Annotated in this window: 199 protein-coding genes, 2 rRNA genes and 1 other RNA gene (1 of these 202 running past the window's edge); 124 read left to right on the top strand and 78 right to left on the bottom strand. The window is 43.6% G+C overall.

The features are described from left to right. The 4 genes from ABMY45_RS07615 to ABMY45_RS07600 all read left to right on the top strand — a co-directional run. Nucleotides 1-141: ribosomal RNA gene (locus ABMY45_RS07615) — 23S ribosomal RNA — on the top strand; the annotation flags it as partial. Between the two features lie 87 nt (nucleotides 142-228). Then, nucleotides 229-343: ribosomal RNA gene (gene rrf / locus ABMY45_RS07610) — 5S ribosomal RNA — on the top strand. Nucleotides 344-1,162: 819 nt separating this feature from the next. Continuing rightward, on the top strand, nucleotides 1,163-1,777 hold the full coding sequence (locus ABMY45_RS07605) for a trimeric intracellular cation channel family protein (protein ID WP_039492969.1): 615 nt from the start codon (nucleotides 1,163-1,165) through the stop codon (nucleotides 1,775-1,777). 17 nt (nucleotides 1,778-1,794) lie between these two features. After that, complete coding sequence (locus tag ABMY45_RS07600) at nucleotides 1,795-3,315, top strand: YifB family Mg chelatase-like AAA ATPase (protein ID WP_349288689.1); 1,521 nt, start codon at nucleotides 1,795-1,797, stop codon at nucleotides 3,313-3,315. A 43-nt stretch (nucleotides 3,316-3,358) separates the two neighbouring features. Here ABMY45_RS07600 and ABMY45_RS07595 read toward each other — a convergent pair whose 3' ends face one another. Continuing rightward, a complete protein-coding gene (locus ABMY45_RS07595; protein WP_010605961.1) occupies nucleotides 3,359-4,054 on the bottom strand; it encodes a response regulator transcription factor in 696 nt (231 codons plus the stop codon). Between the two features lie 225 nt (nucleotides 4,055-4,279). Beyond that, a complete protein-coding gene (locus ABMY45_RS07590; RefSeq protein WP_349288688.1) occupies nucleotides 4,280-6,733 on the bottom strand; it encodes a prolyl oligopeptidase family serine peptidase in 2,454 nt (817 codons plus the stop codon). Between the two features lie 166 nt (nucleotides 6,734-6,899). On the opposite strand from ABMY45_RS07590, the gene ABMY45_RS07585 reads away from it, so the two are divergent. Beyond that, the gene (locus ABMY45_RS07585; protein ID WP_349288687.1) at nucleotides 6,900-8,027 is read left to right on the top strand and encodes a hemolysin family protein; all 1,128 of its coding nucleotides are present in this window, start codon (nucleotides 6,900-6,902) and stop codon (nucleotides 8,025-8,027) included. Here ABMY45_RS07585 and ABMY45_RS07580 read toward each other — a convergent pair. Further along, nucleotides 8,011-9,219, bottom strand: a complete 1,209-nt coding sequence (locus tag ABMY45_RS07580; RefSeq protein WP_349288686.1) for an EAL domain-containing response regulator — start codon at nucleotides 9,217-9,219, stop codon at nucleotides 8,011-8,013. The two genes, ABMY45_RS07585 and ABMY45_RS07580, sit on opposite strands and share 17 nt — an antisense overlap. 210 nt (nucleotides 9,220-9,429) lie before the next feature. On the opposite strand from ABMY45_RS07580, the gene ABMY45_RS07575 reads away from it, so the two are divergent. Then, nucleotides 9,430-10,440 (top strand): site-2 protease family protein, encoded by a 1,011-nt coding sequence (locus ABMY45_RS07575; RefSeq protein WP_130165074.1) that lies wholly within the window; start codon nucleotides 9,430-9,432, stop codon nucleotides 10,438-10,440. A gap of 30 nt (nucleotides 10,441-10,470) precedes the next feature. On the opposite strand, the gene ABMY45_RS07570 is transcribed toward ABMY45_RS07575, so the two are convergent. Further along, on the bottom strand, nucleotides 10,471-11,784 hold the full coding sequence (locus ABMY45_RS07570) for a TIGR00366 family protein (protein ID WP_349288685.1): 1,314 nt from the start codon (nucleotides 11,782-11,784) through the stop codon (nucleotides 10,471-10,473). Nucleotides 11,785-12,004: 220 nt separating this feature from the next. On the opposite strand from ABMY45_RS07570, the gene ABMY45_RS07565 reads away from it, so the two are divergent. Continuing rightward, on the top strand, nucleotides 12,005-12,232 hold the full coding sequence (locus ABMY45_RS07565) for a hypothetical protein (RefSeq protein WP_010376621.1): 228 nt from the start codon (nucleotides 12,005-12,007) through the stop codon (nucleotides 12,230-12,232). Between the two features lie 3 nt (nucleotides 12,233-12,235). Here ABMY45_RS07565 and ABMY45_RS07560 read toward each other — a convergent pair whose 3' ends face one another. After that, complete coding sequence (locus ABMY45_RS07560; protein WP_227387574.1) at nucleotides 12,236-13,180, bottom strand: AEC family transporter; 945 nt, start codon at nucleotides 13,178-13,180, stop codon at nucleotides 12,236-12,238. A gap of 62 nt (nucleotides 13,181-13,242) precedes the next feature. Between ABMY45_RS07560 and ABMY45_RS07555 the strand changes: the two genes are divergently transcribed. Then, complete coding sequence (locus ABMY45_RS07555; RefSeq protein ID WP_010376624.1) at nucleotides 13,243-13,611, top strand: YacL family protein; 369 nt, start codon at nucleotides 13,243-13,245, stop codon at nucleotides 13,609-13,611. Between the two features lie 308 nt (nucleotides 13,612-13,919). Here the strand turns inward: ABMY45_RS07555 and ABMY45_RS07550 are convergent, their stop codons facing one another. Beyond that, nucleotides 13,920-14,621: a 2OG-Fe(II) oxygenase gene (locus ABMY45_RS07550; protein WP_088531994.1), complete on the bottom strand. Its 702-nt coding sequence runs from the start codon at nucleotides 14,619-14,621 to the stop codon at nucleotides 13,920-13,922. Nucleotides 14,622-14,650: 29 nt separating this feature from the next. On the opposite strand from ABMY45_RS07550, the gene ABMY45_RS07545 reads away from it, so the two are divergent. After that, nucleotides 14,651-15,049, top strand: coding sequence for a thioesterase family protein (locus tag ABMY45_RS07545; protein WP_010605953.1), 399 nt, complete (start codon nucleotides 14,651-14,653; stop codon nucleotides 15,047-15,049). Here ABMY45_RS07545 and ABMY45_RS07540 read toward each other — a convergent pair. Together ABMY45_RS07540 and uvrA are read right to left on the bottom strand one after the other, a co-directional pair. After that, on the bottom strand, nucleotides 15,030-16,124 hold the full coding sequence (locus tag ABMY45_RS07540) for a hypothetical protein (RefSeq protein WP_206473421.1): 1,095 nt from the start codon (nucleotides 16,122-16,124) through the stop codon (nucleotides 15,030-15,032). The genes ABMY45_RS07545 and ABMY45_RS07540 overlap by 20 nt on opposite strands. A 50-nt stretch (nucleotides 16,125-16,174) precedes the next feature. Then, nucleotides 16,175-18,997, bottom strand: coding sequence for an excinuclease ABC subunit UvrA (gene uvrA / locus ABMY45_RS07535; protein ID WP_235366716.1), 2,823 nt, complete (start codon nucleotides 18,995-18,997; stop codon nucleotides 16,175-16,177). A 180-nt stretch (nucleotides 18,998-19,177) separates the two neighbouring features. On the opposite strand from uvrA, the gene ABMY45_RS07530 reads away from it, so the two are divergent. The 4 genes from ABMY45_RS07530 to ABMY45_RS07515 all read left to right on the top strand — a co-directional run bounded on the left by ABMY45_RS07530 (nucleotide 19,178) and on the right by ABMY45_RS07515 (nucleotide 23,949). Beyond that, the gene (locus ABMY45_RS07530; protein ID WP_010605950.1) at nucleotides 19,178-19,924 is read left to right on the top strand and encodes a transporter substrate-binding domain-containing protein; all 747 of its coding nucleotides are present in this window, start codon (nucleotides 19,178-19,180) and stop codon (nucleotides 19,922-19,924) included. 144 nt (nucleotides 19,925-20,068) lie between these two features. Further along, nucleotides 20,069-21,436, top strand: coding sequence for an MFS transporter (locus ABMY45_RS07525; protein WP_239420677.1), 1,368 nt, complete (start codon nucleotides 20,069-20,071; stop codon nucleotides 21,434-21,436). A gap of 17 nt (nucleotides 21,437-21,453) precedes the next feature. Continuing rightward, nucleotides 21,454-22,107, top strand: a complete 654-nt coding sequence (gene ssb, locus ABMY45_RS07520; RefSeq protein ID WP_010376633.1) for a single-stranded DNA-binding protein — start codon at nucleotides 21,454-21,456, stop codon at nucleotides 22,105-22,107. 255 nt (nucleotides 22,108-22,362) lie between these two features. Beyond that, complete coding sequence (locus ABMY45_RS07515; RefSeq protein ID WP_349288684.1) at nucleotides 22,363-23,949, top strand: EAL domain-containing protein; 1,587 nt, start codon at nucleotides 22,363-22,365, stop codon at nucleotides 23,947-23,949. 21 nt (nucleotides 23,950-23,970) lie between these two features. Here the strand turns inward: ABMY45_RS07515 and ABMY45_RS07510 are convergent, their stop codons facing one another. After that, the gene (locus tag ABMY45_RS07510) at nucleotides 23,971-24,882 is read right to left on the bottom strand and encodes a pyridoxal-phosphate dependent enzyme (protein WP_349288683.1); all 912 of its coding nucleotides are present in this window, start codon (nucleotides 24,880-24,882) and stop codon (nucleotides 23,971-23,973) included. A gap of 299 nt (nucleotides 24,883-25,181) precedes the next feature. On the opposite strand from ABMY45_RS07510, the gene ABMY45_RS07505 reads away from it, so the two are divergent. From ABMY45_RS07505 to tldD, 9 genes are all read left to right on the top strand, one after another. Further along, nucleotides 25,182-27,194, top strand: coding sequence for a formylglycine-generating enzyme family protein (locus ABMY45_RS07505; RefSeq protein ID WP_010605945.1), 2,013 nt, complete (start codon nucleotides 25,182-25,184; stop codon nucleotides 27,192-27,194). Nucleotides 27,195-27,261: 67 nt separating this feature from the next. Then, nucleotides 27,262-28,305: a rod shape-determining protein gene (locus tag ABMY45_RS07500; RefSeq protein ID WP_010376642.1), complete on the top strand. Its 1,044-nt coding sequence runs from the start codon at nucleotides 27,262-27,264 to the stop codon at nucleotides 28,303-28,305. Further along, nucleotides 28,305-29,147 carry a rod shape-determining protein MreC gene (gene mreC, locus ABMY45_RS07495; protein ID WP_010376644.1) on the top strand — a complete coding sequence of 281 codons (843 nt, stop codon included), beginning with the start codon at nucleotides 28,305-28,307 and terminating at the stop codon, nucleotides 29,145-29,147. The genes ABMY45_RS07500 and mreC overlap by 1 nt, the downstream gene beginning before the upstream one ends. Beyond that, the gene (gene mreD, locus ABMY45_RS07490; RefSeq protein ID WP_026001073.1) at nucleotides 29,137-29,619 is read left to right on the top strand and encodes a rod shape-determining protein MreD; all 483 of its coding nucleotides are present in this window, start codon (nucleotides 29,137-29,139) and stop codon (nucleotides 29,617-29,619) included. The genes mreC and mreD overlap by 11 nt, the downstream gene beginning before the upstream one ends. After that, nucleotides 29,619-30,185: a Maf family protein gene (locus tag ABMY45_RS07485; protein ID WP_174170503.1), complete on the top strand. Its 567-nt coding sequence runs from the start codon at nucleotides 29,619-29,621 to the stop codon at nucleotides 30,183-30,185. The genes mreD and ABMY45_RS07485 overlap by 1 nt, the downstream gene beginning before the upstream one ends. A 3-nt stretch (nucleotides 30,186-30,188) precedes the next feature. Next, nucleotides 30,189-31,661, top strand: a complete 1,473-nt coding sequence (rng, locus tag ABMY45_RS07480; RefSeq protein WP_010376650.1) for a ribonuclease G — start codon at nucleotides 30,189-30,191, stop codon at nucleotides 31,659-31,661. Nucleotides 31,662-31,674: 13 nt separating this feature from the next. After that, complete coding sequence (locus ABMY45_RS07475; protein ID WP_349288682.1) at nucleotides 31,675-35,604, top strand: YhdP family protein; 3,930 nt, start codon at nucleotides 31,675-31,677, stop codon at nucleotides 35,602-35,604. After that, nucleotides 35,597-36,412 carry a carbon-nitrogen hydrolase family protein gene (locus ABMY45_RS07470; protein WP_206473424.1) on the top strand — a complete coding sequence of 272 codons (816 nt, stop codon included), beginning with the start codon at nucleotides 35,597-35,599 and terminating at the stop codon, nucleotides 36,410-36,412. Before ABMY45_RS07475 ends, ABMY45_RS07470 begins: the two co-directional genes overlap by 8 nt. After that, nucleotides 36,409-37,848: a metalloprotease TldD gene (gene tldD / locus ABMY45_RS07465; protein ID WP_349288681.1), complete on the top strand. Its 1,440-nt coding sequence runs from the start codon at nucleotides 36,409-36,411 to the stop codon at nucleotides 37,846-37,848. The genes ABMY45_RS07470 and tldD overlap by 4 nt, the downstream gene beginning before the upstream one ends. Nucleotides 37,849-37,949: 101 nt before the next feature. On the opposite strand, the gene yjgA is transcribed toward tldD, so the two are convergent. Continuing rightward, a complete protein-coding gene (yjgA, locus tag ABMY45_RS07460) occupies nucleotides 37,950-38,468 on the bottom strand; it encodes a ribosome biogenesis factor YjgA (RefSeq protein WP_010605940.1) in 519 nt (172 codons plus the stop codon). A gap of 136 nt (nucleotides 38,469-38,604) precedes the next feature. On the opposite strand from yjgA, the gene pmbA reads away from it, so the two are divergent. Next, entirely contained in the window at nucleotides 38,605-39,954 is a 1,350-nt protein-coding gene (gene pmbA, locus ABMY45_RS07455) for a metalloprotease PmbA (protein WP_010605939.1), read from the top strand. Between the two features lie 67 nt (nucleotides 39,955-40,021). Here the strand turns inward: pmbA and mgtE are convergent, their stop codons facing one another. The 12 genes from mgtE to ABMY45_RS07395 all read right to left on the bottom strand — a co-directional run bounded on the left by mgtE (nucleotide 40,022) and on the right by ABMY45_RS07395 (nucleotide 49,481). After that, a complete protein-coding gene (gene mgtE, locus ABMY45_RS07450; RefSeq protein ID WP_227387567.1) occupies nucleotides 40,022-41,380 on the bottom strand; it encodes a magnesium transporter in 1,359 nt (452 codons plus the stop codon). A gap of 349 nt (nucleotides 41,381-41,729) precedes the next feature. Next, on the bottom strand, nucleotides 41,730-41,999 hold the full coding sequence (locus ABMY45_RS07445; RefSeq protein WP_349288680.1) for an HPr family phosphocarrier protein: 270 nt from the start codon (nucleotides 41,997-41,999) through the stop codon (nucleotides 41,730-41,732). Then, on the bottom strand, nucleotides 42,000-42,866 hold the full coding sequence (gene rapZ / locus ABMY45_RS07440; RefSeq protein ID WP_239420665.1) for an RNase adapter RapZ: 867 nt from the start codon (nucleotides 42,864-42,866) through the stop codon (nucleotides 42,000-42,002). Beyond that, a complete protein-coding gene (ptsN, locus tag ABMY45_RS07435; protein ID WP_010605936.1) occupies nucleotides 42,859-43,317 on the bottom strand; it encodes a PTS IIA-like nitrogen regulatory protein PtsN in 459 nt (152 codons plus the stop codon). The genes rapZ and ptsN overlap by 8 nt, the downstream gene beginning before the upstream one ends. 1 nt (nucleotide 43,318) lies before the next feature. Continuing rightward, nucleotides 43,319-43,606 (bottom strand): ribosome hibernation promoting factor, encoded by a 288-nt coding sequence (gene hpf, locus ABMY45_RS07430; RefSeq protein WP_010376661.1) that lies wholly within the window; start codon nucleotides 43,604-43,606, stop codon nucleotides 43,319-43,321. Between the two features lie 29 nt (nucleotides 43,607-43,635). After that, nucleotides 43,636-45,135: an RNA polymerase factor sigma-54 gene (locus ABMY45_RS07425; RefSeq protein ID WP_102055981.1), complete on the bottom strand. Its 1,500-nt coding sequence runs from the start codon at nucleotides 45,133-45,135 to the stop codon at nucleotides 43,636-43,638. Nucleotides 45,136-45,181: 46 nt separating this feature from the next. Beyond that, nucleotides 45,182-45,907 carry an LPS export ABC transporter ATP-binding protein gene (lptB, locus tag ABMY45_RS07420; RefSeq protein ID WP_010605934.1) on the bottom strand — a complete coding sequence of 242 codons (726 nt, stop codon included), beginning with the start codon at nucleotides 45,905-45,907 and terminating at the stop codon, nucleotides 45,182-45,184. Continuing rightward, nucleotides 45,907-46,449, bottom strand: a complete 543-nt coding sequence (gene lptA, locus ABMY45_RS07415) for a lipopolysaccharide transport periplasmic protein LptA (protein ID WP_010605933.1) — start codon at nucleotides 46,447-46,449, stop codon at nucleotides 45,907-45,909. The genes lptB and lptA overlap by 1 nt, the downstream gene beginning before the upstream one ends. Beyond that, on the bottom strand, nucleotides 46,439-46,993 hold the full coding sequence (gene lptC, locus ABMY45_RS07410; RefSeq protein WP_010605932.1) for an LPS export ABC transporter periplasmic protein LptC: 555 nt from the start codon (nucleotides 46,991-46,993) through the stop codon (nucleotides 46,439-46,441). Before lptC ends, lptA begins: the two co-directional genes overlap by 11 nt. Next, a complete protein-coding gene (gene kdsC / locus ABMY45_RS07405) occupies nucleotides 46,990-47,541 on the bottom strand; it encodes a 3-deoxy-manno-octulosonate-8-phosphatase KdsC (protein WP_349288679.1) in 552 nt (183 codons plus the stop codon). Before kdsC ends, lptC begins: the two co-directional genes overlap by 4 nt. Continuing rightward, a complete protein-coding gene (locus ABMY45_RS07400) occupies nucleotides 47,541-48,512 on the bottom strand; it encodes a KpsF/GutQ family sugar-phosphate isomerase (protein WP_010605930.1) in 972 nt (323 codons plus the stop codon). Before ABMY45_RS07400 ends, kdsC begins: the two co-directional genes overlap by 1 nt. A 9-nt stretch (nucleotides 48,513-48,521) precedes the next feature. Continuing rightward, nucleotides 48,522-49,481, bottom strand: coding sequence for a calcium/sodium antiporter (locus ABMY45_RS07395; RefSeq protein WP_102055983.1), 960 nt, complete (start codon nucleotides 49,479-49,481; stop codon nucleotides 48,522-48,524). 174 nt (nucleotides 49,482-49,655) lie between these two features. Here ABMY45_RS07395 and ABMY45_RS07390 point away from each other — a divergent pair, with 174 nt between their 5' ends. Genes ABMY45_RS07390 through murA form a run of 7 tightly spaced genes read left to right on the top strand, consistent with a single transcriptional unit; the run spans nucleotide 49,656 to nucleotide 54,312 of the window. Continuing rightward, nucleotides 49,656-50,456 carry an ATP-binding cassette domain-containing protein gene (locus ABMY45_RS07390; protein WP_010376674.1) on the top strand — a complete coding sequence of 267 codons (801 nt, stop codon included), beginning with the start codon at nucleotides 49,656-49,658 and terminating at the stop codon, nucleotides 50,454-50,456. A 2-nt stretch (nucleotides 50,457-50,458) separates the two neighbouring features. Then, nucleotides 50,459-51,238, top strand: coding sequence for a lipid asymmetry maintenance ABC transporter permease subunit MlaE (mlaE, locus tag ABMY45_RS07385; protein WP_010376675.1), 780 nt, complete (start codon nucleotides 50,459-50,461; stop codon nucleotides 51,236-51,238). 12 nt (nucleotides 51,239-51,250) lie between these two features. After that, nucleotides 51,251-51,796 (top strand): outer membrane lipid asymmetry maintenance protein MlaD, encoded by a 546-nt coding sequence (mlaD, locus tag ABMY45_RS07380; RefSeq protein ID WP_010376676.1) that lies wholly within the window; start codon nucleotides 51,251-51,253, stop codon nucleotides 51,794-51,796. Nucleotides 51,797-51,798: 2 nt separating this feature from the next. Next, nucleotides 51,799-52,485 carry an ABC transporter substrate-binding protein gene (locus ABMY45_RS07375; RefSeq protein WP_010376677.1) on the top strand — a complete coding sequence of 229 codons (687 nt, stop codon included), beginning with the start codon at nucleotides 51,799-51,801 and terminating at the stop codon, nucleotides 52,483-52,485. Then, nucleotides 52,472-52,777, top strand: coding sequence for an STAS domain-containing protein (locus ABMY45_RS07370; protein WP_010376680.1), 306 nt, complete (start codon nucleotides 52,472-52,474; stop codon nucleotides 52,775-52,777). The genes ABMY45_RS07375 and ABMY45_RS07370 overlap by 14 nt, the downstream gene beginning before the upstream one ends. Nucleotides 52,778-52,782: 5 nt before the next feature. Beyond that, nucleotides 52,783-53,040: a BolA family protein gene (locus tag ABMY45_RS07365; protein ID WP_010605927.1), complete on the top strand. Its 258-nt coding sequence runs from the start codon at nucleotides 52,783-52,785 to the stop codon at nucleotides 53,038-53,040. A 12-nt stretch (nucleotides 53,041-53,052) separates the two neighbouring features. Beyond that, entirely contained in the window at nucleotides 53,053-54,312 is a 1,260-nt protein-coding gene (gene murA, locus ABMY45_RS07360; protein ID WP_017219046.1) for a UDP-N-acetylglucosamine 1-carboxyvinyltransferase, read from the top strand. Between the two features lie 68 nt (nucleotides 54,313-54,380). Here the strand turns inward: murA and ABMY45_RS07355 are convergent, their stop codons facing one another. From ABMY45_RS07355 to ABMY45_RS07345, 3 genes are all read right to left on the bottom strand, one after another. Next, a complete protein-coding gene (locus tag ABMY45_RS07355; protein WP_174170496.1) occupies nucleotides 54,381-55,460 on the bottom strand; it encodes a trypsin-like peptidase domain-containing protein in 1,080 nt (359 codons plus the stop codon). A gap of 102 nt (nucleotides 55,461-55,562) precedes the next feature. Continuing rightward, nucleotides 55,563-56,915: a DegQ family serine endoprotease gene (locus ABMY45_RS07350; protein ID WP_010376687.1), complete on the bottom strand. Its 1,353-nt coding sequence runs from the start codon at nucleotides 56,913-56,915 to the stop codon at nucleotides 55,563-55,565. 115 nt (nucleotides 56,916-57,030) lie between these two features. Continuing rightward, nucleotides 57,031-57,486 carry a YhcB family protein gene (locus ABMY45_RS07345; RefSeq protein ID WP_010376689.1) on the bottom strand — a complete coding sequence of 152 codons (456 nt, stop codon included), beginning with the start codon at nucleotides 57,484-57,486 and terminating at the stop codon, nucleotides 57,031-57,033. A 123-nt stretch (nucleotides 57,487-57,609) separates the two neighbouring features. Here ABMY45_RS07345 and zapE point away from each other — a divergent pair, with 123 nt between their 5' ends. The 8 genes from zapE to ABMY45_RS07305 all read left to right on the top strand — a co-directional run bounded on the left by zapE (nucleotide 57,610) and on the right by ABMY45_RS07305 (nucleotide 64,172). Further along, nucleotides 57,610-58,698, top strand: a complete 1,089-nt coding sequence (gene zapE, locus ABMY45_RS07340) for a cell division protein ZapE (protein WP_102055987.1) — start codon at nucleotides 57,610-57,612, stop codon at nucleotides 58,696-58,698. A 354-nt stretch (nucleotides 58,699-59,052) separates the two neighbouring features. Next, the gene (rplM, locus tag ABMY45_RS07335; protein ID WP_010376694.1) at nucleotides 59,053-59,481 is read left to right on the top strand and encodes a 50S ribosomal protein L13; all 429 of its coding nucleotides are present in this window, start codon (nucleotides 59,053-59,055) and stop codon (nucleotides 59,479-59,481) included. A gap of 8 nt (nucleotides 59,482-59,489) precedes the next feature. Further along, nucleotides 59,490-59,882, top strand: coding sequence for a 30S ribosomal protein S9 (rpsI, locus tag ABMY45_RS07330; protein ID WP_161796706.1), 393 nt, complete (start codon nucleotides 59,490-59,492; stop codon nucleotides 59,880-59,882). A gap of 516 nt (nucleotides 59,883-60,398) precedes the next feature. Further along, nucleotides 60,399-60,989, top strand: a complete 591-nt coding sequence (gene petA, locus ABMY45_RS07325; RefSeq protein ID WP_010376697.1) for a ubiquinol-cytochrome c reductase iron-sulfur subunit — start codon at nucleotides 60,399-60,401, stop codon at nucleotides 60,987-60,989. Continuing rightward, nucleotides 60,989-62,290, top strand: a complete 1,302-nt coding sequence (locus tag ABMY45_RS07320) for a cytochrome b N-terminal domain-containing protein (RefSeq protein ID WP_017219050.1) — start codon at nucleotides 60,989-60,991, stop codon at nucleotides 62,288-62,290. The genes petA and ABMY45_RS07320 overlap by 1 nt, the downstream gene beginning before the upstream one ends. Next, complete coding sequence (locus tag ABMY45_RS07315) at nucleotides 62,287-63,024, top strand: cytochrome c1 (RefSeq protein WP_029215832.1); 738 nt, start codon at nucleotides 62,287-62,289, stop codon at nucleotides 63,022-63,024. The genes ABMY45_RS07320 and ABMY45_RS07315 overlap by 4 nt, the downstream gene beginning before the upstream one ends. 96 nt (nucleotides 63,025-63,120) lie before the next feature. Further along, a complete protein-coding gene (gene sspA, locus ABMY45_RS07310; protein ID WP_010605922.1) occupies nucleotides 63,121-63,747 on the top strand; it encodes a stringent starvation protein SspA in 627 nt (208 codons plus the stop codon). Continuing rightward, complete coding sequence (locus ABMY45_RS07305; protein WP_010605921.1) at nucleotides 63,747-64,172, top strand: ClpXP protease specificity-enhancing factor; 426 nt, start codon at nucleotides 63,747-63,749, stop codon at nucleotides 64,170-64,172. The genes sspA and ABMY45_RS07305 overlap by 1 nt, the downstream gene beginning before the upstream one ends. A 37-nt stretch (nucleotides 64,173-64,209) precedes the next feature. Here ABMY45_RS07305 and dolP read toward each other — a convergent pair whose 3' ends face one another. The 4 genes from dolP to ABMY45_RS07285 are packed head-to-tail and all read right to left on the bottom strand — an operon-like array spanning nucleotide 64,210 to nucleotide 67,623. Further along, nucleotides 64,210-64,776, bottom strand: a complete 567-nt coding sequence (gene dolP / locus ABMY45_RS07300) for a division/outer membrane stress-associated lipid-binding lipoprotein (protein ID WP_017219053.1) — start codon at nucleotides 64,774-64,776, stop codon at nucleotides 64,210-64,212. Then, nucleotides 64,773-65,360, bottom strand: coding sequence for an SIS domain-containing protein (locus ABMY45_RS07295; RefSeq protein ID WP_010605919.1), 588 nt, complete (start codon nucleotides 65,358-65,360; stop codon nucleotides 64,773-64,775). Before ABMY45_RS07295 ends, dolP begins: the two co-directional genes overlap by 4 nt. 1 nt (nucleotide 65,361) lies before the next feature. Then, complete coding sequence (locus ABMY45_RS07290) at nucleotides 65,362-65,727, bottom strand: YraN family protein (RefSeq protein ID WP_102055990.1); 366 nt, start codon at nucleotides 65,725-65,727, stop codon at nucleotides 65,362-65,364. Between the two features lie 9 nt (nucleotides 65,728-65,736). Continuing rightward, a complete protein-coding gene (locus tag ABMY45_RS07285; protein WP_349288678.1) occupies nucleotides 65,737-67,623 on the bottom strand; it encodes a penicillin-binding protein activator in 1,887 nt (628 codons plus the stop codon). Between the two features lie 60 nt (nucleotides 67,624-67,683). Here ABMY45_RS07285 and rsmI point away from each other — a divergent pair, with 60 nt between their 5' ends. The 7 genes from rsmI to ABMY45_RS07250 all read left to right on the top strand — a co-directional run bounded on the left by rsmI (nucleotide 67,684) and on the right by ABMY45_RS07250 (nucleotide 74,406). Then, nucleotides 67,684-68,544, top strand: a complete 861-nt coding sequence (gene rsmI / locus ABMY45_RS07280; protein WP_206473442.1) for a 16S rRNA (cytidine(1402)-2'-O)-methyltransferase — start codon at nucleotides 67,684-67,686, stop codon at nucleotides 68,542-68,544. A 54-nt stretch (nucleotides 68,545-68,598) separates the two neighbouring features. Next, nucleotides 68,599-68,969: RNase P RNA component class A (gene rnpB / locus ABMY45_RS07275), an RNA gene on the top strand. A 238-nt stretch (nucleotides 68,970-69,207) separates the two neighbouring features. Beyond that, nucleotides 69,208-69,750: a serine hydrolase domain-containing protein gene (locus ABMY45_RS07270; protein ID WP_349288677.1), complete on the top strand. Its 543-nt coding sequence runs from the start codon at nucleotides 69,208-69,210 to the stop codon at nucleotides 69,748-69,750. A gap of 295 nt (nucleotides 69,751-70,045) precedes the next feature. Further along, nucleotides 70,046-70,906, top strand: coding sequence for a TIGR04255 family protein (locus ABMY45_RS07265; protein ID WP_349288676.1), 861 nt, complete (start codon nucleotides 70,046-70,048; stop codon nucleotides 70,904-70,906). Between the two features lie 4 nt (nucleotides 70,907-70,910). After that, on the top strand, nucleotides 70,911-71,480 hold the full coding sequence (locus ABMY45_RS07260) for a hypothetical protein (RefSeq protein ID WP_211867610.1): 570 nt from the start codon (nucleotides 70,911-70,913) through the stop codon (nucleotides 71,478-71,480). Between the two features lie 19 nt (nucleotides 71,481-71,499). After that, nucleotides 71,500-72,357 carry a hypothetical protein gene (locus ABMY45_RS07255; RefSeq protein WP_349288675.1) on the top strand — a complete coding sequence of 286 codons (858 nt, stop codon included), beginning with the start codon at nucleotides 71,500-71,502 and terminating at the stop codon, nucleotides 72,355-72,357. A 573-nt stretch (nucleotides 72,358-72,930) separates the two neighbouring features. Next, a complete protein-coding gene (locus ABMY45_RS07250; RefSeq protein WP_349288674.1) occupies nucleotides 72,931-74,406 on the top strand; it encodes a serine hydrolase in 1,476 nt (491 codons plus the stop codon). A 453-nt stretch (nucleotides 74,407-74,859) separates the two neighbouring features. On the opposite strand, the gene ABMY45_RS07245 is transcribed toward ABMY45_RS07250, so the two are convergent. Next, on the bottom strand, nucleotides 74,860-75,558 hold the full coding sequence (locus ABMY45_RS07245; protein WP_349288673.1) for a DUF4760 domain-containing protein: 699 nt from the start codon (nucleotides 75,556-75,558) through the stop codon (nucleotides 74,860-74,862). A 329-nt stretch (nucleotides 75,559-75,887) separates the two neighbouring features. After that, nucleotides 75,888-76,502: an XRE family transcriptional regulator gene (locus ABMY45_RS07240; RefSeq protein WP_349288672.1), complete on the bottom strand. Its 615-nt coding sequence runs from the start codon at nucleotides 76,500-76,502 to the stop codon at nucleotides 75,888-75,890. 152 nt (nucleotides 76,503-76,654) lie between these two features. Here ABMY45_RS07240 and ABMY45_RS07235 point away from each other — a divergent pair, with 152 nt between their 5' ends. The 19 genes from ABMY45_RS07235 to ABMY45_RS07145 all read left to right on the top strand — a co-directional run bounded on the left by ABMY45_RS07235 (nucleotide 76,655) and on the right by ABMY45_RS07145 (nucleotide 86,751). Next, nucleotides 76,655-76,852, top strand: a complete 198-nt coding sequence (locus tag ABMY45_RS07235; RefSeq protein WP_349288671.1) for a YdaS family helix-turn-helix protein — start codon at nucleotides 76,655-76,657, stop codon at nucleotides 76,850-76,852. A 10-nt stretch (nucleotides 76,853-76,862) separates the two neighbouring features. Then, nucleotides 76,863-77,117, top strand: coding sequence for a pyocin activator PrtN family protein (locus tag ABMY45_RS07230; RefSeq protein WP_088531942.1), 255 nt, complete (start codon nucleotides 76,863-76,865; stop codon nucleotides 77,115-77,117). Next, the gene (locus ABMY45_RS07225; RefSeq protein ID WP_349288670.1) at nucleotides 77,114-77,359 is read left to right on the top strand and encodes a hypothetical protein; all 246 of its coding nucleotides are present in this window, start codon (nucleotides 77,114-77,116) and stop codon (nucleotides 77,357-77,359) included. Before ABMY45_RS07230 ends, ABMY45_RS07225 begins: the two co-directional genes overlap by 4 nt. Next, on the top strand, nucleotides 77,356-79,317 hold the full coding sequence (locus ABMY45_RS07220) for a replication endonuclease (RefSeq protein ID WP_349288669.1): 1,962 nt from the start codon (nucleotides 77,356-77,358) through the stop codon (nucleotides 79,315-79,317). The genes ABMY45_RS07225 and ABMY45_RS07220 overlap by 4 nt, the downstream gene beginning before the upstream one ends. Then, the gene (locus tag ABMY45_RS07215) at nucleotides 79,301-79,480 is read left to right on the top strand and encodes a hypothetical protein (RefSeq protein ID WP_349288668.1); all 180 of its coding nucleotides are present in this window, start codon (nucleotides 79,301-79,303) and stop codon (nucleotides 79,478-79,480) included. The genes ABMY45_RS07220 and ABMY45_RS07215 overlap by 17 nt, the downstream gene beginning before the upstream one ends. Continuing rightward, entirely contained in the window at nucleotides 79,464-79,928 is a 465-nt protein-coding gene (locus tag ABMY45_RS07210) for a hypothetical protein (RefSeq protein ID WP_349288667.1), read from the top strand. Before ABMY45_RS07215 ends, ABMY45_RS07210 begins: the two co-directional genes overlap by 17 nt. After that, a complete protein-coding gene (locus ABMY45_RS07205; protein ID WP_349288666.1) occupies nucleotides 79,837-80,325 on the top strand; it encodes a hypothetical protein in 489 nt (162 codons plus the stop codon). The genes ABMY45_RS07210 and ABMY45_RS07205 overlap by 92 nt, the downstream gene beginning before the upstream one ends. Then, complete coding sequence (locus tag ABMY45_RS07200; RefSeq protein WP_349288665.1) at nucleotides 80,306-81,094, top strand: hypothetical protein; 789 nt, start codon at nucleotides 80,306-80,308, stop codon at nucleotides 81,092-81,094. The genes ABMY45_RS07205 and ABMY45_RS07200 overlap by 20 nt, the downstream gene beginning before the upstream one ends. A gap of 241 nt (nucleotides 81,095-81,335) precedes the next feature. Then, the gene (locus tag ABMY45_RS07195; protein WP_349288664.1) at nucleotides 81,336-82,145 is read left to right on the top strand and encodes a major capsid protein P2; all 810 of its coding nucleotides are present in this window, start codon (nucleotides 81,336-81,338) and stop codon (nucleotides 82,143-82,145) included. 12 nt (nucleotides 82,146-82,157) lie between these two features. Beyond that, the gene (locus tag ABMY45_RS07190) at nucleotides 82,158-82,484 is read left to right on the top strand and encodes a hypothetical protein (RefSeq protein ID WP_239420650.1); all 327 of its coding nucleotides are present in this window, start codon (nucleotides 82,158-82,160) and stop codon (nucleotides 82,482-82,484) included. A 109-nt stretch (nucleotides 82,485-82,593) separates the two neighbouring features. Further along, nucleotides 82,594-82,809: a hypothetical protein gene (locus ABMY45_RS07185; RefSeq protein ID WP_349288663.1), complete on the top strand. Its 216-nt coding sequence runs from the start codon at nucleotides 82,594-82,596 to the stop codon at nucleotides 82,807-82,809. 8 nt (nucleotides 82,810-82,817) lie between these two features. Then, the gene (locus ABMY45_RS07180) at nucleotides 82,818-83,174 is read left to right on the top strand and encodes a hypothetical protein (RefSeq protein ID WP_349288662.1); all 357 of its coding nucleotides are present in this window, start codon (nucleotides 82,818-82,820) and stop codon (nucleotides 83,172-83,174) included. After that, entirely contained in the window at nucleotides 83,164-84,135 is a 972-nt protein-coding gene (locus ABMY45_RS07175; protein WP_349288661.1) for a hypothetical protein, read from the top strand. The genes ABMY45_RS07180 and ABMY45_RS07175 overlap by 11 nt, the downstream gene beginning before the upstream one ends. A gap of 5 nt (nucleotides 84,136-84,140) precedes the next feature. Further along, nucleotides 84,141-85,112, top strand: a complete 972-nt coding sequence (locus ABMY45_RS07170; protein ID WP_349288660.1) for a hypothetical protein — start codon at nucleotides 84,141-84,143, stop codon at nucleotides 85,110-85,112. Then, complete coding sequence (locus ABMY45_RS07165) at nucleotides 85,112-85,576, top strand: virion protein (protein WP_349288659.1); 465 nt, start codon at nucleotides 85,112-85,114, stop codon at nucleotides 85,574-85,576. Before ABMY45_RS07170 ends, ABMY45_RS07165 begins: the two co-directional genes overlap by 1 nt. Continuing rightward, complete coding sequence (locus ABMY45_RS07160; protein WP_349288658.1) at nucleotides 85,569-85,949, top strand: hypothetical protein; 381 nt, start codon at nucleotides 85,569-85,571, stop codon at nucleotides 85,947-85,949. The genes ABMY45_RS07165 and ABMY45_RS07160 overlap by 8 nt, the downstream gene beginning before the upstream one ends. Before the next feature lie 2 nt (nucleotides 85,950-85,951). Continuing rightward, on the top strand, nucleotides 85,952-86,113 hold the full coding sequence (locus ABMY45_RS07155) for a hypothetical protein (RefSeq protein WP_349288657.1): 162 nt from the start codon (nucleotides 85,952-85,954) through the stop codon (nucleotides 86,111-86,113). Further along, the gene (locus ABMY45_RS07150; RefSeq protein WP_349288656.1) at nucleotides 86,107-86,262 is read left to right on the top strand and encodes a hypothetical protein; all 156 of its coding nucleotides are present in this window, start codon (nucleotides 86,107-86,109) and stop codon (nucleotides 86,260-86,262) included. Before ABMY45_RS07155 ends, ABMY45_RS07150 begins: the two co-directional genes overlap by 7 nt. A 267-nt stretch (nucleotides 86,263-86,529) precedes the next feature. Further along, the gene (locus ABMY45_RS07145) at nucleotides 86,530-86,751 is read left to right on the top strand and encodes a hypothetical protein (RefSeq protein WP_349288655.1); all 222 of its coding nucleotides are present in this window, start codon (nucleotides 86,530-86,532) and stop codon (nucleotides 86,749-86,751) included. A 41-nt stretch (nucleotides 86,752-86,792) separates the two neighbouring features. Here ABMY45_RS07145 and ABMY45_RS07140 read toward each other — a convergent pair whose 3' ends face one another. Then, the gene (locus ABMY45_RS07140) at nucleotides 86,793-87,863 is read right to left on the bottom strand and encodes a site-specific integrase (protein WP_349288654.1); all 1,071 of its coding nucleotides are present in this window, start codon (nucleotides 87,861-87,863) and stop codon (nucleotides 86,793-86,795) included. 110 nt (nucleotides 87,864-87,973) lie between these two features. Here ABMY45_RS07140 and dusA point away from each other — a divergent pair, with 110 nt between their 5' ends. From dusA to ABMY45_RS07105, 7 genes are all read left to right on the top strand, one after another. Continuing rightward, entirely contained in the window at nucleotides 87,974-88,987 is a 1,014-nt protein-coding gene (dusA, locus tag ABMY45_RS07135) for a tRNA dihydrouridine(20/20a) synthase DusA (protein ID WP_349288653.1), read from the top strand. Between the two features lie 179 nt (nucleotides 88,988-89,166). Continuing rightward, a complete protein-coding gene (locus ABMY45_RS07130; protein ID WP_349288652.1) occupies nucleotides 89,167-89,823 on the top strand; it encodes a PspA/IM30 family protein in 657 nt (218 codons plus the stop codon). A 47-nt stretch (nucleotides 89,824-89,870) separates the two neighbouring features. Continuing rightward, the gene (locus ABMY45_RS07125) at nucleotides 89,871-90,080 is read left to right on the top strand and encodes a PspC domain-containing protein (protein WP_010605902.1); all 210 of its coding nucleotides are present in this window, start codon (nucleotides 89,871-89,873) and stop codon (nucleotides 90,078-90,080) included. A 23-nt stretch (nucleotides 90,081-90,103) separates the two neighbouring features. Further along, the gene (locus tag ABMY45_RS07120) at nucleotides 90,104-90,445 is read left to right on the top strand and encodes a hypothetical protein (RefSeq protein ID WP_010605901.1); all 342 of its coding nucleotides are present in this window, start codon (nucleotides 90,104-90,106) and stop codon (nucleotides 90,443-90,445) included. 94 nt (nucleotides 90,446-90,539) lie between these two features. Next, nucleotides 90,540-91,064, top strand: coding sequence for a copper chaperone PCu(A)C (locus ABMY45_RS07115; RefSeq protein ID WP_010605900.1), 525 nt, complete (start codon nucleotides 90,540-90,542; stop codon nucleotides 91,062-91,064). Nucleotides 91,065-91,081: 17 nt separating this feature from the next. Further along, nucleotides 91,082-92,068, top strand: a complete 987-nt coding sequence (locus ABMY45_RS07110; RefSeq protein WP_010605899.1) for a DUF2333 family protein — start codon at nucleotides 91,082-91,084, stop codon at nucleotides 92,066-92,068. 4 nt (nucleotides 92,069-92,072) lie between these two features. Next, the gene (locus ABMY45_RS07105) at nucleotides 92,073-92,834 is read left to right on the top strand and encodes a TIGR04219 family outer membrane beta-barrel protein (RefSeq protein ID WP_010376724.1); all 762 of its coding nucleotides are present in this window, start codon (nucleotides 92,073-92,075) and stop codon (nucleotides 92,832-92,834) included. Between the two features lie 80 nt (nucleotides 92,835-92,914). Here ABMY45_RS07105 and ABMY45_RS07100 read toward each other — a convergent pair whose 3' ends face one another. Then, nucleotides 92,915-93,793, bottom strand: a complete 879-nt coding sequence (locus ABMY45_RS07100; protein WP_010376727.1) for a TIGR03899 family protein — start codon at nucleotides 93,791-93,793, stop codon at nucleotides 92,915-92,917. Nucleotide 93,794: 1 nt separating this feature from the next. Then, nucleotides 93,795-94,277, bottom strand: a complete 483-nt coding sequence (locus ABMY45_RS07095; RefSeq protein WP_010605898.1) for a hypothetical protein — start codon at nucleotides 94,275-94,277, stop codon at nucleotides 93,795-93,797. Between the two features lie 220 nt (nucleotides 94,278-94,497). On the opposite strand from ABMY45_RS07095, the gene ABMY45_RS07090 reads away from it, so the two are divergent. Together ABMY45_RS07090 and ABMY45_RS07085 are read left to right on the top strand one after the other, a co-directional pair. Further along, the gene (locus tag ABMY45_RS07090; protein ID WP_211867630.1) at nucleotides 94,498-96,696 is read left to right on the top strand and encodes an EAL domain-containing protein; all 2,199 of its coding nucleotides are present in this window, start codon (nucleotides 94,498-94,500) and stop codon (nucleotides 96,694-96,696) included. A gap of 421 nt (nucleotides 96,697-97,117) precedes the next feature. Beyond that, complete coding sequence (locus ABMY45_RS07085) at nucleotides 97,118-97,960, top strand: hypothetical protein (RefSeq protein WP_010605896.1); 843 nt, start codon at nucleotides 97,118-97,120, stop codon at nucleotides 97,958-97,960. 61 nt (nucleotides 97,961-98,021) lie between these two features. Here the strand turns inward: ABMY45_RS07085 and ABMY45_RS07080 are convergent, their stop codons facing one another. The 4 genes from ABMY45_RS07080 to coaBC all read right to left on the bottom strand — a co-directional run bounded on the left by ABMY45_RS07080 (nucleotide 98,022) and on the right by coaBC (nucleotide 105,999). Next, nucleotides 98,022-100,970 carry a TonB-dependent receptor gene (locus ABMY45_RS07080; protein ID WP_349288651.1) on the bottom strand — a complete coding sequence of 983 codons (2,949 nt, stop codon included), beginning with the start codon at nucleotides 100,968-100,970 and terminating at the stop codon, nucleotides 98,022-98,024. Between the two features lie 212 nt (nucleotides 100,971-101,182). Then, nucleotides 101,183-103,951 (bottom strand): prolyl oligopeptidase family serine peptidase, encoded by a 2,769-nt coding sequence (locus ABMY45_RS07075; protein WP_349288650.1) that lies wholly within the window; start codon nucleotides 103,949-103,951, stop codon nucleotides 101,183-101,185. A gap of 106 nt (nucleotides 103,952-104,057) precedes the next feature. Next, nucleotides 104,058-104,645 (bottom strand): nucleoid occlusion factor SlmA, encoded by a 588-nt coding sequence (slmA, locus tag ABMY45_RS07070; RefSeq protein ID WP_010376740.1) that lies wholly within the window; start codon nucleotides 104,643-104,645, stop codon nucleotides 104,058-104,060. A gap of 157 nt (nucleotides 104,646-104,802) precedes the next feature. After that, nucleotides 104,803-105,999 (bottom strand): bifunctional phosphopantothenoylcysteine decarboxylase/phosphopantothenate--cysteine ligase CoaBC, encoded by a 1,197-nt coding sequence (gene coaBC / locus ABMY45_RS07065; protein WP_349288649.1) that lies wholly within the window; start codon nucleotides 105,997-105,999, stop codon nucleotides 104,803-104,805. Nucleotides 106,000-106,125: 126 nt separating this feature from the next. Here coaBC and radC point away from each other — a divergent pair, with 126 nt between their 5' ends. From radC to rpmG, 3 genes are all read left to right on the top strand, one after another. Further along, entirely contained in the window at nucleotides 106,126-106,800 is a 675-nt protein-coding gene (gene radC, locus ABMY45_RS07060) for a DNA repair protein RadC (RefSeq protein ID WP_010605891.1), read from the top strand. 459 nt (nucleotides 106,801-107,259) lie between these two features. Beyond that, complete coding sequence (gene rpmB, locus ABMY45_RS07055; protein ID WP_010605890.1) at nucleotides 107,260-107,496, top strand: 50S ribosomal protein L28; 237 nt, start codon at nucleotides 107,260-107,262, stop codon at nucleotides 107,494-107,496. Between the two features lie 12 nt (nucleotides 107,497-107,508). Beyond that, on the top strand, nucleotides 107,509-107,664 hold the full coding sequence (rpmG, locus tag ABMY45_RS07050) for a 50S ribosomal protein L33 (RefSeq protein ID WP_010364212.1): 156 nt from the start codon (nucleotides 107,509-107,511) through the stop codon (nucleotides 107,662-107,664). Between the two features lie 56 nt (nucleotides 107,665-107,720). Here rpmG and ABMY45_RS07045 read toward each other — a convergent pair whose 3' ends face one another. Then, nucleotides 107,721-109,694, bottom strand: coding sequence for a winged helix-turn-helix domain-containing protein (locus ABMY45_RS07045; protein WP_349288648.1), 1,974 nt, complete (start codon nucleotides 109,692-109,694; stop codon nucleotides 107,721-107,723). Nucleotides 109,695-109,825: 131 nt separating this feature from the next. Between ABMY45_RS07045 and ABMY45_RS07040 the strand changes: the two genes are divergently transcribed. After that, the gene (locus ABMY45_RS07040) at nucleotides 109,826-111,649 is read left to right on the top strand and encodes an alpha/beta hydrolase (RefSeq protein WP_349288647.1); all 1,824 of its coding nucleotides are present in this window, start codon (nucleotides 109,826-109,828) and stop codon (nucleotides 111,647-111,649) included. A gap of 217 nt (nucleotides 111,650-111,866) precedes the next feature. Here ABMY45_RS07040 and ABMY45_RS07035 read toward each other — a convergent pair whose 3' ends face one another. Further along, nucleotides 111,867-113,660, bottom strand: coding sequence for an AIPR family protein (locus ABMY45_RS07035; protein WP_349288646.1), 1,794 nt, complete (start codon nucleotides 113,658-113,660; stop codon nucleotides 111,867-111,869). 413 nt (nucleotides 113,661-114,073) lie between these two features. After that, on the bottom strand, nucleotides 114,074-115,432 hold the full coding sequence (gorA, locus tag ABMY45_RS07030; protein ID WP_095729736.1) for a glutathione-disulfide reductase: 1,359 nt from the start codon (nucleotides 115,430-115,432) through the stop codon (nucleotides 114,074-114,076). A gap of 168 nt (nucleotides 115,433-115,600) precedes the next feature. Here gorA and prlC point away from each other — a divergent pair, with 168 nt between their 5' ends. The 4 genes from prlC to ABMY45_RS07010 all read left to right on the top strand — a co-directional run bounded on the left by prlC (nucleotide 115,601) and on the right by ABMY45_RS07010 (nucleotide 121,833). Further along, a complete protein-coding gene (gene prlC, locus ABMY45_RS07025) occupies nucleotides 115,601-117,640 on the top strand; it encodes an oligopeptidase A (protein ID WP_349288645.1) in 2,040 nt (679 codons plus the stop codon). 126 nt (nucleotides 117,641-117,766) lie between these two features. After that, nucleotides 117,767-118,918, top strand: a complete 1,152-nt coding sequence (locus tag ABMY45_RS07020) for a response regulator (RefSeq protein ID WP_349288644.1) — start codon at nucleotides 117,767-117,769, stop codon at nucleotides 118,916-118,918. Between the two features lie 131 nt (nucleotides 118,919-119,049). Beyond that, nucleotides 119,050-119,748, top strand: coding sequence for a class I SAM-dependent methyltransferase (locus ABMY45_RS07015; protein ID WP_349288691.1), 699 nt, complete (start codon nucleotides 119,050-119,052; stop codon nucleotides 119,746-119,748). 162 nt (nucleotides 119,749-119,910) lie between these two features. Further along, entirely contained in the window at nucleotides 119,911-121,833 is a 1,923-nt protein-coding gene (locus ABMY45_RS07010) for a methyl-accepting chemotaxis protein (RefSeq protein ID WP_206471795.1), read from the top strand. Between the two features lie 620 nt (nucleotides 121,834-122,453). On the opposite strand, the gene ABMY45_RS07005 is transcribed toward ABMY45_RS07010, so the two are convergent. Further along, the gene (locus ABMY45_RS07005; protein ID WP_349288643.1) at nucleotides 122,454-124,604 is read right to left on the bottom strand and encodes a S8 family peptidase; all 2,151 of its coding nucleotides are present in this window, start codon (nucleotides 124,602-124,604) and stop codon (nucleotides 122,454-122,456) included. Nucleotides 124,605-125,148: 544 nt separating this feature from the next. On the opposite strand from ABMY45_RS07005, the gene ABMY45_RS07000 reads away from it, so the two are divergent. Continuing rightward, a complete protein-coding gene (locus tag ABMY45_RS07000) occupies nucleotides 125,149-126,336 on the top strand; it encodes an NAD(P)/FAD-dependent oxidoreductase (protein WP_349288642.1) in 1,188 nt (395 codons plus the stop codon). Between the two features lie 207 nt (nucleotides 126,337-126,543). Here ABMY45_RS07000 and ABMY45_RS06995 read toward each other — a convergent pair whose 3' ends face one another. Then, nucleotides 126,544-126,957 carry a hypothetical protein gene (locus ABMY45_RS06995; RefSeq protein WP_349288641.1) on the bottom strand — a complete coding sequence of 138 codons (414 nt, stop codon included), beginning with the start codon at nucleotides 126,955-126,957 and terminating at the stop codon, nucleotides 126,544-126,546. Beyond that, nucleotides 126,950-127,822 (bottom strand): hypothetical protein, encoded by an 873-nt coding sequence (locus ABMY45_RS06990; RefSeq protein WP_349288640.1) that lies wholly within the window; start codon nucleotides 127,820-127,822, stop codon nucleotides 126,950-126,952. The genes ABMY45_RS06995 and ABMY45_RS06990 overlap by 8 nt, the downstream gene beginning before the upstream one ends. 189 nt (nucleotides 127,823-128,011) lie before the next feature. Here ABMY45_RS06990 and ABMY45_RS06985 point away from each other — a divergent pair, with 189 nt between their 5' ends. Genes ABMY45_RS06985 through ABMY45_RS06975 form a run of 3 tightly spaced genes read left to right on the top strand, consistent with a single transcriptional unit; the run spans nucleotide 128,012 to nucleotide 130,383 of the window. After that, on the top strand, nucleotides 128,012-129,139 hold the full coding sequence (locus tag ABMY45_RS06985) for a hypothetical protein (protein WP_349288639.1): 1,128 nt from the start codon (nucleotides 128,012-128,014) through the stop codon (nucleotides 129,137-129,139). Continuing rightward, a complete protein-coding gene (locus tag ABMY45_RS06980; RefSeq protein WP_349288638.1) occupies nucleotides 129,139-129,831 on the top strand; it encodes a non-canonical purine NTP pyrophosphatase in 693 nt (230 codons plus the stop codon). Before ABMY45_RS06985 ends, ABMY45_RS06980 begins: the two co-directional genes overlap by 1 nt. Before the next feature lie 6 nt (nucleotides 129,832-129,837). Then, a complete protein-coding gene (locus tag ABMY45_RS06975; protein WP_349288637.1) occupies nucleotides 129,838-130,383 on the top strand; it encodes a hypothetical protein in 546 nt (181 codons plus the stop codon). 601 nt (nucleotides 130,384-130,984) lie between these two features. Here ABMY45_RS06975 and ABMY45_RS06970 read toward each other — a convergent pair. The 7 genes from ABMY45_RS06970 to asnC form a co-directional block, all read right to left on the bottom strand. Further along, entirely contained in the window at nucleotides 130,985-134,092 is a 3,108-nt protein-coding gene (locus ABMY45_RS06970) for an efflux RND transporter permease subunit (RefSeq protein ID WP_349288636.1), read from the bottom strand. Next, nucleotides 134,092-135,192, bottom strand: coding sequence for an efflux RND transporter periplasmic adaptor subunit (locus tag ABMY45_RS06965; protein WP_174170476.1), 1,101 nt, complete (start codon nucleotides 135,190-135,192; stop codon nucleotides 134,092-134,094). The genes ABMY45_RS06970 and ABMY45_RS06965 overlap by 1 nt, the downstream gene beginning before the upstream one ends. Nucleotides 135,193-135,207: 15 nt before the next feature. Next, nucleotides 135,208-135,933 carry a TetR/AcrR family transcriptional regulator gene (locus ABMY45_RS06960; RefSeq protein WP_010605871.1) on the bottom strand — a complete coding sequence of 242 codons (726 nt, stop codon included), beginning with the start codon at nucleotides 135,931-135,933 and terminating at the stop codon, nucleotides 135,208-135,210. A gap of 453 nt (nucleotides 135,934-136,386) precedes the next feature. Further along, complete coding sequence (locus ABMY45_RS06955) at nucleotides 136,387-137,049, bottom strand: alpha/beta hydrolase (protein ID WP_349288635.1); 663 nt, start codon at nucleotides 137,047-137,049, stop codon at nucleotides 136,387-136,389. Nucleotides 137,050-137,230: 181 nt separating this feature from the next. After that, nucleotides 137,231-139,318, bottom strand: coding sequence for an ATP-dependent DNA helicase RecG (recG, locus tag ABMY45_RS06950; RefSeq protein ID WP_349288634.1), 2,088 nt, complete (start codon nucleotides 139,316-139,318; stop codon nucleotides 137,231-137,233). A 28-nt stretch (nucleotides 139,319-139,346) separates the two neighbouring features. Further along, a complete protein-coding gene (trmH, locus tag ABMY45_RS06945; RefSeq protein WP_010605868.1) occupies nucleotides 139,347-140,045 on the bottom strand; it encodes a tRNA (guanosine(18)-2'-O)-methyltransferase TrmH in 699 nt (232 codons plus the stop codon). Nucleotides 140,046-140,095: 50 nt separating this feature from the next. Further along, nucleotides 140,096-140,554, bottom strand: coding sequence for a transcriptional regulator AsnC (asnC, locus tag ABMY45_RS06940; RefSeq protein ID WP_010374296.1), 459 nt, complete (start codon nucleotides 140,552-140,554; stop codon nucleotides 140,096-140,098). Between the two features lie 161 nt (nucleotides 140,555-140,715). Between asnC and asnA the strand changes: the two genes are divergently transcribed. The 6 genes from asnA to ABMY45_RS06910 all read left to right on the top strand — a co-directional run bounded on the left by asnA (nucleotide 140,716) and on the right by ABMY45_RS06910 (nucleotide 146,593). Then, on the top strand, nucleotides 140,716-141,711 hold the full coding sequence (gene asnA / locus ABMY45_RS06935; RefSeq protein ID WP_010374293.1) for an aspartate--ammonia ligase: 996 nt from the start codon (nucleotides 140,716-140,718) through the stop codon (nucleotides 141,709-141,711). Between the two features lie 416 nt (nucleotides 141,712-142,127). Then, a complete protein-coding gene (gene gmk, locus ABMY45_RS06930) occupies nucleotides 142,128-142,751 on the top strand; it encodes a guanylate kinase (protein WP_039492818.1) in 624 nt (207 codons plus the stop codon). 102 nt (nucleotides 142,752-142,853) lie between these two features. Then, the gene (gene rpoZ, locus ABMY45_RS06925) at nucleotides 142,854-143,129 is read left to right on the top strand and encodes a DNA-directed RNA polymerase subunit omega (RefSeq protein WP_010374289.1); all 276 of its coding nucleotides are present in this window, start codon (nucleotides 142,854-142,856) and stop codon (nucleotides 143,127-143,129) included. A gap of 248 nt (nucleotides 143,130-143,377) precedes the next feature. After that, nucleotides 143,378-145,480: a bifunctional GTP diphosphokinase/guanosine-3',5'-bis pyrophosphate 3'-pyrophosphohydrolase gene (gene spoT, locus ABMY45_RS06920; protein WP_010605866.1), complete on the top strand. Its 2,103-nt coding sequence runs from the start codon at nucleotides 143,378-143,380 to the stop codon at nucleotides 145,478-145,480. A 10-nt stretch (nucleotides 145,481-145,490) separates the two neighbouring features. Further along, complete coding sequence (locus ABMY45_RS06915) at nucleotides 145,491-145,883, top strand: RidA family protein (RefSeq protein WP_010374286.1); 393 nt, start codon at nucleotides 145,491-145,493, stop codon at nucleotides 145,881-145,883. A gap of 119 nt (nucleotides 145,884-146,002) precedes the next feature. Next, complete coding sequence (locus tag ABMY45_RS06910) at nucleotides 146,003-146,593, top strand: biliverdin-producing heme oxygenase (protein ID WP_349288633.1); 591 nt, start codon at nucleotides 146,003-146,005, stop codon at nucleotides 146,591-146,593. A 71-nt stretch (nucleotides 146,594-146,664) separates the two neighbouring features. Here ABMY45_RS06910 and ABMY45_RS06905 read toward each other — a convergent pair whose 3' ends face one another. The 7 genes from ABMY45_RS06905 to ABMY45_RS06875 form a co-directional block, all read right to left on the bottom strand. Next, nucleotides 146,665-146,889, bottom strand: coding sequence for a hypothetical protein (locus ABMY45_RS06905; RefSeq protein WP_349288632.1), 225 nt, complete (start codon nucleotides 146,887-146,889; stop codon nucleotides 146,665-146,667). Between the two features lie 44 nt (nucleotides 146,890-146,933). Then, complete coding sequence (locus ABMY45_RS06900; protein ID WP_010605863.1) at nucleotides 146,934-147,623, bottom strand: hypothetical protein; 690 nt, start codon at nucleotides 147,621-147,623, stop codon at nucleotides 146,934-146,936. Between the two features lie 23 nt (nucleotides 147,624-147,646). Continuing rightward, nucleotides 147,647-147,772 carry a hypothetical protein gene (locus ABMY45_RS06895; RefSeq protein ID WP_264484077.1) on the bottom strand — a complete coding sequence of 42 codons (126 nt, stop codon included), beginning with the start codon at nucleotides 147,770-147,772 and terminating at the stop codon, nucleotides 147,647-147,649. Nucleotides 147,773-147,935: 163 nt separating this feature from the next. After that, entirely contained in the window at nucleotides 147,936-148,127 is a 192-nt protein-coding gene (locus ABMY45_RS06890; RefSeq protein WP_010605862.1) for a hypothetical protein, read from the bottom strand. A gap of 85 nt (nucleotides 148,128-148,212) precedes the next feature. Beyond that, a complete protein-coding gene (locus tag ABMY45_RS06885; RefSeq protein WP_157782796.1) occupies nucleotides 148,213-148,368 on the bottom strand; it encodes a hypothetical protein in 156 nt (51 codons plus the stop codon). 94 nt (nucleotides 148,369-148,462) lie between these two features. Then, nucleotides 148,463-148,636 (bottom strand): hypothetical protein, encoded by a 174-nt coding sequence (locus tag ABMY45_RS06880; RefSeq protein WP_349288631.1) that lies wholly within the window; start codon nucleotides 148,634-148,636, stop codon nucleotides 148,463-148,465. A gap of 45 nt (nucleotides 148,637-148,681) precedes the next feature. After that, entirely contained in the window at nucleotides 148,682-148,999 is a 318-nt protein-coding gene (locus ABMY45_RS06875; RefSeq protein WP_349288630.1) for a helix-turn-helix transcriptional regulator, read from the bottom strand. Nucleotides 149,000-149,253: 254 nt separating this feature from the next. Here ABMY45_RS06875 and ABMY45_RS06870 point away from each other — a divergent pair, with 254 nt between their 5' ends. Further along, the gene (locus tag ABMY45_RS06870) at nucleotides 149,254-149,487 is read left to right on the top strand and encodes a hypothetical protein (protein ID WP_010374281.1); all 234 of its coding nucleotides are present in this window, start codon (nucleotides 149,254-149,256) and stop codon (nucleotides 149,485-149,487) included. A 99-nt stretch (nucleotides 149,488-149,586) separates the two neighbouring features. Here ABMY45_RS06870 and ABMY45_RS06865 read toward each other — a convergent pair whose 3' ends face one another. The 3 genes from ABMY45_RS06865 to ABMY45_RS06855 are packed head-to-tail and all read right to left on the bottom strand — an operon-like array spanning nucleotide 149,587 to nucleotide 152,151. Then, nucleotides 149,587-150,093, bottom strand: a complete 507-nt coding sequence (locus tag ABMY45_RS06865; RefSeq protein WP_010605860.1) for a DUF3299 domain-containing protein — start codon at nucleotides 150,091-150,093, stop codon at nucleotides 149,587-149,589. 10 nt (nucleotides 150,094-150,103) lie between these two features. Continuing rightward, nucleotides 150,104-151,465 (bottom strand): ABC transporter permease, encoded by a 1,362-nt coding sequence (locus ABMY45_RS06860; protein WP_349288629.1) that lies wholly within the window; start codon nucleotides 151,463-151,465, stop codon nucleotides 150,104-150,106. Next, a complete protein-coding gene (locus tag ABMY45_RS06855) occupies nucleotides 151,459-152,151 on the bottom strand; it encodes an ABC transporter ATP-binding protein (protein ID WP_174170469.1) in 693 nt (230 codons plus the stop codon). Before ABMY45_RS06855 ends, ABMY45_RS06860 begins: the two co-directional genes overlap by 7 nt. Nucleotides 152,152-152,339: 188 nt before the next feature. On the opposite strand from ABMY45_RS06855, the gene ABMY45_RS06850 reads away from it, so the two are divergent. From ABMY45_RS06850 to ABMY45_RS06815, 8 genes are all read left to right on the top strand, one after another. Beyond that, nucleotides 152,340-153,440: a phosphoribosylaminoimidazolesuccinocarboxamide synthase gene (locus ABMY45_RS06850; protein ID WP_017218410.1), complete on the top strand. Its 1,101-nt coding sequence runs from the start codon at nucleotides 152,340-152,342 to the stop codon at nucleotides 153,438-153,440. 116 nt (nucleotides 153,441-153,556) lie between these two features. Next, nucleotides 153,557-154,189: a methylamine utilization protein gene (locus ABMY45_RS06845; protein ID WP_174170468.1), complete on the top strand. Its 633-nt coding sequence runs from the start codon at nucleotides 153,557-153,559 to the stop codon at nucleotides 154,187-154,189. Next, nucleotides 154,186-156,522 carry an EAL domain-containing protein gene (locus ABMY45_RS06840; RefSeq protein WP_010605855.1) on the top strand — a complete coding sequence of 779 codons (2,337 nt, stop codon included), beginning with the start codon at nucleotides 154,186-154,188 and terminating at the stop codon, nucleotides 156,520-156,522. The genes ABMY45_RS06845 and ABMY45_RS06840 overlap by 4 nt, the downstream gene beginning before the upstream one ends. After that, nucleotides 156,509-157,336, top strand: a complete 828-nt coding sequence (locus ABMY45_RS06835) for a DUF3034 family protein (protein ID WP_102056042.1) — start codon at nucleotides 156,509-156,511, stop codon at nucleotides 157,334-157,336. Before ABMY45_RS06840 ends, ABMY45_RS06835 begins: the two co-directional genes overlap by 14 nt. Next, nucleotides 157,337-157,756 carry a group 1 truncated hemoglobin gene (locus ABMY45_RS06830; protein ID WP_010605853.1) on the top strand — a complete coding sequence of 140 codons (420 nt, stop codon included), beginning with the start codon at nucleotides 157,337-157,339 and terminating at the stop codon, nucleotides 157,754-157,756. 110 nt (nucleotides 157,757-157,866) lie between these two features. Beyond that, entirely contained in the window at nucleotides 157,867-158,517 is a 651-nt protein-coding gene (locus tag ABMY45_RS06825; protein ID WP_174170467.1) for a hypothetical protein, read from the top strand. Between the two features lie 232 nt (nucleotides 158,518-158,749). Then, nucleotides 158,750-159,151 carry an adenylyltransferase/cytidyltransferase family protein gene (locus ABMY45_RS06820; RefSeq protein WP_174170466.1) on the top strand — a complete coding sequence of 134 codons (402 nt, stop codon included), beginning with the start codon at nucleotides 158,750-158,752 and terminating at the stop codon, nucleotides 159,149-159,151. A 4-nt stretch (nucleotides 159,152-159,155) separates the two neighbouring features. Further along, entirely contained in the window at nucleotides 159,156-159,983 is an 828-nt protein-coding gene (locus ABMY45_RS06815) for a sulfurtransferase (protein WP_174170465.1), read from the top strand. 79 nt (nucleotides 159,984-160,062) lie between these two features. Here ABMY45_RS06815 and ABMY45_RS06810 read toward each other — a convergent pair whose 3' ends face one another. Then, nucleotides 160,063-161,031: a class 1 fructose-bisphosphatase gene (locus ABMY45_RS06810; RefSeq protein ID WP_349288628.1), complete on the bottom strand. Its 969-nt coding sequence runs from the start codon at nucleotides 161,029-161,031 to the stop codon at nucleotides 160,063-160,065. Nucleotides 161,032-161,185: 154 nt separating this feature from the next. Between ABMY45_RS06810 and ABMY45_RS06805 the strand changes: the two genes are divergently transcribed. Next, entirely contained in the window at nucleotides 161,186-163,609 is a 2,424-nt protein-coding gene (locus ABMY45_RS06805) for a zinc-dependent metalloprotease (protein WP_349288627.1), read from the top strand. Nucleotides 163,610-164,129: 520 nt separating this feature from the next. Then, nucleotides 164,130-164,324, top strand: coding sequence for a hypothetical protein (locus ABMY45_RS06800; protein ID WP_010605848.1), 195 nt, complete (start codon nucleotides 164,130-164,132; stop codon nucleotides 164,322-164,324). A 350-nt stretch (nucleotides 164,325-164,674) separates the two neighbouring features. On the opposite strand, the gene ABMY45_RS06795 is transcribed toward ABMY45_RS06800, so the two are convergent. After that, a complete protein-coding gene (locus ABMY45_RS06795) occupies nucleotides 164,675-166,192 on the bottom strand; it encodes a S41 family peptidase (protein ID WP_237116441.1) in 1,518 nt (505 codons plus the stop codon). A gap of 751 nt (nucleotides 166,193-166,943) precedes the next feature. On the opposite strand from ABMY45_RS06795, the gene ABMY45_RS06790 reads away from it, so the two are divergent. The 8 genes from ABMY45_RS06790 to ABMY45_RS06755 all read left to right on the top strand — a co-directional run bounded on the left by ABMY45_RS06790 (nucleotide 166,944) and on the right by ABMY45_RS06755 (nucleotide 176,292). Further along, entirely contained in the window at nucleotides 166,944-167,453 is a 510-nt protein-coding gene (locus ABMY45_RS06790; protein ID WP_010605846.1) for a DUF3016 domain-containing protein, read from the top strand. A gap of 355 nt (nucleotides 167,454-167,808) precedes the next feature. Beyond that, nucleotides 167,809-168,393, top strand: coding sequence for a TetR/AcrR family transcriptional regulator (locus ABMY45_RS06785; protein WP_158299096.1), 585 nt, complete (start codon nucleotides 167,809-167,811; stop codon nucleotides 168,391-168,393). Nucleotides 168,394-168,549: 156 nt separating this feature from the next. After that, nucleotides 168,550-170,916 (top strand): MMPL family transporter, encoded by a 2,367-nt coding sequence (locus ABMY45_RS06780; protein ID WP_349288626.1) that lies wholly within the window; start codon nucleotides 168,550-168,552, stop codon nucleotides 170,914-170,916. Continuing rightward, nucleotides 170,897-171,688 carry an outer membrane lipoprotein-sorting protein gene (locus tag ABMY45_RS06775; protein WP_010605843.1) on the top strand — a complete coding sequence of 264 codons (792 nt, stop codon included), beginning with the start codon at nucleotides 170,897-170,899 and terminating at the stop codon, nucleotides 171,686-171,688. Before ABMY45_RS06780 ends, ABMY45_RS06775 begins: the two co-directional genes overlap by 20 nt. 8 nt (nucleotides 171,689-171,696) lie before the next feature. Then, nucleotides 171,697-172,875 carry a hypothetical protein gene (locus ABMY45_RS06770; RefSeq protein ID WP_349288625.1) on the top strand — a complete coding sequence of 393 codons (1,179 nt, stop codon included), beginning with the start codon at nucleotides 171,697-171,699 and terminating at the stop codon, nucleotides 172,873-172,875. A 9-nt stretch (nucleotides 172,876-172,884) separates the two neighbouring features. Further along, nucleotides 172,885-174,501, top strand: a complete 1,617-nt coding sequence (locus ABMY45_RS06765; protein WP_206471829.1) for an NAD(P)/FAD-dependent oxidoreductase — start codon at nucleotides 172,885-172,887, stop codon at nucleotides 174,499-174,501. 16 nt (nucleotides 174,502-174,517) lie between these two features. Then, nucleotides 174,518-175,498 carry an isocyanide synthase family protein gene (locus ABMY45_RS06760; protein WP_010605840.1) on the top strand — a complete coding sequence of 327 codons (981 nt, stop codon included), beginning with the start codon at nucleotides 174,518-174,520 and terminating at the stop codon, nucleotides 175,496-175,498. Then, entirely contained in the window at nucleotides 175,498-176,292 is a 795-nt protein-coding gene (locus ABMY45_RS06755) for a TauD/TfdA family dioxygenase (protein WP_010605839.1), read from the top strand. The genes ABMY45_RS06760 and ABMY45_RS06755 overlap by 1 nt, the downstream gene beginning before the upstream one ends. A 56-nt stretch (nucleotides 176,293-176,348) precedes the next feature. On the opposite strand, the gene gph is transcribed toward ABMY45_RS06755, so the two are convergent. Both gph and ABMY45_RS06745 read right to left on the bottom strand, forming a co-directional pair. Next, the gene (gph, locus tag ABMY45_RS06750) at nucleotides 176,349-177,008 is read right to left on the bottom strand and encodes a phosphoglycolate phosphatase (RefSeq protein ID WP_227387511.1); all 660 of its coding nucleotides are present in this window, start codon (nucleotides 177,006-177,008) and stop codon (nucleotides 176,349-176,351) included. Between the two features lie 56 nt (nucleotides 177,009-177,064). Then, a complete protein-coding gene (locus ABMY45_RS06745; protein WP_010605837.1) occupies nucleotides 177,065-177,358 on the bottom strand; it encodes a hypothetical protein in 294 nt (97 codons plus the stop codon). Between the two features lie 185 nt (nucleotides 177,359-177,543). Between ABMY45_RS06745 and ABMY45_RS06740 the strand changes: the two genes are divergently transcribed. Beyond that, complete coding sequence (locus ABMY45_RS06740) at nucleotides 177,544-177,753, top strand: hypothetical protein (RefSeq protein ID WP_010605836.1); 210 nt, start codon at nucleotides 177,544-177,546, stop codon at nucleotides 177,751-177,753. A 93-nt stretch (nucleotides 177,754-177,846) separates the two neighbouring features. Here the strand turns inward: ABMY45_RS06740 and epmB are convergent, their stop codons facing one another. Continuing rightward, nucleotides 177,847-178,863, bottom strand: a complete 1,017-nt coding sequence (epmB, locus tag ABMY45_RS06735) for an EF-P beta-lysylation protein EpmB (RefSeq protein WP_102056050.1) — start codon at nucleotides 178,861-178,863, stop codon at nucleotides 177,847-177,849. A 42-nt stretch (nucleotides 178,864-178,905) separates the two neighbouring features. Between epmB and efp the strand changes: the two genes are divergently transcribed. Both efp and epmA read left to right on the top strand, forming a co-directional pair. Next, nucleotides 178,906-179,472 carry an elongation factor P gene (efp, locus tag ABMY45_RS06730; protein WP_010605834.1) on the top strand — a complete coding sequence of 189 codons (567 nt, stop codon included), beginning with the start codon at nucleotides 178,906-178,908 and terminating at the stop codon, nucleotides 179,470-179,472. Between the two features lie 67 nt (nucleotides 179,473-179,539). Further along, nucleotides 179,540-180,514: an elongation factor P--(R)-beta-lysine ligase gene (gene epmA / locus ABMY45_RS06725; RefSeq protein ID WP_206471830.1), complete on the top strand. Its 975-nt coding sequence runs from the start codon at nucleotides 179,540-179,542 to the stop codon at nucleotides 180,512-180,514. On the opposite strand, the gene ABMY45_RS06720 is transcribed toward epmA, so the two are convergent. From ABMY45_RS06720 to ABMY45_RS06710, 3 genes are all read right to left on the bottom strand, one after another. After that, nucleotides 180,511-181,725: a methyl-accepting chemotaxis protein gene (locus ABMY45_RS06720; protein ID WP_029215828.1), complete on the bottom strand. Its 1,215-nt coding sequence runs from the start codon at nucleotides 181,723-181,725 to the stop codon at nucleotides 180,511-180,513. The genes epmA and ABMY45_RS06720 overlap by 4 nt on opposite strands. 93 nt (nucleotides 181,726-181,818) lie before the next feature. Next, a complete protein-coding gene (locus tag ABMY45_RS06715; RefSeq protein WP_102056053.1) occupies nucleotides 181,819-182,541 on the bottom strand; it encodes a glycerophosphodiester phosphodiesterase family protein in 723 nt (240 codons plus the stop codon). Beyond that, nucleotides 182,538-183,401 (bottom strand): DMT family transporter, encoded by an 864-nt coding sequence (locus ABMY45_RS06710; protein WP_010605830.1) that lies wholly within the window; start codon nucleotides 183,399-183,401, stop codon nucleotides 182,538-182,540. The genes ABMY45_RS06715 and ABMY45_RS06710 overlap by 4 nt, the downstream gene beginning before the upstream one ends. A gap of 246 nt (nucleotides 183,402-183,647) precedes the next feature. On the opposite strand from ABMY45_RS06710, the gene ABMY45_RS06705 reads away from it, so the two are divergent. From ABMY45_RS06705 to rlmB, 5 genes are all read left to right on the top strand, one after another. Continuing rightward, nucleotides 183,648-184,628, top strand: coding sequence for a sensor histidine kinase (locus ABMY45_RS06705; RefSeq protein WP_227387510.1), 981 nt, complete (start codon nucleotides 183,648-183,650; stop codon nucleotides 184,626-184,628). After that, nucleotides 184,625-185,227 (top strand): response regulator transcription factor, encoded by a 603-nt coding sequence (locus ABMY45_RS06700; protein WP_010605828.1) that lies wholly within the window; start codon nucleotides 184,625-184,627, stop codon nucleotides 185,225-185,227. Before ABMY45_RS06705 ends, ABMY45_RS06700 begins: the two co-directional genes overlap by 4 nt. Nucleotides 185,228-185,330: 103 nt before the next feature. Then, a complete protein-coding gene (locus tag ABMY45_RS06695; RefSeq protein ID WP_227387509.1) occupies nucleotides 185,331-187,520 on the top strand; it encodes an ATP-binding protein in 2,190 nt (729 codons plus the stop codon). Nucleotides 187,521-187,599: 79 nt separating this feature from the next. After that, entirely contained in the window at nucleotides 187,600-190,089 is a 2,490-nt protein-coding gene (gene rnr / locus ABMY45_RS06690) for a ribonuclease R (protein WP_010368700.1), read from the top strand. 22 nt (nucleotides 190,090-190,111) lie between these two features. Beyond that, the gene (gene rlmB, locus ABMY45_RS06685) at nucleotides 190,112-190,852 is read left to right on the top strand and encodes a 23S rRNA (guanosine(2251)-2'-O)-methyltransferase RlmB (protein WP_102056057.1); all 741 of its coding nucleotides are present in this window, start codon (nucleotides 190,112-190,114) and stop codon (nucleotides 190,850-190,852) included. Between the two features lie 236 nt (nucleotides 190,853-191,088). Here the strand turns inward: rlmB and yjjG are convergent, their stop codons facing one another. The 3 genes from yjjG to ABMY45_RS06670 form a co-directional block, all read right to left on the bottom strand. Further along, nucleotides 191,089-191,766: a pyrimidine 5'-nucleotidase gene (gene yjjG / locus ABMY45_RS06680; RefSeq protein WP_102056058.1), complete on the bottom strand. Its 678-nt coding sequence runs from the start codon at nucleotides 191,764-191,766 to the stop codon at nucleotides 191,089-191,091. Then, on the bottom strand, nucleotides 191,766-192,299 hold the full coding sequence (gene yjjX / locus ABMY45_RS06675) for an inosine/xanthosine triphosphatase (RefSeq protein ID WP_010605825.1): 534 nt from the start codon (nucleotides 192,297-192,299) through the stop codon (nucleotides 191,766-191,768). The genes yjjG and yjjX overlap by 1 nt, the downstream gene beginning before the upstream one ends. A gap of 97 nt (nucleotides 192,300-192,396) precedes the next feature. Continuing rightward, nucleotides 192,397-193,296: a phosphoribulokinase gene (locus ABMY45_RS06670; RefSeq protein WP_010368692.1), complete on the bottom strand. Its 900-nt coding sequence runs from the start codon at nucleotides 193,294-193,296 to the stop codon at nucleotides 192,397-192,399. A 135-nt stretch (nucleotides 193,297-193,431) separates the two neighbouring features. On the opposite strand from ABMY45_RS06670, the gene ABMY45_RS06665 reads away from it, so the two are divergent. The 4 genes from ABMY45_RS06665 to ABMY45_RS06650 all read left to right on the top strand — a co-directional run bounded on the left by ABMY45_RS06665 (nucleotide 193,432) and on the right by ABMY45_RS06650 (nucleotide 198,578). Further along, nucleotides 193,432-194,316 (top strand): hypothetical protein, encoded by an 885-nt coding sequence (locus ABMY45_RS06665; protein WP_206471834.1) that lies wholly within the window; start codon nucleotides 193,432-193,434, stop codon nucleotides 194,314-194,316. A gap of 60 nt (nucleotides 194,317-194,376) precedes the next feature. Then, nucleotides 194,377-195,390 carry a UDP-glucose 4-epimerase GalE gene (galE, locus tag ABMY45_RS06660; protein ID WP_349288624.1) on the top strand — a complete coding sequence of 338 codons (1,014 nt, stop codon included), beginning with the start codon at nucleotides 194,377-194,379 and terminating at the stop codon, nucleotides 195,388-195,390. Nucleotides 195,391-196,255: 865 nt separating this feature from the next. Then, the gene (gene phnW, locus ABMY45_RS06655; RefSeq protein WP_349288623.1) at nucleotides 196,256-197,362 is read left to right on the top strand and encodes a 2-aminoethylphosphonate--pyruvate transaminase; all 1,107 of its coding nucleotides are present in this window, start codon (nucleotides 196,256-196,258) and stop codon (nucleotides 197,360-197,362) included. A gap of 244 nt (nucleotides 197,363-197,606) precedes the next feature. Further along, nucleotides 197,607-198,578, top strand: coding sequence for a transposase (locus ABMY45_RS06650; RefSeq protein ID WP_349288622.1), 972 nt, complete (start codon nucleotides 197,607-197,609; stop codon nucleotides 198,576-198,578). A 1,040-nt stretch (nucleotides 198,579-199,618) separates the two neighbouring features. Here the strand turns inward: ABMY45_RS06650 and ABMY45_RS06645 are convergent. The 6 genes from ABMY45_RS06645 to ABMY45_RS06620 all read right to left on the bottom strand — a co-directional run bounded on the left by ABMY45_RS06645 (nucleotide 199,619) and on the right by ABMY45_RS06620 (nucleotide 207,421). After that, nucleotides 199,619-200,311 (bottom strand): UTRA domain-containing protein, encoded by a 693-nt coding sequence (locus tag ABMY45_RS06645; protein WP_088531664.1) that lies wholly within the window; start codon nucleotides 200,309-200,311, stop codon nucleotides 199,619-199,621. 92 nt (nucleotides 200,312-200,403) lie between these two features. Then, on the bottom strand, nucleotides 200,404-200,952 hold the full coding sequence (locus ABMY45_RS06640; protein ID WP_174170448.1) for an HD domain-containing protein: 549 nt from the start codon (nucleotides 200,950-200,952) through the stop codon (nucleotides 200,404-200,406). After that, complete coding sequence (locus ABMY45_RS06635) at nucleotides 200,949-202,367, bottom strand: FAD-dependent oxidoreductase (RefSeq protein WP_349288621.1); 1,419 nt, start codon at nucleotides 202,365-202,367, stop codon at nucleotides 200,949-200,951. Before ABMY45_RS06635 ends, ABMY45_RS06640 begins: the two co-directional genes overlap by 4 nt. Beyond that, nucleotides 202,367-203,176 carry a phosphonoacetaldehyde hydrolase gene (gene phnX, locus ABMY45_RS06630; protein ID WP_349288620.1) on the bottom strand — a complete coding sequence of 270 codons (810 nt, stop codon included), beginning with the start codon at nucleotides 203,174-203,176 and terminating at the stop codon, nucleotides 202,367-202,369. The genes ABMY45_RS06635 and phnX overlap by 1 nt, the downstream gene beginning before the upstream one ends. A gap of 17 nt (nucleotides 203,177-203,193) precedes the next feature. Next, nucleotides 203,194-204,540 (bottom strand): DUF5690 family protein, encoded by a 1,347-nt coding sequence (locus ABMY45_RS06625; RefSeq protein WP_248298624.1) that lies wholly within the window; start codon nucleotides 204,538-204,540, stop codon nucleotides 203,194-203,196. An 85-nt stretch (nucleotides 204,541-204,625) separates the two neighbouring features. Then, on the bottom strand, nucleotides 204,626-207,421 hold the full coding sequence (locus tag ABMY45_RS06620; RefSeq protein WP_227387501.1) for a TonB-dependent receptor: 2,796 nt from the start codon (nucleotides 207,419-207,421) through the stop codon (nucleotides 204,626-204,628). A gap of 242 nt (nucleotides 207,422-207,663) precedes the next feature. Here ABMY45_RS06620 and ABMY45_RS06615 point away from each other — a divergent pair, with 242 nt between their 5' ends. Next, nucleotides 207,664-208,878: a cation:proton antiporter gene (locus tag ABMY45_RS06615; protein WP_193522305.1), complete on the top strand. Its 1,215-nt coding sequence runs from the start codon at nucleotides 207,664-207,666 to the stop codon at nucleotides 208,876-208,878. A 175-nt stretch (nucleotides 208,879-209,053) separates the two neighbouring features. Further along, nucleotides 209,054-210,428 carry the 5' portion of an alkaline phosphatase gene (locus ABMY45_RS06610; RefSeq protein WP_193522304.1) on the top strand. The gene runs 290 nt beyond the window's last position, so only the first 1,375 of its 1,665 coding nucleotides appear in the window; the start codon lies at nucleotides 209,054-209,056; its stop codon lies off the right edge, out of view.

The following is a 210,428-nucleotide window of genomic DNA, read 5'->3' as shown; positions in this document are numbered from 1 at the left end:
AAGCAGGCCTCGAGATGAGTTCTCACTTTGACTTAGAGTCAACTGAAGGGCCGTTGAAGACTACAACGTTGATAGGCGAGATGTGGAAGTGCTGTGAGGCATTAAGCTAACTCGTACTAATTACCCGAGAGGCTTAACCATACAACGCCAAAGTGGTTTATAAGCGACAGAAGTTAATAGACTAAAGTAGACAAAGAATTTAATCGCTTTTCCGGATTTAAGAATTTGCTTGGTAAGCATAGCGTTTTGGACCCACCTGACTCCATGCCGAACTCAGAAGTGAAACAAAACAGCGCCGATGATAGTGTGGGATTTCCCATGTGAAAGTAGGACATTGCCAAGCACCTATTTAAAGAAAGCCCGATTCGAAAGAGTCGGGCTTTTTTGCTATTTGGGGTAAAGTACTTCCATGTAGCATCTCCCCTTCTCGCGTCCTTGCGCTCACTTCCTCGAACTGCGAAGCGGTGCTTCGGTTTCTCGTCACCCAAACTCAGAAGTGAAACAAAACAGCCGAAGGGTCGGCCTCGGTCAATGAGAGTGTGGATCACCCATGTGACTCTCTATTTAAAAAATGAGAACATCCTACTTCGTAGCGAGCCAGGGCCAAATAAGAGGTTGATGAAAAGCGTTCATCCATGAACTTCATCGACATTCGAACATCCATGTACATCAAAACCCGTTGCAGAGATGCGGCGGGTTTTTTGCTGTTTGGGGTATAGAGATTTGAGATATAGAAACCCTCACAAGCCAATCAACACATCGCGAGATAAACTCGCTCCCACAACATGAGCCTGCTGCCATAAAGTAAGCCATTCTGGTAGGAGGCGGTTTACCCGCCGATGGCTTGCAATGAAGTTCCGGAAAAAAACCATGTACATCAAAACCCGTTGCAGCAATGCGACGGGTTTTTTGCTGTTTGGGGTATAGAGATTTGAGATATAAAACCTCGCAAGCCAATCAACACATCGCGAGGTAAACTCGCTCCCACCATAGTATAATCATAGTGCAACATGGTAGATGGTTTATCCGCAAGCATTCATCCTAAACATTTCATAAAGTCACTTTTCTCACCACATTGAAAACTGTAAATATCGGCGATCCCACTACCTTTTGTGTGAGATCTTCGTTATGATTTTGCTTTTGTTTCACAACTAATTACGAAATGTCAGAACTCTATCATTGGTTTGATCTCTTGGGCGTCATGGTTTTTGCAATTTCGGGAACCTTAATTGCGCATAGTAAACATATGGATGGCTTTGGTGTGATTGTCCTTGCGACTGTAACTGGTATCGGGGGGGGAACATTACGAGACTTGATTTTAGATCAACCCGTTTTTTGGCTTCATGATACTAGCTATATTTACGCTATTTTATTTGCTGTCGCTGTGAGTATATGGTGGTTAAATCGGCATCAAAATATCCCAAGAACTGTACTGCAGGTTGCTGATGCCATTGGGCTTGCTTTTTTCGCTGTAATGGGAGTACAAAAGGCTTTAAGTATTGGAATGCCTGATACTACAGCTGTGATCATGGGCGTATTGACCGGGTGTTTTGGTGGAGTCATCAGAGACGTATTAGCTCGAGAAATCCCCCTTCTTTTAAAAGGAGAGTTATACGCGATCACCTGCATTTTTGGCGGGGTAGTCTATACTCAAGCAATTAAATTGGGCATGGCAACAGAGTACGTAATGGTATTATCTATGGCGGCAACCTTGTTATTGAGATTAGCAGCTATGCGATACCATTTGGTGTTACACGTATTTAACTATAAATATTAAGTAAGCAGGAGACATGGATGTCTTTAGCAAGAGTCTTCACTCGAGCACAAGTTGGTATTACCGCACCCGAGGTAATTGTTGAGGTGCACCTTAGCAATGGTTTACCTGCCTTTAGTATTGTTGGATTACCCGAAACCTCAGTTAAAGAAGCCAAAGAACGCGTCCGTAGTGCGCTTGTTAATGCTGGCTTTTTATTTCCAGAACAGCGTATCACAGTAAACTTAGCACCAGCAGATCTACCCAAAGACGGTGGCCGCTTTGACTTTGCAATCGCACTCGGTGTTCTTGTCGCATCAGGGCAGTTAGATAGCCATGCTATTGCTGATAAAGAGTTTTATGGTGAGCTTGCGTTAAATGGTGAGCTGAGGACGGTCACTGCGATTTTGCCATCTGTTATTGCAGCAGCGAAGGAGGGGCGAACTGCTTACCTACCTACTGGTAACGATGCAGTTGCGAGCCTTGCCGCTGATGCTAATCGTGTTGCTATAAGCTGCTTGCGTACAGCATGGTTAGGCTTAAGCGGCCAGCAATCACTTAGGTTTAATCAACTCTACCCAGACGATTTAAATATACAAGCTTCAGGTGGGAGCTTGCTGGATATGGCTGAGGTGAAAGGGCAAGAGGGGGCAAAGCGAGTACTAGAAATAGCCGCGGCAGGTGGGCATAACGTTTTATTTCTTGGTCCTCCTGGTACTGGAAAATCGATGCTTGCTCAGCGCTTACCTACGATAATGCCATTAATGACGGATAATCAGGCGTTAGAAACGGCTTCTATCTATTCCATACTGGGAAAAACCATCAGCCAATCAAACTGGAAAACAAGGCCTTTTAGAGCTCCACATCATACTTGCTCTGCAGTAGCCTTGGTTGGAGGCTCGTCAAACCCTAAGCCTGGGGAGATATCATTGTCAAATAATGGCGTTCTATTTTTGGACGAGTTACCAGAATTTGATAGGAAGGTACTGGATTCATTACGTGAGCCGATGGAAACGGGCATGGTAACGATTTCGCGCGCAGCTCGGCAAGTTGATTACCCTGCAAACTTTCAACTGATCGCAGCATTAAATCCCAGTCCTACAGGTTGTTACACTGACAAAAGAGCGTCTCCAGATCAAGTATTGCGCTATTTGGCTAAGATTTCAGGTCCATTTTTAGACCGAATAGATCTACAGGTAGAATTACCTCGTCTAAAAACAGAAGAGCTACAGTCACAGCATGATGGAGAGTCTAGTGCAATAATAAGAGCTAGGGTGGAGCAGGCCTATAAAACAGCTTTAGCACGTCAGGGAAAATGTAACGACCAACTGAGTGTAAAAGAGCTAAACCATATCTGCTATCTTGCTGATGCTGAAAGTTTATTTCTAGCAAAGGCAGCAGAAAAACTAAAGCTATCACCACGTTCATATCATCGAATAATCAAAGTTGCGCGTACCATAGCGGATCTGAGCTCTACACCTAATATTAGCTTGTCACATTTAAAGGAAGCGCTTAGTTATCGCGCGCTGGAGAGGTTGTTAGGTCAGCTAACACAGTATTAGCTAACGGCACTTCAATAGATAGGGAGTGTATTATTGGTAAAGGTTAAGCTGACAACATATAACCTTTACCGCGAACCGTAACAATGCGTTTTTGCTCTTTTTCATCGCCGAGTTTTTTGCGTAGTCGGCCAACTAAGACATCAACCGTTCTGTCACTTGGGCTCCAATCAGGTTGCCCAATGTCTTCTGAAATACGCTCTCTGGATGTTGCCCTTCCAGCATTGGAAATAAGACAAATCAACACTTTATGCTCTGCTTCGGTAAGTCGAGACTCAATGCCATGTTGATTGATTAAGGTACGGTTATCAGGGTGTAGTTTAAAGTCTGCATATTCAATAAATTCTTCCGATTCATCGTCTTTATTACCAACTAAACGTTTGTATAAGGCACGCATACGCAGTTCAAGCTCAAGCGTATCAACAGGCTTACAGACGTAGTCATCAGCACCTTGCGCAAGACCTGCGATTCTATCGGCTTGAGAGTCTCGACTAGAAAGCATGATGACACCAAGGTCTGATAAGGTATTAATTTCTTTCGCGAGTTGCAGGCCATCAGTGGCGGGTAAAACAACATCAACAATAGCAAGTGCAAATGGGTTTTGGGTTTGAGCTTGAATAAGCTCAAGCGCAGTAGCACCCGTATTGTCTACAGTGATACTGAACTCGGTATTTTCAAAGTGACTACACAGCCGCTTTGCTAAGAGTTCATCATCTTCAACTAATAAAACCTTTATGCTCATGTTTTCACTGTTAATTGTTGTTTAATTGTCGTAAATATAACACTGAGAGATCGCTGCTTGGAAGTGCATGAAACGAATTCTTACAACTCTGTATCTGGCACGTTAACCTGACAACCTAGTTCGATCAAGGGGAAACAGAGCTTTATTATTAAATTATATACAATGATGTGTTTGATTGCTGCTTCCATAAACAAAAAGGCGGCACAGAGTGCCGCCTAGCATTGATTACTTACCGTATAGATGTTCCCACCATTGTGGCTCTTTTTTTAAATGCTTGTCGAAATAAGCCAGCATGGTGTTCCACCAATGGAAGCGCTTGTCACGAGCAAAAATTTGATGATCTGCGCCTTTGTATTCGACCAATTCAACATCTTGGCCAAGGATCTTCAATGCGGTATACATATTATGACTTTCACCTGGCGGCACATTGGTATCCGCGTCACCGTGAATTAACAATAATGGTGTTGTTACTTTGTCTGCATTAAATACCGGGCTATGTTGTGAGTAAAGCGTTGGATTGTTCCAGGGGAAACTTCCTTTTGAGGCCTCGCCAGAATACAAATAACCCCACCAGCCTTGACCCCAGTATGAAGTAATATTAGAAATACCAGCATGTGAGATAGAAGCTGAGAACAAATCAGTTTTTGTTGTCAGCAGCATAGTCATGAAGCCGCCGTAAGAAGCGCCTAAATTACCTAAACGCTTGTCATCAACGAAAGGGTAGGCTTTCACAAACTCTTTGGTACCCATGATGATATCGTTAGCGGTGTGTTCACCCCAAGCATTGACGTGTTCTGCTGAGAACTTCTGACCGAAACCTGTCGCACCTGTTGGTTGCAAGACATAAACAACATAGCCATTTGCTGCCCATAAGTTAAATGGATAACGCCCTGTAAAGCCACGAGTCACTGGAGAAGTGCCGCCGTAATAATAAACGAGTGCTGGGTATTTTTTAGCTTTGTCTAAATCGTGTGGTAGATACACGCGGCCTTTAATCTCCACGCCTTCAGTATTGGTAAAATTAAACTCTTCTAGGTTGGCGATTTCTGCGTTCTGGTATGCGATATTTGCTGAGTCCCAGAGCGTGTCAGCTCGCTTATCTGAGGTTGACATGGTTTTTAACTGTTGCGGAGTTGATGCTGTAGTTCCCGTGAACAAGATCTCTGGGTTACGTTCACTAGACACAGAATAGTTCGCGACAACATCCAGCCCGGTGTTTAAGCGTTTGAAAGTAGACTTACTTTCGTCGAAGAAGAAAAGCTGTTGACGATCTTGGTCAGTCGCTTTTAGTACCACATCGCCATTATTGAGTACGGTAAAGCTGCCTATGGCTGGGTCAAAGTTTTTACTCAGTGCTTTTACATCGTTGCCTTTGCGATCTATCCAATAAAGTTGGCCGTCATAATTATTCGCGAGCATACCTTCAGGTAAGTTGCGCCCCGCACCTTCTGCAAAATCAGGACCTGCAGTTACATAAATACCATTTTTAGTGTATTGCGCGCCGCTAAACGTACGATACTGACCAATAACACTTTGCTGATTGTTTGATAGATCGATTTCTATTAGCTCTGTCAACATGTGAGGAGGTTGCGCGTAGTCTTGCTTATTACGCGTTGCTAAAACCGTGTTTGCTTGTGCGTCAAAGTCGGCCAAGCTGTGGCTTTGTGCGCCAACGGTCACAGGATTAAGTAGCCCACTTTTGATATCAAGTAAGAAGATTTGTGACTGGGTCCGGGCATATGACCATCTATCTTCTAATCCTTGATAATGTTTAGTCAGTTTGCCTTCTTCTTTGCCGCTGTTGGTCCAAGCAAAAATAAGCGTGTCATTATCAAAAAACTCGATACTATTCGCGCCATTGAGCTTAGTAGCAACTTGAGTACGTTTAAAGGTTTTTAGATCAAGGATGTAAGCTTTATTATCTTTTAAATAAGTGAGTTTGCTGCTGTCATCACGCCATGCAAAGCTATTTGCACTCATACCATCGAAACTGTAAAGCATGTCACCATCTTCATTGTATAAAGCAGTTTCGGTGATTGCTGAGTTGCCTTTTTCATCATCGTAGTGGCGGACGGTCGAAATGTAATATTCGCCGTTAGGTGCAAGTGAGATAGCACTCACCGTTGGAGCATCAAACAACTGCTTTGCAGACAGCGCTTTGGTTTGTTTTTCTGTTAGCGTGATAACGTCATGCGCTGCTTCGCCTTCAAAGCTGAGAGCAACCTTATTCCAGTCATTTACCTGCTCAGCGATAACGAGAATTTGATGATCGCCCTTGACGACATCAAGCTGAACCTCTTTAACACCGGAGACTGGCTCTCCATTTAGAAAAACTTTGGCTTTCTCGATGCCCTCAAGCTTTAGCTTACCTGAAACAAAACGTTCAGTAGTGAAATTAAATTTTAGAGCCTGCAATCCAGGTATCGTTAATTGTGTAGTTTTGTTTAGAGGCTGCCATTTGCTCTCATTATTGAATAGCGTTACCTGTTTGACGTCTTGTTGTAATGATGGTAGCAGGTTTTCAATAATTGCATCACGATGAGGCGTATCAGCTGGCTTTATTGTTGATTCGCCTGCGATGGGACCCAAAAATTGTATTTTTGATTCGTCTAATGGGCTTGCTGAAAGTTGTGTTGAGACTGCCGTAAATAGTAGAGTGACGGCTGTACGTAGTTTCATTTATGTGCGCCTATTGTAGGTAATTATACGATAAAACTATATCATAGTATTTTGAACCGGTTGTATTGCTGCGATAGACGTCCTAAATTTAATAGTCTGTGTTGATGAGCAACATAACGTATGCGGTTAAGCAAACACTTAGCGTTGAATAAAGAGGAGAATTTACTTGGTTTTATTATTAACCTACATGTTTTTGGCAATAGCTATCTCTTTTATCTGTTCGGTGATGGAAGCGGTGCTACTTAGTATTACGCCAAGTCATATAGGGATCTTAAAGCAAGACAATGATGCATTAGCATCGCGAGTTCAACGCCTTAAAGACAATATTGATCAGCCTTTATCTGCCATTCTAACGTTAAACACCGTTGCGCATACCGCCGGTGCTGCAGGGGTTGGCGCGCAAGCTGCTGTGGTATTTTCAGATGCAGCTGTTGGTATTGCGTCAGCGGTGATGACGCTACTGGTTTTGGTGCTATCAGAAATCATTCCGAAGACCTTAGGGGCGACTTATTGGCGCGGATTAACACCTATCGTTTCCAGTGTGTTGGTATGGCTAGTTCGAATATTGAAGCCATTTGTGTGGATGTCTGACCAACTTACAAAAGTGATAGGCCGTAAAGAAGATGAGGCTCACTATATTCGTCAAGAAATCGAAGCGATGGCGGAGATTGGCTCTGAAGCAGGTGCACTGCATCAGGACGAGACTGAAACCATTCGTAGTTTATTACGCTTTCGCCACGCCAAACTCGAAAGCATCATGACACCAAGAACGGTACTGTTTAAGGTGCATAAAGATATGACAGTGCACGAGTATTTGTCTGAGCATGGTTCGGTTGCTTTTTCTCGGGTGTTGGTATTTGATAAAAATACAGACGACATTATCGGCTTTGTGCACAAAAATGACATTATGCTTGCTTATCATAGGCTTGGAGAAGACTATAAAATTGGTAAGCTATCTCGCCCTCTTTATACCGTACCGGAAACGCTAGCTGCGCCAGAACTATTTAAAGCGTTACTGGCAAAGCGTCTACACATTGCGCTTGTTATTGATGAATATGGCGATGTACAAGGCATAGTGACTTTAGAAGATTTGCTTGAATCATTAATGGGAATGGATATTGTTGATGAGCGAGAGCAAACCACCAATATGCAAGCTGCTGCTAAGCAAAAGTGGCGAGAGCGCGTTGATAATCATGATAATTTGATTGAAGACAGCGACGAAGCTGAAGAAGCGTCTGAAACGCAAAGCGATGGAGAGGAAACTGCCTCTCCAGAGGTTAAGGGTTCGAATTAATCATACGCTGCCAAGAGTGTATCCACCCGACTAGGTCTGTTAGTGGTTTAGGTTTACTGATTAAAAAGCCCTGCATTAACAGGCTATGCTTGTAGCGGTCAAGGTATTGTAGCTCTTCAATCCGCTCTATACCTTCAGCTACTATGTCTAACTGTTGATTTTGCGCGATGTCGATTAAGCTGTCGATAAGTACCTGTGAAAAGCGATCGGATTCCACATGGGTTATCAAAGAGCGGTCGATTTTGATCTCGGTAAACGGCAAAGACTTTAATTGCTGAATATTGGTAAATCCAGTACCAAAGTCATCTAAAGAAATATCAAACCCTCGGATCCGTAACCGGTTCATTGTTTCCAGTTGAATAGACTGATTCATCGGTTGGTTTTCAGTAATTTCTAAAATGATATCACTAGGCTTTAAACGGTTTATTTCTAGAATAAGTGCCAGTTTATCTGGGCAGCTCAGATCATTTAATTGTACAGGTGATAAATTAAAGGCCATTTTAATCGGATAATTAAGCTCAGACTTGATTGTCTTAAACTCATCCGTTGCCTTTTCAAAAAGCTGGAAGGTAATGATATTGATTAGGTCGGTATCCTCGGCCACACCAATGAAATGATCCGGTAAAATAACTTCCTCGGTATTTTTAGACACAATACGGGCAAGCACTTCGACACTTTTTATCTTTTTGTCACCACGGTGAACCTTTGGCTGATAGTAAGGCGTAATTTCGTTGTGACTAATGGCGTGCAAAAGATCGCTTTCGGTCACTTTTTCAATGCGGCTACGTTTAACAGCAGTATACGTCTCCATTTTTTTGAGCATGCGCTCGACATCAACCAATTGTACGGGCTTAGAAATATTGCCGATAAGATGTGCATTGGACTGTCTGGCAAGGTTGGTTGCTAGATCAATAATCTTCTCGTCCATTTCGGAAATTATAATAATGCCGCCGGAGAACCTTAGCTCTCCCAGTTGGCGAATAAACTCCATGCCATCCATTTCGGGCATATTGAGATCTGTAAAAATGGCGTCAAATTGATGAGGAGTCTGCCGTATTTTTTCTACAGCATTCACCGCACTTGAGCAGGTTGTGACATGTTCAATGCCAAGCTCAGTCATAATAGCTTGCATTACGACGAGGATCGCGGGTGAATCATCTACTACCATTATCCGATGTTTTGCTAATGACATTAACAATTCCTTCGTATACCTTACCTCCTTAAAGTCTAGTACAAATAATTTAAAGTGCTCAAATCTCAAAATGCTTTAAAAGGTGATTTTTACTCAATTTGAAGCGCAATAATGACACTTTGCCTGCATTTTTCTAATTCAGATTTCGACAGAACTTTATGAAGCGGACGCTTTTAGCGATAATGCCCCAAATGACCTTTGGATCTGAATATGAATAGAGTCGAGCTTTCGCTAGCGGACAAAGCGGTATCTATCTTTTTTAACCAACAACAAGTAGTGCAGCTTTTTGTTGAGCAGCAAGCGATTACTTTTGAAGAGCAACATAATGGCATTTTCGCGACCATTGATGGACAAACACTGGCGGTAAATACAGAGCAGTTACCTCAGGGGTTACTTGGGATTGCAGTAAATGGAGCTGAACTTCAGTGGCTTGAAGTGAGCACTGAAACACCTAAAGAAAAACGCAGCTTATTTGGTTTGGCGGCATTGGGCTTGAAGTTATTTAAAAGTGCCAAAGTGGTCAAAGCTGCCTTGGCTGGTGCATCCGTGGCAGGGTACGCATGGCTATTTTCTTGGCAGTTTGCGCTTATGCTTGTGGCTTGCTTAGTCGTTCATGAATATGGCCACGTCCGCGCGATGCGCTATTTTGGAATTAAAACAAAAGGTATCTATTTGATCCCTTTTGTTGGTGGTCTGGCTGTAAGTGACGATAAGATCACGACCCGCTGGCAAGATGTAGTTATTTCGTTGATGGGACCGGCCTTTGGTTTGATAACCTCAATCCTTGGAGTGGTGTTGTATTACGCGACAGAGATGGAAATCTTTGCTGGTGTTGCAGTATTAAGTGCGCTGTTGAACTTATTCAATTTACTACCCATTTTGCCGTTAGATGGTGGGCATGTTCTAAAAAGCATAAGCTTTTCAATGCGCTCTTGGGTGGGGTTATTGGCGTGTATGGCAGGAGTATTATTCGGCCTTTGGATAAGTTACACCTTTGGCTTAATCCTACTGGTAATATTCATTTTGATTGGTAGTTTTGAAATCCTGATTGAGTGGCGTGGCCGTAATTATAGTCACTTATTACCCCTTGACCGATATGGGCAAGTGGTCAGCGCCATTATGTATATAGTTGTTATTACAGGTCATGTTGCGGTAATGATGCATTTTGCTGATTCAGAGAATCCAATCCTAAGCTTACCAATGAAAATTTTATCAAGTTAATCTGTGTAAGAAGGTGCATTACGCACCTTCTTACAGGGGCAGCAACAATAAAGTTGCGATAATTACACCCGTTACCAGCAATTGTACTAGGCAAAATCCCATAATATCTTTGGCTTTAAGACCTGCAATTGCAAGTACCGGCAGTGCCCAAAAAGGCTGGATCAGGTTAGTCCAAGCATCACCCCATGCAACTGCCATCGCGACTCTGGCTATGTCTGCATTAAGTGCTTCTGCTGCGGGAATAATAATTGGTGCTTGTACTGCCCACTGACCGCCACCTGAAGGCACAAATATATTTACAAGGCCTGCACTTAAAAAGCTCCACAGCGGTAATGTCCATTGACTGCTAATAGAAACAAATCCTTGAGATATTTGTTGCGCTAGTCCAGTTTCGACCATCATAGCCATGATCCCAGCATAAAAAGGAAACTGGATCACGATACCGGCACCACCTTGAATTGCTTGTTGTAGGCTATTGAGAATATTTGCAGGGGTTTTGTGTAGCAGCATGGCTAAGAACAAAAACAGGGCTATAACGATATTCAATGTCAATGTGCCTGCATTAAAAATAAAGTAAAAGCCCAAGTAGCTAAGACCGATTGCTCCTCCTAACATACCAAGCCATGAGGCATTTTCTAATTTTGCAGCCGGAGTATTGTGGGTACTGATATCATTACTTTGTTCAATGAGCTTTTCTTTATCAACAATAACTGCGTCATCATCTTTGGGAAGCATTAGTTTATTTATAAGTGGTAAAACGATAAAAATACTGAGTACGATGAGTAGGTTAAATGGTGCAAAGATTGTCTCTGAAGTGGTAACAATACCTATGCTCTTTTCACTAAAGTGCCCCGGAGTTGCGATAGTCAGGGGGACTGAGCCTGATAGGCCTGCGTGCCAAACAACAAAACCAGAGTAAGCACTAGCCACTAACAGGCGATAATCAACTTTCACTTTTCGAGCGATGGCCTTTGCAAACAAAGCCCCGACTACTAAGCCAAACCCCCAATTTATCCAGCTGGCGCTCATCGCAACAAAGGTGGTGAGTATAATTGCTTGAGAAGGAGTTTTAGCTAGGCCTGCGATACGGTCTAGCGCTTTCGCTATTGGAGGGGTAACAGCAAGCATGTGACCACATAATAAAACTAACAACATTTGCATCGCAAAAGTAAGCAGCTTCCAAAAGCCATTACCCCATGCCTCAAGCACCATGACAGGCGTTGCTGGAGTATACAATGTAGCGAGTACCATCACCAAAAAAGTGAGTAAAAGTACAATCACAAATGGATCGGGTAGATACTTGTCGACTAATTTTGTTAGCGGGGTGGTAAACTTGCCAAGCATAAGACATCCTGTTTTCATTATTATTTTATGTAAATCAAAGTGATTGAATTACGCATAATAATATAGCTAAACTTTAAGCTAAAAGTTAGTGGTTTAGGCTAACTTATAGTGAACAGAAAATAATGAGTTTCATTGGTTTCTTTTAAAATCAAAGCGTTAGGATTGGCATGAAATCTGATATATTAAAAAGAAAGACTTTAAGTAACTAAGAGAGGTAACTATGTCTGGACAAGGTTCTGGTGGTAATGTAATTGCAGCGATTTGTAACGTCTTTTTCCCTGGCCTTGGTCAGTTGGTTCAAGGTCGTATATTGGCGGCTTTAATCTTCGCAATTGTTGTTGTAGGTGGGTATGCACTGTGGTTTTTATTGGTTCCACCTGTGATTGCAGCCGTTTTCCATTTGTGGGCTATTATTGATGCTGCTAAGTATACGCCGCCTAGGTATTAACGGTTATACCAAAAAGTATAACCACCCAGTCAGGCTGATCATACTCAGCACAGTAGACAGCACAACGGTAGCCGCAAGCGTTGCTTGTTGGCTGTCGAGCTGCCTAGCAACAAGATAGGCATTGACTCCCAGCGGAGAGGCACTCATTAAAGTCACCACCTGAACTTGTTGAGTTGCCAATCCTAAATAAGTGGCAAAGAGATAAACCAATCCCGGTAGTAGTATCAGTTTTACTGCACTTAGCCATATTGCACCCTGTAACTTTCCCCGCACGCCATACTGTACCAAGCTCGCACCCAGAATAAATAGCGCCCCTGGAATGGCTGGTTTTGCCAACCAACTAAAGCTTTCATGTATTAAGCTTGGTAGTTTTAACCCTGCAATGTTTAATATCAAACCGCTCGAAATACTTATCACTATTGGATTGAGCAGCAGGGGTTTCACAATATCCACCTTATTTTTGTGTCTTGCTGCCAGTAAAAAAGTCATAAAAAACAGCATTGCACTGTGGAATGTAATAATCATAAATACCATGGCAGCGGCTTGCTCACCGAGTGTCATTAAGATAATCGGTAATCCGACTAACACGGTATTAGAGTAGGTGCCACTTAATGCTAATGCTGCACTGTCTGTTTTTGAACGATGTTGCGCTTTAAAGAGAAATAGGTATAAGCCTGCATAAGTCAGAGCGACTGGGAGATAAAAGGATAATAACAAGGGACCCGTCGCGAGGCTTTTCAGATCTGCTTGCACCATACTGCTAAATAACAGTACAGGAATACATAAATTAAAGATAAAAGTACGCAAGCCATCAAGCTGATTGATGGCGATAAAGCCAATCTTTGCACTCAAAAACCCAGAAATAACGATAAAGATGAGAGGAAATAAGATCTCAACAGGCGACATGCGTTGACCAACAATCGAGTGGTTAAAAGGTAATTCTATCAATGAATGCTTAGCGGACGCCACTTAGGTATAATAAAACAAGGTGATTTAGTTAAGAAGTAAAGATGGAATACCAGTTTATTCGTGACCCACTTTCTGGGTTTCGAGCTCGCTTAAATGACGAGCATGCGTTGATAGGTCGGTGGCTGAGCGAAGAGCTTGCACATGAGCGTATTGTCAGCCTGCTGACACAGCTTGAAAACCTGCCAAATCAAAAAGAAGAGCTTGTGTTGGCTGGAAAAGAGATCCGAGCCACGTTCACGCCGCAAGAAGCATTATTTGAAAGCCACGCTCTGTTTCATGAAAGTGATGACATAGCACAATACCAAGAAGACGCACTGGCTTTAGATGAATCGGGTATGATGGCGGTGTGTGGCTATGAAGATTTTTTACCCATGCTGATAGAGTGGGCTGAATTTACCAAAGCTAAATAACCTGAGCTGCGGATAATTAATGCCTTTCTAGCAGCCAGTTTTAGCGCTAACTGCGTTGAATTCACTTCCAATAGCCAGCTATTGGTGCGTAAATTCGCCTTGCCTACAGGATGTAGCTACCTTAGCGAGAGCAGGACGCGGAAGCGGAGTTATCCCCAAAACTCTCTGGCTAGATAAGAAGATAGTTTAAGGTGATTAAAAAACAGTGAGTTAGTCCATTCCTTATCCAAACCTCAGGTTAAATAAGTTCTGTGGGGGCTGTTATCTTTTATGCTTGAGTTCAACAGCCCCTGAAGTATAGAGGTAGCTTATTTGGGCGTACCATAGAGTTGCTCTGCTCTATTAAATAACACCCACGAAGTGAGTATATACTTATCATTAGAAACCGGAATATTGCCTCTATGTGTATGTGTAAAATACCCTGGTGCTATCACCATAGAACCTTTTACTGGGGCAATTTTACGCTGCTGATAATAAAACTCGGTCTCGCCACCTTCCTCGACATCATTAAGGTAGAACATAAATAACAGCACTCGGTGTAAGGCTTCATTATGGTCATGTTGAGGGTAGACTTCGCTGTGCCAGTAGGGGTAGCCGCCTTTATTTATTTGATAGCGTTGAGCTTGGATAGCGCCTAAACGAAATAGCTGTTGAGCAAGGACCGGGAGTTGTGGCTTGCCGACTTCTTCAAAGTTATCCACAGTGAGATCGACAGGTTCACCAGTTTTGGGGTGATACACTTTAAGTCCAAATGCACCGATGATCATAAAGAAATGTTCTTCAAGGTACTCAAATAAGTGCTTTGCCGTAACCTGTTGAATGTGTTGTAACTGTTTGGCATAGTCAGGATAGGAATTTAAATAAAGGTCGTGACTGACTTTTTTACTCAAGTCGACACCACCAGATGTAGTCCCCTGTTTTAAATGTGGACTTTGATCGAAGGTCTTTACGAATTCATCGCAAAAGTCTGAACTGAGTGCGTTATCGTAAACGCGAATAAAATCACTCATGTTTTTCCCTAGTTTTTATTGGAGTTATTATGCTGTCTGAAAAGCTTATGCCGCGTTTTTGCGACACAGATGTGCTTGGACATATCAACAATACCGTACTCCCTGTGTGGTTTGAAGCCGCGCGCACACCTATTTTCAAAATATTTACACCAGATTTAAATCCAAAAGAGTGGAAATTGATTGTTGCCAAAGTCGAAGTCACCTTTAAAGGGGAGCTATTTTATGGTCAGGAAGTCGAAATAAAAACGGCTGTTGAACATATCGGCAACAGCTCATTTGTGATTTTGCAGCAGGCTTGGCAGCATGGAGAATGCTGTGCTGAAGGTAAAACCATTATGGTGCGATATGACTTTGCGGTTAAGCAATCTCAACCGCTGAGTCAGCAAGAGCGCGATGCGCTAGGCACTTTTATGGTTGCTGCGGCTTAAACTGGTGACCAATTGCCGCTGAAATACAAGGCTTTACTGTATAGGTGTAGCCGTATTCCGCGGCGTTATCCGGCATGATCTCTAAGATCTCATAATCGTTTAATTCAACAATATTACTGCCTTCGCTATGTTCACAGCGTGAGTTTCCGTCAGACTCAAAGCGAAAGATAAAGTAAGCCAATATTTGGTTAAGCACATCGTTATAGTTTTTGCCTTGCTCATGTAAATCTGGGTTAGAATCGTTATTAATAGATACCGTTAACGACTCCGGCTCATCTGCAGTGGACTGTGTTTCATCTTGTTGTGGAGTACCGCCACTCATGTCGGCCACTTGTGGTTGAGTTTCCGATGATCCTTCGTTTTCTTCTTCGGAGTCTGCTAAGCGTGATTCTTTCGCGTTGGCATGGAAAGAAATTCCGTCCTCATCTATTTTGAAATCAGAAGAAAACTCAGTAAATGCGGTTGAAGCACCTGATTTAGCGATGCCGAGCACCAAGAAAGCCAATAAAACAAAACACATGATCAACCTGATGATTGCTGTTGTTGCTGGATAACGATAGTGGTTCTGATGCCAAAAAGGCTTTATACGTAATGGTTTAAGCAGGAAAAGTACAACGACATAGCATGTCATAAAGAGTTGCGCGAGAATCAACAAGAAGGTACTGGTAATAAAAAACCAAGTAGGTAACGATAACAACACACTCAAATTATGTGTGTAAGGGAAATTATCCGTGCTGACCCCAGTTAAATCGTTGATACGGCCATCAGCTTGCACTAACACAAAGTTAGCGATAAAGGCATAAAATAACAGTATCAGTGCTTTACCTGGCACACTTTCCCAAAAGGTCATGATCCTTGGCCAGAATTCATAACATAGCGCCGTTACTGTGGTTATTAAGATCAAAAAAGCGGTGAAGTTATCATCTTCAGTTTCACTCAAGCTGAACATAAAAATGATAAAACTAACTAAATAATAGCGTTGAGCCAGTGTTAGGCTTTGCCAAAATTGGCCGATGGAAAAGCGCAGCCTTGCTAGGTACGCGGTTAAGTTTTTTGGCGCGAGAAGTTGATGCATAATAAATGAATTTGTAATTATTATGCACCAATAATAGAGACTTTTAGAAATTAAGACAATAAGGGCTTAAGGTACTTACCTGTATGCGAAGCTGCAAAGTTAGCCACCGTTTCAGGCGTACCTGAGACGAGTATTTGACCGCCTCCAGCTCCCCCCTCTGGACCTAAGTCTACAATCCAGTCTGCGGTTTTGATGACATCTAGATTGTGCTCGATAACCAACACGGTATTACCATGATCGCGCAAACGATGTAATACCGCGAGTAGCTGTTGAATATCATGGAAGTGCAGACCTGTGGTTGGCTCATCGAGAATGTAGAGTGTTTTGCCGGTATCTCGTTTTGATAGTTCACGAGCGAGTTTAACACGCTGCGCTTCACCACCGGACAAAGTCGTGGCGGCTTGCCCTAAACGAATGTAGGAGAGGCCAACGTCCATTAAAGTTTGTAGTTTGCGATTGATTGCGGGAATCTTATCAAAAAATTCCCGGGCGTCCTCAACTGTCATTTCCAACACTTCGTGGATATTTTTACCTTTATACAGTACTTCCAGTGTTTCACGGTTATAGCGCTTACCAGTACAGACATCGCAAGGAACATAGACATCCGGCAGGAAGTGCATCTCAACCTTGATAACTCCATCGCCTTGACAGGCCTCACAGCGACCGCCTTTAACGTTAAAACTAAAGCGGCCAACCTTATAACCGCGTGAACGCGATTCTTGTGTTCCTGCAAATAATTCGCGGATAGCGGTAAAGATCCCTGTATAAGTTGCTGGGTTTGAACGTGGTGTGCGACCGATAGGACTTTGATCAATATCGATAACTTTATCGAAGTGATCTAGCCCATGAACTGATTCATATGGTGCAGCTTCTTGCGTTGTTGCACCGTTTAATTCCTGATGAGCAAGCTTGAATAGGGTGTCATTAATGAGGGTAGATTTACCAGAACCAGATACCCCTGTTATGCAGGTCATTAGACCAACTGGTACTTTTAAATCGACACTTTTTAGGTTGTTGCCCGTCGCGCCTTTAAGCTCAAGCCACTTGTCATCACATTGATGACGTTGCGCTGGAACTTCAATGCATTTCTCGCCACTGAGATATTGACCAGTTAATGAGTCTTTACTTTGCATTATCTCATCGCGAGTTCCCTCAGCGACGACATAGCCGCCGTGTACGCCGGCGCCTGGACCGATATCGATGATGTGATCGGCTGCACGAATGGCATCTTCGTCGTGCTCTACCACAATCACGGTGTTGCCAAGATCTCTTAAGTGCGTGAGTGTTTTAAGTAAACGGTCGTTATCGCGCTGATGTAGACCAATTGAAGGCTCATCCAATACGTACATTACCCCCACGAGGCCGGCGCCAATTTGGCTTGCAAGACGGATCCGCTGAGCTTCACCGCCAGATAAAGTATCAGCACTACGCTCCAAAGAGAGGTAGTTTAGGCCTACATTGATCAAGAAAGATAAACGGTCGCGGATCTCTTTGAGTATTTTGTCCGCAATTTGTGCTTTTTGGCCTGTGAGTGCTAAGTCGATAAAAAATTGACTGGCTTCGCCGATACTCATCGTTGTTACAGTTGGCAGGTTGGTCGAGCCGATAAACACATGGCGAGCTTCTTCGCGCAGTCGTGAGCCATGGCAACTTGGGCACGCTTGGCTGGTTTGATATTTGGCAAGCTCTTCTCTTACTGAACTGGACTCCGTTTCCCGATAACGGCGATTCATGTTGTTTAACACGCCTTCGAACTCGTGATTGCGGGTGATAAGATCGCCTCTGTCATTACGATACTTAAACGCGATTTTAGTTTTGCCTGAGCCTTCTAAAACCACTTTTTGAAATTTACTCGGCAGATCCTGAAATGGCGTTTCTAAATCAAATCCATATTGCTCGGCAACCGAACTTAGCATCTGAAAATAGTAAAAACTGCGTTTATCCCACCCTTTGATTGCACCGCCAGACAAGCTTAGTTCTGGGTTTTGCACTACACGTTTGGGATCAAAATACTGCTTTACCCCCAAACCATCACAGCTTTGGCACGCACCTGCGGGGTTATTGAAAGAAAACAGTCGTGGTTCAAGTTCGCTCATGGCATAGCCACAAGTTGGACAGGCAAAGTTGGCCGAGAAGATCAGTTCGTCTGCGTCGCTATCATCCATATAGGCGATTTGCGCAATGCCATCAGCCAAATCAAGCGCGGTTTCAAAAGATTCGGCTAACCGCTGCTCAAGCCCTGCTTTAACTTTGAAACGATCCACCACGACTTCTATGGTATGTTTTTTCTGTAACTCTAGCGTTGGTGGATCTGAGAGATCGCACACCTCGCCATCAATACGTGCACGAATAAAACCTTGGCTCGCAAGCTCTTCTAGCAGTTTTACGTGCTCACCTTTACGGTTTTTCACCACCGGTGCAAGCAGCATGAGTTTGCTACCCTCGGGTAGCGCCAACACAGTATCAACCATTTGACTGATGGTTTGTGCGGCTAACGGTAAATCATGCGTAGGGCATCTCGGTTCACCCACTCGGGCAAAGAGTAACCTTAAATAGTCGTATATTTCGGTAATGGTTCCCACGGTTGAGCGTGGGTTATGAGAAGTCGACTTCTGTTCAATGGAAATCGCGGGAGACAAGCCCTCAATGTGATCCACATCTGGTTTTTCCATCAGCGATAAAAACTGCCTCGCGTACGCAGACAAAGACTCAACATAACGACGCTGGCCTTCTGCGTATAAGGTGTCAAATGCTAAAGACGACTTCCCTGAGCCAGAAAGACCCGTGATCACTATCAACTTGTCTCTTGGAATGGTGAGTGAAATGTCTTTTAAATTGTGGGTGCGGGCACCCCTAACTTCTATTTTATCCATACGACCCTTGTGTTTTTTCGTGCGCTGTACTGAGTACGCGATACTAATCCACTAAATTGAAACCTGGATTAGTCAAAGCATGATGTGAAGTGAACAGATTACCGCATCCCGAATACAAAATTAAGTTATCTCTGCTAAACGAACTAAACTTATTAAACCGATCAACTTGGGATATTGATTTTGTATCGACTTTTATTGCTTTTGGCGCTGCTTTGCCAAAATGTCTTCGCCTGTGAGCTGGTGGTACGGTTTGAGAATTATGCTGCGCAGTCTAAGTTAAATGACGACCTTGTTTGGCACGGTATGGATGTTGATTTCGCTAAAGCCTTGTTGGATGAAGCAGGGTGTAGCTATCGTTTCGTAAGTATTCCTTGGGGTCGGGCGCTGAAGCTTTTAGAGGAGGGCGATATCGATCTTATTTTGAGCGTCACAAAAACACCGGTACGTGAACAGTTTGCGCATTTTATTGGTCCTCAACGAATGGAAACGATTGTTTTTGCAATGAACTCAGGCGAGCCTCATCAGCTTGACTCACTTGAGTCGTTATTCCATCTGTCAAAGCCCATCGCTATTCAGCGTAATGCTTATTACGGTGAGGCGTTTACAGCTCGCCTTGCGCGTCGTACCGACAGTGAAACACAATTTATTTATGTACCCGACAATCAGGTAAAATTGAATTTGCTCAAAAAAGGACGGATAGCAGGGTTTTTAGAAGAAAAATTCAACATCCTGTATCAAAGTAAAAATAACCCTGATTTTGAAAAGTTTGCGATTAGCCCGTTGGTTATTAACGAAAACCCAGTATATTTTGCCTTTAGCAAGGCACGCACCTCGAGCGAGCGTTTGCAGCGTTTGAGTCAAGCATTTGAACGGGTTAAACGTAGCGGAAAATTAGATCAGATCACGGCCAAGTACGGCACCAACTAGCCTAGCGCTTTTTTCTCTCGAAGTAAGCCGTTCAAAATCATGATGGTAACAATCGCATTGCAAAGATCCGTTCGCGCTAGTGTAAGTTAAGAAAAGAGTTTGTTAAACTTGCGCGTGATTTTCGATAGTGATGAATACCGCCTTATGTCTAATGACTCTTTAAATCCAACTGAAAAGCGCGCCGCGATTTCTCTTGCTGGCGTTTTCGCTTTCCGCATGCTTGGTTTGTTTATGCTGATGCCTGTGTTAGCTGTTTACGGCCAGTCTTTACAGGATGTCTCGCCACTGTGGATTGGTTTGGCTATTGGTGCTTATGGTTTGACTCAAGCTGTACTCCAGATACCTATGGGTTGGCTGTCTGATAAGTTCGGTCGTAAGCCAATCATCATTGGTGGGTTGTTGGTATTTGCATTAGGATCCGTTATCGCGGCATTAGCGGATTCAATCTATTGGGTGACATTTGGTAGAGCCCTACAGGGCATGGGCGCGATTGCAAGTGCTTTACTTGCGCTTGCTGCGGATTTGAGCCGTGACGAGCAGCGTCCGAAGGTAATGGCGGTCATTGGCATGTGCATAGGTATGAGCTTTGCTGTAGCCATGTTATTAGGACCAATGATTGCGGCGTCTTTTGGTATCGAAGGGATCTTCTGGCTGACGGCGGTATTGGCAATTGTAGGTATCGCTATCATTACCTTTATGGTGCCAAATGCGGTAAATAAAGCCCCAAAAGGTGACACAATAGCAAGCTTTGCAGATATTCGTCGCTTGGTGCAAAACCCACAGCTACTGAGGCTCGATCTTGGGGTGTTGCTATTGCATTTGACGCTGACTACAATTTTTGTAGCCTTGCCAGGCCAGTTGATCCGTGATGGTCTTGCTGCAGATAGGCACTGGCAACTCTATATTCCGGTATTTTTACTCGCCTTTATTTTGATGGCACCGATGATGATAGTGGCAATCCGCAAACAAAAAGAAAAGCAGACATTCTTGCTGTCTATTGCAATGTTAGTGGTAAGCTCAGTTACTTTGTATTACTTTGTAGATTCACTGTGGATGATCGCAGGTGCAATGCTGGTCTATTTTATTGCCTTTAATTTTCTCGAAGCAACTATGCCTGCGTTGGTTTCTCGCATAGCTCCAGCAAACCAAAAGGGATCGGCGATGGGAGTATTTTCATCTGGCCAGTTTCTAGGTGCATTTATAGGTGGTGCTTTGGGTGGTATCTTGGCACAAAATTTTGCGGTCGATACGATATTTGCCGCGACGGCCATTATTGGGGTAATATGGTTTGTTATCGCATGGGGCATGCAAGTGCCACCTAAGAGCAAAGCGATCAGCTTAGTTTCTGCTGTAGAAAATGAGCAACAAGCGACGGAATTGGCAGACCAATTGGTTTCATTACCTGGGGTACTTGAGGCCACGGTAGTGAGAGATGAGAATCGTAGCTACCTAAAAGTAGATGATAAAATTTTTGATTTGAAGCAAGCCAAGCAAGTGCTGGGCTTGTCATAGTGTGAGGAGACAATGCCATGGCACGTGGTGTTAATAAAGTAATTTTGGTAGGTAATCTGGGCCAAGATCCTGAAGTTCGCTATATGCCAAACGGTAACGGCGTGGCTAACATCAGCATTGCAACTACGGATAGCTGGAAAGATAAAAACACCGGTCAATTGCAAGAGCGCACAGAATGGCACCGTGTGGTGTTGTTTGGCAAACTTGCGGAAGTTGCGGGTGAGTATTTAAGAAAAGGCTCGCAGGTGTACATTGAAGGTCGTCTACAGACTCGTAAGTGGACAGATCAAAGCGGCCAAGAAAAGTACACAACGGAAATCGTGGTGGACATGGGTGGCCAAATGCAAATGCTAGGTGGCCGTGGCGAGCAGCAGGGTCAAGGTGGCGGCCAGTACCAAGGTGGTCAACAGCAGCAAAATAATTATGGCCAGCAAAGCTATAATCAAGCGCCTCAGCAGCAATATTCGCAGCCACAGCAAAGCCAGTCAAACCAGCAGCAAGGTGGATTCGCACCACAGCAATCGCAACAGAATTCTCAGCAGTCTTCTGGATTTGGTGGCCAGTCTCAAGGTGGCTTTGCACCACAACAGAACCAAAACAATGGTCAATCAGGTGGTAGCTCAAATCCTATGGAGCCACCAATTGACTTTGATGATGATATTCCGTTCTAAATGGTGGTATAGCATCTACGAAAACCCTAGCATCATGCTGGGGTTTTTGTTTTTTACTGGTATAAATATCTCTAAGAAAATGGTGAAGAGTAAGCTTAGATAAAGCTTACCATCTTGTACGATTAATAAACTTAACGCATTTCTAGTTTTGGCTCAGTTGCTTATCCTTTCTGTACAATTAAAAGCCGCATCTCGCTTGAGTTTTGCACTATTTTGAACAACACTTCAGTTATCTTTCCACCCAATAAAAACATTATGCCAATTCAGCTGTTAGATGGATTTAGTCGTCAGTATCAAAAAAAGCTAGTCGCGGTAAGTTTGGCGGTGTTGTTGTGTCTAAATTTCCTTCTTAATCATTTACTGCACCTTCAGGTTCACACGCAAGGCGAAGAAGCCGCGGCTGAAATTTCTCAGCTATCAACTGAAGCTTTTGCTGCGGGAGTAAGTGAAATAGCTACGAAGTATGGTTTTTCATTGTTACCTGTTGCGAATGCAGAAGAGCACCAATTTGTTGCCAATGACCAAACCGTTACCTTGTACCATGAATCTATATGGATAAGTCATGGATATATATTGATATTTTTCAATTTATTGTCAATTGGACTGGTGTTATTCGTACATCGGTGGTGGTTTTTATACGGTAAGGTTGAGTCTACCTCACATGCGCAAAAGCCTGTGGCTTTACCAGCCCCCGCTCCAGAAGGGCAGTATGCATTATTTGCGTTAATCCATTGGCAGTGCAGTACGCCTAAAGAAGTTGATCTGCAGTTACATTTTCAGCTTGCGCTGGTTAAAGGCGTTGGAGAGTTTGGGACGGTGGCAGTTAAATATCTAGCTTCAGGGGCATTAGCCGTGACAGTAAAGCAGATAGGGGCGACTAAAGGTATGGACTTGGCAAAGCAAATGCACGAAATCGTTTATCGAGTATTGCTAGAGTTTCGGGGGGATTTATCTCGCAGCAAAGTGAAACTTGGCGCTTGTTTTTATCAGGAAAATAAACAACAGACACAGGTTTATCAAAGCGCAAAATCAGCGCTTTCAATTGCGCAAAATCAAGTGTGGCAACATACTCATCTAGTGCATCTCACAGAGTTATTGGCAAAACGCCTTAACGAAGACGGTGAAGCTTTGCTGAGTTATTTGAAAGCCGGACAGTTTTCCTTATTCTTCCAGCCGTTGTTCGACTTTTTAGCCGAAGACGTAATTGTAAGCGAAGCGCTACTAAGAGTGACTCACAAAGAAATGGGGCGAATTTCGGCCAAGCAGGTGATGCAACACCTTTATACTCCAGAGCAATTTCAGTTTCTGGATAGAGCGATAGTGAAGCAGGTGTTGTCTGTTTATGAGCAGGAAAGGAGTTTTGGTAAGGTAAGCATTAACTTACACATCTCGAGCTGGGTGGATAGCCAGTTTATTGATTGGCTAGAGGGACAGCTCATTGCGTCTCATAGTGGTGCGGCAATAGGCTTTGAACTTAGCATAGAAGAGGTCTATCAACATGGAGAGCGATTGCTAGCAGCTTTTGATAGGTTGAACCGACTTGGGTGCGATATTTATTTGGATAACGTTACACAAGCTCTTACGCTAGGGCGCACACCGCTTGCCGAGTTGGTAAAAGCTATCAAGCTCAGCTGCGAGCTGGTACACGGCATTGAAAAGTCTGCGTATCGTAAACGCACAGTTAAGCAAATAGTCGCTCAAGCAAGAAGCTTAGGTATTCCAGTATATGCAGTGGGGGTTGAAACCGTTGCTGAATTGAGTTGTATCAAAGGGCTTGGAGTGAAAGGGGCCCAAGGGCATTATTTCTCCGCACCGTTACAACAGCTCGCTGATATTCACTAAAACGCTAACCGCATGAGCTGATTAGGCCGACTTTTTATTAGCCAAATATCTCAAACCATCTAATCCTTGTAAACCGCCGGTATGGATTGCGGTGATCACACTACCTCTTTTGAAGTATCCTTGTTGAGCCAAAGTGAAAATAGCGTAAAACAGTTTACCAGTGTAAATAGGCTCTAGAGGCAAACGATATTTCACCTTCATTTCATGACAAAAACTCAGCAATTCAGGTGTAGTCTTGGCGTAACCTCCGTGGTGAAAATCCTGGAGTAGCTGCCATGGCGCGCAGCGCTGAATTGTGATTAATTCATGTATCTCCTGTGCTAGGTATTCAGCACCTTTTAGTACCGTAACGCCTAAAACCTGCGTGTGGTTAGGTAATCCCGAGATTAGTCCTGCCACTGTGCCACCACTGCCCACAGCTGTCATGACATAATCGCTTTGAGGCAAGGATTGCGCTAACTCTTCAACGCCTTGCAGTGCAAGTGCATTAGTGCCGCCTTCTGGTATGAGATAAGCATTATTAAACTTGGCTTGCAGAGTTTGAATGTATTCAGGTTGATTTCTTTGCCGATATTCGACTCGACTCACGGGGTGAAGTGTTAGCCCGCAAGCGCTTGCCATTTTTAGCGTTGGGTTGTGCCGGTCAATCTCTGGGCCTCTAACAATTAAGTGACCTTTGATTGCGAAAAGTTTGCACGCCATGCTGGTAGCATATAAGTGATTGGAAAACGCCCCGCCAAAAGTGACTAACTCTTCAAGGCCAGCTTGCTTTAGGTGGAGTATATTGTATTTTAGCTTACGCCATTTGTTTCCTTGGATCACCGGGTGGAGCAAATCATCACGCTTAACCCGCAACGTTAAACCGTATTTATCCAATGTCGGGTGGTGAATAGTTTGGATTGGTGACTCGGCGATATTGGTGATGGTTTGCATGATGAAATCAGTTTGATATTTTGCGCACTATAATAAATAACCCGAGCGTTTCACTCCAGAGGTTATCATACCTTCTTGATTACCTATCTTCTATTTTGGACTCGAATTAGTAACACATCGCGATGTTAGAGAAAAATAGACAAAATCTCAGCTAAAAACTGGCAAGACGCTGGTTAATAGTTGTAAACTCAGATATTAATTGTGCAAAGCTTGTGTTTTACTTTGTAAGTACATAGCATAGAGCCCTAACTATAAGAAATAACAAGACCAAACAATTGCCGCTGTTGGGAATGGAACATATGCGAATTGCTCCTTTAACTTTTATTGTCTCGGCCTCGATTCTGGCCATGGGTACTGTTGCTCAAAGCGCTATGGCGCAAGATACTGCAACGGTCACTGCCATCGAGTCTGAATTGTCTAACAAGCAAAGCGAATTAGACAGATACTCGGTTGTTTTAGAAAAACACCTAGCAGAGGAAACGCGTCTGCAGTCTCAACTTGAGTTATTGAGAAAACGTTCAGGTGAGTTAGACAAAGAAAAAAATCAGGCCTTAGATGCAATGAATGAGTTGTATCGTCGGCTAATTGATGATCCTTCCATTGATATTTCTTCTGCGCAAACGCGGTATCAACAAGCTGTGACAGATCACAAGCAGAACAAAGAAGACATTGCGATGCAAATTGCGGCGATCGCATCACAACGTAAAGATATTGAGCAAGTCCGTGTGACTAAGCACACCTTAGTAAATACGCTTGAAAACTTAAAAGATCAGCTTGGCACAGCGCGAGTAGAGCGACTACGTAATGAGTTTACTCGTGAAGGTACACTAGAAGTAGATCACACGATTAACTGTAAACGCACAGAGACCTTGGCGGCTTGTGAGCAGCGTGGTCAGCAAATGGGGCTTCAAAAAGCTACCAAGCGCTTTATTGACCAGATTTTTGCAAACCTAACCGAGAGTCGTGTTGTTGAGCCAAAACGCAATATGGCTGGCGCGCAGGTTCAAGTGGTTAGCAGCCATGTTGTAAATAGTGGGTTTAGTGGACAAGGCAACTACAACGTTAACCTCAGTGTGACGATGCGTGGTGATGTAAATAGCAGCCGCTTATGTAACTTGTTGAGCTTAGACAATCGTTATTGTGCTGAGTATGGCACTCCGCTTGCCGTAAATTACCAGTCGAACTACTCGACAGTCTACAGTGATAACCAACTGACTTTTTCGGACGAACAAAGTGAGCCGGTTGAAGTTGCGACTATTACAAAGCAGCCCGTCGTGGAGACCCCTCTTGTAAAAAAGTCACAAACGGCTGATAAAACAGTCGAGTTAACTTTAAGATCAAATGTTTACGACGACGAAGTATTTATTAATGGAGTCAGTTACGGCGCGACAAAAACGACAGTAGCAATTCCTGCTGGATTTTATGATGTTGAGATCCGGAAATTAGGTTATGAACCTTATAAAGCACGCATTAACCTACGAGCTGCGCAAACCATTAATGCGAAATTGGTGAAGAAACGCCAATCGGTAACGTCTGTTGTAACGAAAAAGCCTGAGCCTGAAGCGCAACAAGTACAAGTGGTCGCCGTAGCAACCACCGAAAATAAGCTCGCTATTATCCCTGCGGGCACTTTTAAAATGGGCGACCTGACGGGTAATGGTTTACCAAATGAGCGTCCCGTTGTTGAAAAAGTGTTGAGCCATTCATATGCCATGCAGAGCACTGAGGTTACAGTGGCGGCTTTTCGCCGTTTTGCGCAAAGCACAGGATATAAAACCTTAGCCGAACAAGGTAAAGGCTGCGCATACTATAAAAATGGCGAACCGGTTTGGGAGCTTGAATATAATTGGGAAAACCCAGGTTACGAGCAATCAGATAATTTTCCCGTTGTGTGTGTTGCCTATGACGATGCCAAAGCATATGCCAACTGGTTATCTGGTGAAAAAGGGCAGCAATTTAGATTACCCAATGAAGTTGAATGGGAATATGCGGCGCGTGCAGGCACTGCATCTGAGTACCCATGGGGTAATGAAATCGGAAGAAACCTAGCTAATTGTGGTTGGTGTGGCAGTGAGTGGTCTAATAAAAGTCCTTCACCAGTTGCCCAATTTTCACCGAATAGCTATGGCTTATATGATACTGTAGGAAACGTTTGGGAGTGGACGCAAAAGCGTGCTTCTCAGAGCGATGTTACAGTGCGTGGCGGTGCATGGAACTTCGCGCCGAGTTTGGCTCGAGTGTCAACTCGCTTAGCGTTAGCGCCAGATTTTAGAGCGAATTATATAGGTTTTCGACTTGTTCGAGAGCGATAAGTAGTAAATTAAGAGCAGCAGGTGATGCTGCTTTGTTTGACAGAATTCTGAAAGGTCACCCAGCCTCATGTTTAAAAAATTACGCGGATTATTTTCTAACGATCTCTCTATCGATTTAGGGACGGCAAACACACTTATTTATGTAAAAGAAGAAGGCATCGTACTGAATGAGCCATCGGTGGTGGCGATTCGTCAGGAGCGAGCTGGTGGCCCAAAAAGCGTTGCATCAGTAGGTACTGCGGCTAAGCAAATGCTAGGTCGAACGCCGGGTAACATCAAAGCTATTCGCCCGATGAAAGACGGGGTGATTGCAGACTTCTATGTAACAGAAAAAATGTTACAGCACTTTATCAAACAGGTGCACAATAATAACTTCATGCGTCCAAGCCCTCGTGTACTTATTTGCGTACCTTGTGGTGCAACGCAAGTTGAAAAGCGTGCTATCCGTGAATCCGCAATGGGTGCTGGTGCACGTGAAGTGTACTTAATTGAAGAGCCAATGGCTGCTGCAATTGGTGCTGGCTTACCAGTATCTGAAGCAACGGGTTCAATGGTTGTTGATATCGGTGGTGGTACGACGGAAGTGGCGATTATCTCACTAAATGGTGTTGTTTATTCGTCTTCAGTACGTATCGGTGGTGATAAGTTTGATGAAGCGATTATTAACTATGTACGTCGTAACTTCGGAAGCCTGATTGGTGAAGCGACGGCTGAGCATATCAAACATGAAATAGGCTCAGCGTTTAAGAGTGAAACACCGATTGAGATTGAGGTTCGCGGCCGTAACTTAGCTGAGGGGGTACCACGCTCTTTCACACTCAATTCGCATGAAATCCTAGAAGCGTTACAAGAGCCTTTGATGGGGATTGTAAGTGCAGTAATGGTTGCGCTAGAGCAGTCGCCACCAGAGCTTGCCTCTGATATTTCTGCCCACGGCATGGTATTAACAGGTGGTGGCGCATTACTCAAAGACTTAGACCGTTTGTTGATGGAAGAAACCGGTATTCCAGTGGTGGTTGCCGATGATCCATTAACTTGTGTGGCAAGAGGTGGTGGTAAAGCGTTAGAGATGATAGACATGCACGGTGGTGACGTATTTAGTTACGACTGATGAATTTATTATTTGGCCGAACCGTTCCTTTACAACTGCGACTTACTGTCGCAGTTGTGCTTAGTATTATTCTGATCATTGGTGACCGTTACACAGTTGGTGGGACTATGGTGCGAACCAGTTTAAACACTTTGGTCAGTCCGCTACTGTACGTTGCTAACATTCCTTATGAAGCGTTCAACTTGGGCCTGAAAAGTCTCAATACCAGAGAAAAGCTGCAACAAGAAAACCAAGCACTCAGAGAAAAACAATTAATACAGAGTGAGCAATTACAGCAACTTCAGTTTTTGCAAAAAGAAAATCAAGAATTGCGCGCCTTATTAGGTGCTTCGGCTAGGGAAACCAATCAACGTTTAATATCTCAAGTGTTGTCTGTTCATTCGAACCCTTATAGTCATCAGGTGGTGATTAATCGCGGTACTATTGATGGGATAAGCGAAGGGCAGGCTGTTATTGACGAAATGGGCATTGTTGGGCAGCTAACTCAAGTCGGTACAACGACCTCAAGAGTGCTGCTTATGACAGATACCACCCATGCGACACCGGTCAGAATATTGCGTAATGACGTTCGCACTGTGGTTGAGGGGACGGGTAAAATCAATAATGTTCGCCTTGCTCATGTACCGCATAGCATGGATATTCGCATTGGCGATGTGTTGGTCACTTCCGGGCTTGGTGGTACTTTCCCTGAAGGCTATCCGGTGGCTGTAGTTACTGAGATAGACCGAGACGAAGGCCTACCATTTGCACAAGTACAGGCAGAGCCGATTGCACAACTAGATCGCATTCGCTTACTCGTGGTGTTAGGTAAACGCAGCCAAGAGGCAATAAATCATGAGTAAACATAGCAACTTATTGATTGCATTGAGTGTCTTTGTTGCGTTAATCATGGCACTTATGCCGTTGCCTTTTTCACTTGAACCATTTCGTCCTGACTGGGTATTATTGGTGCTGATGTACTGGTCTTTGGCCGTTCCTCACCGTGTGAATATTGGTTGGGCTTGGATGACCGGCCTAATAATAGATTTAGCGATGGGCGCGCCACTCGGGGTGAACTCGTTGACCTATTCCATTTGTATTTATATTACCGCCAGCAACTTTCAGAAAATTCGTAATTTCTCCATCTGGCAGCAAGCAGTGCTGATCGGGCTATTTCTCGCGCTCTATCATTTGTTACAATTTTGGCTTAATCATTTCTTGCTTGATATCTACTTTAACCCGCATTATCTGTGGCCTGCGGTTACGGGCATGGTGTGCTGGCTGTGGATATTCCCACTGCTGAGAAAATATCGTAGACAGTTTAGGATCAGATAATGTCTATCTCTTTATATTTAGCTTCGGCTTCTCCACGTCGCAAAGCGCTACTTTCTCAGCTGGGCTATTCGTTCGAGCAATTTAGTGTTGATGCTGATGAAAGTCCGCTAGACGATGAAAGCGCATTACAGCTTGTAGAGCGTTTAGCGTGTTTAAAAGCGCAATCAGGTGTGGCGCTAGGGTATACCGACAAGCCGGTTCTTGGCAGTGACACTGTGGTTGTCATTGACGGAGAAGCGCTTGGTAAGCCTCGTGATAAAGCGGATTTCAAAGCGATGATGCAGCGTCTTTCTGGTAATACGCATCAGGTGATGACGGCGATTGCACTTGCAGATACAAGCAAAGTACTGAGCGATGTGATTGTGACCAATGTGACTTTTAAAACGCTGAGCGAAACTGAAATTGATGCCTACTGGGACACCAACGAGCCGCAAGATAAAGCGGGTGGTTACGGGATCCAAGGGGTAGGTGGACGCTTTGTAACTGAGATCCAAGGTAGCTATTTTGCAGTTGTCGGCTTACCTTTATATGAGACAGACGAATTAATTCAACGGTTTTTAAAATAAAATATGAGTAGCGAACTACTAATCAATGTCACCCCAAGTGAAAGTCGCGTAGCCTTAATCGAAAATGGGGTGCTGCAAGAAGTTCAAGTTGAACGGATCGGTAACCTAGGCATCGTCGGTAATATTTATCTTGGCAAAGTAAGCCGAGTTCTTCCTGGTATGCAGGCTGCTTTTGTGGACATCGGTTTGGAAAAAGCGGCATTCCTACATGCGTCAGATATCGTGAACAGCGCTTCTATCGAAGAGGGGGTGGCCGAGTCCCCAGTTAAGAAAGTGCAGGACATTCGTGAGCTGGTGAAACAAGGCCAGTTCATTATGGTACAAGTAGTCAAAGATCCGCTTGGCACAAAAGGCGCTAGACTGACAACGGATATCACTATTCCCTCACGTTATTTGGTGTTTATGCCTGATGCGACGCATGTGGGAGTGAGTCAACGTATTGAAACCGAACAAGAGCGTGACCGGTTAAAAGAGATCGTTGCACAATATAATGACGAAAACGGTGGTTTTATCGTTCGTACCGCTGCTGAAGGCGCTTCGGAAGCTGAGTTACAGCATGATGCGGAGTTTTTGAAAAAGCTTTGGCAGAAAATTGTAACTCGCCGCCGCAAAACGAGCAAAGCAAAAATTTTGCATGAGGATCTTACCTTAGCATTTCGCACCTTGCGTGATTATGTTGGTGAGGACATGGAGCGTATCCGTGTTGACTCAAAGTTAACTTACCAAGAGCTAAAACTTTTCACTGAAGAGTTTGTTCCCCAGCTTGCAAGTGCACTTGAGTATTACCCAGGTGAGCGTCCCATTTTTGACTTGTTTGATGTTGAAACTGAGATCCAAAAGGCACTACATCGAAAGGTTGAGTTAAAGTCTGGTGGCTACCTTATCATTGACCAAACAGAAGCAATGACAACGGTTGATGTCAATACTGGCGCGTTCGTTGGCCATCGTAACCTCGAAGAGACGATTTTTAATACCAATGTTGAAGCAACGTCAGCAATTGCGCGGCAACTAAGGTTACGAAACCTTGGTGGTATCATTATTATCGACTTTATTGATATGGTATCTGACGAGCATAAACGCCGAGTATTGCACTCTTTAGAAACTGCGTTGTCTAAAGACCGAGCGAAAGCCAATATCAATGGACTCTCTGCACTTGGTCTTGTAGAAATGACCCGCAAGCGCACGCGCGAAAGTCTAGAGCATATTCTTTGTGATGTGTGTCCATCTTGCTCCGGTCGTGGTTCACTAAAAACGGTCGAAACCGTTTGTTATGAGATCCTACGGGAAATCGTGCGTGTGAATCGTGCTTATGATGCCGACAAGTTTATGGTTTATGCCTCGCCAGCGGTGAGCGAAGCCTTGATCAACGATGAGTATCATAATTTAGCTGAGCTTGAATTATTTATTGGTAAGCAGGTTAGCATTCAAACTGAGAGCTTATATAGCCAAGAGCAGTTTGACGTAGTAATGATGTAAAGGGTAGCGGTACATGCAGGCTAAGGCCGTCTGTTTTTTCTGCCTGCGTAAAGCGTGGCAAATCTTTGCGATCACTTTAGTGACACTCGCGGTGCTGGTGTCTGCGCTGAAGTACGCCTTGCCCTATGTTAATGATTATAGAAGTAACATCGAAGCGCTGATCCAAAAGCAACTGAATGTTGATATTAGTATTGGCCAGATCAGTGCGAGTTGGGAAGGCAATGGGCCTGCTCTGGTGTTGGAATCGCTCTCTTTTAAAGACAATAAAGACTCGCCAATCTCCATTAATATTGCCAAAACCTCTTTGCAGCTCAATGTATTTGAGTCTGTACGACAAATGCAGATCGCATCTAACTATTTTGTACTGGAAGGGTTTGAGGCCGATATAGATCTGAGCAAATTAAGCGCGGCTCAAGATCAAGGTGCTTTTGAGCAGCAAGCATTAATTGAAAGCCTTTTCTTAGGTGATGTTGGGCATTTTGCGGTGCAAAACAGTCGTCTTAATATCACCTTTTCTAGTGGTAAGACCCACAGTTTATTATTGAAAGATTTGGTGTGGCAAAACTCTAGTGCATTACATGAGGGGGCAGGAGAAATCGCATTACCGGGATTTTCTCAAGGCCAGTTTAACGCTCGTCTTTCTTTGTCGGGACGAAAGCTACGCGAATTGGCGGGGAATATCTATGTATCCGCGGATAAGGTTAATCCGGTAGATTGGCTAGAAGAGCTTATCACCTTAGCGCATCCAGACCTAAAAGCAGACATCAATGCTCAGCTATGGTTGGGTTTCGAGGAAGGTACATTGCAAGATATCACAGTGGATATCAAACCCAGTACCTTGACTTGGCAAGAAGATGAAAATCAGCGCACATTGGCATTAGACGATGCGCAATTTCTGTTAAAGCCAGATCAGCAAGGTTGGTGGGTGCAAAGTAGTGGTATCCAGTTTAGTCGCAATCTAGAAGCGCTTGCTCCTATTTTATTTGAAGCGAAATGGCATAAAGATAACAAGACCTTTTGGTTAAAGGATATTAACGCCAACTTTTTAGCTGAGTTAGCACAACTTGCTAAATTCCCTGGACGAGATTTGCTGTATGGCATGAATCCCAATGGTCAACTGAGCGCAGCGAAATTCAGTCTTGGTACTAATAACGCTTTTGCGGCATGGGGAGTTATTGAAGAGATAGCTTTTGAGCCATTTCATGGGATCCCGGGAATTTATGGTACCAGATTAGAGGTGAGTGCGACTGATGAGCAAGTTAGGCTCAATTTAAGTGCTGAACAAACTGAATTACTATCCAAAGAGACCTTCAAAGATAATATTAAGCTCCAGCAGCTCAGTGGTGATGTCTATATTCGCAATCAACAAGCACAAGGCTGGCAAGTTTCCAGTCCCAACTTTTGGCTTAGTAATCAAGACGTAGCGTTAGCTACAGAATTTTCCTTGCAGTTATCAGATGACCCTCGGCTTGATTTATATGCGGAGCTACTCGGTGGGCGTGGTGAAATCGCTTCACAGTACTTTCCTGTCAGTATTATGCGTAAAAGCTTAGTTGACTATTTAGAAGCAGGGATCCAAGGTGGTCAGCACTTGCAGACTCAAGTCTTACTGAGTGGGGCGCTTTCACAATTTCCATTCGCTGATAAGCAAGGTCAGTTTGAAGTTAAATCACGTTTGAATGATGTTACTTTTGGTTTTGCACCGGATTGGCCTAGCGTTACTTCAGGGGATGTCACACTACACTTCGAAAACGAAAGAATGGATATCTACGCACACCGTGGAGAACTTGTTAATCAAAGTATTGATGAGGGTGTCGTTGTGAGTATTGCGGATCTAAATCACGCTGATGTGCTGACTGTTGATATTAGTCACTCCACAGAAGCGAGCACGCTACAGCCTTTCTTTGCGGCAACGCCGCTCGCAGATCCACTCGCGAATATATTAGATATTGTTCAAGGTAAAGGTGATGCAAAAGGGGATGTGCAATTGGTCGTCGACCTGAAATCAGGTGCCGTACATGCTAAAGGTGACATCTACCTAGACAACAATCCTGTCTTTTTGGCAAAGCCTGGCATGCAATTACAGCAAGTGAAAGGTGTGGTTAGCTTCGATGATGACACTATCAAAGTGAATAATTTGACCGCTAAGTGGCTGGACATGCCCCTGTCGTTGGACTTATCAGGAAGCGGAGATAAGCAAAATTATCAAGTAACGACCAAGGTCAGTCTTGAAGCTGGGGTTGAGCAACTGCAACCGCACGCAAATGGAATTATTGACGGCTACTTTGAAGGCAATAGCGTGCTGAGCACTGAGCTTATCCTTAATTTTGCCAATGCAGGATTTAACTATAAAGCCAAATTTGCTAGTGACTTACGGGGGATCGCGAGTCACTTACCCGATCCATTCGGAAAACCTGCTGATCAAGCTAAACTGCTAAGCGGCACTGTATTAGGGGATGATATTTCGAATCTTGTTACGGCAAGCCTAGATAATCAATTGTATTTTAATGGCATCGTTGAAAATGGATCCGGTGCGATGCGTAATGCACACCTGATAATTGGCAGTAAAGATGAAGGCTTAAATGCATCCGGTTTTGATATCACAATCAAACAACAAGAAGTCGAGCTGTTGCCTTGGTTACCACTGATCAACCGCATTATCAAAGCGCCAAATTCAGGTTCCGACCCTGCATTTCTACCAGCACTGAATCAGGTAAATGGTTCTTTCTCAAAAGTAACATTCTCTGAGATCCCTTTCCATGATGTTGACTTTACTATGGCCGCGATTGACGGCGCGATGCAGCTTAAAATCAATAGTAAAGAAATGCGCTCACAAGTGGCTATTCCAGCGTCAAACTCAAGCCGGCCTATTCACATTAATAGTGATTATTTACGTCTAAATTTACCTAAGTCGGAGCCGCAAGCGCAAGAGACAGTGGAAAAAGACGTTCACTCATTAGATTGGTTGTTGAGCTTACCTGCAACCGAATTTGTGTGCGGTGACTGTAAAGTTGATGAATATCAGTTAGATCAGGTCAATATGTCGTTGTTTGGGGATGGTAATAGACTCAATATTTCAGAGTTAGTGATTGACAAAAAAGATCATAAACTCAATGCCAGTGGCCGGTTTGAGCAAGGTAAAACGACGCTAAGCGGCGCGTTAAACAGCAATGACTTTGGTGAACTAACGGATGAGTTTGATATTACTTCGACAATTAAAGACTCCCGCGCCAACATAGATTTTGTCCTCAATTGGCAAGGCGCGCCATACGAAATGGATTTACCTAGCCTAGGTGGCGAGTTGACTTGGCGCTTAGGAGAGGGCCACTTGGCAGAAATAAGCGACAAAGGAGCACGTGTCTTTTCATTGCTGAGTTTGGACTCTTTGATCAGAAAGTTACGCTTGGACTTTAGAGATGTGTTTTCTAAAGGCTTTTTCTATAACAGTATGAGTGGTTCGGTACAACTAACGAATGGTATTGCGATCACTGAAGATGCGAAGCTCGATGGCGTGCCTGCGGATCTAACGATACGTGGCTATGCCGATCTCAATACTCACGAAATTAATTATGATTTAGCCGTCGCACCTCAAGTCACGTCGAGTTTACCTGTGATTATGGCATGGGCGGTGAACCCTGTGACGGGGTTAGCTGCACTGGCATTAGATAAGGTTATCCACTCGGCGCGAGTGATCTCTGAGATTAATTTTAAAATCACCGGAACGATGCAAGAGCCAGTGGTTACCGAGGTTGATCGTAAGAGTAAAGAAATTGAGTTACCCAAACCGGTTGTGCCTCCTAGTGAAGAGGCTATGCCAGATGGAGTTGATGAGAATACCAATAAAGAAGCACCAGCATTGAGCTCAGAATCACATCCAAGTGCTACACTTAAGCATAGTGAGCAACCTCTTGTGTCGCAAAATAAGGAAAGTGGTAATGGCTAAGGTGATTGCATTGCCAATGTGCTCGGCTAAAGCACCCCAAACAAATATAGATTACCTTAAAAGTCAGCTGGTTAAGTTAGTGGTGGAAGAGCCAACCTTAGTTTGTTTACCTGAAACTTGGCTGGCGTTTTGCGACAATGCGCAACAGACTTGGGAATACGCGCAGCATAATGAAGCACTGCTTGGAGAGCTTTCAGCGCTTTGTCAACAATATAGCATTTGGTTGGCGGCAGGTACCATCGCGATACCAAGCCAGAGCGATAAATATCTGGCTGCGAGTTACTTATTTGATTCGAGTGGCGAAATCGTAGCACGCTATAATAAGATCCATCTATTTGACGCCGATGTGAGTGACAAAACTAAACAATATCGAGAGTCTGAGCGAACAGAGCGTGGACAGGATGTCGTGGTAGTGGATAGTCCATTTGGCAGAATTGGATTAAGCGTGTGTTATGATCTGCGCTTTCCAGGTTTGTTCCAAATGATGAGAGCGAAGGGAGCTGAGCTATTTTTAGTCCCGAGTGCTTTTACCTGTGCAACGGGTAAGGCACACTGGCAGCCATTATTACAGGCGAGGGCGATAGAAAACCAATGCTATGTAGTTGCAGCCGCGCAAGTAGGTTGTCATGAAAATGGCCGAGAAACCTATGGACACAGTTTAATTGTATCGCCTTGGGGTGAAGTCTTAATTGACTCTGGTGCGAATTTAGAACCTATTTCACAGCAGCTAGATAGTGCGTTTCTTGATTCGATCCGGCAAAAAATGCCGGTTGCGGATCATAACCGATTTAAAAGTGAGTTTTTATGAGTAATGTAGAGCGGAATTTACTGACCAATAGCCAGCTGACACGTGAGCAATTATCACAGACTCTCGAGTATATTCATCAGCACAAAGTAAATTATGCCGATCTGTACTTTCAATCAAGCTACCACGAAACTTGGGTGCTGGAAGACGGCATAGTCAAAGACGGCAGCTACAACATCGAACGTGGTGTTGGTGTGCGTGCAGTGAGTGGTGAGAAGACTGGCTTTAGTTATTCTGATGCCATCAATATTGAAGCGTTAACCAAAGCAGCAGAAGCTGCGCGTAGCATTGCGCAAGCTGGCGAAAGCAGTAAAGTTCAAGTATTTAGCGACGTAAAAGCACCCATTCAATTTCAACCAGCACAGCCAATTACCAGCATGAGTGATGCGGATAAAGTGGCTTTACTTAGAGAGCTTGAACAGTGCATTCGCGATTTAGCGCCTGAGGCGCAGCAAGTAGTCAGTTCGCTGTCTGCGGTATATGAAGAAGTGTTAATTGCCGCAAGCGACGGTACATTTGCAACCGACATTCGCCCGTTAATACGTTTAAATTGTTCGGTACTCCTTGAGAAAAATGGTCGCAGAGAGCGTGGTAGTGCCGGTGGTGGTGCGCGTTTAGATTATGGTTACTTTAAAGAGTTAGTAGACGGTGCACCGAGATGGATGCAGTTTGCCAAAGAAGCTGTGCGCCAAGCACGCGTGAATCTTGAAGCCATTGATGCACCAGCAGGTGCGATGCCTGTGGTGCTCGGTTCTGGTTGGCCGGGCGTTTTGTTACACGAAGCTGTTGGACATGGCCTAGAAGGTGATTTTAACCGTAAAGGTGCCTCTGCATTCAGTGGCAAAATAGGTGAACAAGTCGCTTCGAGTCTTTGTACTGTGGTGGATGATGGCACGATAGCCGACCGTCGCGGCTCTTTGAATGTGGACGATGAAGGTACGCCAGCGGCATACAACGTACTGATTGAAAATGGTATTTTGAAAGGCTATATGCAAGATAAGCAAAACGCGAGCTTAATGGGCGTGGCGCCTACAGGTAATGCGCGTCGTGAGTCTTATGCCCATTTGCCGATGCCGAGAATGACAAATACCTACATGCTTGCGGGTGAGCACAGTCAAGAAGAGATCATTCGTAGCGTAGATAAAGGCATTTTTGCTAGTAACTTTGGCGGTGGTCAAGTGGATATTACCTCCGGTAAATTTGTATTCTCAGCGTCTGAAGCCTACTTAATTGAGAATGGTAAGATAACCCAACCAATTAAAGGTGCAACGCTTATAGGCAATGGCCCAGAGGTGATGAAAAAGGTCTCTATGGTAGGCAATGACCTTGCGCTTGATAGAGGCGTTGGGGTATGTGGTAAAGATGGTCAAAGCGTCCCTGTGGGAGTCGGTCAACCGAGTTTGAAGATTGACGAAATTACTGTCGGTGGCACAGCGTAATACTACCTGCAAAAACAAACTTGAAAGGTAAACAGGCCCTAATCATAAGTAAAAAGGCGCATCAGCGCCTTTTTATGTTGTATCAGAGCCACAACACTGCGTTACGGCATAATCGCTTCTTTTAAATACTGGAACAGCTCTTTGTAGGCTTTGCCTGGCTTCTCAGCTTTTACTTCTTTACTTGCTTGGCGCGCCATCTGGCGCATTTTTTGACGCTCAAGTTCAGGATACTTATCCAATAGCTCATTAATCTTGCTATCTCCTTTGGCAATCACTTCATCGCGAATAAGCTCAATCTTATTCAGCAATACGTCTGCTTTATTGTTCTTATTTAGCATCAAATCCATCGCAGCCTGAATATCTTCGACATTTGGAGTACTACGCAATGTCTTGGCAATGTAGTTCATATGACGACGGTAAGCATCTGTTTTAGCACGGATCCTATCCGCAACAGTCATGGCCTCTTTAAGCTCGTCCGTTAGAGGTAACTTCTCACGCTGCTTCTTGCCAAGCCCTGCGATTTCACAGCCTAGTTCATGCAACTCAAGCGCTTCGCGCTTAAGCTCGCTTTTTGAAACGTAAATAATCTCTTCTTCGGTCGTTTGCTCGTGTTTAGCCATCGGTCTTGTCTATACTAGTAAATATTAAGGTCTCTAACATTAGAGTATACCACAATTGATCACTACAATAGTTAGTAGCTGTGATAGCATATTAACTAATATGTTTTAGTTAGACGAGCGAGCGGATAAGGTATCTATGACTCAACCTCAACAACACCCTATATATAATCAAATTGATGATGTGAAAAATGCAGTTGCCGATGTGTTAGCGCATGCTAAAAAACTAGGTGCAACCTCGGCAGAAGCGGCGATGTCTAGTACCTCTGGTCTGTCTGTAAGTACACGAATGGGAGAGGTTGAAACCATTGAGTTTAATCAAGATGGTGGTCTTGGTATCAGCGTTTATGTGGGTAATCATAAAGGCTCAGCATCAACCGCGGATCTGAGTCCTGAAGCCCTGCGCTCAGTGGTTGAAAAAGCCGTAGATATTGCTCGATTTACCTCGGATGACCCCTGTAATGGTGTGGCGGATAAAGCCTTGCTAGAGATGTCACCAGCAGATTTAGATCTTTTCCATCCTTGGCAAGTTTCTCCTGATGAAGCCATTGAGCAATGTATTACTGCTGAAAAAGCTGCGTTAGCATTCGATCCTCGAATCGTGAATTCTGATGGCGCGAGCTTATCGAGCCACCAAGGGATCCGTGTATATGGCAATAGTCATGGCTTAATTGCAGGGTTCCCACGTACCAGACACAGCCTGAGCACCATGGTGATTGGTAAAGAGGGTGAGCAAATGCAACGGGACTCTGCATATGCGTTATCTCGCGTGCACACGGAGCTAAAATCCCCTGAAGAAGTCGGTTTAGAGGCGGCACAATCAACGCTTGCAAAATTAGGCAGTCGTAAGGTGTCAACGCGCAAAGTGCCTGTTATTTTTCGAGCGGATATTGCTAACAGCTTATTTGGGCACTTAGTGTCAGGTATTGGTGGCGGCGCGCTATATCGTAAGTCTAGCTTCTTGTTGGATTCTTTAGACACACAAATTTTTAATCGCTGCGTTAACATTGAAGAGAAGCCACATTTATTAAGAGGGCTTGCTTCGAGTCCTTTCGATAGCGAAGGTGTAAAAACCATCGACCGTGAAATTATCACAGATGGCGTGCTCAATACTTACTTATTGGCAAGCTATGCTGCACGTAGAATGAATATGCAAGCGACAGGTCACGCAGGTGGGATCCATAACTGGTTAGTAAAACCAACACACGACGATTTAACCAGCCTACTTGCGTCGATGGGCACTGGTTTGTTAGTCACTGAACTTATGGGGCAAGGTGTTAATACGGTAACAGGTGATTACTCTAGGGGAGCTGCTGGTTTTTGGGTCGAAAATGGAGAACTTCAATATCCTGTAAGTGAAATTACTATCGCTGGTAATTTAAAAGATATGTTTATGGGGATTGAAGGCGTTGGCGCTGATATTGAATGCCGAGGCGCAGTACAAACCGGCTCTATACTACTCAATAATATGCAAATAGCGGGCGAATAACTCCCTCTCTCAGCTCAAGAAATGCTGGTTTTAACCAGCATTTCCCGCCGTTTCGACACTGTTACTGCTACACTAATAACCAAGTTGCGGTGCCAAGGAATGCAAAGATCCCGACAATATCGGTAACGGTTGTTAGTACCACACTACCAGCTAGCGCTGGATCGATATTCATTTTCTTTAACATAATTGGAATACTGGCACCCGCGATACCCGCTGCGACTAAGTTCATAAACATTGCGAAGGCAATTACAGCACCGAGTGTAAAATCCCACTGCCATATAGCAATAACCCCAGCGATCAAGACAGACCACAGCACGCCGTTTAAGGCGCCGATCGCCAGCTCTTTACCCATTAAAAACTTTTGGTTAGTCTGGTTAATATGACCAAGGGCAATACCGCGAATCACTAGGGTTAGCGTTTGGCTACCGGCAACGCCGCCCATACTTGGTACTATGCCATTTAACACCGCGAGAATAGGTAAAATATCCAAAGTACCTTCGAAGAAGCTTGCAACAAACGCAGCCATCAAGGCAGTTAGCAGGTTAATCCCAAGCCAAATAGAGCGGCGCTGGCTACTTTTTAAAACTGGCGCAAAGGTGTCTTCTTCATCTTCAAGACCTGCCATACTTAACAAGCTGTGCTCAGCATCTTCACGAATAACGTCAACAACGTCATCAATGGTGACACGGCCAAGCAAATGGGCGTTATCGTCAACGACGGGAGCTGAGATCCAGTTATGACGCTCAAAAAGCTGCGCCACTTCAGACTCATCCATGGAGATAGGGATCGTTTCCTTATCTTCATCCATCAAGTCTCGAACCATACTGTCAGGAGACTTAGTTAATAAGGTATTGACAGGCAGTGTGCCTAAAAAGCAGTTGTCTTTATCAACTACATACAACTCGTCCGTACCATCTGGCAATTCGCCTTTAAGGCGTAGATATCTAAATACAACTTCTAAGGTAACATCGGGTCGAATAGTGACCGTGTCGGTGCTCATTAGCGCACCGGCAGAGTGTTCCTTGTAGGACAAAGCTTGTGTCGCACGTTCTCTATCTTGGCTATCCATCGCACCGATAACGTCTTGGTAGACGGTATCAGGCAGGCTTCTTAGGACATCACCAAGGTCATCGTCGTCCATGTCTTCTGTAGCGGCGGCAATTAGCTCCGGCTCCATCTGGGCGATGATCCCAAGTCTTACGTCCTCTGACAGTTCCTCTAAGACATCCCCTTGGATATCTGGGTCAACAAGCTGCCACAGCATAGAGCGAACTTTATGAGGGGATGATTCTAAAAGCAGTGCAGTGTCACAAGGTGCTGTTTCTGCGAGCATACGCCTAACTTGAACAAACTGACCACTGTTTAAGGCGTTAGTTACCTTTTGGAGTTGTTCCAGTGTGTAGTCTTGTTCAAATACTTCAGGCATAGGCATCCTTTTTGATATTAATGGTGGCTAACGTGATTAAGTTAACCCTATTCATTTATTTTATCGCAGAAATCAATTTCTTAATTTGAATTTTATTCGTGTTGTTTCTGCTGGTGGGTTGCTATCGTTAATACACGTTAAAGGTGTACGCAACGATAAAGTAGGATTTTCCGGCAACTCGCTTTACTGCACGAAAGAAACCTAAATTGGTATTACAGTGTAACTCAGTTTATTAGGAACTACCAAGGTTTACGCTTAATTATGAGAGACTTATTAGACCACTTTGGTTACGGAGGAGGGGGAGATTAGCAGGGAGTAAATGAATCAGGCCTTATTGTTTTACTGACGATTACTCGGATTCATTAAACTTATTTTCTATCAGTCCGCCAATGGCGTCTAGTGCATACTGAGCATCAGGACCTTCACAAATCACTCGGACTTCTTTCCCTTGGCTGCTTTCAAGTAACAACAGCGCTAGTACGCTGTCAGCAGCAGCACTTTTGTCTCCTTGATATAAGGTCACTTCGGCATCAAATTGGGTTGCTAATTGCGCAAGAACCGTCGCTGCTCGAGCGTGCAGGCCGAGTTTGTTTTGGATTAAAAACGTATCTTCTAACATTTAACCCTCTTGCTCTCGGTGACGAATTTTGACGTTGGGATGGGTTTTAGCAAAACGTTCACCAATGGTTTGCGCTAAGTATACCGAGCGATGTTGCCCACCTGTACATCCTATTGCGATCGTTAGATAACTGCGATTGTTACGCTCTAAGTGTGGTAACCAAGTTTGTACGAAGGTTTGGATCTGCCAAGTAAACTTTTGCACGATGCTGTGACTCGACAAATAGTCTTTGACTGGCTGATCTAAGCCAGTTAGCGGCTTAAGCTCAGGCTCCCAATGTGGGTTGGGTAAAAAGCGCGCATCAAAAACGTAATCCGCTTGTTTTGGGATGCCGTGTTTAAAGCCGAAAGATTCAAAGGTAATAATGAGTTGTTTGTCTTTTTTACCTAAGATTTTTTCGCGGATATCTTCTGCAAGTTGATGAACGCTCAGGCCTGTAGTATCAATGAGAAAATCGGCGCGAGTGATCAGCACGTCTAACAATTCCCGTTCTTTCTTTATCGCAACATCTAATGGAAGATTATGCAGTGAAAGAGGGTGCAAACGGCGTGTTTCTGAGAAGCGCTTTATCAGGGTTTGATCGTCACTGTCTAAATAAAACAGGGTAGGTTTGGCAAAGCCTGGTAAGTATTCAAGAATGTCATTAAACTCGTCCTGTTCTTTAGGTAAGTTTCTAACATCAATACTGACTGCAATTTTATTATAATTGTCCGAAACACTGCGGACTAAAGACGGCAGCAAATTGACCGGAATGTTATCCACACAATAGTAGCCTAAGTCTTCCAATACTCGAAGCGCTACAGATTTACCAGAGCCTGAGCGGCCACTGATAATGATAAGCTCGAGTCCTTTTTCGTCATCACTCATCAAGTTCACCTTGGATCACTGCATATAACTCATCATCACTTTTTGCTTGCCTAAGCATTTTGCAAAAAGACTTGTCTTTGAGTGTATCAGCAATCGCCGCTAAGGTCTTCAGGTGTTGTTGATTATCACCTTCAGGTACGATGAACGCGACAAAAATATCGACAGGCTGCTTATCTATGGCTTCAAACTGGATCCCTTGCTCGCTGACAAGCACCATTGCAAGGATTTTATCCAAACCTTCAAGTCGACCATGGGGAATGGCAATGCCTTTACCGATCCCTGTGCTGCCCAATTTCTCTCGCGCCATTAAGGCGTCCAAGATAGCATGCTGACTGGTATTTGGAATTTGGCTATGAGCCAGTTCGCTGATGTATTCTAAAATACGTTTTTTGCTATTAAAAAGGACCGCAGCTTTACTGCAGTCCTTGTTCACTAATTCACTTAATTTCATCTTAGTGTCGAGTGAGCTTCTCTTTGTGTTTAATAACTTGACGATCTAGCTTGTCGATAAGGCCATCAATTGCGGCATACATATCTTGATGCTCTGTTGATGCAAATAGCTCGCCGCCGTTTACGTGTAATGTTGCTTCTGCTTTTTGTACTAGTTTCTCGACATCAAGGATCACATGCACATTATTGATATGATCAAAGTGCCTTTCTAGCTTCGCAAACTTGTTGGTGACATAGTCTCTTAATGAGTCAGTAATTTCTACATGGCGACCAGTTAGATTTAGTTGCATAAGCATTTTTCCTTCTTGGGTTTTACGTCTTATATCAAGCTTTTACGCTGATTTGACGGTGGAATGGCTAGGGATTCACGATATTTTGCAATCGTACGTCTCGCTACCTTAATTCCTTGCTCAGCTAAGATATCTGCAATTTTGCTGTCACTCAATGGCTTCGCGGTATTCTCTGCAGCTATCAGCTTTTTGATAAGTGCTCTAATTGCTGTAGAAGAGCACTCACCTCCATTTTCCGTACTTACATGGCTAGAGAAGAAATACTTCAGCTCAAATATTCCCCGAGGTGTATGCATGTATTTTTGTGTTGTCACACGGGAAATTGTGGACTCATGCATCTCAACCATTTCAGCAACATCATTTAGCACCATAGGGCGCATTGCTTCGGGGCCATGTTCAAAGAATGCCTGTTGTTGTTGCACAATGCAATTGGTAACTTTTAATAAAGTATCATTTCGGCTTTCTAAGCTTTTAATAAACCACTTTGCTTCTTGTAAATGTGAGCGAATAAACTGACTATCCGTACTGGATTTCGCCGTTCTAGACATCGCAGCGTAATGGTCATTTACTCTTATTTTAGGCATAGCATCAGGATTTAGCTCTACGACCCAACGACCTTTTACTTTTTTCACCGATACGTCAGGGATCACATATTCAGGCTCTTCATGAATAATGCTTGCCGCAGGCTTTGGGTTAAGGCTATGTATTAACGTCATGACCTCTTTGAGATCGGCTTCTTTAAGGCGCGTTTTCTTAGCCAAAGTTCGATAGTCACGGCTGGCAAGCAAGTCGATATGCTCTGTCAGGATCATTTTTGTTTCGGCAATCCATGGGGTATCTGGGGCGAATTGGTTTAGCTGAATGCATAAGCATTCTTGTAAACTACGCGCTGCGATACCGACAGGGTCAAAAAGCTGAATGCGTTTGAGTACGGCTTCGACTTCATCTAGCTCAATAGGCTCTTCGCTATTCTCGTCATTAATGCTTTCTAAAATGTCTTCGCAAGACAGTGTTAGAATGCCTGACAGGTCGACAGCTTCAATAATCGCAATCGCAATAGCTCTATCTGTTGGACTAAATGGTGTCAGTTCGAGTTGCCACATGAGATAATCGTGGAGAGATTCAGAGGTTTCCCCTTGATAAACATTATCGTCATCGGGAAGTGGACCTGAGCTTGCAGCAGGCGCTGCACTCATATACTCGTCCCAAGTGACATCCATGGCAAGGTCATCGCTCACAGTGTCTTTGCTCATGGCGGTATCTGAGTCTATCTCATAGTCACTAACCTGCGTTTCATCGGCTGAATCTTGATTGTCGTCAGCACGGCTCTTTTCTTGGCTGTGTTGGTCAGCGTTTTCGCCGTCAGTATTATCACCTTCTTCCACTTCCAACAATGGATTGCTGTCTAATGCTTCTTGTATTTCTTGTTGCAGATCCAATGTACTAAGCTGCAGCAAGCGAATGGCTTGTTGCAGTTGCGGAGTCATTGTAAGTTGCTGCCCCATGCGCAGCTGTAATGATTGCCTCATGTATCTCTAACAATCCTTTTTAACAGTTATTAATACTACGTCTTAACTATAGCTTGAATTGTTCGCCTAGGTAGACATCTCTTACGGTTTGATCTGCCAAAACATGTTCTGGCGTGCCTGCAGCGATTAACTCACCATGTGAAACGATGTAGGCTTTTTCACATACGTCCAGTGTTTCTCTAACGTTATGATCGGTGATAAGCACACCGATACCACGGTTTTTTAGGTGCTCTATGATTGTCTTTATATCTAACACCGAAATAGGATCAACACCAGCAAAAGGTTCATCTAACAGGATAAACTTAGGGTTTGCGGCTAAAGCGCGAGCAATTTCGACTCGTCTTCTTTCGCCTCCCGACAATGCCATGCCCTGTGAGTCGCGAATGTGTTGAATATTAAACTCATCCAGTAACTCGTTTAGTTCAGCTTCTCTTTCAACTTTAGATAAGTCTTTTCGAGTTTCTAAAATCGCCATCAAATTTTGATAGACCGTGAGTTTTCTAAAGATTGAAGACTCTTGCGGTAGATAGCCAATACCAAGTCGTGCGCGGCTGTGCATCGGTAACAAAGTGATATCTTCGTCATCAATCTGAATATAGCCTTTGTCGCTTGGTACTAACCCTACAATCATGTAGAACGTAGTGGTTTTACCTGCACCATTTGGTCCTAATAAGCCTACAATACTGCCAGCCTGAACACTTAAACCAACATTTTTGACGACCTGACGACCTTTATAACTCTTTGCTAGACCAGTTGCTTTGAGCTCGCTCATTAATTGTTACCTTCTTCCTGCGCTTTTTTCTCTTTAGCGTCTTTTTTGTCATCAACAGGAACAAGGATGGTTCTTACTCGAGAGTCTTCTTGGTCTGAGCGCTCAGCGCTGATCAATTGCTTTTCAATGTCATAGGTGATGACTTGAGCATTGATTTTTTGCCCAGTTTGATTGATTTCAGCATCACCAGAAATCACTAGGGTTCCCTTCGCTACGTCGTAACGGATTTCATTTGCTTTGGCTTCTAGCAAGTTGCCATCGGGTTGACGTTCGCTAAAAGTGGCAGGGCTGCCAGTTGCCACAAGCAGTTGCTTGTTAATGCCGAGCTCCGCGCGGCGGTGGACCTCTAGGCGATCGGCATTTATCTTTCTGTTGCCATGAATAATAACAACATTCTGTTCAAAAATACCGATGTTGCTTTGCAGTTGAGCTTGCTGACGGCCAGCATCAATAATGACTTCATTTTGTTCTGCAGCAATTGCTAGAGTAGAACTTGCAAGCAAGCCGATGAAAACTAGTTTGTTAATGATTTTACTGGTCATAATAAATTGTCTTTGTGTGGTTGATGAGTTCGATCACTTGCTTTTGTAGATCCGCATGCAGTCCTTTACCTGTGATCCTAAGACTAGGACCGTTGATAACGACAGGGTGTTCCGACTTCATCAATTTTTGCTTAATTTCAACTCTTACATTATCGGCATTGATATCCGTGATCATGGCGTTAGGCGTTAAATTCTTTGCCAACACATTGCCCTCTAATATCAAGGTGTTGTTTTCGTATAGGGTTGCTTCTAATGCGCTTATTTGCCAATTCTGTTCACCGTTATATAAGGTGAAAATGGGCTTTTCAAAGTGACTAAAGCCAAGATCTTGATACAACTCCATCTTATCAGCAGTTACCTGATAGTTTAATAAGCCATTTTCACTATAGGTCGTTTGCTGAAGCGTGGTTGCAACATAATCGGGTTTAGCTAACGGTTCATCTTCTTTTGCTGGATCCGCCTCTGATGGATTAAACATGGGCGACCACATCCATACCATTAAAGAAGCGAAAACAATGAGTAAGATGACACGTAATACGGTCATGTACTTGATCCTTTGGAAGTCAATAAGTGATTTTGGCTGAGCATTAGAAGATCAGTTAGTTCTCTCACGGCACCAAAGCCACCTAGCATCAAGGTCGTGTAATGGGCGATATGTTTAACAAGAGGATGTGCATCATTGACGGCAACGGCAAAACCAACTCGTTCCATTACGGGTAGATCTGGGCCATCATCACCAATATATGCAATTTCGTCATCATTAAGGTTGAGCTTAGTCTTCAGTTCATCATATGCCACTAACTTGTTTTCTTGACCTTGGTAAATATAAGTTACATTTAAACTAGTCATGCGTTGCTGAACTATTTGTGAATGTCTACCTGTGATAACGGCGACTTCGATACCACTATCAATCAAGGCCTTAATACCAAACCCGTCTTTGGTATTAAATGCTTTCAGTTCTTCACCATTGTTACCAAGGTATATACGGCCATCTGAGAATACGCCATCAATATCGCAAATTAATAATTTGATTTGTTTTGCTTTTTCCCAAGCTTCAGTTGAAATCGTCTGATATAAATCTTCAAATTGCATTACAGCACCCCCGCTCTAAGTAAATCTTGCGTATTCAAGGCGCCAACCGGAATGTTGTTTTCGTTCACCACAATCAAGCCGTTAATCCGTTTGGTTTCCATAATATTGAGTACCTCAGCTGCGAGCATATCGGCGCGTGCCGTCGTACTTTTAGCCGTCATTACTTGCGTGATTGGGGTGGTGTGAATATCGACCTTTTGTTCGATAATACGGCGCAAGTCGCCATCGGTAAAAATCCCTTGTAATTGCGAGCTTTCATCTACGATTGCCGTCATACCTAAACTTTTTGCGGACATTTCAAATAAAGCTTCTTTGACTGTGCAGTGACTATTGACCATAGGGATTGCATCCCCTTGATGCATGACATCAGCAACGGTTAGTAGTAGACGTCTTCCCAAACTACCACCAGGGTGGGAAAGTGCAAAATCATCAGCCGTAAAGCCTCTGGCTTCAAGTAGCGCAACCGCGAGCGCATCACCCATCACTAGCGTAGCTGTGGTGCTGGCCGTGGGTGCAAGTCCTAGTGGGCAGGCTTCTTTTGATACTTTAACACAAAGGTGAACCGTCGCATTACGAGCCATTGTAGAGCTTGGGTTGCCTGTCATGGAAATAACGGGGGCCCCTAAGCGCTTAATTACAGGTAGGATTGAGATCACCTCTTGGGTTTCCCCTGAGTTGGAGATCATCAGTACCACATCATCTTTGGTGATCATACCTAAGTCGCCGTGACTTGCTTCACCTGGATGAACAAAAAATGCGGGGCTGCCAGTACTTGCGAGTGTCGCTGCGATTTTGTTACCGATGTGGCCGGACTTACCCATGCCAATCACGATGATGCGACCTTGACAGCCAAACATAATTTCACAGGCTTTTACAAATTGCTGATCAACAAACTGTTGCACTTCTTCTATTGCTGCAAGTTCGGTAGCAAAAACTTGATTTGCAGAATCAATAAATGGGTTCGTTGTCACAAGGCTTCCTTAAATGATGTAGTAAATATAACCGACGAAGCTTGCGACAAGTATGCCACCTTCCAAGCGGTTGATGCGGCGCTGACCTGTTAAGCTGAGGCTCATTAGGATAAGCAGCAGTGTCGCGCCAAGCATAATAAATATATCACGTGACGCAATATTGGCGTCGAGGACGGATGGGTTAATGATCCCAGCAATGGATAGCACGGCCAATATATTAAAGATGTTCGAACCAATAATATTGCCAAGCGCTAGATCGTCCTCCTTCTTTAGTACACCAGCAACACAAGCAGCAAGCTCGGGTAAACTAGTACCAACGGCGATAATGGTTAATCCTATTAGCAGGTCACTCATGCCAAAATATTTGGCGATATCAACCGCAGCGCCAACGAGATAGTCCGCGCTAATAGGCAGTAAAATCATACCCACGATTAACCAGAAAACAGCTTTTTGAGTTGGAATATTATTTGGCACTTCTTCACAGGCTTCACTGACAAATGGGTCATCATTATCTCCACCACCACGCTTGGTGATAATGATAAGTGCAAGAAGAAAAGCGGCGAAACCGACTAATAACAAAACACCTTCTACGAAACTAAAGTGGTTATCACTAACGATATACCAAGCTGCCAATGAAACGACGACTAACAGCGGCATTTCGCGGCGCAAAATACCAGAGCCAACGGAGAGTGGCCTTAATAACGCGGTGAGACCCAAAACGAGTAAGATATTGGCGATGTTAGAACCTATGGCATTGCCCACGGCGGTGTCTGTTTTATCTGCAAGAGAGGCTTGCGCAGCAACCATCATTTCTGGTGCTGAAGAACCCATGGCCACGATAGTTAAACCAACAATTAATGTTGGTACACCAAAGTTTCGTGCAAGAGCGGCCGCACCAAAAACAAAGCGGTCAGCACTCCAAACCAGTGCAATAAAGCCAAGAATGAGAATAACAAACGATAAAACCATGAACCTCTAGCCAATAGGATTAAAATTTCGATAGATACTACCAAAAGCGCTCTGGAAAGTATAAGCAAACCGTTACATTTCACTACTTACAAAATTTTACCAAAACGATTTTCCATCTTGTTTGAAAAAAAAGTATCATACTTGGATGAATATAGTCTGGATCTGGAGAGCGACTTGTCGCAGTCAATTGTAGAAATCAAGGATGTAACCTTCTCTCGGGGTGAAAGGATCATCTACAAAAACATGAGCTTTTCCGTACCAAAAGGCAAAATTACCGCAATAATGGGGCCGAGCGGCATTGGTAAAACCACCATGTTGCGACTGATTGGTGGTCAGCTTAAGCCTGATAGCGGTGATATTCTTTTTGCTGGAAACAGTATCCCTAACATGTCTCGAGCAGCTTTATACCAAGCTCGAACGCGCATGAGCATGTTATTTCAAAGTGGCGCTTTGTTTACTGATATGAGCGTGTTCGATAATGTGGCGTTTCCTCTGCGCGAGCATACTGAATTATCTGAAGAGTTAATCCGTTTAGTGGTGTTGATGAAACTCCAAGCGGTTGGCCTTCGTGGTGCAAAAGATTTAATGCCGGCAGAGCTTTCTGGTGGTATGGCAAGACGTGCGGCTTTAGCGCGTTCTATTGCGCTTGATCCTGAATTAATCATGTACGATGAACCGTTTGCAGGTCAGGATCCGATCTCCATGGGTGTTCTAGTTCGCTTGATTAAGTCGCTTAATGAAGTGTTGGGATTATCGTCGTTGATAGTTACCCATGATGTCACCGAAGTACTGAGCATTGCTGACCACGTCGTTATTATTGCTGAACAAGGTGTGATTGGTACGGGAACCCCTGAACAGATGCTTGAACACGAATCGCCATTAGTGCAGCAGTTCTTACAAGGCCTTGCGGATGGTCCTGTGCCATTCCACTTTAAAGCGCCAGATTATCAGCAAGCGCTGTTGCAAGGAGAGTGAGTATGGTCGACTTTTTACAAAAACTAGGCCACAAAACCCTCAGCCGTTTTGCCGCACTTGGCCGTGCCACAACAATGCTTTTTGGGGCGCTATGTAGCTTACCTAATTTCCGAAAAGGCACGCCGCTGTTGATAAAGCAACTTTACATGGTTGGTCATCAATCATTGTTGATTATCATGGTGTCTGGTTTATTTATCGGCATGGTATTGGCATTACAAGGCTATACCGTGTTAGTTGGGTATGGTGCTGAAGATAGCCTTGGACCTTTGGTTGCTTTGAGTTTACTTAGAGAGCTGGGCCCTGTGGTAACCGCACTCTTATTTGCAGGACGTGCAGGCAGTGCGTTAACTGCAGAAATCGGTTTGATGAAGGCAACGGAGCAATTATCTAGTTTAGAAATGATGGCGATAGACCCGCTTAAGCGCGTGGTTGCCCCTCGTTTTTGGGCCGGTTTTATTAGTATGCCGTTACTCGCACTGATATTCTCTGCGATCGCTATTTTAGGCGCACACTTGGTGGGTGTTGATTGGTTAGGCGTAGATTCAGGTAGCTTCTGGTCAATTATGCAATCGCAAGTGTCGTTTCAACAAGACATCTTAAATGGTCTTATTAAGAGTTTCGTATTTGCACTATTAGTAACTTGGATCGCGCTATACAAAGGCTATGACTGTATTCCTACTTCAGAAGGAATAAGTAAAGCGACGACAGAGACGGTAGTACATTCTTCACTGGCTGTACTTGGCTTTGACTTTGTATTAACAGCGGTTATGTTCTCAAGTTAAAAGGTTTTAAAAATGAATACACGGAAAATAGAAATTTTAGTTGGGTTGTTCGTGGCATTGGGCATTGCTGCATTTGTTATGTTGGCGCTAAAGGTGGCTAACTCAGGTTTAAGCGGCAACGGTGAAACTTACACTTTGCATGCTAAGTTCGAAAATATAGGTTCGTTGAAAACTCGTGCCCCAATTAAGGTGGGTGGGGTTGTGATTGGCCGTGTTGATGGAATTCACATCCATCCACAAGAGTTCGTGCCAGTAGTTTCAATGAGTTTAGATAAAAACTACGAGTGTCAGTTTTCCGATACGTCGTCGGTTTCGATTTTGACGTCGGGCATTTTAGGTGAGCAGTATTTAGGTATTTCTCCGGTTATTGCTGCTGAATCTGCGAAGCAAAAATGTCTTGGTCAGGAAGTAACGAGTGAAGATAGCGTTGATCTTGAGTCTCTTTTTGGTGTGGAAACAAAAGCGCTAAAAGACGGTGACATGATCACAGATACAAAATCGGCACTGGTATTAGAAGAGCTAATTGGTCAGTTCCTATTTAATCAAGGGAGCGAGTAAATATGTTAAAAAACATCTATGCAAAATGTCTGACTTTGTTTGTAGCATTGATGGCTACCGCATTGGTTCAGGCGAAAGAAGTGGACTCAAGCGATCCTTATAAAATGGTAGAGCAAGTTGCGGCGCAAACTTTTCAGCGTGTTACGAAAGAGCAAAATATCATTGAAAAAGACAAAGAACACTTACGCGTTATCGTAGAAGAAGAGCTCTTGCCTTACATTGATTACAAATATGCTGCGTATCGTGTATTAGGTTCTTATATTCAAAAGGTTCGCAACATTGAAAGTAAAGAGGAGAAAGCCGCTGCTGTCGAGCATATTAGAGAGTTTATTGAGGTATTCAAAAATTACTTGGTAGCGACTTATGCTGGTGTATTTACTCAATATAAAGACCAAAAGGTAGAATTTGGTGAGCATCGCCCATTTGAGAATGAGGCTGTGGTGGTTGTTAAGACCAAAATTGTAGAACCAGGTAAGCCTGATATCAAAATTGATTTTAAAGTTAGACGCGGGCAAGACGGTGACTGGCGTGCTTTTGACATGATGGCGGAAGGCATTAGTTTACTAGATGCCAAACAATCGGAGCTACATGGTATTTTGCGTCAGCAAGGTATTGAGCATGTGATCCAACTGTTAGATAAGAAGAGCAAGCTTCCGGTGCAATTTAGAGGGGATGATGGTGACGCCTAATATTTCATTCACCGAAAGTAAAGGTGAAATCGTGTTAACTGGTGAGCTTACGAGAGCGAGTTTACCAAGCGCACTGAAACAGTCGACCATCGTTCAAGTGTTGAAAAATGCACAATCAACCGTCTATTTTAACCTTTCTGAGGTGACAAGGGTTGACACCGCGGGCTTAGCTTGGTTAATTCACTCTTTAGGTCAATTGAAACAGCGCGACATTCGTCTCGAGCTGAAAAATACGCCTGAGCAACTGCAAAATTTAATGGAGTTGGGACAGGTGACAACCCTATTTGAGTGAGTCTAATGGAAACAAATCAAGTCGAAACTTTATTGAGAGATACACTATCGCTTGACGAGATCATCGTCAAAGCTAATGGTAGTCACTACGAAGTCATTGCTGTTGGAACGTGTTTTGACGGATTAAGAAGGCTGAAAAGAGAACAGCTGATCTACGGCCCACTGATGGATACTATTAAAGACGGCACTATGCATGCTGTTAGTATTCGTGCATTCACACCTGATGAATGGCAAAAAGAGCGCAAATTTATTCTTCCACAATAACGGAGTGCCGCAATGGATCAGTTTGTTATCCAAGGTGGCACCACTTTAGCCGGTGAAGTCACTATTTCAGGGGCTAAAAACGCAGCCCTACCTATTTTATTCGCCGCTCTGCTTGGCGATGGTAAAAGCCGTTTTTCTAATGTACCGCACTTACGCGATATAGGTACCACTGAAGCCTTATTAAAAACACTGGGCGCTGAAGTTGAGTGGGACGGCGATATCTTAGAAATCAACGGAGCAACGGTAAATAGCGTGCTTGCACCTTATGAACTCGTTAAGCAAATGCGTGCGTCGGTACTGGCGTTAGGCCCATTAGTTGCCAGATTTGGTCAGGCGCAAGTTTCCCTACCGGGAGGCTGTGCGATTGGTGCTCGTCCAGTCGATCTGCATATTTCAGGCCTTGAGAAGATGGGCGCCAAGATCAAAGTTGAAAATGGTTATATCCATGCGGTAACCGAAGGTCGTCTTCGGGGCGCTGAGATCTTTATGGAAACCGTCAGCGTTGGTGCTACTGAAAACTTACTGATGGCTGCAACCCTCGCCGATGGTAAAACTGTGATAGATAATGCTGCGCGAGAGCCAGAGATTATTAACTTAGCTGAATGCTTAGTTGCCATGGGCGCCAAGATCAGCGGTGCAGGTTCGAGCCGAATTGAGATAGAAGGCGTTGAGCGTCTTAATGGTTGTGAGCATAAAATCCTTCCTGATCGCATCGAAACAGGGACCTTTTTGGTTGCTGCGGCAATGGCAAAAGGCGAAGTACTATGTAAAAACACGGATTATCATAGTCTTGAACCTGTGCTTGAAAAGCTACGCGCCGCCAATGCTATTGTTGAGGTAAGTGAAGACAGTATTTATGTGGATATGCGTCAACGCGCTTTGAAAGCCGTTAATATTAAAACCATGCCACATCCTGGCTTTCCAACAGACATGCAAGCTCAGTTTACTGCATTAAATGTGGTGGCTGAAGGTAGCGCGACAATCACAGAAACTATCTTTGAAAACCGCTTTATGCATGTGCCTGAGTTACAGCGTATGGGCGCGAATATTCGTTTAGAAGGCAACACTGCAATCTGTGGTGAGACAGAGTCGTTATCTGGTGCACAGGTTATGGCAACCGATTTACGCGCTTCAGCGAGTCTTATCCTAACGGGTATTGTTGCAACAGGCGAAACCATCGTAGATCGCATCTATCACGTTGATAGGGGTTATCAGAAGATAGAAGATAAGCTAAGCCGTTTAGGTGCAAATATAAAACGCCGTAAAACCTGAGCATAATTAAGCAAATTGGTAAAAAACGAAAAGCGTCTTCCGGGACGCTTTTTGCTTAACCTTTTTGCCTAATATAACCCTGTTTCGAGTTCAGCGACTTCCACCGTAATAGTGAGGCGCTGACCACCTCTGAGTACTTCAAATTCGAGTTTAGTGCCAGGCGCGGTATTGCCTATCGTCTTCAGTGTACTTTGCGGATTAGTCACAGGCTCTCCACCTACTTTAACCACAATATCATGCTCTTTCATGCCAGCTTGCCATGCGGGACCTAGCGGGTCTAATTCGCTCACAGCAAGGCCGACAATTGGTGTGTAGAGATCCGTTACACTTTTACCTGTATTATCAACTGGCGTGCCTCTAAAGCCGAGATAGCCCCGGATCACTCTGCCATCCATAATAAGTTTATGCATCACGTCCAGTGCAAGATCATAAGGGATCGCAAAAGAGATACCTTGGATATCAATATTCAAACGTGTGCGAAATTGTGCAGAGGTAATGCCAACTAGCGCGCCATTAGAATTGACAACGGCACCACCTGAGTTACCAACATTAATCGCGGCATCCATTTGCAGCAAATTATTGAACTGGCTTTCTGTGAGAGTCTGTTTGCCTGTTGCACTGATAATGCCTTGCGTAATGGTTTGTCCAATGTTCAATGGGTTACCAATTGCGAGCACCACATCACCGACACGTGGTGAGTAGTCATGATCGATAGGAATGACAGGCAAATTCTCGGCTGGAATTTTTAATAAAGCTAAATCGGTGATGGTGTCATAGCCTATCAGTTGCGTATCGCTATATTGGCGGCCATCAGGAAGAAGTACAATGATTTGGTCGGCATTGTTCACCACATGATAGTTTGTCAGTATGTAACCATCTCGGCTCATAATAACACCAGAGCCAAGCTCTCTAACCGTATTTTGGCGCTGGTATCTTGGCTGATTGCTAAAGCCCTCGGAAAAAATCGTTACGACCGCTGGAGCCGTTTTTTCTACAGCATCAGCAAAACTCATATGGTGGGCCTGAATATGTGGGGCCTCAAGTTTTGGCAAGTTATCCCTCAGCTCAGGATTAAACCAAATGATGATAAAAGCGATCCCAAGTCCGGCAAGCAGCGGTGGAAAAATGAATTTAATTAATTTGAACACAAGAGCTTATATTTATCGTTATCTAATACTGCTAATAATGACACAAAAAAAAACACAGCGACAAGTTTCGCTGTGTTTCATTTTTAATATTTGTCGATTTCGTTACTGAATGAGGTAGAAAACCGTCTCGCGATCGCGTTTAATCCCTAGTACGATATTGCCTTTAATACCATTAATTAGTTTAGACATATCTTTAACACTAGTGACACGTTGACGATTCACTTGCATGATCACATCGCCTTCTTCAAGGCCAACACGTGCAGCTGGTGAGCGAGGTTCTACTGAGGTAATGACGACACCTTCATTGCCATTGCGCTCGCCACTCTCTAGTACCGCGCCTCGTAGGTTTGGATGTACATCCTCTGCATTCGCTTGTTCTTCTTGCTTACCACCAAGCTCTACGTCGATAAACTTGGTTTTGCCATCACGGTAGACACCAAGTCGTACTTCACGACCTTCACCCATCGTAGCCACTTTACCGTGGAGTTCATTAAAGCTTTCAATGTCGTCGCCGTTGAGGCTGACAATGACATCATTGGCTTTCAGACCCGCTTTGTCCGCTGCTGAATCTTCCACTACGCGCATGACATAAGCACCGCGCTTGACATCAAAGCCTTGTGCTTTAGCAAGACCAGCATCTAAAGTACGACCCAAAATACCCAATGAACCGCGACGAACTTCTCCGTACTCAACAATTTGATCCACTAGGTTTTTCATCATGTTTGATGGAATAGCAAAGCCGATCCCGACATTACCGCCAGACGCGCCTAAAATAGCAGTGTTAATACCAATGAGTTCGCCGTTTAAGTTAACTAGCGCACCACCTGAGTTACCTTGGTTGATTGCCGCATCTGTTTGGATAAAGTCTTCATAGCCTTCGATATTTAAGCCGCTACGGCCTAGTGCACTGATTATTCCTGAGGTGACGGTATGACTTAATCCAAATGGGTTACCAATAGCAACGGAGAAATCACCCACTCTCAACTTGTCTGAATTAGCGAGTTTTATTTCTGTTAGGTCTTCGCCGTCGATTTGTAGCAATGCGATATCGGATTCGGCGTCGCTACCGATTAATTTAGCTTCAAACTCTCTGCCATCCTTTAAGGTGACAAGCATTTCGTCTGCATCATCAATAACGTGATTGTTTGTAACGACATAGCCTTTATCTGCATCAATGATGACACCTGAGCCGAGGCCGCTAAAAGGGCGCTTTTGACTACGAGGCTGGGGTTGTCCAAAGAAAAAGTCGAAAGGGTCGACACGGCGACGCACTTCTTTAGCACCTTTTACTTGGATACTAACAACGCCCGGGGCGACCTTTTCGAGCATAGGTGCTAGCGTTGGTAGTTGTTGGCCGTCTACGGCAACAGGAAGTTTGGCCATGCTTTGCTGCGGTAACAGCAATAAGCTAGAAGAAAGTAAAGCGGCCGATAACAAAGATAGTTTAAATTTCATAGTCGTGAAGTACTCCGCTATTAGCGTTAATATAAGTCATAAGGGGCTGATAATTAGCCCCTTATGAGTAATCAATAACTTCTTTTAAAGACTATGGGGTCAACAAAAAGTTTCATCAAGAGGCTTTAATTTGCTCACTTTCTTTTTTTTGACCAGAAAATAACCCAGTTTCACCTTCGGCATAGTCACTAGGTGGAGCCTCAAAACTTGGATCTTGTTTACGTCTTCTCTCTGGGCGTGCTTGAAGAGAAGCTTGTAGTTGTTCTGTGGTTTCTTTCGAGAAAAAAGGATCCGCAGGATGAGATGGACGATCCTGTGTCAGTAGTTGGTTGGTTTCTTCCACATGGGTAAGCAGTTGCTGATAGCTATCCTGCATTTTATTTACTAGTTTTTTGGTGCTAGCAAGATGATCTGATACGTCTTGACGATATTGCTCAAGGTCGTGTTTAGCTTGTTGTGCTTGCACTTCCAGTTCGTCATGTTTGAACTGCTTTTTCGTTACAAAGCCACCTAAAAAGAATGCAGCAATGGCAACAATGATCAGTAATCCAAGCCAAGTAACGGTAGTCATAGGTTTCTCCCTGTGTGCCTCAACGGCAAATAAAATTAAAACTCTGTTAGAGTTAAATATACGCTGTGAATACAGTCGTGTTAATATAACCTACAAACAAATCGTAAAAAAATATTTAAGTCGATGACGCCTTGGGAAAAATATCAGCAAGATCTACAACGTGATGATTTTCAATATGACAGCGCGCAAGAAAATGCCGTAAAGCATTTACAGCGATTGTATGACGACCTTATCAATCAGCCCCCGGTCAAACAAAACTTCTTCTCGCGCTTGTTTGGTAAAGCTGAGCCGCCAAAAGTGAAAGGGTTGTACTTTTGGGGTGGAGTGGGGCGCGGTAAAACTTATCTGGTTGATACCTTTTTCGATGCGTTGCCGACGGAGCGCAAAATGCGGGTGCATTTTCACCGCTTTATGCATCGTGTTCACGCAGAGCTAAAAAAGCTTAATGAAGTGAAAAATCCTCTGGAAAGCATCGCTGATACGTTCAAATCTGAAACTGACATTATCTGCTTCGATGAATTTTTCGTTCAAGATATCACTGATGCCATGTTACTGGGTGGATTAATGCAGGCGCTGTTTGCGCGCGGTATCGTGTTAGTGGCCACATCGAATATTGTGCCTGATGATTTGTATAAAAATGGCTTACAGCGTGCGCGATTCTTACCCGCCATTGAATTGGTAAAAGCCAATACTGAGGTCGTTAATGTGGACTCGGGTATTGACTATCGCTTACGCACGTTGGAACAAGCGGAAATTTTTCACAGCCCACTTGATAAACAAGCGGATGAAAACTTATTCGACTACTTTAACAAACTCTCTCCGGAGCCGGGTAAAGCCGAACAGGCGATTGAGATTGAAGGTCGGATGATCCAAACCCGAATAGTGTCTGATTGTATTGTTATGTTTGATTTCCCAGCGCTATGTGAAACCGCTCGCTCGCAAGTGGATTACATGGAGATCAGTCGCTTATATAACACAGTGATTCTATCTAATGTGAAGCAAATGGGTCAGCAAAACGATGATGCGGCAAGGCGTTTTATTGCGCTTGTCGATGAGTTTTATGAGCGTAATGTAACGCTTATCATCTCGGCTGCAGCGCCGATTACTGAACTTTATACCGAAGGTACATTGAATTTTGAGTTCAAACGCTGCATTAGCCGCTTGCAAGAAATGCAATCCCATGAATATTTAGCAAAAGAGCATTTAGCCTAACGGCAATTACTTTTTTGTTAAGAGGACTTGTTCGGTGTGGGTGTTTGTAAACATCTTATTTGAACGAGTCCTTGTCACGCACACGTCGTCATTTCGTTGGATTTTTTGCCTTTTCTATTTTTTTCGAAATTCTTCAGATTTTCTTGTAGAAAAAAGCACCAAGTGCTGGTTTTCACCCAGAAGGCTTGCTATAATCCGCGGCCTGCCACGTTGCGTTCTATTGCCCTCGTCGGCTTAGCCACTGACTTGAGCGGCATAAAAGTCTTAAACTCGAAGGGGTTAAAGCAAATACAAGTAGAGCGGTAGTCCAAGGACTGCCTGTGGTTTTAAAATTGAAAACTTTGGATTTTTATAATGAAAACGTTTGTTGCTAAACCAGAAACTGTAAAACGTGACTGGTACGTAGTTGACGCTGAAGGTAAAACTTTAGGTCGCATCGCTACTGAAATCGCTCGTCGCCTTCGCGGTAAGCACAAAGCTGAGTATACTCCACACGTTGACACTGGTGACTACATCATCGTAATCAACGCTGAGAAAGTTACTGTAACTGGTAACAAAACTCAGGACAAAATGTACTATGCTCACTCTGGTTACCCAGGTGGCCTTAAGTCTATCAACTTTGAGAAACTTCAAGCTAAAAAGCCTGAAATGATCATCGAGAAAGCGGTTAAAGGCATGTTACCTCGCGGTCCTCTAGGTCGTGAAATGTTCCGTAAACTTAAAGTTTACGCTGGTAACGAGCACAACCACGCTGCGCAGCAGCCTCAGGTTCTAGACATTTAAGGAGCACTATCATGGCAAATCAATACTACGGTACAGGTCGTCGTAAAAGTTCAAGTGCTCGCGTATTCCTACGCCCAGGCACTGGCAACATCGTAATCAATAAGCGCTCTTTAGAAGAGTTCTTCGGTCGTGAAACTTCTCGCATGGTTGTTCGTCAGCCTTTAGAGCTAGTTGAAATGACAGAAAAGTTTGACCTATACATCACTGTTGCAGGTGGTGGTACAACTGGTCAAGCGGGTGCTATCCGTCACGGTATCACACGTGCACTAATGGAGTTTGACGAGTCTCTACGTCCAGCTCTACGTAAAGCTGGCTTTGTTACTCGCGATGCTCGTAAAGTTGAGCGTAAGAAAGTTGGTCTTAAGAAAGCACGTAAGAAGACACAGTTCTCTAAGCGTTAATTTATTACGTTTCAAGAATTCAAAAACCCAGCTTATGCTGGGTTTTTTGTTTTTAGCATCTCCTATGTGCACATCAATCTCTCGTATTTACGAGGTATCTAATTCGTTTTGTCCTACTTATTTGCTCAAAAATATCGCGTCGAGTTAAAAAAGTTCAATAAATATAATAATTAGTGCAATTCGAGCGGTAACTTGGCGGTTTTTTTTGCTACAATTGGCGAAGCAAGTAGAAAGGCCTGAGATCCAGTCACGCGATTTGGTGCGTATCCTTAGTCGGGGGGTTGATCTTAGTCAGTATATTGTTGTGTCAGATGCGATATCATAAATACTCGGTTTCATGCTCGAAGTAATCATAGATGATTTTCTGCGGGTTTATTCGGGCATGGATCTGGAATAACCTTGTTTTAATCAAGGTATTTATTTATGATCGCGTCTATTTTGTAATTTCTTAAATTAACCTGCTGTAACTGATGTTCTCAATATAGCAAGTGTTGGGAATCAAGTGGAGATAAGTGGATGAGCAATGCGCCTGTAGACAACAGCCGACGTCGCTTTTTAACTATCGCTACCTCTGTTGTAGGTGGCGTTGGTGCGGTTGGAGCTGCTGTTCCTTTTATTGCGTCCTGGAATCCAAGTGAGCGAGCTAAATCTGCAGGTGCGCCTGTAGAAGTAGATATCAGCAAACTTGAGTCTGGACAACTTATTCGTGTTGAGTGGCGAGGCAAACCAGTTTGGATTGTTAATCGTACACCAAAAATGCTAGAACAAATGAAGCAACACGAAGACCAACTTCGTGATCCTAACTCTGAAGAGCCACAGCAGTTGGCATCTGCGCAGAACGGTTTCCGTTCTAAGCGACCTGAGCTTTTCGTCGCGGTTGGGATTTGTACTCACTTAGGATGTTCACCATCTTTCCTTAACGGAAGCTTTGGTGAAAAAGTAGAAGGCACTGATAGTGGTTTCTTCTGTCCTTGTCACGGTTCGAAGTTTGATATGGCGGGGCGCGTATTCCAAAACGTACCTGCACCACTAAACTTAGAGATCCCTCCGTATACCTTTATTGACGACACTACCATTTTGGTAGGTGAAGAAGAAGGGGTTGCATAATGTCTGTTAATGTAGATAAAGCAGCAAATACGGGCGTTGTGGGCAAAGTTGTTGATTGGATCGATGCTCGTATTCCGATGACTCGCGTCTGGAATATGCACATTGCTCAATACCCAGCGCCAAAAAACTTTAACTTCTGGTACTTGTTTGGTTCACTCGCCATTCTAGTACTGGTAAACCAGATTGTAACGGGTATCTGGCTAACTATGAACTTTGTACCTTCTGCTGAAGGTGCATTTGCATCCGTAGAATACATCATGCGTGATGTTGAATACGGTTGGTTATTACGATACCTACACTCTACCGGCGCATCCGCATTCTTTATCGTGGTCTATCTTCACATGTTCCGCGGTATGATCTACGGTTCTTATCAAAAGCCACGTGAACTACTGTGGTTGTTCGGTATGTTTATCTTCCTAGCACTAATGGCTGAAGCTTTCATGGGCTACTTATTACCATGGGGTCAGATGTCTTTCTGGGGTGCTCAGGTAATCATTTCATTATTCGGTGCAATCCCGGTAATTGGTGATGACTTAACGCTTTGGATCCGTGGTGACTACGTTATTTCTGGTGCAACGCTTAACCGCTTCTTTGCACTACACGTTATTGCACTACCATTAGTACTGGTTATCTTAGTATTCCTTCATATTGTTGCACTGCACGAAGTAGGCTCAAACAACCCTGACGGTGTTGAGATCAAGCGCAAGAAAGGCTCTGTAGCTGAGGAAGACAAACCTAAATTTAAATTCCATGAATACTACACTGATAAAAAAGATATTGTGGATGCAATTCCATTCCACCCTTACTACACAGTAAAAGATGTCTTAGGTGTTGCTGGCTTCTTAATTTTCTTCTGCGCAATTGTATTCTTTGCACCAGAAATGAACGGTTTCTTCCTTGAAGCGCCAAACTTTGAAGCTGCAAACCCGCTGAAAACGCCAGAGCACATTTTCCCAGTTTGGTATTTTACGCCATTCTACGCAATCCTTCGTGCTATCCCTGACAAGCTAATTGGTGTACTAGCAATGGGCGCTTCAATCGTAGCATTGGCACTACTGCCTTGGATTGACCGTGGTTCGGTTCGTTCAATTCGCTACCGTTGTGGTTTCCATAAGTTGAACATTGCTCAGTTTGTTGTCACATTCGTTATCCTTGGTTGGATTGGTGCAACACCGCAAACTGACTTTAAAACGCTATTGTCGCAAATCACGACAGTAACTTATTTTATGTTCTTCGTGTTGCTATTCTTCTACAGTAAAAACGAGAAGACGAAGCCACTACCAACGAGGTTGACGAAATGATGAAAAAGCTAGTAATCGGTTTATTCGCATTGTTGCCAACGTTATCGATGGCAGCGGGCCCATCAGTGCCTTTGATGGAAGCAAATAATGACTTAACTGATAAAGCATCTTTACAGCGCGGCGCTAAGTTATTTATGAACTACTGCCTTGGCTGTCACCAAATGCAATATCAGCGTTATGAGCGTACTTTCCGTGACATCGGTATTCCAACTGAAATTGGTCAAGAAACGCTTATTTTCGATGGTTCAAAAGTAGGTAGCCATATTAAAAACTCTATGGCTAAAGATGATGCTGCAAAATGGTTTGGTGCTGCGCCACCGGACTTAACACTTATCTCTCGTGTTAAGTCTCCGGACTACATCTATACTTACTTGAAGTCATTCTATAAAGATGAGTCTCGCCCATTTGGTGTGAACAACGTTGTTTTCCCATTGGTCGGTATGCCTCACGTACTACAAGAGTTACAAGGCTTGCCAACACCGATCACTGAAGAAGTGGAAGAACACGGTCACACAGTGACTAAAGTTGTCGGCACTGAAACAGATGGTACCGGTGAGATGAGTGTTGATGAATATGACCAAGCAGCACGTGACCTTACAAACTTTTTAGCTTATGTAGGTGAGCCTTCTCGCCTAGAGTCAGAAGCTATTGGTATTAAGGTTATTGGTTTCTTAGTTATCTTCTTCATCCTGGCATTCTTCTTGAAGAAAGAATACTGGAGAGATGTTCATTAATTTGAATATTCAAAGGTGATTTTTGCAATAGGGGCGTTCGCCCCTTTTGCTGTTTAAAGTGATTTAATTACTTTTAGTTTTTTAATGGAGGTAGGCATGGCCGTTGCTGCCAATAAGCGCCCTGTAATGACACTTTTTTCTGGGTCAAACTGTATGTACAGTCACCAGGTACGTATCGTACTTGCTGAGAAAGGTGTAAGTGTTGATATTCACCAGGCTGAAAAGGACAACTTACCAGAAGCTCTACACGAGATTAACCCGTATGGCACTGTTCCTACGCTAATCGATCGTGAGCTTGGCTTGTACCAAGCGAATATCATTATGGAGTATCTAGACGAGCGCTTCCCGCATCCTCCTCTGATGCCTGTATATCCAGTAATGCGTGGTCGTAGTCGTTTAATGATGCACCGCATTGAAACTGACTGGTATTCACTTGCTGAAAAGGTCTCTGCGGGTGGTGATGAAGCTGTACAAGCTCGTAAAGAGTTAACCGAAGCACTACTAGCTGTAGCACCTATCTTCAATGAAGCACCTTATTTCATGAGTGAAGAGTTCAGCTTAGTTGATTGTTATTTAGCTCCACTACTTTGGCGTTTACCACAGCTTGGTATTGAGCTGAATGGTGCTGGTAGCAAAGAGCTAAAAGAATACATGCTGCGTTTATTTGAGCGTGACTCATTCCAAGCATCGCTAACGGATGCAGAGCGTGAGATCAGATCGTAATGACGTCTAATCGTCCTTACTTACTACGCGCGTTTTACGAGTGGATTGTTGATAACGAATGTACACCGCATTTAGTGGTGAACGCAGACTTTCCCTCGGTACAGGTTCCAACACAATTTGTGCAAGAAGGGCAAATTGTGTTGAACGTAAGCCCGTCTGCTGTGACGAATTTCTCTATGGACAATCAAGCGCTGAGCTTTAACGCTCGGTTTGGTGGTCAACCGATGCAGGTATATGTGCCAAACGGTGCGGTATTGGCTATCTATGCAAGAGAAAATGGTGAAGGCACGGTATTTACACCTGAAGAAGAAATCTTTGAAGATGAAGAGTTTGATTTGGTAGAAGAGACGGAAGTCTCACAATCGCCAGAGACTAAGCCGGAACCTGAAAAGAAAAAAGGTTCTCACCTTCGAGTGATAAAATAAAAAAACCTGCGGATGCAGGTTTTTTTATGGCTATTGTTTAGATGTACTCAAAGGCTTTAATCACACGTTTGACACCATTAATATTTCTGGCGATTTCTACGGCTGAGTTTGCTTCTTGTTTGGAGACTAAGCCCATTAAGAACACTTCGGCATTTTCAGTAACTACCTTAATATTTGCGCCATTGACTTCGTCGGCCGCCAGCAGTTTGGTTTTAACTTTGGAGGTTAGCCACGTATCATGTGTTTGCGTCGTGATGCCGATGTTTGAGCTTATTCTCAACTGATTATGTACTTGCTTAATCCCAGCAACGTTCTGTAGCGCACGCTCAGCTTCCGTTTTCATTTCTTGATTAGTGACCTGACCAATCATTAATACTACGCCATTAACACTCACCAGCGTGATATTGGCATGATCTGCAAGGCGCTTAATCTCTTTGATGGCAAGCGTACCTTTAATCTCGATATTGTTATCGTCAATTTGTGCACCGATAGTGCGTCTATCATTTGCAGCAGACACCGCACCGGCTGTACCAGCAACTACCGCAGCAGCACACCCTTGTAGTAACAAGATGGCGGCAAGTAAAGAGGTTATTCTCATCATCATACTTCGTCCTGAGGGAATAAAATTGCGTCGATTAGCTCACTTAAACAGTGAGTATTGAATAGTTGTGACTCGATTATCCGGCTTGGGCGTTTACTTGGGATCCGGATCTCTACGTCCTGTGGGCCCAATAGGCCGGTGATTTCACCACCATCATCGCCAACTAACGCGATGACTTTCATATCTCTAGTCAGGGCTGCTTCCACTGCGCCAATAACCGTCTTTTCTTGCCCGTTTATGGCATACGCCACCAGCAAGTCTCCTTGCTGCGCGAATGCGCGTATTTGCTTGGCAAAGCGCTCTCTGGCTTTACCATTTTCTGGTGACGCCAAATTATATTGCTCATTCGTTAGTGCAATCGCGGGCAGACACGGGCGTTCGGTTTCGTAAAAGTTGCTTAAGATGGTTGCGAAGTGGTGCGCCAACATATGATTACTTGGCGCGCCGCAGCAGATGATTTTATTGCCATTGATCAGGCTCTGAGCCATAGTCATAGCTGCGGTTTCTAGTGCTTTAGGCAATACTTCGCCTGCCGCTATCTGCGCTTGAATTGACTCTGTAAATATAGACTTTATAGATTCTTGCATGCTAAAAAATATTTCTAATCCAGTTTATTTCAGGGGGATCGGCCCCTTGAATGGCAACAAAGTCGACTCTAAGTTGCGTGTTATGCAAATTTTGCTGTGCTAAATAATTATAAATACTACGCTTTAATCTTTGAAGCTTAGTTTTTGATAGTGCGTTAATTGCGCCACCAAAGTGACTGCTATCGCGATACTTTACTTCAATAAACACTAAGGTTTGCGACTCTCGCATAATGAGATCTATCTCTCCGTATTTACAGAGATAGTTTCTGGTGACGGGGGTTAATCCTTGTTTTACCAAGAATTGCTCCGCAATCTGCTCAAAATGCTCGCCCTTACTCCGTGTGTTGCTAAATAGTCCTTTAAACATCCAGATATCCTATCTGACCAAAGAGTCTCCCGCAGGTTTCTCTTGTTGCATAAATAATGGTAGTGGAGGCTGTTCATCTAAGCTCACCAAACGAATTTGTTTATTATGATACTGTGCCCAACTGAGCTTTCGCACAACATCACTGCCACCGCGGATGCTAAGCTGGCCGGTTAAGCCATCAAAACTTTTCCCCGAGAGCCAAGCCAATTGGCGCAGCTCGGGGACTAAATTTGTGGCGTCATATGCCATTGCAAACAAGCGCTGCTCTAAGTCGGCCTGCTCAGGCCATAAAGATTGATAGGCATCTCGAAGCGGTGCTTTTTCAACGGCACCCGGTAGCATCCAAGGTTGCTCGGTAAAATAAAGTCCTTCTAAATCGCCCTTATCAGTAACATCAATTTGTTTACTATAGCTGCGAGAGCTGGCATATAAAGGGATCCTGTCGGCAAATGTACTGACATTGACGTCTAAATAAGGTTTGAGCAGTCGAGTTTCCATTGCATCACCTAAAATATAGATGGCATCAATGTCGCGTCTAGAGCGTGTTTCGCTTTTGACCTCTTTGCGAAATAGACTTTTGATGACGCTAGTGCGTGACTTTGAAGCGTCCACCTCTAAAATGTCGGTGATGACATCCGCCATATTTTTACTATTAGTGTAATAACCTACTTCTGGTGCGGTCTCACTGTAGCGTTTCCAACCTTGATCAAAATACTCAATTAAACGCTTACCAGAGGCATTCGCTGGAGCCAGTAACATGGGTTTTTTATAGCCTTTAGCAAGAAAGTGCTTCATTGCTTGCTCGACTTCATGCTCAGGATTAAGCGCAAAAAAGTACTGTTCACTACTGCTAGGCGTAAGCGTTTCGCGTGCATTTAAAAACAAAGTTGGGTAAGCCGCAAAACCTTTATCTGCGAGTAGTTTTTCAACGTTGGATTTTAATAATGGACCAATGACAAAATCGACATTTGCCTCAGCAAGTTGCGTTACGATTTCAGACTCGGATGCCATTTCATCAATGAAGAAGACTTCTTCAATCGTCCCTTCGTCAGTGGCAGCCAAGAAACCATTTTTAAGCGCTGTACCGAGTCGCTCGCTCGCACCAGATTGTGGTAATAACACCGCAAGTCTTTTAACTTGGTAAGGTTCGAGCGCAACAGCACCTTGTAAATCTTTAGGCAGCAAAGCAACCGCAGGGTGATTAGCAAAACGACGACGCCAATTATTCATGGCTTGGTCGAGCTGGACGCTCGAACCCAAATAAATTTGTTGATATTTAGCTAGTGTCACCCAACCACGCTGTAAAACAGAGCCAGAATCAAAGCGCTCTAGGGCGTAACTTGATAGCTGCTGTAGCGCGAGCCAAATCTCTTCGTGTAACCCAGCCACCGCTAAGTTATGTTCATTTGCAATATCGGCCGCTTTAAAGTATTCAACCAACGCTTTTTTTGGTAATTGTTGCGAGGCATAAATACTACCCAGTAAATACTCATACCAAGCTTGGTGTTCAGGGGTGTTGAGTCTACCCTCTAGCGTGTTTAGGATGGCTAACGCATTGGCATACTGCGATAATTCTTTGCGAGCATATGCGATATATAATTTGTTTTGAATATGATCAACACTGGCTTTAGCTTCCATCGCTAAACCAATTTGCTCTAACATTTGCCAGTCTTTTTCTAAGATAGCAGCGTCTCTGGCTGCATATAGCAATTGGATTTTGACAACGCCTTCTTTACTCTGCGCCTTTGCAAATAACGACGCGGCATTGTCATCCGATTGGCTAACGGCTTTAGTTGTTTTAGTTTCTTGGGGGGATTTGGTGACATTTGTGCTTGTACTACAAGCGGATAACCCCGACAATATGGCAACTAAAAGCGCTATCTTTTTAAACTGCACAGGCAAACCTTCTTTTTCACGACTGAGTGGATATCTTACTGACTGATATTGGAGAGCTCAATGGCTAATCTTCACAACGAAAACAAAATCGGCACCCTACATATTGTAGCGACACCAATAGGTAATTTAGATGACATCAGTGAACGTGCACTGAAAGTGTTAAGTCAGGTCGATTTAATCGCTGCCGAAGATACGCGCCACACCGGTAAATTATTGAGCCACTTTAGCATTAAAGCAAAAACTTTTGCACTGCATGATCACAACGAGAAGCAAAAAGCGCAGCAAATTTTAGATTGGTTAAACGAAGGCAAAGACATCGCGCTAGTGTCTGATGCGGGTACGCCGCTTATCAGCGATCCAGGCTATGCTGTGGTAAACCTGTGCCGTGAAGCGGGTGCTACCGTTACTCCCGTTCCTGGCGCGTGTGCCGCCATTGCTGCCGTGAGTTGTTCAGGCTTACCAACAGATAAATTCCAATTCGTGGGATTTTCACCAGCAAAAAGCCAAGCGCGTCAGCAATTTTTTAAAGATGCAGTCGCCTCTGGCATCACCAGTATCTTGTACGAAAGCACCCACCGCATTATGGCGAGTCTAGAAGATATGAAAATCGCGCTGGGCGAAACACAACAAGTCGTTTTTGCTAAAGAACTGACCAAAACCTACGAAACCTTTTTCAGTGGCACGGTTATCGAGCTCATTGAGTTTTTAACCGCAACGCCTGAAAAGCAAAAAGGTGAGCTGGTGTTGATGCTACCCGGTGAACAAAGAGATGAACAAGCATTAACGCCAGAAGCGAAAAAGCTGATTGAGTTACTAGAGCCTGAAATGCCATTGAAGAAGGCCTGCGGCGTGGCAGCTGAATATTTAGGGCTAAAAAAGAACGCCTTGTATAAGGCTATCATTGCTGAGCGAGAAGCGTAATACACGCAATTTATCGCGTGCGTTATTGCATTAAAGTGCGTATAATCGCCCGCCTGAGTCAGCCGGATAATCGCTGCCTGTGACGAAAATGATCAGGGGGAGGAAAGTCCGGGCTCCAATGGGCAGGGTGCCAGCTAACGGCTGGGGGGCGTGAGCCTACGACAAGTGCAGCAGAGAGAAGACCGCCTAAGTCCTTCGGGACCGGTAAGGGTGAAAGGGTGCGGTAAGAGCGCACCGGGCCACTGGTAACAGTTGGTTGCAAGGTAAACTCCACCCGGAGCAAGACCAAATAGGGTTCCTTATGGTGTGGCCCGCATCGGAACCGGGTAGGTTGCTCGAGCCTAGGAGCGATCCTAGGCCTAGACGAATGATTATCGATCTCCTTCGGGAGTGAACAGAACCCGGCTTATAGGCTGACTCACACCTCAAGCGTAAACATCCCTACATGAGATGTTTACGCTTGAGACTCCCACTTTATCACCTCACGATTACCTTGTTAAAAACGCCATTTATTTGTATATCTCACCACTTTTCGTTAATTTATTCACCAGTGTTTTCTCGTTGAATTCATTTAAGTGACTGATAAGAAATAACTTTTATGGTTGGTACAATACTTGGAAAGATAGAGCCATCTCTCAAGCGAAAATGAGTAATGGAACTATCATGTACAAGAACAACAAAGTTTTACTATCAACCCTGTTATGGTTTGGCACGCTTTTATGGTCGGCATTATTTTCATCCTTAGTGAAGGCTGAGTCGGTAGACAAGCTGATCAAAACCCTCATGAAAGAAAGGCATATTCCGGGCTTACAGTTGGCCGTGGTTAAAGACGATAAAATCATCAAGCAAGGAAGTTATGGTTTTGCAGACTTACAGCATCAAGTGCCTGTGACTGAGCAGACGTTATTTCCGATTAATTCGATGACAAAGGCGTTTACCGGTGTTGCGATTGTACAGTTAGCTGAGCAAGGTTATCTAAACATTGACGATGAAATTGGTAAACACTTACCTAATTTACCTAAAGCTTGGCTGCAACTCAAAATTAATCAATTAATGGGTCATACCACAGGTTTGCCGCCGATCCTGGCATCAAATTATGCCCTAGAAACCATTGTACCGAACGATGTGGAAGCCTCATGGCAAGCTGTGCAAAAGCAGCCTCTTTTCACACCATGGAAGAGTTACGTCCTTACATCAATACTTTAAAGTATTTGCCCACTATTTTGCGATACTCTGATAGACTGATCAAAGAAAAAGTCATTAGATTAGTAATTTTTAACATGAAAAATATTGGTAAATCAATGTGTTGATAGGGGTTTAAAAAATGGGTAATAGGCTTTAATGTTTGAGAAAGTATATTTATCGTTATGCTCAATTGTTCTGAAAAAGCAGCTACTGTTTTATAAGATTAATTGAAAGTAGGGAACTATTAGTTCATAATTACGTCAAATAAAACGTCAAAAAAAATGTCTACTTTTAAGCTGAGCTCATAGGATAAAAAGTGAAATATCAAAAGCCGCCAGTCAAATACGTTGCCGCTAAGTTAAAATTTAGCAAGGTGTTTGGCAAATATGCTGAAGACAAATATAAAGATGTTCTTAATAAACTAGAAACAATTGGTCTTGAAAGAATTGTTGTAAGTAAAGTTAATCAATTAGAATTACATCAGTCTGGTGAAAACTTTAAGTTTTCAGAAGGAACAGTTGATAGGGTTGGTTTTTTTTCCGCTAATAGTAAGCGTTGCGCTATTATTTCGGAGCAAGTTTTAGAGTTCAGATTGAGTGAATATGACGATCATAAACATTTTTTAGATGATGCCTATTCATTCTATGAGAAGTTTATTGAAAGCGGCTTTGCCGTAGAAAATCCAATTAGTGAGATTGAACTTCATTATGTTGATCACTTTATTCCTGTGGAATGTGAATTAGCAGACATGTTTCAAGGAGTCACTTTGCCCATAGGTCAATTCTATAGTAATGGCAACGACTTTTTTCAATTTGGCGGACTAAACTTTAGCCGAATTCTTGACTCTAAAAGAGAGAAAGTACAGGTATCTCTAGAGCAGCTACCGATAGGGGCTACGGGAGAAGGTGAACAAAGAAACTTACCAAAGCTTTTACCGGACACTCTGATAGAACCAGATAGTAAATTAGGCATGCCGATTTCTGTAGAATATCCAGAAAGTTCGGTTGGTAAGCATTACGCACTAGTGCATACCCAAGGTTCAAAATTAATTACACCTGAAGACAATAAAACCGAAATTAGAGAGCATTTAGAAGAGTTGTATAAAGAAGGCCGATTAACATTTGATAAAATGATTAATGCTGAAGTTTGTAATGGAATTTGGGAATTGATGGAGTAAGTTTATGCAAGTGTATGATTTAGCTAGTATTGGTGGGCCAGCCGCAATGTTGCCACCTCCGATAGAGGTTTATACAGAAAAAGAAGCTAGATTTTTGCCTCCTAGAGTACATGTAGAAAATAACACCTATGTCATTTACTCTCCAAAGACTAAAGCAGAGAGCGAACGGCCTTTGCCAGCATTATTACATGTTGAGGATTGTGTATCTCTATGTCAGAGGGTATTAGGGTTAAAAATCCAAGAAATTGCTAAGTTACTTGATATTTCAAGGGCCTCTTTAGATTTGCATAGAAAAGGTAAAGTAAAAAATATGGAACCATATTTTAAACTCGCTTGCTTTGTTAATCATATAGAAGAGTCATTTAGTGGTGACATATGCAAAGCCATGCGAAGTGTCCTTATTGAAAGGAAAACACTAGTGCAGCATTTGCTTGCGAACAAAGATAGCCTTGAAAAGATGATACCTTATTTCGAAAAGGCAAGTGATAAATTAGATAGTATAACGCTTAGAAAGGTTAAAATTGATGCGAACTTAGCTGCTACTCGGTTAGCTGGTATAGGTCAAGTAGGCTAATTTGAGGTAGGTTTAGTCAGTGCAAGAGTTGATTGAAATTGGTATTCGTCAGGGAACAATTCTTACTTTCGATAAGGGGATTGGTAGCGATAATTCAATTTTTCAAGACATAAAAGCAGGGCGATTTGGACTATTCTCGGATGGAAAGGTAGGTCCTTCTAATATTTTATTAGTGCTCACGCAGGAGTGTGGGATTGCTTCTAGAAACACTATCGAAGTCCTACAAGGGAAGAAAGAGAAAAGGTTTAATGAAGAAAAGTATCAACATCTATTAAATGCTCAAGACTATAGTAAATTAGTTTTTAAAATAGGTGAAGACTTTTATAGCTTTAAAGAAACTGAGCTTTCTAAAGTAAATCAAGAAGCTATTTTGAAGTTGTTTCATGATGAGCTTATCAGGCTTGAACAGCTTGCTCATTGGCAAAAGCGACGCCTCTTAGATTGGAGAAGACTAGAGTATACTAGAGTACCTTTCCCCGATAAGTTTAATCGGGCCTTTAAATATTACTATACTGCAGAAGGTAAATGGTTCCCAGATTTTCTTCAGGAAAATCAGGAGAATATAGATTCTGTACGGGTTTATATTTCCCCTGATAATGATGAAAATGCAGATGAATACAATATATCTTTTTGCGCACTTCTGACTGATGCTTGTAGTGAGGAACAGGCGGAAGAAATTTCTGTTAAGCTTTTGGAAATGCTTACTGAAATTAATGAAAAAGAATCATTCCTTAAACCATTACAGTTAGATAGTTATGAAGGGGAAATAGATGTTCCGGATGCTGTAATGTTGTCACTGACAGGGCGCTACGATGAATTTACTTTTGCTAATGCCTTTCATATGAAAGAGTTTAATCTAGAGTTTCTTTGTTATTAGCGTGAAATATTTTATTGTTAGCATAAAGCGTGTTGATGTATCACTATAAGTTTGTACACACAAGTTCAGTATAATCAGCTATTTTACTACCACCTACTGCGGCTCACCATTTTCAATAAGTGAACGCTATCCGTAATTATCAGTATTGACCTATTCGACTGGATTAAGCTAGCCCATCGTAAATTTAAAACTGATCTTCCCTTGAATAACTAGAGAGTGTTTTAGCTTGCAAATTGTGCCACCGAGTGTGTCACTAAATAGATAAACTAAATCCAATGTGCTGTTTTATAACGCATTGATGTGTTTACTTTTCAGCTTATAGGCTGACTCACACCTCAAGCGTAAACATCCCAACATGAGATGTTTACGCTTGAGACTCCCACTTTATCACCTCACGGTTACCTTGTTAAAAACGCCATTTATTTGTATATCTCACCACTTTTCATTAATTTATTCACCAATTTTCACTTGCTGATTTTATTTAAGTTACTGACAAATAATGACTTTTAAGGTTGGTACAATACTTGGACAGATAGAGCCATCTCTCAAGCGAAAATGAGTAATGGAACTATCATGTACAAGAACAACAAAGTTTTACTATCAACCCTGTTATGGCTTGGCACGCTTTTATGGTCGGCATTATTTTCATCCATAGTGAAGGCTGAGTCGGTAGACAAGCTGATCAAAACCCTCATGAAAGAAAGGCATATTCCGGGCTTACAGTTGGCCGTGGTTAAAGACGATAAAATCATTAAGCAAGGAAGTTATGGTTTTGCAGACTTACAGCATCAAGTTCCTGTGACTGAGCAGACGTTATTTCCGATTAATTCGATGACAAAGGCGTTTGCCGGTGTTGCGATTGTACAGCTCGCTGAGCAAGGTTATCTAAACATTGACGATGAAATTGGTAAGCACTTACCCGATTTACCAAAGGCTTGGCAGCAACTTAAAATTAATCAATTAATGGGTCACACCACAGGTTTGCCGCCGATCCTTGCATCAAATTATGCCCTAGAAACCATTGTACCGAACGATATTGATGCCTCATGGCAAGCTGTGCAAAAGCAGCCTCTTCAATTTACACCTAACTCGCGTTTTAGTTATAACCAAACCGGCTATGTGATTTTGGGTAAAATCATTGATAAATATGCACCTGAAGGGTTTCCTGCTTTTATTACCAAGATGCAGTTAGCACGTGCCAATATGCCGCAAACCGCGCAGGCAGGTTTTGATTATCTTGAACTTATGGTGCCAAATCAGGCTCGCCAATATATTCATTTAGGTGAGGAGAATTACAAAAACTTTTACGGCGAATTCCCTTATATGTTGAGAACCGCCGCGGGAATGAGTTCAACCGCAACGGAACTAGCTAACTATGTTGTATCACTACAACAAGGCGAGCTGGTTAAAGAGTTAGATATGCTATGGACGCCAGTTAAGCTGAACAACGGGCGTACAGAAGCCTTTAACACCAAAGAAAACGGCTATGCAATGGGCTGGCAAGTGATTCAGCGTAAATATCACCCAGCGATCAGCGCAAGCGGAGGAAACGCGACTACGGTGATCACCTACCCTGAAGACAAGGTTTCCGTGATTGTACTTACTAACCTGTTGGGTGGATTACCCATTGAGTTTGTTGATAATATTGCCGCTTACTATATTCCCAACTTTAACGGCGCTAATAAGAAAAAGTCCTACCAGCCAATGGCGTACTTAAAGCAGCTTACAGATAAACAAGGCTTTGCCGACTTCGCGACTACGTTTGCAAAAGCGCAGCAAGATACCGGTGTAATGTATGATTTAGAGATCTTGGTGGAGTGGGGCAATAAGCTTGTTGAAGATGGTCAAGTTAATAATGGTATCGAAATCTTTAAATTTGCACTGACACAAAATAACGAGCAGCCATATTACCACAACAGCATCGCGCAAGCGTATGAGTTAAATAAGCAGTATGCACAAGCACTTGAGCACTATCAGCAGTTACTTGCGATAAACCCAAACAGTCAGTTCGCAAAAAATAAAGTAGCGGTAGTGAAGGAGTATCTTTAACTCTCCATAAGACTGTGACGGCAGCCTAAGCAAATCGAAAGCCGCAAGTTCAATTACTTGCGGCTTTTTGGTATTGGCAATAAATCGCTGTCTATACTTAACGAAGTATTAGAAGCTGCGGTATACTACGCAATCACCTATTTGAGCTATGTACTGCTATAGACATAACTAGTACAGGCCATTGATAGTAAACCTGATTGAGAAAGTCATACCATGAGCCAACAACCTACTCCACCCTTTGAGCCACAAACACCTAACCACTGTGTTGATGCCTTTCGCCGCTTTAGCGTTGCACCCATGCTGGATTGGACGGATTTTCTTGATTGCTAAAGTGTATAAAGGTTTAAGGGTGATTAAAGGATCACCTAAACGACTAGGGTGACTGCCTTGAATTTTAGCTATCCATGCTTAGTTGACAGAGTCCATGTTTGGTTCAGAAGTCTTATATGAGTATTACCTCGAAAATCTTTCAATTAACCTTTCAAACTTTTTAATTTGTTTATATTTTGGCCGCTTTCCAACTTTTATCCGATTTAACATCTTATATACCTCTGTAAGCTGCTGACCAGTATGGTATTCAGAGTAAAGGTTCCTTCTTTTAGTCCAAACCATAACCAGATCTGTAAAGTGCTTAAAGAACCAAGGGTTGTTCCTCAGTTTCTGTATTTCATGGATGTAATCTCTAAAATATATTCCCAAATCAATTACCATAGAGCGATAAGCTTGGTAAAGGTATAGCTCATCGTAGACCCCATGATTAACTGCATTACCAGCTCGCTCCCAAGTGTTGAGAACATAATTTATACTAATTTTTATTTTTTTCTCATCATCACTTAAGTGTTCTTTTGCAAACTCTACTAAAGGTTTTTTATCCCTATTTATTATTGCTTTTCTTACGTCAGCGAGGCTGCGTTTATAGGTTTCATCAGTAAGAAGCGACTGTTGAAAGGCTAATGCGTTTGTTTGCATAAATGTATGATTATTCGACTTAATAGTTATTGTCGCAGCGGTAACAGCTAGGACTGCAGATGCAAGTACAGCCAGCGGTGCTAATATACTATAGGTCGTAGCGTGATAGGCTATGCTGCTCAGTATAAATAAAGTAGTACTAGCGATAAGGATTATGAGCCAGTAAGGCATTCTTGTTAACATAAAGTTTCCCTGAAATGAAAAGGGAAGCGTTTAGCTCCCCTCTAGTGAATTCTATTTCTTGTTAAGAAAGTGCTATTAAAAGCCCCAGTCTTCTTCTCTGTAGGTCATTGTGTTCATAATATCATCTCCGGTTAAGATTCTTAAGTTCTAACAGTACCTATTCGCCTTGTTTTTGGCTTGGTTTTATTAAGATACTATTGTTAATAACTATAAAGTAGGAAAGTACCAAAGGCAAGATCAATATAAAGTGATAAAAAGAGAATATATTCACAGTGTTGGCATCATGGGCTTACTATGCCTACAAACGCATTATTTCCTTTTATCCCTTGTTACAAAGACTTACCAGTAAAAACAACCCTGCCAACTAGCGTGCAATTCCCATTAATTGGAATAAGTTGATCTGGCCAATTAGGGTTTAGTGCTTTTAGGTATTTTTGCCCGCCTTCGATTATAAGTTGTTTAAACGTGGCCTGATTATCGTCATCTAGTCGTGCCACCACATAAGAGCCATGAACGCAGGCCGCTTCTGGATCGACAAATATCAAATCACCATCTTGGAACTTTGGTTCCATACTTACACCTTGCACTCTAAGTATAAAAGACTTATCGCTACAATTAACAGGGCAAAGAAAGTGTTCGGCTTCTAATTCACTGACTTCTTGAATATCAGCCCATGCGCCAGCTTGAACCCAGCTGATCAAGGGAAGCCTATTTCTAATTTCGGGTCCAATGGATGCGTTATCAAGTTCACCAACTCCAAACTGCAAATATTCAGGTGTACAGCTAAGAGCTTCTGCTAATTTATCTAGTTTTTTTGTAGTCTGACTTTTCCCTGATTCGAGCTTTTGAAGTGTTTGCTGTGCCATATCTGCCAGTTCAGATAGCTTCACTTGTGTTAAGCCCAACTCTTTACGTCTATTTCTTATTCTTTCTCCGATATTCATAACAGTCCCTTATAGGTGCTTAAACAGCCTGAATTATATTTTTATCATCTTCAACTACCGTCAATAGCTATTTTACAGCGAAAAGGGGTATTGACAACCGCAGTTTGGCAGTATTAAATTACCGCCATAGACAGTATTTTAGTGGTTTTTTTATGGAAGGTATAAAAAGAGCAGTAAAATTGTATGGTGGACAGACAAAGCTAGGCAACGCATTAGGTGTTAAACAAGCCTCGGTTTGGGATTGGATAAATAAATATGGACAAGCCCCGGCAAAGTACATCAACAAAATTTCAAAACTAACGAATGGTCAGGTTTCAGTAAGTGAGCTGTTATCTGATCACGAGAAATAAGGACATAGCGATGAATATGACTTTTGCGCTTTTAGCTCGTTTTAATAATCCAGTGGTTCCGCTAAGGGATGTGTGCAAAGAGTTTTTTGGTGTAAACCCAAAGACCGCTGAGCAACATGCCAAAGCGGGTAAGTTTCCAATTCCTACATTCAAAATGCGCGACTCTGAACGTGCGCCAACATTCGTTAACGTGAATGATTTGGCTGATTATCTCCAAGCACAATACGACAGCGCCCGAGCTGAATGGGAGCGTGTGCAATCATGAGCCATACCGTTGTTGAAGTTAAAGAGCTGATCACAGACCCAAGCCATTGGGAAATCCAAGTAATGAAAGTTCAGCAACTACGCGCACAAATTCGGGCGCACAAGGCAAGGCGTGAAGCAGAGGCCAAGCGCCTAGAGCAAGAACAGCGTGCGCGTAAAAATGGTGAGCGTAGCAATCAGTTATTAAAGTCGGCGCTGGCGATGGCCGCCCGCAATCGCATGAATGAGCGGGTTGTGCTGTGAGTGTGACACCTGAGTCTCGTTCACTCCCTATTTGCTGGGAGCTGGTTGATACCAATACCGACAACCCCAAGATGCAGCCCATTACCATTACACGGGCTGCGCCTCATTGTTGGGGTATGTTTGGGTTTGATAAAACCGCAGAGCAAGTAAAAGAGCGTCTGGCGCAAATACCAACCAATCGTTTGCGCCGCATTGCTGCCCGCGAATATGCCAAACGTTTTAACTCAAGCAGCGCTAAAAACCCCGAGCGTTCTGCCAATATTTATCTGCGCAAAACCACAGAGCGAGTGAGCGAAATTATCGAGCGTTCACCACTTACCGTCCGCGAATTAAACAATAAAAAAGCCCGTAAAGATAAAGCCAAACAATTGGCGACGATCTGCCAGCAAATGGGTATTGTCGAATTTACTCACTCAATGACAGAGGAAGATTTAGAGCAACTTGTATTTGCAGGTTATATCGCAATGCACGATTTTACTTTGTCACAGGGGATAAAGCCGCCTTACCAAGCAACGTTTAACGCCGCCAAGTCCACGCGAATAGAGGATAGCTGGCAGCGTTGTAATACTCATTTGCTAGCCGACCGATTAGAACGCGGTATTCGCCGTATGCAATGTGATATGTGGTGGCTGCGCAAGCTCGACCGGTTGCGTGACACTACGCTTGAGCATTTGAATATCACTATGGGGCAGGTCAAAAAAGGGATCTCCCCTTATGCCAGTAAAGATGCGGTGCAAGAGTTTCGCCATAGCAAAAAGTCACAGGCCGAGTGGGTCGAGTCTATGCAGTTAGAAAGCAAAGACGGCGATACCATCGATCTTGCCAAAGTATTCGAGGGGTCTATTTCAAACCCTGAGATCAGACGCATTGAAATGATAGTGCGGATCAGAGGTTACAAAGAGTGGGCAGAACAACAGGGCATGTCCTGCATGTTTTACACCATCACAGCACCGTCCAAGTACCACGCTAACAGTGATAAATACAACAATGCTTCACCACGGGAAACCCAAGAGTATTTGGTAAAGCAGTGGGCAAAGGTTCGTGCTGAGCTATCCAAAGCTGAAGTAAAAGTGTTTGGCTTACGTATTGTTGAGCCTCATGCCGATGCAACCCCGCATTGGCACATGGTGCTGTTTATGAAGCCGAGTGACGAGCCCACAGTAACCAACACCCTGCGCCGCTATGCTTTACAACATGACGGCAATGAAGAAGGAGCCGCGAAAAATCGTTTTGATGCCACGCCTGAAGACAAAAGCAAAGGCGATGCCGTGTCTTACATCATCAAATATATTTCTAAAAATATTAACGGCGCGCACATGGATGATATGTACGACGACGAAACAGGCCAGCCAATAGAGCCAGAAAACGGCATTGTGATGAATGTGGCTGCGTGGGCGAGTCGTTGGCGTATTCGTCAATTTCAGTTTATCGGTGGCGCACCCGTTGGCCTTTGGCGTGAATTTCGCCGTGTGCCCAAAGAGTCTGTCGAAAAACTGTCGGAAATAGCCCAAGAGATTTTCGAGGCTGCGGATAACAGCCGCTTTGCGGAATTTATCGAATTGCTCGGCGGCGCATTGGGTGAGCGTCCCGCCCCCGTGGATTTAGCCAAAGAAGACAACGGCACTAACCACTATGGCGAGGATAAAAAGCGCGTAGTCGGGATTGTTTCAGATGGTACTACGTATGTAACTAGAGCCACGCAGTGGCTTTTAAAGAGGAGCGGCAGCGACTCACCTTGGAGCACTGGAAATAACTGTAATACCCCAGCCCATGATTGGCAGGTCGGGCACGGGGATAAATTAAATCCCATCGTTTTAATTCCCCCAGAACATCGCGAAGCGGTAATTCGGGGAGCAACTTATCAAGAAACAGACGAAATCAACCAAACCGTGACTCATTACTGGGTCAGCGGAGGACAGCTAATGCAGGAGTCAATGAGTTATGCAACACATAGTTAGGTCAATCAAAGACAAAATCGACCAGGCGAAAAAGTTACCCGCCTTTAAAGCAGGTAAAAAAACCGAATTGGCAGAGGGGGCACTGGATGAAACCGTGGCTTTGCTCTCAGAAATGGTCAGTCGAATAGAAATATTGGAGGCGACTTATGGCGAAATCGACTAACGAGGAATTAGGCGTAATTGAGTGCGATGGCTGCGATTCGTTCGCCAGTATCCGCCGCCGCAAAAATGGTAAACAGCTATTGTATTTGCACTGCAAAAACTGCGGATTAGACCAAAGAAGCGGAGCGAATTTGCAAGCGAAATGGGCAAAAGCCATAAACCAGCAACACCAGCAACCACAAGCTTTACAAAGCAAAATAAGCGAACCCGAAAACGTCACGGCGCATCACACCCCAGCGCCAGACGAATGGGCACCGAAAATTGAGCAACACCATAGCGAACTAGGAGCAAATGAACATGCAAAATCAAGCGAACCCACTACCGAGCGAACTACAGAAAACACCGATAGCGACAGCCATGGACGATTTAACCTTTGGGGCTGGCTCGCCCTCGGTGCAATCGGAGTCGCAGCCATCGCCACAGGCGGAAGAGTACAGCCATCTCGATAAGTTTACCGCCGATTCTCACAGCGAACCCCAAGCGGGCGAAGTGAGCGAAACGGAAGAAATGACCGACAGCGACATTAGTGCGCTGGCAGGGTATGGCGTATCGTCATTGGCCGACTTTATTGAGTCGAACATTGAAGCACCCGTGACCATCGACAACGATACCCGCGAAGTCATCACCGAAAAAGCCGCGCCAGTGGTACGCAAGTACTGCAAAGGTGGGATGCCGCCGTGGCTGGCTCGTTGGAAAGAAGAAATTGAACTCGGGCTAGTGCTCGGGTCGGCGGCGCTGTCGGTGTATAAGCAAATCAAAGCGCATGAAAAAGCCAATACGGCAAGCGAAACCGAAGCGAAAAGCGAAGCAAAAGAGGAGGTGAATTTTGCCTATAAACCCCAATAACGCCCTAAAGGCACGGCACGTATGTTATTTGGCTGGCACTGGCGGCGGCAAAACCACCGCCGTGAAGTTGCTTGATTTGGTGGGCGACCAATGCGCGATTTTCGATTTATACGGCGATTATAAATTTGATGGTCGCAAAAAAGGGCATTTTAATGGCCTTGGTGGTCGTGCGGTGCATCACTTCAGCACCCGAAAGCAATTCGCTCAAGCCTTTGTCGATGCGTGGCGCTCGGGCAAGAAGTTTGTTGTGGCTTATAGCCCCGAGTTCCCCAAGTCATTAAAAGGCGATCAGCTTAAAAAAGCCAAGCAAGCCGAGCTTTACTGGTTTGGTCAACTCATGTGGGAAGCGGCGGACGGCAACCGAGAATTGCACGTTGTGATTGAGGAACTGGCCAAGCTTAGCGACACCGCTGGCAAAGACGATTCCATCATTGGTGAGCTGGCAACCGGTGGGCGAAAGTTCGGTGTGATTTTGCACACGGTATTTCAGCGTTCGCAAGAAGTGCCCAAAACCATTTGGAATAACTCGCCCCGTAAAGTGCTGGGCGCACAAGAAGCCCAAGCGGATGCCAAACGAGTATCGGTTGAGTTAGATGCCGAGCTTAAAGACATTTACCAACTGAGCAAACTCAACGCCCATTATGAAGATGAGCGCCTTTATTATCTGATTAAATATAAGGGCGGCATTGGCAATATTGAGCCAAAAGTCATCTATCTGAAAACGGGCAAAGCCAAAAATCTCACCTTTGAGCAACTGCGAGCCGCATAAAAAATCACCCAAAAGAGCGAAAATTTCGCTCTTTTCGCTCCCCCTAGAGCGAAAACCGTTTGCCCCAAGAGCGAAACGCCTGATTTATTACTTAGCGATTATTTCAACAAAACAGGTAAATCGCATGATGAATAAAACAGTTTTAACGTCCGTGGGTGTTACATTGGGCGTGCTTGCCGTACTCAGTAACGTTCGCGCACTTCGTTCAATCAAACGCACAATCGTAGGTTAAGGGGGCGCAATGTTAGAAGTTTCTCCGCTTAATAATCTAACAGGTGTGGCCGCTGGCGGCAGTGTGTCGTTAACGCTGCCTGTTGGCCGTACCTACGAAAAAATTCACCTGCAATACGCGGGGGTTACGCCTGATCAAATCAAAAACCTAAAAGTTGAGCTGCAAGGTCGTACACTGACCGAATACGCCACGTTGCAAGATTTGCTTGACGAAAACGCTTACTTTAAGCGCGAGCAAGCGGCGGGCTATGCCACGCTGTATTTTGCCCGTCCTGAAATCCAAGGTGTGTTAAACCCATCATTGGTTGAGCAGCGTTTCTTTGCCCTTGGCACCATGGGCTTGTCGATTGCACAAGTTAAGTTCGATATTGCCGCCGATGCGGCCGACCCGGTGATTAAAGCATTTGCTGAAAAGTCATCGCCCAGCGCTCCTGGTTGGTTATTCAAACGCCGTTCGTTCCGCTACAACTTTGCCGTGGGTATCAATGAAATTGAAAACCTACCACGCCCATTGGGTGCAAAAATCGCGTTAATTGAGATTAAAAAGGCGGGTATCGACTCAGCTGAGTTCTTGGTTAACAACGTGAAATGGCGTGACCACATTCCTACAGCACTACACAAACACCACCTTAAACAGCGCGGTCGCTCGCCGCGTGCCAACGTGCACGCCATTGATTTGTTCTTATCTGGCGATGTGTTTAGTGCATTGGCGCTCGATAACACCATCAACGATATGCGCTTACGGGTAGAAGCCACGGAAGCGGGCAGCGCTGAGGTAGTCGTTCATTACTTTGACGATTACGCCAAATCAACATTCTAAGGGGGTTGAGCTATGCAACCAGAGGGAGCGCCAACAATGGCGGCAACAAACAGCGGTGGTGGCTTTTGGGATGGCGCGAACTCATTTTTGGGTAACGCGCTAAAAATCTGGGGCGATTACGAGAAAGTCAAAGCGGTTAAATCGTCCAACGGTGTCACCCAAAAAGAGCACATGAACGCCGCCGAGCTAGACAACGGCGCGGCGGTGCTTGTGGATGCTCCAAAAACCCAAACGGCGCAGCCTAAAGAGCCTATGGTATTCGGTTTACCGCAAAAAACCGTGTTGTATGGCTTTGGTGGGCTGTTAGTAGTGGCTTTAGCAATGAAGGCAATGAAATGAACAATCCAAAGAACTTGAAATACTTTGCGTACGGCGTGGCCATCTCGGTGGTCGGCGCAATCGTGGCCGACTACGTTCGCGATTGGCTGCGTGACAAGGAGCAAGCCTAATGTTTGGCGCAATGCTCGGGGCAACGGGCGCAGTGCCTAACCTGAGCAATGGGGCGGGCAGTCCCATTAGCTCGGGCGCAACATCGGGCACGGGCGACCAAACCCAATCAATCGGCTTTACGGGCGGCAACATCAATTTTGGCGGCGGCACCAACAATCAATTATTGATTATCGGTGTGGTGGCCGTTGCGGCTTTGTACTTGTTGAAAAAATAGGGGGCGGTTTGCGTATCGCACACATTAGCGAAATTCATCATATTCAATCGGCGGCAGCAGAAGACTTTGAAACGATTAAAGCCGAAGTGGCGCAAGGTCTAGCGGCGCTGGTTGAGTTTGATGGCTGTTACTGCGTGCTACGCCATGACCGTGACGGGCTGTGTGTGGTGTGTGCCGAGGGTAAGAACTTACTGTCGATTGCGCCAAGTATTGTGGCGTTGGCACACCACATCAAAGCCCCCTCGATTGTGTACCACACCAAACGCAAGGCGTTAAAACGTTTATTGTCGGCCTATTCATTTGTGTACGAGTCGACAGACGAGGACGGCTATGCAATTTATAGGATGGCTTTAAATGGGCAGTAAATCCAGAAGCAGATCAAGTCAAACCACCAACAATACCAGCACGAGTATTGGGGTGCACGGTGATAATAACGGCTATATCACCAATGGCGATGGCAACACATACAACATCACCCAAACCGACCATGGGCTAGTTGATGCAATTCAAACCATTGGCGGCAATATGGCCGATGCCAGTATTGCGGGCTTTGATACCGCCAGTGATATGACACGGGACGGTTTTGACTTTGCCAGTAACATCAATCGTGACTCGCTCGACTTTGCGGGCAGCACCTTGGCGGATTCATTCAGCTTTGGGGAAGAAGTGATAACCCAAGCGGGCGGGGCGATGACGGACGCCATGGTGTTTGGTGAACGCGCATTAACTCAAGTGGGCGATACCAGCCGCGATGCCATGGTGCTCAGTGAAAACGCCATGGGCATTACTAGCGACATTGCCACCGACAGCATTGACGCGCAAAACGCTTTAACCCGTGATGCCATCACAGAAAACAGCGACCTAGCCCGCGAAATGATGACGCTCTCGGCGGGCATTAATAGCGATGTGATGGGCTTTGCTGGGGACACGCTCGACACCACAGTGAATGCGTTAGGCGATGCCAACGCTCGCATTACCGATGTGGCAAGCGATTCAATGCACAACTCGGCACAGTTGGCAGGCATGACCATTGATGCCACCGACAACGCCAACGCGCGCATGACCGATGTAGCCGTGTATTCCATGGATAACGCATCCAATCTGGCTAAAGACTTGGGGCTGCAATTTATGGATTCCACAACCAAGGCACAAGAAACGTTTAATGACCAAACGCTCATGGCGCACAAACAAGCGCTGCAGTTCGCCGACCACGCGAGTCGTTCGGACGGTCAGCAGCTCGCTATCAGCACCAACAAAACCATGATGTACGTCTTTTTAGGTTTAGGCGGCATGGGTTTGGCTGTTTTGGCACTATCTAGGAGATAATAGATATGATTTATCCAACTCACACTGGCGAATTTGGCTTTGTGGAAATCAACAAGGCTGGTCGTTACTTTCATGTACTTAAAGCAACTCAAGACACCGTGGTCAAACTCATTAAAGGGGGCAGCCCCGTATTAGAAACTCGAGTATGGCAAGGCATGAGTTTGCACAATGTTCAGTATGACCGCATTGAGGTAAGCGCCCCAAATCAAGAAATCATTGTTTGGGTTGGCAATGTTCCCTTTGACTTTAAGGAAGTATCGAATAGGCCTCGCACGTTAAGAGGTGAAGAAAAAATCATTGGTAATGGTATTCAAACATTACTCGATGATGACCCAAGCCGAATAGTTGCTCGTGTTGAAATGGATTCTGAGTTTTGGCTTGGTGGCGAAGATTTAAAAGTGATTAACGGTGTTGTACAAAATGGCCGCCGCTACAAGGCTGGGCAGGAAATCAATATTGAGGTTTATGGGCAAGTGAATTGCTGGATCACCGATGATGCGAAAGCCCCATTAATGACAGTACCCAAGCGTCTAGGTGAGTATAAGTGGGCTTATAGCGAAGTGTTGACGCGCAGTAAACTGATGGCGGCAGGTATCCCTTATGTTGATATTTATATACCAAGACGAATGGATGGTATTCCATTCAGTATTGATGTGGAATTGGAGGCGGTAGCAGTACCAACGCGCGGTAGTTATAGTCCTCGAATATTTATTACAGAGGGAGAGCCTGACACGGAGAAACTCATAGAAATGGGCTGGTACAGTGGTGGTCATGCAATGGAGCAGGGCGACAAAAAAGTGTGGGAAGGTGTCACCGAAAGGGCGTTTTCGTGGGGGTATCACAGGGTGTTCTTAATCGACCATGATGGTGATGCGGTTACTGGTACAGAGTCGTGGATAGCGTTCAATCGGTTATCGAGTGATAACGCTATTTTTGCCATCGGTGGTACGGCTCAAATCACAACAGAGCATAACTGATGAAGCTCCAAACACCACACATCATCACGGCATTAATTGTTTTAAGTATTGGGGTATACATGACGACTCAACAAACCGCGCGGGGTATCCGCAATAACAACCCGCTCAACATTGAAGCGGGTGAAAACTGGGTGGGGCTGGCAGGTACAGACGGGCGCTTTGCCATTTTTGAAACCGCCGAGCATGGTATTCGTGCTGCTGCCCGTATCCTGCGAACCTACGCCTTTAAATATGGTATTGCCAATATAGAGGGCATTATCAGTCGATGGGCGCCGCCAGTGGAAAACGACACGGCCAACTATATCGCGTTCGTGTCAAACAAGGTGGGCGTGGACAGTAAAAAGCCGTTATCGCCCGAGGAATACCCCAAGGTGATTGAAGCCATGATAACCATGGAAAACGGCCAGCAACCGTATTCCGCTGAGCAAATCCAACGGGGTTTCAAGTGGGGGTTTTATGGGTAACTTTATCAGTAAAAACCTAAGCCTATTACTGACGGTTGGCGGCTTGTACTACGTCTACAAATACATTGATAGTGGTTCAAAATCGTTTACCGAGCCGCTTGGCAACCTACTAGCCAAGTTGCAGTTTAAGGCCAACGGCTCACACGACATAAAGCGCGAGTGGGCGGGCTTCTTCTTGGATAAGTCAAAACTCGACTTTAGCTACAAAGTTAAAGATGAACTGTGGCTCGAAGCCATCATAAAACTAAACCCACAAAACCAAGCCCTTGTGGACACCATTTTTGATGCTGATATGCGTCTGCGCCCTGAATACGAAGTATTGCTAGACGGCGAAGTGTCACCCCAAACCATCGAAACCGTACAAGCGAGGTAATCATGAGCGACAGCGCATTACTGGGTATTTTAATTCAGGCTGGGGTGGGTATTGCCACCGTTGCCACCATCAAAACCGATGTGAAATGGATTAAAGACATGGCAAAAGAGAAGTTTAAATCGCTCGAAGACCGGGTAACTAAGTTGGAGAATAGAAAATGCTAACATCAATCGGAAAATACCTACTAACCAAACTGGCCACCGAGGCATTTATCAAACGGGTGTGCCTAGCCACCGCCAAACATTTGGCAAGCAAGTCATCGAATAAGTTGGATGATGAGTTGGTTGCGGCGTTGGATGAGGCTTTGAATTAGGTATTACTTATAAACATAACTGCTTTTTAAAAAAGCAAACGATCAAGCAAGGGTTGCTTAAAAAAGCCACAACTCTATATAATCAAATTATACCTACTGCGAGTCAGGTATAGAAAAGGCCATATTTTTAATATGGCCTTATACAAGAAGCGACTATTAGGGGTCACTCTCATTTGATTTAGCGAAAAAATGATAGCACCTCTTAGTCATTATTTAAATTATTTTTAATTTATTTAAAGTAAATTAAATAGACTTAAGGAGGCCTGCATGGCTTACAAAGTTAATAGAGTTGGATTATTTGAAGACAAGAATGGTAAAGCTTATGAAATTTTAGAGAAAGTTGAGCAAATAACAACACGGCCGTTAAGTGGCCCAGAGAGAACATATGATGGAATGAAAGATTATGTTACTAGTTGTGGTAAGCCAGTAAATTTAGAAAATGGTGTTTATAAAACTTTTGATGGGTATAGTTTAAAAGCAATATCCTAATCTTAAGGTCTCAGGGCTGTTTAACAGCCCTTTTTTGCGTGTTAATTGCTTTTTTCATGCAATTTATGCGGAAACAACTGCGTATACACCTGCCAAAGAACGTTTAAATTCCGGTGCCCAGTAACTTGGGCAACTTCTTCAATAGAATAGCCCTTTTCAAATAAGCGGCTAGCCCCCTCGCGGCGTAGGTCGTGATAGCGTAGATCTTCAATTCCTAATTCATTACGTACCCGCTGAAATCCTGATGAAACACTCTTGGGGTTATAGGGGAATATACGCTCATCTGTTTTGGGTTGGCGCTGAGCAATATCGAATGATTCACCCAGTAAAGGCACTATCATATGGTTGCCGGCTTTTTTGCGGGGATCTTTTCTATCTCTGACTAGAACGGTTTTGTGCTCGGTGTTGAGGTCATCCCAAGTGATCTTACATACCTCGCCAATGCGCATACAAGTAAGTAAGCTAAAGTCTAGAATATCTAGGTAAGGAATACGCTTAGTGCCATTAGAGCGATAAGACATGCGTTTTTCCAATCCCTCTCGCAGTTGAGCCAGTTCATCACCTGTTGGGCGGCGGGTGCGCTTTTGGCTTTTGCCAGCCAGTCCCATGTCAATTAACACAGGCACGGCATCTTCAAATACTTTGTAGTTAGCGTCAATGTCCCAAACTGGGTAGGCCAACTTCATCACGGAGCGTAAATAAGCAACATCATGATAAATGGTGGAAGGGCTTGCGCCAGCATCACGACGATTTCTGCAATGCTCGATCACGTCACTTACTTTAAGTGCATTAGACTGAATTTTGGCAATATCACAATCCATCAGCATTTGAATCACATACTTTTTGGTGCGGCCGGTATTATTCCAAAGGTCGTGGTTTTCAAAGTAAAGATTAAGCAGGGTGCCTAGGGTGACTACATTTTTCTTTTCAGTCACCCTTTCTGTTTCTAGCGCTTGCAATCGCTTTCTGCCCCAAGTATCAGCAAGTGCTTTTGTGCTGAATGTTTTGCTTTCATTGTGTATAATCTTACCCTCGCTTTTCTCGCGAACTATACATTTATAGCGCAGTTCGCCAGAGCTAAGCTTACGTTTTTCGATTCTATAACCAGCCATAGGAAGTTCCTGTAAGTTATTGATCTGTCCTACCCAGCGAGGGTGACATGAGGGTGACTGTATATCGAAATTGGCTGAAATTCAAGGCGTTCCAGAGCAATAGAGGTACTATGCAAAATTCAGTGAAATCAGGCTTTAAGCCAGTAAATATAAGCGATTCAGGCTTTCGCCGCTTTAGTGTAGCACCGATGCTGGATTGGACTGATCGCCATTGCAGAACCTTTCACCGCAAGCTGACTAAACATGCGGTGCTTTATACTGAAATGATCACCACAGGTGCGATTATTTTTGGTAAAGGGGATTATTTGGCATTTGGTGCGCATGAGTTGCCAGTGGCATTGCAGTTGGGTGGCTCTGATCCTAAGGCGCTGGCAGAGTGTGCTAAGCGTGCTGAGCAATATGGCTACAGTGAGGTAAACCTAAATGTGGGTTGCCCGTCAGATCGCGTGCAAAATGGTCGCTTTGGGGCGTGTTTAATGGCTGAGCCTCAGCTCGTTGCTGATTGTGTGGCGGCGATGAAGGCAGAAGTGGGTATTCCGGTAACGGTAAAAACGCGCATTGGTATTGATGAACAAGACTCTTATGAGTTTCTTACGGCGTTGATTGAAGCCTCGCAGGCGGTGGGCTGTGATGACTTTATCATTCATGCCCGTAAAGCATGGTTGCAAGGCCTAAGCCCGAAAGAAAACCGTGAGATCCCACCATTAGATTATCCTCGTGTTTATCAATTAAAGAAAGACTATCCAGATCTGCATATCAGTATTAACGGTGGTGTTAAAACTCTTGAGGAATGTCAGCATCATTTGGCTCACCTTGACGGCGTCATGGTTGGCCGTGAGGCTTATAGCAATCCGTTTATGTTGTCGCAGGTTGATGAGCTGCTATATGGCGAAGCTGCGTTTACGCAAACTCGCCATCAAGTCGTAAGAAGCATGTATGACTACTTTGAAAGTGAAATGTCGAATGGTGCAAACTTTTGGCATATTGCGCGTCACATGTTGGGTATTTTTCAAAATCAGCCAGGTGCGAGAGGTTTCCGTCGTCACTTATCAGAAAACGGTCACAAAAAAGAGGCTGGTATTGAAGTGATGGAAAAGGCGCTGTCTTTTGTACCTGAAGTGTAAAATATATTGCTCCAATCCTATGTGTGAAAAAGACGATTTTATCGTCTTTTTCACTATTTAATGTATCTCAATAAATCTATTTTTCTTTTCAAAAAACCTTAACTCAATGATTTAATTTTGTTTTTATTTTTGGCACGGCTCTTGGAATAGTCTAACTATATTATAAAAGGAGCCGAACAATGACCATCATCAACAGAATTGAAGACCTTATCAAAGCAGAACTTAACGCGTTACTAGACAAAGCGGAAGACCCACAAAAAATGGCAACTCAGTTAGTGCGTGATTTAGAAGAAGCGCTATCTGATTGTCGTGCAACGGCAGCTGAGCTTATTTGCCAACAAAAAGTAGCGCAGCGTCAAGCTGAGCAAGCAAACAAAGCTGCGACAACGTGGCAAAGCAAAGCCGAACATGCTCTTGAAAAAGGTCGTGAAGATCTTGCCCGCTCAGCCCTTGAGCAAAAGCAGCGAGAAACCGAAAAAGCACAAGAAGCACAGCAAAAAATTGATGACCTAACGCCTGCACTTGAAAAACTCAGCGCAGATGCGGACAAGTTGCAAAGCAAAATTCAGCAATTAAAGGCAAAAGAAAAGGCCATGTTGCGCCGCTTGGAAGCTGGTAAGGCAAGGTTAACCATCAAACAAACGCTGAATAGTGACGACATGCGCTCTGCAACGCGCAAGTTCGACGAGTTAGAGCGTAAGGTGTCGCGCCTTGAAGCTGAAGTCGAATCCTATGACTTAGGGCAGCCTGATGTATGGCAGCGCTTTGAAGATGAGCAAAAGCAACAACAAATCGACGATGAATTAGCCCAACTGAAGCAAAAAATGGCGAGCTAGGCTCGCCTCCTACACCAACTGAGCAATCAAAGCGAAAGGGGATAAAGATGAAAAATAGATATCAATCAACACTGTCTCAAATGAATAGTTCAAAGAAAATTGGTGGCGTATGTGCGCAACTAGCACAACGTTTTGATATGCCAATTTGGTTAACGCGTTTACTAACGGTATTGCTGTTTTTTAAGTTTCCAATATTTGTAATGCTAGCGTATGGCGTCGCTTGGTTTGCAATGCCAAAAGCGCAATACGAAAACTAAGTAACGGCGACGAGGTAGGCACTATGAAAGTCGTGGCCGGTATATTATTAGCGCTGGTATTTTTATTGGCGCTATCTTGGGTGTCGCTGCCACTAATATGGTTAGACATCAGCGATCTGCAACTCGATATGGGATTTGACCTAGGTTGGTTTGGCTTTGAAATACTCACGTTGCTATTTGCAATTGTAGCGCTGGTGGTGCTAGGAGCACTCTTGAGCGCAGGTGTTTTAGGGTTGCTCCTTATTGTGTTCATTGGGCTAGTAATGACATTGCTATTTAATTCGCTGATAGTGCTATTTCCACTCATCTGTATTATTGCAATTGTGTGGTTAGTGGTAGACAAATCTGCTCAGGCAAAAGCTTGAGTAGTGGTTTTTGTTGGTGATAGGAGATAAAAAACACGCTAAATTGGGATCTGTGATATAGTTATTTGCAGTTATAAATCCAAGGAAAGCCAACATGAAATCAAGTGTAATCAAAACCTTAATTTTTGCTTTATCAACTTTTATCGGCTTTAACGCTTCAGCTCATCAAGGGCATGAGCATGGTGAACATCATCATGGTTCGGAGCAACTTTCTGTTCACAACGCAACCGTGCGTGCATTTTTACCGGCAGCACCTTCAACTGCAGGTTATCTCGTTATTGAAAACCCAACACAGCAAAATAAAGTGTTGGTTAAGGCTGCGCTCGAGGGTGTTAAGCGTGTTGAAATTCACGAGCATGTACATAAAGAAGACATGATGAAAATGCAACGCGTTGACGAGCTTGTTATTCCAGCGGGGAAATCAGTGACATTTCAGCCTGGTGGTTATCACTTAATGGTGTTTGAACCAATAGAAACATTAAAAGTCGGTGAGCAGCGTAAGCTTACGCTATATTTTGCTGATGGCGATAGGATCTTCACAATGGCTGAAGTCGTCGCACTTGCAGATATGTTTGGTGGCAAAGAAAAATCAAACGCAGGACATCACTCTCATCACTAAAAACAGTGAGGTATTAAATGGGAAATCATACGGGAAAAATCATCTCTGGCATTATCGCTGTCATACTTCTGGGTTATGTTATAGCCGTATATTGGAGTGTGGAACCAGAACAGTTTGACGTCGTCGCAGTTGCAAAAGCGGATGCGCAGAAAAATGGCAATACATTGGTCACTGGATATGTAACGACACATACCTTGATTAAAGTGACGGATACATTGCTGAATAAGCCGGGCGGTTATTTGTCGAATGACATGATGCCACCAAGCGTAATGATGGATAACATGCCTGCTTGGGAGTACGGTGTGCTTGAGATGACACGAGATCTTACGCTTTCGATGCGTAAAGATTTTAGTCGTTCACAATCTCAATCGACAGAGCACCCGAGTTTAAAGCTAGCTCAGCCACAGTTTAATATCAGTTCAACAGCGTGGATGTGGCCAAGTGCTGAGGGTGAGTATCAAAAAGGTAATGATTTACTACGTCAGTATTTGACTCAAATTTCTGATAATAGTAACCGCGATAGCCAGTTTTATGCGCGTGCTGATAACTTGAGAGCTTGGTTAAAAGAGGCCGAAAAGCGCATGGGCAGCTTAAGCCAAAGATTAAGTGCGAGCGTAGGGCAAGACAGATTAAATACCGATTTAGCTGGGGATTCGGCAGCTGATCAAGCAACCATGACGCCAAGCCATAATATGGTGAAAACCTCTTGGTGGCAGATTGATGATGTATTTTATGAAGCCAGAGGCGCCACATGGGCGTTACTGCACTATATGAAAGCGGTAGAGCATGACTTTAGACCTGTGCTTGAAAAGAAAAATGCACTTGTCAGCCTACAGCAGATCATCAGAGAGTTAGAGGCGACTCAAGAGACGGTGTGGAGCCCTATGGTGTTAAACGGCAGTGGCTTTGGCTTGGTAGCGAACCATTCTCTGGTTATGGCAAATTATATTTCGCGAGCCAATGCGGCTCTCATCGAACTTAGTGAACTTTTAGCGCAAGGATAACATCATGAAAAAACACTTTTTAGCAGCGGCATTATCTCTCGCTTGCTTAGCACCTGCTGCACACGCAGACACGGTACTCGGGCTTTATGTCGGTGCAGAAGGGTGGGATACCGAAACCGAAGGTAGCTTTGCTGAAAAAGGCAATATGCAAACCTTTAACTTTGACGATGAAACTTTTACGAGTTTCTATGCTGCACTTGAGCACCCAGTACCGTTAGTGCCAAATATCAAGTTACGCTATACCGAGCTTGAGCTAAATGGTCAAACGACGTTAACAGAGTCTTTTGACTTTGGCGGCCAAGTTTATACGGTAGGTACTGACGCGACAACAAACGCAGATCTAAACCACATCGACTACACATTGTATTACGAAGTGCTAGACAATGACTTGTTGACGTTAGACTTTGGTGTGAACTTTAAGCAGTTTGACGGTTCTATCATGGTAACTGGTACTGCAAATGGTCAAACACGTACAGAAGAAGTTGAATTCTCAGGCTTTGTTCCTCTCGGTTATTTGCGCGGTGAAGTGGGTTTACCACTTACAGGGCTAAGTGTTTTTGCCGAAGGCAGCATGCTTGCAATTGATGACAGCAAAATCCAAGATTATCAAATTGGTATCGCTTATGAGTTTATCGACAATATGGCTGTTGATGTTGCGGTAAAAGTGGGTTACCGCTCTATGGTACTTGAGCTAGATGATATCGATGATATCTACACTGACCTGGATGTCTCTGGTCCATTTGCAGGGATCCAACTACATTTCTAAGATAGTGTAGTTTACTCTTTTAGCGGCTTGGTACGAGTGATCGACCAAGCTGTTTTTGTTTGGTAAATAGAATAGTTTCTTTATCTCTCTTCCCACTCGAGAGAAAACTCGCTTTCAAAGGCCTTTTCTACAAGTTGTTTGTATTGTTTATTTATCGGGCTTTGAAGTAATTTTTTTAGCTCGTCTCCGGTTTGTGTCAGCTTGTAATAGCTTAGCACCAAGTCATTGGATTTGGCCGTTAAGGTCATTTTTTTACGTAAATACACCAGCTGCATTGACTGTCCTTTTTGTAGTGAAGCGGACTCAATTTCTTGCCGGTAAAGGATATTAATGTCCATCAGCGTAAGTATATTCGGGAAGTTCAGCCCTGCTTGGCTTAAATTGATGGATTCAGTGCTGCCTTTACGTAGCAAATCAAAAATAGACGGCTTTTTATAGTAGCCATGAAGAATAAGGTAGCTGTCTTCTTTTTCTAAGTAGCCGCACAGCGGAGCGCATCTTTGTAACGCAGTTGCTTCACGTTGGGTCATCATCTTTAGGGTTTGCAGACTTTTAATTGAAAAAGTGCCAGGCGTAATGCTTTCACCTACTAATATCTTTGCCCACAATTTTTGCATGGAGTGATTGGCAATGTCTTCTGCAAGGGTGATGAAGTGCTCCAACCAATCGGGGTCTGGGCGACCTCGGGCGGTAACCTCGGGGCACAATGTAAGCGCCATGCCCATAATGGCCTCAAGATTTTGCTGGCGCTGGATTTTGATTAGTTGTTGGCGCTTGAGGGCGCGTTTTAGTGTGCCATGTTGAGTTCGCACCGTGTATTGGTTGTCTTTATTCTTATCAGACTGATAACGGTCATTTTGAGTGACAAGTGGTGTGATCCGTTTCACCATAGGGTAGCCGAGCTTTTCTTCAATCGAAAGCGCTAAGGCTGATTTTACTTGTGCATTTTTGACTGCCATATCAAGCTCGTAGTTTATATCGTGTGTGCATATGATTTACCGCGGAGTTAGTGAGTTGCTGTAAATACTGCTGCATAAAAAGTGCGATGAAACTGCCAATAAAGGGCGTATTGGCTCTTCCTTCAATTGTGATGGTCAGTTGTTTATCGGCTTGAATGGTAAATAAATTAAGGCTAATTTTGGCTAAATGTTCATCGTCTAAATGTAATGACAGCTCTAAACTCTGTTCGTCGATTTTGGTGATGGTTATTTCTGCTTCTCCCCAAGGATGCACTAACACTGCTGAGGCTCCTACTCGCTGTCTTTTTGGCAGTATGCGAAAGTGGATGTCTTCAGTTGTTTGCCAATTAAATAATGTCGGCCAATGGGATAACACCAATGGAGAAAGTGTTGTGTTATTTGCAGAAATATCGGTGCTTTTTACCACTTTATAATGGTGTGGCATCGCTAAACCAGCAATCACGATAACAAGTGCTAAAATCATCAGCATTCTAATAGGAGTAGATAAACGTTTGATACAGAATCCTCTTTGGTAAAAAGTATGCTAAATCATCTCTTTTGTTCTATGCTCGACTATAATATTTCATGTATGTTAATCAAACAGAACTGTAATAGTAAAAATGTACCATATTTTGTAAGATGGTAAACACTGGAGTGAATCAGTGCCTATAATTAAAGAGTAGTGCGGATTTAAAGGGTAAAACATGGCACCTGAGCAAGAAGATTATTTGTTTGCAGAGCACGAAGAAGTTACTCAAGAAGAAGAAACGACAAGTGCTTTTTGGGATGTCTTAGTCGTTGATGATGATCCAGAGATCCATTCTGTTACTAAACTTGCGCTGTCTAATTTAGAGTTTTGGGGTAAAAAGCTCAGGTTTTTTCACGCCTATTCTGGCAAAGAAGCCATTGAGATTTTAAAAGAACAAAATAATATCAGCATCCTATTACTTGATGTGGTGATGGAAACCGACGACGCAGGTCTTAATGTCGTTCGTCGAGTGCGCGAAGAAATAAAAAATATGGCAGTACGTATTATTATGCGTACAGGACAACCGGGTTATGCACCGGAAGAAAAGGTTATTCGTGAGTTCGACATTAACGATTATAAAATGAAGACAGAGCTCACCCGCAGCAAACTGGTTACCTCGTTGCTTACCGCTATCCGTTCTTATCAACAAATTTGTGAGCTCGAAGCGCAAAGCCACGTACTAGAGCAGATCCTTTCAGCTTCTCGTGCCATACTCGGACATACCGATATGGGCTCCTTTGCAGCGGCAGTTGTCGCTCAATTGGCAAATATTTTAGATGCGTCAGGCGAAGGCTTAGTGAGTGGCTACCTAGATGATGATATGCATTTAAGGGTGTTTGGCGGTAGTGAGCAGTACCGTGAATTTTTTGGTCATGGTATAGAGCAGCTTGATAATGGTCGTGTCATCATGCAAGTACAAAACTGTATTGATACCGAATCCCACCAATCTACCGCGCATGACATTACCTTCTTACTTGAAAGCAAAAACAAAAAGGCTGCCATTTATTTAGAGCTAGAGGGCGAGCCGTCGGAAGCGCAATTGAAGTTTGCTGAAATATTTCTGACTAACGTTGGTGTTGGTCTTGATAATATCAAGCTATTCAATGAGTTGCGTGAGGTTGCTTACAAGGATAATCTAACCAAACTGCCTAATCGCGCTAACTTTATTGAGAAAATAGAGTCTTACTTTAACCAGCAGCAATCTCTCGTTTTTATTCTTGTTGATATTGCCCAATTTTCTGACATCAATAACGGTTTAGGCCAAGAAGTTGGAAACTTGTTGTTATTAGGGGTTGCCGAGCGAATTAGTATTGAGTTTCCAGAGGCCCAGTTAATTTCACGTATTGGTGCAGATGTGTTTGGCTTTTTAATGCCTGAGTCGCAGTTTGATGAAGAGTCTTTTATTGATAACTTGTGCGTGCCCTACCATGTCGGGGAGCATTTGTTGACTATGCACTTTCATATTGGAGTGTGCCGTCAAGAAGACTTCCAACCGCAAGGAATAGAGACCTTAAAACTCGCGTATATTGCACTTAATCAAGCAAAGCAGTCGAGTATTCCACTAGATTGGTATACCCCAGACTTAGAAGAAAAAATGGCTTGGAAGCTGGGATTAATAAGACAGCTCAGGCAAGATTTTGAGATGAAAAAACTAGAGGTCTGGTATCAGCCTCAGTTTTCCATTGTTGATCGCAAGGTGATTGGCTGTGAGGCTTTATTACGTTGGCCTTCTGGAAATGGGAATTATATTTCCCCTGCGATTTTTGTTCCGCTTGCGGAAAATGCAGGGCTTATTGTCGAAATTGGCCAATGGGTATTAGAACAAGCCTGTCAGTTGCAGGCAACTTTGCAGCAACAGGGATTCGGTGAGCTTAGCATTGCTGTTAACGTCTCTGTGCCGCAGTTTAAGGTGCCAAACTATGCACAGCAGGTTAAAGATACGATTTTGTCGTTTGATGTAGAGCCTAAACATATAGAGCTCGAAGTGACAGAAAGTGTAGTCATGGACGAAGTAAACTCGGTGATCAATACACTTCAAGAACTCCAGGAATTTGGTGTTGAGGTGGCCATTGATGACTTTGGTACTGGATTTTCTTCTTTGAGCTATTTGCAAAAACTACCTTTAGCACGGCTTAAAATCGACCGTGCTTTTGTCAAAGATATCCCTCATGATGACAGCGGTGCAATTGCCGATCTTGTCATTTCTTTAGGTCAGCATCTCGGCCTAAAAACAATTGCGGAAGGCGTTGAGACAGAAGAGCAAATGACGGTGTTACAAAAGCTCGGCTGTGATGAAGTACAGGGTTTTTTACTCGCAAAGCCTATGCCTGAAAAGGAGTTACTTGAGTTTTTAGATAATCAGAACAGTGTATAGTAGTGACCTAAGACAAGTATATTACTTGTCTTATACGTTGATGAAGCAACCTTTAAAAAGTGCAGTGATGATCTGTTATGAGGGTCGCTTTTGGAAAGTTTTTCGATTTTAGCCTAAGGGTGCAGAGTGAAATATGTGTTTGTGATATCTACAACACAGGAAGTTAGTGCAGAAGCTCAACTCAGTCTAAATCCAAAATAGGGCGAATATTGCACAAACAAATTGATGCTCACATGAAAAAACAACGGTATTTTGATTAAGACACTGTTACATGGTTCCCATAGGTTAGTTTCCGATTACAGCTTAAATTCTCATTTATAAAGATTACCAAAATAACTTGTACCTGAAATGTGTTTTTTGCTAACGTTGCATAGAGGTTGATTAAATTTTGATCTCTTTAAACACATAGAAGGATATTTAAGTGAAAAAAATTATAATATTACTATGTACTTTTTCTGGAAGTGCATTTGCAGTTGGAGTTCCAAGCGGCTGTAAATATGAAGAGAGTACAATACACGAGCTTAATTTACTTGAATTACCAGCTACTATCGAAGCTGGTTGGAACTTGTATCGAGCCCCAAGTTTTTACACGGTCGTAGAATTTCTGAGATCTTTACCCGGTATAAATTCAAGCTCTTCTGCAAAATTATCAGGCCCTACTTATCTTCTACGTAATCAGAGCTACAGATTTAAAACAGATCTAGAGGTAGGTAATCCAAATGACATGCTTCGAGATGTCGCCTACTACAACTCTGAAAGGGGTCGTTTAGGTAATGACCGAAGTAATTGGGACTCAAATTCATACTTTAATCTGGCGTTTAATTCTACATATGGTGCAGGCTTAGTCTGGTCAACAGTGAGTGATGAGTGCTCTGCTAAAGGTGTAATTGTTCAAGATATGCCCAAAATGGAAGCCGTTAAAAATCCGTATGGTGATAAATACGAAGTAAAAATTGATTTTGAATTAGATCAATTCTCTGAAGCTGCTTTGGATCCTAATGTACCTGTAATTGTTGGTGTTACGACAAAAAGTGATTATTTTAGCGGAGGCACTAAGCGCGTAACCAAAGCAATTTACAATGCGGAGAATCAACTTACTGGAAGTGCTGTGGTAAGAATGAGATTTTCGATGGGTGGTGGACCGTATTATGTGGAAGCATTTATGAATGATGGCAATTATGGTCAGACTAAAAAGCTAGGGATGGTTATGGTACCTGGAGAGCCAACTCGTCCACCCAGCTGCCCGACATGTAATAAAAACTGAGTGAAATGACATCTAAATAATAGTAAATGGCTAGCAATTAGCCATTTACTATTTAAAGTGCTTACATTCTAAATGTAAATCCTGCAAAGATGTAACGGCCTAGGATATCGTGGAACCCCGGATAGGTGTTACCATTAGAGAAGGTTGTAGGGCCATCAGGAACGAGCGGTGGCGTGTTGTCAAACACGTTATTGATACCGGCTCTGAATGAGAGGTTTTCAGTTGCGTTCCATGTTGCAGCAATATCAACATAATCTCTTGCACTCAATGGTACTAGTATTGGTGATTTTGATGGGTCAGCCAATTCCGCAGCTGTAGGACGATAGAACTCTTCCACTTCACTCACGTAACGATAGGTCGCTGTAATATTCACATCCCATGGAGTTACCCAAGTTGTTTTAAAGTTATAACGCATATCGGGAACTGGGCTTTCGCATACATTTTTATCCCATTTCCCGGCACACTTATCAACAATCCCACCTGGTGCGTTTTGTGTATCAAACTTCTCCATCCATGTACCAATTAGAGAGAATCTTAAAAGACCCATATCCTCAGGTAACGTGTAACGGTATGATGCATCAAAATCAATACCTGAAGTCTCTACACTACCAATGTTGGTATCTGTAGCGGTTACGGCATCTTCTCCTAACCAAAGCGAACCGGTTTTTTCACCACGGTTTATTAGGCCACAGAGCTCTTCGTTATTGTCTATCGCACATTGCTCTACGATATACTGTACTGGGAAAGGTTGAATGGCGTCGTTAACGGTAATATCAAAGTAATCTACAGCGATATCTAAGCCTTCAACAAACTCAGGAGAATAAAGAATACCAAATGAATAGGTATCAGACTTCTCAGGCTTGAGGTCTGGGTTTCCTGCTTCAATCGCATTGTATTGCCCCGCTGGATTTGAAGAAACAGAACCATATTGGTCTGCTGTAACACCGGTTCTCATACACTGCTCAAGTGTATAAGCTGGATTAGCTCCCGCACAAGGGTCGTCCCAGTTTACTAGGGCAAGTGAAGACGGTCTCGCCAAGTCTTGAATGTTACCGGCACGCACTGCTCGTTGATAGCTTGTACGTAAACCTAAACTATCGTTAATGCGTATATCAAACGCTGCTTTGTAGGTATCTGTTTGTTTATCTGTTGAGTAATCAGAATAGCGATAAGCGAGTTCTAATGTAATGTAATCCGCAAATGAGCTATCTTCAATTAATGGAATATTTAGCTCAGTAAAGAATTCATTTACATCAAACTGGTCTGAAACGGGTTTTCTTGGTCCACCTTGACCTGCGCCATCGTTAGAAATGAAGTTAATGTCCGGATTAAAATCAATAGCTTCTTTGCGGTGTTCCAGACCCAATACAATACCGACGCCCGTTGAAGTGCCAGGCACGACTATGCCATATTCAGTTAAGTCCCCAGTGACGAAACCACTGATTTGTTTTGAACGTGTATCACCGCGAGCAAAGAGTGGAATGGTAAGATAATCAATTTGCTCTTGGGTAATATTTGCTGGGTCGAATATATTCCAAGGGATACAGTCGGGATCGCTACCATCAATAACTGACTCACAGACAATCTTGCCATTGTCATCAGTGGTTGCTTTTAAGGCTCTAACAATTTTACGTTTTGATAGGTCGTTTTGGTAGGTTTGTTCATAAGACACATTTCCGTAGTTAAAGAATGCATCATAAGTCCAGTTATCATCAATTTCGCCTCTCATACCTAATACAAAACGGGTAGAGGTGTGTCGTAAATCATCTTGGCGAGGGCCTCCTTCTACGTTTCGTTTTGCGATAAATGCGCCAGATACAACACCATCGACCGCAGGCCCATTGGCACCGCAAAGAACTTCTCGTTGTTTTGCTGAAAGAAGCGGGTTATCACATTTAATATCGACTTCATTGAAGAAAGAACCAGATGGCGCAATTTGTGCCACGGTACGGTTATCCATGTAGTTCAATTCAGCATAAAAGGTATGTTGATCGGTAAAATTGTAATGGCCAAGCAAACCAAATGTTTTACGCTTGTCCGGACGCTGGAAGTAATTAAGTGGGCCAAAGTTATAGACACTATTACCCGTTGGTACTAGATCATCTCCTGCGACTTTAAAGTCATAGCTAGCTTGGTCTGTGATCCTACCGTCAGGTATTGTGCCAGAGCCACGACATATTCTTTGCCCTGGAGCTGAACTCGTTCTGCTACGATTGATATTCATTGAGCAGGCACTAAAATCACGGGAGTCCTGACGGATTTCATCAATTTCACGCCAAGTGAGGTAACCTGTAATATTGCCTTTATCGTTAGCTGAGTTGATACCAAAAATCATAGATATATCATGAGTATCACCGTCAGTAACTGAGGAATCAGGAATGTCGAAGCCTGAGGCAGTTAGCGCTCGTTGCATGTCTTTATGGTCATTTTTATGGTTGTAAATGCTTCCTTGATAGTCGACTTCAAAGCCTTCAAAGTCGTCTTTCATAATAAAGTTTACAACACCAGCAACAGCATCAGAGCCGTATGTTGCAGATGAACCACCGGTTAGCACATCTACGCGCTCAACCAAAGAGGCTGGGATTTGGTTTACGTCGGCACCAACACCCTCAATTCCAGCTGGTGAGCCTGAGGGTAATCGGCGGCCGTTGACTAAAACTAGTGTTCTAGAAGGGCCTAAATTTCGAAGGTCAACGGTTGCTGTACCAGTAGCACCGTTTGCTGTACCTGAAGTCTGATCTGCGAATACCGCAGGCATGTTGTTCAATAGGTCTTCAACTCGGGTAATGCCCGCGATTTCTATATCTTCAGCGGTTACACTCGTCACAGGACTCGCGCCAGTCATTGCTGCTCGCTTGATTCGTGTACCGGTTACTTCAATTCGTTCGACAGTATTCGCTGTTGTGGTGCCTGACTGTTCAGCATAAGCGATGCCAGATACACCCACTGTTAGCGTTGAACAGGCAAGTAAAGACAGCCTAATGTTCGCTGATAGGTTTGAAAGTTTCATCTTATTTCCTTATGTATTTTGTTAGCAGAATAGGAAAATTTCCCTGCAGCATAGAACTTACATTGCATTTACAGAAACTTCAACACTTAGGCTGTAAAGTAGCCAGGAGGAGCCGTGGGGTAGGTTTTTATAGCAAAATTATAAAGATATAAGTTGAAATAACCTATTTTTGAGAAATAAAAAGGGTACCTCAAAGGTACCCAGAATAATTACTATTCAGCAATGAATGCCTCGCCTGATTTGATCCACGCTGCTGGTGGCAACCCTTTCAGGTGGTAATCAAAGTACTCTTTCATGCGAATTGAATAGTCCAACTGATTAGGCAGCTTTTTCAGATGGTGAGGTTCACCTTCGTATTGTAAGAAAATGGCATCTTTATCATGTCTTCTTAGGGCTAAGTAGTATTGGATACCTTCTTGCCAAGGAACCGCCCCATCTTTATCACCAAACATGATCAAAATAGGTGTATTTACCTTATCCGCGTAAAATACCGGAGAGTTCTCTATGTATAATTCAGGCGCCTCCGTTAACGGTTTACCGATACGGCTTTGGCCTGTTTCGTACTGGAACTGTCTTGCAAGACCTGATTCTAAACGGATCCCACTGAAAGCAGAGGTCATATTGGATACTGGTGCGCCAGAGACAACCGCTTTAAACATATCCGTCTGTGTGATCATAAATGCACTTTGGTAACCAGCCCAAGAGTGGCCCTGCAAGCCAATTTTATCTGGATCAGCAACACCTCTATCAATAAGCGCTTGCGCTGCATTGAGCATTGTGTGTGTTGCGGAGCGCCCAGGGTGACCAATTTCAAAACGAATATCAGGCAAGAATATCGCATAACCATTTGAGGTATACATTGGCAGGTTTGGTCTGTGGTTTAGCACCATTTTCGGGAAGTCATACATGCGCTGGCTCATATAGCGGTAGAAGTAAATCACCACAGGCACTTTATCACCAGCTTTATAATCAGCAGGTTTGATTAACACGCCTTGAAGATCTTCGCCATCGTAGCCTTTGTACTTCACAAGTTCAGGTTTTTGGCCCCAAGCAAATGTCTGCTGTTGTGGGTTTAAGTCTGTGAGTTTTGACGGGTTATTAAAGCCACTATCTGATATCCAATAATTAGGAAATTCTTGATAAGACTGTCTTGTGAAAATATAAGTGTCCGCCTCTTTGGCTTTTCTCACTACACTATATTTAGCTTCGCCAGACAAAACAGTTTGCAACTTGTTATCTTGTAGGGAAAGCGTTGCAATATGCGTTTGTTTATTTTCGAGGTTGTGCGCACTTAACAGTAAGGTATCGTCTGGGTTAAAGCCTAGTTTGTCCTTATCTTTATACTCAATGCGGTATTGTGTTTGGGTCTTATAGCCGTCGGTTAGCCGAGTTGCTTTTGCTGTTTTGGTATCAAATGCCCAAATATCATATTTACTGTAGACGTAGAGCGTCGAGCCATCGAGCTGCCAACCAGCAAATCCAAACCCTTTATTTGGTTCTGGCTTATCATGTTTATCATCCGCGAATAGTGCGTTTTTAACCGCTTTGCTTACTGGGGTAAGCTGTTGAGTGGATAGCGACTTCAACCAGACTTGTTCACCGTCGAAATAGGCAGCATGTTTACCGTCAGGCGCGACAGTAGGGCGGTTTGAACTTTCTTTAACGATGAGTTGTTTATCACCATTATCGATATCAACGCTATAGTAGTCGCGATAAAACCCTTTGTACATGATTTGCTTTAGGTATGGTGTATCGTCACTGCCCAGCACAAAGTTTGCGTTTGTGTGAAGTGAAATAGAAGGCACCTGAAGGTTTTCAAGCTGCACTACACGCTCGCCATTTACATGGTAAACCGCTTGATAATGTTGATCTCGGCGGCTTTCGTTCCATGTTTTTATTTCTCTAGTTTTGATTTCAGGATCGGCATTGTGCCAAACCTTTAAGCCTTTTTGTTGGCGAATGGTATCGTAATCAAAAAGCGAGCTTTCATCTGTGTATTTGAGTACTTTGGTTTTTTCTTCAAGCTGTGGACGATTTTCAAAAAACAGTCGTGAGCCGTCTTCAGACCATTTGATTGATGCTGTTTTGCCTGAAAACCAACCGCTTGGGTTGTGGATGTCGGTAATTTTATTGCTTGTTGGAGACCATAATTTGAGCTGGTAGTTGCGACGGCGTTTGTCATCGTTGACATAATTACCCAAATAAAAAGCGACTTGTTGTGAGTTAGGTTGCCAAGCAATGTCTCCCAAAGAGACACCAGGCTCATCAATAAGACTCGTGATTTGATTGCTTGCTAAGTCAATAACAGCAACACGGTTTTTACTGCCGTCCTCACTGCGCTGATTGACCAGTATTGCGTTACTATTTGGTGCAACTTTGTATGCTGCGATATTGTCATAGCGAGTACTTTTATTGTGAGAAAGGTTCAGCACTACAAGCGTTAAGGCGTCATCACCCTTATCTGCACTGATTTTGAGTTCATCAGTTTGCTCGTCTGTATTCGCTTTTGCGTCTGACTTTTTGTCGCCTTTTTTTGCATCCTCACGATACACCAACCACAGGCCATCATCTGAAAGTTGATAATCTTTAACTGAGCTAAAAGTTTGTTGTGCTTTGGTTGTGGTGTTCACCAACACTAAGTTGTTCTTTAGCGTTTTTTTCTTCTTTTTATCTGCAGTTTCTTTTTCAAGTAGGGTAGGGCGTTGGGTAAAACCAACCCATTGAGCGCCTTTATTGATAACTGGATTTGTACCACGGGGAACTGATGCAATCAGTGCTTTATTGTCGAGAGAATACACTTGGCCTTCGCTGTCACCACGGTAAGGCTTTGCACTTAGGCCGAGGAATGTACCTTGTTCGGAGATTACTGTACCTTGTGGGTAACGAAAATCAAAAACGTCTTTAAATTCAAGGCTGGGTTTAGCTGCTAAGCTGCTTACACTAAAAAGTGCCGCACTTAGAAGAGAGAGTTTTAGAGTCATATCTAGAGCATTTTAGTCTTTATTTATTGTGTTTTTATCACTTTTAACAGTGAAACTAAAATGCTCTGCGGTGTGCGGATGTATTTAAGCGGCTAGCCGCAGGTGTTTAAAGCCAGATTTTCTCAAGCTCAACCCACTGTTTATCGAATTGCGCGGTTGGTTTTGCTTTAAAGTCACTTCTTACAAACTGGTTCATCTTACCTTCAACAAAAGCTAAGAATAAGTTAGCCAGTACACTTTCTTCACTCGTGAATGCCTTACCTTCTCGCAGCTTGCGCTCTCTTAAAACTTGTTTGAATTGTGTCTCAAGCTTTTCAAATAAGCTTTGAACTCGTTCACGTAAACGTTCTTGCTCACCTTGTAGTGCATCTCCCGTTAAGATACGTGTGATGCCAGGATTTTTCTCTGCAAAGGCTAGGAGTAGAGTAAGAATGTTGTAGATCCGGTTACGAGTTTCTTTTTCGTTTTCTAGGATTAAATTAATGCGTGACAGCAACGTATCTTCGATGAACTCAATAAGCCCCTCAAACATTCTCGCTTTACTTGGAAAGTGACGATAAAGCGCAGCTTCTGAAACCCCGACTTCAGCAGCGAGTTTAGCTGTGGTGATACGTTGTCCTGGGCTGGTTTCCAACATTTGTGCGAGTGATTGAAGAATTTGCTCTTTGCGATTACTACGTTTTGTCGCTGGCATGAAATTTCCCTTATTTTTCTAATTGTTATATTATTTTTGTCGGGTTTATTAAGCACAGAGAGTGATGCGCAGAAGTGCAAACCCCGACTTGTTTACACATTATCGGGGTATCATGTTAATGTTTTATTCAGTTTCTTTCCAGTCTTTTACATGAAGGTTATTTTATCTTTTCGGCAATAGCTTGCATGACAGTAAGTGCTAACTCTTTTTTGCTAGAGTGAGGGAGTTCAAGTCGGTCTTTTTTCCAATATAGGGTCAATGTGTTGTTATCAGAATTAAAACCACCTGTGCTATCCGACACATCATTCGCACAGATCATATCCAACCCTTTATTGACCAATTTTCCTTGCGCATATTCGGCGACATTCTGCGTCTCAGCGGCAAAGCCAACGGTATAAGGACGAGACTGTTTTAGTGCTGCGACAGTGGCGATAATATCGGGGTTTTTGACCAGTGTAAGTGTGATTTCATCGCCTTGCTTTTTAATCTTTTGCTCGGCAACGGTGGCTGCACGGTAATCAGCGACCGCAGCGCAGCCGATAAAAATATCTGATTGTACGGCATATTCGAGTGCAGCTTGTTGCATCTGCTCAGCACTTTCTACATCAAGTCGAGTAATTCCTGTGGGGGTATTCAGTGAAACCGGGCCTGCGATCAGATTTACGCTTGCACCTAAAGCCTTTGCCGCCTCAGCAAGACTAAAACCCATTTTTCCTGAACTGTGGTTAGTAATAAAACGCACCGGATCTAATGCTTCGCGCGTCGGTCCTGCGGTGATAGTTACCGTTTTTCCTGCTAATACTTGCTCAGTAGGGCGAAGTGCAGCTAAACACAGTTGCACCAACTCATGGGGTTCCAGCATGCGTCCTGCGCCTACATCTCCGCAGGCTTGCTCGCCTTTACCGGGTCCCCAGATTTGGACATGACGTGAAGCAAGGGTATTGAGGTTTGCTTGAGTCGATAGATGTGCATACATCTGTTGATTCATTGCCGGCGCTACGGCAACAGGCGCGGGCGTTGCGAGCAGTAATGTGGTCAGTAAATCATCCGCAATACCTGCTGCCATTTTGGCGAGGATATTTGAGGTCGCTGGAGCAACCAGCACTAGGTCTGCCCATTTTGCAAATTCGATATGGCCCATTGATGCTTCTGCTTGTGGGTCAAGCAAAGAGTCAGAAACGATTTCACCAGAGACCGCCTGCATTGTCAGTGGCGTGATAAAGTGCTTAGCAGACTCCGTCATCACCACTTTGACATCTATTTGCTGTTCTTTTAGGCGGCGAACGAGTTCTGCGCATTTGTAAGCAGCGATACCACCGCTGATCCCAAGTAAGAGGCGTTTATTTCTTTGCATGTTTGTTTTATACGATCACAGTATCAATAAACTAAAGATATCACAGTCGGTGATAATTTTTGAATTCTCACTTTTTGGTAGCTACACTTTGGATGCCATGGAGGCAAACACATAAAAGGAAAAATTATGCAAATATCAGCCTTACCCAAATCCGCACGGCCAAGAGAAAAGTTAATAGAGCAAGGCCCTGAGGCATTATCAAATGCCGAGTTATTGGCTATCTTTTTACGCACTGGGATCAAAGGGTTAAATGCCATAGAGCTTGCCGAATCCCTGTTACAAGAACAGCAAACGTTACAGCGTTTATTCAATGCCTCATTAGAAGAGTTTTCAGCGTTAAAAGGCTTAGGCGTTGCCAAATACACTCAGTTACAGGCCGTTTTGGAGTTAAGCCGGCGTTATCTAAAAGAAGAGTGCTTAAGAGAAACGGTATTTCAAAACCCGACAGCGGTACGTGACTATTTGAGTGCTCAACTACGGGGGCTTGGGCATGAAGTGTTTATGGTGCTGTATCTAGACAACCAAAATCGCCTGATAAAAGATGAAGTGTTGTTTCACGGTACAATTAACGCGGCCTCGGTTTATCCAAGAGAAGTAGTAAAGGCGGCACTAAAATACCACTGTGCAGCCGTGATTTTTGCCCATAACCACCCATCGGGCGTAGCAGAGCCCAGCGAAGCGGATAAACTCATCACGAAAAAATTGCAGCAAGGCTTGGCACTGGTCGATATTAATGTACTTGACCATTTAATCGTCGCCGGAAGTCATTGTATTTCGTTTGCCGAACGAGGACTGATTTAAGCTGAGTTGCTGTTTTATCAGGTGGGTTTCGCTTTCTCAAGTTGTCCTTTTGAATTGAGCAAAATGGAATGGAGCTTGATCACTCAGCTTTTACTCGAAGTGTGAGGTAGCTGGTGGAGTGTTGCAGCCCAAATATACGTATAAGCACGAAAATTAAACAGTGAAAATTACGATGTAGAAAGGGCCAAAAAAGAAATTTGCTCGTTAAATCAGCATATTTGTATAAATTTTATAAATTAGTTCAATTTAAATGCAGTTTTTACTTTCCTAGTGGGCTTCGGATCATTATAATTGGCCGCTATCAAATTTACCCATGAGCTGATTTCAGTAGGATCAGATCCTTGATCTCTGCCTGTAGATACTGTATAAAGAGCGCCCTTTGATTTTACCTAGGGCACGCAGTTAAAAGGCCTTTAAGGGAAAATTAAGCTCGAGCGAAGTTATTGGAGATACATAGACATGTCTAAAGTCTGTCAAGTTACAGGTAAGCGCCCAGTGGTTGGTAACCACCGTTCGCACGCGCGCAACGCTACTAAGCGTCGCTTCCTACCTAACCTACAAACACACCGTTTTTGGGTTGAAAGCGAAAAGCGTTTCGTTTCTCTACGCACTACTACTAAAGGTATGCGTATTATCGATAAAAAAGGCATCGACGCGGTATTAGTAGATATCCGTGCTCGCGGCGAAAAAATTTAAGGAGCTTAAATCATGCGTGATAAGATCCGTTTAGTTTCAACTGCTGGTACTGGTTATTTCTACACTACCGACAAGAACAAGCGTAACATGCCTGAAAAAATGGAGATCAAAAAGTTCGACCCTAAGGTTCGTAAACACGTGATCTTCAAAGAAGCGAAAATCAAGTAATTCGTTTCAAGAATCAATAAAAACCCAGCCTCGGCTGGGTTTTTTGTGTTTGTACTTTAATTTTTTACGGCTAATTGCCAAAGCTCTCCACTTGGTTGCTTCAGCTCACTGAAAACCACATCGCCGTTTTGCAATATATCAAACTGCCCAATAAATCGTTGTGGCGGGGTGAAATACAACTTTTCTTGTTTAGTCTTCAGGTCAAATCGCCAAATACTTTTGTCTTTTTCATAGTAAAGCGCATTATCTCTGAGCCGCCAATTCAGCCAATTTCTCACCGGTACATCCGTCACAACTACAGACTCTTGCCCGTCTTCCAGTTGCCAAATTCCGGGCTGTGTAAACTTGGTAAAATACAACACATTATTAAGTTTGTAGCCGCTGTAGCCACCTTGTGTTGTAAGTTGCTGATGTTGGTTTGTTATTAGATTTAGAGACCATAACTGCCAACTACCAGAGCGTTCACTGCTGTAAATGATTTCATGGTCATCTTGGCTGTAATTGGCAACGTAAGGCTTAAGCTCAGTACCTATAAGTTGCATTATTTTTTGACTGTTGATAGCAAACTGGTAAATGGCGTCTTGATATTCAAAAAGTATTTTAGAAGCGTCATTGTTGAGTTGATAACGTTGAAAGTTAAAAATGTGAGGCAAGTGAACTTGAGTGTGTTGTTGTGTTTCAGTGTTGATAGACCATAAAGCGGAATGCGCGCCGTGATCCGAAATATACCAAACTTGCGGCATTTGATTTGCGCGAGGTAAGCGATTCAATGCCTGATTATCAACAAGTGGTGAAAAGGTTTGCTCCGATACGTCGAAAAGGTGAATTAGGCTAGTTAACTTATATTGATTAAAGAGCAGGGTCTCATTGTTATCTTGTAATACTAGGCTTTCGATTGGTGCTGTGAGCTTGTGAAGCAGTTTTACTTTGCTCGATTTTATATCAGCGCGATAAATGCTACTGCCTGCGCTAAAGTAAATAGATTGACCGCTAGCAGACCAAGTCAGTGCAGTGAGATTATAAGGTAACTTAACGGTGCTCTTGACTGACATGCTTGGGTAATCGTACACCGTCAGTTCGTGCTTATCTTCTCCAAGATAGCGTGCGGCGGCGAGTTGGTCTTTAGTTGTGGATAAGCTAAATAGATGGTCGCCCCTGAGGTTTCCTGAGATTGGAGGAAGCGTTAACTGGATATGCTGCTTTGTATTCGAGTCGAAACGGTAAAGGCCGTATCCACTATGTATATTTGTGCGTTTTCGATAAATGATTTCGTGCGGATTTGCGCCCCATATTAGTTTAATGTTTTCGATAGGCTGGCAAGAGAATAGCGTAGTGTGCTGTGCCTGCGTGATATCAAACTGTTTTACGGTACAGCCATTATCATCGTCAATATAGGCGATGTGTGTGGCGTCTGAGCTTAAGGCTTGTGCGCTGATGTTGCCTGAAAACAGCTTTCTATGTTGCTCGCTGTGATTGAGCCATAACTCCGATTGCTGAGTGTCGGTAGGATGCAGGTAGCTAAAGCTTTTATATTGAGGCGCGCTACTTAACTGTAGCTCGATACCGCTCTGGCTCGTTAATTTTTGTGGTAGGAGTGGTTCGTTATTTTGCGCTGGCTGCATGAACTGATAGGCAATAAACGCACATACGCTGGTAATAAGTAGAGAAACACCCAAAAGTGGCGCGATCCGGGAGCTGGTCTTATTTATTGTAGCTGGAGTATGACTTGTGGCCGCGGGAATAAGTCGATATCCAAGGGTAGGGATAGTCTCTATATACTCAGTTTTACCATCTAATTTATTCATATACTGGCGCAATGTCGACACGGCTTTATTGATTGCACTCTCTGTGACTACGCGACCTTGCCACACTTCTGCAATGAGTTTATCGCGCGAAACAACATTACCATTTGCTGCAATTAAGGTTTGTAGCAATAAGTATGGCTTAGGCTCAAGTCTGATGGAGTCTGTGCTACTCGTCAGCGTTCGATTAACAGTATCAAACCGAATGGCTGCAATCTCATAGCGCATTTATTATCCCTTTGATTATATTGTTTATATTTATTGGTAAGGAATTCCTCACAACGATTTCATGTGAATTCGTCGCGCCCTTTTTCAAAGTATTTAGAGTACATGAAAACAATAAAATAGGAATGGCCAACATGACAAGTCGAATGTTTTTAAAACAGGCGTTAGGTTTAACATTAGCAGCTTTAGTCGCGGGTTGTGGCAGCAGTAGCGACAGCAAAAAGGCGTCAAGCAATGACGATGGAGTGTTAAAGCCCGTAAATGGTCTGGAGGTTCATCAACTCAATGAGCGTTACTATTATATGAAGCCGATTGAAAAGCCACATAAAGCGTACAAGCTGATGTTAGCCTTTCATGGTTCTGGAGGCACTGCTTACGGTATGGCAGGTTTAACCAAGCTACATGAACAAAGCGATGATTATATTGTTGTTTATCCCAAATCAAAAAACGAAGAGTGGAATGAAGGCTGTGGTTGTAACAAGGCACATCGTTTAGGTGTAGATGACTTAGGCTTTGTTGATCAGATGATTGCAGAAATAAAAGCCAAATATGATGTCATTGACGGTGAAATTTATGCGACCGGCTTTTCTCAAGGCGGGTTATTTGTACAAAACTTATTATGTAACCGCTCGGAGACGTTTAATGCGATAGTAACGGTTGCAGCACCTATGTCCTACCAATTAGGTGATAGCTGTAACTTTTCGACACCTACAAACTACCGAATTATGCACGGTAAAGCAGACTCAGTATTGCCCTATAATGGCAAAAGTCACGCAAATTTTGGGCTACTCTCGTCACCTCAAGCGATTAAAATTATTGCTAATCTAAACTATGAGGCTGCTTTATCTGTTGATGAAGAAATAGCGGAAGGCGTGACGTTAACTCACTATCCTAATCGCAATATTCAAACGCAGCTCATTAGTGTAGACGGGGCTCGTCATAGTTGGAATTTACCACCTGTTCAAACCACCGAATCGATAATGGCATTTTTTGAGTCGACAAGCCGTTATGTGCTGCCCCAAGGCTCTGATCTTATCGCAGTAAACAACGATTATTACCATGTTCGGCAATTAAAGCAGCATGCAGATAAGCCAACCGTGGTCATGCTCTCGGGTGCGAATATGCATTTTCATAGTGATAGTGCTTGGTTCGCGTTACTACAGCCTTACTTGGCAGACAGTTTCAATGTTTACGTCATTGATAGGCTAGGGCAGGGATTAAGTAGTGTTGATGACACACCTTCCATGAATAAATTTGCACACGACCTCCCTGTACTATTTGAAAAGCTCAATCTCAGTGATGTGCATTTGTTGAGTTACGCAAATAGTAATTCAGTGCCGCTAATTGCGATGCAAAAATCACAGGAGTTTAAGCAAAAGATAGCAAGCATGTTGTGGTTAGACCCAGATATTTTACTGCCACATTCTATTGCTCAGTATCAAGGTTACCCAGTTGATGTTTATCGTCAATACGGACAAGACTTGATTGATCATGTTGCTGCTGGTAATTGGCAAGAAAAGATGGATAGCAAAATAGCTGAAGAGCAGGCGCATATTGAAACACTGCTTGAAGGAAGCGAGTTTGCAGACTACATGGATTGGCAATATTTCAATCACATAATGCAAACCCGCCACGGTGTTGCAGCTCAACTTACTCGAGTACACGAAATGATGAACTACCATGATGACTTGGAGTTAGTAAGAAACTGGCAGCCAGACAGCAGCATTCCTATTTCAGTGATAGATAGTGAGTTTGAAAAACTAGATATCGCCAATGCAGACTCTGAAGAAGCGAAAGCCAATCTAATAAAATGGGAGGCTGAGGGGAGAAAATGGTCACAAGAAGTTGCTGAAACCAGTGGTGGGCAGTATTTACCAATATCATCAACTGAGCACCTGATCCCATTTACCCATCCTGAGTTTATTAAGCAGGCATTGATTGAGCTTGCGAGCAAGTAATGGTTTTTAAACCCCGCTCATATTCCTACTAGTTGACGGTGAACGTTACTTCTTCCAAGCCTAAACCAATGGTTCTAAGCTTGGAAGAAACAAGGGAGAGATTAATCTCTAGGGTCTAATAAAAAGCGATCAAATAAACCAGAGTTGGTATTTAACAGCTTTTTAATTTTGTTCAAAACAGGCAGAGTGAAGTAGGCCACTTTAACTTCTGTTCGAATTAATACTTAATTGAATTTATAAAATCACCGAACCACTCAGTAAAATACTCGTTAAACATATCCATGTCTTCTCTGAATTGCGCTATAGAATCTGTAATAACAGCTCTTTTGGATAGGCGGTTTTGTGCGGCAGGTTTTAGTCTCTGAGTTCGCTTTATCACTTGGAGAACGACTGGTTTCCAGAGTTCTAAGGCCTCTTTTCGAGAAACTTCATCTTTAAATGCTATTGTATAAGAATCAGGGATAGCTTTGCCTATTATCATTTCCATGATACTCGAAATTGCGTGGATCACTAAAAAGTAAACTCCTGGTAGAGCTAGAAATTCATGCTTAGCTTGATCCACGTCCTTCAACGTACCATGTCGAAACTGTCTTGCATACTCTGCTTTAATCTCATTTATAGCGTCATTTAGAGAGTAAATAAAAACTATATGTCCAGCAGTTACTGTTGCGGGAAATGCTTGATTGTATAGATCGTCGTTTTCCCAAATTTGCTTTTTCTCATGATAACTACTATTCGCATGATAATGATAGGCAATCAAAGTCTGGGCTACTTTCTCAGGGTCTAGGGAAATGCGTTTTTCTGCAGGTGTTAAATGAGTACGAAGTCCTCCCATGTAGTGCGAGTCAGTAAGATCCTTGAACTCATTTCTCAGACGCTTTTGAACTGTATCCCCAGAGCGAAAATCTGAAGCTAAAACTTTATTTTGAGAGTTATTAGCTCTGATGATCCGGTCTATTTTTACTTGATCTGCAACTTTGATAAATCTAATGTGCACTTTCACATTAGGATCAATATCCTGTGATAGGTTTGACAAGCATCCAGTCGTTTGTGCTCCATTAACAATGGATATTCCTGTGATACTTAGTAGGTTACCAAGATACCTTTCTCCCTCTATTGGATAAGAAATATCTAGATCATGCACAAGAGCTGTTAATCCATTGTTACAAACAAAAAAGTCGTTCGGGTTATCTATCGCACTTTCTTGAATTTGGCCGTTTATATACTGGTCTTTTTTATTACTGCCCATATAGTTGCGAACGTTTGCGCTGAACAGTCTTCCTTCTGTATGTGTAGTGTATAACTTTTTTAGAAAACTACCAGGTAAGCTAGTGCAGAATGATACCCAACCATTGGTTCCATACTCAATGAAACCGGGATTACGGTCCATAATAATTTTTTCTGTGATTAAAATAGCATCAAGTTGATCTTTATACATTCTATCAAGAGTATCTAATCCGACTTCTTTGGCGCTCAGTGAGATATTATGCTCAGGGTATTTATGACGAAGCGAGTTTACTGCGCTTTGCCCAATTCCTTTCATTATGCGAGCATTTTCCTCAGATTCTGGGCAGTTATTCAAAAACCAAATATGAACAGATTTGATATTGCCACTCTTTAGTCCTAATCTTGCAACTTCAACCTGATTTTTTATCCGATTTGGAATATTTTCTATGTCCATATCAAAGAGTGCCGTACAGGCATAACTACTATCACGAGCTTTGTTTGGTCTTGCACCTTGATTTCGTAAATTTGGTGATTGGAATGACTGTACGGCGTATATTGATCCGTTATCTTCATCGACAAAGAGAATATCAATATTTTCATCGTCACCACCTTCAGTAATAATATCAGGGGCTATTGAGCAAATATCATTGTGTTGAACTTGCAGTTCCAGTGCATAAAGAGCTGCATTCAAGTTACCGAAAGCACTTAAATCAGTTCGCTGTTGAAGAGATTGCCAAAATGCGCTGTCTGCAAGCGTCTTATATTGAGTTTTATTCAGTGACATTGCTTTGTATTCCTGTAGAAATTTCACCTAGTGTATATGGTCATATTTTTTATTGTCCATCACTGTATATTAAAAAGTGTATTGTCATTACGCCAGTGCCAAAGAAAATTCGTAGTATTGACTCAAGGACGCAGAGATATAGTAGTGATCCGACTTGGTTTTCTGCTAAAAAATACATATTTGTACTCCCCATTTCTCGGTTTCTTACCTAATATCCCTGTGCTATTAGACGGTCATCTGTCTTACTTTGTGCATTCACTATCTTTCAAATAGTATTGCTCTATCGAAAGCACTAAAATACTTATTTACCCTACTAGGTGAGTTTTAGTTAAGGTGTTGGCTATAAATAAAAAACGCGAGCTTGTCTGCCGCTCGCGTTTTATTTTTAAAACCTAATGAATTAAATCAGTCTATTACCTCATAGTAACAAACTCCTCGGAGCCGGTTGGGTGTATCGCGACTACCGAGTCAAAGTCTGCTTTGGTTGCGCCCATCTTCATTGCAACGGCGAAACCTTGGATCATCTCATCTACGGCAAAGCCGATGCCGTGTAGGCCTACTACGGTTTCTTCCGGGCCTGCGCATACAAGTTTCATGCGACACGGTTGGCGGTGCTGAGTGACCGCGGTGTACATTGCAGCAAAGGTAGAGGTATAGACCTTGATGTTGTCTTTACCGTACTTTTCTTCCGCTTCTGGCTCTGTTAGACCAATGGTGCCAATCGGTGGGTGGCTAAAGACGACGGTAGGGACTAGATCGTAATCCATTTTTGCGTTTGGCAATTCCGGATTGAATAGGCGCTCGGCTAGCATTCTACCTGCTTTTACGGCTACCGGAGTTAGCTCTATACCACCATCCATAATATCACCGAGCGCGTAGATACCTTTGGCTGAGGTGTTTTGCCATTCGTCGACTTTAATATGGCCGCTAGGCGTGGTTTCTACATCTGTCGCAGCGAGGTTGATAAGATCTGTCATTGGTTCACGACCAATTGCCCAGATCAGTTTGTCTACGGTGTAAGACTCACCATTCTCAAGATGTAAGGTGACTGAGCCATCCTCTTCTTTGGTCACTGACTGTGGTACTGCGTGAGTGTGCAGCGTTGGACCTTCTTTTTCCATTACCTCAGTTAAGGTTTCAACCAAGATAGGATCAAAGTTACGAAGAGGGGCGTGCTTACGAACAAATAGATGGGTTTCTGTGCCCAAGCTGTGCAATACGCCCGCAAGCTCTACCGCGATATAACCCGCGCCCACAACCGCGACGCGGCGAGGTTGCTCTTTAAGCTCAAAGAAACCGTTTGAATCGATACCGTGCTCAGCGCCTGGAATATTAGGGATCGTTGGGCGGCCACCCACGGTAATATTGATATGATCGGCAGTGTAGTGCTCACCATTGACTTCAATGGTGTTGTTATCAACAAACTTAGCAAAGCCATTGATCACGGTGACGCCATTTTTCGCTAGGTAGCCGTTGTAACCTTGGTGAATACGGCCAATGTAGGCTTCGCGGCTTTCTACCAGCTTACCCCAATCGAAGTTCTTTAGTTCAACATCAAAACCATAATCTGGTGCGTATAGTTTAATGGCTTCAGCAACTTGAGCGCCGTGCCACATCGCTTTTTTTGGAACGCAGCCCACGTTTACACAAGTACCGCCTAAGTGCTTTGCTTCTATTAATGCCACCTTGGCACCTCGCATCGCCGCTCGGTTCGCAGATGCGATCCCGCCGCTACCACCACCGATTGCGATATAGTCAAAATGTTGAGCCATAAAAATTCCTCGCCAATTATTTGTTTTGCTTAAACCCTACTACTTTAAATAGCATAAGTGCACAACCGAAGACCGATATTAAGCAAAAATCTGTTCAGATACTTGTAAATGCGGTCATTCACCCTTATTTCAACCTCAATATTAGATTAGAAAATAAAGAGCGTGCCCATGAGTAACCCATTAATCGGGCTAGAAGGATTGCCTCCTTTTTCGAAAATTAAGCCTGAACATATTGTTGAAGCATTAAAATCTGCCATTGCACACTGTCGTGAAACTATCGACACTGTTTTAGCACAACCAAGCTATACGTGGGACAGTTTTGTACTGCCTTTAGAAGAGTCAGACGATAAATTGAATCGTATGTGGTCACCAGTCTCACATATGCACTCAGTAGTAAATTCAGAAGCGTTACGTAAAGCTTATGATGAGTGTCTACCATTAATTTCTGAATATTCTACTTATGTTGGTCAGCACCAAGGGTTGTATGAAGCCTATAAAGCGGTAAAAGAATCGGTTGAATTTGGTAACTTAACGATTGCTCAACAGACCTCTGTAGATAATGCCCTACGTGATTTCCAATTGTCGGGCATTGCACTTGAGCCAGTTAAGCAAAAGCGTTATGGCGAAATAGTGGCACGGCTGTCGGAGCTGGCATCAAAGTTTGGCAACAATGTAATGGATGCCACTCAGGCATGGCAAAAGCATATTACTGACGAGTCAGAATTAGCAGGGCTACCAGAGTCGGCTTTAGCGCTTGCCGCTCATACTGCCGAAGCCAAAGGATTAGAAGGCTGGGTATTTACGCTAGATTTCCCTTCATATCTTCCTGTGATGACTTACGCAGATAACCAAATGCTCCGTGAAGAGGCTTATCGTGCGTTTGTAACCCGTGCTTCTGATCAAGGGCCTAATGCTGGAGAGTTTGATAACTCAGCGATTATGCATGAAGCACTTACACTTAGACACGAACTGGCTCAGTTGCTTGGCTTTTCTAGTTTTGCAGAAAAATCATTGGCAACCAAAATGGCTGAGACGCCAGAGCAAGTGTTTAAGTTTTTAAACGACCTTGCCGCTAAGTCAAAACCACAAGCCGAGCAAGAAGTGGCTGAACTACGAGACTTTGCGAATAAAGAACACGGTGTAAGTGAGCTAAAACCTTGGGATTACGCATATTATGGCGAAAAGTTAAAACAAGCTAAGTATGCGATTTCTGATGAAGCGCTACGCCCGTACTTCCCTGAGCATAAGGTACTTGCCGGTTTATTTGAAACCGTAAATCGTCTGTTTGGGATCCGTGTGAGTGAAGTCAAAGACGTTGATACTTATCATCCAGATGTACGCTTTTTTGCTATTCATGATGATAAAGGTGAGTTGCGTGGTCATTTCTATCTCGACCTATATGCTCGTGAACATAAGCGTGGTGGTGCCTGGATGGATGACTGCATGGGCCGAAAAGTACGCGCAAATGGTGAGTTGCAGACTCCTGTCGCTTATTTAGTGTGTAACTTTAATAAAGCTGTTGGCAATAAACCTGCGCTATTTACCCATAATGAAGTAACCACTTTATTCCATGAGTTTGGTCACGGTATTCATCACATGCTAACGCAAGTAGATGCCGCGCCGGTTGCTGGTATTAATGGTGTGGCATGGGATGCGGTTGAGCTGCCAAGTCAGTTTTTAGAGAACTGGTGCTATGAAGAAGAAGCGCTGAACTTCATTTCAGGACACTATGAAACGGGTGAACCGTTACCAAAAGAAATGTTAGACAAGTTACTGGCGGCAAAGAACTTCCAATCAGCCATGCAAATGCTCCGTCAGTTGGAGTTTTCGTTGTTTGATTTTCATATTCACGCAGACTTTGAGCCAAACACGGATTGCCAAATTCAAGCAACGCTTAATGCGGTACGTGAGCGTACTGCGGTTGTTAAAGCGCCTGAGTTTAACCGCTTCCAGCATAGCTTTAGCCACATTTTTGCTGGTGGCTATAGCGCGGGTTACTACTCTTATAAGTGGGCAGAAGTGTTGTCTGCGGATGCGTTTTCTAAGTTTGAAGAAGAAGGGATATTCAACCCACAAACCGGGCGTGAATTTATGTATCACATTCTTGAAAAGGGTGGATCGGAAGCGCCAATGGTGCTGTTTACCCGCTTCCGTGGTCGAGAGCCAAAAGTGGATGCGTTACTACGCCACAGCGGGATCGCCGCCTAGTTATATTTCCACTCTAAGCGCCTTCTTCTGAAGGCGTTTTTTTTGTCTTAGAAAGTGTGACTTTTTGTTAGCAAATTCAATATCTCTGACTATTCTATAAAGATATGAATTAATAGGGAAAGCCACATGACGAAACTGGTTCTTGCCATTGATGATGACAAACTCGTCCATCACATTGTTGATGAGGCGCTATCGCGGACATGCAAAATATTACATGCGAAAAATGGTGAGGAAGGCTTGCGGTTGGCTAAAAAATATCGTCCGGATATTATCTTGCTTGATGTCGAGATGCCAGGGCTGTCGGGCTTTGAGGTATGTGAGCAACTCAAAAAACTAGAGGACACTACAGAGATCCCTGTTATGTTTTTGTCTTCTCGTGCCGATATTTCAGAGCGAATGCGGGGCTATAACGCTGGTGCCGCAGACTATATAGTCAAACCTTTTAACGCTGAAGAGTTGTTAGCGCGTATTAATGTCCTTGATGACTATCGAAAAATCTCGTCGCAGCTAAAACAAGATGTACAGCGCGCTCAAACCACAGCTGAAATAGCCATGACTGACTCTGGTGATATGGGCCGTATAATGCGCTATGTTGGGCAGTCGTATCACGCGCATGATCTCAATACGTTGAGCGCTCATTTTTTAGAGTTTTTTATGCCGATGGAGCTCGATGTCGCGGTGGCTTTTTGGTATCACCAAGACGCGATGTTTTACTCCAGCGAGGGAGCGATCCAACCGATAGAGCAAGAGCTATTTGAGAAACACAAAGATGGCAGTCGCTTTGTTGATTTTGGTCGCAGAACCATAATTAACTATCCTAAAGTTTCCTTGCTGATTAAGAACATGCCAGTGGACGATGTTGCCGTTTATGGTCGTTATAAAGATTTATTTCCGCACATACTGGAAGCCACTGATGCCAAAATCCGAGACATGGAAGTCAGTGAAGATGCACTTAAGAAAGTGGAGCATATAGGGCAAGTATTTGCTGAGTTAAGCGATCATTTAAGCGGCGTTGGCGATCATTACAGTGGCAAAGTTGCTGAGTTTCAGACGGTGCTGGAAAGCGACAAGCTTGCAGTCTTAGAACCAAGTGAAAGAGAACGGTTGCAAGAACTCTATGAGCATTTCACTTATTTAAGCGATGAGCTAACCATAATTAAATATAAGTTAGGAGAAGTGACTGAGGTACGCCAGCAGCTTATAGAGAGTTTAAACAAAATAGCGAAACCTTGGGGTGAGGATGAAGTGGCGTCGCAGGCTGATATTGAACTGTTTTAAGCCACTGGATAATCAAAGACACTAGAAAGGGAAAGGGGTATACTGCCACGGTTGGTAACCCTTGGGAGCTTAGCTTGTATATTCACACCCCTTTTGAAGAAAACAGATCCTACCTAAATACGCTAACTAAGCTGTTTAATTTATCCGCGCTTAATATTAACGAGGCGGAGTTTCAATTGGTTTATGATGAGCTAGGCTTACAATTATTCAAAAAAGATGAACCAAAGCTCGGCGCTATCCGTGTTGATTTTGTGACTGGCGCAGTTGCTCATCGACGCAAATTTGGTGGTGGTAAAGGGCAAGCAATTGCAAAAGCGGTGGGCTTAAATAAAGGTGCTGTGCCTACGGTCTTGGATGCGACAGCAGGACTTGGACGCGATGCCTTTGTACTTGCTTCTATGGGTTGCAAAGTCGTGCTACACGAGCGTAACCCGGTAGTCGCAGCGTTGTTATACGATGGCTTGCAACGTGCCTATCAAGATGCTGAAATTGGCGAATGGGTACAGTCAACTATGCGATTGGAGTTTGGCTCCAGCCATGACTTGCTAGAGCAAGCAGGTTGGCGTCCAGATGTAGTGTATCTTGATCCTATGTTCCCGCATCGTGAAAAATCGGCGCAAGTGAAAAAAGAAATGCGTGTATTCCAAGATTTAGTTGGCAATGACTTGGATGCGGATGCACTTTTGCCTTTTTCTTTGCAGTTAGCCACAAAAAGAGTGGTGGTAAAACGTCCAGACTACGCTGGCTTCTTAAATGAAAAAACGCCAAGTATGCAAATAAAAACCAAGAAAAACCGCTTTGACGTTTATGTTAATTCTGCAATGAAATAGCACACCACTACCTGATTTAATTTTGTGCAGCAGATATCTAGATGGATATACGCAAAAAGTATGGTTTTGTACTATTGCTCAGGAAAGGTAACCAGATTTAATCAAGTTGTCATAAATCCTTAATACTCTTGCGGAGCATTTTGATAAAGGGGTTGTGATTCTATGCGCGTGTCTACTTTTACTCGGTTATTGGCAATATTATTGACGACAGCGAGTATTCTACTTGGGGTGAGTCTGTTTTGGGCGAGCCAAGTATTAACTGAACTTGATGCGCAAGACGCCGCTTACAATCAAGTTAAAAATGCGGTGATCATCGAGCTTGAGGGTACAGTAGAAGATTACTTGAGTGCGGGCGATAGCCAGTATTTAAATAAGGCCGATGAACAAATCAAAGCATTACAGCAAAGTGTAGAGCAGTTGCCACCTGCACTTGCTGAGCAACTTAAAACTAAACTCATACAACTACAACAAGATATTGCAGGCAAATACCGTGCACTCGGCAAGCTTTCTGGTAACGAACTTGCGTTGTTGGATAATGCGCTTAGGCAAATGTCAGGTTCAGCATCGAGCCTCGTTAAGTATGCAATTAAAGCACAAGATAGTGCCGCCAAAGAATCCTACTTTAATCTTGCTTCAGACTACTTTAGCGAAGTCTCGAATTTGAGCTTATATACCTACCAATTAGTCATGGCTTACGAACAGCAGACCGAACAGAGTTTGATGTCGAGCTTAAGCCGGTTGCAGGATATTGCCGCGCGAATAGACCGACTCGAAAACTTAGGGGTAATGAGTGAGGTAGACGAAGACGAGCTATTTTTAGGTGCCGAAGCCGAAGATTTAGCGCTAGAAATAAAAGCGGAGCTTGTGAGCTGGCCTAAACGTTATGCCCGCGACTTAGAAAATACCTTACAGCAGTCGAAACAACGCCAAGCTGGCATGCTAGCACTGCGAGGTGATATTAAAGCAATCTCAGAGAATATCCTACAAGCAGAAACCAACTTAAAAACAGAGCAGGCTGACGTAAAAACCAATGTGTTTATGCTGTTTGGTGTGGCCATTGGGTTACTCGTACTCCTTGCGGGTGGTGTGTATTTTGTACAGTTCAATCAAGTGTTAACTCCGCTAAGACAACTACGCGATGGCTTTGCTCAGCTAATCGAAAGCAATGAGTTACGCAATATTGAAAGTAAAAACCAAGACACTGAAATTGGCGAAATTGCGAGTTACTTTAATCAGTTAATTGATAGGCAGCGAGCAGAAGCGGACGAACGCTCAGAAATGCTGAGTGTGATCAATACCTTTATGGAAGAGATGAACACTAACTTGGCGCAGATCTCTGCACAAGCTGGAGACACGTTTGAGCAGGTGGAGCAAAACCAAGCACAGCTTGACTCGCTTAGAGCGCTTGGGGCGGATGCCAATCAAATCAACGCGCAAGTTGCCGACAATGCCAATAACACCTTTGAAGCAATGACACAAAGTGTGTCCTATGCGGATGCTATGTTGAGCGCTTCATCTACCACGCAAAAGCGGGTAGAGCAGGGATTAGAGAGCTTAAATGAATTACTTAATGGTGTTTCAGATGTGAGTAAAGTGATTGATATGATCAGCTCCATCGCAGAACAAACGAACCTACTCGCGCTCAATGCGGCGATTGAGTCGGCGCGCGCAGGTGAACATGGCCGCGGGTTTGCGGTCGTTGCGGACGAAGTACGAAAGCTTGCACAGCAAACACAAGCCTCACTGACTGATATCCACCAGCAATTAAATGTTTTGAGTGATAATTCAAACAAAGTATCGACACAAATCTCGGCTTTGGCAGATGAGGCACAGCAGCAAACTGGTCATGCACAAGAGTTGAAACGCAATTCAGAAGGTGTGGCAGAGAGCGCACAGAGCGCCAACCAAGTTGCCGCCCATGCAATGGATCTTGCCAATCAACAATCGGATCTCTTAGATACCTTTGGCCACGCTATGGATAGTATGAAAGGTCAGGTTAATAGCTCACATGAGCAAGTGCAACAAATCCAGCAAAGCCTTAAAGAGAAAATGCGGGAGATTAGAGGTACCTTAGGCCTGCGATAATCAGGATTGTGCCGTAGGTCGAGATTTATCTCGACAGCATAAGCCGAAACGTAGGAGCCGCTTCACGCGGCGAGCAGTTAAAATCTCGCGAGGTAAACTCGCTCCTACCAGCGAGTTTTGTAGGTCGAGATTTATCTCGACAGCATAAGCCGAAACGTAGGAGCCGCTTCACGCGGCGAGCAGTTAAAAGATCGCGAGGTAAACTCGTTCCCACCAGCGAGTTTTGTAGGTCGAGATTTATCTCGACTGCTGCAAGCTGAAACGTCGGAGCCGTTTCACGCGGCGAGCAGTTAAAAGATCGCGAGGTAAACTCGTTCCTACCAGCGAGTGTCGTAGGTCGAGATTTATTTCGACAGCATAAGCCAAAACGTAGGAGCCGCTTCACGCGGCGAGCGGTTAAAAGATCGCGAGGTAAACTCGTTCCTACCAGCGAGTGTCGTAGGTCGAGATTTATCTCGATAGCATAAGCCAAAACGTAGCTGCCGCTTCACGCGGCGAGCAGTTACAAGATCGCGAGGTAAACTCGTTCCCACAAACTAAACTCGAAATAATTAAAAAAGGCCGCAAATGCGGCCTCTCGTTGGGGAAAGAAGACTCAATCAGAGCCTACTAAATTTTGCTTATGGCTTGTACTGCGCGTCTAACGTTAGGCCAGAGAACGTACGGTAAGCATTAACACTTAGGTGCCATGTACCCGCTTGCGGATTAGTGATTACACAAGTCTCGGTATTACCATTTTCATATGGACGACAGTCATAGCTGCTTGCTGTAGGTTGAGAGCCAAACTTAACGAATAAGTCAGCGTCACCTGAGCCACCAAATGTTTTTACGGTGAAGTCGCTCATTCCCTCTGGCACTTCGATTGTGTAGTGAACCCACTGACCGCTTGACGCTGAAACATCTTCAATTGTACCGCCACCTGCTTGTGGACCACCTGTGCTAGAGCCTGAAGTTGCAGCAACTAAGCTTACGCCTGAATAAGCTTTGTAACCGTTAATCATTACATGGTATGTACCAGCTTGAGGTGCGTCAAAGCTACAAACTTCGGCATTACCGCCTTCATAAGGACGACAATCATAGCTGCTTGAAGTTGGTTGACTGCCAAGCTTTACATAAAGGTCAGCATCACCAGTACCACCGCTCATCGTGAAGGTAACATTGGTTTTACCTGCAGGTACATCAAAAGTGAAAAACTGATCACTACCAGCTGCACCACTTAAGCCTGTTTTCGCTACACCATCTTCAAGTGTATTACCTGTAGGTGGAGTGACAACATCGCCTAAAGCTTCATTTACCGCAGCGGCTGCATCAACAACACCTGTACCACAGTTTGAACAGCTACCAGCGAAGCTACGTGTAGTGTTTTTCAAGATAGTTTCTACTTCGTCAGGCGTAGCAGATGGTTTTGCTTGCTTGATTAGCGCTGCAACACCCGCAACGTGAGGTGCCGCCATAGACGTACCTTGTGAGTAGTGGTAGCTATCATTTGAAGGAGCACCAGAGCCTGAGTTATGGGTAGATAGGATACCTTCAGGATCATTCGCAAAACTTTGTGCGCCACCCGGAGCGGCAACGTCGATGTTTGCACCATAGTTTGAGTAATAAGCTCGGCTACCATCACGACCTACAGATGCTACGTTTACTACGCCATTACAGTTACCTGGGTTGTAGTTTGCTGAGTTATCGTTGTCGTTACCTGCCGCAATAACAATGACTGTACCGTTGTTACGTGCTTGGTTGATTGCATTTTGTGTAGTTGCGCTACATGCACCGCCACCACCTAAACTCATGTTGATAACATCAGCTGGGTTAGCATTTGCAGGCACACCAGATACCGAGCCGCCAGATGCCCATATGATGCCGTCAGCGATGTCAGAAGTTAAGCCACCGCATTTACCAAGAACACGTACAGGCACTACTTTAGCGTCGTAAGCAACACCAGCTACACCTTCGCCATTATTTGTTACTGCAGCAACCGTTCCCGCTACGTGCGTACCATGCCAGCTTGAGTCTTGATCTGCGCGTGGCACAGGTTGACCTGAAGAGTCAGTTCCACACTCACCGCGAGTGACCGCATCACCAGGGTCACGAGCATCGTTGTCACGTGCGCCACCATCGTTAGCAACAAAGGTATTAGAGATCATGTCATAGCCAGGCAGAATGTTGGCATCTAAGTCTAAATGTGGGCGATAACCTGTATCTAGTACCGCAACTACCACACCTTGACCTGTCGCTTTATCCCACGCAGCTGGGGCATTAATACCAGCAGCAGCTTCGTAGTAATGCCATTGATCGTTATAACGCGGATCGTTAGGCGTTGCGAATGGCTTTAACATTTGGTCAATTTCGATGTATTCAACATTACCAGAAGCCATCACTTCGTTCATGAACGCCTGTGCTTCTTTTGCTGAAAGCTTTTTGTCAGCACGCATAACGTGGTGATTGCTAAGTGCCATTGGGCGTACGTACTTAGCGCGAGCACTCGCTTTGCTGCTCTTAAAGCCTTGTACAAAGCTTTCTGCACGCTGTTGCATTTTAGCAGGAGCAAGATCTGCAGCTGAAAGGCTGATCATTTGTGAACTAGCATCTTTGTACTTGATGATGAACTGTGTACCAAGCGTGCTTTGTGATGATAGTTTTTGTGCTGTTGCTGCAAGCGCTGCATCTTGGCCGATTGATTGTGCTGGTGCGGCTGTAACTGCTGTTGCAGTGAATAATGCGCTCACTGCGACGCTTAGTGCAGCGCGCTTAAAGTTTTTATTGATTGTCATAATGTTTCCCTAGTTTCTAACTTGTTGTTCAGCTGTTAATAAAAAGCTGATGGTCAGTGAAAGTAAACTCCTAGTTAAAAAAAAGAAAGCGCTGTTTTGTTATTTGCACTAATTTTTTAGTTATATGTGGACGGATAAATGGCTATAAAAAATTCTTACTGTATTGTTTTTAATCGATATTTTTCATTTTTGTGAGAGATCGAATAAATTTCAGTTACATTGTAAATGACTGTAAACAAAATAGTGTTTTTAACTTTGTGAAGCATTTGTAGCCAGTAGAGTGGGAGTTTGGTTAGTGCTAAAGGTTGGTTTTATTTTATTATTCTAATCTTATTTTCTTGTTTTTTAAGGTTTGAGAAATGATAGCGCTGACATAATGTTTACAAGTGTTTGAAAGGTATGCGAGTTGCTTCTTCTATTCGTCGCTGTGATTAGATAAAGAATCTAGGTATAATTTTCGCTTGGTCGCGATTTTGCCGTTTAAAGCTAAACTGTTGGCAAAACGGTAAGTGTAGAAATCTTAGATAAAAAGTTGAGTGAGTTTATGCAACAAATAGAGGTAGTCGTTATCGGCGCAGGTGCTGCAGGGTTGATGTGTGCTGCACAGGCTGGATACCGAGGGCGACAAGTTGCAGTGGTTGATATGGGGAAAAAGCCTGGCCGTAAAATTTTGATCAGTGGTGGTGGCCGCTGTAACTTTACCAACGAAAATGCTTCACCTGCTAACTATCTATGTAAAAATCCACACTTTGTAAAGTCGTGTTTGAGCCGCTATACCCAACATGATTTTATTGAACTGGTAGACCGCCACGGTCTTGCATACCACCACAAAACACTTGGGCAGTTGTTTTGTGACAATAGCGCGCAAGACATTGTAGATATTCTTCTTACCGAATGTGACTGGGCGGGCGTGTCACTTCACTTACGTCAAGAAGTATTAGCGGTTGAGCATCAAAGCGATGGCCGCTACTTAGTCAAAACCACAACTCAAAACTTCAACTGCGAGTCAGTGGTGATCGCCGCTGGTGGCCTAACCATGCCAAAACTTGGCGCCACGCCAATCGGCTACAAAATAGCGGAGCAATTCGGTTTAACGGTGTTACCAACCACGGCAGCGCTTGTACCATTTACACTTCATGATCACGACAAAGCACGCTTTGATGGTTTGTCTGGTATTAGCGTAGATAGCCTAGTGACCAGCGAAAGCGGTATCCAATTTAGAGAGAATATTCTCTTTACTCACAGAGGCTTATCTGGCCCTGCAATTTTGCAGATCAGCTCATTTTGGAAAGCAGGCGAGTTTGTTAGCATCAATTTATTACCTGACTTAGATGTGCAAGCACAACTCCATGACTGGCGTAGTGAGCAAGGGCAAAAGAGCCTGAAGAACTTGCTTTCTACCATCTTACCAAAGCGCTTTATTGAAGCCTTAATCAGCGACGGCAGCATCCCAGATAAAAACGCCAACCAACTCAGCCACACAGAGATTGAAAAACTGACAGAAACCCTCACTAGCTGGAAAATAAAACCAAATGGCACAGAGGGTTATCGCACCGCAGAGGTTACGTTAGGTGGTGTAGATACCGACGAATTAAGCTCAAAAACTTTCGAAGCTAAAAAACAAAAAGGCCTGTACTTTATCGGCGAAGTAACCGATGTCACCGGATGGCTTGGGGGCTATAACTTCCAATATGCATGGAGCTCCGGCTGGGCATGCGGACAGGCTTGTTAGCTGTCAGGAAAGAAATGTAGCGAATACATTTTGAAGTAAACGAATAGATTTAAAGTTCAAAAAATGAATAGGGACGTTCATTGTCACAGAAAGCCTGTCAGTAAAAGCCAAAATCAGCTTAGAATTTTAATTGGATAAGTTTGCCACTTATTGTGTTCTCAGCTCTTACTATAAGTGTTAACGCATTAAACACTAAACATAAGTGACTTAAGTAGCTTTTAAATCTATCTGAAGGATTGCCGCCCCGTAAATGAAATGTGCAATCGATGCAAAAAAGAATAAGATTAGCTGGAGAATCCCTATCCCTTGACTAGGCGTTACTAACATTAAAACATAGACAACAATATTTATGGCTAAACCAAGGCAAATCAATAGGGTAATGTTAAAAGTGATACCCGGTAACTTTTTATTTTTATCGGTGCTTGCCAAGGAAGTTGTTAATTTAACAATAAGTTGTCCATAAATAATACTTGATGCAATTGACCAGTCTGAGAGAAGTAATAGGCTATTTGGTTGCCCTTGGGCTAACTTAACTACAACTAAAATGATAAAGGGCAGGATGACGAAAAGATAAGAGGCTATTAACGTAAGTTTTGTACCTTGCATCTTATTGTTACTCATTTTCATCCTCTAAGTTCAGCAACTCTTGTAATTCGTCACTTCTTACAGGTCTTTCAACATGCAGAACTCTATGGTTGTGGAAAGTGAAATGCTTTGCACCTTTTGATTTTCTGGCTTCGTATGAGACAAGTGCGATTATTGCGTCACCGGGATCAATATGTGGCAGCTCTCTATTTTGAAACTTTTTTAACCAAGTATCATCATCAATAACAGCGGAAAAAGATTTATTCCTCTCAATACTTTTGAAGTCCCACATTGCATCGCCTAAAAAAACAGGCTTTTTTATGAGCAGGGTTTCTGTAACCTTTGCCGTTTCATTGACCTCAATGAAAAGAGAGCTCGGTTCTTTATCGAATCGCAATTTAGTATTCAAGACGATAACATTATTCTTATCACTACTAAGGTCTACTGTTTCGCCTTCAACTAATAACTCGGAAGCATTTACTAGTTTTTTGATACCTTCTGCTAGTCGGAGCCGATTTATGTTCAATTCGTTTGGAAACTCAATTTGAATCGACTCTTGAACTTTACTTTCAATCTTATCAGCTAAAGACTCTATATCTTCTTCGTCATTTATCTCGTTCATATCTACCATAGAGTTTGCAATGGTAGTTGGTATTTGAGCCAGAGCTTTACCAAAGGATTTGATACTAGATGCGCAGTTCAATACACCTTTAATTGACCCCTTTTCTACGGAAGACAGTTGATATGCATAGTCTGCTTCAGGATCAATAGTGTGACCCACAACATGAATTAATTCTTCAAAGGCATTGACATAGTCAGCCATTGCTAAGAAAACCCTATTAGCGCTTCCTGTCGCTGGTTTGTAATCTAATCTGATCTCAAAAGTTCCATTTTCGTTCATATCTTTCTCAACTATACGGCTTTACTAGGGGGCTTCAGAATATGACCATACAATATACTGGGAATAATTTGAAGATCACTGTATAAGTATCCTATATAAAATAGACATTTAATTATAAGTAGATAATATTTAGTATTGAATCTTTTGTTATTCTACGCCAACCGTGTCTGAGGAAACATAGCCAATAAGATGATTACTCAAAAAAAATTAGAAAGTCTGGTTAATGTTGACAAAATTAACATCTCATTTAGTTCATTTGATAAAAATGGAGCTGTAGAAGAAGCTTGGTTAAATTGTAATGACAAAACAAGTGAAATTTACAAACAGTTTTCCTCTCAATTTTTCGGAGACAGACTAAGTCTCACGCTCGGACCCATCGTGAAATCCCATAACAAAGAGTATTTCTCGAAGCGGAACCAGTTTAGAGCATGGGAAGGTTGTTTTGATTTGAGAGAGTCTGATAACAAGTTAACATTATATCCGGGAGAAGTTGTATCGGTATCCACTCAGGAAAGAATCAAACTAAGTAGCGACATAGCGGCCACAACAATCCCTCGACTGAGTAACGCTGACAGTGGCCTGTTATATGTTCCTTCATATATTGATCCGTATTGGGATGGGATACTACAAGCTGTAATAATTAATGTTACTGATAATATTCAAGAGTTAGAGTTGGGTGAGAAAATTGCTATATGTCGATTTTATGAAACAGATGGCGATATTAGTGATAATGACAAAGATAGATTTCCGGGTAAATCACATCATTTGGGCAACAATTGGAAAAAGATCATATCTGAAAGCTCAAACCCATTTCCAACTAAAAAACAGCCAGTAGGGAGAAGCACTGCCTTTTCAAAATTACTGCTTAAAATTAAGTCGAAATGGAAAAGTATTCTTGGGTTTAGCGTAGGTGGTAGTTCTTTTCTGTATCTAATTTTTTATTTGGGATCTCTTCATGAAAAACTGAATAAATTAGAGCTTTCACAAGAAAAATTAGTTGCCTTTCAAGAGGTGGTCAAAAAACAAGCTGAAAAAGTGGGTGAACTTTCTGAAGTAACAGCAATATCAGGTGTTGAAACGCTAACACTTAAGAAAGGTGATGATTTCTCGACAAAGCTTTTTTCAATTAAAAGACCCTTTTCAAAAATATCTAGCATTTGGACTAAATACGATTCATCAAAAAAGCTTAAGGTTATTGGGAAATTTACAAAGGATCCTATGAACGATGATGTTACGAAAGTTTTATTAGAAGTTCATTCGGATAAACCGTTTCTAAAAACAGAGCAGATAGATATTACATGGATGCTAGTTAACTAATGCAAACCTTATATTTTGCTACATCAAGTGATGTAAAGCTCAAACAATATAAAGCGATCTTTAAGTCTTTAAATTTTGATATCGCACAGGGAACTGTTATCGACAATACATTGATTGAACCTCAGTACGACCCTGAAAGTCCCGAAGGTATATCAAGTCTTGTAGCACACCCATTGAGGCTTGCAGCTAGGTTTATCAGTAAAAAAAAGCAAGTGCCCTACATGATTGAGGACACTATGCTGATTATCGATGAATTTAGTAAGAAGTTTGAATTAGACATTGGTTTACCGGGAGCAGATACCAAGAACTGGTGGCTAAACCTTGGGGCTGAGGGGATTATTGAGCTTTTAAAAAATAGAACTAATCGTAAAGCAAAATTTGTTTGTCAAATAGGAGCTTATATTGGCGGCAGCAAATATGTTTTTGCTAGTGGCTACACAGAAGGGCTAATTTCTCAAAAGCCTGCGATCTCTGAAATTGCTGAGCTGGAATTCCCATATTCAAACCCTTATTTCTTCCATCAAATATTTATCCCAAACGGAATGACAAAAACAATGGGGGAGTTGGGGGCCAAAGAGTTCTCTGAGGTAGACTATAGAAGAAAATGTGCTCGAAATTTTGTAACAGAACTAGCTAAAGTTGATTATGAAAATATAAACAATTCTGAACAATTTGATTTATTTGAAGGGTAATACAAGATGTTACTTACTATTTCTGGACCTTCGACTATCGGCAAAGATTCAACATGGCTAAATGTTGCTAAAAGGCTCGGTATGGAGCAAGTCGTACCTTATACGACAAGAGAAAAAAGAGATAATGAGACGGATGGGATTAGCCATAGGTTTATCTCTGTTTCTGAATTCCAACAAAAAATCAAAAATAATGAGCTGTTGGAGTGGGATTACATTCTAGGAAATTATTATGGGACAGATCTGAAATATAGATCTTTGATAGAAAGTGGTAGTCCATTAGTGGTGGATATTCTCGCAAGAATGGCGATACGTTTAAAAAATAAAGTTTCTAATGTAAAAACTGTCTTATTGTTAACTTCGGACAGTCATACCCTCCAAGAACGTCTCATCAAGAGAGGATACGAAGGGGTGGAACTAATACAAAGAACGAGTCATGGGTTTGAGGAGGAAGCTCACTCTGCGTTGTTTGATATGGTAATTCCTGATGCAGATATCGTTACTGAAACACAAGCCCTCAAAGTAATTTCTCAGCTAATCTACTCTAGCGAATAGAAAGATCGTGTTGAACCGAGACAAACCAACGTTTAGAGGCGATTAGTAAGAAGTCACTGGGTTTGAATCGAACCCAAATTCGGAAGCTGACTACTTTATTCTCTACAACCATGACAAGTCGCTTATTGAAAAAATTCTTCCGAAGCCTCTTAAGCCCAAAACGTATTGTAAAGATTGGAAAAAAGAAGATGCTCGCTTGTTTGATGCTATTTCAAAGATTGAAAATATCGAACCATTATTTTTATCCGCTATTGGAAGGTTAGTGAATGACCATAACTATATTCTCAGATCAATTCAAAAACTACCTAAAACTCGCCAATTATTAATCAATTTAGGAAAAATCATTGATAAATAAAGCCCTATTAATCAATAACTTTCGAGTCTCTATTTTAATTATAAATTTGTTTTATTTTTAACCGTTGATTTACTGGGCTAATTGGTATCATTTGTATCTCTTTGGATTCTGAGCAGCTAAGCCCAAATCACGCTCAAAAGCGGCTATAAATTGATATTAATTGTAGTTTTTCAAAAGAAAGGTTTTTACCAATTTAAAGGGACACTAAGCATGGCACTTAGTGTCCTTTTGGTTATTAGCCAGTTATCACGTCATACTGACTTTGCCTACCAACTGTGCTTCAGGGTAGGTTTCAATGGTTTCGGCTTCGCCACGGTGATCGCTGGCTAACTTTTCATAAAGTAGCGGTAAGACAATCAAAGTGAAGAAAGTACCGATGAGCATGCCTGCGACTAAGATAATACCTATGCTGTTGCGCGCTTCTGCGCCTGCACCGGTTACCAATACCAACGGGAAGTGACCAAGCACGGTTGCACCTGTGGTCATCAGTATAGGTCTTAGACGTGTGGCCGCAGCCCCTTTTACCGCCTCAAATTTCGATTTACCTTCAAGCTGTAAATGGTTCGCAAATTCAACAATCAAGATGCCATTTTTGGCTATTAAACCGATGAGCGTAATTAGGCCGATTTGACTGTAAATATTGACTGTTGTGAGTGATAAAAACGGCAGCATCAATGCACCGGCGAGTGCCAGCGGTGCGCAGCCGAGTAGTACCACGAGCGGATCTCTAAAGCTGTTGAACTGGATCGTCAGTAAGAAAAACACCACTATCATGGCAAACAAAAGTACGCCAACCATTGTATTGCCTTCTTTTCTTAACTGTCTTGATTCGCCAGCGTAGTCAATGGAGTAATGGCTAGGTAAGATGTCTGCTGCAATTTCTTCTACCTGTGTGAGCGCTTGCTCTTTGGTTATGTGTGGCAGTGTGCCTGCCAATATTCTAAACGAGTTTTGCTGATTGAATGAGCCAAGCACTCTCGGGCTTGTGAAGGTGCGTAAGGTGGCAAACGCTGAAATTGGAATAAGATCGCCAGCATCCGTCCTTACTTGCATATTAAGAATGTTCTCAGGATTGTACCTTTCGCCATCGCCGACAATGGGAATGACGCGGTAGGCTTTGCCTTCTTTGTTGAAGTAGTTGGCAAAATTATTCGACATATAAATGCTAAGTTGCTCGTTTACCGACGACAAGTTTAGACCTAAGTCAGCAACCAGCTCTCGGTCGATTTCAAGCTCGGCTTGCGGCAAGTCGATTTTTAGGTCGGTATTGACGAACATAAAGCTGCCACTGGCGCTTGCCCGTTGAATAATCTCATCGGCGTACTGCTTCATCGCGGTTGGATCGTCACTGGCACGGAATACTACTTCAACGTCAAACTGCCCTGCGGTAGGAAGCGATGCCGGTAGAATAGGGAATAAACTTAGCCCAGTCACGCTGCCTAACCGGCCGTATAGATCGTATAGCAAGTCGTGTACTGAGTTTTCTCGCTCATCAAATGGTGCAAGCTCAACACCACCAAAACCCGCTGCCGCCGTAATAATCTGCCAAGTAAACTCAGCGCCTTCAGTGGCGTTCATGACCTTGGCAGTGTCATTCATTTTCGCTGACGTATAAGCTTGAGAAGACTCAGGTGGTGCTTCCACTACGACTTGGATACTGCTTTGATCTTCGATAGGGGCTAGCTCTTTTTGTGATAACAGGTAAAACGGCACCGACAATAAAGAGAACACGATAGCGACAAAAAAGACCTGTGGACGCCACTTAAACAAGGTATCGAGTGCACGAAAATAGAACGTTTGTAATCGATCAAAATAGCCATTGACCTTTTGCGTTAATTTACCTTCTTTACCGCCTTCGGGATTAACGTAAGCACTCATAATGGGCGATAAGGTAATAGCAACCAGTCCAGAAATTAATACCGCAATGGCTAGGGTGAATGCGAACTCTCGGAATAAGAACCCCGTTAAACCTGTTAAAAATCCGATTGGCGCGTAGACCGCAGCAAGGGTCAGCGTCATGGCAATTATTGGGACGAGTAATTGACGTGAACTGATAAGCGCGGCTTGTAATCTGGGTTTGCCTTCGCGCATATGACGCGCAACGTTTTCAACCACCACGATGGCATCATCCACTACTAAACCAACAGAAAGCACGATAGCCAAAATAGTCAGTAGGTTGAGTGAAAAGCCCATTGCTGAGATCACCGCGATTGCGCCTAAAATCGAGATAGGAATGGTAACCAGCGGCACCATGGCGGTTCTAAACGAGCCCATCATCGCGAGTACAACAATCCCCACAAGTAGGACGGTTTCCCCAAGCGTGGTGAAAATTTCTTTTATGGAATCACGCATATAAAGCGTGCCATCGTAGCCAATTCTTAGATGCATGCCGTCGGGTAAGATGGTATTTATCTCATCAATTTTTTTATACAGCGCGTCACCAATATCGATTTCATTGGCACCTGGTAATGCCCACACCGCTAAGAATACGGTATCGTGGTCATCAAGGCGTGCGGTTACCATGCCTTCGGCTTCACCGAGTTCTACCGTGGCGATGTTACCGAGCTTGAGTTGCGTGCCATCGATTTCTTTTACCACTAGGTTGTTAAAATCAGCTACCGTTTTTAACGAGGTATTGGCCATCAGGTCGATGCGTTGTCTGTTATTTTCACTGTAACCTAAGGTGGCAATGGTGTTGTTTGCTTGTAGCGCGGCAAATACATCGCTGGCACTTACGCCATAGATAGCGAGTTTTTCGGTATCGAGCCAAATTCGCATTGCTGGATCGCGGCCACCTTCCAGCGTCACTTTTTGTACACCGGGAATATCAGACATAGAAGGGACAACATTTCGGATCAAATAATCGCTCACGTTATTACGTGGCAGACCTTGAGATTCCACATCGAGATAGAATACCGCATACGGACTATCGGCACGTACGATTTGAATGGCTGGATCTTCCGCTCCGCTGGGTAACTCAAACTTAATCTGGTTTAATCGGGTGGTCAGCTCAGCCAAGGCATCGGTGGTACTATGATTCAGTTCAAGCCAAGCGGTAACTTTGCTAAGTCCCGAGGTAGTTATCGAGTCTACATAGTCGACGCCAGGAACAGTAGAGGCCACTCGTTCGATTGGCTCGGTAACATAGCCTTTAACGACGTCTGCGGCAGCGCCTGTATAGACAGTGTTGATCACTAGTGAGGCACTTTCTATTTTTGGATATTGCTGCACCGATATATCTCGGGCGGCATTAAAACCCGCTAGCACAATAAGCAATGACACCACGATCGCCAGTACCGGCCGGTTAACAAAAATATCCATGATAGACGGCTTATTTTCGTGTAATGCGCTCATTACTGGCCTCCGTTATTGCCATCAACAGCGGCAACCTGATCGGTATAAACCAATAAGTTTTCTTGTAGCTTAAATGCGCCTTCAGCAGCAATAAATTCACCACCACGCAGGCCAGATAGTACAAGTTGCTGATCGTTTACCTTATCGCCTAAAGTAATTTTTACTGGTTTTGCTCGCCAGTTTTGGCTGTCGTCCTTTTCAAGTACATAAACAAACTCGCCAAAGTGATTGCGCGTAATTGCATTGGTTGGCACAACTGCGGCGTTCACAATCTCGGTTGGTACATTGACTAACACCATTTGATTGTGGCTGAGTGTGCCATTGCTGTTTTGTAGCTCAGCACGATAACTTTGTTGACGCGATGCGACATCGACCATTGGCATTTTGGCTGATACGCGAGCAGGCATTTGGCCGCTAGCATTAGAAATTACCACGCTAACGTCTTCGCCTATATTAGGTTGTGGTAAGGTTTGTGGAATTTTGAAATCCACCCAAATGCTGTCCTCTAACCCAACCAAGAAAGTGATTTCGCTATTGGCATCAAGTAATTGACCAACTTGATATTGTTCTAACCCCGTTTGACCCGGGTAAGGTGCACGAATGGTTTTTTTCTCGATTAATGTGGTTAGTCGTTTTACGTCTGCCTGATTAATTGCCACCTCGGCTTCGGCTTTGTCCACCTCATCTGGGCTGATCCGCTTTTGTTCTAGTAATTTGGCAACCCGTTGATAGGTTGATTTAGCAAGCTTTACTCGAGCTTTAGCCGCTAATAGATTTGCCTCATCAATGCTGCTATCTAAGCGCAACAATATTTGGTTCGCTTCCACTTGTTCACCGGGTTTAAAACCGACGTAAGTGATAAGACCTGGATACTCGTTACTAATAGTGACGGTGCGCTTGGCATGGAGCTGACCTACAACCTTAACCGATTTAATATGCTCAGTGGTTGATACATATGTGCTTTTTACCGAAGCCGAAGGCTCCGGAAAAGACTCCCCAAAGGCGATTGCCGCTTGGATTTGTGTAAACTTCACAAAACCAAGGCTGGTAATAACGATGAGAATGATGACAACGGCCATAAGCCAACGTTTGATGTTCATTGTGATTTCCTTAAGTTAACGAAGCTCGAGCGCTTGCAATTCTTTCTCTATACGTACCAGAGAGTCTTGAGTGATAGGTTGTTGCCATGGATAACTGTTAAGTAGCCTCACCGTGCTGCGAATAACAGGATCATTAAGCTCAAGTGGTGCGAGCAATGAAGCTGTGCCCTCAACAATTTGCTTAGTTTGTTGCAAGCGCAGTACTTGCTCATATCCCACGGTAAGCGCCCAGCCGGTGATGATAATTTCTTCTATCATGTCGTGTAGATCTGGTGTAGCTTGCAACTCACCTGCTTCAATGCCATCAATTAGCGCTTGTTTAAACACGTTTTCACAGCCACCACAGGATTCGATAATTTTATTGGTCCAAAACTCAGAAGCCCTTTTAATCACCGCCTCATTGGTAGAGTAGGACTGCAATTCATAATCAAAAGAGAAGCGTTTTAGCTTTTGTGGCGAGATAAGACACACCGCGAGCATGCGTTCTGGCGTGCTAAGTGGTAAGGATAACACTTGCTTAAAAACACTGGATGTATGGGTAAAAGACTCATAGGCCAGCGCCATTACTAGGTCTTCTTTAGTCTGCACAAATTTATAGATTGAGCCCATAGACAATCCTGCAAGCAAAGAGACCTTTGCCATTGTAAAGTCAGTGACTGAAGACTCATTAATGCATTGTTCCGCAGCGTTTAAAATCATGCGTTGCTGGGTTTCTTTATCATATTTAGGTGCCGGTGCCATCGTTTCTCCTTAGAGTTTGAACCTTATTCGAATGTCATTCGAATAAGGTTCAATTATAGAGAGCAATTTTAAAACTGCAATAAGTAATCAGGAGGTTGCTTGCTTGAAAAAGCGATTTAAAGATATCAAAGGGAGTAGAATGAATGCGCTGTACGGCGTTCCTCTGAAAGAACGCCACGCTAATTAACCAAAGCTCAGGTTAATTATTTAACCTGAGCTGCGGATAATTAATGCCTTTCTAGCAGCCAGTTTTAGCGCTAACTGCGTTGAATTCACTTCCAATAGCCAGCTATTGGTGCGTAAATTCGCCTTGCCTACAGGATGTAGGTACCTTAGCGAGGGCAGGACGCGGAAGCGGTGTTTTCCCTAAAACTCTCTGGCTAGAAAAGGAAAAACTAAGTTGTTCTTTAGAAACAATGAGTTGTAACATTCCTTATCCAAACCTCAGGTTATTTAGTGATTTAAAATCCAGCTTTTAACTGGCTTTAACCACTCGTCTCTCGGGAGATAAAAAGCGCCGTGTTCCTTACCGGTTGAAATCGAAAGCTCTGTAAAGCTTTTGAGGTTTGCAGAGCGTGCTTTCACAAAATCGCAAGAACCTACTTGATCTGAGGTTTCGTAAACCGACAACACCTTGCCGTAGAGCTGAATTTCGGTTTTACTTTTGATAAGCCCAGCGCAGCCTGCTAGTACCACGTAGTGAATGGCATCGTTTTTTAATGCATCACTTGCCATTATCGTTAACGCGCCACCGCGAGAAAACCCCACGAGTGTAATGTTGCTGGCGCTGACGCCCGCGTCCAGTAACTTGTGAACCTTGCTAACCAAGGTTTTTGTATACGCTTCTGGTGCGACGCCTTTAGGGCGATGCTCAGCAATTAGCGTATAGGCGTCGTCGCTTAATGCTTGTTTGATGGCTGGAAAGTCATATTTACCCCAGCGCTTATGAATAGGGGTTTCATTATCACCTTCAACGATATAGCCATGAGAGTAAAAAACATATTTGGCAGATGGATTAATCTGCTCAGGTATATCTGGGTAAACTGCTTTTGCTGAGGCGATCGACGCCATGCAAGCAGCAAATGAGGTGCATACAGCACGTAGTAAACGATTCATTTTTGAGTTTTTTTAGTTGATGTAGAGAGATGGTAGCCAAGCTTTGATAAAAGAAGCAAGCGTAGCGCGATGGGTTATTTTGTATGAGAGAGTTGTGAGAACGAGTTTATTTTGTGGGATCCGGCTCATTGTGTGGGAGCGAGTTCACCTCGCGATCTCTATATCATTTGGCGCTTCAGGCTTACGCCATGGCTAGTTCACTCTTATCACCCATCCAGCGCCAGATAATCGGGTCAACAATATCGCTGTGGTTTTTTAGCACGGTAAAAGCGAGGCTTCTCACTTGCGGTAATAAATGTTTATCACGGCTAAGATCGGCAATTTTTAGCTCCGCCAATCCAGTTTGTTTTGTACCAAGTACTTCACCCGGGCCACGGATCTCAAGGTCGCGCTCAGCGATGACAAATCCGTCGTTACTTTCTCTCAGCACCCCCAAACGCTTTTGCGCAGTGACCGACAGTGGTGCATGGTAAAGTAGTAAACAATGTGATGCGATTTGTCCGCGACCAACACGGCCGCGCAATTGGTGAAGCTGCGCCAGACCCAAACGCTCAGGGTTTTCAATGATGATAAGGCTAGCATTGGGTACATCCACGCCCACTTCAATCACGGTAGTTGCAACCAGCACATGGGTATGACCTTGTTTAAATTCGTCCATGATGGTCTGCTTTTCTTGGGCTTTCATGCGACCATGTACCAGCGCAATATTAAGTTCTGGCAAGGCTTCGGCAAGTGCTTTGGCGGTGTCTTCTGCGGCTTGGCATTGTAGCGCCTCCGACTCATCTATCAGCGTACATACCCAGTAAACTTGACGCTTATCTTCAACACAGGCCTTTTGTACTTTTTTGATCACTTCATTGCGTCTGGTGTCTGGCACGGCGACGGTTGTGATTGGTGTTCTGCCCGGTGGTAGCTCGTCGATAATTGAAGTTTCAAGATCTGCATAGGCCGTCATTGCCAAGGTTCTCGGGATTGGGGTTGCGGTCATCACTAACTGATGCGGATAGCAATCGCCAAACTTTCCCTTTTCTCTCAGCGCTAGGCGCTGATGCACGCCAAAACGATGTTGCTCGTCGATAATGATAAGCGCAAGGTTAGAAAACTGTACTTGCTCTTGGAACAAAGCATGGGTGCCGACCACCATCTGTGCTTGCCCTGAAGCAATACGCTCAAGCGCATGAGTGCGTTCCTTACCTTTGGTTTTACCACCCAGCCATACGGTTTCTATGCCCATAGGTTCAAACCAAGTAAGGAAGTTAATGCCGTGTTGCTCGGATAGGATCTCAGTGGGCGCCATGAGCGCCACTTGATAACCCTGCGCGATAGCCGTTAACGCGCTAAGCGCTGCCACAAGCGTTTTTCCTGAGCCAACATCCCCTTGCACCAATCGCATCATGGGGTAGGGATGTTGTAAATCGCCTTTGATCTCTGCCACTACTCGACTTTGGGCATTGGTGGGGGCAAATGGCAAAGCTGACAAAAACTGGGCTTCAAGTGGGTTGGTGGGCGGTAGTGCAACCGCTTTTACCGCTTGGCCTTTTTGCCTAAGCTTAAGCAAGCTGAGGTTTTGCGCCAATAACTCTTCAAACGCCAAACGTGCTTGCGCGGGATGTTGCCCGAGCTCTAATTGCGCTAAATCCACTTCCTGTGGTGGACGGTGGAGTAATAACAGCGCCTCTTTTACGCTTTGCTGCGATGGCCGATATTGCGCTGGTAAATAGTCTGGTACATCATATTTGCGCAGTAACTCAACGGCTTGATCGGCAATTGCCCGAATGCTCAGTTGCTTTAATCCTTCGGTGGTAGGATACACTGGGGTAAGCGTCGCAAGACTCGGATCGCTCGGTGCAGAGCGCGTCTCTTTGATGCTGTATTCTGGATGCGCCATTTCAAAGCCATAATGACCGCGGCGAACTTCACCAAAACAGCGGATCACTTTGCCCGCTTGCATGGCATTTTTTTGTGCTGCATTAAAGTTGAAAAAGCGCAGCGCGATCCGCCCCGTCCCATCATTAACATAACACACCAACATGCGGCGTTTGCCTTGCGTGATTTCGCTGCGTTCAATCTCGGCTTCAATACTGACATGGCTATGCGCTTGCAGCTCGCAGATAGGATAGGTGCGCGCACGATCTTCGTAGCGTAGCGGAAGGTGAAATAACATGTCTTGCACCGATTGAATGCCAAGTTTGGCCAAACGCTCGGCCGCTTTTGGGCCTACGCCTTTTAATTCGGTGATTGGATAAGTGGCCAAATTTGGTGTCGACATGCTAATCCTCTAGCGTGATCCGCGTTATTTATTTCTTCTGCGTAAACTTAAGAATGTCCCAAAAAGCGTCGTCTGCAACGATTTCACCGTGCTCATCAAGTGCCGGGTAAGGTAGCCCTTTTTCGCGACAGCGGGTTGCAATGATTGGATGACATCCTTCAAATAGTAACTTATGTTTTACCACAGGATCCATCATATCTGTACGTTTGTACAGTCCGGCTGCATCTCTTTGGCGCTGCGCTTCGTATAAAATAAGCGCTGCAGCAACAGACACATTGAGTGATTGCACCATACCTTGCATTGGGATCACGATGTGCTGATCCGCATGCTCAAGTGCGCGCTCTGAGATCCCTAAACGCTCTTGCCCGACAATAATTGCGGTAGGTTTGGTGTAATCAATTTCACGAAAATCAACGGCGCTATCGCTAAGGTTGGTTGCTAATAATTGTACACCTGGGTTTTGTTCACGAATTGTCGCAACAGCTTGGTCTATATCCTCATGCATATGGGTTTCAACCCAATTTTTGCTGCCGCCAGAGGTATTGTTTGTTAACCGTCTTTGATCTTGTGGCCATACTGCGTGTACGTGGTGACAGCCAACCGCATCTGCGGTACGCACAATCGCTGACAGATTATGGTGCTTATGCACTTCATCTAGGCACACTGTGAGGTCGGTTTGGCGTCTATCTAATACGCTTTTTACACGATGGAATCTATTCTCAGCCATCTACTTACTACTCTAATCAAAAAATTCCCGCGATTATAACAAAAAAGAAGCTAGGGCATAACGGTGCGCTGAATTGGGTTTTGCAGTGAGATTAGTGTTTCGGTTGACTGGATAGACTCAATGGTCTGCACTTTATTAATAAGCACATCTTGAAGGTGGTCGATGGAGCGCGCCATCACTTTGATAAAAATGCTGTAATTGCCCGTGGTGTAGTAGGCTTCAACAACTTCTTCAAATTCCTTTAAACGTGCGATGGCTCCCGGGTAGTCGCCAGCGTGTTTTAAGTTTATTCCGATAAAACAGCAGACATCATAACCAAGTCGTTTGGCATTAATGCTCACTTGAGTCCCTTCAATGATCCCCGCTTGCTTCATTTTTTCGACCCGAACATGGATGGTACCGGCGCTAACAGCAAATCTTTTTGCTAATTCCGCGTAGGGCGTTCGTGCATTTTCTTTTAAAGCGTGAAGGATGGATCTATCCAGATTGTCGATCTCATAATTTTCCATGTAAATATCCATTAACAATTGTCGTTTATATAAAATTTATAGCATATTTTTGATGAAAATAATTATGTAAAGGTGTTTTTGTTGCGGGTTATTGATGTTTGTGTCGGTTTCTTTAAATATAGACTCAACAAAACGACAAATTCGGGAATGAGGACCTAACCATGTTGAGCAAGTATCAAGAGACACAAAAACAGATAGCACGAGTAAAACAAGTATTTTCAGCACAGCTAACCGAGCAATTGGGTTTAGTTGAAGTACAAGCGCCTATTTTGGCGCGTTTGGGCGACGGTATTCAAGACAACCTAAGTGGCCACGAGCAGGCGGTGCAGGTAAAAGTGAAAACGCTACCGGATGCGCAGTTTGAGGTAGTGCATTCACTTGCTAAGTGGAAGCGTAAAACACTAGGCGATTATGGTTTTGCTAAAGGCGAAGGCCTCTATACGCACATGAAAGCGCTACGTCCAGACGAAGATAAGCTATCGCCAATCCATTCTGTCTATGTGGATCAATGGGACTGGGAAAAGGTGATTTGCGAAAACAGTGAGCGTTCGCTGGCAAAACTAAAAGAAACGGTAGAAACCCTTTATCGCTCAATTAAAGCAACTGAAAAAGTGGTTGAGGATGAATTTGGCATTGCGGCATTCCTTCCTGAGAAAATTACGTTTGTGCACAGCGAAGAATTACGCACTATGTATCCAGATTTTACTGCCAAGCAACGTGAAAAAGCGATTGCCCAAGAATATGGCGCGGTATTTTTAATTGGCATTGGTGGTGAGCTTGGTGATGGTAAGATTCATGACGTTCGCGCGCCGGATTACGACGACTGGTCAACGCCAACATGTGACAAATACCAAGGGCTTAACGGTGATATTTTGGTATGGAACCCGGTGCTAGAAGATGCATTTGAAATCTCATCAATGGGCATTCGTGTTTGCCCTGATTCGCTTGCAAGACAGCTTAAATTAACCGATGACGAAGCACGCTTGAGCTTAGATTGGCACCAACAGTTAGTTGCGGGTGAATTACCACAAACCATAGGAGGTGGTATTGGCCAATCGCGTTTAGTGATGTTGCTGTTGCAAAAGCAGCATATTGGCCAGGTACAAGTTGGGGTATGGCCTGAAGAAGTACGTAGCAGCGTAGCTGATTTGCTTTAAACAGATCGCGAGGTGAACTCGCTCCTACTGGGTGAACACCGTGGTAGGAGCCGCTTTACGCGGCGAGCAGTGAAAAGATCGCGAGGTGAACTCGCTCTTACTGGGTGAATACTCTGGTAGGAGCCGCTTTACGCGCGAGCAGTGAAAAGATCGCGAGGTGAACTCGCTCCTACGGGGTGAATACCTTGGTAGGATCAGCTTTACACAGCAAAATAACATTCTGTTTTAGAGGAATAAGTTTAGCACAGTGATAGGTTTCTGGGTTACTCACAACGCTGAATTTATTCCTCGACTTTTCCTTATTCTCATCCCTAGTGTATTCTTATACGTTACTCGGTATAATGCCCGCTTTTAGCTCTGCGGCAGACTTGAGTAAACCAATACCACTCGGCCGGTACTTATTGTTGAGAATGACTATGACATCACCTACACGCGGTAATCTGTTTATCCTTTCTGCGCCTTCTGGTGCGGGTAAATCAAGTTTAATCAAAGCGTTATTGGAAAAGCACGACGATATTAAAGTGTCGGTGTCTCACACTACGCGTACTCCTCGTCCAGGCGAAGAAAACGGCGTACATTACCACTTTGTCTCGGTTGATGAATTTAAGCAGCTGATCGATAAAGGCGATTTCTTTGAGTGGGCACAAGTATTCGAAAATTACTACGGCACTTCAAAACAAGCGATAGAAGATCAGCTTGCCGCTGGTATTGATGTGTTTTTAGATATCGACTGGCAGGGTGCGCGTCAGGTGCGTGAGTTGATGCCTGAAGTAAAGACCATCTTTATTTTACCTCCTTCAACTGCGGAGCTAGAAAAGCGCTTAAATGGTCGTGGTCAAGACTCTCAAGAAGTAATCGCAGGTCGTATGGCTGAAGCGAAATCAGAAAGCTCACATTACAACGAGTTTGACTATATTCTTGTCAATGATGACTTTGAGCAAACACGCGGTGAGCTTGAACATATTGTTATTGCCGCAAGACTTGAGCAACAAGCACAGTCTATCCGTCATCAAGCGCTTATCGCTGACTTGCTAAAATAATTACTTTTAAACCTGAGGTTTTTTAATCATCAATACTTGGCGAAAGGCTAGACATACAGTAAACTAGCCTTTTGCATAATGAACTGAATTTGGAGTGCTTCGATGGCTCGCGTAACTGTAGAAGATGCAGTAGATAAAATTGGTAACCGCTTTGACTTGATTTTAGTAGCAGCGCGTCGCGCTCGCCAAATTTCTGTAGGCGGTAAAGATCCTATGGTTGATGCTGAAAACGACAAGCCAACCGTAATCGCGCTACGTGAAATTGAGCAAGGTTTTGTAACCACTGACTCGCTTGATATTATCGACCGTGAAGAGCAGCAGCATCAAGAAGCTGCAGAGCTTGCTGCAGTAGCTGCAATCGTTGGTGGCAATCGCTAATCCAACCACTGTCTAGATTCAATAATGCCAGCTTTTTTGCTGGCATTATTGTTTTATAGCAATTGAAATGAAGCAAATTGGTATAAATCGCCAGCACATTACACAACGCGTAACGCCTTTAACTTCCTAACAAGTAGCATAAATTGTTCATTGGCATTGCTGGTGTTTCATCGTATATTCTTAAGTAACTAGCTTGTAACCCGTTTTATACTCGCCGAGTATAGCTTCTCTGAAACATTGGAGTGTGAATGTATCTGTTTGAAGGCCTCAAAAAGAAAATCTCAGAATATTTGTCACCAGAAGACGTCGATTTGGTGCAAAAAGCCTATGTCGTGGCCCGTGAGGCACACGAGGGACAGACGCGCTCTAGCGGTGAGCCCTATATCACTCACCCAGTAGAAGTAACCCAGATCCTTGCGAGCATGAGGCTTGATCATGAAACACTCATGGCTGCGCTGATGCACGATGTTATTGAAGATACTGACTTTAGCCAAGACGACTTAGCAGAGATCTTTGGCGATACGGTCGCTGAGTTGGTGGAAGGGGTGTCAAAGCTCGATAAACTGAGCTTCAAAGATAAAAAAGAGTTCCAAGCCGAAAACTATCGTAAGATGATCATGGCGATGACGCAGGATATTCGTGTCATCCTTATTAAACTTGCAGACAGAACGCACAATATGCGAACGCTAGGTGCTTTGCGTCCTGACAAGCGTCGTCGAATTGCCCGCGAAACACTAGAGATTTATGCACCAATTGCAAACCGCCTTGGTATTCATGATATTAAAAATGAGTTAGAAGATCTCGGGTTTCAGGCGTTATATCCAATGCGCTATCGTGCGTTACGTTCCGAAGTCGCCAAAGCACGTGGTAATCGTAAAGAAGTGATCAGCAATATTCAGTCTGAAATTGAATCTAGATTGGAAGAAGCGGGTATTCAAGGCTCAGTAAAAGGCCGTGAAAAGCACTTATACAGTATTTACCGCAAGATGCTGAATAAAGAGTTGATGTTTAACGAGGTGATGGACATTTACGCCTTTAGGATCAATGTCGACAACCTGGATACTTGCTACCGTGTGCTAGGCGTTGCACATAATTTATATAAGCCAATTGAAACTCGCTTTAAAGACTATATTGCCGTACCGAAAACCAACGGTTACCAGTCGCTTCATACGTCGCTGGTAGGCCCGCACGGTATTCCGGTAGAAATCCAAATTCGTACTCATGATATGGATCATATGGCGGATAAAGGGGTAGCAGCGCACTGGATGTATAAAAAGTCAGGTGATAATGCCGGCCATACCGCGCAGCAGCGTGCGCGTCAGTGGATGCAAAGCTTGCTTGAACTGCAGCAAAGTGCAGGCTCGTCTTTTGAATTTGTGGAAAACGTTAAAACCGAATTATTCCCAGAAGAAATTTACGTCTTTACGCCAGATGGCCGTATTGTCGAGTTACCTATGGGCGCAACGGCGGTAGATTTTGCCTATGCCGTGCATACCGATGTGGGTAATACCTGTGTAGGTGCTCGTGTAAACCGTAAGCCTTATCCTTTGAGTAAAGCGCTCGATACCGGCCAAACGGTCGAGGTTATTACTAGCTCAGGTGCACACCCTAACGCTACTTGGCTGAATTTTGTGGTAACGGGTAAAGCACGCCTTGGGATCCGCAATTATCTCAAGAGCCAACAAGAAGAAGAAGCGATCCAACTAGGCCGCCGTTTACTCGACTCGGCACTGGGTGAGTATAAGCTAGATGATATTGCTCAAGAGCAAATCGACAACGTACTTGAAGAGCATAACCTCAATACCTTGTTGGAGCTGCTGGTTGAGATTGGCTGTGGCAATATTATGAGCGTATTGATAGCGAAGCGTTTACTGCAAGATGATAATGCGGTAGAAGATATTGCTAAACGTGCTAAAGCCGCGATAATCGGAACAGAAGGCATGTTGGTAACCTATGCTAAATGTTGTCGTCCTGTGCCGGGTGATGCTATCACAGCATATATGAGCCAAGGCAAAGGCCTAATGGTTCACCGCCAAGAATGTAAAAATATTAAGGGTTGGCGCAACGAGCGTTCGAAGTACTTCGTCGTGAAGTGGGAAGACAACCCAGAGAAAGAATATATAGCAGCGCTGCGTGTGGAAATTATTAACCACCAAGGTGCGTTGGCTAAATTAACCAATGTGGTTGCGACGACTCAAGCTAATATTGTCGAAATCGCAACGGACGAAAAAGAAAGTAATTTATACGTGATTGATTTAGGTATTACCGTGAAAAACCGAATTCATGTCGCTGATATTATGCGCCGAATTCGAGTGATGCCAGATGTACAACGCGTGTATCGTAAAAAATAAAGGAACATTAATGAACAAAGCTATTATTTCAACAGATAAAGCGCCAGCAGCAATTGGCACTTACAACCAAGCGGTAAAAGTTGGTACTGCGGTCTATTTATCTGGTCAAATTCCATTGGTACCAGAGACGATGGAATTTATTTCTGAAGATTTTGCAGAGCAAACGCACCAAGTGTTCAAAAACCTTATCGCAGTATGTGAAGAGGCTGGTGGCGAGTTACAAGATATGGTTAAGGTTAATATCTTCCTAACTGATTTGAGTAACTTTGCAACGGTCAACGAGATCATGGCTCAGTATTTTAGAAAGCCATATCCAGCTCGTGCTGCAATTGGTGTAAAAGAACTACCAAAAGGCGCACAGGTTGAGATTGATGGCATTATGGAGTTGCCTTCAACTAACTAACCTCTGGTTAACTAATTGTTAGATATATCTTCGCTCCAGTGTCAATCGCTGGAGCGGCTTTTCAAAAAGCCAACACAGTCCATTCATTTTCCCCTCGCTTTACAATTACAGGAAGTCCCATGACCGCAGCCAGCGCACTTACTAGCCGTGCATTGAAATTAAAAGCAAGTACTGCTGATCTTCATGACAGTATAGATAACAGCATTATGGCAAAAGACCCGTTTGCCAGCATTGAGCGTTATCTCCAGTTTTTGACTCTTCAGTACCTGTTTCTTAAAGATGTCGCTGCATTATATGATCACCGTGAACTCTCTATGCATATTGACGATCTCAAATCGCGCCGACGGCTTGGGTTGTTGGAGCAGGACTTTGCTGACTTACAGCACACATTACCTGTGCCGTCTTTGTCGCCGTTTATCACAACTTCAACCGAGTTTGCGACTGCTTTGGGAGCGCTTTATGTCGTTGAAGGCTCTAAGGTTGGGGCCGCGATGCTTGGGCGTCAAGTGCAAGCGCGTTTGCCTGTCACAGGTGAGTATGGTGCGCGTTACTTAGCAGGCCCAGGTTCCGGGCGCGGCAGTGCGTGGCGTCACTTAATTCAATTTATCGATACGGTTGAGTTAACTAGTACGCAAGAAGGTGCATTGATCACCGGCGCTCGTCAGGCCTTTATGCGTTTTCAGCAGTATCAAGCAGAGGTCTATACTTAATACAATTGGTATAAGTTGAACGGAGAATAACAGGGTTGTTGTCGCGACATAGTGCCGCGACAGGTTAGTGACTAGCACATATTGGTTGGGCAATCACAATGTAATGTATTTGGCTCAGGAACACACGCTAACGCCTTAGATGGGCAGGCCATCGTTGGGCCATCGGTGTCACAGTTTAAGTCGCGACTACAATAGTAGGAACAACCACCACCAATCTTACGGGTCTTGTTGTTATCCAAAATTAGCTTACTACCTGCTAATGACTTCAATTGCTTTTTGTTCAGTTTTAAATCCATCGTTTATTCCTTCAATTGATTTAGGGTAAAAGCAGCATAGGTCACTATGACCTATGCTGTGGCTCGGATTTTTTAAGCGTTAAGTCTTCTTCACTTTCTTTAATTGGCGCAGGACGAAAACGTTCAACATAAACTGTTGCTAGGATGACAGTTAACATGCAAGCCAGCAAAAAGCTTTTAATGTATAAGTAGCTTCTATGTATCCAATTCCAGCTCCAAAATGGTTTCGCTACTTCTTCTGAAACCCCGAATATGTAATCCATATTACGAATTAAGTTTTCTAAGAAAGCTAGCCCATCAACCACTATGAATAACAAGAAAAGACCAACCAAAAGAATATCTGCATGAGTCATATAAACATACTCTCGCATTTTTGGCTGATACTTACCTACGAATAGAATGGATAGTCTAACTCTATTCTTAAATATTAAAAATAAGGAGATATCAACAAGTAAGTGCAGTGTAAATATGGCACCGTTAGTAAAGTAATAGGGGAGGTTATATTGAGGTGAAAGTGTAACTATTAAGGCGTATAAAGCCAGTTCAATGACAGTTACACTTATTAGTAATATACTTATGTGTAGAATGTTAAGCATATTTCGTGAAAAATAAGCGATGCTGAGAACCACTGCTAACGTATGGAGGTGGTAAGCCATATCAGTCTTGATATGCGCTATTGAAAGTAAGATAGCAAACGCAATTACAATTAGATAAAAATACCAAGTTGTTTTCATATAACCTTTACTCTTTTTCGGCTTTAGCCATTTTCTTTTGATCTTGGGTCTTCAACTGTACCACCATGGCTACCCCCCTTTACACGTTGAATCTCAAAGGTATTTAAGTTTCTAAAAACGATCTTTTTAGGTTTCTTAGGTGACATCATATCTATATCCTTTTATAGGCTTTGCAGTGGTTAAAGTTGTTAATACTGTACTCTGGAAAGCACCTATTGAGAACAACTTGTAAAGCCAAATGTGGTCTACCTATTTGGTTTCGGATTTATTTTTATTTGTAAAATATCAAACTGCCTAAAATAAGACTTAATTTCATACGTGGTAACTTCTTGAATTGGATTTTACAATTTCTGTTTCTACTTTTGGATCGTCGCCAATTTTTCCTGTACTACCACCACTCACCAATTTGGCAGAAGTAACATATATAGGTTGGGTGTAAATTAGCTTATTTTTTGTTTTTGTGAGTAATAACTTTTTTACAAAATGGCGATTCAAGAGTTTCACACTAGTGTTCCTTACGGTCTCTGCAGTAGGTTAAATTTGTTAATTCTGTACCCTGAAAACCATCTATTGAGCGTCACTCATAAAGCTAAGTACGTTTCTTATTTGGATTTTCTTTTGGGCCTAACTTAGGGTCGTCCTTGATTGCGCCATCACTCCCACCCGTTATATGCTCTAGGAAATGGCTATTTAGCACAATAAAACGGTCTCTTTTAGTACTTTTGACTTTACTTGAATATCTCATCTTCTATTCCTTATAGGTTTTTGCAGTGGTTAAAGTCATTAATACTGTACTCTGAAACTCACCTATTGAGAATATTTTGTAAAGCTAAAGTAGCTTATGTGCCTAGTTTTGGATCTACTACTGTTCCGCCATGAGAAGCCATAGAGGAAGTTCGAGGGTCATGTTTAACCACTCCTAGGCTGCCACCTTTAATGGACTTTACACTGTATATTGGTAACTTTTTGATTTTTATTGCCTTACTAAGTTTTTTTTGCATTCCAAATTTCATTCTTTTAATCCTTTTACTACTTAAACCAGCTGATAACATGATTACTTACTCTTCCACTTTCTTTGCATTGGAAGAGGTCGGGCTTTTGCGTCTAAGCTGAGAGTCGCTGATTAAGTTTCGTAGCGCTTGAAACTGTTTAATAATGGGAGAAAGGTCAATATCACAGTACCTACACCAAACCTGAAAGTGATCCCAAGGTATACGGCTTACACCATTTTCATAGTTTTCGTAGGTTTGGCGGCTAATACCAACAAGGTCGGCCATTTGCTGCGTGGTTTTTTGGGCAGCAAGGCGCATTCTTCTAAGGTCGTCACCGTTATATTTAAAATAGGGATTGCCCACCAATTTAGTCCTTTCTTGCATGGGGAGTCTGCTCAGTGCCACCCAAGTTATTTTTATGTGTAATCTTTGTTAATTTGTAATTGTAATCAATAAAAATGTTTCTGCAAGAGGAAATTTAATTAGTAAGATCTGAAAGTAGCGCTTAGAAATTCACTTATACTTTTCACTTTATTTTCATCATTTTAATAGAAAAGTTGGTTCGACAAGATTTTTTAGCGACGCTTTTGTTACTGTAGTGTGAAATGAAACAAGGGTAACAACTGACTGAGGGTGATATGGATTATCTACGTCAATATAACGACTTAAATATTCTCTATGAAGCACTTAAAAAATCGAGTCGCGGAGAGGTTGAGATAGCTGAGACGACCACTAAGTGGTTTTCTCTTGTAGAGAGTACTTTATTTGAGCTTCAGGAGCTGGCGTATATGGAAAAGGCGTATATGCAAAAGTCGCGAACCATGAATAATCTCATCGAACTGGTGTATGCCAGTGTTCCTGCCACTGAGTAGGGCAAATAAAAGAAATAAAATTGTATGTTTTGCAGTGGTAAGAGTGCCAATCTAGCTCAATTAAGTATTGGCACTCTTTTTTAGTGATTTATATGACTTTTAGAGCTCAAATGGCGCGACGCCTTTGGCTTCCATCATATAACCTGTTTGCGCGATGTCGCCCTTCCAAGTAGAAACCTTAATCGTGCCACTGACTGTGATTGCATCATATAGGCTTTCAATCGGAACACCGCCTTTGATTTTGACATGAACAATTTGGTTCGGCGGCGGAGGCGGCACGTGGATGCAAGCGCCAAAGTAGGGAACCAATAAAAACTCGGTGATCACTTCACTGTCACCTTCAAGTGGTACAACAAAGCCGGGTAAGCTGACTAGTTGGCCGTCTAACTCTTTGACGACTGGGGCGTCTAAGTCAGGTTGCACCCAATTTTGCTCGGCGCCATCATGGCTTGCTGCGTCTTGATTGCTGATCTGGACATGTCCTTTTGGAATTAAATCTTCCCAGAATATCTCTTTAGGTGGTGCCGCGTTTGCGATACCACTGAATACCATCGCAGTGATGAATGCAATGAAGTAAAAAACGTGAGTTCGTGCGGTTAACTGCATCTTGATCCTCTTAGGTTTTAATTTGCATGCCATCGGCAAGCGAGTAAAAATAAGCACGGGCGGCAGGAATGGCGCCGATCAAAGTACCTGCACCTATAATAACGCTTAGTAGCGTGAGTTCATAGGTTGAGAGCGCTGAGATACTTAGGACTACGCCAAATTGACTTTGTAGGCTGGATTGGGCAGCAATGAGCAAGGTATAAAAAAGCGCTACACCGAAAGCACATCCTAACACGGTAATAAAAATTGCTTCGCTAATGAGAAGTGTAAAAATATGCCAAGGTCGCGCACCAACGGAGCGTAGAATAGCAAGTTCTCGGCGCCTTTGATTCAGCGTGGCGAGCAATGAGGTTAGCATGCCAAGCAAGCTTATCAACACCACCGCGAGGGTGATAAGCAGCAGGATTTTTTCGACAATATCTAGCATTTCCCACAATTCTCTCAATGTCACCCCCGGCATAATTGCCAGTAAAGGCTCACCTTTATATTGATTAATATTTCTGCGCACTTGTAGGGTATAAAGTGGTGACTCAAAACCAAGTAAAAATGCAGTGATTTGCTTTGTCGAGCCAATTAAATCACCGGGCTTAGAGTCGAGGTTGTGTAGTAAAGCGCTATTGTTTTTACTGTCATGCTCATGCTCATGCTCATGCTCATGCTCATGCTCATGTTCATGTTCATGTTCATGCTCATGCTCGTGGTGCGTTGCATCCTGCTTTCGTGCAACCATTCGAGATGGCTTGCTATGCATGCTCTCGATGGCACTTAACGGCACATGTAATGTTTTATCTACGGGCGTTCCCGTGGCTGCCAAAATGCCAGAAATAACCAGCGGATTGTCATCATGATGATGGAAACTGGTATTGCCCATGCCATGAGAAATGACGATTTTTTGTCCCAGTTGATAACCCAGCTTTTTTGCGACCATAGCCCCAAGCACCACTTCTTGGCCATTGTGAAATGGTCGACCAGCGGCAAAGGTGAGATGCTGTTTTTTAGCGTATTGATAATGGCTGAAGTAACTTGCATCTGTGCCCAGCACAGCAAAGCCTTTGTGGCTATCGCCTAAACTAATGGGAATGCTCCACGCAACACCGCGTTGTGCCTTGATATACTCGTAACTTTGCCATTGTACGGCATTATTGGCATGACCAATTCTAAATACGCTTGAAAGCAATAGCTGAATATCACCAGTACGTGCGCCGACAATCAGGTCTGTGCCAGAAATAGTGTTCGCGAAGCTGGATTTTGCGTCTTGACGTACACGCTCAACTGACAGCAGTAACATGACACTAATTGCAATGGTCACTAGAGTTAGGGCGACGCTAGCTTTTCGGTTTAGCGTACTTTTCCACGCAAGTTTGATTAGCATAGCGGTGCTCCTTGTTGTAAATCAGGCAAGCTTATTTGCCTATCAAATAACGAGGCTAAACTTTTATCGTGACTGACAAAGAGAATAGATGCACTGTAAACCGCGGCTTGGCTAAAGAGTAATTTAATAAATCCATCACGGCTGTCGGCATCGAGGGCTGAGGTTGGCTCATCGGCAATAATGATTTCGGGCCTGCCAATAAATGCGCGAGCGGCGGCTACGCGCTGCTGTTGGCCAATACTTAACTCCGCGACACTGCGCTGCTGAGTGTGCTCGTCTATACCAAGATCAGAGAGCAGAAGTTTGGCCTCCTGCTCAAGCGATTTATTCTGTGAGGAAATGTTTTGCCTGCGCTTTTTGGAAAATTCGCAGCCAAGGGTAACGTTTTCAACTGGCGACAAATAGGGCAATAAATTAAAGTTCTGAAAAATAGTACCTATATGGTCGGCTCTAAACTTATCTCGTTGGCCACGGCTCAGTGCGCTCGCGTTTGTACCTGCAATTTCAATTTCTCCCTGCTGGCAATCCAAGGTGCCGGCAATCAATCCAAGCAAAGTCGATTTACCGCTGCCGCTTGGACCATGTAAAAACACGTGTTCACCCCGGGCGATGTGTAGCTTAGGTATGGTTAGCACCGGGGTGCTCGACTTAGGCCATGTAAACTGTAATTGAGATATCGTAAGCATAACGCCTCAACGCTGGCAAATAATGTTGTGATGGTATAACAATAATGACTAAAGCAAAACTAAGTTAAGCTCAACAACAAGCGTGTAAGTTAAATTGTGATTTTTGTTCAGCTCGACTATTATAGCGACCCTAACCCCCTCATTATTTTGTGCCCTTTAGCAAGGCGCATCCTGTCATTGGAGTAACAATGAGTAGCTACAAAGTTTTAGACGTTAATGACGATCTTCCAATTCGCACTAAAGGTGCGGTTCACAGTGGTAAAGTACGTTCAGTTTATTGGTTAACCGACGCCGACAGTGCACGTTTAATTGAAGAAAAAGGCTATCAAGTCCCGGTTGGTACAGAGCTGGCAATTATGGTCATTTCAGACCGTATTTCAGCGTTTGATTGTATTTGGCAAGGTGAAAATGGTCTTAACGGTGTACCGGGTAAGGGCATTGCGCTTAACAGCGTTGCTTCACATTGGTTTTCACTTTTTGATAAAGCTGGTCTTGCAGGTAATCACATTGTTGATATTCCACATCCTTATGTTTGGATTGTGCGTAAAGCCAGTACGGTAAGAGTTGAAGCGATTGCGCGTCAATATATTACCGGCAGCATGTGGCGCGATTACGCAAAGGGCGTAAGGGAGTTTTGTGGCTTGCAATTACCAGAAGGTTTAGAGGCCAATCAAAAACTAGATAATGTCTTAATCACGCCATCAACCAAAGGGATCATCAAAGGTTTAGCAGACGTACCAGAAGTGGATGACGTAAACATCTCTCGTAAAAACATCGAAGATAACCTTGCAGCGTTCAACTTTAAATCTGCGGCAGATGTGGATAAGTACGAGCAGTTGCTAACCGAGGGTTTTGCCCTAATTAGTAAAGAGCTTGAGAAGCTTGATCAGATCTTTGTTGATACTAAATTTGAGTTTGGTTACGTTGAAGATAAAGACGGCCAAGAGCGCCTAATTTACATTGATGAAGTCGGTACGCCTGACTCGTCACGTATTTGGGATGGCCCTGCTTATCGCGATGGTAAGATCGTTGAAAACTCAAAAGAAGGTTTCCGCCAGCTATTGATAAACAATGTACCAGATAGCGATGTGCTGCTGAATAAAGATCGCATGCCTGAGCGAGAAGCGCTTGCTCGCGATTATCTTTTGCCAGAAGCTGTGATGATGTCGGTAAGCGAAACTTACGTTGGGATCGCAAGTAAAATCGTTGGTCGTGAACTAACGATCCCTGCGGATCCTCGCCAAGAAGTTATTGATATTCTTGATAAGCAGTACGGTTTAATAGATTAATTATTTTTCAATTGCCCTGATAGACAAGTTTATTAGGGCAATTTCCTCAATTCACTTGCTTTTCATTGCAAGGTCTCTTTTACTTAACCTAATTGTTGCAAAAAATAGAGTCAGATATGCGAACGTCTGTTCTACTCCTACTAAGTTTTTGTTTTTTATTCCTTTTAGATTCAAGCTGCGCAAATGCTGGGCAATTAACAGTGCTAGATGGCAGCGGCAAGCCCTTGCAGCACGCCGTTGTTGAATTGACGGACGAGCCTGTTGAGTCAGCAGCAAAAGCAGTGGCGGTTATGGATCAAATCAATAAACAGTTTGTTCCTTTCATCCTCACGATTCAAAAAGGACAATTGGTTAATTTTCCCAATAGCGATGATATCCGTCATCACGTTTATTCGTTTTCTGCGGTAAAACCTTTTGAGCTAAAGCTATACGCTGGCACGCCAAATCAACCGCTTAAGTTTGAAAACGCTGGTGTAGTGGTGTTAGGTTGTAACATTCACGACTCTATGGTGGGCTATATTTACATTGCAGATGACAAGCAAGTATTGGTATCTGATGCGAATGGACTGGTAACTTTGCCGAATTCTACGAAACAAGTAACGGTATGGCATCCTTATCAAGATAATGACATAGATAGTCGGCAAACCGTGCAAATAGTGAACACTATGGAGCCGATGTCCGTAACAATAAAAACAACTTATCCAGCGCCGCGTAATACCTTTGGCGAGCGCTTTGGACAACATGAATGAATAACAGCTTTAAAAATAAAATAATTAGTCTCTGTATTTTGCTGATCCTTGTCACGGCGGGGATGAGCTTGGCAAGTTTTTGGTGGTCCACAAGTAAATTCAATGAAGCGCAAGTGCAAAGAAAAATTCAAGTGGCACAAAATGTTTATCAACAATATTTAAAAGCGCGAGAGCAGCTATTGGTTACCGCGGCGACTGTACTGACCGCTGACTTTGGCTTTAAACAGGCGGTCGCGACAAGAGACGCACAAACCATCAGTAGTGTGTTGCTTAATCACTCTCGCCGTATTGATGCCGACTTAATGCTGCTGCTGGATGTGAAAGGCGACCTGATCTCCGCTAACAGAGAAGGACTCGACTTCCCGAGCGACACCAGAACTTGGATGCAAGCGTTGCAAAGCCACACCGACCACTCAGCTTTTGTGGTGCTTAGTGAGCAGTTGTATCAAGTGATTATTTTGCCTGTGCGAGCACCTAGGACGATTGCATACTCAATTATTGGCTTTGAGGTTGGATCTGCTGTGGCGCTAGAACTCAAAGAGCTGACAGGAATGGAAACAAGCTTTGTTGGTGCCGCTGATAACCTAAAAGCAAGCTCGCTGACTGCTCTTGCACTCGGTGGTGATTTATTTACTTTCTTAGCGGCGCAAAAAACGACACGGTGGCTTAGCCAGTATCCGGTATATGAAAGTGCTGAGGTGAGCTTACCTTCTCTTGAAAGTAACCCGGTGAGTTTGGTACTCAGTGCGGATTTAACTACTCAGTATCAAGAATTCGATAAAATGGTGTTGACCATTATTTTACTCTCCCTCGGTACTATCCTTATTGGTTTTATCACCAGTGGTATTGTTGCCAAGAATCTTACGACACCGCTTAGTAAGCTTACTGAGTTGGCAAAACGCTTTGCTAAAGGGGATTACTCAGCCAAACTGGAAGAGGCTCGACCGACCCAAGAAATTTGCCAGCTTGTTGACGCTTTTAATGATATGGGCGAAGACATTCAACAGCGTGAAGAGCAGATCCGTTTTCAAGCCAGTCATGACCATTTAACTGGGTTTTTTAATCGTAATGCGGCTTTGGATAAACTACATAGTATGCTCAGCAGTGGTGCAGAGTATTACTTTATTGCCATAGACATAAAGGGATTACGCCATATTAATGACAAGCTCGGCCCTCGGGTAGGGGATGATTGTATTAAGGCCGTGGCGAAACGGATAGCGGAGATCAATACAGCAGAAGGCGGATTGAATGTGAGGCTTGGCGGCGATGAGTTCTTAGTTGCACATCAAGCGAGTGCGTGTGCCGATCCGCAAAGTGCTGTGCTCGGTATTGTTGAATGCGCTGAGATGCTAAATCAAGGTCTGAGCAAGCCCTACACTGTGCAGGGGTTAGATATTTCGCTTCACTTTAGTATCGGCGTAGTGCATTACCCCAAACAAGCGCATACTCCCGAGGATGTTGTTCGCCGGGCTTTGATAGCAGTTGATACTGCAGCGCACGATGGTCATGATGTTTACTACTACCAATCTGGTGAAGATGAAGCCCACCTAGAGCGCCTGCAAATTATTGATGAACTAAAACACGCTATTGCCAACGACGATGGTCAGCTTTTTATGACCTACCAACCAAAGCTAAATATGAAAACCAATCGTATTGATAAGGTTGAGTCTCTTATTCGTTGGCAACGTAAAAATGGCGAATGGGTGTCGCCCGAACTATTTATCGATCTTGCCGAGCAATCAGGTTTGATTGTTGAGTTAACTCAGTGGGTAGTAAAAACCGTGGTGTCACAAGTTGCTAATTGGGTACGCCAAGGTGAACGCATCAAGGCGGCTATTAATGTATCGGCACAAGACATTGCAGATAAAAACTTCTTGTCTCATCTTAAGACGCTACTAGACACATATAACGTCAAACCTGAGTTGATCACCATAGAGCTTACTGAGCGAGACATGATTGAGAATGAGGAAAAAGGCATTGCGGTTCTCCAAGCGCTCAAACAGCTTGGCGTGCAGGTCTCTCTTGATGATTATGGTGTGGGTCAAACCTCCCTTGGTCGATTAAAAATGTTACCTATTGATGAGCTGAAGCTCGACAAGGTATTTATTTTAAAGCTCGCACAATCGGAAAAAGACCAGTTTATTGTGCGCTCCACCATCACGCTTGGTCACCAACTTGGTTTTAGCGTGGTCGCGGAAGGGGTTGAAGACAAAGCATCGCTTGAGCTACTTGAGTCAATGCAGTGTGATTATGCACAAGGTTACTATCTAAGTAAGCCACTCAAAGCCGCAGACTTTGACCTGTGGCTGGGGAGATATAATGAAGTGGGCTAATGTTTTTGCCGCATGCTTAATAGTATGCGGACCAACTTACGCCGCAACAGGAAAGTTACTAGCGACTCCCGGGGTGTCACAGGTTGAGGGAAGTGCCGGTGGCGGTATTGTGCCATGGGCGCAGCTTGCCGGATATGCTTCGGAAGATGAATGGTCGGCGAGCGGGTTTTGTAGCCGAGCTAGCCTAAAAGACTACCAGCTCGATGTGTGTGGCGTTCAAGCCAACTTATTCAATCGCGTAGAGTTAAGTTTCGCTCGACAAAACTTCGATGTGGATGCGCTTAATCTTGATATTGAGCAAGATATTGTCGGTGCTAAGGTGCGGCTATATGGCGATATCGTCTACAGTAAATATCCACAATTGAGCTTTGGTATTCAGCATAAGTCCTTGGATGATGCAACGGTTGCCAATTTACTTGGCGCTGAAGAAGACTCAGGAACGGATTATTACTTAGCTGCAAGCAAACTGCATTTGGGTGCTGTAGGCGGTTATAACTGGTTCTGGAATATTACGATGAGGCACTCTAGAGCTAATCAACTTGGCATACTAGGTTATGGTGGGGCTAACGACAGTGCGCCTTGGCAACTAGAAGCCAGCAGCGCAGTATTTTTATCTAGGCATTGGGCTGTCGGTGCAGAATACCGCCAAAAATCCAATAACCTTGGACTTGGTGAATCAGATTGGAAAGATGTATTTGTCGCTTGGATCCCGAATAAGTCAGTAAGTGTTACGGCGGCATGGCTAGACCTTGGAAAAATCGCAGGGCAACCTTCTCAAACGGGTTGGTATCTATCTGTTACGGGGTACTTTTAAATGAAATGGCTATCACTAACGGCAATCTTGCTTTTCCTCGTGGCGTGTAGTGCTTCAACTCCACAAACCACCCTGTATGAGCAAATAGGGGGTAACGCCGGCGCAGAAAAGCTAGTAGACGCGTTTATTAAACAGATTGGCAATGATGACGTTATTTTACCGTATTTTAGAGAGTCCAATGTTAGGCACTTTCGTGAAGGGTTTATCACTCATCTGTGCGATACCTTAGATGGCCCTTGTGATTATGAAGGTGATAGCATGGTGCAGATCCACACCGGCATGGCTATTAGTGAGTCTGACTTTAATCGAGTGGTTGATCTCTTGATCAACGCAATGAATGAGGTTGGGATTGCTCACTCTCTACAAAATCAAGTTCTGGCCCGTCTAGCACCGATGCGAAGTGAGATAATCAAATTATAATCAATAGCTACAATTTTTAACTTTATTTACATTAAATTATCATGTTTTGAGTCGTAAAATTCCTAGGTATCAAATTGGTACTACACATTTATATATAAAAGGAGTTTTACATGAAGTTTAAATCTATCATGCTTATGTGCTCACTGGGCGTTAGCATATCTACTTTTGCGGCAGAGCAAATTGATTCAACTGTTAATTTAGCTGGTACAGGTTCGAATTACGATTTCCGTATAGGACTACAAGCTCTAGATGATCGTGGCAGAGACCCTGGTGCTGTAGAGTATACTAAGTATCTTTCTGCAGGTTCTAATGTTCAGTCTGATTGGGCTGTTGATCGAGATGCATATGACCCCGATGCATTACGTTTACACTTATCTGTACTTAACCAGATCCCGACAAACCGTGATTTCCGATTAGCTATCCAAGCTGCAGACCGAGGCGGCCGAGGTGATTTTGGATACTGGCAATACACTCCTTGGGCGAGTGAAGGTGGTGGTTGGTCTGGTATGGCATTTGATACAAACCGATTCGACCCTGATGCTTTTCGCATTCGCATTGAAACCAGAGCTTGGAACAGTAGCCGCTCTTTAAGCGATTTTCGTATCGGCTTGCGAGTATCTGATAGGGGGGGGCGAGAAGTTGGGAACTCGACGTTCACTCCATGGGCTTCCAATGGTGGTGGCTGGACTGATTTAGCGACAGATAATGACGCTTATGACTTTGATGGTTTTGAAGTAAACCTAGAAGTCAGACAGTACTAACAACACCGTATAACCAAGTTGTTTCGCAGAAGTGACTTGGTTATAACGTTTTCACACTTCTTTAAAAGCCAATCAAGTAAACGCCCAAAAGCGTCATATCGTTGTAAGAAAATCAATGAATGCTACAATCACATTCTACCTTCGGTACTTATAGTTCATAAGATTAGAAGGTGCTGTTGATACTTCATATAGTGTTTACACATAAACTTATTAACGAATGAAGAGAGCCAAGTTGAAAAAAGTTATCACATTTGGAACCTTTGATGTATTTCACGTTGGTCATGTCAATATTTTAGAGCGAGCGAAAGCACTGGGTGATTATCTCATTGTGGGGATCTCGTCGGATGAACTTAACTTTTCGAAAAAAGGTAGAAATCCAATATACTCAATAGCAGAACGCCTAAAAATCATTAGCTCATTGCGATTTGTGGATGAGGTGTTTGTGGAAGAATCTCTGGAGCTAAAAGCGCAATATATCAAAGACTTTGATGCGGATGTTCTGGTGATGGGTGATGATTGGAAAGGTAAGTTCGATATATATAAAGATATCTGTGATGTGGTTTATTTAGAGCGCACTCCATCAATTTCAACAACGGAAATAATAGAGGTCGTACGCAGACCCGAAGGAAAGTAATAGCATGAAGCATGTGGTCGATAGGGAATGGCTCTTTGCAAACCTTGGCAAAGTGAAAGTATTGGATGCTGGTATTGTGAAACCGGGTCAGTCAGGCCCTTATAACGCTCCTGCAATCATTCAAGGCGCGCTGCGTTTTGATATTAGTGGTGCGCTAGCTAATCCCTATGCTACATCACCCAATATGTGCTGCAGTCCAGCTCAATTTCAAGCAGAAATGCGACAGCTTGGTATCAACCAACATGATGTGTTAGTCGCTTACGATGATAAGGGCATGTTTAGCGCTGCCAGAGCTTGGTATATGCTCAAAATGATGGGTCATAAACAAGTGTATGTACTGGATGGCGGATTACCTGCTTGGTGTGAAAAACAATACCCTTTGAGTCAAGCATACGCGCAAGTCCAACAAGCAGGAAACTTTGTCGCTGCATATGACGAAACAGCATTTGTCGATAAAGCGGCTGTGCTTAGTAATATTGATGCTGAACTGAGTGATCTATTTGATGCTAGAGGTGCAAAGCGCTTTACTGGTGAAGAGCAAGAACCTCGTGTAGATATGCGCAGCGGTCATGTACCTAAAAGTAAAAACCTACCATATACGAGTTTGCTAAATGCTGATGGCTGCTTTAAACCACTCACCGAGCTTGAAGTGCTGTATAGCGACTTATCAAAGGACAAAACTAAGCCTCTGATATTCTCTTGTGGCTCAGGTGTTACAGCTTGTATTTTAGCGCTGGTGGCTGACGAGCTAGGTTATGAACATTTGACGGTATATGACGGCTCGTGGAGTGAATGGGGCGCTGATCCCGATGTGCCCGTTGAGACAAATTAATCCACTATTTAATGTGAAAAAGGTGCCAATGGCACCTTTTTCATTTGCGAAGCGAGCTATTTTCTCGCTTCAAAATAGATCACTTATGATAAGCAAGGCACGCTTCAACTTCGTGCTTTGAACCTAAGATAACACCAACGCGTTGATGTATTTCTTCAGGTTGAATATCCAAAATGCGTTCACGCCCAGTGTGGGCAATACCGCCAGCTTGCTCGATAAGCATCGCCATTGGATTGGCTTCGTAAAGTAGGCGAAGTTTAAATGGCTTGTTTGGATCTTTGCGATCTTCTGGATAAGTGAATAGTCCGCCACGGCATAATACGCGGTGAACATCGCCAACCATTGCCGCAATCCAGCGCATATTGAAGTTTTTACCACGCGGTCCGCTTTCACCTTCAAGTAAATCGGCAATGTAATTTTGCATTGCTGGGGTCCAGTGGCGTTGGTTTGAAGCGTTGATGGCAAACTCTTTGGTGTCTTCTGGAATGGCTGCAAAGTCTTGCGTGAGTAGGAAGCTACCGTGTGTTTTGTCTAGGGTAAACAAGCGAGTTCCCTTGCCTGTTGATAGCGCTAACATGGTTGATGGGCCATATAACACATAGCCCGCTGCAACTTGTTTATGACCTGGCTGCATAAAGATCGCAGGATCGCTAGGATCTGAACCTTCAGGGGCTTCCATAATAGAGAAAATAGTACCAACTAGTGAGTTAATGTCAGTATTGGATGAACCATCCAACGGATCGAAAGCGACAATATAGTTCGCTTTTGGATTGCCGGCGACGGTGTAATCTTCTTCTTCAGAAGCGATGGCTTTGACATAGCCAGATTCAAGCAAAATATCTTTCAATAGCTGGTTTGAAAGTACATCGAGCTTCTTTTGCGTTTCACCTTGAATGTTCTCATCTAAGGTTGAACCTAATACACCTGAAAGTGCACCTTGGCCAACACGGAACGATATTTCTTTACATGCCGCGAGAATGGTTCTGATTAGAGAAACCAACTCACGAGAACAACCATCTTCAATTAACACCGGAGGGAGTCTACGCATTTTTTAAATCCTGATCACCTTGTGTTTATGGCAATAAATAGTGTGAGAGGTGCCATAAACAGCGCTGTAATTCGTCTTGAAAGACTGTAAATTGTATACGATTTCATATACAACTGGGGTTAAGCCTCAAAACCATAAATAACAAAGAGCAGCCATGAGAAAAATAACGTGCTTCACTCAAACTGTATCCGCTTTGCTACTGTGTATGATAACCCAAGCACACGCAGCAATTAAGTCTATTGATGAATTTACTGCCAGTTTTAATCATCATCCCGGTTTTTACGCCTTCTATAGCGATGATTCGAGCGGCAAACTGTACTTAGACATCGACAAACTAGACGCCCCTTTCTTGTTACAGCATAGTTTACCTTATGGTGTAGGTTCGAATGATATCGGCTTAGACCGCGGGCAGTTAGGTGGTACGCACTTAGTTCAGTTTGAACGTTTTGGTGATAAGGTCATGCTGCGTGCTATCAACACGTATTATCGCGCAAGTGCGAATAATATGGCCGAAAAGCAAAGCGTTAAAGAGGCGTTTGCTTCAAGCATTCTACACGGGTTCAACGTGGTCGCAGAAGATAAAGACAGTGTTTTGGTTGACTACACGCCTTATCTACTCAGCGATGTGCATGGTGTTTCTCGCACGTTGGCAAATCGTAATCAAGGTAGTTTTAGCTTAGACTCAAGCCGCAGTGCTGTGTTTATGTCGCGTTCAAAGGCATTTGTTAAAAACACAGAACTTGAAGCCGTATTGACTTTCAAAGGGACAAAGCCAGGTGAATATGTACGTCAGGTGAGTGCAGATCCTTATGCGCTTACAGTACATCAGCACCACTCTTTAATTGAGCTGCCTGACGATAACTACCAGCCACGTGCATTTCATCCGCAATCGGGTTATTGGAGTATCGAGCATAAGGACTACTCAGCGCCGCTTGGACAGTCAATGTTTGTGCGTTATATCCCACGCCACCGTTTACAGAAAAAAGACCCAACTGCACAAGTCTCGGAGGCCGTAGAGCCAATTGTTTACTATCTTGATCCTGGCGTACCTGAGCCGGTCAAAACAGCATTACTTGATGGTGCTAAATGGTGGGATCAAGCATTTGAAGCTGCTGGCTACAAAAATGCGTTTCAAGTCAAAGTACTTCCTGATAATGCCGATCCTATGGATATTCGCTATAACGTGATCCAGTGGGTTCATCGTGCTACTCGTGGGTGGTCATACGGCGCGTCGGTGATTGACCCTCGTACCGGTGAAATTTTAAAAGGTCACGTGACGTTAGGTTCGTTGCGTGTCCGTCAAGATATTCTTATCGCCGAGGCACTTTCTGCGCCGTTTGTTGAGGGTAATGAGATGACTGAGCGACTTCATGCTATGGCGCTAGACCGTATTCGTCAGTTGAGTGCACATGAAATTGGCCACACGTTGGGCATTGCACACAACTTCTCAGCGTCGGTAAAGGATCGCGCGTCAGTCATGGACTATCCTCATCCGCTGGTGGGATTTGAAAATGGCCAACTTGATATTACCAAGGGCTACGCAAAAGGCATGGGCGTGTGGGATACACAAGTGATTAAATATGGTTATAGTGATTTCGCTGGCGCTGATGAAGCCACTGAGCTTGCAGCTATTCTTGCTGAAAATAAGGCGCAAGGGCTTGAGTTTATCTCTGATTCAGACGCCAGAGCACAAGGCGGAGCGCACCCAACGGCACACCTTTGGGATAATGGGGCAGATCCTGCTGCCGAATTACTGCGTGTGTTGGATGTTCGCAAGCAGGCGTTGAATAGCTTTGGTATTCACAGCATTCAAAAAGGAGTTGCTCTGTCGCAGCTAGAGGAGAAACTGGTACCACTGTATCTTTTCCATCGTTATCAAGTTGAAGCTGCAGTAAAATTGATTGGCGGCGTGGATTACGACTATGAAGTTCGCGGTGACGAGGTAATAAAAGGGGCGAAAGTTGTGGCTAAAGAGGCGCAGCAAAATGCGGCCAATGCGCTTTTGAGTACGCTGTCGCCTGCGGCGTTGACTATTCCTGACTCTATTTTGGCGTTAATACCTCCTAAGGCTTACGGTGAGTACAAAACTCGCGAAAGTATTAAAGGGAGAACTGGGCTAACCCTAGATGCGATGGCATTACCAGAAGTCGCCGTACAGCATAGCCTTAACTTGCTGCTTAACCCACAGCGATTAAATCGTCTTGCACAGCAGCACGCACGTGATCCCCAATATTTTGGTACACAGGCACTTTTAGATGCTTTATATCAGCAGGTATTTGCCCAGTCAGGCAGCAAAGGTATGGCTCAAAAGCTACAGCAACGAGTGCAATACCTAAGTGCAACTCAGCTTGTAAAACTGAGTAACAACGATAAAGTCGCACCTGAAGTGCAAGCGCAGTTAAAGTTCTATTTAGCAAAAGTTGCGAAAGACTTTAATCAGTCGTCGGTATTTAGCGATGTTGCTTTTGAGCAAGCGTTTAAACATATGCTCGCACAGCAAATTAATCGCTACCTAGATTCAGGAGAGTGGCCTGAAAGCTTTAAAGCGCTTGAAATGCCACCAGGCTCACCGATCTAAACGATCTTGGATTTAAAGAAGGGGTTGGCTACTTTAAGCTTACCTTTACCACTCTATAATAATGGCAAATTAACGCATAAGCGTTCGTTTGCCATGTTAAAAAATAATAAAAATCTTCAGCTACATTTGAACTTATACTAGTTTCTTTCTTAATTTGAAGGAGCAAGTTTGACGCAGCTGGTTTTAAGATTTTATTATTTAAAACAATTGAGTAGAAAGTTTTTCTTATCTGTATGGATGTCGTTACCTTGGTGCTAGCAGGATGCGGTAGCTGTGCTATTGACAAGACTTTCTCGCTTCAAAATAGAGAGCTTAATTAAGCAAGTTGGTATTAAAAACGTACAAAAATCCGTTGATACCTAGTTCCTATTTTGATAACTTTAATTAATGACTATTGAGTCATGTCTTATGAATAATCCACTGCACATTGTATTTTGTAGCAATGGTGACATTATCTTTAGTATTCAATCTAATAAAAATATCAGAATAATTAATTACTAATTCAACAGGAATATTGAAAATGAAACTACATCTAACTAAAAAAAGCATCAAAAACCTATCTCGTGATAATAAAACACTGCCAGTTAAGGCAACTCCGGCAATTGGTGGTGGTTTCGTCACACACAACTGCAACTTGAATTCAATTGACTGTGACAGACCTACGACTTATACATTATCGATTGAAATCTGTAACACTGATAGACCAGAGATGTAATCTCATATTCTTATCTAAAATATAGATAAATTAAAAAGTCACCTAGTTTGAACCGACCCCCAATAGTTGGAGCCCAACATTGGGGGTCAATTCAGATGTTAGGTTTTTTTATGTCTTTTTGTAGCACTTTGGAGCATTGCTTTACCCCCCAAAAAACCTAATTAAACGTCCCTATATCATCCAAATACTGTGGATGTGTAGCCCATAGCCGCCTATTTCTAAGAATCCCCATTAGCCCTTCAGCAGATGTGTAATGACAAATAAGGTTTTATTTTTTTGCATTATTTTTCTCAATTTAAATCATAAACTGCAAATTGGTAGCAGACATCCAGATTCCCAGCACCTAACTCCTAGCGCCTAACACCTTTATCGGCCACTTTTTTGATTCCCTCTAATATGGCTTCTGTTGTCCACTCTACCTCATTAAATGGGATGTCAGGTTGATAAAAATCACCATTGCCACGGGCTCTATTTACATAGACTTTATTAGGAATAATGACCTTGCTCAAGCCTGATGGGGTATCAGCCAACCTTACATCCATATAGGTTGAATCTGAGCTACTTGGAGCGCCAAATAACACTGTATTTGAAAACAACTTAAAAGTATCGACAGCACCCAGACAGGCGCTGCCACATTGCCCCGGCACGATCACTATCGCTTTATTTTTAAAGTCACTTTCAGCTAGCTGCTTTAAAGCATTGTTTGCTTGTGGCTTATGCTCTACATAAAATGGCTTTCCAGCCTCTAAAGATGCACGCATACCTACAGACACTGCTTTCACCATTTCATGCATCTCAGGCTGGTCGCGTAATACAGTTATTAACGACTCTACATACTGAGTATTATCTTTTGATGCTCGCCACCACACCTGTGATTTTTCGTCATGTTTATCTTTTCGATAATTAACGATTTGCTGCCCCCATAATTGCTCGGCGATTTTCAAACTCCAATACGTTGAACCACCTTGATTATGACGAAGGTCTAATACCACAGCTGTAGCTGTGAGAAGTTGTTCGCGTTGCCTAGCTAAGTCAGCAAATAGTTGTTGGTAATTTGATTTTTCTGTTTCGTTAGGTGCAAAGGTGGGCATTGCTATCCAGGCTATATCTTCAACAGGCCAATGTAAGCCGACCTCCAACTTATCGCCATTGTAAGCATTTACTAGGTGTTGACTAACGCTATCTGGTCGTTCTACCCACTGTAACTGTAGACTGTAAGCCACGCCATTCGATTGCATAAAGTCGCATGTTTTTAATGGTGGTAAAAATGGATTACCGTCGTCGATTAATAATCGCCACCCTTGATTCCACCAATGACCAGGCTGCTCAACTTGACCATGAAACTTAAACAACGTGTTACGCATCAAAGGCTTAATAGGCGTATCATTACAGCGTATGACCTTGTCGCCCTTAGTCACTTTATCATGCTCGCTGTAATACACTTTTAAACCATCACCACGCCAAACCACCGAGAACCCCGGCCAGCGTCTAGGTTGCTTCACCGCCTTTGGTAAAACCGCCACAGCGCCAGCATGACCATCTTGTAAAACAGTATTAAAACGGGCAATTGTGGCCTCATAGCCAGGGGCATCTTTGATCTTTTCAGCAAGCACTAACGCTTGTTGTTTTGCGTTTTCAAGTAACTGCGCAAAGCCAGGATTGTGGCTATCCAATATACCGGGGTGATTAGTAGCAGATTGCTGATAGGCGTAATGGATATCTTGTTTTGCTACGGCTTGCCATTGCAAAGCTGTGCTTGGCAGGTTGTCTATTGAATCGTTGTCATTTCCGAGCGCATGAGAATTCGTTGCAAGCACAGAAAGGCAACTAGCTAAAGTACCAAGGGAGATGTTAATCGTTTTTTTCATATAAATTCTTTTAATTATTATAATCTGACTCGTGAACCTGAGGTTTGAATAAGGTATTAATTATCCGAATCTCAGGTTATTTAATAGACCAGTAAACCAAACAAATCGGTAAAATGTAACCTGTTTTTATGTGATTAGGTTTTAATGCAGCACAAACATTCGAGAAGTAGTGATTTCTTTCACAATGACAAGTGAGATATGACAGGATAAATCTCGACCTAAAAAATCATCAAAACTGAAGGCTGGTTGCTCAGCTTAGTAACTCCCTTACTACTGCAAAAAAATCACTCGGCAACATGCCGCATTCACCATCGTGTTCTGCGGCTATGTCTCCAACTTTACCATGCAAACATACCTCAAGACGTAGCTTGTGGTGTACCTAAATTCTGAACGTTGCGGCTGTCATAAGGTCTGATCTAAGATCGATAATGTGGTTACATAGGAAATTTACGCGACACTTTTAGGACTGAAGTGATAGATATTAAGGGGGCATTAGCAACCATTGACTACACTTTATGCGATTAACCGCTGACGAAAGAATAAATATTACCGATCTATTCACTGAGCACGTAGAGGGTGTAGCGCAAATGAAAAATGAAAGTTATCGTTCATTTCATGGTGTTTATACCTGTTTGAGAACATTTACCAATAACTTCGGTCTTACTATTATATTGATGTAAATGTAGCCAAATGTCACACTGCGTAAAAGGGTGTGATCTTGCTTTACTTCACATAATGAAGGAGTAAGGTGATGGTAGAGTTTGAAGGAGATCCAAAGATGAAAACACAAATTGCAATACTTGCTTTATTTATGACTCCCTTGTTTGTCAATGCAGGTGAAGTCGCTGTGACTTGGAAGGACTTTAAAGAGTATCGCGATGTTAGGCCAGGTAATGAAACGCGAGGTTCGTTTCATCAACGGGTTGAGAAGCAACTACAGAAACACCTAGAAGAATTAGCGACCAACTTACCCGAGGGTTACAAGCTTGCGATTACTTTTGATGATATAGATCTTGCAGGTGATGTTCATTATGGTACTACTGATATTCGGGTGATTAAACCAATCCATTTCCCCCGTTTTGAAATTAGTTATAAGTTAACTGATAAGTCTGGTAAAACCATCGCAGAGGAAAATGGTGTGACGTTAAAAGATATGTCATTCATGGATAGAATAAAAAGGGGAATGGACGAATCCTTTTATTACGAAAAGCGTCTTTTAACTGACTGGTTTGAAGATGACTTAATGAAGAAAGCTAGTTGAGTTGATCAACAGCTATGGTGATCTTGATGAGAGCGCCGAGACTGGGTGTTCTCATCTTCTTTTAGCTGAATATTAGTAAGTTAGATGAGTCGCTACTACTCGTACTCTATTGTAGTAATTTTTAGTTTTATACCTCAAAATATTTTGCCTACCTCAAATACATGTTACTGTTTCTTGGAGTTGTGAATAGTTCTAATCGTAACTCACTACTTATTTCGTACTTAGGTTGGATGCTTTTATAAGCACCTAAGCTGAACTAAAGTCATAACAATCCAATTGTTACGGTTTTATTATTTTGTTGTGATTTTGTTGACTTTTTTATTTCAGAATGTATATTCTGTTTTTTGAGGAGCCTATGGGAAGAACGCGAGAGTTTAATGTCGATAAAGCATTGGAACAAGCGACAATCCTGTTTTGGAAGCAAGGATATAGGAATACTTCCATGGAACAGTTAGTCACTTGTACTGGTGTCAGTCGGTACGGGTTTTACCAAGAATTTGGTAATAAAAAGGAATTGTTTCAACGCTGTTTGCAGGAGTATTCTCTGCGTAAAATTGGGCCTGGGCTTAAGCGTTTAAGTGCAAGCGATGGCAGCTTGGCAGACTTAACTGCATTTTTTAACTTGTATAGTCAAAACATTGCAGAGCATGGTGCTAATGGCTGCTTGATTTGTAATACGGCCACAGAAGTGGGTGAATCCGACTCTGATATGAATTCAGCGGTGCAACAGGTCTACAGTGCGCTGAGTGCGCAGTTTCGAGATTTCATTGAAAAAGCGCAAGCGCAAGGTGAGATTCGCAAAGAGATTGATGCAAACAGCTTGAGCTTTTGTTTACTTGGCGTGCTTCAAGGTGTAGCCGTGATGGCAAAAGGAGATTTCCATCGTGAAACTCTGAGACATTACTTAACTACTATTTTTGACATGATGGCGCAGAAGTAACGAAAGATAATACGTCGTGATAAAGATTTGAATTGAGTGATCAGTAAAGATTACCCAAAGCGTTTGCTTAATTGCTAGAAGTGATCGTGAAGAAAAGCTTTTAGCTATTTTTTTATTTTATATCAGAATGATTGTTCTGTTATTTAAGGAGAGACAATGGGATCATCGCTAGAAGGAGTTGCTAAGCGACTCGGTGAGTTTGTCACTAGATATAAATACTTGTGTTTACTCTTCAGTATCATGTCTTGTATTGCAATTGGTATTGGGGCAAAAGGGTTAACATTTTCTAATGATTATCGGGCATTTTTTAGTGCTTCAAACCCCGAACTACTGGCTTTTGAAGCTTTTCAGGATAAGTACACCAAGAACGATAATATTCTTATTGTTGTACATCAAAAGGCGGGTAACGGTTTATCCAAACAGCACGCAATGGTGGTTGAACAGCTGACAGAGGCTGCGTGGCAAACACCCTATGCTAGTCGAGTCGACTCTGTGACTAACTTTCAGCATAGTTACGCGGAGGGAGATGAGCTGATAGTTGCGGACTTGATGAAAAACGTCCAGTCATTAAGTGAAGAAGACATTTTACAAAAAGCGGAAATTGCACAACAAGAGCCCTTATTAAAACAGCGCTTGATTGCAAATAATGGTAAGACGACAGGTATCAATATTACCGTTCAGTACCCAGGTGAATCACTGACTGAAGTACCGACAGCGGTAAAATATGTTCGCGAAATAGTTGCAAAAGCACAGCAAGAGAATCCTGATTTAGTGTTTGCGCTTTCTGGAATTTCGATGCTAAACAATGCGTTTAGTGAGTCAGGGCAGCAAGATGCCGAAACCCTTACGCCTATCATGTATTTGGTTTTGATCATTGTAATGTACTGTGGATTACGCAGTTTTCCAGGAACTATTGCAGCTGTATCTGTGGTGATTTTCTCAAGTGTTGTGGCTATGGGGGTCAGTGGCTACGTTGGTATTCAATTAACTCCTATTTCGATAACCGCACCAACTATTATTCTAACGCTAGCGATAGCTGACAGCATACACGTTTTGTTGTCTTACTATGCTGCAAGAAAAGCAGGACACGAAAAAAATCACGCGATAGTGGAAAGTTTACGAATTAACTTCGTTCCCGTATCTATAACTAGTTTGACTACAATTGTAGGCTTTTTAACTCTTAACATGTCGGATGCCCCTCCATTTGCAGATTTGGGCAACATTACAGCATTTGGTATTGCTGCTGCTTGGGTATTATCTCTAATTTTACTACCCAGCCTGATCGCCATTTTGCCAGACAAAAAGAGCTATGCAACTCGTACAAGCATGTTATCTCATTACCTAGGTCGTTTTGGTGGTGCTGTAGCGCAGAAGTATCGAGCTATTTTGCTATTTACTGTTGTTGCGATTGCGGCTAGTGCCTACGTGGTCCCCAATATTGATCTCAATGATGAGTTTGTGAAGTACTTCGATCATCGAGTGGAGTTTCGCCGTGATACCGATTTTACCATGGAAAACCTTACTGGTATTTATGTGGTTGAGTTTGATGTTGAAAGTGGCAAAGTAGGCGGGATCAGTGAACCTGAATATCTTACCAATCTGAATCAATTTACACAGTGGCTGAGAATGCAGCCAGAGGTGGTTCATGTCTATAGTTACACGGATATTGTTAAGCGTCTCAACAAAAATATGCATCAAGATGATACCGGTATGTATCGTTTACCAGCAGATAGAGAGTTAGCAGCGCAGTATCTTCTGCTTTATGAAATGTCCTTGCCATTTGGGTTAGACCTGACGGATAGGATCAGTATGGATAAATCGGCAACTCGAGTAAGCTTGACTCTAGATAACCTCTCAACTGGCCAGATCCAATCTTTTATCGCTCGTACTGAGGCTTGGTTAGTCGACCATACACCAGATGCTATGCATGCTAAAGCAACCGGTGCGACCGTAATGTTCTCACATATTTTCCAGCGTAACGCAGAAAGCATGCTCAGCGGTAATTTAATTGCCGTTATCGTGATCACCTTGATTATGGTGATGACGCTGAGAAGTATTAAATATGGGATCGCAAGTATTCTACCCAACACAATTCCGATGCTATTCACTTTTGGTATTTGGGCTATATTGGTCGGTCAAGTTGGTGTGGCGGCGGCTACGGTAACTTCAACTTCTTTGGGGATCATTGTTGATAATACCGTGCATTTCCTATCCAAGTATTTACGGGCGAGGCGAGAGCAGGGATTGGACCCAGCAGGTGCGGTGAAGTATGCCTTTGAAACCGTCGGTGAAGCTATTTTACTGACCACATTTATTCTGGCTGGCGGCTTCGCAGTGTTGGCCTATTCAACCTTTATGATCAATGCGCAGATGGGGCTGCTAACTGCACTTGCCATTGTCATGGCACTCATCGTGGACTTTTTATTCTTACCCGCGCTGCTTATGTTACTGGCTAAAAGATCAAAGCAAGCGAGCAAAGCGCCTATTCAAGAAGGAACGAAAAATGAAATCTACAACGTCTAAGTTTTTATCGCATTTAGCAATCGGATTGCTGGTTATACCTTTTGCCAGCAACGCAACGCAAGACAATCTAGGCTACAACATCGCAGCTAAAGCAGATCGTTCAGATCGAGGTTTTGAAGTCAGTGCGGTTGATTTAAAAATGCGTTTGATAGACAAGAAAGGCCAAGAAACCGAACGTTTATTGACCATGAAAACCATGGAAGTGGCAGACGAAGACAAAGGTGACAAAAGCCTTATCATTTTTAACTCTCCTGCAGATGTAAAAGAAACCAAGCTGCTTTCACATGCGCAAATTATAGATGCTGATGATCAGTGGTTATATCTCCCAGCGCTTAAGCGTGTTAAACGGATCTCTTCTGCAAACAAATCGGGACCATTTGTTGGCAGCGAGTTTGCGTTTGAAGATTTTACGGCTCAAGAACTCAATAAGTATAGCTATGAATATGTAGCGGAAGAGGCGTGTGGTGAGCTGACATGTGCGGTGATAGATCGGTTTCCAAAATATGAAAACTCGGGATATACCAAACAACGTGCATTAATAGATACCAAGGATTATCAAGTTAGAAAAATAGACTTCTACGATAGAAAAGGCAGTCATTTAAAAACATTGAGCCTAGATAACTACAAGTTATATCAACAGGCGTACTGGCGTCCGCTTACCATGACAATGGAAAATCACCAGTCGGGCAAAAAGACGATATTAGAGTTTTCAGACTACCAATTTGATATTTCCTTGAGTGCTCGCGACTTTATTAAATCGTCGTTGAAATAGGGGGTGGTATGCGACTCAAGGCGATGCTTGCTGTTGTGCTATCTTGCATTCCGTATGCGAAAGCTGAGATGGAATGGCAAAGTAGCACCAGCATTGACCTTAGCACTCGGCAGTATAATGGCTCTCCGATGAGAGCCTCACAACTTGACCGAGAGTTCGATGCTAAATTGATGTGGGAGCTGGATTTTGAAAACCCAAAGATAGGTTTAAGCGGAGGGCTTAAACCTGTATTGAGTGCAGCGAAAAATGAGGGGATAAGGGCATTCGACATTCAAGAAGCATATATCACTCGTTCTTTCTCTCAAGGACAGTTGAATGTTGGTGTAAATACTGTTTTTTGGGGAGTTGCAGAGTCTCGTCATTTGGTTGATATCGTCAATCAAAAGCAGCCGACACGAAATTTAGATAACGAGGCTAAGCTTGGAGAATTACTACTCCATTATCAGCATTTTACTGATAATGGTCATTGGTTTGCCATGTCTTTACCTTATTTTCGTGAGCGTGATTTCGGCCTTCCTGATGACCGCTTGTCGTTGCCACTAGCTGTGACCGATGAGCAATTTGTAGGCCGAGATGCTAATTATAGAGGTAGCTACTTATTAGGTTATCGCGGTGTGCTAGGTGATTGGGATGTCGGAACTTACTACTTCGACGGCATCGACAGGGAGCCCGTTATACGCCCTAATGATAATCAAGAGTTCGATGCCATTTATCGGCGCCTTCAACAAACAGCATTGGACTTACAGTGGACGTCTGAGTACCTGCTTGGGAAGGTTGAAGCGGTACATCGCCATCACCAAATGGGAGGGAAAAGCTGGGCTTATGTAGTCGGTGCCGAATACTACTTTTACGGCATCGCCAATTCCAACAAAGATCTCAGTTTACTCATGGAGTTACATAGAGATACCGAAGAACAGGTGAATCTAAATCGTCTCTATCAAGATGCGGCATTTATTGGCATGCGACTCGCGTGGAATGATGTTGATGATACGAGCATGATTACTGGGGTCTTAATCGATAACGATACTGGGGCTCACACCATTAAAACCGAATTTTCGACTAGGCTCTCCAGTCACTTGAGTCTAGCGCTTGAAGCAAACTTGTTTTTAGAGCAAACCCAGCGTGATGCGACCTACGGGTTTAAAGATGATGATTTTATAGAACTTAGGCTGACTTACTACCTTTAAGGAGAAATTATGGTAAGCCAATACGCAGATGTATTGATTATTGGTGGTTCAATGGCGGGGGCTTGCTTGGCAAGACAACTAAAATTGGCTCATCCAGATATGAAAATTACGGTTATAGAGAGAAAGCAGGCGTTTAATAGTTGGGTTGGAGAGTCGACACTGGAGTCTTTTTGGGACTACATGGCAAACGATTTAAAGCTTGGTTTTTATCTTGAAACAAACCACCTATACAAACATGGGCTGCGTTTTTACTTTGATAGTGATAACCGCGATTTAAGTGTGGAAGAACTGAGTGAGCTTGGGCGTAGTTGGTATCATGGCATCCCTGCGCATCAAATTGACCGCGAAAAGTTTGATAACGATATGGTGCAGTTCAATCGTGAACTAGGTGTCGATGTTGTAATGGGCACTACAGTTAATGAAATTAGTCTCGATGCGCAGCAAGGACACACTGTCGTTACCAGCAGTGGTAGCACTTATACTTGTCGTTATTTAGTTGATGCATCTGGCTTTAATTCACCGTTGGGTAAACAGCTTGGATTAATTGAATCACAAAATGATCGCCACCCTGTGAGTTCATACTGGGGAAGGTTTAAGCATATTGAGCTGATTGATCACCTTGGAAGTGATGAGTGGCGTGCTCGATCGAACTTTACGAGTAGAGCACTGGCTACCAATCACTTTATGTATAAAGGATATTGGATTTGGTTAATTCCATTGAATCAAGACACCTTTAGCATAGGGATTACTGCTAAAAATAATGAAGTGAATTTAAATATTCGTTCAGCTGAAGAATTTGAGCAGTTTTTACGCTCTCATCAAGCACTCAATGAAATTCTAGGACAGCACGCTGAATTATTAGATTACACCTCGATGAAGCGACTATCTAGAAAGGCAAAGCAATCCTTTTCTACAGAACGCTGGTTCTTAACTGGAATGTCATCAGCCTTTTTAGATCCCTTGTTATCACCAGGTTCTGCTTACCTAACCGATGCTAACCGCATGATTGGCGAGCTTATTGAGGCGGATATCGCCGAAGATGCAGAAGTGTTTGCTGGTAAAACAAAGGCATTCAATGCGTACCTTCTTTCTTGGTATGAGAGTTTTATGTTGCACATTACAGGTAACTACCATGGTAGTTATGAAGTACATAAAACGCATTTTGAAGCATTACTAATGCATTGGTTTGGTTTTATTTTACCGTCCTCTATGTCTCGTCGTTATGGTTATTGCCCAAGCCAGCATGGAATGAGTCAAGACGAAGTTAATCAAAAAGCTATCGCGATGATAGAAAATGCTGCGATTGCACGAATTCACGTATTAAAAGATGAGTTTATTCAATTAATCAAAGGGTATGAATACCGCTACAATCGTGGACACTTTTTCGATATTGAACTCACGCGACAACGTATGAAACACGCACATACAAGAGGTGCAATGTTAGACGATGCGGCGATTGCAGAGTTAGATCATGCACTTTTGGAAGTCACCTATCAGGGGTTTTTACGTAGCTTATGTGAAATTCAAAAGGTCGACTTTGACGAAGAAAAAATGCCGATGGTAGTTCAAGCTGCTATCGAAGATAAATTATCACTTACCCATGCTATGCAGCTTTTTCACATATAATAATTAGGCAAAGAAAATGGAAAATTTAGCTATTAAACACCGCATCCAGGATTGTCAAATACAGTCGTTAGCAGAAGATATTATTTCACTAATTTTTGAGCAACGCCGTTTGTTACCTATAGAAGATAACGCACCATTCACTGAGCAGATCGCGGGGCATGTGGAGAGAGTCGAGCAATTCATCGCAAATAACGAACCTATTAATATGGTATTGCCAGCTTTCCCTGCAAAGTCACCAAATAGAACGAAAACACTGGGTTTCTTGCCTGATAAAGGGGAGTTCTATGCATTTGAACGCTTAGTCAATCTCTGTAAACAGATTGAATCTATTTATGAACCGGGTGCAAAAGTAACAATTTGTTCTGATGGTCGTGTTTTTGCCGATATCATTCATGTCACGGATTCACATGTCAGTCAGTACGTAAATACACTACGCCAATACGCGGCTCGTCATTACCCTAACTATTTTGAATTCTTTAATTTAGAAGATGTATTTGACAAAGTTGATGACTTTACTGTACTTCGTGAAGAGCTGATGATCCGCTACGGAGAGAGCTTGTCAGACTTACGTCAACGAGTGAAAAATGAAAAAGAAGCGTCCACGATGTATAAAGGCATAACACGCTTTATGTTGGAGGATTTCTCTGGCATTGAAAAGTTTTCGGATTATAGCCGCACAGCGTTGCAAAAAGTTGCTAAAACAGCTGCCTACCGAGTGATCCAAAGGAGTAATGCATGGAGTCGATTGTTGAAAGATCACTTACCTGAAGCGTTACGCCTATCAATTCACCCTCAATACTTAGTGTCTGAAAAAATTGGTATTTCTTTAGTTTCACAAACTGATGTCTGGACAACGCCATGGCATTCAGTATTGGTGAAAGATAATACAAGTTATCAACTCATGCCGCGTGAACAAGCTGAGAAGTTAGGTTGTGTATTGGTGTTCAACGAAGGCCGTGCAAGCCATTTTGAGCGTATTCATCGAGGAGCGGAGTGATGGATACAATTAAAGCCTTGGATAGCGTTGGAGTTGTCATTGATGCAACTTCTATGGCTTGTCAACGAGTTGAGCGTCTTAATATTGCGTCATTGATCGATGAAATATTTTCTCAAGGACTGGTTGTGCTCAAAGGATTTGAGCCCCTCAATGATACTGATATGGAGTTAGTAGCTAAAGAGATCGGTCCGCTTTTACAGTGGGACTTCGGTTATGTACTTGATTTAAAAATACAAGAGCAACCGCAAAATCATATTTTCAGTGAGGGTAAGGTAGAGCTGCACTGGGACGGAGCATTCGCCTCAGAAGAGCCAAGGTTTAACTTCTTTCAATGCTTGCAGAGTAGTTCCAGCTCCGGTGGTGGAGAGACTACATTTTTGAATACAACACGGTTACTAGAAAGTCTACCGAACGATACCATTGAGCAATGGAAGCAAATTCGGATCCGTTATGAAACGGAAAAGAAAGCCCACTATGGAGGGGTGATTGAAGTTCCTTTAATAAGCCGTCACCCTAAGACAGGCAAGCCTCGCATGCGTTATATTGAACCTTTCAATAAAGATAATATGGCAGTGAATCCAGTTGAGGCACAGGTGATAGGTTTTGATACTTATCAAAGTGACGTCTTTTTGAAAGAAATGAACTCGTTACTTTACTCGTCGAACTACTTTTATAAACATAGTTGGAGGAAAGGCGAGTTTGTGTTTGTGGATAATCTAGCTTTATTACATGGACGCAGTCGCTTTGAAGGAAGCGGCTTAAATCGTCATCTAAAACGGGTTCATATTCTATAGTAATGTATTTACTTTCTCATAGCTCACATGGATGTGAGCTTTTTTATCTAAGATTACTAATTGAATAGTGCTAATACTTCCGATAAATCACTGATAATGGCGTCAGGCTCACTTTGTGAAATTGGATTGCCATGATTATAGCCATAGTCAACGGTAACAACTTTACAACCTGCATTTCGTGCAGTTGTCACATCGTTGATGGAGTCACCGACATAAAACCCATCTTGTACTTCGCAATTCATATTATTTACAGAGGTGTATAAAGGCAGTGGATCTGGCTTTTTCTTTTTCAAAGTGTCAGCACACACAATTGTGTCAAACATAGCTTTAATTTCTAAGTGCTCTAATAACTTATGAGTATGTGAAGTATTCTTGTTGGTGACTAAAGCGAGTTTAATTCTTTGCTGATGTAAACTCTGCAGTGTAGTTTTTGCATTAGAGAATAAACTGGATGAGCGTGTAACACAGTCATCGTAAATGGTTTCAAGTAAACGAGTCGCTTCGGCTCTGTCAATATTGGTATTGTTATGGAAGTCTAACGCACGTTCAGTCAGCTTAGTTGTACCATTGCCAATCCAAGTTTTAACAAGGGCAAGTTCAATATCCGGCAAATAGTAATGGTTTAATGTCGTGTTTAAAGCGTAGGTGATATCTTCAGCGGTACTTACTAAAGTACCGTCTAAATCAAAGCCAACCCAAGTCGGGTATGTAAACATGATTTCATTCCTTGTACATTACAGAGGCCCCAAACAACAGAACCTGAATTGATAAATTATTTAAAGGTAGCGAGTAGTTGTAATAGGCTCTGTAGCTTTTTCACAACAAGTGCAAGTTTTTGCTCGTCAATTTCTTCAGTCGTCGATAGACCTTCAACGTCGGCTGCAACATCCAAAACATAAGGTTTAAAGCGCTTGGCTTCAAACGTAAACCCCGCTTCTTCTGTAAATAGTGCTTTAAACTTACCGTGACCTTGCTGCTGCAATTCATCGAGTTTTTTATCCGCATCTAGTGCTTGGCGGTATATGATCTTGAGATTTTCATTGAGTTTTTCGATAACGGCTTGCATGGTCAGTCCTAATCGCCCTACTAAAAGGGCTTATTTTAAGGGTTTCATTTACAAATGTCAGGTGTAAATCTACCCTTTTATAAGTAGTACAAAGGAATTGGAAACTTATCTCGTAATTTATCCTAAAGGTTTAAATTTATACGCCGATAACCAATTTGATCCATCAAAAAGTCAGGTAATCACTTATGAATATTTCCGGAAGTAACCTACCTGCTATGTCTGGAGCGAGCCAAAGTGGTGAAGTGTACAGCGCTGCATTGGCAAAGAAGCAACAGCAAGCAGATGGACAAGCCGCACTTGCTTTAATTGAATCTGCGGGCAGCAGTGCAGCAGCACAAACGCCAGCGAAATCAGTGACAGCAACGCTAGGCAACAACATCAATACATACGCGTAAGCTTATGTCTGATGGCACGTTGTCTTCGGCATGTCCGATAGATATGTGCAAAGCAATCGGTGCTAGGGTCATTAGCACCGATTTTTTGCTATTTTAGTCTAGTAAATTTAAGTCAATCGGCGTTTTACTTGGCTGACCACCTATTTCTCGCACCAATTTAGGCACCAAGAATCCCGGTAGCACTTCTAAAAGTTCAGCCATTATCGCCTTGGCTTCACGCTCTTCTACATCAAAATGACTAGCGCCTTCTACCTTATCGAGTAAATGCAAATAATAAGGCAGTATATCTGCATCGAATAGGGCTTCACTCAATTGGGCCTGAGCCGCAACATCGTTATTAATTCCTTTAAGTAGCACTGCTTGGTTTAGCAAGGTCACATTGGCTTGTTTAAGTTTTTGCATTGCCGCTTTAAAAGTATCATCGATTTCATTTGCATGATTAATGTGATTTACCAAAATCACCTTTAAATGACTGTTTGCTAAACGTTGGCACAATTCCTCGGTTACTCTCGCTGGGATCACTACCGGTAAGCGGCTGTGAATACGTAAACGTTTGATTTGTGGTATAGCCTCTAATTGCTTTAGCACCCAAGCTATCATGTCATCTTTGGCCATCAGCGGATCACCGCCACTTAAGATCACCTCATTGATTTCATGATGGGCGCGCAAATAATCAAATACAGGCTCTAAGGTGCGTTTGTTGACCTGATTATCCTGATAGGGGAAGTGGCGTCGAAAACAGTAGCGGCAGTTGACCGCACAACCGGTTTTGAGCATGAGTAATACCCTAGAGCGGTACTTATGTAACAAACCAGGTACAGGTGCGTCTTGTTCTTCGAGTGGATCTTTACTAAATCCCGCTTCAGTTAAATATTCCTGATGTACAGGTAACACTTGTAAAAGCAAGGGATCATGACGATCTCCGTGGCGCATTTTAGCGATAAATGGGCGAGGTACTCGCATAGGAAACAAGCGCTTAGCTGCAAAGTCTCGTGCATCAAATTGGTCATGCAACCCCAAGATGTTGAGTAGCTCTTGTGGGTCAGTGACAACATTTGCTAATTCTTTTTGCCAGTTAGTCTGCAAATTTACTTCATTTATTTGTATCATTAGCAGGTTAATTACTCGAATATACGTAGATTAGAGGATACGATGGCGAATTATAGCACCAACGAGTTCAAGGGCGGCCTAAAAATTATGATGGACGGCGAGCCTTGTTCTATCTTAGAAAATGAAATGGTCAAGCCTGGTAAAGGACAAGCGTTTAACCGCGTTAAAATCCGTAAGCTTATCTCAGGTAAAGTACTAGAGAAAACCTTTAAGTCTGGCGACTCAGTGGAAGGCGCAGACGTAATGGACACTGATCTAGCGTATTTATACACTGATGGTGAGTTCTGGCATTTCATGAACAACGAAACATTTGAGCAGATCGCAGCTGATGAAAAAGCAGTGGGTGATAGCGTAAAATGGCTGGTTGAAAATGACGTTTGTACTATCACACTGTGGAATGGTAATCCAATCGCAGTAACACCTCCTAACTTTGTTGAACTTGAGATCACTGAAACCGATCCAGGCCTGAAAGGCGACACTGCGGGTACTGGTGGTAAGCCTGCAACCCTAAGCACAGGTGCTGTTGTTCGTGTTCCTTTGTTCGTTCAAATTGGTGAAGTGATCAAAGTTGATACGCGTAGTGGCGAATACGTAAGCCGCGTAAAATAATAGCGTAAAGCAATTTACGATGTTTTATAAATCCCAGCATGTTGCTGGGATTTTTTTGGAGTAAACAATGACGGTGAACAATTGGCAGCCGAGTGCAACGATAGACACGCTTAGGCAAAGGGCTGCAATTTTAGCGAAGATACGGCACTTTTTTGCGGCTCGTGACGTGATGGAAGTCGACACGCCGAGCCTTTCTCAAGCCTCAGTGACCGATCCTCACTTAGATACTTTCCATACTCGATTTGTTGGCCCAAATCACAGCCAAGGTTTGCCTTTATTTTTACAAACGTCACCTGAGTACGCGATGAAAAGGCTACTAGCCGCCGGCAGTGGTGCGATTTTTCAATTGTGTAAGGCTTTTCGTAATGAAGAGTCAGGACGTCATCACAATCCAGAATTTACGATGTTAGAGTGGTATCGTCCGGGCTTTGACGAATTTGACTTAATGGCGGAAATCGATGAGTTGATGCAGATGTTATTGGACTGTCCTGCTAGTGATTCGATGACTTACCAACAAGCCTTTGAGACATACCTTGGATTTGACCCTTTAAGCGTGTCGCTGACGGAATTAAAAGCGCACGCCAACAAATATGGTTATGGTGATATTGCAGCTATCGAGAATAATCCAGATACTTTACTGCAATTGCTATTTTGCATGGAAATTGAGCCTAAAATAGGTCTGCAGAAACCTTGTTTTGTTTATCACTTTCCGGCATCGCAAGCGGCGCTGGCAAAACTTAACCCGAAAGACAATCGCGTTGCAGGGCGTTTTGAGCTCTATTATCGCAACATGGAACTGGCTAACGGATTTAATGAATTGACGGATGCGGTAGAGCAAAGAGCGCGTTTTGAGCAAGATAACCAACTCAGAGCTGAGATGGGATTGCATCCTGTGCCGGCCGATGAGCGGTTATTGGCTGCACTTGACGCAGGCATCCCCGATTGTGCTGGCGTTGCACTGGGAGTAGATAGGCTAGTCATGCTGGCGCTAAACAAAGCTAGCATAAGCGAAGTGCTCACATTTGATGTTTCGCGAGCTTAGCGCCGCGAAACAAAACGAGTAAGCTCTTTTTGAGTGGTTTCTGTGAGCTTTTGGGCACTTTGGCATTCAGCTAACGCGCCATCAATTTGTGATTTAGACTGCTGACCCAGTTCGACAATTTGTTGCACTGCTTGGTGGGTATGTTTTTGTGTTTCTTCAAGTTGGTGTACCGCACTAACGATTTCTTCTAATTGTGCTTGATTGCGTTCAAAGTCATCACTCATCGAAATAAAGCCTTGAGAGGTATCACTGATGGCTTTCTCTGCTGAGCTTGAATGAGAAATCAATTGCTCTGATTCTTGATTGGTTTCACCGACAAGCACGTTCATTTGATTGATAAAATCGCTGATCTGGCGGGTGGCCGCATTGACCTTGACCGACAGCGCACGAACTTCATCGGCAACCACTGCAAAGCCACGTCCGGCTTCACCTGCTCGAGCTGCTTCAATTGCCGCATTGAGCGCAAGCAAGTTGGTTTGGTCGGAAAACTCTTCAACCATTTTTAGAATGTTGCGAATATTCTCACTATTTTCTTTTAGGCCTGAAACCGTCGATGAAAAGTTACCTAGTAGCGTGGTGATTTGTTTTACTTCAGCGACAAGCTTAGTTAACGACTGTGATGAACCGCGAACAAAATGCAAGCTTTCGGTATTGGCCTGATAAACCTGATCGGTATTGTGCACAATACTTTGTAAACTGTGGCTGACCTGATCGGAAGCTGCAATAATTGTGTCACCTTGGCTCAGCTGCTGCTGTCCATACTTTGCGGTACTTTGCATGGAATTGGTGATATCGCGGTTGCTTTGTGTTGCCGCAGCAGCACTTTCATATGTTTTTTCCAAAAGGACACTAAGGTGGGTGGTAAAGGCGTTGTACTGCTCGCTTAAATCTCTAAATTCGTCATAAGTGAATTGTGGCAGCTTTGCATCTAGGTTACCGTCTTGGCGGTTAACACGTTCCAGTGACTCTTTCATCGCTTGTACAGGTCGCACGATTAAAAAGCGCATATAAAAGACGGTAAATGCAAACGCAGCAATAATCACAATAGTGATCAGCCAAAACAGCCCCATATTCGCGCCAGATTGGGATAGCTCCGAATACAGCCAAAATAAACTAATTGCTTGAAAGAGAAGTAAAAAACCTAAATTGCCAATAATTTTGCGTGTTAGGGTAAAGAAAAACGTCTCTTCTAAAAAATTATAAATGCGCATATATAAACTCATATTGGGCTCATCATTGTGCCACTTTATTTGTCTCAGTATAGATGAGCTAAATGGAATAACAATGCTAAAGCGATCAAGCAGTTACTCAATTGGGGTGGCGTAAGCGCCAATGCCCTGTAAATACATTTTGGTTTGGCATGGAAAGTTAGTGAAAATACCATCCACCCCGAAATTTAGCATCATATCTATGTCTTGTTGTTTATCGACCGTATAAGCAAATACCTTTAATCCGCGAGATTTTGCGTCCAACACATATTCATGATTAATAAAGTTTTTGTCCATATGAATGCTGTAGGCATGGAGCGATTCGGCAAATTGCGCATAATGAATTGGGATCGAAGCGGTTAACGCGCCAATTCTTACCCAAGGTAATTTTTGCTTTAGCCACAATAGTTGATGATGGTCAAAAGAGGAGATGAGTAGCTGCTCTCTGGTGATCACGCCTTGCTGGATATGATCTTCAATATAGGTAACGAATTTATCTAGGCCAAAGGTATGCTTCAGTTCTAAATTGATATCTGTCTGTTTGCCTATGGTGGCAAACACTTGCTGCAAGGTTGGAATTGATTGTCCTTTACCGGCATCAAGCGTGGCAAGGTAGGCTTGAGTTTGTTCATTAACTCTACCCACGCCATTGGTGGTCCTGTCTAGCCAAGTGTCGTGGATAATGGCGTAATCATCCGCGCAACTTTGCACATCCAACTCAATACCATCAACGCCAATATGGAGAGCTGCTTCTATTGCAGCAAGTGTGTTTTCCGGATAGCTGCCACTGGCTCCACGGTGCGCTAAGACTTGAATCATGCTTTTTTCCTTGTAATAGACCAAGTTTCAAAACAGGCTGCACTAACTACCAACAACCCGCCAAGTAATGTTGTAAGTGTCAACGTCTCGTGTAACAGAATATAAGCTAATAGCGTTCCATACAATGGTTGTAAACAAGAAATTAACCCTGCAGTGGTGGCAGATAAATAACGTAGGCTAGAGGCAAACAAGGCGTGTGGAATTGCTGTAAATATTGCTCCTGCAAGCAAGATTAACCAGAGGTTTTCTGTGGAAACTTGTTGAATTGGCACTTCCACAAATGCTAACAGCATGAGGCATGCAACAAGCGTTTGATAAAGCATCGTGTGTGGGCCGCTATAGTGAGAAAAGAAGCGCTTTTGGAGCAAGTTGCGTAGCGCAAAGAGTGCGCCCGAGAATACGCCCGTAATAATCCCTAAGGTAACTTGGTTGCCAAGGTTCGCTTCTGGTACTAACAGATAGATACCAAATAGCACCGCGCTCGCACTGATAAAATCTTTTAGCTGTACACGGTTGCGAGTGAAGAGCGGCTCTAAAAAAACGGTGATAACGGGGTAGGTGAAAAAGGCAATGATCCCAACTGCAATTCCCGCCATTTGCATGCCTGCAAAGTAAGTCACCCAATGAAGTCCCACGATGACACCGAGAACTAAAGCCGTTAGATAATCTTTTTTGTGTATTAATTTTATCGGCTGCCGTTGTATTTTGAGTAACAGTAGTAGCACAACGAAAGCAACGGCGGTACGGTAAACGGTGATATCCAATGCTGAGAGTGAAATTAATTTTGAAAATAATGCTGTTCCACCAAATAATAAAACGGCACTATGAAGCGAGAGCAAAGCGGATTGTTGTGGGCGCATATCGAATATTAGAACTGTTTTTTAGCAGTCTATCATTTAATCGCTTTGAGATGACAAGATTGTTGACACTTGTCACTCAACATTCTGCGCTTAAACGTAAATAATAATAAAAAGAGTGAACCAGAGAAGCTTGTGTCCATTACCACAGAATTTACCCTAGTAGAGAAACGGCGCTCATTTTGGAATGCCGGACCCCTTATATTTTCAACCTTTTACTTTTTCCCGTTAATATTTAGCTGGGCGCAATTGAGCGCAGTTAATATTGCGTTGCAAGTTGTTGTGTACCTTAGTTTTGTCTTGCTCTATTGGCAGAGTATTACAAAAACGGGCAATGCGTTGGTGATGAATTTAGTAGTGATGGCAGGGCTTTGTGTCGCAGGTAGTTGGGTGACGACTGGGACGAGTTCATTATTTGGCTTTATTGCTTTTTTCTGCGGTTTTAATTTTCTGCCTCGTTATAAAATCATTGCGATGCTGGTCATCATAGTGCTGGTATTGCTAACGGCTAAATTTATCGCGACCCAGCAAACGGTTTATTTCTTGATGCCTGCACTGTGCGTGGCATGTGGACTCTTTATTTTTGGTTGGATGTCACACCGAGAGCGAGTACATCAAGAGTTGCAGAGGCAAAGTGAAGAAGAGATTAAGCGGCTAGGCGCCGTGGCTGAGCGTGAGCGTATTGCACGTGACCTACATGATTTACTTGGTCATTCACTCAGCTCGATAGCATTAAAAGCAGAGCTGGCGAGTAAATTTGCAGCTGCAAATGCATTAGAGCAAGCGCAATCAGAAGCGCAGCAGGTTGCAGACTTAGCGAGAGAAGCACTAAGCGAAGTGCGCCAAGCCGTCACCGGCTACCATCAGCTAGCGCTTGATGCTCAGCTGCACATTTTGGCATCGAGGCTAAAAGATAAGGGCATTGCCGTAACGCTAGAATTGCAGGCGGTCACTTTAGATAAAGTAAGCGAAGCCTGTTTGTGCTTTTTTGCTAAAGAGATATGCACCAACATTATTCGTCACAGCGACGCAGATAAGGTTTGCTTCACACTACGACAAACTGACAATAATGTCTTTGTAGAAATTAAAGATAATGGCTCTATAAAGTCCATAAAAGAAGGAAATGGTTTAATGGGGATCCGTACCCGATTGAAAGAATGTGGTGGCCAATTATTTTATAACACCGAACAGGGCGGATACTTTAAGGCGGTACTAGGGGAAGCAGGATGATCAAAGTTTTTATTGTTGAAGATCAAGCATTAGTAAGAGGAGCTATTGCGGCATTATTGAGCTTAGATAGAGAGATTGAGGTGGTTGGCGAGGCTGAAAACGGTCAAGTTGCAAAGGAAAAGTTAGCAAAGTTAACGCCTGATATCGTGCTAACGGATATTGAAATGCCACAAGTCACTGGGCTTGAGCTTGCTCAGCACTTACAACAAAAAATGCCAGACACAAAAGTAGTTATCATGACGACCTTTTCTAAGGCGGGTTATATTCGTCGCGCGATCACTTTAGGGGTAAATGGCTTTGTATTAAAAGAAGCACCAAGTGAGTACTTGCTATCAACGCTGAAAAAGGTAATGAACGGATATAAGGTTATTGACCCAGAGCTTGCTCTGTACGCTTTGGAGGATGCTGACCCGCTTACTGATAAGGAGCGAAAAGCGTTGCGTTTGGCCAGTGAAGGACTAAAAACTGCTGAAATCGCAGGACAGCTATTTTTGAGCGAGGGAACGGTAAGGAATTATTTATCCGACGCTATCGCGAAATTACATGCGACAAATCGAGTAGATGCAGCAAGAATTGCTAAGCAAAAAGGATGGCTGTAACTCGGTGTAATAGCATATATCCAGTTAATACTTCAAAATAATGCAGTGCGGTAATATACTGCACCATCCGCCAAGTAATAATAATGTATTAATTTTGAGTGTAATGATGGATCCTAAATTACTTATTCAAGTTACCGCAATAACGACTGTGGTTTGTACAGTTTTTATGGCCGTAAACTGGTTTATTAATAAAGGCCTACCAGGCACTCGAGATTGGCTTGTTTTCATTGCGCTTACCGCAATTGGGTGTGGCCTGTTGGCCGCCTATACACTTCCCATTACGTTCTCAATTTTTATTCCCAATCTTACTATCGCATTTGGACTTTTTTATCTGGCTCGTGGTGTTGATGCGTTTTTTAGTGTGAAAAGCAATTACATGCCTTGGTATGTATTAGCCGCATTGGGTATTCCAAGTTTTACTTACTTTTTGTACGTGGATTTTAATTTTATAGCTCGTGTCGGGATCAACTACCTAGTCTGGGCGATGGCGATGATTTACTGCCTGCGAGCGTTAAATAAAGGCCATAAATTATTATCACAACAGTTTAGTGCGGCACATTGGGCGTTTGGCCTATCGTGCTTGAGCTTATTGGCCGTGTTTACTTTTAGAGTGGTCATGCTTGGCGGCTACTCGGTGACAGATAGCCTGGTTTCGGCAAATTGGGTTAACCAGTTTTTTGCAGTTTCAGTGAGTACGATGCCGCTGCTGTTGTGTTTTTCTTTATGCCTGTTATGTAGCAGTCGTCGTGAAAAAGAACTATGCCTGTTAAAAACTGCTGCTGAGCAGTCAGCGCAAGTAAAAGGACAGTTTTTAACGTTATTAAGTCATGAACTGAGAACACCACTAAACGCCATTGTTGGTCACGCAGAATCACTTAAAAAAGTGCCGCGTGAGCCCAATCGCCATGCTCAATTATGCGATGTTATCGTCCACGCCGCGATGTCGATGTCAGACTTAGCCAATCAAGTATTATTGCAAGCGAAAGGGGAATATGCCGCGCAAAATCGCGTGCCTGTCTCGCTTTATAGTCTTTCGCAAGAGTTAGTTCGCCTTTTACAGCCGCTGGCATTGGCTAAAGGGTTGAGTTTGAGGGTCGAGGTTAAAGGTCTGTATCCACAGGACGTTCATGTCGTTGAGCAAGATACATTGTCTTTGGTACTCAGAAATCTGCTTTCGAACGCGATTAAGTACACAGATAAAGGCATTATTACGCTGATCCTGGAAGGCACAAATCGCGCTGAGGATAAGCAAACTATCCGTTTTGCAATTAAGGATACGGGCAAAGGACTGACTGAAGTACAAATGGAAAAGATCTTCGAGCCCTTTGTCACATTAAATACTGAACAATCCATCTCGCAAAGTTCAGGATTTGGGTTGGCGTTATGCAAGCAACTGCTGCAAGGGCTAGACTCTGAGCTTAACGTCGACAGCAAGCTTGGCAATGGCACTGTGTTTAGCTTTGAGTTAGATTGCCAGTGTAGTGATTCACCGTTACAGAACACGGAGTTTAATACAGAGAAGCTAGCACTCAATGTGCTTGTTGTTGAAGATAACCTCATGAATATTGACGTGATCAGCACTTATTTAAACGATATGGTGAGCGAGTTTTCTATTGCTAAGTGCCTTGCAGAAGCGGAAGTCGCACTATTAGAACACAATTTCGATATTGTTCTGTTAGACATGCGACTGCCAGATGGTAATGGTCTTGAGTGGTTTAAAGAAGGCTTCAACGAAATTGGCTTTACCTCCAGCGTTAAGGTGATAGCGTTAACGGGTGATGGCGATCCTGAATTGAAAAGACAATGCCTCCGAGCTGGCATGCAGGACTGTTTAACTAAGCCTATCATGCCAAGCCGTTTATATGCGGCACTGGAATGTGCGACTGTAAAAACAACATCTCGCTTGGAATGTAAGACTTTGATTGATCAATCAAGATTTATGGATCTCGCAAACCGTGAAAGTTCAGGCGTGTTGGCGACGAAATTGATGTATTTAGCAGACAGGTTTGAATATGAGATTGCGCAAATTAAAGGGCTCACAGAGTTAAATGTAACAGATTTAGCCATTGATAAACTAGCCTACATTGAAAATGAAGCTCTAGAGCTCGGCATGGTGAATTTTGCAGAGCTTGTTCAAGCAGCAACAGTACAGCTGAGTTACTCTGAAGAGCAAGTCGATTGGGACGGTCTTGCTATGGTTGCTAGACGCTCAGTTGAGCGTTTATTAGAGCTTCACGCCCAAATTGCAACGTTGGAATCGACATCAAATTCAGTGGTTAATCTATCTGCATAAAAAGATTCATCGATCTTGGCCTAGGTCATTAGGCTATTTTGGGTTAAAATAACAGCATAGCTTATTTAACAAGACAGTAATGCCAAAACAGGATCCCTATCTCGATAGAGAACAGCAAAAATACGACAATCCAGTACCTAGTCGCGAATTTATCTTAGAACACATTAAAAGCGCGGCCAAACCACCTTCTTTCTCTCAATTGTGTAACGATTTAAAAGTGCAAGACGAAGAACGTCAAATTGCGCTTAAACGCCGCTTGCGCGCAATGGAGCGAGACGGTCAACTGCACTTCAATAAATTTAAGTGTTACACCATTCCAAGTGATGATGGTCTAGTCAAAGGCCGCGTTGTTGGACACCGTGACGGCTTTGGCTTTTTAGAAGTCGAAGGCGAACCCAAAGATTGGTTTATCACTAAGTATCAAATGGAGCGCGTGCTACATGGCGATTGGGTGTTAGCAAAGGCTGGCAGCCGAGGCTCAGGTGGTAAGGTGGAAGCGCGCATTGTGCGGGTACTTGAAAAAGAGCGTGCGCCAGTCGTCGGTCGTTATTTTGTTGAGTTTGGCATGGCAGTCGTGGTGCCAGAAGATCCTCGCATTACTCAAGATATCATCATCGTACCTGGCCAAGAAAATGGTGCTCGCCATAATCAAATGGTGCAGGTAGAGATCACTCAAAGCCCTAGCAAACAAATGAATGCAATGGGTAAAGTACTTGAGGTGCTCGGCGATCATATGGCACCGGGTATGGAAATTGAGGTGGCACTTCGCAATCATGACATTCCTCATGAGTGGCCAAGTGAAGTAGAAGCACAAGTTGCAAATCTTGGTGAGTTTGTAGAAGAGTCTGCCAAACAAGGCCGTGTCGACCTGCGCGACTTACCGTTAGTGACCATTGACGGTGAAGACGCACGTGACTTTGATGACGCCGTATATTGCGAGCGTAAAAAGTCAGGTGGTTGGCGTTTATGGGTTGCTATTGCGGATGTATCTCATTATGTCGGCAAAGGCACTGCGCTTGACAAAGAAGCGATTGAGCGTGGTAACTCAGTGTATTTTCCTGAGCAAGTTGTGCCAATGCTACCTAAGGTGCTATCAAACGGTCTATGTTCATTGAATCCTAAGGTAGACCGCTTGTGTATGGTTGCGGAAATGACCGTGTCCGAAGCGGGTCGTTTGTCTGGCTACCGTTTTTACGAAGCCGTGATGAACTCTCATGCTCGTCTTACTTACACCAAAGTCCATGCGATTTTACAAGGTGACGAAAAGCTCAGAGCGGATTATCAGCCTCTTGTGCCTCATCTGACCGAGCTCCATAACATGTATATGGCGCTGAAGGCTGCAAGGCAGGAGCGTGGCGCGATTGAGTTTGAAACCCTAGAAACACGCTTTGTATTTAATGCCCATCGAAAAATTGACTCTATCGTGCCTGTGGTTCGTAACGACGCCCACAAGCTGATTGAAGAGTGCATGATCTTGGCTAATGTGTCAGCAGCAAAGCTGTTGGAAAAACATGAAGCCCATAGCTTGTACCGTGTTCATGATGAGCCAGACCCTGAAAGATTGAGCCAGTTTAGACAATTCTTGCAAGACTTGGGTATCGAAAGTCAATTACCTAACGATCCGTCGCCAGAGGAGTTGACCCAAGCGCTTGAGTCATTGGGAGATCGCCCTGAAAAAGAATTGATCCAGACCATGTTACTGCGCTCAATGAAGCAAGCAGTATATCAGCCTGAAAATATTGGCCACTTTGGTTTGGCATTAAAAGCCTATGCACACTTTACCTCACCAATTCGCCGTTATCCGGATCTGGTGGTACACCGCGCAATCAAAGGCATTTTACAGCAGCAACAACAGCCCGTGAGTGGCGCTTACATCTACAATGAAGATGAAGTGAAACAACTGGGTGAGCAGTGCTCGATGACAGAGCGCCGCGCTGATGACGCTACTCGAGAAGTTGCTGATTGGCTTAAATGTGAATTTATGCAAGATCATGTTGGCGATGAATTTACCGGTGTGATCTCATCAGTCACCAACTTTGGATTATTTGTGAGGTTGGACGATCTACAGATTGACGGGATGATCCATGTTAGCAATTTAGGGCATGAGTACTTCCATTTTGATGGTGCAAAGCAATGTTTGATTGGCGAGCATAGTCGCACAGTGTTTAGACTCGGCGATAAACTTACTGTTGTGGTTGCTTCAGTTAGCTTGGACGATCGTCGTATCAACTTAGCTTTGGCTGAAGAAGGTCAGCAAGACAGGTATGCAAGGCGTCGAAAATCGCCAAAAAGCACAGCAAGTAGTGTTCGTGAGCAGCTAAAAACGGGTAAAATCCCGGGAGCTAAGCGCCGTGACGGTGAAACGTCTGGTCGCGACAAAGATAATAAAGGCGATGACAAAGCCAAAAAGCGCAAAAGAACGACCCCTAAGGGTGAGCTCAAACAGGCGAAAAAGGCAGGCACGCTGAAGTCGAAGAAAAAATCGACGAGTAAAAAAGCCAAAGCGGCAAAGGGCAAAGCAAAACGCCCGGGTAAAAACGAAAGAAATCGTAGCAAAAAAGCGCAATAGATTATAAAGCGGGAGCTTTAACGTGAGTAACGAATTAATTTTTGGCTTTCATTCAATCGAAGCCATTTTGAATAACGCGCCGGAGCGCTTTTTAGAAATTTATGCACTAAAGGGACGTGAAGATCAGCGTTTAAATCAAGTCGTAAACGATGCCCGTAAGTTTGGTATTTCAGTGCAGTTTATGCAGCGTAAAGCGCTTGATAACAAAGCGAATGGTGAGCAACATCAGGGCATTATTGCCAATGTTAAAGCGGCGCGTGGATACAATGAAAAAGATCTTGATGAGATCATTCAAAGAGAAACCACACCATTTTTCTTGGTGCTTGATGGGGTAACGGATCCGCATAACTTAGGTGCATGTCTGCGTAGTGCTGATGCAGCAGGTGTACATGGTGTGATCGTACCAAAGGATAAGTCTGCAAAGCTAAACGGCACTGCAAGAAAAGTTGCGTGTGGCGCTGCAGAAACGGTTCCGCTTATCCAAGTAACCAATCTTGCTCGCACGTTGCGTGATATTAAAGAAGCCGGTGTGTGGGTTGTAGGTACGGCAGGTGAAACCGATACAGCTGTTTTTGATGCAAACCTGACTGGGCCTATGGCCATTGTAATGGGCGCCGAAGGCGATGGCATGCGCCGTTTAACTCGAGAGCATTGCGATGAGCTGGTTAAGATCCCGATGGTAGGTAGCGTGTCTAGCTTAAATGTATCGGTTGCGACCGGTGTTTGTCTATTTGAAGTGTTAAGACAGCGCTCAGCACTTTAATCACTTAATAAGCGCCGGCTTTCACGGCGCATCTTCAAAAGTTTTAAGAGCTCGCAAGGTAAACTTGCTCCTACTCAGATTTACCCTTTGGTAGGAGCCGATTTATTCGGCGAGCTTTTAATGATCCGCAAGGTAAACTTGCTTCCACTCAGGTCTACCTTTGGTAGGAGCCGATTTATTCGGCGAGCTTTTAAAACCCGACAGGTCAGCTTATTCCCACACAATTGTACAGGGCATTACCCCATTAAAATCGCTTGCAACTCTTTAAGAGATTCTACGGTATAGGTTGGCTTGATATGGTCAGGGCAGACTTTGCCATCATGCTTTAACCAACAGCTATCAATCCCAAAGCGGTTTGCGCCTAGAATGTCACTTGCTGGTGTGTCGCCAACCATTAATACTTTGGATTTGTCGGGGTTCCCTAACAGTGCTAACGTATGCGCAAAAATACTCGGATCTGGCTTAGCTTTACCCACCAACTCAGAGATCACCACTTCAGAAAAACGATCCACAAGGCCTGTGTGCTCTAAGCGCTTTTGCTGAAGCGCGGCAAATCCATTGGTAATAATAGCCAAAGTACATTGGCCTTTCAGGCTGTCGAGCAAGGCTTTAGCTCCCGGTAACGGTTGGCAAATTTCTGCCATCGCGGCCAAGAATCCCGCATTGAGTACTTCAGGCGCGATATCGAGTTTTTCAGCCCAGCGACTAAAGCGCGTTACCTGAAGTGTTTTTGCGTCAATCTCACCATTTTGATACTGCACCCAAAGTGGCGCATTTAAGCTGTTATATTCTTCGTAGTCCTCGTCAGTGAACACAACGTCATATTGAGTAAACAGCGTTTGTAATCCAAATTTGGCATTAAAGCTAAATAAGGTTTCGTCAGCATCAAATAAAATATGTGTATAGTTCGGCATTATAAATACATCTCGGGGTGATTAAAGGGTGCCATTGCGAGTAATAAGGCTTGCGTGTAGCTACTCTCTCTGGTGGCAAGATGGTTGGTTAGCAAACCGATAGCACCGCCTTGTTGCTTGATATTAGTGGTATTGAACAGGTCGTCCATTACATGTCCTAGCTCTTCACCTTGTTCAAGACGCGCGTAGACCGATGCCGGTAGCGGCAAATTACAACTACGGCCGACACTCGTACGACGGTTATCCGCAATGACGACATAAGCGAAAGTAGCTGCACCGTATTCAAATTTGGCAGCGCCTCCTTCCATGGCACAATAAAAATCGGCTTGATGATGTTGCTGTAAGTAAGTAACACGATTCTCTGCGCCTTCGCGGGTGGCTTGTTCACCTAAAGGCTGATCCGCAACGAGACTCGGCGCTGAGATACCCTGACAGTCAATTTTTGCATTGGGAAAGTACTGCGCAAAGATGGTTTTTGCAGCATTGATTTTTACTGGGTTTTTAGACCCCACTAAAATGGTAAGCACGTCCATATAACAACTACTCGTGATGCTCTAAAAGGCGTCAGTGTAAAGTGTGATATGGAGCGATGCAAGGAAGCTATTATTCCTAATCAAAACATAAGCTGGGTTAAATCGGTAAATCGACTGGCGCCATATTCTCAAGGGCGCGTTTCTTTACTAATAATTCCTTGATAAGTGGAGTCAGTACCAACTCCATCGCCAGCCCCATTTTCCCGCCCGGCACAACTAACGTGTTTACACGAGACATAAAGCTGCCTTCGATCATTTGTAAGTAGTAAGGGAAATTAACATCTTCGATGCCACGAAAGCGAATAACCACAAAGCTTTCGTCTAATGAGGGTATGTCTTTAGCACTGAATGGGTTAGAGGTATCCACGGTGGGCACGCGTTGAAAGTTAATATGCGTGCGAGAAAACTGGGGGGTAATGTGATTAATGTAGTCATCCATTGAGCGCACAATTGACGTCATAACCGCCTCTTTGGAGTGGCCGCGCTCATTGGTATCGCGAATGAGCTTTTGGATCCACTCAAGGTTGATGATAGGCACCATGCCAATCAATAGATCAACGTTGCTGGCCACATCATATTCGGGGGTCACGACACCACCGTGCAGCCCCTCATAAAACAGCATATCGGTGTTTTGTTCCAGTTCTTGATAAGGAGTAAAAGTGCCCGGTAGCTGATTAAATGGCACGGCATCGTCAAACGTATGAAGGTAGCGACGGACTTTGCCATTGCCGGTTTCGCCATAGCTTTTGAACAGACTTTCTAATGCGCCGAAGTCATTGGCTTCTTCACCAAAGTAGCTAATGTGCTTACCTTCTTGCAGCGCTTCGCGACGCAATTTATCCATTTCAGGGCGAGTGTAGCGATGAAAGCTATCGCCTTCGACATAGGCGGCTTTGGTATTAAGACTGCGGAATATATGTTTTATCGCGCTTGTCGTTGTTGTAGTGCCTGCGCCTGAACTACCAGTAATGGCGATAATAGGGTGTTTGTCTGACATAAATCTGCCTTAGCTTTCATCATCCGTTAATTCGATGTTACGCGAAGCAAAGTTTTTGGCAAGCTTTGCTTGAAGGCGAGTGTTGGGTATCATAGCGGGGTGATATAACTACAATGAAAAATCAAAGGAACGTCCATGCCCATTTCAATGCGTGTGAAGCTCGCAGTTTGTCTATTCGCTTTCGCGTCCTGTTTACCTGCGTATTCAGCCATGCCCAAAAGCCAAATTTGGCTAGCTGAATTAGGTGAACATTTCAGTGCTAAACCAATTACCGAAAACACTGCATATTTTAATCAACCACTAGTGACTGATTCTGGGGTTTTCTATACTGGGGAAGTAAGCGCTGATGGCAATAGCCAAACGGATCTGTTTTTTTACGACTTTCAAAGCCAAAACACAACCAACCTCACGCAATCCCCTGTCTCCGAGTATTCACCCACACTGCATCCGAATGGGAAAGGGTTAACGACGATTGTGGTTGAGGGATCCGGTAAGCAAAAACTGTGGTTTTATCCGTTTGATCAGGCTACAAAACCAAGTCGTGTTTTTGAGCATATTGAACCTGTGGGGTATCATGCTTGGGGGAGCAACCAAGATCTGATTATGTTTATTTTAGGTGCGACTGAGAGTGCTCCGCATACCTTACAGTACACAGATATTAACGGCCATTTACCACAAATTCTTGCCGAAGATATTGGCCGAACTTTGTCTTACAACCGTGCGCGTGATGTGTTTGCTTTTACATATCAAGTCAATGGCTTAATGTGGTTCGCAACTTACCACAGAGAGAGCGATCATATTCAGCGATTTTTTGCTCTTCCCAGTCAAGTGCAAGATTATACCTGGTTGGATGATAATAAAGTGGCATATGCACTAGATAATAAAATTTATTATCGGGATTTAAATGCGCCTAAAAAAGTCCACTTATTAAGAAACTTAAGAAGTTACTGTCAGACTTCAATTTCTCGCTTGAGCTTTTTTGATAACAAGCTGGCATTTGTATGCTACCGCCAAGACTGACAATAACAAATTGAGTAGAATGCTCGATGCGATGCGTAGACAACAACCATAGGAAGAGATATGACGATTCTTGTAACTGGTGGTGCAGGCTATATTGGCTCTCACACTGTATTAGAGCTGCTACAGCAAGGCAAAAAGGTAGTGGTCGTAGATAATCTAAGCAACTCTCAGCAGACTTCATTACATAGAGTCGCTGAGATAGTAGGAAAGGAAGCGGCATTCCATCAGGGGGATATTCTTGATAAGCCATTTCTTGATAGTGTATTCGCGCAATATGATATTGAAGAAGTGATCCACTTCGCAGGCTTAAAAGCCGTAGGAGAGTCGGTTCAAAAGCCAATCGAGTATTATCAAAACAACGTTCAGGGTACGTTGACGCTGCTTGATGCGATGCGTGACGCCAATGTATTTAAGCTAGTTTTTAGCTCGTCAGCGACGGTCTATGGAGATCCTGCCAGCCTTCCTATTCGTGAAGATTTCCCTGTTGGTGGCACAACCAATCCTTATGGTACGTCAAAGCTGATGGTTGAAATGGTACTACAGGATGTCGCTAAATCAGACCCGCGTTGGGCCTTTGCTATTTTGCGTTACTTTAACCCGGTTGGCGCACACGAGTCGGGGTTAATTGGTGAAGACCCAAATGGTATTCCCAACAACTTACTGCCCTACATCTCACAGGTTGCTGTTGGTAAACTGGCGAGTTTAGGCGTCTTTGGCGACGACTATGACACCAAAGACGGCACGGGCGTGAGAGATTACATTCACGTGGTTGATCTAGCTATTGGCCATTTAAAAGCACTTGAGAAAATCGCAGTAGTAGCAGGTACACATATCTATAACTTAGGTACCGGCAATGGCTACTCAGTACTTGAGATGGTTACTGCGTTTGAAAAGGCAGCGGGCAAAGCCATACCCTATGACATTAAACCGCGTCGCGATGGCGACATTGCCGCCTGTTACGCAGCGCCTGAAAAAGCCAAATCTGAATTAGGCTGGCATGCAGAGCGTGGATTGGATGCCATGATGCAAGATACATGGCGCTGGCAAAGCAATAATCCAAACGGGTATCGTTAACTACTAAGTTAGTTATTGATGTATATCGAAAAGATAACAGCCTTATTTCTGTCTACATTTAGTGCATGGGGCTTTCTTTTTGCTTTGCTTTACAACCTAGCCATTTATTCTGGGAATAGGCAAGAGCGTCTTGAACAACAGCCTATATTTTATAGTGCAGTTATGTTTATTTCGTTTCTGATTACTATTCCCATTGTAGCCCTTTTTTTGCTTCCCTCTGACAGTGCAGTTAATACTTGGGAAATTCTTAGGTATAACGGCGCTTTAATCGTGATGGACTTATTGACTATGTTCACGCTGACACTCATTCCAAGAGGGAGTGCTAGGGTAGGTAATGTTTGTTATAGCTACTTACAACTATGCATGTCTTTTTCAATCGTGATGTTTCTCGCAGCAGCCTGTTTTGGAGTCTATTATCAATACCTTCCTTCTTGGCTTCGGCAGTTTTTTTTAATTTTTTACCCTCTTGGCTCCAATGCAAATGACTTAGTCATGGTTTCAGTACTCGTTATTAGGCGTGACTTCCTAGGGTTACATCGACTCTATCGGCGGCTATTAAACTCAAGTTAACTAACCTGAGGTTTGGATAAGAAATGAGCTAACTCATTGTTTTTAAAATCACATTAAATTATTTCCTTATCTAGCCAGAGAGTTTTGGGGATAACCAGGCGAATTTACGCACCAATAGCAGGCTATTGGAAGTGAATTCAACGCAGTTAGCGCTAAAACTGGCTGCTAGAAAAGCATTAATTATCCGAAGCTCAGGTTAACTATGTTGTTATAATTATTATTTTCATAAATCTGTCACGTTGTTGTCATCTAAACTCGGTTAAATATTCTGGTATAGACCAGTTTAGAGGCAGTTATGAACAACGATTATTTACTCCTGACGCCAGGCCCGCTCAGTACATCTCACACCGTGAAAGAAGCCATGTTGAAAGACTGGTGCACCTGGGATGATGAATATAACCAAGGTGTGGTGCAAGTTATTCGCAATCAGCTTTGTGAAATTGCGGTTGCAGATCCGCAGTATCGCAGTGACTACAGTGCAACCTTAATGCAGGGCAGTGGTACAGCAAGTGTAGAGGCGGCTATTGGGACTTTTATTCCTAAGTCTGGCACTTTACTGGTTATCAATAATGGTGCCTATGGTGCGCGTATTATTGAGATAGCCAATTATCTAAATATTAATGTGATAGCGCTCAACTTTGTTGAAACCGAATTGCCGCAACTTGAGCAGATCTCACAAACGCTTGAGCAACACCCTGAGATCACCCACGTAGCAATGGTACACTGCGAAACCACAACGGGGATGCTGAATCCGGCTAAACGCGTAGCGGAGCTTGCGAAACATCACAACAAAGTAATGATCCTTGATGCCATGAGCAGTTTTGGCGGCATTGAGATGGATATGCACGAGTGGCAAATTGATATCCTCATTAGCTCAGCAAATAAGTGTATTCAAGGTGTTCCAGGTTTTGGCTTTGTGATTACAAAAACAGCGCTCTTGGTTGCCTCTGAAGGACAGGCACGTTCACTTTCTTTGGATCTTCACGCCCAGTGGAAAACCATGGAAAATCATCATGGTAAATGGCGTTTTACCTCGCCAACGCATGTTGTCAGGGCTTTTGCCAAAGCACTGGAAGAATTGGCGCAAGAGGGAGGCGTTTCTGCGCGATTTAAGCGTTACAGCGAAAATCAAAAACAACTCGTTAGCGGCATGAAAGCCCTTGGTTTTGAAGCCTTGTTACCAGAAGTCATGCATTCACCTATTATCACTTCTTTTTATTCACCAAGTGACGAAAGCTATGAATTTAAGCGCTTTTATGAAGCATTGAAGCAAAAAGGATATGTGATTTACCCCGGCAAGGTATCAAACGCAGATTGCTTTCGAATTGGTAATATTGGCGAAGTATATGCCGCAGATATTAGCGGACTACTAGAAGCTATCGCACAAGCAAAATACTGGTAAGCTGTTAGGGTAGGAGACGCTTTACGCGGCGATGGGTTAAGGGGGTTACACTCCTTTAACTAAATAAATGAGTAGCAAATCTTAAATCGCTTAAATCGCTGACACCCACGAAATTAAATCGCTGAGATAAATCGCTGACACCCACTACTAATTTAAATCGCTGACACCCACTACTTAATTTGCACCTTCCTAAGATACCGCCTACGCTTTAATTTTGCACTCAAAGGATTGAGGAAACCAAACTATGGCTACTGCCCGTAAAAAACAAATCAGTTTAACCGACACCAAATACTACCACTGTATCTCCCGCTGTGTAAGGCGCGCCTTTTTATGCGGTGAAGATAAATTTACTGGAAAATCATATGAACACCGCCGGGATTGGGTTGAAGAAAAGCTCCTGATGCTGGGCTCCGTGTTTTGTATTGATATCTGTGCTTATGCCGTGATGAGTAATCACACCCACATTGTTTTATATGTTGATGATAAAAAGGCTAAGTGTCTGTCGGATAAAGCGATTGTGATACGGTGGCACAAGCTGTTTAAAGGCAATTGGATAACCCATAAGCTCGTTGAGGGAGAACCACTCAATGAATCGGAACAATTGATATTCGATGAGCATGTCGCCAAGTACAGGGAAAGGCTCGCAGATATTAGCTGGTTTATGCGAGTGCTTAACGAAGACATCGCCCGCCGAGCAAATAAAGAAGATAATTGTACAGGCCGTTTTTGGGAAGGACGATTCAAATCCCAAGCATTACTGGACGAGGCAGCACTGGCTGCTTGTTTGGCATATGTAGACCTAAACCCCATTAGAGCCAAAATCGCCGCAACGCCTGAAACCTCAGACTACACCAGCATCAAAAAGCGCATCGACCACGCTAAGCTGGGCAAACAACCAAAAAGCCTACTACGCTTTGCTGGTAGCCCGCGAAAACATATGCCTAAAGGCCTACCTTTTGAACTCAAGTCCTATATTGAATTAGTTGAGCTCACGGGCAAATGCATTCGAGTCGATAAACGCGGGTATATCAATGAAGCACAACCGATTCTTACTCGACTCAATATAGAACCTGAGAACTGGATAAAACTCACCACGCAATTTTCTCGGGTATTTCATGGTGCAGTGGGCCGAGAACGGACAATAACCGCTTACAGTGAAACACTGCAAAAAAGACGGCGGACAAACCTAACAAACTGCGAGCGTTTGTTGGCTTAGCAAAACTCACATTCTCAACGCTAGAATTTCTTATTTCTGTATTTACAGCGCTTTGTCGTGCACGATAACTCGGTTTTGATGTAGAGATACGCTTGGGCGCTAAAAATTAGCCTATCTATAAACGTTTTTGACCAAAGTGGTTGAAGTATTTTTATACTTTTTACTTCTCTTCCTCAGCACTGATGTAAACAGTAATGGGTGTCATTGATTTGATTGATTTGATGGGTGTCATTGATTTGGACTCTGATGTAAACAGTAATGGGTGTCATTGATTTGATTGATTTGATGGGTGTCATTGATTTGGACTTCCTCAGCACTGATGTAAACAGTAATGGGTGTCATTGATTTGATTGATTGATTTGATTGATTTGATGGGTGTCATTGATTTGATTGATTTGATTGATTTGTCATTGATTTGTTCAGTAGGCACTCTGTACTAGCTGTCTCGAAGGCAAACTATTTTATTGGTGAGGTTGAAAGGCAGCAGTTAAACATTACTCAAAACAAAGCATCTGTTTGCGAAGCTCTTTTACATTAACTAGCTCACCAGAATTGACTTTAAAACTAGATGAGAACTTATGCCCTTTCATTGTAGAAGTTAAATCAAATAAGCATATTAACTTTTACTAGCTAAGTATTTATTGCATACCAGAGTATTCCACCACTAACTCGCATTTAGACGTAGAATATAGAATTAATGAAGGTGTTTTTGACGCGGCAGTAGCTCTGGAAAGGCTGTCGTGCTAAAGCACGACCTACGTGTATAAGGGTTATACGCCCTCAACAATCATCGCTATGGGTTCATGGAGCTGATATTCGATAGAATTTATTCAATTTAATGACTGCGCCGCACCTCGCGACGATATATGCGGAAAGGTTGTCGTGCTAAAGCACGACCTACGTGTATAAGGATTACACGTCTTCAACAATCATTGCTATGGCGTTATGTAGCCGATATTCAATATGATGATTGTGTCGCACCATGCGGCGATATATGCGAAAAGGTTGTCGTGCTAAAGCACGACCTACGGGTATGGAGGTTACACGCCTTCAACAATCATTTCTATGGCGTCATGGAGCCAATATTCAATATTGTAATCCACCAATGCTTGCTCGGCGTCATAGCGGGCGCGCAGTACCTTTAAACAAGGTGCGCCGCTGTTCTTTTCTAATTTGTCGGCAACGTCATCGGGTAGTACGGTGACGCTTATCACGCACTGTTCAAAGCTGACGTCAACTTGGTAATGGGTCGACATCACTTCTGTGATTGAGCCATCCAGCGGTTGGTTGTGCAAGTCGGCAAAACGTTCGGCTGCACAATAGATCTGTTCCATCATTATTGCGCGACCATCTAACGCGCGTACTCGAGTTAATTCATAAACAGGCTGGCCGTTAAAATGAGAGTGGCTAAACTCAGGCTCTGTGGAAGGGGCATTAATTGCCACTACTTGAGTTGTTGGTGTAAAGCCTTGTTCAATGGCAAGGTGGTTAAAGTTCACTTTTTTAGCTGGATGCCATTTGAGTTTTTCGGGGGTGACAAACCAGCCGCGACGCTTTTGGCTAAAGATAAGTCCTTCGGCTTCTAGTCTTGCTAGGGCTTCACGGACGGTGATCCGTGTTGAGCTAAATGTTTCTTGCAGCGCGCGCTCTGAAGGCAACTTGGCACCCGGCGTCATGCTGCCAGCGGCGAGCAGCGCTTGGATATGGTTTCGAATACGTTGATAAAGCAGCATAATTGAGTCGATAAAACCTTTTGTGACAAGCTTACTATCGTTTTATGACAGGATAAATATTTATAATTTGAGACTTGTAAACTCAGATTAGCCTAACTCGCCAAATAGGCTTCTATCTGGCTAAACCAATAGCTACTCGGCAAAACGGCTAAACTCGGATCTTTCCCTAAATCATCAAAACGACGCAGCGCGATAATAGCGTCCAATTCAGGGAGCTTGGAGAATGCCGCAAGTTCTTCGCTGCTCATCTTTCCGCCTTGTCTTGTTAGCGTTAATTGGCTGGCAGGAGAGAGCGTTTGGTAATACTCCTCATCAATACTGACCAGATAGCGTTTCGCATCTACGTGTTTGCGCACTAGCATTGTCACCGCGTGATCAAAGCCAAGTTGAGTTAAGTGATCCGCCCCTAAATCGCCATGATTGCTATACCCTTGTGGGGTAAAGTCGGGGTTATTCTGAGACTGAGCAACAAAATGGCCAATATCATGTAAAAATGCAGCGATTTGGGTCGCTTGATCATAACCATTTTCTTTCGCGAGGGTAGCGCATTGCTCGGCATGGTAAATTTGGCTGCATGCCTCGTCATAGGTGGCGTGACCATATTGCTCGAATAGCTGTTTTATTTGTGCAACGGCATTCACTTTATATACTCCTGCTTCACGTTCGGATCTAATTTTGCTGCGCTGCCACTTAGCTTGCTTAGCCAAACATCGAGTTTATGCGGTGGCGTGTTGTTATCCTCAGCGCTTTCTTTACGGCGAATGGCATTTCTCACCATTAAGGCCCCCGCGGTGCGAAATGGCTCGACGGGAAACTGTTTAAGCGTTTGGTTGACCAAGGCGCAGTGACGCCAGTCGTTATGTTGATTAAGCAGTAGACTCGCTAAGATTTGCCCACCTAAATAGGATTGCACCACGCCGTTGCCTGAGTAACCACTGCCATAAAACACATTAGCTTGACCATTTAAGTGACCAAAGAAAGGCATACCAGAGACACTTCGGTCTGAGGGGCCGGTCCAAGTTCTGTCTATCTCGAGCTGGTGATGTTCAAAGAAATGGCTAAATGAGCGTTCAAGAATGGCTTGATAACGGCTGGCGCGGTGAAAGGAGTCTCTCACTTGGTTATTGAAACTAAAATAATTCCCGCCTTTGCCAAGCATTAATCGACCGCTTGAGGTGGTGCGGTAGTAATTCACAAAAATGCGTGCATCAATCACCGGAGCGCCGTGGTTCAACCCCATTGCCGCAAGCTTTTCAGGTGCTGATGTGGTGATAGCCATATCGCTCGAAACCAACACTACGCTGCGAGAAAATTGCGGCAATAAGCTTGGCAGCCAAGCGTTAACCGAAAATACCAGCTGATTGGCTCTGATCTCGCCTTTGTCTGTGGTAATGGTTAGCGTGTCTTGGCCTTGGTGCTTTAGGTAGCGGGTGTGTTCAAATACCTTGACCCCAAGGGCTTTTGCCACCTTCATCAGTCCACGTACAAGCTTGGCGGGTTGAACGCTACCGGCATGGGGAGAGTAAATTCCAGCAAGGTTGGCATTAGAGCCGGTAGCTTGCAACTGCGATTTATCCAGTGTTTGCCACGCATTAAGCTGGTGTTGCTCAAGTAGGGCGGTAATGGGGCCAAAGGCATTACGCTGGCTGTGATTAGAAGCCGTGTAGTAAGTACCATCAACGCGGCAATCACATTCAATCCCGTGTTTACTAGTAAAGGCTTTAATGTCATGAACGGCCTGCTCTGACTGGCGTACTAAAAAGCAGGCTTGTTCTAAGCCAAACTCTTTAATTAAGCTGGCAAACTTGGTTGACCATGTCAGCATAGTTCCACCATTACGACCCGAAGCACCTTGTCCACAGAGGTCTTTTTCAATAATGACGATATTCAGCTCAGGTTTTTGCTTTTTCAGCGTTATGGCTGTCCAAAGGCCAGTAAAGCCGCCACCTATGATACAAACTTGGGTATCTAACGCGCCATGAGTCGGCGCGCTGGCTGCGGCTTCAATATCGGCTTGAGTGATTGCTTCATCAAACCAAAAAGGCTGAAAACGCATTACGGGCGCTCTCCACGGGCGATACGAGCAGAAATATCCACCAAGACCATTTCGATGTCGGCTAGTGAATCAATCACATAATGCGCACCGGCTTCGCCAAGCTGCTGATAAGCATTAAGGGAATGTGCACTTTGCTCTTCGTGACCAAGCGCCGTCCATTCTTCTTCGCCAAGCCCCACCGCATTACCCGTTAACGCAAGTCCTACGGTCCACATACCAGCATTTAACCCTTCGCTTATTCCCGGCGCGGAATCATCGACTTTTACGCATCCTGATACGCGATTAATCCCAAGTCTTTGCACGTTTTCTAACGCCATCCAGGGACCTGGGCGAGAGCCTGCTGCACATTCATCACTGGCAACCACACAATCTGGCTGATAACCATAGTCGGCAGCGGCAGGCACTAGTACGTCCATCACAGGCTTGGGATACCCAGAACAACTGCCAATCTTAACGCCTTGTTGTTGTAATCGTTTGATCACCGCAAGCACGCCCGGAATGGGGGTTGCTCGGTCGGCGACTTTTGCTTGTTGGAGCGGCATAAAGGTTTGATAAATATGGTCAACATCTGACATACTCGGTGCCTGACCAAATTGCGTTATCCAGCGGGTGCGGACACTGTCCGTTTGTAGCAAAGTATTAATGTGATCCCATTTGCCCATTCCCATCGGACCGCGCGCTTCAGCCAAGGAAATATCAAATTGATACGCTTGCTTAAATGCTTCAACAAAAATACTGGTAGGGGCAATCGAACCATAGTCGACCACAGTACCAGCCCAATCCAAAATTAACGCTTCAATGTGTTTCATGTTGCTAAGACTCCTAACTAGGAAATATGTGATGAAAGTGCCGTGGTGCGTAGTTGCGTTGACGCCTTACGTGGTCGCTTTAATTTCACGGCAAAATAAATAATTGAACTCACTACGAGGGCGCTTGCGATAAACGCTACCCAGTAGCAGGCCATGGTAAAAAAGTGCAGCCAGCTGAGCTCAGGTGTGGCAAAAGTTTTATAGAGCAAAATGCCCACTGAGCCGATGTAGCCCGCCGAATCCGCCAGATAAATCAAAAAACCGGCGTTCGCAGTCGAGCCAACTGCTGAGATCATGCGGTCAAACAAAAAGCAGTTATAGGGGATATAACTGATATAAAGACCAGCCCCCAGCAGTACCATCCAAGTTTTAGGATCGAGACTTTGGGTTTGGTATAAATACGTACTGCCAGCCAGTAGTAAAGCCCCGAGTAAGACAAAGCCATGATTGGCAAAAAATGCGATGCGGTTATTTTTAATTAACACCAATGCGGCAAGCGCAATGAGTACGATAAAGGCGATGCGGATCCCGGCATAAGCAAAAATCGCGGGTTCTTGCCCATAACCTAAGGCCTGCCAGATCTCGGCTGAGAAGTTATCTCTAAAGTCACGAAAGCCGGTAAAGAGTAAAAAGCTAAGCACCAGTACGGTTATTCCAAACCAATACTGTTTAAAAAACGCTAGCCGTGCTTTGCCATCCATTGGCGCGCGCTTTTGTCGTAATTGTTCATCTTCTTGTGTAGGTTCTGGAATACTATTTAGACAAGCAACGCTGAGTACAAGCAGTGGTAGAAAAATCGCTCCGGTTGCCGCTGGCATCCACAGTTCAGGCACATTGAGTTCGGTTACCAGCCATTTGCCCACAGTTCTGACCAATCCAGAGGCAAGAATAAAAGTAACGCTGAGTACCGCACCTAAGATTTCGGTGGTTTTACGACCTTCTAAAAAGCTAAAAACCAAACCCCAGATCATGCCAAGGGAGAGGCCATTGGCAAACAGCCAAACCAGATTCCAGCCCGTGGGAGTGATGGCAAATAGCACCAGTGCGAGCTCAGCGGCTAAAATCATGGCCAAAATCGCACGACCGCGATAATGATGCTGCATTTCAGCAATCACTTTAACGCCGATAAATTTCGCGCATAGGTAGCCAAACACTTGCGAAAGGATCAGGGCAATTTTAAAGCTAACAACCCAGCTCAGGTCATCAAAGGCTTCATAGGTATTGACCGAAAATGGCTTACGAAAGGCGTACATACAAAAGTAAGTCATAAACGCACTGGTCGCGGCAAATAGCACAAAGCCGATACCTTGGGCGTCTTTTAGCCAGCGTGGGCGGGCGTTAAATAGGGTGATCTGCAACATCATAGGATCCTCGGTAATTCGAGGGCAATCCTTTGTGGATTGCCCGTCAACCGGTGTATACCAATCGGCTTAATCAAGTGAATTGGTATTAAAATTGGTAGTTAATGCCGACCATGCCGCGGATACCATAGTATTCCACCTGTAATGGACGGCCCTGCTCACCTTGGTAGTACTGCAATGCTTCATTGGTGAGGTTACTCAGCTCTAGGTAAACTAACGTTTGTTCGTTAAGTTGGTATGACGTTGTAAAGTCGACGCTGGTATTGGCACCATAGTAGCTATCCGATTGACTATCGCCGCCGTGCTCTTCGATATAGGCACCTTTATGATTAAGTGCTATTCGAGCCGCAAAACGGGTGTCGTCGTAATACAGCGTAAAGTTGTAAAGCTCATTGGCCTGACGTGGAATGGCCACTTTCTCTGTGCGCTCTGGGATCTGCATTTCAGAATCCATAAAGGTCGCATTGGTCATTACCCCAAAGTTGCTCAAACTGTCAGAAATGAAACCAAGGTCGCGGTTAAATGCCAGCTCAATGCCCGCAAGCCAAGCGCTATCGCCGTTTTCAGGACGAATGATCGTCACGCCTTGCTTGTTGTTGTAATTGCCAACGCTGGTGGCTTGGAAGATTGGGTCTTGGATATCTTTGTAGAATACCCCCGCAGAGACCAAGCCAACGCGGTCAAAATAATGTTCCACCATCAAGTCGAGATTATTTGAGTAGGTAGGGTCGAGCGCTGGATTTCCTGAGTTAAGCTGGTTGTCTTGCTCAAGGTAAGTTGCGCCTGGTGTTAACGAACCAAAATCAGGACGGGCAAAGGTGCGAGTTAGTGCAAGGCGATAATTGGTATCATCATTGGCACGATAAGTAACATGTAGTGCGGGTAATATGGACCAATAATCATTGCTGTTGGTGGTATCAACAACTTTGTCTTCGTCGGCTAAATAAGTGTAACCAGACACTTCGGTATCGGTGCGGGTAACTCGCAAGCCGCCTAATACTTCCCAGTTGTCGTTAGCTTGGTAAGTTGCCATACCGTAGATCGAGGTGTGGGTTTCTTCAACATCAAAGTTTCTGCCCAGTGCTCCACCGTTGCTGATGAGTGCTGATTCACCCGCATCTAGCTTGAACTTATTGCGATTTTGCGTCCAAAACTGAGCAAGAGCATCGGTGGAAGCCACCTGCGACAACTGCGTGCGATAATCAAACTTGGCTTCGCTTAAGTAATCGCTGCGACCGGGTTGATCGCTTAAGGCAAAGTCTGCAAGCGTTGGCGCTGCGCCATATTGTTCGCTGTCCCACGCGTAAAACTCATCGGCAAAGTCAGCTTTACGGACTTTGTCACGGTATTTTGCCCCAAATTTAACGGCTAGCTGGTTATTGTATTGCCAGTCAAAGTCGGCATTGGCTACCAGTCTGTCTTTTTCGTTGACGTAGACTTTGTATAGCTCAACCCAAGACAATCCCATTTTGCTTGGATCGAGTGTAAAGCCCGAGGGGAAGTGATTGCTAATGGCGTTCCAAGGGTCACTGCCGCCGTCTACTTGGTTGTAGGCATAATTTTTACCGGTATCGCGGTCTTCAAGTCCAACATATCCAACCTCTTTTTGATCAAAACGGGCGACAAAATAGCTATTGTCTTCACTGTTGGGTTTGTCGCCATAACGAAACTCATTTTCGTACGTGGCTAGTTGCCAAGAGAGCGTTTTATCAAAGCCAAAGTCATGTTCACCTGCAATTTCAAAGCCTTGCATTTCGGTGATGAGTTCGTTGCGAATATGCTGCAGCTCAGCACGGTCTTTATCAAAACGCAGCCTGTGCTTATAGTGGGTTTCATCATCAATCAGTGTGCCATATAGCGCGCTGGCGCTGAGCGTGCCGCTTTCAAGTTGATATTCCAGCGAGCCATTTAAGCCATAAGTTTCACGGGTTCCGGTATAATCACGCAGCTCTAAACGGTAAATGCCTAAGCCATCGTTACCCCGGCGCGGCTCATAATTATCGGTTGCCCAATCACGCTGCCACGCTGTGGCGTTAATGATAAAACCTAGCTTGTCGTCGAGTAGACGGTCGCCGTACACCACATTGGCAGAATAATTTGTACCATCGGCGAGTTCGTTTTGGCCCACAGCAAAGTTGGTTTTGAGGATAAAATCATCAGCGCCTTTTTTGGTCACGAAATTAACATTACCGCCAATCGCATCGCCTTCCATGTCGGGAGTGATAGCTTTAGACACTTCCACAAACTCAATCAATTCGCTTGGAAAAAAGTCGAACGCAGTGGCGCGGCTGGTGGTTTCCTCTTCTGCGGTTGGAAGGCGGTTACCGTTGATACTGGCCGAACTCCATTGTGACGGTAAACCACGCACTGCAACAAAGCGGCCTTCACCTTGGTCACGCTCTATCGACACACCTGGAATACGTTGTACGGCTTCAGCGGCATTTCTATCTGGTAACTTACCAATCCCATCGGCAGAAATGATACTTTTGATATTACTGGCATTTTTTTGGTTATTTGCAGCGGCCATTGCGCCACGGAAGATTTGCCCAACCGTGACCACTTCTTCCATCGCTTGTTGATGGTTTAATAAGACTGGAGACAACGTAGTGACTTTGCCATCAGTTACTTCAACCTGTAGTTCTGTTTCCTGATAACCCATATATTTCACGACTAAGGTGTAGCGACCGGCATCCAGTTTTGGTAGTTCAAAGCGACCACGATAATCAGATACTGTGGATACATCTTGGCCTTTTACTGAGATAACAGCGCCAGAAAGATTACTTTGTGGGTCTTTTACAATACCAACGAGTTTACCTGTCGCAGCATATAAGCTGGGACTGGTGGCGAGTAACACGGCAGCAGCGATTTGGGTTAGTTTTTTCATTGCTCTTTTCTCAAAAGTTTGGGTTGAATTTCTGGTCTAGTCCAGTTTATTGCAGATAGAGTAATGACGGTTTTTTACATTCCGATGACACAAAGGTGAAAAATTAACTAGCGCCTACTGCTCTTTGTTGTTTGATTCGCTTTAAAGGAGATAGGAGGATGTTGTTAGATGTTTGGCTTAACTGAATAAGATTTGTCATACTCGCGTTATCAGCGACAGGTTTTCAATAAAGGAATGGCAACGTGATTTATGCTTTGATTGCGGCGATTGGACTTTCTCTTTTTATTTATAGCATTACAGCTCGACAACTAGATAGGGCGGAGCTCACCGCACCTATGTGGTTTGTGCTAACGGGCGGGGCGATAGGCTTTGTGCTTGGTAATATTGAAGGAGGGCAACAAGCTTTAGCGGTAGATATTAATGGCCTACAAACTTGGTTGCCGATTATTGAGCTGACGCTTGCGATTTATTTATTTTCCGATGCTGCAAAAACGCGATTACGGGTGTTATCTCACAGCTTCCAGTTACCGGTTAAATTATTACTCGGGCTGCCATTAACCATGGTATTTGGCGCGTGGGTGGCCCATGAGCTGTTCCAGTTATCTTGGTTGGCTTGCTTTTTAATTGCGGTGATCATCACCCCAACCGATGCCACTTTATGCAAAACCTTCATTCAGGATAAGTCTGTGCCCACCAGATTACGTGAGGCAATTAATGTGGAAAGTGGCTTGAATGATGGCCTATGTATTCCGGTATTTCTGTTTTTACTGGGCGTATTAGCTGAGCGAATGCAAGCGACGACCGAATCATTTGCTTGGATTTTTATACGCGAAGTGGGGATTGCACTCGTTGTCGCTGGGTTACTGACTGGAGTGATCATTTGGTTACTTAAACGCGCCTATCAACATCATTACTTTGCGTCTAAAACCAGCCCTTTTCTCTTTGTTGGCATCGCTTTTTTAGTTTTTTCGGTAACCCAAGCTTTGCATGGCAGCGGTTTTATCGCTGCATTTGTCAGCGGTTTGCTGTTTGATAAATATTATCGTGATGAGTTTAAAGATCAACTTATCGAAGAAGGTGAGCACCTCGCCGAATTTGCGGCTTTTATGATCTGGATAGTATTTGGTTTGTCGGCAAGTGTAGTGCTGTTAAATGTTACCCAATGGCAGGTTTGGGTGTACGCAGTGTTAGCAACTGCCATGTTTAGATTGATCCCGGTATTCCTCTGCTTGTTAGGTGGTGAACTGACAACCAAAGAGCGCTTTACGTTAGCTTGGTTTGGCCCCAAGGGATTGGCTTCGGTGGTGCTAACCTTAATGCTACTCAGCGAAGAATTGCCAAATGGTTTGCAAATTACTCAAGTGGCAATGGCAACGGTGCTGTTGAGCATTTTTGTGTTTGGATTATCTAGTCGACCCATTTCTAAATTATTTACCAGTGCTTCTGGTCGAGAGTGATTACTCTAAATAACAATTGGTATAGCGTATGATTTCGTATCTGAATTGTACTGTTATATTGTAACTTATTGTGAAATAAAATATTTTTTGTCACTTTGCTGAAATAAAAAAGTCATGTAACGCGCCTAGACTGTGCCCGCCTTACAGACAAATATTACGTTTCAGGAACAGTACAATGAATAAAAAGTTACTTACAGTTGCTATCTCTGCAATTCTACTTACCGCGTGTGATGACGATACAAAAACCGTTGAGGTGATCAAAGAAGTTGAAGTCATCAAAGAAGTACCAGTGCAAGAAGTGACACAAGTAAAAAATGTGATCCTTATGATCGGTGACGGTATGGGACCACAGCAAGTTGGCTTACTTGAAGAGTATGCTCAGCGCGCGCCAAACTCAACTTATAAAAACAAAGGCAATCAAACTGCGCTTTCTAAACTTGCTGCGGGTGGCCACTTAGGTCTTTCCATGAACGCACCACATGGCGCAACTGGCAGTCTAGTGACTGACTCTGCTTGTTCGGCAACTCAATTAGCAACCGGCCTTGCTGCAGGCTCAGAAATGATAGGCCTTGATGCCGATGGCAATAAAGTAGCGACTATCTTAGAAAAAGCCAAAGCCGCGGGTAAAGCGACGGGTCTTGTTTCAGATACGCGTATTACGCACGCCACGCCAGCAGCATTTGCTGCCCATATGCCGCATCGTTCATACGAAGCTGAAATCGCTGAGCAATTAGTTCGCTCTGGCAGCGTTGATGTGATGTTATCTGGTGGTGCTCGCGTATTTGTACCAAAGAGCACGCCTGACAATGCTGAAGTAAAAGCACAACTTGACGCACTTGGCATGCCTAGTAGCGTATATAAAAGCTCAAAGCGTGGAGATGAAACTAACCTAGTTGTTGAAGCAAAAGAGCAACATGGTTATGGCCTTGCTTTTGATAAAGCACAATTAAGCAGTTTTGAAGGCGAAAAAGTACTAGGTCTATTCGCAAACTCTGGTATGAGTGACGCAATTGCTTACAAAGCTTGTCAACAGAGCAACAGCTGTACTCAGCCTTCATTAAAAGAAATGACGGTGAAAGCGCTTGATATCTTGTCTAAAGATGAAGATGGCTTTTTCTTGATGATTGAAGGTGGTCAAATTGACTGGGCGGGTCATGCAAACGATGCAGGTTGGATGCTAAATGAGCTGCTTAAATTTGATGAAGCCGTTGAAGCTGTTCATGAATGGGTAAAAGACCGTAACGATACACTGGTCGTTGTGACTGCAGACCATGAAACGGGTAGTTTTGGCTTTAGTTATTCAAAGCATGAGCGTCCTGAAGCACAAACGCTATCTGGCGATGGTATGTATGTAAATGGTGTTGCTAAAGAATATCATCCTAAGTTTAACTTTGGCCCACTTGCGCAACTAGACAAGCTCTACGCGCAAACAGGCACCTTCTTCGATATTCTTGCTGAAGCTGCGCCTGATGAAGCCTATGAAAATGTATCGGGCCCAACTTGGAAAGCGACCATTGAAGATATGACGGCTTACACGGTGACGCTAGATA

The sequence above is a fragment of the Pseudoalteromonas sp. XMcav11-Q genome (assembly GCF_040104525.1).
Classification (GTDB): Bacteria; Pseudomonadota; Gammaproteobacteria; order Enterobacterales; family Alteromonadaceae; genus Pseudoalteromonas.
This window is presented reverse-complemented; position numbering and strand designations above follow the sequence as displayed.

What these genes read in the sequence shown, in the direction of transcription:
- ABMY45_RS07605 (WP_039492969.1), top strand. Translation starts at nt 1,163, where the DNA reads ATGTCAGAACTCTATCATTGGTTTGATCTCTTGGGCGTCATGGTTTTT.
- ABMY45_RS07600 (WP_349288689.1), top strand. Translation starts at nt 1,795, where the DNA reads ATGTCTTTAGCAAGAGTCTTCACTCGAGCACAAGTTGGTATTACCGCA.
- ABMY45_RS07595 (WP_010605961.1), bottom strand. Translation starts at nt 4,054, where the DNA reads ATGAGCATAAAGGTTTTATTAGTTGAAGATGATGAACTCTTAGCAAAG.
- ABMY45_RS07590 (WP_349288688.1), bottom strand. Translation starts at nt 6,733, where the DNA reads ATGAAACTACGTACAGCCGTCACTCTACTATTTACGGCAGTCTCAACA.
- ABMY45_RS07580 (WP_349288686.1), bottom strand. Translation starts at nt 9,219, where the DNA reads ATGTCATTAGCAAAACATCGGATAATGGTAGTAGATGATTCACCCGCG.
- ABMY45_RS07575 (WP_130165074.1), top strand. Translation starts at nt 9,430, where the DNA reads ATGAATAGAGTCGAGCTTTCGCTAGCGGACAAAGCGGTATCTATCTTT.
- ABMY45_RS07570 (WP_349288685.1), bottom strand. Translation starts at nt 11,784, where the DNA reads ATGCTTGGCAAGTTTACCACCCCGCTAACAAAATTAGTCGACAAGTAT.
- ABMY45_RS07565 (WP_010376621.1), top strand. Translation starts at nt 12,005, where the DNA reads ATGTCTGGACAAGGTTCTGGTGGTAATGTAATTGCAGCGATTTGTAAC.
- ABMY45_RS07555 (WP_010376624.1), top strand. Translation starts at nt 13,243, where the DNA reads ATGGAATACCAGTTTATTCGTGACCCACTTTCTGGGTTTCGAGCTCGC.
- ABMY45_RS07550 (WP_088531994.1), bottom strand. Translation starts at nt 14,621, where the DNA reads ATGAGTGATTTTATTCGCGTTTACGATAACGCACTCAGTTCAGACTTT.
- ABMY45_RS07545 (WP_010605953.1), top strand. Translation starts at nt 14,651, where the DNA reads ATGCTGTCTGAAAAGCTTATGCCGCGTTTTTGCGACACAGATGTGCTT.
- ABMY45_RS07540 (WP_206473421.1), bottom strand. Translation starts at nt 16,124, where the DNA reads ATGCATCAACTTCTCGCGCCAAAAAACTTAACCGCGTACCTAGCAAGG.
- uvrA (WP_235366716.1), bottom strand. Translation starts at nt 18,997, where the DNA reads ATGGATAAAATAGAAGTTAGGGGTGCCCGCACCCACAATTTAAAAGAC.
- ABMY45_RS07525 (WP_239420677.1), top strand. Translation starts at nt 20,069, where the DNA reads ATGTCTAATGACTCTTTAAATCCAACTGAAAAGCGCGCCGCGATTTCT.
- ssb (WP_010376633.1), top strand. Translation starts at nt 21,454, where the DNA reads ATGGCACGTGGTGTTAATAAAGTAATTTTGGTAGGTAATCTGGGCCAA.
- ABMY45_RS07515 (WP_349288684.1), top strand. Translation starts at nt 22,363, where the DNA reads ATGCCAATTCAGCTGTTAGATGGATTTAGTCGTCAGTATCAAAAAAAG.
- ABMY45_RS07510 (WP_349288683.1), bottom strand. Translation starts at nt 24,882, where the DNA reads ATGCAAACCATCACCAATATCGCCGAGTCACCAATCCAAACTATTCAC.
- ABMY45_RS07505 (WP_010605945.1), top strand. Translation starts at nt 25,182, where the DNA reads ATGCGAATTGCTCCTTTAACTTTTATTGTCTCGGCCTCGATTCTGGCC.
- ABMY45_RS07500 (WP_010376642.1), top strand. Translation starts at nt 27,262, where the DNA reads ATGTTTAAAAAATTACGCGGATTATTTTCTAACGATCTCTCTATCGAT.
- mreC (WP_010376644.1), top strand. Translation starts at nt 28,305, where the DNA reads ATGAATTTATTATTTGGCCGAACCGTTCCTTTACAACTGCGACTTACT.
- ABMY45_RS07485 (WP_174170503.1), top strand. Translation starts at nt 29,619, where the DNA reads ATGTCTATCTCTTTATATTTAGCTTCGGCTTCTCCACGTCGCAAAGCG.
- rng (WP_010376650.1), top strand. Translation starts at nt 30,189, where the DNA reads ATGAGTAGCGAACTACTAATCAATGTCACCCCAAGTGAAAGTCGCGTA.
- ABMY45_RS07475 (WP_349288682.1), top strand. Translation starts at nt 31,675, where the DNA reads ATGCAGGCTAAGGCCGTCTGTTTTTTCTGCCTGCGTAAAGCGTGGCAA.
- ABMY45_RS07470 (WP_206473424.1), top strand. Translation starts at nt 35,597, where the DNA reads ATGGCTAAGGTGATTGCATTGCCAATGTGCTCGGCTAAAGCACCCCAA.
- tldD (WP_349288681.1), top strand. Translation starts at nt 36,409, where the DNA reads ATGAGTAATGTAGAGCGGAATTTACTGACCAATAGCCAGCTGACACGT.
- yjgA (WP_010605940.1), bottom strand. Translation starts at nt 38,468, where the DNA reads ATGGCTAAACACGAGCAAACGACCGAAGAAGAGATTATTTACGTTTCA.
- pmbA (WP_010605939.1), top strand. Translation starts at nt 38,605, where the DNA reads ATGACTCAACCTCAACAACACCCTATATATAATCAAATTGATGATGTG.
- mgtE (WP_227387567.1), bottom strand. Translation starts at nt 41,380, where the DNA reads ATGCCTGAAGTATTTGAACAAGACTACACACTGGAACAACTCCAAAAG.
- ABMY45_RS07445 (WP_349288680.1), bottom strand. Translation starts at nt 41,999, where the DNA reads ATGTTAGAAGATACGTTTTTAATCCAAAACAAACTCGGCCTGCACGCT.
- rapZ (WP_239420665.1), bottom strand. Translation starts at nt 42,866, where the DNA reads ATGAGTGATGACGAAAAAGGACTCGAGCTTATCATTATCAGTGGCCGC.
- ptsN (WP_010605936.1), bottom strand. Translation starts at nt 43,317, where the DNA reads ATGAAATTAAGTGAATTAGTGAACAAGGACTGCAGTAAAGCTGCGGTC.
- hpf (WP_010376661.1), bottom strand. Translation starts at nt 43,606, where the DNA reads ATGCAACTAAATCTAACTGGTCGCCATGTAGAAATTACTGACTCATTA.
- ABMY45_RS07425 (WP_102055981.1), bottom strand. Translation starts at nt 45,135, where the DNA reads ATGAGGCAATCATTACAGCTGCGCATGGGGCAGCAACTTACAATGACT.
- lptB (WP_010605934.1), bottom strand. Translation starts at nt 45,907, where the DNA reads ATGAGCGAGCTCAAAGCAACTGGTCTAGCAAAGAGTTATAAAGGTCGT.
- lptA (WP_010605933.1), bottom strand. Translation starts at nt 46,449, where the DNA reads ATGACCAGTAAAATCATTAACAAACTAGTTTTCATCGGCTTGCTTGCA.
- lptC (WP_010605932.1), bottom strand. Translation starts at nt 46,993, where the DNA reads ATGACCGTATTACGTGTCATCTTACTCATTGTTTTCGCTTCTTTAATG.
- kdsC (WP_349288679.1), bottom strand. Translation starts at nt 47,541, where the DNA reads ATGCAATTTGAAGATTTATATCAGACGATTTCAACTGAAGCTTGGGAA.
- ABMY45_RS07395 (WP_102055983.1), bottom strand. Translation starts at nt 49,481, where the DNA reads ATGGTTTTATCGTTTGTTATTCTCATTCTTGGCTTTATTGCACTGGTT.
- mlaE (WP_010376675.1), top strand. Translation starts at nt 50,459, where the DNA reads ATGGTCGACTTTTTACAAAAACTAGGCCACAAAACCCTCAGCCGTTTT.
- mlaD (WP_010376676.1), top strand. Translation starts at nt 51,251, where the DNA reads ATGAATACACGGAAAATAGAAATTTTAGTTGGGTTGTTCGTGGCATTG.
- ABMY45_RS07375 (WP_010376677.1), top strand. Translation starts at nt 51,799, where the DNA reads ATGTTAAAAAACATCTATGCAAAATGTCTGACTTTGTTTGTAGCATTG.
- ABMY45_RS07370 (WP_010376680.1), top strand. Translation starts at nt 52,472, where the DNA reads ATGGTGACGCCTAATATTTCATTCACCGAAAGTAAAGGTGAAATCGTG.
- ABMY45_RS07365 (WP_010605927.1), top strand. Translation starts at nt 52,783, where the DNA reads ATGGAAACAAATCAAGTCGAAACTTTATTGAGAGATACACTATCGCTT.
- murA (WP_017219046.1), top strand. Translation starts at nt 53,053, where the DNA reads ATGGATCAGTTTGTTATCCAAGGTGGCACCACTTTAGCCGGTGAAGTC.
- ABMY45_RS07350 (WP_010376687.1), bottom strand. Translation starts at nt 56,915, where the DNA reads ATGAAATTTAAACTATCTTTGTTATCGGCCGCTTTACTTTCTTCTAGC.
- ABMY45_RS07345 (WP_010376689.1), bottom strand. Translation starts at nt 57,486, where the DNA reads ATGACTACCGTTACTTGGCTTGGATTACTGATCATTGTTGCCATTGCT.
- zapE (WP_102055987.1), top strand. Translation starts at nt 57,610, where the DNA reads ATGACGCCTTGGGAAAAATATCAGCAAGATCTACAACGTGATGATTTT.
- rplM (WP_010376694.1), top strand. Translation starts at nt 59,053, where the DNA reads ATGAAAACGTTTGTTGCTAAACCAGAAACTGTAAAACGTGACTGGTAC.
- petA (WP_010376697.1), top strand. Translation starts at nt 60,399, where the DNA reads ATGAGCAATGCGCCTGTAGACAACAGCCGACGTCGCTTTTTAACTATC.
- ABMY45_RS07320 (WP_017219050.1), top strand. Translation starts at nt 60,989, where the DNA reads ATGTCTGTTAATGTAGATAAAGCAGCAAATACGGGCGTTGTGGGCAAA.
- ABMY45_RS07315 (WP_029215832.1), top strand. Translation starts at nt 62,287, where the DNA reads ATGATGAAAAAGCTAGTAATCGGTTTATTCGCATTGTTGCCAACGTTA.
- sspA (WP_010605922.1), top strand. Translation starts at nt 63,121, where the DNA reads ATGGCCGTTGCTGCCAATAAGCGCCCTGTAATGACACTTTTTTCTGGG.
- ABMY45_RS07305 (WP_010605921.1), top strand. Translation starts at nt 63,747, where the DNA reads ATGACGTCTAATCGTCCTTACTTACTACGCGCGTTTTACGAGTGGATT.
- dolP (WP_017219053.1), bottom strand. Translation starts at nt 64,776, where the DNA reads ATGATGATGAGAATAACCTCTTTACTTGCCGCCATCTTGTTACTACAA.
- ABMY45_RS07295 (WP_010605919.1), bottom strand. Translation starts at nt 65,360, where the DNA reads ATGCAAGAATCTATAAAGTCTATATTTACAGAGTCAATTCAAGCGCAG.
- ABMY45_RS07290 (WP_102055990.1), bottom strand. Translation starts at nt 65,727, where the DNA reads ATGTTTAAAGGACTATTTAGCAACACACGGAGTAAGGGCGAGCATTTT.
- rsmI (WP_206473442.1), top strand. Translation starts at nt 67,684, where the DNA reads ATGGCTAATCTTCACAACGAAAACAAAATCGGCACCCTACATATTGTA.
- ABMY45_RS07270 (WP_349288677.1), top strand. Translation starts at nt 69,208, where the DNA reads ATGTACAAGAACAACAAAGTTTTACTATCAACCCTGTTATGGTTTGGC.
- ABMY45_RS07260 (WP_211867610.1), top strand. Translation starts at nt 70,911, where the DNA reads ATGCAAGTGTATGATTTAGCTAGTATTGGTGGGCCAGCCGCAATGTTG.
- ABMY45_RS07250 (WP_349288674.1), top strand. Translation starts at nt 72,931, where the DNA reads ATGTACAAGAACAACAAAGTTTTACTATCAACCCTGTTATGGCTTGGC.
- ABMY45_RS07245 (WP_349288673.1), bottom strand. Translation starts at nt 75,558, where the DNA reads ATGTTAACAAGAATGCCTTACTGGCTCATAATCCTTATCGCTAGTACT.
- ABMY45_RS07240 (WP_349288672.1), bottom strand. Translation starts at nt 76,502, where the DNA reads ATGAATATCGGAGAAAGAATAAGAAATAGACGTAAAGAGTTGGGCTTA.
- ABMY45_RS07235 (WP_349288671.1), top strand. Translation starts at nt 76,655, where the DNA reads ATGGAAGGTATAAAAAGAGCAGTAAAATTGTATGGTGGACAGACAAAG.
- ABMY45_RS07230 (WP_088531942.1), top strand. Translation starts at nt 76,863, where the DNA reads ATGAATATGACTTTTGCGCTTTTAGCTCGTTTTAATAATCCAGTGGTT.
- ABMY45_RS07225 (WP_349288670.1), top strand. Translation starts at nt 77,114, where the DNA reads ATGAGCCATACCGTTGTTGAAGTTAAAGAGCTGATCACAGACCCAAGC.
- ABMY45_RS07215 (WP_349288668.1), top strand. Translation starts at nt 79,301, where the DNA reads ATGCAACACATAGTTAGGTCAATCAAAGACAAAATCGACCAGGCGAAA.
- ABMY45_RS07210 (WP_349288667.1), top strand. Translation starts at nt 79,464, where the DNA reads ATGGCGAAATCGACTAACGAGGAATTAGGCGTAATTGAGTGCGATGGC.
- ABMY45_RS07205 (WP_349288666.1), top strand. Translation starts at nt 79,837, where the DNA reads ATGGACGATTTAACCTTTGGGGCTGGCTCGCCCTCGGTGCAATCGGAG.
- ABMY45_RS07195 (WP_349288664.1), top strand. Translation starts at nt 81,336, where the DNA reads ATGTTAGAAGTTTCTCCGCTTAATAATCTAACAGGTGTGGCCGCTGGC.
- ABMY45_RS07190 (WP_239420650.1), top strand. Translation starts at nt 82,158, where the DNA reads ATGCAACCAGAGGGAGCGCCAACAATGGCGGCAACAAACAGCGGTGGT.
- ABMY45_RS07185 (WP_349288663.1), top strand. Translation starts at nt 82,594, where the DNA reads ATGTTTGGCGCAATGCTCGGGGCAACGGGCGCAGTGCCTAACCTGAGC.
- ABMY45_RS07175 (WP_349288661.1), top strand. Translation starts at nt 83,164, where the DNA reads ATGGGCAGTAAATCCAGAAGCAGATCAAGTCAAACCACCAACAATACC.
- ABMY45_RS07170 (WP_349288660.1), top strand. Translation starts at nt 84,141, where the DNA reads ATGATTTATCCAACTCACACTGGCGAATTTGGCTTTGTGGAAATCAAC.
- ABMY45_RS07165 (WP_349288659.1), top strand. Translation starts at nt 85,112, where the DNA reads ATGAAGCTCCAAACACCACACATCATCACGGCATTAATTGTTTTAAGT.
- ABMY45_RS07160 (WP_349288658.1), top strand. Translation starts at nt 85,569, where the DNA reads ATGGGTAACTTTATCAGTAAAAACCTAAGCCTATTACTGACGGTTGGC.
- ABMY45_RS07155 (WP_349288657.1), top strand. Translation starts at nt 85,952, where the DNA reads ATGAGCGACAGCGCATTACTGGGTATTTTAATTCAGGCTGGGGTGGGT.
- ABMY45_RS07150 (WP_349288656.1), top strand. Translation starts at nt 86,107, where the DNA reads ATGCTAACATCAATCGGAAAATACCTACTAACCAAACTGGCCACCGAG.
- ABMY45_RS07145 (WP_349288655.1), top strand. Translation starts at nt 86,530, where the DNA reads ATGGCTTACAAAGTTAATAGAGTTGGATTATTTGAAGACAAGAATGGT.
- ABMY45_RS07140 (WP_349288654.1), bottom strand. Translation starts at nt 87,863, where the DNA reads ATGGCTGGTTATAGAATCGAAAAACGTAAGCTTAGCTCTGGCGAACTG.
- dusA (WP_349288653.1), top strand. Translation starts at nt 87,974, where the DNA reads ATGCAAAATTCAGTGAAATCAGGCTTTAAGCCAGTAAATATAAGCGAT.
- ABMY45_RS07130 (WP_349288652.1), top strand. Translation starts at nt 89,167, where the DNA reads ATGACCATCATCAACAGAATTGAAGACCTTATCAAAGCAGAACTTAAC.
- ABMY45_RS07125 (WP_010605902.1), top strand. Translation starts at nt 89,871, where the DNA reads ATGAAAAATAGATATCAATCAACACTGTCTCAAATGAATAGTTCAAAG.
- ABMY45_RS07120 (WP_010605901.1), top strand. Translation starts at nt 90,104, where the DNA reads ATGAAAGTCGTGGCCGGTATATTATTAGCGCTGGTATTTTTATTGGCG.
- ABMY45_RS07115 (WP_010605900.1), top strand. Translation starts at nt 90,540, where the DNA reads ATGAAATCAAGTGTAATCAAAACCTTAATTTTTGCTTTATCAACTTTT.
- ABMY45_RS07110 (WP_010605899.1), top strand. Translation starts at nt 91,082, where the DNA reads ATGGGAAATCATACGGGAAAAATCATCTCTGGCATTATCGCTGTCATA.
- ABMY45_RS07105 (WP_010376724.1), top strand. Translation starts at nt 92,073, where the DNA reads ATGAAAAAACACTTTTTAGCAGCGGCATTATCTCTCGCTTGCTTAGCA.
- ABMY45_RS07100 (WP_010376727.1), bottom strand. Translation starts at nt 93,793, where the DNA reads ATGGCAGTCAAAAATGCACAAGTAAAATCAGCCTTAGCGCTTTCGATT.
- ABMY45_RS07095 (WP_010605898.1), bottom strand. Translation starts at nt 94,277, where the DNA reads ATGATTTTAGCACTTGTTATCGTGATTGCTGGTTTAGCGATGCCACAC.
- ABMY45_RS07090 (WP_211867630.1), top strand. Translation starts at nt 94,498, where the DNA reads ATGGCACCTGAGCAAGAAGATTATTTGTTTGCAGAGCACGAAGAAGTT.
- ABMY45_RS07080 (WP_349288651.1), bottom strand. Translation starts at nt 100,970, where the DNA reads ATGAAACTTTCAAACCTATCAGCGAACATTAGGCTGTCTTTACTTGCC.
- ABMY45_RS07075 (WP_349288650.1), bottom strand. Translation starts at nt 103,951, where the DNA reads ATGACTCTAAAACTCTCTCTTCTAAGTGCGGCACTTTTTAGTGTAAGC.
- slmA (WP_010376740.1), bottom strand. Translation starts at nt 104,645, where the DNA reads ATGCCAGCGACAAAACGTAGTAATCGCAAAGAGCAAATTCTTCAATCA.
- coaBC (WP_349288649.1), bottom strand. Translation starts at nt 105,999, where the DNA reads ATGCAAAGAAATAAACGCCTCTTACTTGGGATCAGCGGTGGTATCGCT.
- radC (WP_010605891.1), top strand. Translation starts at nt 106,126, where the DNA reads ATGCAAATATCAGCCTTACCCAAATCCGCACGGCCAAGAGAAAAGTTA.
- rpmB (WP_010605890.1), top strand. Translation starts at nt 107,260, where the DNA reads ATGTCTAAAGTCTGTCAAGTTACAGGTAAGCGCCCAGTGGTTGGTAAC.
- rpmG (WP_010364212.1), top strand. Translation starts at nt 107,509, where the DNA reads ATGCGTGATAAGATCCGTTTAGTTTCAACTGCTGGTACTGGTTATTTC.
- ABMY45_RS07045 (WP_349288648.1), bottom strand. Translation starts at nt 109,694, where the DNA reads ATGCGCTATGAGATTGCAGCCATTCGGTTTGATACTGTTAATCGAACG.
- ABMY45_RS07040 (WP_349288647.1), top strand. Translation starts at nt 109,826, where the DNA reads ATGACAAGTCGAATGTTTTTAAAACAGGCGTTAGGTTTAACATTAGCA.
- ABMY45_RS07035 (WP_349288646.1), bottom strand. Translation starts at nt 113,660, where the DNA reads ATGTCACTGAATAAAACTCAATATAAGACGCTTGCAGACAGCGCATTT.
- gorA (WP_095729736.1), bottom strand. Translation starts at nt 115,432, where the DNA reads ATGGCTCAACATTTTGACTATATCGCAATCGGTGGTGGTAGCGGCGGG.
- prlC (WP_349288645.1), top strand. Translation starts at nt 115,601, where the DNA reads ATGAGTAACCCATTAATCGGGCTAGAAGGATTGCCTCCTTTTTCGAAA.
- ABMY45_RS07020 (WP_349288644.1), top strand. Translation starts at nt 117,767, where the DNA reads ATGACGAAACTGGTTCTTGCCATTGATGATGACAAACTCGTCCATCAC.
- ABMY45_RS07010 (WP_206471795.1), top strand. Translation starts at nt 119,911, where the DNA reads ATGCGCGTGTCTACTTTTACTCGGTTATTGGCAATATTATTGACGACA.
- ABMY45_RS07005 (WP_349288643.1), bottom strand. Translation starts at nt 124,604, where the DNA reads ATGACAATCAATAAAAACTTTAAGCGCGCTGCACTAAGCGTCGCAGTG.
- ABMY45_RS07000 (WP_349288642.1), top strand. Translation starts at nt 125,149, where the DNA reads ATGCAACAAATAGAGGTAGTCGTTATCGGCGCAGGTGCTGCAGGGTTG.
- ABMY45_RS06995 (WP_349288641.1), bottom strand. Translation starts at nt 126,957, where the DNA reads ATGAGTAACAATAAGATGCAAGGTACAAAACTTACGTTAATAGCCTCT.
- ABMY45_RS06990 (WP_349288640.1), bottom strand. Translation starts at nt 127,822, where the DNA reads ATGAACGAAAATGGAACTTTTGAGATCAGATTAGATTACAAACCAGCG.
- ABMY45_RS06985 (WP_349288639.1), top strand. Translation starts at nt 128,012, where the DNA reads ATGATTACTCAAAAAAAATTAGAAAGTCTGGTTAATGTTGACAAAATT.
- ABMY45_RS06980 (WP_349288638.1), top strand. Translation starts at nt 129,139, where the DNA reads ATGCAAACCTTATATTTTGCTACATCAAGTGATGTAAAGCTCAAACAA.
- ABMY45_RS06975 (WP_349288637.1), top strand. Translation starts at nt 129,838, where the DNA reads ATGTTACTTACTATTTCTGGACCTTCGACTATCGGCAAAGATTCAACA.
- ABMY45_RS06970 (WP_349288636.1), bottom strand. Translation starts at nt 134,092, where the DNA reads ATGAGCGCATTACACGAAAATAAGCCGTCTATCATGGATATTTTTGTT.
- ABMY45_RS06965 (WP_174170476.1), bottom strand. Translation starts at nt 135,192, where the DNA reads ATGAACATCAAACGTTGGCTTATGGCCGTTGTCATCATTCTCATCGTT.
- ABMY45_RS06960 (WP_010605871.1), bottom strand. Translation starts at nt 135,933, where the DNA reads ATGGCACCGGCACCTAAATATGATAAAGAAACCCAGCAACGCATGATT.
- ABMY45_RS06955 (WP_349288635.1), bottom strand. Translation starts at nt 137,049, where the DNA reads ATGAATCGTTTACTACGTGCTGTATGCACCTCATTTGCTGCTTGCATG.
- recG (WP_349288634.1), bottom strand. Translation starts at nt 139,318, where the DNA reads ATGTCGACACCAAATTTGGCCACTTATCCAATCACCGAATTAAAAGGC.
- trmH (WP_010605868.1), bottom strand. Translation starts at nt 140,045, where the DNA reads ATGGCTGAGAATAGATTCCATCGTGTAAAAAGCGTATTAGATAGACGC.
- asnC (WP_010374296.1), bottom strand. Translation starts at nt 140,554, where the DNA reads ATGGAAAATTATGAGATCGACAATCTGGATAGATCCATCCTTCACGCT.
- asnA (WP_010374293.1), top strand. Translation starts at nt 140,716, where the DNA reads ATGTTGAGCAAGTATCAAGAGACACAAAAACAGATAGCACGAGTAAAA.
- gmk (WP_039492818.1), top strand. Translation starts at nt 142,128, where the DNA reads ATGACATCACCTACACGCGGTAATCTGTTTATCCTTTCTGCGCCTTCT.
- rpoZ (WP_010374289.1), top strand. Translation starts at nt 142,854, where the DNA reads ATGGCTCGCGTAACTGTAGAAGATGCAGTAGATAAAATTGGTAACCGC.
- spoT (WP_010605866.1), top strand. Translation starts at nt 143,378, where the DNA reads ATGTATCTGTTTGAAGGCCTCAAAAAGAAAATCTCAGAATATTTGTCA.
- ABMY45_RS06915 (WP_010374286.1), top strand. Translation starts at nt 145,491, where the DNA reads ATGAACAAAGCTATTATTTCAACAGATAAAGCGCCAGCAGCAATTGGC.
- ABMY45_RS06910 (WP_349288633.1), top strand. Translation starts at nt 146,003, where the DNA reads ATGACCGCAGCCAGCGCACTTACTAGCCGTGCATTGAAATTAAAAGCA.
- ABMY45_RS06905 (WP_349288632.1), bottom strand. Translation starts at nt 146,889, where the DNA reads ATGGATTTAAAACTGAACAAAAAGCAATTGAAGTCATTAGCAGGTAGT.
- ABMY45_RS06900 (WP_010605863.1), bottom strand. Translation starts at nt 147,623, where the DNA reads ATGAAAACAACTTGGTATTTTTATCTAATTGTAATTGCGTTTGCTATC.
- ABMY45_RS06895 (WP_264484077.1), bottom strand. Translation starts at nt 147,772, where the DNA reads ATGATGTCACCTAAGAAACCTAAAAAGATCGTTTTTAGAAACTTAAAT.
- ABMY45_RS06885 (WP_157782796.1), bottom strand. Translation starts at nt 148,368, where the DNA reads ATGAGATATTCAAGTAAAGTCAAAAGTACTAAAAGAGACCGTTTTATT.
- ABMY45_RS06880 (WP_349288631.1), bottom strand. Translation starts at nt 148,636, where the DNA reads ATGAAATTTGGAATGCAAAAAAAACTTAGTAAGGCAATAAAAATCAAA.
- ABMY45_RS06875 (WP_349288630.1), bottom strand. Translation starts at nt 148,999, where the DNA reads ATGCAAGAAAGGACTAAATTGGTGGGCAATCCCTATTTTAAATATAAC.
- ABMY45_RS06870 (WP_010374281.1), top strand. Translation starts at nt 149,254, where the DNA reads ATGGATTATCTACGTCAATATAACGACTTAAATATTCTCTATGAAGCA.
- ABMY45_RS06865 (WP_010605860.1), bottom strand. Translation starts at nt 150,093, where the DNA reads ATGCAGTTAACCGCACGAACTCACGTTTTTTACTTCATTGCATTCATC.
- ABMY45_RS06860 (WP_349288629.1), bottom strand. Translation starts at nt 151,465, where the DNA reads ATGCTAATCAAACTTGCGTGGAAAAGTACGCTAAACCGAAAAGCTAGC.
- ABMY45_RS06855 (WP_174170469.1), bottom strand. Translation starts at nt 152,151, where the DNA reads ATGCTTACGATATCTCAATTACAGTTTACATGGCCTAAGTCGAGCACC.
- ABMY45_RS06850 (WP_017218410.1), top strand. Translation starts at nt 152,340, where the DNA reads ATGAGTAGCTACAAAGTTTTAGACGTTAATGACGATCTTCCAATTCGC.
- ABMY45_RS06845 (WP_174170468.1), top strand. Translation starts at nt 153,557, where the DNA reads ATGCGAACGTCTGTTCTACTCCTACTAAGTTTTTGTTTTTTATTCCTT.
- ABMY45_RS06840 (WP_010605855.1), top strand. Translation starts at nt 154,186, where the DNA reads ATGAATAACAGCTTTAAAAATAAAATAATTAGTCTCTGTATTTTGCTG.
- ABMY45_RS06835 (WP_102056042.1), top strand. Translation starts at nt 156,509, where the DNA reads ATGAAGTGGGCTAATGTTTTTGCCGCATGCTTAATAGTATGCGGACCA.
- ABMY45_RS06830 (WP_010605853.1), top strand. Translation starts at nt 157,337, where the DNA reads ATGAAATGGCTATCACTAACGGCAATCTTGCTTTTCCTCGTGGCGTGT.
- ABMY45_RS06825 (WP_174170467.1), top strand. Translation starts at nt 157,867, where the DNA reads ATGAAGTTTAAATCTATCATGCTTATGTGCTCACTGGGCGTTAGCATA.
- ABMY45_RS06815 (WP_174170465.1), top strand. Translation starts at nt 159,156, where the DNA reads ATGAAGCATGTGGTCGATAGGGAATGGCTCTTTGCAAACCTTGGCAAA.
- ABMY45_RS06810 (WP_349288628.1), bottom strand. Translation starts at nt 161,031, where the DNA reads ATGCGTAGACTCCCTCCGGTGTTAATTGAAGATGGTTGTTCTCGTGAG.
- ABMY45_RS06805 (WP_349288627.1), top strand. Translation starts at nt 161,186, where the DNA reads ATGAGAAAAATAACGTGCTTCACTCAAACTGTATCCGCTTTGCTACTG.
- ABMY45_RS06800 (WP_010605848.1), top strand. Translation starts at nt 164,130, where the DNA reads ATGAAACTACATCTAACTAAAAAAAGCATCAAAAACCTATCTCGTGAT.
- ABMY45_RS06795 (WP_237116441.1), bottom strand. Translation starts at nt 166,192, where the DNA reads ATGAAAAAAACGATTAACATCTCCCTTGGTACTTTAGCTAGTTGCCTT.
- ABMY45_RS06790 (WP_010605846.1), top strand. Translation starts at nt 166,944, where the DNA reads ATGGTAGAGTTTGAAGGAGATCCAAAGATGAAAACACAAATTGCAATA.
- ABMY45_RS06785 (WP_158299096.1), top strand. Translation starts at nt 167,809, where the DNA reads ATGGGAAGAACGCGAGAGTTTAATGTCGATAAAGCATTGGAACAAGCG.
- ABMY45_RS06780 (WP_349288626.1), top strand. Translation starts at nt 168,550, where the DNA reads ATGGGATCATCGCTAGAAGGAGTTGCTAAGCGACTCGGTGAGTTTGTC.
- ABMY45_RS06775 (WP_010605843.1), top strand. Translation starts at nt 170,897, where the DNA reads ATGAAATCTACAACGTCTAAGTTTTTATCGCATTTAGCAATCGGATTG.
- ABMY45_RS06770 (WP_349288625.1), top strand. Translation starts at nt 171,697, where the DNA reads ATGCGACTCAAGGCGATGCTTGCTGTTGTGCTATCTTGCATTCCGTAT.
- ABMY45_RS06765 (WP_206471829.1), top strand. Translation starts at nt 172,885, where the DNA reads ATGGTAAGCCAATACGCAGATGTATTGATTATTGGTGGTTCAATGGCG.
- ABMY45_RS06760 (WP_010605840.1), top strand. Translation starts at nt 174,518, where the DNA reads ATGGAAAATTTAGCTATTAAACACCGCATCCAGGATTGTCAAATACAG.
- ABMY45_RS06755 (WP_010605839.1), top strand. Translation starts at nt 175,498, where the DNA reads ATGGATACAATTAAAGCCTTGGATAGCGTTGGAGTTGTCATTGATGCA.
- gph (WP_227387511.1), bottom strand. Translation starts at nt 177,008, where the DNA reads ATGTTTACATACCCGACTTGGGTTGGCTTTGATTTAGACGGTACTTTA.
- ABMY45_RS06745 (WP_010605837.1), bottom strand. Translation starts at nt 177,358, where the DNA reads ATGCAAGCCGTTATCGAAAAACTCAATGAAAATCTCAAGATCATATAC.
- ABMY45_RS06740 (WP_010605836.1), top strand. Translation starts at nt 177,544, where the DNA reads ATGAATATTTCCGGAAGTAACCTACCTGCTATGTCTGGAGCGAGCCAA.
- epmB (WP_102056050.1), bottom strand. Translation starts at nt 178,863, where the DNA reads ATGATACAAATAAATGAAGTAAATTTGCAGACTAACTGGCAAAAAGAA.
- efp (WP_010605834.1), top strand. Translation starts at nt 178,906, where the DNA reads ATGGCGAATTATAGCACCAACGAGTTCAAGGGCGGCCTAAAAATTATG.
- epmA (WP_206471830.1), top strand. Translation starts at nt 179,540, where the DNA reads ATGACGGTGAACAATTGGCAGCCGAGTGCAACGATAGACACGCTTAGG.
- ABMY45_RS06720 (WP_029215828.1), bottom strand. Translation starts at nt 181,725, where the DNA reads ATGCGCATTTATAATTTTTTAGAAGAGACGTTTTTCTTTACCCTAACA.
- ABMY45_RS06715 (WP_102056053.1), bottom strand. Translation starts at nt 182,541, where the DNA reads ATGATTCAAGTCTTAGCGCACCGTGGAGCCAGTGGCAGCTATCCGGAA.
- ABMY45_RS06710 (WP_010605830.1), bottom strand. Translation starts at nt 183,401, where the DNA reads ATGCGCCCACAACAATCCGCTTTGCTCTCGCTTCATAGTGCCGTTTTA.
- ABMY45_RS06700 (WP_010605828.1), top strand. Translation starts at nt 184,625, where the DNA reads ATGATCAAAGTTTTTATTGTTGAAGATCAAGCATTAGTAAGAGGAGCT.
- ABMY45_RS06695 (WP_227387509.1), top strand. Translation starts at nt 185,331, where the DNA reads ATGATGGATCCTAAATTACTTATTCAAGTTACCGCAATAACGACTGTG.
- rnr (WP_010368700.1), top strand. Translation starts at nt 187,600, where the DNA reads ATGCCAAAACAGGATCCCTATCTCGATAGAGAACAGCAAAAATACGAC.
- yjjG (WP_102056058.1), bottom strand. Translation starts at nt 191,766, where the DNA reads ATGCCGAACTATACACATATTTTATTTGATGCTGACGAAACCTTATTT.
- yjjX (WP_010605825.1), bottom strand. Translation starts at nt 192,299, where the DNA reads ATGGACGTGCTTACCATTTTAGTGGGGTCTAAAAACCCAGTAAAAATC.
- ABMY45_RS06670 (WP_010368692.1), bottom strand. Translation starts at nt 193,296, where the DNA reads ATGTCAGACAAACACCCTATTATCGCCATTACTGGTAGTTCAGGCGCA.
- ABMY45_RS06665 (WP_206471834.1), top strand. Translation starts at nt 193,432, where the DNA reads ATGCCCATTTCAATGCGTGTGAAGCTCGCAGTTTGTCTATTCGCTTTC.
- galE (WP_349288624.1), top strand. Translation starts at nt 194,377, where the DNA reads ATGACGATTCTTGTAACTGGTGGTGCAGGCTATATTGGCTCTCACACT.
- phnW (WP_349288623.1), top strand. Translation starts at nt 196,256, where the DNA reads ATGAACAACGATTATTTACTCCTGACGCCAGGCCCGCTCAGTACATCT.
- ABMY45_RS06650 (WP_349288622.1), top strand. Translation starts at nt 197,607, where the DNA reads ATGGCTACTGCCCGTAAAAAACAAATCAGTTTAACCGACACCAAATAC.
- ABMY45_RS06645 (WP_088531664.1), bottom strand. Translation starts at nt 200,311, where the DNA reads ATGCTGCTTTATCAACGTATTCGAAACCATATCCAAGCGCTGCTCGCC.
- ABMY45_RS06635 (WP_349288621.1), bottom strand. Translation starts at nt 202,367, where the DNA reads ATGCGTTTTCAGCCTTTTTGGTTTGATGAAGCAATCACTCAAGCCGAT.
- phnX (WP_349288620.1), bottom strand. Translation starts at nt 203,176, where the DNA reads ATGAAACACATTGAAGCGTTAATTTTGGATTGGGCTGGTACTGTGGTC.
- ABMY45_RS06625 (WP_248298624.1), bottom strand. Translation starts at nt 204,540, where the DNA reads ATGATGTTGCAGATCACCCTATTTAACGCCCGCCCACGCTGGCTAAAA.
- ABMY45_RS06620 (WP_227387501.1), bottom strand. Translation starts at nt 207,421, where the DNA reads ATGAAAAAACTAACCCAAATCGCTGCTGCCGTGTTACTCGCCACCAGT.